Genomic DNA, 228,773 nt, shown 5'->3' with positions numbered 1-228,773 from the left:
CGCCACCTCCGGCACCGGACCGGATGTAGACCTTTGCAAGATCGAGAAATTTCATGTGTGTCCCCTACTGCAAAGGCCCCATCGGCCACAAGTCAGAGTTTTTTACTGTATGTCCAGGTGGGCACATTCGCATCGCGCGCCACCGAGTAGCTTTCGGCATCCCCAAGGTATTCAAACCCGCAATGGGTCAGCACCCGGGCCGAGGCCGGATTGTCCTGAAACACGCTGGCAAACATGGTGGCGTTTTCCAACGGGTTGGCATTGACCAGCGTTTCAACGGCCAGCGACGCAACGCCCGTGTTCCAATAGACAGGCGCGACCCAATAACCGACCTCGGACTGGTTGCGGTCCAGTCGCGTCAGTGAGATCAGGCCAATCAGCTCGGGACCACCATCCTTGGTGGCGTCCATCGCCCAGACATCCTCATCCCGGTCCTCGGCCATCGAACGGGACACGAATGCCTCGATCGAGCCGGGCGGCAGCGGATGCGGGATCGACGTGGTCATACGTGCCACGCGCTCATCGCCTGCGTAATGTTCAATGAGACCCAAATCCGACCTGCGCAGCGGGCGCAGATCGAACCGCTCGGTTTCTATGACCGGCTGGTTTATGATCGTCTCCAGTTTCATGAGTGCGTTCCTCCTCCGAACAACACGTAAATTATGGACGCAAAAGCAAAACTAAATAACGTCCACATCAGATATTTGCGGCCCAGACGATGTTCAACCGCATGGGCAATCCGACCTTGTGTCAAGGTTGGTATAAAGCTTGCTGCATTGGTCATCGGGGCCATTGATCAAAACTGCGTTAAAACGAGAAAGGGGACCGGCATTTTCTGCCGGTCCCCCTGGAATTTTTCAAACCTTACGGGTTTCGGCTTACTCTGCGGCCTCCGCCACTGGCAGGACCGAAATGAAGGTGCGGTTTTTGAGTCCCTTGTGGAACTTCACGGCGCCATCGGTGGTTGCAAAGATGGTGTGATCTTTGCCCATACCTACGCCTTCGCCCGGCCAGAACTTAGTGCCGCGCTGACGCACGATGATGTTGCCTGCGATGGCTGCTTGGCCACCGTACAGTTTCACGCCAAGGCGGCGACCAGCTGAGTCGCGACCGTTACGGGAGGAACCGCCAGCTTTTTTATGTGCCATTCTCTCTCTCCTTAGCCTTTGGCCAGCTCTTTGGCCTGCTCAACCCACTCGGGTTTCACTTTGACCGTTTCGATAGCAGCAATCTGCTCGTCCGACAAGGCGGCCAGAGCAGCAAAGCTCTCGATACCGGCTTCTGCCAGCTTCTTGGCAGCGGCAGGGCCGACACCGTTCAGCTTGGTCAGATCGTCAGCGGCAGCAGCAGCGGCGGGTGCCTCTGCTTTGGCTTCAGCTTTCTTCGCAGCAGGCTTTTTTGCCGCCGGAGCAGCTTCGCCAGCCGGGGCCGAACCAGTTGCAGCTTTGATGCCCGATTTGTCAGCGCCCGACGCCAAGATGTCGGTGATTTTGACCAGAGTCAGCTTCTGACGGTGGCCAACGGTACGCTTCGAGCTGTGCTTACGACGGCGCTTGACGAACTTGATGACCTTGTCACCTTTGATCTGTTCGATCACTTCGGCTTGTACGCCTGCGCCTTCAACGAAAGGTGCACCAACAACCGGAGCGTCGCCGCCCAGCATCAGAACATCGTTGAATTGAACTTTTTCACCTGCGTCGGCAGCCAGTTTTTCAACGCGGAGCACATCGCCCGCCTGAACCTTGTACTGCTTGCCGCCAGTCTTGAGGACCGCAAACATGCGTCTTTCCTTTTCAAACCCGCGTTCTGTGGTCCCCTTTCGGGCGTTACTGGCTTTCGCCACCTCGAACAGCGCGCCCTTTTCGGGCTGTGTGACGACCTTTCGGGACAACCCCTTGGGTCAATAATAACGAGACCCGGCGCGGAGAAACCGGCCGGGATGCGCGCTTATCCATAGAATGGCTGGGAAAGTCAACAGCAAATAGAGGGTCAAAGGTCCGACGCGCTGAGCGCGCGCGAGACCGCCTGCCCCAGTTCATAGTAGACCTGATCGTAAATCAGATCGAAGCCGACAAAAAAGGCCTCATTCATGGCGCGTCCCGTATCGGTGCGGGAAAAGGCGATGTTCTCGCGCATTTGGGCTTCGGTCAAAGGCTGATAAGCCAGCAGCAAAAAGGAATACAGCCAAGTTCGGGTCTTTTCGGTAACGCTGTCCTTTTCCGACAATAGCTGCGCCAGGATGTCTTCGGGGTTAGCGCCCGTTTCGCCGCTCAGGCCGCGAAAAAAGTTGTAATCCGAACTCAGGGAACTTTGGACATTCCTGTCGATCAGATCGTTGACCTCGATGTACTCGTCGACCAGCAGGTACAACGAGGTGTCTTGCGCACTGTCCAGGTACGCCTCGCGCGCCATGTCCTTGATGGTTTCGTCCGCGAATGCCAGCCGCGCTGAGTTTTCCAGCGTGACAATGGTTTGCCCGACTTCGCTTTCAAAAAACACGATCGCGCGGTCCATCTGACTGTCTGTCAGGCGGCTCTCAAAGGTCTCAGCAATCTGCTGCTGCATCCGTTCGGGGGCATAAATCTCCTCAATCTGAGCCTCGAATACCGGACCTCCGGTGTTTCCCAGAAACGTCTCATCCAGTTCTTGCCCTTGCACCCTGCCCTCATCCCGCAGGATCTCGACGACCTGTTCGATCTTGAGCGCCTGCATCAGGCGCTCGACCCGGTCCGAGGCGGCCGCAGGAACGGCGAATAATAGAAAAGACACACACGCAGCGGTAAGACGCATCAGATATCCTGTGCCGGGTGCAGTTCGGCCATTCGTGCTGCGAGGTCTTCGAACTTCATGGCCATGATTTCGTATTGGATGGCGTTCAACAGCTCATAGACCTCTTGCATCAGCGGTTGCTCCAGCGCGTCGGCATAAGCAATGACCTCGGCGTCCGAGAAGTCCTTATAGGTATAGGCAGCCCCAGCCAGAGCGGACAGTTGCAAGGCCTGCCGCATTCCGGTTTCGCTGCGCCGAAGCATTTCCCTAAGCTCATCGGCGCTCAGTTGCAGGTCGATCACACCCGAGGCGCTGGCCGCGAGAAGAAAGCGCAACTGAATCTCTTGCACAGCCCGCAAAGCAGTGCCGCTGGAGTCAATCGCGCGATTCATGCGTTTGAGCTCTTCGACGCGTTTCGAGCCATCTTGGATCAGGCCCGATACGATTTCCTGCCCTTCCGTCTGCTTGGCTTCATCGTCTTCGATCATGTGAGACGCGTTTTCGGCCTGAACCAAGCGCTGCCCCAGGTCCGAAGCATAGAACTCGACCGCGTGGTTCAGCGCATCATCGCTCAGCGTTTGTTCCAGAATCGAAACGGCGATGTTGTGCATGTCTTCGACATCAAAGACTTCTTCGGTCAGACGGGTCCAATCCGATCCAAACCCGTCGGGGTCAATGCCCAGCATCTGAGGCGCCGAGGCTGAAGCCAGCGCTATGCTTTCAAGGGCAACATCAAACCCGGTTGTGGTCAAAAACGCCTCGATACGGTCCCGGCTGGCTGCAAAAGCCTGCTGCGACAGTAGAGCAAGGGTGAAAACAACGGCAAAAAGCGGCACAACGGCCCGGTGTAGAGCATAGGTCATAAGCAAGAGCCTAGGCGAATTACGGCGTCAGGCAACGGAAAATCCCAGCTTTGTTAATTTTCGGAATTTTCTGCTTGCACCCCCGCGCGTTCCTCACTAAATCCCCCCCTCACAGACCCCCGCGGAGAGGTGCCGGAGTGGTCGAACGGGGCGGTCTCGAAAACCGTTGTGGGTGCAAGCCCACCCAGGGTTCGAATCCCTGTCTCTCCGCCACAATCCCTTTCGGATGACGGCCTTTTTCAAGCAAAGCGTGCGCAACGACCGCGAGGCGGCGTGATATTGCCATCTGGTATGGTCAGATCGGCGCAGGCTGGCTCAATTCCCGGATTTGAAATGAACTCCGGGGAATTCCCCTTTGATTTCCGGTATTTTCCACCCATCTGGGCGACACGTATTTCAAGGAGAACCCCCTATGTCGCGTACTCTTATTCTCGCAGTTATCGTCGCTGGCCTTGGCGCTGGCATCTACTATTACCTAAATCAACCGGAACCCACGCCTGCTGAGCGGCTGCAATCGGCGGCGCAAGAAGCGGGCGAAGCCGTGAACGACGCCGTTGACGCGGCCACCGAGCAGGCGAATGAGGCTGCATCTTCGATCACAGAGCAGGCCACCGAAGCCGCCGAGCAAGCCGGACAGGCAGCCACCGATCTGGCAAACCAGGCCAGCGATCAGGTTGCCTCACTGGCCACGCAAGGCCAGGATCTGGTGAACACTTGGATCGAAGAAGGCACGCTTTCCGTTCAGAACTTTGACTATGACGCCATTGTCGCCTCGGTTCAGGACAGTCAGTTGTCGCAGGACCTGAAAACGCAGGCGCTTAACATCCTTGATGAAATCAAGGCGTCACCTCAGTTGATTGCAGAGAAGATCGAAGAGTTGCGTACCCTTCTGACATCTCAGCAATAAGCTCTCTGGGCCGTTCGCTTCAGAGCGGCCCATTTTTTGTAGCAGGCAAGCTCCCGCTACGTCAGTTCCCACTTTGATTGACGTATGGACGGGCGTTTGGTTGGCTGTTTCCTAAACCCCAATACCACACGCACCAGACCCGGTCGGTCCTGTGCCTGCACAGCAGATAGGAGACAGCATGACCACCCTGCCCCCCAAAATGTTCGCCGTAATTCAAACCCATGACGGGTACACCGGCTCTCCGTCTGGGCCATTCATCGAGGACGCCGCCGATTGGCTGGCCGAGGCCGAGATCGACGTTCCCGAGCCCGGCCCCGGACAAGTTCTGATCAAGCTGCGCACGGCATCGGTGAACCCGTCCGACATTCACTTTATCAAGGGCGAATATGGGCAGCCGCGCGTCAAGGGCATGCCTGCCGGATTTGAGGGCTGCGGCGACGTTGTTGCAACCGGCAAAGGGGCCGAGGCATTGCAGGGTCAGCGGGTCGCCTTTGTCGCGGCAGGTTCAGGGGCTTGGGCTGAATACGTGGTGACGCAGGCGCTGATGTGCATCCCGCTGCGTCCCGACATTTCGGATGAGGACGGATCGGCCCAGATCGTGAACCCCATGACCGCGATGGCCATGGTCGATATCGCGCGCGGCGCCGGTGAGGCCTTTGTGGTGTCTGCCGCCACCAGCCAGTTGGGCAAACTGATGTGTGCTCTGGGTCGTGACCTGGGCTTGAAGCCCATTGCCCTTGTGCGCCGGGCCGAAGCGGTCGAAGCCATGATAGCGTATGGTGCACATGAGGTGCTGGTCACCACAGATCCGGATGTGGTCCAGAAATTCTCTGCACTCAGCCATGAGCTGAAACCCCGCGTCTTTCTGGATGCGGTCGCGGATCAGTTGTCTGAACAGGTGTTCTGCGCCATGCCCAACGGCGCGCGATGGGTTGTTTACGGAAAACTCAGCCCCGAGCTGCCAAAGCTGACACAGACGGGCCAGTTGATTTTTATGAACAAGCGGATCGAAGGCTTCTGGCTGACGCAATGGATGACCTCGACCCCGCCTGCGGACCAGATGCGCGTGGTTGCAGAAGTCCAAGCCCGTTTTGCTGATGGGCGCTGGAAAACAGATGTTTCGGAACGGCTTAAACTGCGTGATGTCGTGGGAAAATTGGCAGATGCGCTGAAAAAGAGTGACGGAAAGGTTCTGATCACGCCATAGTAGAACAAAGCCCCGAACGTAGGAGGACGTTCGGGGCCTAAGAAAACGCCGGGCATACCGGCATGGGAGGAGAAAATTGGATAACGCGCAGCTGCTGATCAGCGGGCTGGCGAATGGCTGTGTCTACGGCCTGATCGCGCTTGGATTTGTACTGATTTACAAGGCAACCGAAGCCGTGAATTTCGCGCAAGGCGACTTCATGATGCTGGGTGCCTTTGTCACCATCGGACTGACGAATACCGAATACATGGGGCTGCCGTTCTGGCTGGCATTGCCGATCTCGTTAGGGATCATGGCGGCTTTGGGGTACCTCTTGGATCGCCTGATCATTCGACGATTGTTCGGAGAAAGCCAAACAGCCGTGGTGATCCTGACCATCGCATTGGGTTTTGTGATCCGGTTCGTCGCCGGGCTGATCTGGGGGCACGAGCCGCAGACATTGCAAAACCCTCTGGCCGGGAAAGAGGTGCGTTTCGGCGGGCTGGTTCTGGGGATGGAGGACGTGGCGGTTATCGTCGTCACCATCCTGCTGACCTGGGGCCTGTACGTTTTCTTCAGCCGCACCAAGCTGGGTCTTGCGATGCAGGGTGCTTCTCAGAACCAGTTGGCGGCCTATTACATGGGTATCCCGGTTAAGCGCGTGCAGGGGTTCATTTGGGCCCTCGCCGGAGTGGTCGCCGGGATTGCCGGCATACTGTTCGCCGCCAAAGGCTCGGTCGATCCCAGCAGCGGATTGCTCGGGATCAAAGCCTTCGCTGCGGCGGTCATCGGTGGCTTCGGCAGTCTGCCCGGCGCTTTAGCCGGAGGGCTGGTTGTCGGCGTGATCGAACCCTTCGCCAGCCGATACATCGCCGCCGGGTACAGTCAGGTCGCGCCTTACGCCTTGTTGTTGGCCGTGCTGATCTTCCGTCCAAACGGGCTGTTCAGCCAGGTTCGGGTCAAGAAGGTGTAAGCGATGCGAGTTATCTTCAAAACCAACTACATGCAGGATATCCGGCCCTGGAAGGACACCTACCAGCTCAGCCTCTACCTGATCCTGCTCGCGATCATCATCGCCGCACCGTGGTGGTTGGATGAGTTTTACCTGGGTGAACTGACCAACGTTCTGATCTGGGCCATCGCGGGTCTGGGTCTGATGGTCCTGACCGGCCATACCGGGCAGGTCAGCCTTGGTCACGCTGCGTTTCTGGCCTTTGGCTGCTATGCCAACGTGATCCTTCTGGAAGCAGGCGTTCCGTTTTTGGTCGCCTTCCCGCTGGCGGGTATCCTGACGGGTTTGGCTGGGGTGACGGTCGCGATCCCTGCCCTGCGCTTACACGGGATCTATCTGGCGATCTTTACCATGGCACTGTCCATTCTGATGGATGACGTCATCGTTCTGGCCGAGCCGATCACAGGCGGTGTGTCGGGCAAGTATCTGGGCGGCGTTGAAATCTTCGGCTTTCTGGTTGATCGCTGGGGGACGCCGGTTCAGTTCTTCTGGCTGGTTTTGGGCGTGGCTGTTCTTGTGACCCTCGGGTACATCAACCTTCTGCGCGCGCCGCTTGGGCGCAGCTTTATCGCGGTGCGCGACTCTGAGGTTTCGGCTCAGGCGATGGGCGTCGATATTGCCCGCACCAAGATGATCTCGTTCGCACTGTCTTGCGCCGTGACCGGTTGGGCCGGAGCACTGATGGGCATGTATGCCGGTGCATTCAATAACGAGACGTTCAGCGTTGTGATCTCGATCCAGCTGTTGATGATGATCGTGATTGGCGGGTTGGGTTCGATCCACGGAGCGTTTCTTGGCGCGATCGTCATTGGGTTCCTGCCGCAATTCCTGTCGATCTCGAAGGAATATGTTGGCGCGCTTTTTGGCGGCAGCACCGTTGCCATTCCGGGTCTGGAGTTCGGCATCTTCGGTATGATCCTGATCGCGTTCATCCTGTTCGAACCAATGGGTATGTATGGGCGCTGGCTGAAAATCCGTACCTGGTTCGAACTGTTCCCCTTCTACCGCAAGGATATGTTCAAACGTCAGAAATCCTACCTCAAGACGGAGCGCCTGAGATGAGCTTGCTTGAGTTTGAAAATGTCACCCTGAAATTCGGTGGCCTGACGGCGGTGAACGATCTGTCCTTCGAGGTCGAAGAAGGCGAGGTTTTCGCCATAGTCGGTCCAAATGGCGCGGGTAAATCCACGGTTTTTAACCTGATCTCACGGTTTTACGATCCCTACGCAGGTTCGATCCGGTTTGACGGGCACGACCTGTTGGCAGTCAAACCCTCGGGCGTGGCGGCCTATGGCGTGGCGCGGACGTTTCAGAATATTGAACTGTTCGAACATGCCACCGTATTGCAGAACCTTCTGGTTGGGCGGCATCGGCATCGCAAAACCAACCTGTTCTCCGAGGTGCTGTTCCTGCCCTCAGCCCGGCGGCAAGAGCTGGAAAACCGCGAAAAGGTCGAAGAGATCATCGATTTCCTCGATCTGCAGGCATTCCGTGACAAGATGATCTCGGGTTTGCCCTACGGCGTCCGCAAAGTGGTCGAGGTTGCGCGCGCACTGGCGACCGACCCCAAGTTGCTGTTGCTGGACGAACCTGCTTCGGGGCTGTCGGTCGAAGAGACGACGGATATGCGCTGGTGGATTGACGATATCCGACGGCAGATGGGCACGACTGTGCTGATGGTGGAGCATGACATGGGGCTGGTTTCCGGCGTGTCCGATCGAGTTCTGGCCATGGCTGACGGCGCGAAACTGGCGCTTGGCACGCCAGCCGAGGTTCAGTCACACCCAGCTGTGATCGAAGCCTATCTGGGGAAAGCCTCATGAGCGAACCGATCCTGAAAATCCGCAATATCGAAAGCTTTTACGGCCCGATCATGGCAATCCGCGGCGTGTCGTTGGACGTGCATCCCGGTCAGATCGTTTCAATCCTCGGGGCAAATGGTGCGGGTAAGACTACGCTGATGAAAACCGTCTCGGGTGTGATGGACCCGGAGAAGGGAAAGATCACGTTCCACGGCGAAGACATTCAGGGGTCAGAACCACACAAGGTCGTCCAGAAAGGCATCGTTCATGTCCCCGAAGGCCGCGAGGTCTTCCCCCTGCTGACAGTGGACGAAAACCTGAGCCTTGGGGCGTATACGCTTCGGGACAAAGGCCAGATCGACCATGATCGCGACTTGGTATTTTCGTATTTTCCGATCCTCAAGGAACGCCGCAATCAAGAGGCTGGCACGCTTTCCGGCGGGCAACAGCAAATGCTGGCCATCGGACGTGGGCTGATGGGGAACCCGAAGATCATGCTGTTGGATGAGCCGTCTCTGGGCCTGTCCCCGCTGTTGGTGCAAGAGATCTTTGGCATCCTCAAACGGCTGAACGACGAACAGAACATGACGATGATGTTGGTCGAACAGAACGCCAATGCCGCGCTGGAACTGGCCCATCATGGCTATGTGATGGAGGTCGGACGCATCGTGATGGACGGCGCTGCAAAGGTTCTGATGCAGTCCGAGGACATCCAGAACTTCTATCTGGGCGTGCAGGAAGAAGGCGCGCGGGAAAACCGTCGCTGGAAACGCAAGAAGACGTGGAGGTGAGACAGATGAACATCAGCACCCTGCCCCCTCAGATCACAGTCAACGGCGTTCGCCTGAACGCGACACCCGGCCAACGCCCCGTGCGCGTCGATGAGTGCATTACGATCTGCGAGCTGTTTCAGAAACGCTGCGCCGAATTGGGTGATCGCACGGCCCATCGCGAAAAGGACTTTGGGATCTGGAGGTCATACTCCTGGGCGGATTACTGGAATCATGCCAAATGGATCGGTCTGGCGCTTCGCAAGCTGGGTCTTGAGCGCGGAGAAGTCGTCTCGATCCTGTCGGAAGACAGCAAGGAATGGGTCTGGTTCGATATGGGCATTCAGGCTGTCGGGGGCATCGCCTCAGGCATCTACACCACGGACTCGGCCAGCCAATTGCAATACCTGATCAATGACAGCGGCAGCCGTTTTCTGATCGTCGAGAACGAAGAGCAGTTGGACAAGTTCCTGCAGATCGAGGACGAGGTGCCCGAACTGCTGAAAGTCATCATTCTGGATGATGAAGGGCTGCATGACCTGAACCATCCCCGCTGCATGATGATTGACGAATTCTACAAGCTGGGTCAGCAAGCCGAGACCGAGGAACCCGGTCGGTTTGAAGCCGAAATCGCGCTGGCTACGCCGCAGGATACTGCCCTTTTGGTTTACACCTCAGGCACGACCGGCATGCCCAAAGGCGCGATGCTGAGCCATGAAAATATACTTGCGGCTATCGAATGCGGCGCTCATTCCCTGCCAACGCACAGTGACGACGAACAGCTCTGCTTTCTACCGCTGTGTCACATCCTGGAACGCGACGTTTCAGTCTACTTCCCACTGGCTGCGAGATGCACTGTCAATTTCGCCGAGAGCCCAGAGACGGTGTTTGCCAACCTGCAAGAGGTCTCGCCCTCGACATTTACCGCCGTTCCGCGCGTGTGGGAGAAAATCTATTCCCAAGTCCAGATCATGGCGCAGGATGCAACGCCTGCTGGTCGTGCCGCCTATGGAATGGCAATCAAAGCCGGATTGGCGCGGGCCGAGTACATTTTGGAGGGCAAACCTGTGCCCACCGGAGTGGCGGCGCAATACTGGCTATGGGACCGGTTGGTCCTGCGGAACCTGCGCCGGATGTTGGGCATGGACAAGATGCGCCGTGGCGGATCAGGTGCGGCCCCGATCTCGACCGATCTGTTGAAATGGTACTGGGCCATCGGCGTTCCACTGATCGAGGGCTTCGGGATGAGCGAAACCTCGGGCCTCGCTACGCTGAACACGATCGAACACAACAAGATCGGAACGGTCGGGCGCAGAGTGCCCGGTAATGACATCCGCATATCGGATGAAGGTGAAATTCAGCTGAAGGGTCTCAACATCTTTCAAGGCTATTGGCGCAACAACGCCAAGACGGCGGAAACGTTCACCGCAGACGGATGGCTGCGCACCGGCGATATCGGGTTTATCGACGATGACGGCTATGTCACCATCTCGGGCCGGATGAAGGACATCATTATCACCGCCGGCGGCAAGAACATCACCCCGGCCGAGATCGAAAGCCGTTTGAAGTTCAGCCACTATATCTCGGACGCGGTGATCATTGGCGACAAGCGCAAATACCTGACCGCGCTCATCATGATCGATCAGGAAAACGTCGAGAAATTCGCTCAGGACCGGAAAATACCGTTTTCGAATTTTGCCTCGCTATGCGCTGCGGCTGAGGTCAAGGATCAGATCCAGGCCGAGATCAACGCGGTCAACAAGGACTTTGCCCGCGTCGAACAGATCAAGGATTTCCGCCTGATAGACGTGCTTCTGACAGCAGATGACGATGAGCTGACAGCGACCATGAAGCTAAAACGCAGCTTTGTGGAAAAGAAACACGGTCATCTGATCGAAGATATGTACAAATAGTAAAAGGGATAACCCAAAGGGAGGACTAAGATGAGGAATGTGATCACGCGGCTGGCAGCTGCCACCGCTTTGACAGTTGCGGCAAGTATCGCAAGCGCACAGACCCAAGGCGTCACCGATGATGAGATCGTCATCGGGTCAGTCAATGACCTGAGCGGCATCTTCGCGGCTGTTGGCGTTCCGGCGATCAAAGGGGCCAATGTCTATTTTGACCGCGTCAACGCCGAAGGCGGCGTGCACGGGCGTCAAATCCGCTACGTCGTCGAAGATAACGGATACCAGATGCCGCGCGCGATGCAGGGCTATAACAAGCTGCTGAATCGCGACAAAGTGTTTGCCATGCTGCAATCCCTGGGCACGCCGATGAACCTGGCCGGGTTCAAGCTGTTGGATCCAAAGGGCATTCCGAACGTCGCCCCCCTGACCGCCGCGCGGCAAATGCTGCAAGATCCGATGGACAACAAGTTCACGTCGTTCTCGACCTATTTCGACCAGAGTCGCGTCGGGGTGAAGTACCTGGCCGAGCAGTTTGGGGCGCAGAATGTCTGCACCATGTATCTGCCGACCGACTTCGGCGAAGAGATTCTTGAAGGCAGCAAGGCCGGAGCGGAAGAAGCCGGTATTAACTTTGCCGCAGAGACCACGCATAAACCTGATGAGGCGGATTTCGTGGGGTCGCTCAGCAAGCTCAAAGAAGAAGGCTGCGATATCGTCACAATCGCATTGGGCGTGCGTCAGGCGATCACCGTGGTTGGAACGGCCAAGAAGATGGGCCTGGAAGACATGAAGTTCCTCGGCACCTCGGCCAGTTTCCTGACCGTGGTCGCGCAAGTTCCCGGTGGTGTGACCGATGGCTTTTATGCCGCTGCCTCATGGCAGGACCTGTGGGCGCGCGCCGATGAACCCGCCCCTGCTGCCTTTATCGAAGAGTACAAAGCAGCGACCGGCGAAGACCCTGTTGGTTTCGCCATGCTGGGATACGCCGCTGCGGACATGATGGTTCGGGCTCTTGAAGCCGCTGGCCCGGATCTGACCCAGGAAAGCTTTATCGCCGCGATGGAGACGCTGGATTATCAGGATGACCTGGTCGGCAATCATATGACCTTTGGTCCGGATGACCACCAAGGCGCGGACTCGGTTTATGTCAGCGTTGTCGAAAATGGTGCCTGGAAGATGGTGTACGAGGAATAAACCCGACCCCTGTTCCAACGAAAAAGGGCTCGCAGATGCGAGCCCTTTGATTTTGTGCACTCGGCAGCGAATTAACGCTTCGAGAACTGGAACGAACGACGCGCTTTGCGCTTACCGTATTTCTTACGTTCAACAACACGGCTGTCGCGGGTCAGGAAGCCAGCAGCTTTCAGAGCACCACGCAGGGACGGATCGTACAGCTGCAGCGCTTTCGAGATGCCGTGCTTGACCGCGCCGGCCTGACCGGTCAGGCCACCGCCTTTGACGGTTGCAACAACGTCGAATTCACCTTCAACGCCGGCAACCTGGAACGGCTGGCGCAGGATCAGCTGCAGAACGGGACGCGCAAAATACTTGTCCTGATCTTTGCCGTTCACGGTGACCTTGCCGGAGCCCGGCTTGATCCAAACGCGGGCAACAGCGTCTTTACGCTTACCGGTGGCGTAGGAGCGGCCCAGCTCGTCACGTACGGGTTCACGCACGATGACTTCTTCGGCCACGGTTTCAACGCCTGCGACGGCGCTCAGCTCTTCGAGAGTATTGATCTGATCAGCCATCGGTCATTAGCTCCGGGTGTTTTTCTTGTTCATGGACTTAACGTCCAGAACTTCGGGGGCCTGGGCTTCGTGCGGGTGCTCGGCACCGGCGTAAACGCGCAGGTTGGTCATTTGCTGACGCGCCAGACGGTTGCCCGGCAGCATGCGCTTGACCGCTTGGGTCACGACGCGCTCGGGGTGTGCACCCTCGAGGATCTGCTGCTTGGTGCGCGACTTGATGCCGCCCGGGTGGCCAGTGTGCCAGTAGAAGTTCTCTTCGCGCTTCTTGCCGGTCATCTGGATTTTGTCAGCGTTGATCACGATGACGTTGTCGCCCATGTCCATGTTCGGGGTGAACGACGCTTTGTGCTTGCCACGCAGGCGCATGGCGACGATCGAAGCAAGACGGCCCAGAACAACGCCCTCGGCGTCGATCAGGATCCATTTCTTGTCGATGTCTGCAGGTGTTGCAGAAAAGGTTTTCATGGCAGGATAGTCCTGTTTGATGTGAAAGACCGCCCCAAGGCGGAGCGGCCCGAATTCGATGGAGCGTATTTAGAGGGCACGGGCGTGCAGGTCAACATCGCTAAACGTAATTAAAATGATATAAAACAGTAGGTTATAAAATAGGTATTACTTTACCCCATATATTTTGGGCCTGATTGGCATACAGAGTGAGCGTTAAGTAACTCGACGGGCTTCGATTTGGGAGAATCCACGCAATGAACTGGCAACAAACTGTGTCCGACTATGGGGCAGCATGGCAAGAAGCCGACCGCAGCAAAAGGCTGGAAATCCTGGTCAGATGCTTTGCCGAAGACGGAACATATGTCGACCCCATGGCACAGGTACAGGGCCGGTCAAAACTGTGCGACCATATCGGAGAGGTCAAGCAAAACACGGGTGGCAGGCTTGAACTGACAAGCAAGGCCAGTGGCCATAATGACGTTGCCCATTTCACCTGGCGCCTGGTTGGTCCCGATGGCAATGTCGTCGTCGCAGGTCACGACTTCGCGCATTTGGATTCCGATGGAAAGATTGCGCTTTTAGCCGGGTTCTTCGGCGACCCTGAACCCTTGAGTTAGGCGTCAGACACTGATCTGTTCCGGCGGATTGTCCAGCAACCGACGCAAGCGCTGCATGGCATCCTCGAACCGATCCAGTGACACATGGCCATTCATAGCGATGCGCACCGCGTTGGGTGCGCGGCCGTCTCGCAGGGCGAATTCATCGGCTGAACGCAGTTGAATCCCCTCGCGTTCGGCCGCGCGGCTAAAGGCTGCGGCGCGCCAGCCCGAAGGCAGGTTAAGCCAGACAAAGGGCACATCCGGCGCCCAGTTCAGATCGAACCCGCCCAAAGCATTTACGGCGACCCGAACATATTCGCCCATTCTGGCGCGGACGTCTTTGGCCACTTGCGCTGTGCGAGGATCTGAAAGCAGCAGCCGGGTCAGCTCAGCAAGCGGCTGTGCAAGGCCGAAATAGCCGTATTCGGCCGACCGCCGGAGGTCCACACTGCGTTCGCGCGGGGCAATCGCGAAACCAACACGCAAAGCTGGCGTCAGGATTTTTGAGATCGACGAAACGTGCCACCCCCTCTCCGGTGCCAGAGCACGATAGCTAGGCTCTCGCGCATCGCCCATTCGATAGCAATCGTCCTCGATGATTTGCAGATCATAACGCCGCGCGACCTCGACGACCTCTTTGCGGCGCTCCAGCGGTGTGTGCGTTCCGGTAGGGTTTTGCACCTCGGGCGAGACACAGACCGCTTGTACCGAGGTTTGACGCAGAACATGCTCCATAGCTGCTGGGTCTATGCCCCACTTGTCCATTTTGACCCCGACGACCTCAGCTCGCATCAACTCCCCAGCGCGGCGAAACCCCGCATAAGACAGGTCTTCGACCAGAACGACGGGTTTGGGGCCGCGCAAAATTGTTTGAAACACAAGGCACAGCCCGTTCTGACCGCCATGCGTCAGCACAACATCATCATGGGTCACTGGGCCGAGTGGCAAGTCCGACAGCCAGTCGACCACAGCCTGGCGCATCGGCTGATAAGCGTCGCGGGTTGGATAGTTCATCAGCAACTGGGGGTCGGCTTGCGAAACCTTCTTTAGGCATTCCCGGATCAAAGCCACCTGCCCCATATCCGGCAATCGCGGGCTGAACAGGCTGACATCGGCGCTGTATTTGTCTTCGCGCAGGTGAAGCTGGCGCGCCCAGACGTCGTCCAAAAGCGGGGATTTTGGCGGGGCGACAAATGTACCACGCCCAACCTCGGCTTGTAGCAAGCCCTCGTCCGTCAGAATCGTATAGGCACGCGCCACGGTACCAGGAGTGATTTGTAACCGATACGCAAGTTCGCGGACCGGAGGCAGTTTTGTTCCAACCTCCAGCGCCTTGTTCTCAATCGCTTTTCGTATTGTGTCAGCCACTAAGGTGTACTTAGGGCCTTTGGATTTTGGCAGTTCTTCGGGCCAAATTGTATCCATTACAATTCTTCCTTTGCTTTTGACACAATCATGAATGTATCAAACACATGTACCGAACATTTATGCTTTGTGTCAATACAATTTGAAAGGATACCCAAGATGACACGCCACATGCACAACCCCGCCCTCTTGCTGCTGAACGATAGCCCCCGGCTGCCGATGATCGCCGCGCTGGCCGTGCGGTTTGCGGCGACTGTCACTATGTGGGAACGACAGCGCCGCAGCAGGATTAACCTGTCGCAGTTGGATGACCGGTTGCTGAAAGACGTTGGTCTGACGCGCTCGCAGGCCAACCGCGAGGTCAAACGCTATTTCTGGCAGTATTAACCAATCCCCAGTCCCAAACGGGACCTCTTCCTGGGCCGGGTTTTCCCGGCCCTTTTTTATCCGAACGCCGCTGCGGCAGACCCAGCAGGCGGCAAGGAATAGGTCATTGTGGCCCGCGCCACTGGTTTTTCGGCGCCTTCCGAGAACATCAGCACATCGCCCACGGCAAGTGTCTTGCCCAATTTCAGCAACGTGCACCGCGCGATCATATCCGCCTCACCATCAGGTTTGCGCATAAAGTCCATCGAACACCCGGTGGTGACGGCCAGCGACTGCCGTCCTTTCAGCGCCAGGATCAATGCATAGACGCTGACGTCGGCCAAGCTGAACATGGACGGTCCTGACACCGTACCCCCCGGTCGCAGATGCCTGTCTTCGACTTTGAGCCGCACGGTGATCGAGTTTTCTTCCACATCTTCGATGGCAAAGTCACGCTCGACCTGCGGAAACACTTGGGCCAAATACTCTGACAGCTGTTCACGGTTCAAAACCAACGACATACTTCCCCTCCTCGACTTGCCGCCCTAGAGTTGGCCTCACATCAGATCGGAGGGCAAGATGGGAATTCTGGAACGTAACGACACAGGCGGCGTCGCACGGCTGAAAATGAACGCGCCTGAGCGTCTGAACGCCCTGAGTGACGAGATGCTGGCTGCCCTTCAGGCCGAGTTCGATGCCTTAAGCGACGACAGCAGTATCCGCGCGGTGATCTTGTCCGGCGAAGGCAAGGCATTTTGCGCCGGTCACGACCTGAAACAGATGACTGCCGGTCGCCAGAGCGAAGATGGCGGCAAGGCCTACTTTCAGGATCTCTTTTCCAGATGCGCCAAAATGATGTTGTCGATCCAGTCCCTGCCCCAACCTGTGATTGCGCAGGTCCACGGCATCGCCACAGCTGCCGGCTGCCAGATGGTCGCGACCTGCGACCTTGCAATCGCGGCCGAGGGGACGCGGTTCGGCGTGAACGGCGTCAATATCGGGCTGTTTTGCTCGACCCCTATGGTTGCCCTTAGCCGCAATATCCCCCGCAAACAGGCGTTCGAGATGTTGACGACCGGCGAGTTTATCGCTGCTGACCACGCGGCTGAACTGGGGCTGATCAATCGCGTCGTGCCCGAGATGCTGTTGGAGCATGAAACCAACGCGTTGGCTGAGCAGCTTGCGGACAAGCTTGGGTCAGCCGTCAAAGTCGGGAAAGAGGCCTTCTACAAGCAGCTCGAAATGCCAATCGAACAGGCCTATGCCTATACCGGCGAGGTAATGGCGCAGAATATGATGCATCGGGATACCGAAGAAGGGATTTCCGCATTTATCGAAAAAAGACCGCCAAATTGGGACCAATAACGCGATTGTCAGGGGAAAATTTCGCCACCGTTCGCATTTTTATTCTTTTCAAAAGGGCAACACTGTGGCAATGCTGAGACAAGGCTTCGGCCTCAGATACGCTTTTGGGTCGCTGTAAGCGGAAGGTCCCTCCAAGCTGGTTTCTCTCACCGGCGTTGACATTCCCGCTGCGGCGACCCCAAGTACCCCCACAAAATGTAAGGCTTCAAAGACTGCACGCAGGCCATGTTGCGTTGTGCGATGCTCTGCCCTATGTGGCACCTCATGACACAGAAATTGCATATCGTGGGCGGCGGCATGGCCGGGTCCGAAGCGGCCTGGCAGGCGGCGGAAATGGGCGTAGATGTGGTGATCCACGAAATGCGGCCCAAAGTAGGCACGTTTGCGCACCAAACCGGAAATCTGGCCGAGATGGTGTGTTCGAATTCGTTCCGCTCGGATGATGATGAACAGAATGCGGTTGGTCTGCTGCATTGGGAAATGCGCGCGGCCAATGGTCTGATCATGACCACCGCAGATGCGCATCGCCTGCCCGCAGGTGGCGCACTGGCCGTGGATCGCGATCCTTTTGCAGAGGCGGTCACCGCGAAATTGTTGGCGCATCCTCGTGTCGAGGTCACAGGCGAAGAGGTTACCGCCCTGCCCGAGGACGGCCACTGGATCATCGCGACCGGTCCTTTGACCTCATCCTCTTTGGGTGAATCGATCCGTGCGGAAACCGGCGCCGAGGCCCTAGCCTTTTTCGATGCGATCGCCCCCATCGTCTATGCCGATAGCATCGACATGAGCAAAGCGTGGATGCAATCGCGTTACGACAAGGGCGAGACCGAGGAAGAGCGGACCGCCTATTTGAACTGTCCGATGGATCGGGATCAGTACGAGGCGTTCATCGACGCCCTGCTGGCTGCTGATAAAACCGAGTTCCACGAAGGCGAGACTGCCGGGTATTTTGATGGGTGCCTGCCCATTGAGGTTATGGCGGAACGGGGCCGCGAAACACTGCGCCATGGGCCGATGAAGCCGGTGGGTCTGACCAATCCGCATCAGCCGGACGTGAAACCTCATGCCGTGGTGCAGTTGCGGCGCGACAATGCCCTGGGCACACTGTTCAATATTGTCGGCTTTCAGACCAAGATGAAGTATGGCGCGCAGACCGAAGTGTTTCGGATGATTCCGGGCCTGGAAAACGCCAGCTTTGCGCGTCTGGGCGGGATTCATCGGAATACCTTCATCAACTCGCCGACATTGCTTGATGCGCAGATGCGTTTGAAATCAAAACCGAACGTCCGCTTTGCCGGTCAGATCACCGGTGTCGAGGGCTATGTCGAAAGCGCTGCCATGGGGTTGCTGGCCGGTCGCTTGGCGGCAGCTGAAATCCTAGATCGCACCCTGCCTGAAATCCCTCAGGACAGTGCTATGGGCGCGTTGATCCACCACATCACCGGAGGGGCCGAGGCCAAGACGTTCCAACCTATGAACGTGAACTTTGGCCTGTTCCGCCCTGTGGATGGCCTAAAAGGTGGCCGGCGGGGTCGCAAGGATCGCTACAAGGCCTATACCGACCGTGCCAAGGCGGAATGGACCGACTGGCTGGCGCATTGCTGGCTGGACGCGTCGTATGTTACCGGCCTAAACTGCGGACATGAGTGAAAAATACCTCAAGGACGCATACGGGTTGGAAACGCCCGAAGCCACCCGCGCACATTATCAGAAATGGGCCTCGTCCTACGATGCCGAGGTCGGGTCGCAGGGCTACGCGACCCCTGCCCGTGTCGCTGAGGCGCTATGGTCCAAGATGCCCGAGCCGCAGACACCCGTTCTGGACTATGGCTGTGGCACCGGGTTGTCCGGTAAAGCGCTGCATGATGCAGGGTTTCGGGTGATCGACGGCATTGATCCGACCCCGAAGATGCTTGAAGGGGCCGAGGCCAAGGGCGTTTATCGGTCCCTGACCACATTTGAGATCACCGACCCCAATCCATTGCAGCAAGACGCGTACCGGGCAATCACGGCCATCGGCGTCATTGGCACCGGTGCGGCGCCGCCCGAGACATTCGATCTGTTGATGAAAGCGCTGCCTAAAGGTGGCTTTTTGGCATTCTCGTTCAATGACCACACGCTGGCTGACCCCAGTTTTACCAGCCGCCTGTCCGATTGGCTGGACATGGGCGCGGCGCGGTTACTGTTTCGGGAGTACGGACCGCATTTGCCGGGAATGGACCTGAAGACTGACGTATATGTTGTTGAGAAATCGTGACATTTGTTACTCGGTTCGCCCCGTCTCCTACGGGGCCGCTTCACCTTGGTCATGCCTATTCTGCGTTACTCGCCAGTGATATGGCGGCCGCGGCCGGTGGTCAGTTCCTGTTACGGATCGAGGACATTGACCGCTCGCGCTGTCGCACGCATTGGGAAGATCAGATCTATGACGATCTGAGCTGGCTTGGATTGACCTGGCCAGCCCCAGTGATGCGTCAGTCCGAACGTTTGCCAGCTTACGAAGACGCGCTGAGAGAACTCTGGTCGCGCGGCCTGCTATACCCCTGCACCTGCAACCGCCGGGACATTGCCGCTGCAGCCGGAGCACCGCAAGAAGGCGTACCCCTGCACGGTCCTGATGGGATCATCTATCCCGGAACCTGTCGGCATGTATCCGAGAGGTCCGGTCCCATGCCAACCGAAACGCCCCTGCGTCTGGATATTGCAGAGGCGGCCGCTGCTACGGGCTTGTTTAGAACTGCCTCAGAAGCTGTTCACAAATCGAACTTTTTTATGGAATACGGTGTGGGCCCAAACGGCGAATCCGGGCAAATCGCGTTCACTGCGCAAGAACTGACGGACACTATTGGGGACGTGGTCCTGTCACGCCGCGACATGGGCACGTCCTATCATTTGTCCGTAGTGCTGGATGACGCGGCTCAGGGCGTTACGCATGTGGTGCGTGGGCAGGATTTGTTCGAGGCCACACGTATACATGTCTTGTTGCAAGCACTGCTCGGCCTGCCGACACCCGTATATCACCACCACAAGTTGATACGCGATGACACGGGAAAACGCCTTGCCAAACGGGACGACGCCCGAGCCATCGCCAAATACCGCGCCGAAGGTGCAACGGTCGATCAGATCAGGGCCATGGTCGGCCTCTAACCGCCCTATTCCATGGGCTTCATCAACTCAACTTCGCTACCGTCCCGCACAGCGGTGTAGAAACAGGTGCGCCGGTTCGTGTGACAGGCCGCCCCGGTCTGCCGCACCAGAACCAACAGGCAATCACGGTCGCAATCCACCCGGAAATCTACCAACTCCTGGACATGGCCCGAGGTCTCACCCTTAATCCAGAACGATTGACGCGAACGCGACCAATAAGTTACCCGGCGTGTTTCCAGCGTTTTTTCAACTGCTTCGGCGTTCATCCAGGCCATCATCAGAACTTCGCCTGAGGCTTCATCCTGCGCAATAGCGGGGATCAGACCGGCCTCGTTGAATTTCAGGCTGGATGGATCAAACGTGATGGTCTCGGACATTATAAAAACCTTTTGCATCCCGGTGCATGGCCACTATGTATGGGGAACACGCAACGAGGGAAAGCCATGTCCGGCGAGAACGACCTGATCAAGCTGTATTCCGGGCGCATTTTGGCCCTTGCCGCAGATATTCCGCATCTGGAGCGGCTTGAGAACCCTGATGCGACCGTCAAAAAGCGCTCGCCCCTGTGTGGGTCAACCGTCACGGTGGACGTCAAGGTTCAGGATGGTCGGGTGTCGGGATTCGGTCAGGACGTTAAAGCCTGTGCGCTGGGTCAGGCCTCGGCTTCGGTTGTCGGATCGGCTGTGATCGGCGCGACGCGGGCGCAGATCGAAACTGCGCGGGATCAGCTAGCGGATATGCTGAAAAAAGACGGCCCGGCCCCGGATGCGCCGTTTGACGGGCTGGAAGTCCTCATGCCCGCGCGCGAGTACAAGAACCGCCACGCCTCGATCCTACTAGCGCTGGATGCGACCGCTGAAGCGGTTTCGCAAGCCGAGCAGGCAAATTGCGCCTGAGCATGGTAATTCACCACAAACCAATCTAACCTCCGCGCAAAGTTGGGGGAGTTTTTGGTTTGAACAATTTGCTGGAACATTTCGTCACCCTTTGGGTGGTTATTGACCCGATCGGCACCATACCTGTTTTTATAGCGGTTACGGCGGGCCTAAGCGCCGCTGCGCGGCGTAAAACGGCCCTGTTGGCCGCAATCATCAGTGCCGGTGTTTTGCTATTCTTCCTTGTTTTCGGGCAGTTGTTGATCGAGGCACTGGATATTGGCTTGAACTCATTCCAGGTGGCAGGCGGGATCATTCTGTTCCTGTTCGCTCTGACCATGATTTTCGGTGAAAGCAAGCAAGACATCGAACAGCGCGCCGCCGAGGACGATCAGGAAGACAAGTTTCACCAGCACAACCCTGCAATATTCCCGCTGGCGGTACCGTCTCTGGCATCACCGGGTGCGATGTTGGCGGTGGTGATCCTGACCGACAACAGCCGTTACAGCGCGACAGATCAGAGCATTACCGCATTGGTCATGCTGTCGGTCGTGGCCATCGCCTTTGTTTTGATGTTGCTTGCCGAGCCTATCATTCGTCTGATCGGCCACTCAGGTGCTGCCATTATCAGCCGGATCATGGGCATGATCCTTGCTTCGGTCGCAGTAAATTCGGTTCTGTCTGCGATGTTGGAAATCTTCAAGACCGGGCAGCTATAAAAAAAACCGCCGCACCTTCCGGGCGGAAAGGGCGGCGGCAGGCAATGCGTGTCTCGTGTGGGATCCGGTTTTCCGCGCAGGGCCGAGGCATGGCCCTTTCAAGGGAATTGGGACAGGCAGGTCACCCTTGACTGAAATGGGGACGACAGCACGGTATTTTCGGCACGAGATCGCAGGCAGAAAGGGTCAGAACGTTCCGGGTAGGTGAAGAGCAACGACCAAAATAACCACCAGGGACACCGCGCCCGCCGCATCCTGCAAAAGCGTCGACTGCGAACGGCTAATGGCGGTTTTGATCTGGGTCAGCATGGTCTCACCTCCGGTCGGGTTTTAATCCTTTGTTGACCTTTTGTTCTCATATTTTGCCGAGTCGGTAAAGAACTTTTTGAGAACATTTGTGAACTTATGGGAACACTTTCGCTAACCCACTGAAATCAAACGGATTGCTTGATCCTGTTTCATCAACCACAACAGAACACGCACCGCCTGTCCCCGGTCCGAGGTCAGTTTTGGGTCCTTGCTCAACAGGTTGCGCGCGTCGGACTGAGCGACAGCCATCAATCCGGCCTGCCGCTCCAAATCCGCAATGCGGAACTTTGGCAACCCGGACTGGGCGGTTCCAATCAGGTCGCCCGCGCCGCGCATCTGCAGGTCCGTCTCGGAAATCCTGAACCCGTCCTCGGTCTCACGCAGAACCTCAAGACGTTTGCGTCCACCCTCGCTAAGTGGTGGTTGATACATCAGCAGGCAAGTCGAGTCCGCCTCGCCGCGCCCAACCCGCCCACGCAACTGGTGCAGCTGGGCCAGACCGAATATCTCGGCCCGTTCGATCACCATGATTGAGGCATTGGGTACGTTCACCCCCACCTCAATTACGGTCGTAGCGACCAGAACTTTTGTGCGACCATCCTGAAACGCGGCCATGGCTGCATCTTTGTCGGCGGCGGGCATCTGGCCATGAACCAGCCCGACCATTCCTTCGCCCAATACAGCGCGCAGGCGTTTGAAGCGTTCTTCTGCGGCTGTCAGATCCGAGACCTCGGATTCGTCGACCAACGGGCAAACCCAATAGCACTGCCGACCTTCATCAATCGCTTTTCGCAAATGCGCGACGACTTCGTCCATCCGGTCTGTGCTGACGATGGCCGTCTTGATCGGCTTCCGCCCTGGAGGCTTTTCATCCAAAACCGAGACATCCATGTCCCCATATTGCGCCAAGGCTAGGCTGCGCGGGATCGGCGTGGCCGTCATGACCAGAACATCGGCACCCTGCCCTTTTTCCGACAATTCCATCCGCTGCCGCACCCCGAAGCGGTGTTGTTCGTCAACAATGGCCAGCCGCAGGGCCTGGAACTCCACATCGCTTTGGAACACCGCATGTGTACCCACAAGAATCTGAATGTCGCCCTCTTTCAATGCTGCCAGTTTGGCGCGTCGTTCGGCACCTTTGTCGCGGCCCGTCAGGATTTCCAGCACCACGCCAGCCTCTTCCGCCAGCGGGCGCAGACCCTCGAGGTGCTGCCGAGCCAGGATTTCAGTCGGAGCCATCATCACACCCTGACCGCCCGCCTCGACCGCAACAAGCAGCGCCATGAAGGCCACCAGAGTTTTACCTGCGCCAACATCACCTTGCAGCAGTCGGTTCATCCGCGCGTCTGACCCCATATCCGCGGTTATTTCTTTGACCGCCCGCATCTGAGCGCCGGTCGGCTTGTAGGGAAGACTGGCTAGGACTTTGGACTGCAACGCGCCGGACCCGATACTCACGATCCCTCGTGCCTTGCGCTCGCGTTGACGCGCAAGGGCCAGCGTCACCTGATGCGCAAACAACTCATCATACGCCAGACGTTCCCGGGCGGGCGCATGGGTCGCCACATCATCTGCGCCTTGCGGATTATGTGCCGCGGTTATGGCCGTTGCCCAATCCGCCCAGCCGTGCTGTGCGACCTGTGCCGGATCAATCCATTCCGCTAGTTTGGGTGCCCGAGCCAGCGCACTTCGAGCCGCTTTGTAAGCTGTTTTTTGAGTAATTCCTTGCGTCAGGTGGTATACCGGCTCGAATTCGGGTATGTCGCGTGCATTTTCCACCGGCAGCATATGATCGGGATGAACCATCTGCGCCATGCCGTCAAAAAGCTCCAGCTTGCCCGAGATCACCCGGCGGCTGCCCTGTGGAAGAACCTTTTTCAGGTAATCACCCCGCGCATGAAAGAAGACCAACTGAAAATCTGTCTGCGAGTCCTCGACGTGAACGCGGTAAGCTCCGCCCCGATTGCGCGAGGGGCGATGGCTGCCGACCGTGACCTCAACCGTCAAAGTCGTGGGCAGATCGGCCCCTTTGATCGTATCCCGCCGTCGGCGGTCGACGACCGCATAAGGCAAGCCAAACAGCACATCGCGCGGCGACTCGATCCCCGCCTGCACCATGGTTTGCGCGGTCTTGGGGCCCACGCCCTCAAGCGTTTCCAACCCTGCGAATAGCGGAAACAGCGTTTCGGGACGGCCGCTCATGCGGTGCCGATCAGGCTCAGCCATTCGTCTTCATCCAGTGTTTCGATGCCAAGCTCGGCTGCTTTCTTGGCTTTCGATCCTGCGCCCGGACCCGCGACCAGAAGATCGGTCTTTTTGCTGACCGAGCCCGAGACCTTGGCCCCAAGCGCTTCGGCGCGGGCCTTGGCCTCTGCGCGGGTCATTTTTTCCAGCGTTCCGGTGAATACAACCGTCTTGCCCGCCACCGGGCTGCCCGAAGTATCAGGGCGTTTGGCGTCCTGAACCGTGAGTTCGTTGACCAGATCGTCAATGCTGGTGCGTTCGGCTTCCTGCGCAAAGGCGGACACCAGCGCGCGGGCCATCACCTCGCCCACCCCGTCGATCGCCAGCAGTTCGTCCCATTCGGGGCCTTGGAATTCAGCGGCGGCAGTCACCGCACGTTCGAAATCTGTCCAAACACCATAATGGTTCGCGATCAGATTGGACGCGGCTTCACCCACATGGCGGATGCCGAGGGCAAATAGAAGTCGTCCAAAGGGTATATGACGTTTTTCATCGATTGCAGCCCAGAGGTTTCCGGCGCTTTGCGCGCCCCAGCCCTTACGGTTTGCCAGCTTGTTCAGATTGGCCGCATCCCTTTTCTGCAGCGTGAATATGTCGACGGGCGTTCGGATCGGCAGATCGGGATCATCATAGAACATCTCGATCTGCTTCGCGCCCAAACCTTCGATGTCGAAGGCTTTGCGGGATACGAAATGTTTCAGCTTTTCAACGGCCTGCGCGGGACAAACGATGCCGCCGGTGCAACGCCGAACTGCATCGCCCTCTTCACGGACAGCATCGCTGTGGCATTCCGGGCAAGAGGTGGGAAAGACGTAAGGTGCGGCCCCCTCCGGCCGCTTTGAAATGTCCACATCTGCCACTTTGGGGATCACGTCGCCCGCGCGATAGACCTGCACCCAGTCGCCGACCCGGATGTCCTTGCCATCGCGGATGGTACCCCCCTTGGCGTCGCGACCGGCAATATAGTCCTCGTTATGCAGCGTGGCGTTGGACACCACGACGCCACCGACGGTGACCGGGTGCAACCGCGCAACAGGGCTAAGCGCGCCAGTTCGACCAACCTGAATGTCGATCGCCTCTAGCCGGGTCCAGGCCAGTTCGGCCGGAAACTTATGAGCAATCGCCCAGCGAGGCGTTGTGGAGCGAAACCCCAACCGAGCCTGAAGCGCCAGATCGTTCACTTTGTAGACCACGCCATCGATATCATAGCCCAACGTAGCGCGTTGCGCTTCGATACCAGCGTAGTGATCGAGCATTTGCTTTGTCGTTTCACACAATGCGGTCAAAGAGTTGGTCGAGAAACCTAAAGCTTCCAGCCGTTCGATGGCGCCCATCTGTGTTCCGGACAAAGGCTCTGATAGCTCGCCCCAAGCATAGGCAAAAAAGCGCAAGGGTCGGGATCGCGTGATTTTCGCATCAAGCTGACGCAACGATCCCGCAGCTGCATTGCGCGGGTTGGCGAAAGGCTTTTCGCCAAGCTCGGCCTGTCGGACGTTGAGCTTATCGAAATCATCGTGGGACATATAGACTTCGCCGCGCACCTCCAAAACATCTGGCGCGCCGTCGATGCTGTGCGGTATGTCCGCAATAGTGCGGGCGTTTGCGGTCACGTTTTCCCCGACTTCTCCGTCACCGCGTGTTGCAGCCTGGACAAGTTTGCCCTGTTCGTACCGCAATGACAGAGACAACCCGTCGATTTTCGGTTCGGCTGTGAAGGCCAAAACGCTCGTGTCATCCAGCCCTAGATACTTTCGGATCGAGCGGTCGAAATCCGCTACGTCCTCGTCATCGAACGCATTGCCCAGTGACATCATGCGCACAGCGTGCTCGACCTTGGAAAAGCCTTCCGCAGGACGGGCACCCACCTGATCCGAGGGGCTATCGGAACGCTTCAAATGAGGGAACCGTGCCTCGATTTCCGCGTTGCGCCGCTTTAGCGCGTCATACTCTGCATCAGAAATGTCAGGGGCATCTTCTGCGTGATACAGCGTGTTTGCCCGAGCGATCAGACCGGCCAGCCTCTTAAGCTCTGCGCGTGCCTGGTCTTCTGTCAGCTCGGTTATTGAAAGTGAATCGCTCATGCCCTCGCCCTGTCACGTCGTCTTTGATCCCAGTGATAGGGCGAGGGCATGGCTAGGTCCAGCCGTGCTGTTCAGTGAGTGAGGGGGCCGCCCTGGACCAGCGGCGACCGAATTTCACGAAAGGTCAGGCTCCAACCGCGATCCGGCGGTCATCTACGCTGTTGCTTTGGGGGTCTCGAAGGACATACCCCCTGCCCCAGACCGTTTCGATGTAGTTTTCGCCACCCGTTGCGTTGCTGAGTTTCTTTCGCAGCTTGCAGATGAACACATCGATGATCTTAAGCTCAGGTTCATCCATACCGCCGTAGAGATGGTTCAGGAACATCTCTTTCGTCAACGTGGTCCCTTTGCGCAGGCTCAACAGTTCCAGCATCTGGTATTCCTTGCCGGTCAAATGCACGGCTTTGCCTTCAACCTCGACGGTTTTCGCGTCCAGATTAACAGCCACACGTCCGGTATGGATGACGGACTGCGAATGCCCCTTGGACCGCCTGATGATCGCGTGAATACGCGCCACGAGCTCTTCGCGGTGGAAGGGCTTGGTCATATAATCGTCAGCGCCAAAGCCAAAGCCCTTGATCTTGCTTTCCGTATCATCCGCGCCCGACAGGATCAGGATCGGAGTTTCAACCCGGGCAATGCGCAGTTGACGCAGGACTTCGTGCCCGTTCATATCCGGCAGATTCAGATCCAGAAGGATCAGGTCGTAATCGTATAGCTTGGCAAGATCGATGCCTTCTTCACCCAAGTCAGTCGCGTAGACGTTCAGATTGGCGTGCGTCAGCATCAATTCGATGCTTTTGGACGTGGTGGGATCATCCTCGACAAGAAGTATACGCATTTACTGCTCCAGTTCGGGTCAAATTACCAATTTAAATTCAGCCTGTACAAAAATGGTTAACCTGACGTTACCGTTGAATCATTTATTCACGCTCATCTTTAGGTTGTCGATATTTTTTTAACGCAGTGACCTTCAATGCGTCTGTCCCGTGGTCAGCCACCGCGGATACCCACGAATTGAACTCTTCATCGCTGAGGCCGTACCGCTTTTTGGCATCTGATAGCGAAATCAGCCCATAAAGAACGCCGCGTACCACGATGATCTTACGAGAGGCGACCCATCTGGTCGTCTCGGCTGGTGGCAGATCAGCACGCGATAAAACCGTTCCATCAGGCAGGGTTACAGACCTTGGCCCTTCGACTTTGTGCAAATACATCTCTCGACCCTCTTTCAACTGCGACAAAGCTGCCAACAGTCTACTTAATGCCGTGTGAAACCGCCCCTTGAGAGTGTGTAGAATTTTCCTATATTCTGCCGGTCTTTCTTAACGCGCACTGGAATCGTCATGGCCCTCGATACCGAGACACCGCTGAACTCGCTTGGCTTTGCCAAACCCCCGTCGGAAACACGGGTGGTTGTGGCCATGTCCGGCGGCGTGGACAGTTCTGTTGTTGCTGCCTACCTCGCTGATCAGGGCTATGACGTGGTTGGCGTGACACTGCAGTTGTATGATCACGGCGCGGCGCTGGCTAAAAAAGGCGCGTGTTGTGCTGGTATCGATATCCATGATGCCCGCCGCGTGGCCGAAGAGCGCGGCTTTCCGCATTACGTTCTGGATTACGAGAACATTTTCAAGGACGCCGTGATCGATGAATTCGCCGACAGCTATCTGTCCGGCGCAACGCCTGTGCCCTGCATCCGCTGCAACGAGCGGGTGAAGTTTAAGGATCTGCTGGAAACTGCCAAGGACCTTGAAGCCGACTGCATGGCAACCGGGCACTATATCCAACGCAAGATGGGTGCCAACGGTCCGGAACTGCACAGCGCTGAAGACGCGAACCGTGATCAATCCTACTTCCTGTTCTCGACCACGCCCGAGCAGTTGGACTTTCTGCGCTTCCCGCTGGGCCACCTGCCATCCAAAGACGCTACCCGCGAGATGGCCGCGCAGTACGGCTTATCGGTTGCTGATAAGCCCGACAGCCAGGACATCTGTTTCGTGCCCAATGGCAACTATGCCAGCGTGATAGAGAAACTGCGCCCCGGCGCTGCCGAGCCGGGCGAGATCGTGCATGCCGACGGTCGCGTACTGGCCCAGCACAACGGCGTGATCCATTACACCATCGGTCAGCGCCGCGGGTTGGGGATCGGCGGACTGACCGAGCCGCTATACGTCGTGAAACTGGACGTGGACAAAAAGCAGGTTGTCGTCGGCCCGAAAGAGATGCTTGCCACACGCACTGTTCCCGTGCGTGAGATCAACTGGTTGGGGGACGAACCCTTTACATCGCGTGATGAATGGCATCTTTCGGTCAAAGTACGGTCCACGCGTCCTCCGCGTGAAGCGATCGTCCGGCCCCTGTCGGACACCACCGCTGAGGTCGAGCTGCTGACACCGGAAGAAGGCATCTCACCCGGTCAGGCTTGCGTGTTCTACGCCAACGAAGGCAGCCGCATCTTTGGCGGCGGCTGGATCTGGCGCGGGTATTGACGCAGGGTTCGCAGCAATAAATCTTTACCCAACGGTTTCAAGGCCTTATCCATTCATCAATTCGATGATTGGATGAATAAAATGCGCCTATTGATTGCTTGTTTGCTTGCCCTGCCACTAGTCACAACGACTCCGGCCACCGCGCAGGATAAAGATGACTGGGAATTCGTTGTTCGCGACAAAGACAGGTTGCAGGCATATTTCAAATGGAACGACTTCTACGTAACCATTAACTATGATCGCAAGGATGATAGCTGGCGGCTTCTTTTCAATCATCCGGAACCGCTTAATCTGGATGTATGGACCTATTTCGATCAAAACGACCCAACATCCTATGACGCGATAAATCGTGAAGCGGTTCTGAATTTTAACTATCTGGAGGTGTTTGACGAGAATGACGAATCTATCTTTTTAGCGGATAGAAGTATTTGCGATATCAGAGCCGAGTATAGCTGCGTACTTCATGATCAAGACTCCACCTTGATCATGGTTCCTCTGACGCTCGAGCAGGTGCAGACCATCGCGGCCGCGCAATACGGTAAAATCTATTACATCCAAGCCAAGAATCAGGAAGACGGCAGCTATGATCGGACAAGTTTCCAGTTCCCGCTGCGCCGCGAAGCGACCACGGCTGCTCTGGTCAAGATGCTGACGACGGCCGGGTTTGAAGCGCCATTTTTGGATGATACGCCACCGCCCCCACAAGCATCTGCATCGCAAAGCTGCGGTCCGGAGTGTTCGCATGTACTGCGCGCGGACAGCTTTGTGATCTGTAAAACGTCAGAACTGACCGATAACCTGCAAGACCTGGCCCGAGGTGTTGCCTCGGTTTCGAATTCAATCGATGACCTTGAACCCGTTGCAAAACTTGCGAATTCCGCCGGTTGCGTTTTGCTGAGCACGGCATTCGAGACCGGCGTGACAGTTGTGCAAAAAGACACCGAAGCCAGAAGCGTAAAGATCCAGTCTGGCATGCTAAACGGATGGGTCAGCGCATCGGTTGTTCAAGCGAACGGCGGCTGAGAATGCCGCCATCTATGGCTGCTTGGATCAGCAGTCGCTTGTCCACAGACAACTTGAAATAAGATCAAAGAACATCGGTCGGGCTGTTGGATAGAATATACAGCCCCACGCAGACCATGATGTAGGGCGCAACCCGCTCTAACCGCGCGGCGCGGGGGCCAAGTTTCTGCGCATGCGGTGCCCCCCATGCGGCAATTCCTGCCAAACTTGCCGAGGCAATCCCCGCACCGATCAGGGCCGCCAGCCGGAACTGGGCGTCAGAATCCGCCAGCAAAGGCGTCATCACCGCAAATGTATCGACCGAAAGGCTCAGGAACAGAGTGACAACCGACGCCACCTCGCCTCTTGGTATGTGGCTCTCGTGCCCGGTGCCGGAAACCTGTCGCCAGATACCCAGCAGCCCCAGACCCAACGGAATCACCCCAAGATATCCGATCCAATCTGGCAGACCGCTCTGGCTCAGACCGGTTGCGACGGCCAGTGCCAAGGCCAGAACAAGCGTCTGCGCCATGGCGAACCCCAGCAGGGAACGCCGCCGATCCATCACCAGAATCAAGCCAAGCAGTACGGCCAGATTGTCCAGATTGGTCGACACCATCACAACCCAGGACGAGGCCGCAAACAGCAGGTACTCAGCCATCTGCTTTGGTCATCCGGGCCAGAACGGCCTTGGCCGCGCGCAGGCCCGGCGCTTCCTGGCCGCGGCCCAAACGGTCCATGGTCAAATCCATCGCCTGCCGCTGCGCATCCGGCGCGGCGGCGACCTGTCGGAGGGCATCTGCGATCATCTCCGGTTGGCAATCGTCCAGCAGACATTCCGGAACCGCGTGGGTGTCGGAGACCAGATTGACCAGTGTCACGGTGTCCAGATTAACCATTTTCTTGGCAATCAACGTGGTCAGCCAGTTCAGATTGTAAGCAATCACCATCGGTGTCGCCTGCGCGGCCAGTTCAAGCGAGACCGTCCCTGACGCGGCCAACGCTAAGTCGGCTGCAGCAAACGCCGCGCGCTTTTGCGCCTGAGCCTGATCCGAGGGTAAATTGCGTGGATCAACGACAACAGGTGATCCGGGCCAGTCGCGGACATGTTCGGTCACTGCATCGACCATATGGGCAACTGCCGGAACCACAACGCGGGTATCCGGGCGATTCTCCAGAAACAAGCGCAGTGCCTCACCGAACACCGGGGCAAGCCGATCGACCTCGCCCCGGCGCGAGCCAGGCAGAGCCAGCACGAGCGGCGCTTGCCCCAAACCGTGCGCCTCGCGAAAGGCTTGAATGTCATGATCGATGGCAACCGGTTCCCCCACGACGGGGTGGCCGACAAAGTCGCATTCCATTCCCGCGCGTTCCATATAGGGCGGCTCGAACGGTAGCAGGGCCAGAACATGATCGATGACCTTGGCCATCTTGTCCGCGCGCCCTGGCCTCCAGGCCCACACGCTGGGGGCGACATAATGTACGGTCCGAATGCGGCTCTGTGCTTTGACCAGCTTTGCAACGCGCAGCGAGAAATCCGGACTGTCGATGGTGATCAACACATCCGGTTTGGTCTCCAGAACCGCCTGTGCGGTCTCGGCAATCCGCCGTTTGAGGTGGAAAAACTTGGGTAGGACCTCGACCAGCCCCATCACCGAAAGCTCGGACATCGGAAACAGGCTGTCCAAGCCTTGTGCTTCCATTAAGGGGCCGCCGACGCCGTGGAATTCCACCTCGGGAACCAGCGTACGTAACCCTTCCATCAGTGCTCCGCCAAGCCGGTCCCCCGAAGGTTCACCGGCAACGACGAAAACCCGCATCAGTTCGTCCGCTCGCGCACGTAGAGGAACAAACCCAGCCGATCGCATTCGGCAATCACTCGGTCTTTCTCAAGAACGAGAACACCGCCCTTTTCGATCACGATCCCCGAAAGACCGGCCGCAACCGCGCCCGAGACGGTATCCGGTCCAATGGCTGGCAGATCGGCACGACGGTCCTGGTCCGGTTTGGGAGCTTTAAACAGCACGCCGCCGCCTGCATCGGGGCGTTGCGTCAGCGACTGCAGCATCCAAGCGGTGCCAAAAATGTTCTCGATGGCCAGCGCCTGCCGTTTCAGGACCACGCAGGCCTGCCCGACATCCGCCGCACCCATCGCGCGCACAATGCCAGAGGCACGGTCGGCGTCAGCCAGATCCGCCTCGGACGGCTGCGCCTGTGTCAGGCATCCAAGTTGAGGCAACAGGTTCGGCGCGATTTCATGCGCGGCCTTCACCTCAAGCCCGGCCTCTTCAAAAATGCCAATCACCGCACGCAATGCGGCATCGTCCCCCGACATGATGGCCTGCTGCAGAATTGGTACCAGAGGCATCGTCGCCGCATCGATCCGCGCCGGGTCAATCGGTGGGCGTCCAACGGCACCGGCCATGCAAATCTGTGTCACGCCGCGCGCTTTGATCTCGGCGATAAAGCTACCGACCTGTTCCAAAGGAAACTCGATGTCCGGGGTCAGAGTATCGGGCCGAAACCCTTCCATCGCGCAGATGACCGGGCGTTCGCCCAATTGTGCGACGACCTCGCCCGGCAAAACGCCCGTTCCCGCAATCAGCGCCAGCATGAGTTATTTCCCCGGCGTCAGGAAAGACCGGTCCGAGTGGCCAGTCACGAAATCAACGATCCGTTGAACGTATTCGCTTTCGTTGTCGATCCCAACACGATGCGCCCGTTCCATGAACGTCCCGTCGCCCTTGGACAGTTCGCGGAAAGCTGCGCGCAAGGCAGCAATGTCTTCGCGCGACACGCCACGGCGCTTTAGACCAACAAGGTTCAGGCCGTCCAACTCACCCCTTGGGGCCTGGACCAGACCGTATGGAATGACATCATTCGGAACCATAGTAAGTGCGCCGATGATCGCGCCACGGCCGACGCGCACCCATTGGTGTAGGCCAGAAATTCCACCGACGATCACATCATCTTCGATAATACAATGACCTGCGGCACCCGCATGGTTCACCATGATCACACGATTGCCGATCTGAACGTCATGAGCCACATGCACGCCTGCCATAAACAGGCAATCGTCGCCAATCCGGGTCACACCGCCACCACCATCGGTTCCGGTGTTGATCGTGACATGTTCACGGATCCGGTTTCGCTTGCCGATCTCGAGGCTCGTGTTCTCACCGCCGAACTTCAAGTCCTGCGGTATCTCGCCAATGACCGAGAAGTTGAAGATGACCGTGTCTTCGCCGACCGAAGTATCGCCAGTCACAACAACATGCGATTTCAGCTCGACCCGGTCGCCCAGTTTGACCTGGCTGCCAACAAAGCAGAACGGGCCGATCACACAGCCCTCGCCGATCTGCGCACCGTCTTCAATGATTGCGCTTGGGTGGATGCCGCTCATGTCGTCTTTTCCATGTCCCAATCAACATAGGCCGAGAATTCGGCTTCGGCTGCGACTTCTCCCTCGACCGTCGCGCGGCCTGCGAATTTGAAGATTTTTCCGCCCTTCTTACCGCGCACGGTTTCAACATGCATTTCAAGCACGTCACCGGGGATCACTTTGCGGCGGAATTTGCATTTGTCGATGTTCATGAAATAGATCAGCAACTCGCTGTCGATCACATCCATCCCGACACCCAGCATCACGCCCGCGGTCTGTGCCATCGCCTCGACAATGGTGACACCGGGCATGATCGGCGTGCCCGGGAAGTGGCCCTGAAAATGCGGTTCGTTCATGGTGACGTTCTTGATACCAACCGCCGACTGGTAGCCCGAGATGTCGACCACCTTGTCCACCAGCAGAAACGGATAGCGGTGCGGCAAGATCCGCTGGATCAGCTGAATGTCTGCGCTTTTGGTTTCCGTGGTCATTGTGCAGTCGTCCCGTTATGGATTTCTCTTTGTCGCGTGGTTAGCAACACAGCGCCCCAAGGGCAAGCGAACCTATTCGCGGTCCTGGCTCTCAAGTTGGCTACCGTCGCCAATCAGTTCATTGATCCGCGCAATCGCTGCGTCAGTCACGTCAGTTCGATCCGAGCTGAGGAACACGTTGGATCGTTCGATCACGATCGATGCCCCGGACTCGCGCAAAAGCTCTATCAGAATAGGTTGTGCGAGTTCGAAAAAGGTCTGTCGCGCCTCTTCGCTCTGGCGGGCCAAGGCATCCAGTTTGGCGCGCTGGCCCTCGCGATGAGACTGAACCTTATTGTCAAACGCCTCGGCCAATGGGCGGAACTCTTCCGGCTCCAGTTCGGCGCGCTTTTCGGTCAGGTCTTTTTCTTCCCTGCTGAGTTCGGCAACGATGCGTTCGTTTTCTTCCGCCAGCAAGGCGCCTTCGGATTCAACCTGACGCAAAACGCGTTGGCCAAACTGCGACTCGGTGAACAGGCGGTCGCTGGATAAGGTCAGAACTTCGGCCTGCGGTACGCCCAATTGCTGGGCATGCACAACCGATGCGCCGATCAAAGCCAACAAAATGCACAGGGCCCGCAAAGGGCCCTGCACAATCGAGTAGATTGAATTTGACATCCGGGGATCAGAACCTTGCCTGAACAGTCAGGTCAAAGCTTTGTTCCTTGTCGAAGTCCTCTTTCTTCAAAGCTTTCGAGAAGTTGAAGCGCAGCGGACCGAAGGGTGTTTCCCACAGAACCGACAATCCGATGACGTGGCGAATTGATCCCCCTGCCCCAACGATGTTGGCACCAGCGGTATTCACGTTATCGATGTTGTAAAGGTTACCAACATCGTAGAACACGCCGCCGCGCAGGCCCAGTTCCTCGGGCAGACCCAGCGGGAAGTCGGATTCGAAACGCGCAACCCAGTAGTAGTTGCCGCCGATCGCATCGTCCTGACCGTTGGACAGGTCGCGCGGACCCAGACCGGCAGGTTCAAAGCCACGGAACGTCTGTGGGCCAAGCAAGAAGCGGTCGATCGTCCGGCTGAAGTCATCGCCGCGCCAATGCAGTGCACCCAGTTCCAGAGTGGCCCGCAACACGACCTCTTCGCTCAGAACGCGTGTCTGGGCGATACCGCGGGCGGTCGACTTGTAGAACTCGTTGTCGCCACCAAGACCGGCTGCATCAACGCCGACCTCGAACAGGACACCCGCATTTGGGTTCAGACCGCCGAGACGGCTGTCATAGACGTAAGAGACACCCAAAGTGCTGGACGTGCGCTTGCCCTGGTCGATTTCCGACGAGATGACAGCACCGTTTGTTTCGTTGTCCTGCTGCGTCATCTCGCTGCGGTCCCAGCCATATCGCAGACGCAACGACGACAGTTCGCCAATCGCATAGCTCAGCTGCGGATTAAAGAAGACCCGCTTTGTATCGTAGCTGGCAAAGCTCGAGTTGGTCGAAGCCAAACCCAGACCCAGGTCAAACTGCAACCTGCGACCCAACAGATAAGGTTCGGTGAAGTTCAGGATGTATTGTTCGGAATCCTGCGCGGTCGACAGGGTCACGCCCAGGTTTTGGCCGCGGCCCAGGAAGTTCGACTCGTTCAGGCCGATGGCGATCCCGAAGCCGTCCGAGACCGAGTAGCTACCACCAAGGCTCAACGAGCCGGTGGGTTGTTCCTCGACATCCACATCCACGATCACCTGGCTCGGCGAAGAACCCTCACGCGGTTCGACATCCGCCACGGCGAAGAACCCCAGCGCGCGGATACGTTCGGCGCTTTGACGAATTTCACGCGGATTGAACGGGTCCCCTTCGACAGTATCGAACTGACGGCGGATCACACGGTCCAGCGTTGTTGTGTTGCCCTCGATGTCGATACGCTCAACAAAGATACGCGGGCCACGGGTCAGAACAAACTGAACATCCAGTGTCAGATCACGCGGGTTGCGTGTCACGCGCGGTTCAACTCGCAGGAAGTCCACACCCTGCTTCAGACCCAACCGTTCCTGGCGCGCAATCGAGTTTTCGATCAGCGACGGCGAATAGGTGACGCCCGGTCTGATTTTCAACGCCGCTTGGTAAGCTGCCGGGTCCACGCCCGGGATTTCGCTGACGGTGCTGATTTGGCCGAACGAGAATTTCTGACCTTCGGTGATATTCATCACAAGGAAGAACGCGTCACGCTCGCGCGTGAACTCAACGTTTGCGCTGTTGACCCGGAAGTCCACGTAACCACGCGACAGATAGAAGTCGCGGATCACCTGCTTGTCGAACTCGATCCGGTCAGCGATGAACGTATCGCCCCGCAGGAAGGTCCGCAGGAAGTTCGCTTGCTTGGTTTCCAGAACGCGACGCAGGCGGCGATCCGAGAACGCTCGGTTGCCAACAAAGCTGACGCGTTCAACCTCGATCGTTGTGCCCTCGGAAATCTCAAAGACAAGATCGACCCGGTTGTCGCTGCGGCGGATGATACGGGGAATAACCGTGGCCGAGACGCGGCCCTGCGCGGAATAGATCGCAGCGATCTGATCGGCATCTGCCTCGGCGGACTGGGGCGTAAAGACCCGGCGGGGCTGCGAGTTGATAGCTTCCAGCAGAACGTCGTCCTTGACCCGGCGGTTCCCCTCGATGCTGATCGCATTGATCGTCGGGTACTCGGCTACTTCGATCACCAGAGTATTGCCGCGTGGCGTCAGTTCGACTGTTTCAAAAACACCACTGTCAAGCAAACGCTGAAAGGCGTCATTCAATTGTCCGGCAGTGACGGTCTGCCCCGGTTGGATACCTGTTCGGGCGATAATCGTGGACGTTTCGATCCGTCTGTTACCCTCAACATCGAACGAATTGATGGTGTAGCTTTGCGCCTGTGCGACCTCGGGTCGGAAGGTAAAGCCTGCTATAAAAACAAAGGAAAAAACTAGTAGCGTCTGCCACAAAATCTTGTTTGTTGGCTTCTGCCCCCCGCAGGATGTGCCTGCGCCTCGCCTATTAGTCATTTTTTTCTCTACCCAGAATTTTAGGACTTTATTGTTGAGTAGCGAGATTAAGTTTCCTTGTCAAAAGACGAAAAAACAAAGCGGCCCGGTGGGCCGCTGTTTGTCTGAGTTCAGATCAAAGTGAGAATCACAAACTGATCACGTAGGCGCATCCAGCCATCGCCAATGCGGTGGCGCCGAAAAACAGAAAGTTGTCCCAGTTCAACATGAACAGGACGCTAATGCTTTTGTACGATTTCCGCAGTGCATTCGCCATTGTGAGCCTCTGACACAGAAAATTTCCGTGTCAGAGCATAGGTGCGGATTAGGGCGAAAATGCGGCTTTTGTATGAGGTGTCGGCCACAATCAGCAAAGCAGATCGTTTGACACCGAAAAAATCATCAGACCGAGGATCAGTGAAATGCCGACCCCCATCAGCACCTTCAAGGCACCATCGCTGGGTGGTTTTCCCGTGACCGCTTCGTAGGCGTAGAAAACAAGGTGCCCCCCATCCAACGCAGGAATTGGGAACAGGTTCAGCAAACCAACAGCCGTCGACAAGACCGCGATAAAGAAAATGAAGCTCTGCGCGCCCTGGCTGGCCATAGCGCCCGAGGTCTCGGCGATTCCAATTGGGCCTGACATGTTACACGTGCTGATTGCACCGGTGATCATGTGCCAAATACCGGACAACGACCCTTCGGCGATCCGCACGGTCTGGCGCGCACCACCAGCCAGCGAATCCCATACACCGGCAGCTTCCTTTGCAGGTTCAATCATCATGCCGCCGACGATACCGATGCGCCAATGGGTGACAAACCCACCCTCGGGTTGCGGTTCATCCGTGCGTCTTGGGGCAAGCGCGAACTCCAGATCCGCCCCGTCCCGCCAGACGTTTAGCAACAACACCTTACCGTCGGATCCTTCGACGTGCTCTTTCAATTGATCGAAGGCAAAGATCGGGTCGCCGTTGACCGAGGTGATGACATCGCCCTTTTTCAGATCGATATCCATCGCCGCGCTACGCGGCGCGACGCTCTGGATTAACGGCGGAAACAGCCAAGGAGCGGAGACGTCCAGCGTCTGTCCATCGCGGATAACCGTATAGTCCAGAACCGGCTCAACCGGTAGCGCGTCGATAAAGTCGTCCCACGCCCCATCTACCTCGGACTCAGGCGTCGGGAAGCCTGCAATGGCGATGATCTCATCCCCATCCTGCAATTCCTGAACAGTTCCAGGCAAAGGATGCAACGTGCCAACGGTCAAAGGTTCTTTGATTTCGCCCTGCGTTAGGAAAATCATCCCGAACACAAGGATCGACATCGCAAAGTTGAAGACCGGGCCGGCTGCGACAGTGGCTGAGCGGGCCCAAAGGGGTGCGCCATGCATAGTGCGACGCAGGTCTTCGGGGCTTTGTTCGACAATCTCAGTCATCGCAGCTTCGTCCTTACCCGAAGCTGCATTGGCATCACCAAGGAATTTTACATATCCGCCAAAGGGTAACGCCGCGATCTGCCAGCGAGTGCCGCGTTTGTCGATGCGGCTCCAAAGTACGGGACCGAACCCGATCGAGAACACCTCGGCATGGATGCCAGACCAACGTCCAACGATGTAATGGCCGTATTCATGCACCGCCACAATCACAGAGAGCGCGATGACGAAGGCAATAATCGTAAACAACAAATTGCCAAACTGAGGGATCAGAGAGAGTACGTCCAAAATTCTATCCTGCTCGTTGGATGACAAAGTCATCAACCCACGTACGTGCCAAATGGTCCGTTCGCACCACGTTATCAAGAGTCAAAGGGGCATCAATAAGGCCGTTCGATGCCTCAAACCGGTCCAGAACGGCCTCGACAATCTCGGCCATCTGCAAGAAACCGATCTCACGCGCGATGAACCGATCCAGCGCCCGTTCCTTGGCTGCATTGAACACCGCACCAGACAGTCCGCCACGTTCCATCACATTTCGCGCCAGGCGAAGCGCGGGATAGCGTGCTTCGTCCGGTTCGTTGAACCGTAACTGGCCCAGTTTCGCCAGATCCAGCCGTGCGACAGGCAACTCGCGGCGATCCGGCCAATTCAAAGCGTATCCGATAGCGTGTCGCATATCCGGCGCGCCCATATGGGCCATTACGGCGCCGTCATTGAAACCAACCAGCGCGTGAACGATGGATTCAGGATGCACCAGCACCTCGATTTGCTTGGGGGAAACGCCGAAGAACTCTTTGGTTTCAATCAACTCAAGCGCTTTGTTGAACATCGAGGCGCTGTCGATCGTTATCCGTTGCCCCATGTTCCAATTGGGATGGCTCGAGGCCTGTTCAACCGTTGCCTTGGCCAAATCGCTCAGCGGCCAGTCGCGAAACGCGCCGCCGCTTGCCGTGATGATGATACGCTCAACCGCATCCATGTTTTCGCCCACAAGGGCCTGAAACACGGCTGAATGTTCGCTGTCCACCGGCAAAAGCCGGGCATTATTAGCTTTGGCCGTTTCCAGAACCAGCGCCCCGGCACAGACGAGCGTTTCCTTGTTGGCCAGGGCCAACGTCGCGCCTTGTTTGAGGACCTCAAGGCCGGGTTCCAGCCCCGCAGCGCCTACAATGGCGGACATGACCCAATCGGCGGGCCGGGCTGCCGCCTCAGTCAGTGCTTTTTGACCTGCCGTCGCTTCCACGTTGGATCCCGCCAAGGCAGCGCGGAGGTCGGGTAACCGCTCTTCATAAGCCGTAACCGCGACATCTGCATTCAGACGACGGGCATCCTCGGCCAGTTTTGTGACATTGGCCCCGCCGGTCAGCGCGACCACGTCATAGGCCGACGGATCCCGATCAATCAGGTCAATGGTGTTTTGCCCGATGGATCCGGTCGCGCCCAGAATTGAGATTTTGCGCATCACATGGCTCCGGGGGAATAGAGGATTCCCGCGATCAAAACGAACAGGGCCGCCCCCATCATACCGTCGAACCGATCCAGAAATCCGCCGTGGCCCGGAATTAGGTTCGAGCTGTCTTTGACACCGAACTTACGCTTGGTCGCGCTTTCGACGATGTCTCCGGCCTGGCTGGCCATAGATGCAAGCACCGAGATCACGACAAACATGACGCCAAATCCCGCGTTTATGGCAAAGATCGTTCCGACCACAGCTGCAGCGGCCCAACCGCCCGCGGTGCCAGACCATGTTTTCTTAGGGCTGACCTTGGGCCAGAACTTAGGGCCACCAAAGGTTTTGCCCACAAAATAGCCCGCGACATCCGTCGCCACGACCACCGAAATCAGCCAGACCATCCAGCCGAACCCCATGTTTTCACGGATCGAGATGAAACCCAGACCGGACGCTGCGATCCAGATGGCAAACAAAACATAGGTCCCTTTTGACCGGCCCACCTGCCCAGCCCCAACCAGCGCCGGGGCTAACAGGATTGGCAACGTATAAAGCGGCGGAAGGTGGTAACTCAGGACAACGGCCACACCTGTCAGTATCCCAAGCTGGATTGCGACGCCGTTTCGGCTCGGGTCGATCATCCGAACCAGCTCCCACGTCATCAGTCCGCAGGCAATTGCGATGAAGGATTCGAACCACAGGCCGCCCAGCCAGACCTCGACCGCGCCGATGCAGACAAGCACCACCGCAGACAGGACGCGTGCGGTCAAGTCAGACCATCGGCCTTCGCTCATGCTGGAACAGCTCCAAATCGTCTGTCACGGCGACCAAAGCTGCGGCACAGTCGCTCCAACTCGGCCGAGGTGAAGTCGGGCCAGAGTGTGTCGATGAATTCATATTCCGAATAGGCCGACTGCCACAGCAGGAAGTTCGAAATCCTCGCTTCACCACTGGTACGAATGACGAGGTCAGGATCGGGAAGAACGCGCGTATCCAGGTACTTGGGTAACGTTTCTTCATCAACATCTTCGGGGTGCAATCGACCCTCGGCCACGTCGCACGCCAGACGTTTGGTTGCCCGCGCCACCTCATCCCGTCCGCCGTAGTTCAGCGCGATGGTCAGGTGCACCAGGTCATTGTGCTGCGTGGCGGCTTCCAACGTGTCCATCAGATCGGTCAGCTTGGAATCCAGTCGCACGCGGTCGCCGATAAAGCGGACGCGCACACCGGCTTGGGTCAGGTTGCGCGTCTCCTTGACGATATAGCGGCGAAACAGGCTCATAAGCCCGGCCACTTCGACCTGTGTCCGTTTCCAATTCTCAGTTGAGAACGCGAAAACCGTCAGATACTTGATGCCCAGACCGGGGCAAGCCTCGACGACTTCGCGCACGCGCCTTGCACCTGCCTGATGCCCAAACAGCCGAGGCCGTTTGCGTGCCTGTGCCCAGCGTCCATTACCATCCATGATGATGGCAACGTGGCGCGGACCGGTAGGCGTTTGAGCGGTATCGGGCATATCCGGGGCTCAGACCTGCATGATTTCTGCCTGCTTGGTCTCAAGCGCGGCATCAACGGTTTTGATCATGGCGTCGGTCAGGTCCTGAACTTCGCTTTCCCAGAACTTCTGATCATCTTCCGACATGCCATCGGCCTTGGCTTTCTTGATCTGGTCCATGCCATCGCGGCGGACGTTACGGATCGAAACGCGGGCATGCTCGGCATATTGTCCGGCGACTTTGCCAAGCTCGCGGCGGCGTTCTTCGTTCAGTTCGGGGATCGGCAGCATAATGATGGTGCCGTTCAGCTGAGGGTTGATGCCCAGTCCGCTTTCACGGATGGCTTTTTCGACCTTGCCAACCAGACCCTTGTCCCAAACATTGACAGTGACCATGCGGGGCTCAGGAACGTTTACGGTGCCAACCTGGTTGATGGGCGTCATCGATCCGTACGCATCCACCATCACCGGTTCTAGCATCGAAGCCGAAGCACGCCCGGTACGCAGAGATGCAAATTCGGTTTTGAGGTTGGACATGGCGCCTTCCATGCGGCGCTTGAGATCATCGGTATCCAGTTCGAAATCGTCAGACATGCTGCTCACTCCCCGTCTTCAGGTGCTGTTTGCATGGCTCATAGTCCATAGCAATTGGGATGTATAGCAATGATGCTCGGGAATTGCGCCAATGGCCAGAGGTGTTTCTGACAATTTCGGGTTCTTTCAAAGGCAAGAGGACCGATCGGGGCGCACCTCGTCCGGTCCAATCATTTGTGCGGGAATCAAGCGTTTACGTCGACAACCACGCGACCTTTGACCTGACCCTTAAGGATATCTGCACCCAATTGTGGCAGATCGCCCAGAGTTGCGGGATGGACCATCGCCTCAAGCTTGTCCATCGGTAGGTCCGTTGCAACGCGCTGCCAGGCGCGTACGCGGTTGGCGTAGGGCTGCATGACGCTGTCGATGCCAAGCAGGTTCACGCCCCGCAGTAGGAACGGAATGACGCTGGCAGGCAACCCTGCCCCGCCAGCCAGACCAACAGCCGCGACCGAGGCCCCGTATTTCATCTGGCCCAGAACACGCGCCAGGATTTCGCCGCCGACGGCATCAATGCACCCTGCCCAGGTCTCGCTTTCCAGTGGACGTTTCACGGTTTCATTGATGTCTTCGCGCGGTACAATTGTGGTTGCGCCGAGGGACTTCAAATAATCGCCTGCCTCTGGTCGGCCGGTCACAGCGGCCACTTCATAGCCCAGATTGGCCAGAATGGCGGTTGCGACTGATCCAACGCCACCGGCGGCACCGGTCACCAGAACAGGCCCGTGTCCCGGTTCAAGGCCATGATCCTCCAGCGCCATTACGGCCAGCATTGCGGTGAAACCGGCGGTCCCCACGGCCATCGCCTGCCGCGTGTCCAGACCTTCGGGCAGCGGCACCAGCCAGTCGGCCAGTGCGTTGGCTTTTTGTGAATAGCCGCCCCAATGGGCTTCACCCACACGCCAGCCGGTCAGAACAACCTTGTCGCCGGGCTCGTAACGATCGTCCGAGGAGGCCTCGACCGTACCGCTGTAGTCGACGCCGGGCACATGCGGATAGCTGCGCACCAGACCGCCGCCTTTGGGTGACATACACAACCCGTCTTTGTAGTTTACGGTCGAATACTCAACGGCAATCGTCACCTCGCCATGGGGCAGATCGCTTTCGGAAAGCTGTTTGACCGAGGCGCTTGCCAGACCGCTGTCTTCGTCCTTATCCATCACCAATGCATTGAACATTTAAACTTTCCCTTCTTTTTCAAACCCTCACCAGCTGATGCTGATGCGCGTATTGCCGTTCAAATCCAGAACTTGTCCCGCACGGTCGCGCCGCGCAAACCGTCCGGTGTTTCAACTTCGATCCGGGTGCCGGGTTCCCAATGGCTCAACTTGACCATTCCGATAGCTACGTTGGTCGAGAAATCCGGCGACCACGTGGTCGACGTCACCTGCCCGACCCGTTTGCCACCCGCCACGATCGGCCACGGCCGATCACAGGGCAGAACGGGTTCGCCGTCGATCGAGATCGGTCGGATTTGCTGCACCGGCCCTTCTTTCGCGACCCGCAGCAAAGCGTCCCTGCCGATGCACCCAATCGCCGTGTGCGTATTGCAGAACTTGCCCAAACCGCATTCATGAGGCGTGTTGTCGTCAGTCATATCGTTGCCGTAGGACAGCAACCCCCCCTCAATCCGCTCAATCAGGTTGGGGCAACCCGCCCGGACTTGCAGGTCTTCGCCCGCCGCAAACAAGGCGTTCCACAAGGGCATTCCGATGTCCGACCCTTCGACATAAATCTCGAACCCGCCCTGTTTGGAGTAGCCTGAGCGCGCGATCGCGAGCTCTCGGCCTTCGAATTCGAACTTATCGAACTTGAAGAAACGGATATCGCGCACCCTGTCGCCAAAGACACGGGCCATCAACTCATCCGACTTCGGCCCCTGCACCCCCAGCGGAGAAACATCGGGTTCGTCCACCAACACGTCCAGCCGGTACCCGTTGGCAATGCCTTTGACCCACAGCAACAGGTCGCTGTCAGCGATGGAAATCCACCAGCGATCTTCTGAAAGCTTCACGGCGACCGGGTCGTTCAGCATCCCGCCCGTTTCATCTACGATGGGCACGTAGTAACACTGACCCGGAAGCATGCCGCGCAGGTCCCGCGGGGTCAGCATCTGCATCAGCCGTGCCGCATCCGGCCCGCGTAATTCGACCTGCCGTTCACAGGACACATCCCACACCTGAACATGCTCTTTCAGGTGCCGGTAGTCCGCCTCGGCAGATTCAAAAACCGTGGGCAATAACATACGGTTGTAGACTGTATATCCCTTGACGCCAGCCGCCTCGACCCCGTCCGAGAACGGTGTTCGGCGCAGGCGGCGAGATAGTGCGATTTGAGCCACTTAAGCCTCCTCAGGCAGAAAGTTCAGACCGCGCCCAAGGGCGCCGGTGATCGTTACTTGGGACCGTGCCAGTCGATGGGGCAAATCTCGGCAGACTTACCGCCGAAATCCCAGACACGGCCGTAGTCGCGCACCTTGGACTTGGTCCCTCGCGCCACGATGATGTCCGGGCCCATCCAATACTTGGAGTTCGAGACCATGACTGGGTGATCCGCATCTTTACCGGCCAGCATCTCAATCTCGCCTTGGATTTTGCGACCGATCATGATGCGACGCTTGGTGCCGTCGCGTTCGATCTGAACCGGAGCCCGTTCGGCCCCGATGATCTCGCTCACCAGCATGGTGAACAGGCCTGTGGTTCCGCCTGCCTGACCGCTGAAAATCTGCAAAAGACCGTTATACGCCTTGCCGCTGGCACGCTCGTCCACATATGCGGCGACTTTCCACTGGCCCTCGCCCATGCGGCCCGGAATATCGACCAGCAGTCCCACGTTCAGACCAGACAAGTCTTCGCCTTCGTAGTGGCCTTCATCGATGATGACACCCATCCAGGCGTGGCAATGTCCCTCGGTCGGAGGATGCGCGCCCAGCGACACAACGCAGGGACAGAACACGTCGCAGGAACAGTTCAGGATCAACTCACCCTTGATGGACCATTCTGTCGGACTCATCTCGCGGCGCTTGGGGTTGGGCATCCGGCTGTCAATGCGCTGGCTGATCGGCAGCCTGTCGGCTTCGGGTTTTCTGTTCTTAGCCATAGGCTTATCCTCCGTAAGCAAAGGGATAGATGAGCAGGAGAAGTCCCCCTGCGATAAGTGCGAAGCCCAAAGGCCGCGTGATCACATAACCAACTTGCGGCAACTTCTCGAGCACCATGAAGAATGTCGCGAGGCCCATCCACAACAGGCTCATGACACCGCCGACAAAGCCAAGCGCCATGAAGCCCCAGCAGCAGCCGACGCAGAACGCGCCCAGCCCAAGGCCCATTCGCAGCCCCCCGACGAAACCTGTCTGCCAATGGCCCAGGAAATACGTCATAGGCGCGTGACAGACGCCGTGGCAGACCTCTTTCGCGCGGGTGAACTGAAACGCGCCGACGGCGATCATCAGCCCTCCGGCAAACCACGAGGATTTGGAGATGCCCAGCATGTCCACCACGCCTCCGAACAACAGCGCCAATTGCACTCCGGTTATCAGGGCGGCGAAACCGACCCAGACCACCAGATACCCGCTCAACACGCCCAACCATCCGGCGCGCGAGCCGTTTGCGCTGCGGATCAGGTCCTCATAGCTGCGGAGCGTTGGGACAAGCGTTGGCAGCATCATTGCCGCCATCATAATCGCCCACATCCAGAACAGGGGTCCAAACTCGGCCATGGGCATATACATGTCCATGCGCGGATCCATCGCCGCCATCGCCTGCCCCATGGGGCCCGGCCGACCGATCAAATCCAGATCCATATCGCGGCTCATGGTGAACATGACCCACCACGCCCACAGGATCACGGCGTAAAATCCCAGCCAAAGGCTATTCCTCAGAACTGCGCGACTCACGCTCTCCTCCCGACTCAGTTCTTGCTTTTGAAATGTCAGACTTTTAAATGTCAGACAAATAAAATCTCACCAATGGTCCCCGGAATATGAAAATCGACCCCAAAAAACCTGCCGATCTGTCGGCGCAGATTGCGCAGGCCATCCGCGACGCCATTATTTCGGGGCAATTGATCGTGGACGAGCGCCTTCCGTCAGAAGCGGAACTGTCCGAACAGTTCCAAGTGTCGCGCCCCACTGTGCGCGAAGCTCTGAAACGGTTGGCAGCGCAGTCTCTGATCCGCACTCAACGCGGCGCAAGCGGCGGGGCTTTTGTGAACCGTCTGAGTTTTGAGAACGCGTATTCGCAGCAGATCACGACCTCGACCTTGTTGCTGTCGATGAACGCCGTCAGTTTCGACACTGCGTGCGAGGCGCGCTTTGCGCTGGAACGCGCTTGCGCTGCACTGTCTGCCCAACGTCGAACCGCCGATCAGCTGGCCACCATGCGGGCCGAGATTCATCGGCAAAGCCAGCCAGGTCTGACGGACGAAGCGTTCTGCGCATCAGATGTGGCCTTTCACCGGGCGCTTGTGGATGGCGCCGACAACCCTGTGCTGTCCTATCAACTGGCCGGTGCGGTCGAGGCCATGCAGCCCCTGATGAACATGATCACCTTCACCGCGCGTTCACGCGAGGCGATCATTGCCCTTCACAGCCAAATTGCCGATGCGCTGGAAATTCGGGATGGGGCCAAAGTTGATGCGACATTGGTCGAGCTCGAGAATTACACGCGACAATTGGCGCGGGATGTCGCACAACAGCGCCGCAAACCCGCGTAAGGAGATCAGGATGACCACCGCACTAAATGTGATTGCCGCTCTGATGACCATCGGGTTTGGCCTGTTCGGCTTTCTGGCGCCCAGCTTCACCTTGGGGGCATTGGATCTGACGACGACTGACAGCAACATGGGGTTAAGTGAAATGCGAGCCTCGGTTGGGGGGCTGTTCGTGGTTACCGGAGTTGCCGTTCTGTGGCTGAACAACCCAATGGCTTACGCGATGCTGGGCGTCGTCTATGCAGGCGCGGCCTTGGGTCGGTTCGTGTCCGTTGCTCTGGACAACCCACCCCTGGTCAAAGCAGCGACTTTTGGTGGAATCGAACTGGTCCTGGCACTTTGGTTAATTTTGGCGAACATCAACAGGGCGGCTTAAGTCTTTGTTATAAATCGGCATCACGGTGCGAATTCCCGGTTTGCATCCGGTCGGCAGCTCACCTATATAGAGTATGTCCTTCGGGACTATGGACATAAACGCGCTCGTAATAAGCGGATCGGACCCGGGGGCGGTACCCGGCGGCTCCACCATATACCTTCTGGAGGTATCCTTCGTTTGAGGAACTCTTTCAGGATCGGGGGGCCGAAATAGGATCGACGAACGTCTAAAGGGGTTAGCTTTGTCTCGGCTGTCTGCCACCGTTATCGGCGAAACTAGTACAATTGCAAACGACAATCGTGCTCCGGTTGCAGTTGCTGCGTAAGCAGTAGCAAGACCGAAACTTAAGCCCTTGCGCCTAGCCGCGTAAGGCGGGGTTCGCAGGTACCTGGCAACAGAAACCTGCATTTCCCACTTAAAGTCTGAGTTTTTTGCCTGAACGTGCACATGTTCAGAGTTTTTTCACTCTTTCGTCTCATGCTGACCTCAACAGAATAAGGAGAGCTGGGATGTCGCACGCAGATCTACTCAGAGAATGGTATTCCGAGGTTTGGGAAAACGGGAATACCGACGCCATCGATCAGTATTTCGCGCCGGACACCACGGCCGAGGGCCTTATTCCTGAAATGCAGGTTGGTGCGGACGATTTCCGCGACCTGGTCATGGCTTTCCGTCACATCCTGGGCGACATCAAGGTCGAGATGCCGAAGGTTGTTGAATATGGCGATTGGGTTTCGGCCATTATTCACCTGCGTACAACACGGGCCGATAATGGGGCTCCGCTACAGGCCACTGGCAGCGTCTTTGGCCGGATCAAAGACGGCCGTATGGTGGAGGCGTATAACCAGTTCGACTTCATCTCATTGTTTGAGCAACTTGGGCAGTTTCCGCAGGATACCCTTCCGGTATGCATGACGGGTCAACGGTTGGATTGGGCCTGAACGCCTTCGCAATCTTGACCCCTCCGGCGCTTACGCTGTAGCTAGAGCCATGGGGTAAGATTGCGAACACCCCGTGAGGCGTCAGCCCAAGTTTCGCATGGATCCGACAAAACCAGGAGACATGCTGTGCCCGCGCCCAATGCCATAACCCCAAAGCAATTGCTTAGGCTGATCGGAACACCCAAAGCACCGATACTGATCGACATCTGTATCGACGCGGATTTTCAGGCCGATCCATATCTGATCCCCGGCTCCATTCGCCATTCAGCGCAGGACGTCGAGGGGCTTGCGGCTTTGATTGCCGACCGCCCTGCTGTCGTGATTTGCCGAAAGGGTAAGAAACTCAGCCAGGCTGTTGTTTCGTTCCTGCGCAGCAGGGGCATTCAAGCTGAGTATCTTGAGGGCGGAATGGTCGCCTGGCGCGAGACAACAGATGCGCCACGCGTGCCCGCCGCAGCTCTGAAAATGCTGCGGCCAGAGGGCTCGCTTTGGATCACCCGGCATCGCCCAAAGATCGACCGCATTGCCTGCCCTTGGTTGATCCGTCGTTTTGTCGATCCCCGCGCCCGTTTCTTGTTCGTCGCGCCAACTGAAGTCGAGGCCGCGGCCGCCATCTTTGACGCGACGCCGTTCGATGTCGAGAATACCTTTTGGAGCCACCGACAGGACCGCTGCACTTTTGACACCATGCTGGATGAGTTCGCGCTGCACTCACCTGCGTTGGATCGGCTGGCGACCGTGGTGCGGGCAGCCGACACAAATCGTCACGACCTCGCCCCCGAAGCTGCAGGTCTGCTGGCCGTATCGGTCGGCCTGTCACGCCAATATCGCGATGACCACGAAGCATTGGCTGCGGGTATGCATCTGTATGATGCGCTGTACCGTTGGGCGCGGGATGGGTTCGAGGAACGTCACGATTGGCCAACGGATCGCAAATCATGACACCAACACTGACGGATCTGGTTCGCGTTTTTGGACGCATCGGCCTGCTGTCCTTTGGAGGGCCTGCCGCGCAGATTTCACTGATGCACCAGGAGCTGGTGGAAAAACGCCCCTGGCTGGGCGAACAGACTTACCTGCGCGCGCTTTCGCTATGCATGCTGTTGCCCGGCCCCGAGGCGATGCAACTCGCCACCTATGCGGGTTGGCGGTTGCGCGGCGTGACCGGAGGCTTGATCGCAGGCGGCCTGTTTGTGCTGCCCGGCGCGCTAATCATCGCGGTCCTGGTCGCCCTATACGCCGCATTCGGAAATCTGCCTTTGGTGCAGGCTGGTTTTCTGGGCGTAAAGGCCACGGTGATCGTCATCGTGCTGCAGGCGCTCAGGAACCTGTCGCGCAAGGCTCTGACGGATACTGAGCATAAGGTCATCGCCGGTCTGGGCTTCATCGCCATCTTCGCCTTTGATCTGCCCTTCCCGCTGATCATTTTGGGGGCTGCGATATGGGGTTACCTCAGTTTCCGGGGTGATGCGCCCACAAACGCGGCCCCGCCTGCCCCAAGCGCCGCCCGACCGCTGCGCACCTGCGCTGTTTGGTTGACGCTGTGGTTGGGTCCTCTGGTCTGGCTAACTGTAACGGGACAGGACCTGTTGAGCGATCTGGGCTGGTTCTTTGCCCGCCTCGCCGTGGTCACCTTTGGCGGAGCATATGCTGTGCTGGCCTACATGACCCAGACCGTTGTGGATCAGTATCAGTGGATCACGACCGATCAGATGATTGACGCTCTCGGCCTTGCAGAAACAACGCCCGGCCCGTTGATCCTGGTGACTCAGTTCGTCGCCATGCTGACTGGACAGATCACAGGAGGCATGCCGCTGGCTCTGGCGGCTGGCGCGGTTGCTTTGTGGGCGACTTTTGTGCCCTGTTTTCTGTGGATTTTCCTGGCGGCGCCTTACCTCGACCACTTGGCCGCGCGCCCAAAGCTGTCTGCTGCGCTGCATGGGATAACGGCTGCGGTGGTCGGTGTGATTCTCAACCTTTCGGTGTGGTTCGCGCTGAACGTTCTTTTTGGAACGATCCCGCAAAAAACATGGGGCATCCTTAGCCTTCCGTGGCCCGAGGTCGCCACATTAAACCTGCAGGCTGTGGGGCTAACGATCGTGGCCGGGGTGTTGATATTCAAGCTAAAATTCGGCATGGGGTTGACGCTGGCCATTATGGCCGCGGCGGGACTCGGGTTGCATTTTCTTTAAACAATCCAACCACACGCGGTCTTTCGTTTCCCAAGGAATCGCCTATGCTTGGGGTAACCATTTTTGAGGATGACACATGCCGCAGGACATTGATTACGGAACCCTGATGCACACCGCGATGCGCGGGCTGATCCAGAAGGTTCTGACTAACGTGGCTGAAAACGGCCTGCCCGGGGCACATCATTTCTTCATCACGTTCGATACCCGGCAGGAAGGTGTGGAACTGGCGGATTGGTTGCACGATCGGTATCCCGAAGAAATGACGATAGTCATGCAGCACTGGTTCGAAAATCTTGAAGTGGGCAACGAAGGCTTCGCCATCACGCTGAACTTTGGAGATGCGCCCGAGCCGCTGTATATCCCCTACACTGCGATCAAAACCTTCGTGGACCCGTCCGTTGAATTTGGGCTACGGTTCGAAAGCTCTGAGGATGAGGACGAGATCGCCACCCATATCGTTGAAGAAACGATCGAGGTCGAGGAAACTCCGGTCCAGCATGACGCAGATGTCGTGTCGCTGGATAGTTTCAGAAAGTAAGCCTCAGCATTAAGACCCCGCCACGCGCGGGGTTTACTGTTTTTCGAGGAAGGTTTCCACAGACCGCGACTTCACGCCATTGCGGAACCGCGAGAACGAAAGGTTCATCCCGCCTTCGGCCAGTGTTCGGTCGAACTGCTGCAGCTCATATCCGCCATTCTCATCTATAAACAACGAAAACACGGTCAGGGTTTGGCCTTCGATCCGACCCCAGACAAAGGGTTCGCCCTGCATCGGATCCAGAGGCACCTCATGCCCGAACACATTGCGTTTCATCGCGGCCGAGTAGACATCAGGGCGATCAGATTCCTTGAAATCGATTGAAAAAGACTGCTCTTTGACACGGCCATCAGGCTTATAGGTCGTGGTCTTCCAGCTGACGTTGAAGCCGTCTTTCGTCTCGTGGATGGACACACTCATGTCCCGAGGCGTTTCGGTGCCATCATCATCTACGACATTGGCCGAACCGACGTAATCTCCGACAAATGGTTTGATGTCCCCCGCCTGCGCCTGAAGGGTAAGGCAAGCGGCCCAAAACAGTACGCCCAAAGCAATTGCAACCAGCCTGTGCGGGTGAATTCGGGAAATCAGGAGCACTTGACCCTCCGGTTCTGTGGTTTTGTCATTCTAGCCGAGCGCTGCGCGCACACAATGGCCCTAATGCCCGTCTGCAAAAGAAAAATGACGCACTCATGCGCCTATACCTTTGGCGGTGTTGAGCTTATGGTGCGCCCAACTGGCCGATTGCGCGATGACGTTGTCACGGGTAAATGGCATGCGACTGCATACAAGACGGAGTAACCGATGTCTCAGACCCGCACCGAATCCGACAGCTTTGGCCCGTTGGAGGTTCCCGCCGACAAGTATTGGGGTGCTCAAACGCAACGTTCGATCATGAACTTCCCGATCGGCTGGGAAAAACAGCCCGTGGCCATCGTTCGCGCGTTGGGCGTGATCAAAAAGGCCTGTGCGATGGAGAACAAGTCCATTGGCAAGCTGGATGCAACGATCGCCGACGCGATTATTCAGGCCGCGGGTGAAGTGATTGAGGGCAAGTTTGACGACAATTTCCCTCTGGTCGTGTGGCAGACTGGTTCGGGCACGCAGTCGAACATGAACTCGAACGAGGTCATCGCCAACCGCGCGATCGAGATTTTGGGCGGCGTGATCGGCTCCAAGGATCCGGTGCACCCGAACGACCACTGCAATATGGGGCAGTCGTCAAATGACACCTTCCCAACCGCGATGCATATCGCCACTGCGATGAGCGTGCGTGACGTGCTGATGCCGGGTCTTGAGAAATTTGCATCGGCTCTGGAAGCCAAGGCAAAAGAGTTTGCTGGCATTATCAAGATCGGTCGTACGCATACGCAAGACGCGACGCCACTGACACTGGAACAGGAATTCGGCGGCTATGCGCACCAGATCCGTCAGGGCATCGCCCGGGTCGAAGCCGCAATGCCCGGTATTTTTGAACTGGCCCAAGGCGGTACCGCCGTTGGCACCGGTCTGAATACCCATAACGGCTGGGATGCGGCTGTCGCCAAGAACATGGCCGACATCACCGGCCTGCCCTTTGTCACCGCCCCCAACAAGTTCGAAGCCCTCGCCGCCCATGACGCGATGGTCTTTTTGTCGGGCGCTTTGGCGACAATTGCGGCCTCTTGCTACAAGATTGCCAATGACATCCGCTTCCTGGGCTCCGGCCCGCGTTCTGGTTTGGGTGAGTTGGTCCTGCCAGAAAACGAGCCCGGCTCATCCATCATGCCCGGTAAGGTGAACCCGACTCAGGCCGAGGCGCTGACGCAGGTCGCCGCGCACGTCATGGGCAACGACGCAGCGATGAAGTTTGCAGGCTCACAAGGCCACTTCCAGCTGAACGTTTATAACCCGATGATGTCGTACAACCTTTTGCAGTCCATCCAACTGCTGGGCGACGCTACAGACAGCTTCACCGAACGGATGCTGCTGGGCATCAAGGCCAATGAGCCTCGCATCGATAAGCTGATGAAGGAATCGTTGATGCTGGTGACCGCGTTGGCACCGACCATCGGGTATGACAACGCGACCACCGTTGCCAAGACGGCGCATAAGAACGGCACGACCCTCAAGGAAGAGGCTATCGCGCTGGGCTTTGTCGATGAAGAGACCTTTGACGCGGTCGTCCGGCCCGAACACATGATTGGCCCGAAAGACTGATGGGCAAACCGGTCAACCTGAACCGGTTCAGAAAAGAAAAAGCGCGGGCCGAGAACAAGGCCCGCGCCAACCAAAACGCTGTGGCGTTTGGGCGAACCAAGGCTGAAAAGAACGCCGACAAGCTGCGGCAGGAAAAGCAGAAGCGCGACCTCGACGGTCACGAACTGGATGAATGAGTGGCCGCCCCGTAAAGCGCTCTTTGACACTCAAAGGGCATCGCACCTCGGTTTCGCTTGAGGATGAATTCTGGCGTGCTTTCCGAGACATTGCGGAAGAGAAAAATCAACCAATCAATGCGTTAGCGGCGGATATTGATGTCGCACGAGACCCTGAAACCGGACTGGCATCGGCCATTCGTGTGTTTGTCCTGAACTGGTATCGCGATCGCGGTTGACCCTTGCGACCTGAGGTTCTCATGGTGTACCGTATTATAGAACAAAGAGGGAACACGCATGGCCGGCACCGTGAATGGACCAGATGGGAAACCGCGTTGCGCCTGGTGTCAGGCAGCGCCTGAGTTTTTTGAGTATCACGACCAGGAATGGGGCTACCCGGTCAGAGAAGACCAGCGCCTGTTCGAAAAGCTCTGCCTTGAAAGCTTTCAGTCAGGGCTGAGTTGGCGCACGATTTTGGCCAAGCGCGAGAATTTTCGCAAAGCGTTCAAAGGCTTTGAAATCAATGAAGTGGCGGCGTTTGATGATGCGGATGTAACGCGGTTGTTGCAAGATGCAGGCATCATCCGCCACCGCGGCAAGATCGAGGCTGTCATCAACAACGCCCGCCGCGCACAAGAGCTGATCGCCGCCGAAGGTTCTCTGGCCGCTTATGTCTGGCGATATGAGGCAGAGATGCCACCTGCCCCGCAGACCGCCTCGACTTCGCCGGAATCCGTGGCGATGTCGAAAGACCTGAAGAAACGAGGATGGAAGTTCGTCGGCCCCACGACTGTGTTCGCCTTTATGCAGGCGATGGGTTTGGTGAATGACCACGCCACTGACTGCGTCATGCGAGAAAAAGCGGCGCGATTGCGCCGCGATTTCACCAAACCCGTCTAGCGCTTAGACAGACGCGCGGAAGATCTTGTCGATGTTCCCGCCCAAAGCCGAGTTGAATTCGGCATCGGATTGCTGTTTCGACAGGCCCTCGGTCAAAGCACGCGAGAACGACGCGATCATCTTGCCGTTCTGCGCTAGCAAATCACAGGCCTGCTCGGTCGAGTAGCCGCCGGACAGGGCCACCACACGCAGAACGCGCGGGTGATCAGCCAGGGCGTCATACAGGTCCGCCTGGCTGGGGATGGTCAGCTTGAGCATGATGTCCTGCCCGTCGTCCAGTTGGTCGAGGTTCTTCAGGATTTCAGATTTTAGAATGTCTTCGGCCTCGGCCTTCGAGGTCGAGTTGATGTTCACCTCTGGCTCGACAATCGGAACCATGCCTGCGGCTACGACTTCACGCGCGACATCAAACTGCTGTGCAACAACCGCGGCGATGCCTTCGGCGTTGGCTTCGTGAATGACCGAACGCTCTTTGGTGCCGAACACACCTTCTGCTTTGGCCAGCGTATCTGCGAGGCCGGGAATGGGTTTCATCATCTGAACGCCATTCGCTTGGTCCTCCAAGCCCTTGTCGATCTTGAGGAAAGGGACGATGCCCTTCACCGACCAGAGATAGTCGGCCACCTTACGACCGTCGATCTCTTCGCCCAGAGTCCGCTCGAACAGGATGGCGCCGATCACTTTGTCCTTGGTGAAGTCATCCGCCAGGATGATCCGCGCGCGCATCTTCTGGATCTCACCGAACATCTCTTCGTCCGAGCTGTATTCCGAAGCGTCCACGCCATAAAGCGCCAGCGCCTTCGGGGTCGAACCACCGCTTTGATCCAATGCTGCGATAAAACCTGCGCCGTTGGACATTTGTGCGCGCTGTTCTGCTAAGGACATAAGACTTTCCCGTTCAATGTGATTCCGCATTTTCAAACCGCATACAGCAAGGCGATCAGCGATGGTAGTTTGTTAGCGCTCAACCACGCGCAACCAAATGCCGTCCTTCGACCGGACGGTCAAATGAGCCACGGGAACAGGCGTTTGGCCTTCGACCAGTTCGAACCGATAGTGCCTTAGCAGCATGGACAACAGCAGCGGTCCTTCGATCATGGCGAACCCTGCCCCGGTGCACACCCGTGCGCCGGCTGAAAACGGAATATAGACGTTGCGTTGGCAGGTCTTGCCGTTTTCGGTCTCCCACCGGGTTGGATCAAAGGCATCCGGGCAGTCCCAAAGCCTTTCCTGCCGGTGCAGGTGCCACGGGCTGATGACAATTTGCGCACCTTTCAGCACCTCGCGATCGCGGAACCGCTCGGGACAGGTGGCCTCGCGCACCATCATGGGCACCGGGGGATAAAGCCGCAGCGCTTCACGGAACACATCTCGGCTAAGCTTTAGGCGGGACATGACCGCAAAGTCGGGCGTGTCGAGCGCCGCAGCCTCCTCTGCCAACCTGTCCTGCCATTCCGGGTACATTGCCATCAGATACAACGTCCAAGCCAGTGCCGAGGCGCTGGTTTCATGGCCCGCCAGAAAGAAGATCGCGACCTGGTCGACCATTTCGTGCATGTCAAAACCATGCCCGGTTTCAGGGTCACGCGTCGTCATGATCTTGGTCGCCAGATCATCAGGAGCTTGCCCTTGCGCGATCAGTTCAGCGCGCTCTGCCGTAAGATGCTGGATTAGCTTTCTGATTTCATTGGCATTCTTCCGAGTGCGCCTTGAGTGAAGACGCGGTAACCATTTTGGCAGCGGAACAAACGCAGCAAGGTTCAGAATAGGCTGCTCGCGTTGATAGCTATGGAACTTGTCAAAGACCTGCGCCGCCACCTCGTGTTCAATAGGAACCGAAAACAACGTACGGAAAATGACATCCGCCGCGATATGGCTGGTGATCTCTTCGCATTCTACAACTGAACCGGCCTGCGGCTGCAATCGATCTACTGCGGCCTGACCTGCGGCGTGCATTGCCGCGAAAGTGTCCTTAAGCCGACCGCCTTCAAATGCCGGGTCGATGATCCGACGCTGACGCTTCCAGGTTTCTCCATTTGTAAGGAACACCGAGTCCCCCAGCAACGGACGCAACCCTTCGCTGATCCGGTCCGATTTTGGGAAATCATCAGGACGTTTTTTCAGCACAGTCTCAATGAGTTCCGGCTGGTTGATCAGGTATGATCGAAAGAATGGCGTCCGAAATTCAGCCATCCACGCGCGGTAAAGTCGCTGTGGCTGCGCCGATAAGATGTCCTTGCGGAACAGTTTCATGTACCGCCAGAGCGAGACCTTGTCCGGACGCGGTGTGGGCTTGGGCGGCGTCATGCCTTCACCGTTGTGTATTTCGAGACCGCCTCTTCCACCCTGGAAATGGACGGCGCGCGACCCTGAAACCGTTGCCCTAAAGTCTGAGGCCCGGCCGTAATGCGGAAGTAGTCGTACCGTTCCGGGTTATCGAAAGCGCAAAGATACTGAAAATGCAGGCGAAAGAACTTCCAGCGCAGGGCTTCCCACCGTTCGGGCGACAGGGTTTGGGTAAAGGCTGCTGACAGGACCAGCGGCCATTTTTTGTCCGCCCCGGCGACACCACTTACAGCAACGGGGTCACATAAAGCGAACGAACACCCGTCCCCGGGGGCCGAGACATCAACCCATGTCAGGTCTTCTTGCGCGGACAGAAACTGTAGATCCGCCCGCAATTCCTCTGCATTCGGCAGGAACGAAACCATGGGCACCACCTGCCCCAAAGTCAGGAATGAAAGCTCTGGCCCATCGTCGGGCAACACACCCTCACGGATCAGATCGGCCAGAACACTCACCCCCAGATGCGCGCCGGAGCTGTGGCCGACGACCAGTACCTCATCCACATCCGACTGTAACGCTTCGTGGATCAAGGCGGTAAAGCTGCGCAAACGCTGGCGCAGTTCGTCCGGTGTCTTGCCCTTGAGCTTTGCCGAGTAAGCGTAATCATGCATCAGGTAATAGGCGTAAAGCTTGCCGTCGAGCTTGCGAAACCAGCTCAGCAGCCCATATGCGGCAGCCACAGCCGGGATCATTCCAAACCAACCCAGAAACGGCCGCAATAGCCACGACAGGACCAGTGTAAGGACAACCGCCAGCAACAACTGCGCCAGAAGCATGCCCACCGGGTACAGGGCCGCGATGACCGGCCCCTTGCGCAACCGCATCAGGCGACGGAGCGCACCGGTCGAGACATAGGTCCACGCGGTTCGAAACAGCTGCAGATAAGTCGCCGGGATCGAATTGGACATGCTGTCGCGCACAATATCGGACCAGACCAGAACATCCACGTCGGCCAATACTTCGACGCCGTCCTGCCGGGATGACACGTGCCAGCCATAGGGGCCACCCCCCGATTTAGCTGATACCGAAATCTGGTAGCCAGAGATCTCGGCCTGTAGGGCGCTTTCGGTGCGGTAAAGCTCGCGATAGCGGCGTGGCGGAATCGGATCATAGCCGGGTATGTAGAATACCCGGCGTTCGCTCACCACTGGATGATTATTCCGACTGCTCATGGCCTTACCTTCTGCAGCGCAGGTTAACGCAGGCTGAGCGTCAAGGTAAGTCGGATCAGCAGATCACCCGAAATTTGCCAATGCCGGGAACGTTTCCAGCAGCCACCAGCTGAACTCGGTGAACAGACCGGTGATCAGCATGATGCCCACAAACAGAAGTAGGCCACCCATCACCTTCTCGATCGTGCCCATGTAGGGTTTGATCCGGTTCATCACTGACATCGAGCGATTCAGGAACATTGCTGCCAGAAGGAACGGAATACCCAGACCCGCCGCGTAAACACCCAGCAGCAAAGTACCACGTGCGACCGAGGCTTCGGACGCTGCAAGCGACAGGATCGCCCCAAGTTGGGGCCCAATACAAGGCGTCCAGCCAAACGCAAAAGCCAGTCCCAGGATGTACGCGCCAAACACGGACCCGCCCGAGTCGCCGGTCTCAATCCGCGCTTCGCGGTCCAGAAATGGGATGCGGAACACGTTCAGAAAGTGCAGACCGAAAACGATCACCACCGCACCCGACAGCTTTGCGAACAACACCTGGTTCTGCAACACAAAGGCCCCGAAAGCGGATGCAGTGAACCCTAACAGCAAAAACACCGTGGACAGGCCCAGAACAAAGAATAAAGCAGCCAGAGTGGCCTTACGTCGCGCCTGGGCCTGATCCTGCATCTCATGGATGGTCACACCGCTCATATACGCCAGATAAGGCGGGACGATGGGCAGCACGCAAGGGGACAGAAAGCTGATCAGACCACCCAGCAGCGCGATGAACATGGCAGGCAGCAGGCCCGCGTCTATGATGTCAATTCCGAACATGCATCAGCACATATGTTACCTGAGCGCCATCGTCACGGGGCCATTCGGTCACATCCTCGTGGTTGCACGCTGGACACCGTGTCAAAGTGGAAATATCTGAACCGTATGTCAAATCCGTCAGAAACACTCGATGCACTGGGGCTTCTGTGCCCGCTGCCCGTGCTCAAAGCGCGTAAACGCCTGAAATCCATGCCTGCCGGGGCCGTGCTGCGCGTGCTGGCCGACGATCCGGCCGCTATAGTCGATGTCCCGCATTTCTGTGCGGAAAGTGGGCACCAACTGTTGGCTCAAGAAGAGGCTGACGGGCATCAGATCTATCTGATCCAAAAATCTGACTGAGGTTTCCAAAGAAAAAGGCGGGCACCTGGCCCACCTTTTCTTGTTATTGACCCAGCGACCACCAGCCACGCCGTTTCGGCTTGGCGGGTTGTTCCGGTTCTTCGGCTACAACCTCCAGAACGGGTTCGGGCGTCTCTTCGACCGCGACCTCCGCAGGTTCTTGCGGCTCATTGGCAACAACTTCCGCCACTAGTTCTGGCTGTTCTTCCTGAACAGGCTCAACCTCGGCCACGGTTTCGGTCACAGGCTCCTCGGCGGTGGCAACGGTCGGCTCCGCTTCTTCGGCGGATTCTACAGCGGCTTCTTCCGGCGCGGCCTCGGTCGTCGCCTCAGCAGGCGCATCGGCGTCTTCTGTCGCAACTTGTTCCGCAGCTTCTTCCGGAGCGGTTTCTTCCGCCGCTTCAACCGGTTCCACGTCTTTCTTCTTGCGACGGGGCGCACGGCGGCGCTTGGGCTTGGCAGCCTTTTCCTCTTCCGCAGGCTCGGCTTTTTCACCGTCAGGCTTCGCCTCGTCCTCAGCTTCAGTTTTGGCCTCATCCGACGTCTCGGCAGCCGTTGCTTCACCCTCTTCGGTATTCACCTCAGGAGTTTCACCGGACCCATTGCTCTTTTTCCGACGACGGCGGCGGCGTTTGCGCTTGGGCTTAGCCTCTTCTTCCGCCTGAACAGCTTCTTCTTCGACCTGTTCTTCTTCGTCCGCGTCAACAAGATCCATCAGGGACGCATCGACCGAGACAACAGGTGCGCTGGCTTCGGGAACAATCCGGCTGGCGGTCTTGAACTTCTCCATCGAGAAATCAGGGCTGACCAGATGCACGTCGCCTTCAACGCGTACGGACAGGCCATAGCGCGCCTCGATCTGCGCAATATGCTCACGTTTCTGGTTCATCAGGAAGTTGGCGATGCTGACCGGGCAGCGGACCAGCACCTCGCGCGAGCGACGGCGCGTTCCTTCCTCTTCGATCTGACGCAGGATGGACAGCGCCATGTTGTCGTCCGAGCGGATCAGGCCAGTGCCATGACAGGCCGGGCATGGCTGCGTGGTCGCCTCAAGCATACCGGGGCGCAGACGCTGACGGCTCATCTCCAACAGGCCAAAGCCCGAGATACGGCCCACCTGAATGCGCGCGCGGTCGGTTTTCAGCTTGTCCTTAAGGCGTTTTTCGACCGCCGTGTTGTTCTTACGCTCGTCCATATCGATAAAGTCGATGACGATCAGACCGGCAAGGTCACGCAGACGCAGTTGGCGCGCCACTTCTTCGGCGGCCTCGAGGTTAGTTTTCAGCGCGGTTTCCTCGATCGAGCCCTCTTTGGTCGCCCGACCCGAGTTCACGTCGATCGCCACCAGCGCTTCGGTCACGCCGATCACGATGTAGCCACCGGATTTCAGCTGTACGGTCGGGTTGAACATCCCGGCCAGATAGCTTTCCACCTGATAGCGCGCGAACAGCGGCAGCGCATCTTCATAACGTTTCACGTTCTTTGCGTGGGACGGCATGATCATCTTCATGAAGTCCTTGGCAATGCGGTAACCGCCCTCGCCTTCGACAAGAACTTCATCAATCTCGCGGTTATAGAGGTCGCGGATCGACCGTTTGATCAGATCGCCTTCCTCATAGATTTTCGCGGGCGCAATGGATTGCAGAGTCAGTTCGCGGATCTGCTCCCACATGCGCTGCAGGTATTCATAGTCGCGTTTGATCTCGGATTTGGTGCGCTTTGCACCTGCAGTCCGAATAATCAGACCGGCGCCCGTGGGCACGTCGATATCCGCTGCGATTTCTTTCAGCTTCTTGCGATCCGGCGCGTTGGTAATCTTGCGGCTAATCCCGCCACCGCGCGCTGTGTTGGGCATCAGAACGCAGTAACGACCTGCCAGCGACAGGTATGTGGTCAGCGCAGCGCCCTTGTTGCCGCGCTCTTCCTTGACGACCTGCACCAGCAGAACCTGGCGGACCTTGATGACCTCTTGAATCTTGTACCGGCGTGGGCGCGGTTTGCGCGGCGGGCGGATGTCTTCGCTGTCATCTTCGTCGGCCACGGATTCGATCGAGTCGTCTTTCTCAGTCGCATCTGAACGGGCTTCGGTCTCTTCACCGTCTTCCGCTTCCGCCTCAACAGCCTCGGGTGCGGATTCTTCCGCTACAGCTTCTGATGTTGCTTCCTGTTCAGATGCATCTTCAGCGACTGGCTCTTGCGCGTCTTCTTCGACCGCATCGACTACAGGGTCTGCAACCTCATCAGCCGCAGGTTCTTCGACCGAATCCTCCGGCTCTTCAACCGGTGTTTCAGCGACAAGCTCGACCGGAGAGGTGCCTTCAGGCACAGACACATCTGCCGCCTCTTCACCTTCATCCAGGTCAATTGTTTCCATGCCGGTGGGCTCGTTCGAAACCTCAATCGACTCGACCGCATCATCGGATTTCACATCCGCGGCTTTGGTCCGCGACCGCGAGCGGCGCTTTTTCGGCTTGGATTCTTCCGCCTCATCACGCGCCTTCATCGCCTCAGCGTAGGCGCGTTCTTCCTCCATCAGCGCCTCACGGTCAGCAACAGGGATTTGATAGTAGTCAGGATGAATCTCGGAAAACGCGAGGAAACCATGCCGGTTTCCGCCATAGTCCACAAAGGCCGCCTGCAGGGACGGCTCAACCCGAGTTACTTTTGCAAGATAGATGTTGCCAGCAAGCTGGCGTTTGTTTTCGGACTCAAAATCGAACTCCTCGACCTTGTTTCCGTCAACCACCACGACACGGGTTTCCTCCGCGTGGGTGGCATCGATAAGCATTTTCTTAGCCATGTGTCCTTGGTGCACCGCGCCAAACGCGTTGTCCTTACCCGTCCGGGAGGACAGGCGCTTTTGGGGTGGTGTCTTGTCAGGGCGATATAGGACGGCGCGCGGCAGGGTCTGGCGCTTTGGCCCCCTGCCCGTACACTCAATCGTTGCGCGCGCGTCATCGCGGTTCTTCTCCGACAGGCGCGACTCTGGCCGCTGCCCGCCCATTTATTCCTTTCGCCCGCATCTGCGGGCTCAGGCGTTCTACTGCCCCATGGGGCACAATCGGTCTGCTTTGCGATGAAATACGATCACCTGCGGCAAAGCAGCGAAACTCAATGATTCGGGACTTAAGAGCGCAAAAATGGCTCGGCCCGTTCGGCTACAATAAAAGCAGTCCTGTGGAAAAGACAATGGGCAAACTACATCCCGCCCCTCCGAACTGGGCGCGGGATCGCTTCATCTGGCTTAAAATACCTCGGGGGGTGAATTGGCCTGCAAGGCCAAGAGGGGGGCTGGCCCCCCTCCCTTACAGATAATCCGAGCGTTGCAGCCCGTATTTCGCCATCTTCTCGTTCAACGTCCGACGCGGCAGGCACAGTTCATCCATAACAGATGCGATCGAGCCCTTGTGGCGACGCATCGTATTGTCGATCAGCATCCGCTCGAATGCTTCCACGTATTCCTTGAGCGGTTTGCCTTCAGTTGTCATGACCGGCTGCATTTCCTCGTGATCGGACATCAGTAGCGACGCAATCGTGCCCGAGCCTCGTCTGGATTGCAGAACCGCGCGTTCTGCAATGTTGATCAACTGACGCACGTTCCCCGGCCAAGGTGCCTGCAACAACTGAGCGGCCTCCTGAGCGCTCACCTGCGGCGCTTCGCAGCCGTATTCTTCCGAGAACTGTTCGCTCAGCCGGGTAAACAGCGTCAGGATATCCTCTCCACGCTGACGCAACGGCGGCATGGTGATCCGCAGCGCTGCGAGGCGATAGAACAGGTCAGGTCGCAGAACGTCTTCGCTTGTCTTACCCGCTTCCTGTAGGTTTGAAATTGCGATGATACGCGTTTCGGCCGGGGTTCCCTGATCGTTCATCACGCTCAACAGGCGTGCCTGAAGCGTATCACTCAGGGCCTCTACATCCTCCAGCACTAGGGTGCCACCACGCGCTTCTTCGATGGCGGGCAGTTGCGCGTCTTCGGGCATCATCGGGCCAAACAACCGCTTGGACAGAGCCTCTTCTTCCAGTGCGGCGCAGGATACCAGAACGAATTTCTTACCCGCCCGGCTGCCTACGGCGTGCAGCGCGTGCGCTACCAGAGTCTTGCCCGTGCCCGTTTCGCCGTCGATCAGTACATGACCGTCCGCCTGCCCCAGATCCAGAATGTCTTCGCGCAGACGCTCCATCACCGGGCTGGCGCCGATCAGTTTGTTCATGATCTGCGTGCCGCCAGACAGTTCGCGCCGCAGCGCACGGTTGTCCAGTGTCAACCGGCGCGCGTTGCTGGCACGTTTGGCCAGTTCTGACATGCGGTCCGGGTTGAACGGTTTTTCCAGAAAATCAAACGCACCTACGCGCATGGCTTCGACCGCCATGGGCACGTCGCCATGGCCGGTGATCATGATGACCGGCAGAGTGCTATCCGCCCCCATCAGTTTTTTTAGCAGCTGAATGCCGTCCATCCCGGGCATCTTGATGTCCGAGATCACGATGCCAGGATACTCCGGCCCCAACACCTTGAGCGCATCCTCGGCGCTGGCAAAGGTCTCCGTGTCATATCCTGACAGTGCCAGCCACTGGCTGATCGACTGGCGCATGTCCTGTTCGTCATCCACAATGGCGATCTTCATGGCCTGTGCCATAATCATTCCTCGTTATTCCGCGGCTTCAAGGCCGTCGCTTCCAAGTATCGGCAGCTGCATTTCAAACACCGCCCCGCCTTGGGGGCTGTTGCGGGCAGTCAGCCGTCCGCCATGGTCGTTCACGATCCCGGATGAGATGGCAAGCCCCAGACCAACCCCGTCACCGGGCTGTTTGGTAGTATAGAACGGTTCGAACAGGTTTTCGATGTTCTCGATTCCATAGCCATTATCGCGCACGGTCAGCACCGCCATATCACCTGCCGCCAGTATGATTTCGACATCCGGCTCGCTTACCGATTTGGTGGCGTCCAGCGCATTGCGCAAGAGGTTCACCATGACCTGCTCGATCCGCATCCGGTCTCCCATGACCAGCACCGGTTCGTCCGGCAAGATCTGGGTGATCTTCACATGCCGCTGCCGCAGCTGCGGTTCCATCATGGACAAGGATGCAGCCAGCGCTTCGCTAAGATTTACAGGGGAAAACGCGTCCGCTCCCTTGCGTGCATAGGACTTGAGCTGCCGGGTAATTGCCCCCATCCTCTCAATCAGCCCATCGATCCGCCCAAAACTCGCCAGCGCCTCTTCCGAGCGGTTGCGCCGCAACAACAGGCGCGCTCCGGCGAGATAGGTTTTCATTGCAGCCAGAGGTTGATTGAGCTCGTGACTGACGGCAGCCGACATCTCGCCCAGAGCCGCCAATTTCGAGCTCTGAGCCAGCGTCTGCTCGGCAACTTCCAGCGTCTTTTCAACCCGTTCCCGCTCAGCAATTTCCCGCTTTAGCCTTGTGTTCAATGCGCGAAGCTCTGCCGACTCGCGTTGGAACAAGGCCATGCGGAACGTGGCGCGGCGGCTAAGCGCGTAGAAGGTCAGCGCCAGAAGAATCGCAAAGCCCATGATCTCGAGCGCGATGACGCTGTTCACCTTCTCTCGAATCGACTGGTAGGTGGTGAACGACGTCATTTTCCATCCCCGGAACGGGATGCGCGTCTCCATCCGCATCACCGCTTCGCCCTGCAGGTACGCATCAGGCGGAAGCGCGGTCCAATCGGTCGTGGCGCGAATTGCACGCTGGATTGCGCCTTGCGGAGGCTGGCGCAGCATCGCGGCGTTTTCTTCAAGACCGCGCCATTGCGGTTCGGTGGTCAGAATGATGGCCCCTGTGCTGTCGGTCACCATCACCGCATCAGAGATACCGGCCCAGGCGCGTTCGAATTTCTGAAGGTCGACCTCGACCACGATGACGCCCAAAATCTCAGAGTTGGCTTCGATTCTGCGTGAATAGACAAAGCTGTATCCGCCAGACTCGGTCTGGATCACGGTAAAGATCGTCGAGTTCGAACGGATCGCGTCGATGAAATAGGGCGAGCTGCGATGCGCCTCGCCCAACCGCGCCCGGTCCGTTGCCGCGACCGAGCGTCCATCTCCATCCAACAGCATCAGCGACGCCGCGCCGATCTCTTCGACGAACGAGATCAAACGCTGAGTGGACAGCGAGAAGTCACTGGATTGCAGCGCAGAAATAAGCGTGGGATCGCGGGCCAGAAGCTGGGGAACGATGGCGTTTCTGCGCAGCTCGCTCAGCAGGTTCCCGGAATACAGGGCCAGACGCACCTCGGCGCGGTTGCGCGTGGACTCGGTAAAACGGTCGGTCAGCAGCCGGTTGGTCACATAAACCGTTGTGACCGTTGCGAACAGCAAAAGAAAGACCGCCGCCCGCAGCCGCCAACCCAATGGCGCGCCGCGGAGTGGTTTTGTCAGAAAGGACCAGCTAGAGCGAACTTCAGAACTCATCCCGGAAAGTTACGCGGGCTGAGGCTCAAGCTCAAGTCACGCCGGAGCAAGAACGCCAGACAATGCGCGGAACAATGCCGCCCCATCGGTGCCACCGTGACCTTCGTCTGCCGCGCGTTCGGGGTGTGGCATCATCCCCAGCACCCTGCGGTTCTCGGACAGGATACCGGCAATGTCGCCGACCGAGCCGTTCGGATTCTCGGTATAGGTGAACGCAATGCGATCCTGGTCTTTCAGTTTTGCCAGCGTCGCATCATCTGCGAAATAGTTGCCGTCGTGGTGCGCGATTGGGATACCGATCACATCGCCAGCGTTATAGCCTTCGGTAAAGGCGCTGTCGCTGGTTTCCACTTTCAGGCCGACCGTGCGGCAGATGTATTTCAGACCGGCATTGCGCAGCAGCGCACCCGGCAGGATGCCGGTTTCAGTCAGGATCTGAAACCCGTTGCAGACGCCAAAGGCGTAACCGCCGCGTTCCGTATGCTCGACGACGGCCTTGCAGATCGGCGATTGCGCGGCGATAGCGCCACAGCGCAGGTAGTCACCGTAGGAAAAACCGCCCGGCACACCAACGATGTCCACGCCCGCAGGCAGTGCGGCATCCTTGTGCCAGACCATATCGACCTGAAAACCCGCCTGTTCAAAAGCGACGGCCAGATCACGGTCACAGTTGGACCCGGGGAATACGATGACAGCTGCGCGCATGGCAGGCCCTCCTACGAGACAAAATCGGTGACCACGGCAACACCCGGCGGTGCTGGATGGTCGAAAGCGGCAAGTTCATCACTCACCTGATTCAGAGATATTTTTCGCGTCACGAGTGGGCTCAGATCAACAGACCCGCCAGAAATCAGCGAAACAAGTGAAGGATATCGCCAGCTTGGCATACCCCGCGTTCCATAGACAGCCAACTGACCCGAGTACAGAACGTCCATCGGCAGGGACATCTCGGCGTGATCGCCGGTTGGCATTCCGATCTGCACCATACGGCCCAGTTTCCGCAAGGACTTAAGAGCACCTACGGTGGTGGTTTCAATCCCCAACGCCTCAATCGCGACATGCGCACCGCCGCCGGTAATGTCCTTGACGGCCTGAGGCGCGTCAACGGTCGCAGCATTCACCACCGCGTCGGCGCCAAGGCTTTTGGCATAGGCCAGTTTGTCGTCGGCAATATCGACCACGACGACGCGCGCGCCCAGTGCCTTGCCCAGCAACAATGTCGAAATCCCAACGCCGCCGCCGCCGTATACGGCCAGCCATTCTCCGCCCTGCAACTGCGCGCGCCCGACCAGCGCTTGCCATGCAGTTGTAACACGGCACCCGAGCGCCGCAGCAATTTCAGGAGCTAGCGTATCGGGAAGCGCCGTCAGATTGGCATCTGCATGTGCTACAGCGATGTATTCGGCAAAGGCCCCGTCACATGTAAATCCGGGAACAACCTGATCAGCGCAAATCGTCTGATGGCCTTGCGCGCAGTCCGGGCAGTGACCGCAGGCCAGGATAAAGGGTGCGATCACCCTGTCCCCGACCTTCCAACGGCTGACACGCGGGCCGACTGCAACGACCTCGCCGCAGTATTCATGCCCAGGCGTCATGGGAAGCTCGACATCGGGGTCCGAGCCTGACCAGGCGTGCCAATCCGAGCGGCAAACGCCGCAGGCCAGCACACGGACGACGACGCCGTCTTCTGCTGGTTCCGGGTCAGCAACGGTCGTCAGCTCCAGGGGCTGACGGTAGGTGATCAGACGCGCAGCCCGCATCAGCTCAGACCAGTTCGATCTCGTAACGCTCGATGACGGTGTTGGCCAACAGCTTTTCGCACATCTCGGTGATGTCCGCCTCGGTCGCGCCGTCTGCCAGCTCAAGGTCGATGACCTTGCCCTGACGCACGCCTTCGACCTGATCAAAGCCCATGGCACCCAATGCGTGACGCACCGCCTCACCCTGCGGGTCCAGAACCCCGTTCTTGAGCATCACATGCACACGTGCTTTCATTCTCGCAACTCCAGCTGAGGGCCCAAGTTCGGACCCGTTCCGTTGCGCGGGGGATAACCTGCCGATGGGCGTTCGACAACCCTTGTCAGCACGCAGTTTGCCGCAGTCCTGCCAGATCAACCGCCCCCTGTGAGCCCCGGATAATGCTTGTCGATTGCGTCGAACGTGCCGGTCAGAACCATTTCCACGGCAACGGCGACCAGAATGATGGCCATAACCCGCGTGATTACGTTGATCATGGTTGGGCCAAAGAACTTGGAAATCGGGTCCGCAAACAACAATCCGACCCCAACAATGGCGCAGGCGATCAAGACAGCCGAGCCCAGTGTCACGATCTCGGCCCCATCTGACAGGGTATGGGCAAAGACAATCGTAGTCGCAATCGTACCCGGCCCGATCGTCAGTGGAATGGCCAGAGGCACGACGGCAATGTTGCTTTTCTTCTTGTGACCCTCTTCGGCTGCCTTCTGATCCCCTTGCGGCGGGTCAGAGGCGTTCAGCATGGACATCCCTACCCCCAGAATGATCAGGCCACCGGCGATCCGAAAGGACGGTATGTCGATGCCAAAGATCGCCAGGATTTCTTCACCAACGACAACTGAGATTAAAGCGACCGTCACAACGGTTCCGGTCACGACCAGCGCCACGCGTTTACGCTCGGCCGGTGAATAGCCTTCGGTCATGCTCAGAAAGATCGGGATTCCGTATAGCGGGTTGAAAATCGCCAGCAGAGCCGCGAGGAATTTCAGAAATACCGCCTGGTCGAACAATTCAGCCATTGATGTGGTCACCGTCCAATAGTTCCACCCGACAATGAGAGACAATTGAACTCACTGTCAATTTTGCCGCACAAAGAAAAAGCGCCGCGGGATTTTTCCGCGACGCTTTTGCTTGTTTGGTGACCGAAACAGCGATCAGTTGATCAGCGTCGGTTTATTCACGTTGCTCTGCGGCAGAACACCAAGACGGCGCGCGACCTCGGAATATGCGTCCGTCAGGTTGCCAAGGTCTCGGCGGAACACGTCCTTGTCCAACTTCTGGCCGGTTTCGATGTCCCACAGGCGGCAGCTGTCGGGGCTGATTTCATCCGCCACGATCAGGCGCTGGAAATCTCCGTCAAACACGCGGCCGATCTCAATCTTGAAATCGACGAGACGAATACCGACCGCCAGCATCACACCGCTCATGAAATCGTTGACGCGCAGCGCCAGGCTCAGGATGTCGTCCATATCCTGCTGACCGGCCCAGCCAAACGCGGCGATGTGTTCCTCGGTGACCAGCGGGTCACCCAAGGCGTCGTCCTTGTAGCAATATTCGACGATCGGACGCGGCAGCTGTGTGCCTTCGGCAATGCCCAGACGTTTTGAGATCGAACCAGCCGCATAGTTGCGGACGATGACCTCAAGCGGGATGATCTCGCAGTTACGCACCAGCTGTTCGCGCATGTTCAGACGACGAATAAAGTGCGTAGGCACGCCAATCTGGTTGAGGCCGGTCATGAAGAACTCGCTCAGGCGGTTGTTCAGCACGCCCTTACCGTCGATGACATCCTTCTTTTCCGCGTTGAATGCGGTGGCATCATCCTTGAAATACTGCACGATCGTGCCCGGTTCGGGGCCTTCATACAGAATCTTCGCTTTGCCTTCGTAGATCTTTTTGCGACGCGCCATGTGCCACCTTTCCGGTCCGGTGCGAGGGAATGAGTCCCTTCGCGTTGGCGCCCTCATAGTCCAAGCCCCCCTTTCCCGCAAGTTCAGCACGCCGAGAGGCTTTGACGCAGCGCAAATCCCTTGCACAGGCGCTCAGCTATGGTCATATCATCAGGAAACAGAATGTAATCCATGAGGTCCCCAACCAATGACCACTTTTGACGAACGCGAAAACGCTTTTGAGGCCAAATTCGCCCATGATGAAGAAATGCAGTTCAAGGCTCAGGCGCGCTGCAACAAGATGCTGGGCCTGTGGGCGGCAGAAAAGCTGGGCAAGACCGGCGACGAAGCGGAAGCGTATGCCAAAACCGTGGTGATCGCCGATTTCGAAGAGGCTGGCCACGAAGATGTGGTTCGCAAGGTATCGGGCGATCTGGGCTCGCTGTCTTCGGATGACGAGATCCGCGCCAAAATGGCCGAGCTTCTGCCCGAGGCCAAAGCACAGGTCATGAGCGAAACCGAGTAACCAATTATCCAACTCATGATCTTCATGAGTTTTATGAATTTGATTTGATGCCCCGGTCATGAGACACGGGGCGTCTCTATTTTTAACGGCCAAAAACGGCCCTTTGGGAATGCCCCATGACTAACGCGCTCAATAAACTCCTGGAAACAAAAGACGCTTTGCTGGCCGATGGGGCCACGGGCACGAACTTGTTCAACATGGGTCTGCAATCGGGTGACGCGCCCGAGCTGTGGAATGTCGAGGCTCCGGACAAGATCCGGGCCCTGTATCAAGGGTCGGTTGACGCAGGCAGTGACCTGTTCCTGACCAATACGTTCGGGGGCACCTCGGCGCGCCTGAAGCTGCATGATGCGCAAAACCGCGTTGGCGAGTTGAACCGGATCGGCGCTGAACTTGGCCGCGAGGTGGCCGATAAGGCCGGTCGCACTGTTGTTGTCGCCGGATCAGTTGGCCCGACAGGTGAGATCATGGAACCCGTCGGCAGCCTGTCCCACGAAGGCGCGGTCGAGATGTTCCACGAACAGGCCGAAGCCCTCAAGGCCGGCGGTGTCGATGTTCTGTGGGTCGAAACCATCAGCGCACCCGAAGAGTTCAAAGCCGCTGCCGAAGCCTTTGCCCTAGCCGATATGCCGTGGTGCGGCACCATGAGCTTTGACACTGCAGGGCGCACCATGATGGGTGTAACCTCGGCTGATCTGGCGCAACTGGTGGAAACCCTTCCAAACCCACCGATTGCCTTTGGGGCCAACTGCGGCACTGGTGCGTCGGACATTCTGCGCACGGTACTGGGCTTCGCGGCACAAGGAACGGAACGTCCCGTGATCTCCAAAGGCAACGCAGGCATTCCAAAATACGTTGACGGTCACATCCACTACGACGGCACACCCGAGTTGATGGGGCAGTATGCCGCCATGGCCCGGGATGCGGGCGCTACGATCATCGGCGGTTGCTGTGGCACCATGCCCGATCACCTTCGCAAGATGCGTGAGGCGTTGGACACAACCAGCCGCAGAACTCGCCCAACTCTGGATCAGATTACGGACGCGTTGGGCCCATTCTCGTCGGCTTCGGACGGCACCGAAGAGGGCGCGGCAGCGCCTGAGCGGCGCACGCGCCGCCGCCGTCGGGCTTAATCTGGTCAGCGCCCCTCGAAATTCGGGGGGCGTTTTTCCATGAAGGCCACCACCCCTTCGGCAAAATCGCGCGAACGTCCACATTCGCCCTGCAGATGGGCCTCGACCTCGAGTTGCTGTGGCAGCGTGTTGTCGTAGGTGCCGCGGATCGCCTTCTTGATCGCACCAAATGCAGCCGTCGGACCATTGGCCAGATACGCTGCGCGTTTGCGCCAATGGGCGTCAAACTCGGCATCAGGAATCGCTTCCCAGATCATCCCCCACTCATCCGCCTGCCGGGCGCTTATCTTGTCGGCAAAAAGGGCGGCGCCCATCGCCTTGGCAAAGCCCATCTGACGCGGCAGGAACCAGGTACCGCCCGCATCAGGCATCAGACCGATGCGTGAAAATGCCTGCAGGAAATACGCGCTTTCGGCAGCAATCACGACGTCTGCGCTTAGCGCTATGTTCGCCCCTGCCCCGGCCGCTGGACCATTGACGGCAGCGATGGTCGGAACCGGACAGTTATAAATGGATTCCAGCATCGGATCATATTCGTCGCGCAAGGTCCGCTCGATATCGAGCTTGCCGGTCGTCGATGAGTCGCCCAGATCCTGACCCGAACAAAACGCCTGTCCGGCACCCGTCAGCACGATGGCCCGCGCATGGCGGGCAGCGTGGGTCATCGCATGGGTGACCTCGGCCCGCATCTGAGCCGTCAACGCATTCATCTTGTCAGGTCGGTTCAGGGTCACCACTGCCAAATTGTCAGTGATTTCAAACCGTATCGCCTCATAATCCATGTAGTCCTCTCCCATGCTACGGCAGAAGACTGACTCAATTAGAGAGCAAGGGAAAGAAATACAGTAGGTCAGTCCTCGAGAATCTGACGCAGGCGCTCTTTCTCAGCGTCGCTGAGGCTATCTTTGGCCTCGGCCCCTGCAGCCTGCGACCGCTTTCGCAAAAAGCTCCACCCCATCGTAGCTGCAATCAGCAACATGATTGGTCCGGCCAGCCACAACATCAGATTTGACCCAGTGACGGTCGGCTTCAGCAGAACGTATTCACCGTACCGATCCACGATGAATGCAATCGCTTGCTCGTCGGTATCACCCGCGACCAACCGTTCCCGCAGCAGCAGGCGCAAATCACGGGCCAGTTCGGCGTTGCTTTCGTCAATGCTCTCGTTGCGGCAGACCAAACAGCGCAAACCGGTGCTCAGGTCACGGGCGCGCTGTTCCAGAACCGGGTCGTCCAACACCTCATCTGGTTGCACCGCGAATAGTGGCGATGCGATCAGGGCGAATATCAGGATCAGGCGTTTCATTCGGCAGGCACTCCACCGGACGGGGCCTTGCGCGCGCCAGCTGCGACGCGGAACCTGCGATCCGAAAGACTGATGAAGCCACCCAACGCCATCAGGATGCACCCGCCCCAAATCCAGTTCGCCAATGGTTTGATATAGGTACGCATGACCCAGCCCCCATCGGCCTGCTGGTCACCGATCACGACGTACAGATCACCCAGGAAACGATAGTCAATCGCGGCCTCAGTAGTGGGCATCCGCGCGACGGGGTAGTTTCGTTTTTCCGGGTGCAGCGTACCCATGGAGCGACCATTCTTCTCAACCCGCACATCCGCCGTGGTCGAGAAATAGTTGGGTCCCTCCACCTCGCGCACATCTTCCAGTGTCAGGGTGAATTGGCCGACCTTGAATGGCTCGCCGGGTTGCGCGACGCGGATGTCTTCGACTTCCCACGCTGTCAGACCGGCGATAGCGAAAATGGTGACACCAAGACCGGTATGCGCGACGGCTTTGCCCCAGTCTGCCCCGGGCAGTCGGAACAGGCGTTTGAGGCTGCCATTGCGGCCAGTACGGCTCCACAAATCAACAGCAGCACCGAAGGTAATCCATGCCCCGAGGAACAGACCAACGGGTCCAAGCGCACTGCGCCCGGTCTGCATGGCCCAGACCAGCACGGCCAATGCGACAGAGAGGATGAAGACGTAGCGCAGAGAATACGCGGTCTTGCCCAATTTGCCTCGCTTCCATGGCAACATGGACCCGATCGGCAGAGCAAGCCCCAACGCCACCATGAACGGCGTGAACGCGGCGTTGAAAAACGGTGCCCCAACCGAGAGCTTTCGATCAAACGCCATCTCGGCCACCATCGGCCACATGGTGCCGAAGAACACGACAAAGCAGCTAACCGCCAACAGGATATTGTTCAGCACAAGCGCGCTTTCACGGCTGACCATGCTGAACACGCCTTTCGCTTCCATCGCTTGCGCGCGGGCAGCAAACAGGGTCAGCGCGCCGCCGATGAAGACCACCAGGATCATCAGGATAAAGACGCCCCGTTCAGGGTCCGTTGCAAAAGCGTGCACGGATGTCAGCAGGCCCGAGCGCACGATAAACGTGCCAATCAACGAGAATCCAAAGGCAATGATCGCCAGCAGGATGGTCCAGCTTTTCAGCGCTTCGCGCTTTTCGACCACGATGGCCGAATGTAGCAACGCGGCGGCCAGTAACCAGGGCATGAACGAGGCATTCTCGACCGGATCCCAGAACCAGAAGCCACCCCAGCCCAGTTCGTAATAGGCCCACCAGGACCCCAGCGCGATGCCGATGGTCAGAAACACCCAAGCAGCCAGAGTCCATGGGCGCACCCAGCGTCCCCACGCCGCATCCACACGCCCTTCGATCAGGGCTGCGACTGCAAAGCTGAATGCCATGCTGAGCCCCACGTATCCCAGATACAAGAACGGCGGGTGGAAGGCCAAGCCGGGGTCTTGCAGCAATGGGTTCAAGTCACGCCCATCAAACGGGGCAACAATCAGGCGATCAAACGGGTTCGAGGTGAATAGGATGAACGCAAAGAACGCCACCGCGATCATCGACTGAACCGAAAGAACGCGTGCTTTCAGCGTCGGAGGCAACCCGCCCCCAAAGAACGCGGCCATCGCGCCGAACAGGCTGACAATGAGAACCCACAGCAGCATCGAACCCTCGTGGTTTCCCCATGTCCCGCTGACCTTGTACAGCATCGGCTTGGCCGAATGGCTGTTTTCCACCACGATGCGCAATGAGAAGTCCGAAGTCACGAAAGCCCAGACCAGCGCACCGAAGGAAAATGCGACCAGCAGGAACTGCAGAATTGCCGCCGGTTCAGCAAAACTCATCCAACCGGCCCATCGTTTTGACGCACCGATGAGGGGCACGATCGATTGCACGATGGCGACAAGAAACGCGAGGATCAGAGCGAAATGGCCGAGTTCTGTAATCATGCCCCCGGATATAATCCGGTTGCGGGGCAAGCACCAATCACTTTCGACCTCGCGCCCCGAACATAGTGTCGCGGGTCAGGCCCCGCGATTGCGCCTCCAATGTTCAAGCGCGGCGTTCGTGTCCGGCCGCTCTGCTTGCTGGGCTAACTCGGTGTCGGAACCGGGATTTGCCGACCCGATCACATCGCGCCGCAACCCTTCCAGGGTTTTCAAATTCTCAACGACCTGAGGCGTACGCATCATCGTCGCCGAGATCTCGCGCTGTAGATCCTGCACTTTGGCCTGATGACGCGCGCCGAAGTAGAAGGAGACAATCACACCCAACAGCCACCACAATGGCTCGGGCACCAATGCGATCCCTTGCATACGGGCGGAAAACCACACGGGATCAACCATCGCTGCGACAAACAAACCAAGTGTTCCCAGTGCCATTGCAGGCCGCGGCAACCTGTTCAAACCGTCCACAAAGCGATTGAATCTGCTTTTCTGGCCCAGCTGGAACTCTGCACCAAACTGTTCGACCGCCTGCCGCCGAATCGCAAGAGCCCGTTGGGCTTGGTACTCGGCATTTTCCCGAAAAACTTCAGCCGTTTCCCGGACGATGTTCCGGTCGTTTCCGAATAAAAATGCCAATACCCCTGAGATCAATCCCACCCCGAAACCCTCCGTTGAAACTCTGCGTCCGATAAATGGTAAGTGGGCGACAGGAACTCTTCCGCACGCTTGATCCAGCCACCTTTTCCCCCGACCCGGCTGCGGGCGTATTTCCGCGAGGATGGCCGGCGATCGGCAAGGCGAAAGTAGTAGTTCCGCCGCGCAATCCCGTATGCATCGGCAAAGGTTACAGGATCGCGGTCCGCTGCACGTCGGCAGGCCCGGGCAGTCTGCGGGCCTACAACTCCGTCAACCGCAATCTGGAACCCCATGTCACGCAGCAGGCGCTGAAGGATGCGCACCGCCTGAGTGCCGGCATTGACGTACATATCGAAAACCGAAGGCTGCACGACCTCGGGCAACAGCCCCAACCGGGGTTTCTCGAAATAATGCCGCACGAAAATATCGACGGCCTGAGCTTTGCTCAGTCGCCGTACGTCCAGCCGATCAATCACCCCATCGCCGGACAGGTCCAACCCCAAGCGTCGCATCGTGTGTTCGGTAACACCGTATTTCGTAGCACCGCCCGGGTCATCTGGATCATCCACATAGCCGCCTTCGCGACCCACAATCTCATCCGCGATTTGCCGTACCGTTTGCATGACGCCCCCTCAGCCTGATGTGTGGGGAAACCGTCCTTTGATCCGGTTAATATCCGCAAACGTGTAAGGGCGTTGCCCGGCCAACCCGCGCAACGCCCCGGCTACAGACTTACAAACACAAAGCTGCGTTTAGCTCTGCTCATCCCCTTTGTAGACGCCCTGCTCTTTCAGAGCATCCATGACCTCTTTCGGCATATATGTTTCGTCGTGTTTGGCTAAGATTTCAGTGGCTTCAAATACACCGTTAACATATGAACCTGTGCCAACCATACCCTGGTTTTCCGAGAACAGATCCGGCAGCACCCCGGTAAATGCCACAGGGACGCTTTCGCCACCGTCGGTGACCACGAACCGCACAGTCTCACCCTGGCCACGAACGATCGATCCCTCTTCGACCAATCCGCCAATACGGAACACCTCGGACGGCGCGGGCGGTTCTGCGATGACCTGGCTAGGAGAGCGGAAGAAGTTGATGCCGTCCCGCATCGCATACCCAATCAGCGCCGTCGACAGTGCCAAAGCGACAGCTGCCAGCATGATAATCTGAACTCGACGACGTTTCTTGAGCGTTTTCATACCGTCCTCACGGGAATAGTGGGGCCATCATGAGGCCCCGGGTTTCATCCTCACCTAACATCAGGTTGGCGTTCTGCAAGGCTTGCCCACTGCTACCTTTTGTCAGGTTATCCAGCGCCCCGATCACGATGGCACGGCGTTCAATCCGGTCGCCCACGACACCGATGTGGCAGAAGTTCGACCCCCGTACGTGGTGGGTGGAAGGTGCCTCGCCAAAGGGCAGCATCTGGATAAAGGGTTCGTTTTCATAGGCTTTGGCCAGCGCCTCGTACACGCTGCTCGGGTCACCTTTGACATAGGTGGTCGCCAGAATGCCGCGGTTGGCCGGGATCAGATGGGGCGTGAATTGCACGTGGACGGTCCGCCCGGCCAAAGCCGAGAACTCCTGATCGAACTCACCCAGATGCCGATGGGTTCCGCCGATGGCATAGGCATTGTAGCCCTCGCTCAGCTCAGCGTGCAGAAGGTTTTCTTTCAGTGACCGCCCTGCCCCTGAGACCGCGCATTTCAGGTCGAGCACGATGTCGTCCAAATCGATGACGCCAGCCGAGATCAGTGGCCGCAGTACGTACTGCCCCGTCGCCGCATTGCAGCCCGTGCCCGCGACAAGGCGGGCATTCCGAATGTCTTCCCGATAGAACTCGGTCAGGCCGTACACGGCCTCTTCCTGCTGCTCCAACGCGGCATGCGGGTTTCCGTACCACTTTTCGTATTCGTCCGGATCGCGCAGCCGGAAATCGGCTGACAGATCGATGATCTTCAGAGACTTTGGCAGATCGCGGATGACTTCTTGGCTGGTCTTGTGCGGCAGGGCGCAGAAACACAGGTCGATCTGCGAAAAATCAATCTCGGAGATTTTGCACAGATCCGGCAGGTCCATATGCCGAAGATGCGGAAAAACCTGCGCCATCGACTGGCCCGCTTTGCGTTCGGCCGCCAGCGCGACAATGTCCATATTGGGGTGCTCGGCGATCAGCCGCACCAGTTCGGCGCCGGTGTACCCAGATGCGCCCAGAATTGCGATTTTGTGGGTCATGTCAGACCTCTTGTTTCAGTGTGTCACAGAGTACGACCGCCGATGTGACGGTCGATAAATTACGGGATCGGTTCGGCGTCGTCCTTGACCTAAGTCAGGCGGCCTCGAAGGTGATTTGTCGTCGGAGGAACTGCGTTGCCCGGTCGCTCACAAAATCGGGTTTGCCGGTGGTCAGAAAACCACCGCTCCCATCACCTTGCATGTTGGGGTGTCGTTGCAGGTAATCCGCAAGACTTTCTGCCACCAGATCACCTTGGCTGAACACCTGAACATCGGGGCCTAGCGCCTGCTGAAACGTCTCGGCCATCAGCGGGTAATGCGTGCAGCCCAAAATTGCCGCCTGCGGTTCCGGCATCTTACGCTTCAGTGCGTCCACATGAGATCGCACGAGCGCTTCGGCCAGAATCATATCACCGTCTTCGATCGCGTCGACAACACCGCCGCAGGCCTGCGCCTCGACATCCACCCCAATGGCGCGAAAGGCCAGTTCACGCTGAAAAGCGCGGCTGGAAACGGTCGCCGGAGTAGCAAACAAAGCGACGTGTTTGACCGCAACCTCACGCGGCGGGCTGTTGTCGCCCCATTCCCGCTCGGTCAGAGCTTCGATCAGGGGAACAAAGACGCCCAGCACCCGTTTGCCCTCGGGCACGCCTTCTTCCTGCATCCTACGGAGCGCAGCAGCACTGGCCGTGTTACAAGCCAGAATCACCAGGTCGCAACCCCGGTTCCAAAGGTCGCGGACAGCACTTCGTGTCAGATCATAAATGTTCTCGGCATCCCGCACGCCGTAAGGCGCGTGTGCACTGTCCGCAAAATACAAAAAATCAACGTCCGGCAGACGTTTCTGCGCGGCGTTCAGGACAGTCAGACCGCCCAGACCAGAATCAAAGATACCTACTGCCATTTGCCCCTTCAGGCGCGATGCCGTTCCTCAAATTCATAGCCGTAGTCATAAGACTTCAACGGCTTCGGAGACAGCTCATACGTGGCTTTGCGCAAGAAATCCATCATCTTGCGCGTATCCTTGGACAACGGGTCCAGAACATCGCGGCCAATGGGCTTGCCAATCACCACATCGACCGGTGTATCAACGCGTTTTTTGAATTCCTTGATCAGCAGGCCCATACGCAGCGTGTTGTGCAAATGGCTGGCGATCTGAAACAGACGCGAGGTGTGGCCGTCAAAGAAAACGGGCACCACAGTCGCATTCGACTTGGCCACCATACGCGCCGTAAACCCGCGCCACCCCGGATCCATCGGGTGCGAAAACGGCTTTACACCTGTGCTGACCGTACCGCCCGGGAAAATCCCGATGGCTCCGCCTTCTCCCAGATAGTTCAACGCGGTTTTTCGAGTTTCTAGGTTCAGTTTCATCGCCTCTTTCGTCTCATCAAACGAAATGGGCAGGATGATGCGGTTGATATCTTCGGCCTTGCGAAACACGCGATGCGCAAGAATGCGAAAGTCGCCTCGGGCTTCGGATAGCATATGGCCCATCATCAACCCGTCCAGAATGCCATACGGGTGGTTGGCGATCAGGATCACGGGGCCTGTCTTTGGAATGTTCGACAGCGCCCCATCCACAACGTTCAGCGAAAGGCCATAACGTTCCACCATGACCGACCAGAAATCGCGACCATTCGCGATCTCTTGCTCATACCCGTCCGCGCGCTTGATCAGGCGCAGTCGGCCGGTGGTGTTCTCCATCAGCCGAATGACCATGCGTCCACCCTTGGTTTCGGCGGAATAGGCATAAGAGATGTCACGAGCGACGTGGCGGGGCGAAGGCATTGAGTACTCCGGTTGTTGGCATTTGCTAGATAATAGCAAGTGACAATTTTGCCTAGCTTTCGTGACAGCCTTGTGACGGGTTATTCCGCCGCAGCGCGCAATTCCGGTCCTCCGTTCCGAATGGTTGCCAGCAGTTCTTCGCGTCTTTTTGCGGCCTTAGCCTCATTCCCGCGAAGCACCGGCCCAAAGCCGCGTATGTCCAGCGGCAATCGGGCCAAAGCGACGACGGCATCACGCGTTTGCGCTGTAACCAAGGGCGCTATCTCTTTGATGTCGCGCTCATATTGCCTGATCAAAGCACGTTCCATCCGTCGCTCGGCGCTGTACCCAAAAATGTCGAACGGCGTACCACGCAGGACTTTCATCCGCGAAAGCAGTTTGAGCGGGCCTAACATCCACTCGCCGAACGCGCGCTTGCGGGGACGTCCGTCACCGTCCTTGCCGCCCAAAATCGGTGGCGCAAGGTGCAGGGTCATTTTGAAGTCCCCGTCGAACTCGGCCTTGGCCTGTTCGCGGCTGCGCTGCAACAGGCGCGCGACTTCGTACTCATCTTTATAGGACAGCAGCCTATGATACCCTCTTGCGACTGCTTCTTTGACGGCCTCATCCTCGAACCCGTCAACCAGCTTGCGATACCGCTTGGCCAGGCGCGCGCTCTGATACTCAGTCAGGTGGTTCGCCCGGAACTCGATAACCTGTTCCAGTGTTTTGGGCAGTTCGGTCAGTTTCGGGCTGAGGATCGCGCTCACCTCCTTTGGGTGCAGCACTGCCCATCGACCAATGTCAAACGCGCGTTTGTTGCGTTCGACAGCGGTTCCGTTCAGCTCAATCGCTTGAAGCACTGCTCCGTGGCTGATCGGCAGCAGCCCGCGTTGCCAGGCCGCGCCAAAGACCATCATGTTGGAATAGATCGAGTCTCCCATCACCGCGCGGGCCAGATCGGTGGCGTCGAACAGCGACAGATCGTCTTTCAGCCGCGCCTGCAACGCCAGCTCAAGCCGATCACCGGGGATTTGGAAGTTGGTGTCACGGGTAAAGTCCCCCGTGACCGTTTCGTGGCTGTTCACGACGGCACCGGTTTGCCCCGTGCGCGTCAGCCCGAGGGTCTTTGCCCCGGCCGAGACGACAAGATCGCCCCCGATCAGCGCATGGGCCTCGCCCGTTGCAACTCGAATGGCACTGATGTCTTCCGGTTTGTTGGCCAAACGACAGTGAATGTGGACGGCGCCGCCCTTTTGAGCCAGTCCCGCCATCTCCATCATCCCGGCACCCTTGCCGTCGATTTGCGCAGCCTGCGCCAGCACCGCACCCAGAGTGACCACTCCGGTCCCACCGATGCCGGTAATGACCACGTTATGCGTGCCGTTGATCACCGGCAGTTCCGGCATCGGCAGGTCAGGAAGGTCAATCTCGGTCGTGGCTTCTTTGCGGATTTTTGCCCCTTCCAACGTCACAAACGACGGGCAAAACCCTTTCAGACAAGAGAAATCCTTGTTGCAGCTGGACTGGTCGATGGCGCGTTTACGCCCCAGTTCGGTCTCTTTGGGAACGATCGAGACACAGTTCGACTGAACGCCACAATCGCCGCAGCCTTCACAGATGTCCGAGTTGATGAAGACCCGCTTATCCGGGTCCGGGAATGTACCCCGCTTTCTGCGGCGGCGTTTCTCGGCTGCGCAGGTTTGCACGTAAACGATGACCGAGACGCCTTCGATCTCGCGGAACTTTTTCTGAACGTTCATCAATTCTGCGCGTTCAAAGGTCTCAACACTGGACGGCAGCGCCTTGAAGTTGATATCTTCTTTTTCGTCGTAGACCAAAGCGACATGGCGTACTCCCATGGCTTTGACCTCAGCCACAATCCGCTCGGCTGTCAGATCACCTTCGTTATCCTGACCACCGGTCATGGCAACCGCGTCGTTGAACAGGATTTTAAAGGTGATGTTGGTCCCGGCTGACAGTGCCGCACGGATCGCTTGAACACCCGAGTGGTTATAGGTGCCGTCACCCAGATTCTGGAATACGTGATCGGTGGTCGAGAACGGTGCCTCACCGATCCAATTCGCACCCTCTCCGCCCATCTGGGTGAAACCAGTGGTTTCCCGGTCCATCCACTGGACCATATAGTGGCAGCCGATCCCTGCATAAGCTCGGCTGCCTTCGGGTAATTTGGTCGAACTGTTATGCGGACAACCCGAACAGAAATACGGCAGACGCGTTGCAATTTCCTCGGCATTGTCGGCTCGGCGGGCTTCGGACAGTTTGGCCATCCCGGCGCGAACACCATCGGTGTCACGGCCTTCTTCGATCAGAATATCACCGAGTTTTTCGGCAATCATGATCGGGTCAAGGGCACCGCGCGTCGGGAACAACTCCTCGCGGTGCAGCGTCCCTGCTCCGCCCTTGTACCAACCGTAAACACGACGGCCTCGGCGGTCGTCAAAGATGGCTTCCTTGACCTGTACTTCGATCAGTTTTCGCTTTTCTTCAACGATAACAATCAGGTCTAAGCCTTCGGCCCAATCATGGAACCCTGCCATGTCCAGAGGGAAGGTCTGGCCAATTTTGTAGGTGGTGATCCCTAACCGCTCGGCCTCGGCCTCGTCGATATTCAGCAACGACATGGCGTGGGTCAGATCCAGCCAGTTCTTACCCGCCGCGACAAACCCGATCTTCGCGCCCGGCTTGCCCCAGACGCGTTTGTCCATCTTGTTGGCGCGCGAGAACGTCTCGGCCGCGAAGCGTTTATAGTCAATGACCCGGGCTTCCTGCAGATGGGGCGTGTCGCCCAGACGAATGTTCAAACCGCCCTCGGGCATGTCGAACTCGGGCACCACAACGCTCATGCGATCCGGGCTGCCATCGACGACCGAGGTGACCTCGATCGTGTCCTTCATCGTTTTCAGACCGACCCAGACGCCCGCAAACCGGCTGAGCGCGAACCCGTAGATGCCGTAGTCCAGGATTTCCTGCACACCAGCCGGGCTGACGACGGGCATATACATATCGACCAGCGACCACTCGGACTGATGCAGAACGGTCGAGCTTTCGCCGGTATGGTCGTCGCCCATAGCCATCAGGACGCCGCCATGTTTGGCAGTGCCAGCCATGTTTGCGTGGCGCATAACATCGCCAGAGCGGTCCACACCCGGCCCTTTGCCGTACCACAGGCCAAATACACCGTCGAACTTACCATCGCCCCGCAAACCAGCCTGCTGGCTACCCCAAAGCGCCGTGGCTGCAAGGTCTTCGTTCAATCCGAACTGAAAGGTGACATCACTTTCGGCGAGTTGCTTCTGCGCTCGCATCATCTGCTGATCAACAGCACCCAGCGGCGACCCTCGGTATCCGGTAACCAAACCTGCCGTGTTCAGGCCAGCATCCCGGTCGCGCGCCTTTTGCATCAGCATCAACCGCACCAGCGCTTGTGTGCCGTTCAACAGGACCGGGTTCTTCTCAAGGTCGAAACGGTCATTCAGTGATATTTGTGGCTGACTCATCAGACGCCTCCCCTCGTCAGATCAGTGTGCTTCATTCCTTTGCAGTTTAGGTCAAAAATGCTGACCTGTATAGCGTCTGCTGCACAGTTATTGTAACCTTTCAACTGTTTGAATGTAGAACTTGTTACCTATTTCATATAGGGCTTCGGAAGGATAACGAAAGTTGCGGCGATGGATTGGGACAAGCTAAGGATATTTCACGCGGTTGCTGATGCTGGCAGCCTGACTCACGCAGGAGACAAGCTGAATCTGTCTCAATCGGCAGTCAGCCGCCAAATCAGAGCGCTTGAAGAGTCGCTTGATTCGACCCTGTTTCACCGCCACGCCCGAGGACTGATCCTGACCGAACAAGGTGAGCTGTTGTTTGACGCAACGTCCGCCATGTCCAAACGTCTGGACGCCGCGGCCGCCCGCATTCGCGACAGTGAAGAAGAAGTATTCGGTGTGTTGCGGGTCACGACGACCTTTGGTTTCGGAACGCTCTGGCTGGCCCCGCGCCTGCCGAAACTATACGAGCAATACCCCGATCTCAACATCGACCTGATGCTGGAAGAGCGTGTTCTGGATCTTCCCATGCGCGAGGCCGACGTCGCGATCCGCATGAAAGAACCCAGCCAGGCCGATCTTGTCCGCAAGCGCCTGATGACTGTGCAGATGCAGTTGTATGCAACGCAAGAGTATCTGGAAGAACACGGCAGCCCGGCCACGCCCGAAGAGATTTCGAAACACCGGCTGATTTGCCAGACGCCCTCGGCACCTCAGGTTGGTGCCAGCGCGATGATGGTTCGGCATCTGATGACATATAACCCGACCTCGTTGCTGACGGTGAATAACTACTTCGGCGTCTTGCAAGGGGTACTGCACAACCTCGGGATCGGTGTGTTGCCGGACTACGTGACGCAGGACTTCCCGCATCTCGTGCCGGTCCTATCGGACATCGAAACCGCCGATGTTCCTGTCTATCTGGCCTACCCGGAAGAATTGCGCCATTCCAAGCGCGTCGCGGCCTTCCGCGACTTTGTTCAGGATGAGATTGTTGCGCAACGCAAGCAACTGAAACAAATGGGAAAACTATAGCTATGCGTAAATAGCATAGCGGACATGTTCAGCGATCAGTCTTAAAACCCTTGATCGTTCACAGACTGCTCCCTAAATCAGCACTCGAAGGCGGTGATGCTGAAACGCTCATCATCTTCATACCTCCCTGTTGGACTTCGGCCGAGCTTAGTGCTCGGCCTTTTTTTTGGTCTTTGCTCTGATTTCGCGCCCCGATGGGTGAAACATCTGGGAAAATCCGGCACTTAGTCCTATGATCACGCAAAAATCATCAAGACTTAAGGTCGAGGACAGATTCGATGTTTCACCTCACTCGCCTGTTAATGGCGTTGTTTTCCGTTGCTTTATTATCAGGGCCAGTGCTTGCGCAACAAAGCAGCACCACCAGCACACCAGCCCCTGTAACGATCCCCGAAGATCTGACGCCCGAGCAGGTGGATGATCTGGTCGCGCGCATGTCCGACGACCAAGTTCGCGCGATCCTGCTGGAAAGACTGGACGCTGTTGCAGCCAAACAAGCCGAGGCGACACCTGCACGGCGTGGCGTCATTCAGGCAACCACTGAAACTGTCAACAGCATGGTCGCGTCCTGGCTGGATGTGATCCGTAAAGTTCCCGTTTTGATTACCGCTCAGATCGAAGCGTTCTCTAATTTTGGGAATACCTTCGGCGCTAATGGCCTGATGACGCTGTTCGGCTTTACCTTTCTTGCCCTGGCGATCGGGTACGCGGCCGAGAATCTCGTCGGCCTTTGGACCCGCCGCTGGGTCCATGTGATAGACGGTGACGCTTCTTCGGATTTGCGCGGTGCCGTGACCTTTCTGTTCAAGCGGTTCGTGTTCGAATTCCTAGGTCTGCTGGTCTTTTATTACACACTGGTTTTCGTCGGTCGGCGGTTGCTGGACGAACAACAGATCGCTCAGGCAGCGCCGTTCGTCTTTTTCCTGATCTGGTTTCCCCGGTTGGGCGCTGCGATTTCTCGCTTTATCTTGGCACCCAAACAGCATCGTCTGAGACTGGTGAACATTGACGATCATTGGGCAAAATACCTGCATCGGAACCTGATCGGGCTTTTCTTGCTGATCGGCTTCACCATGTTCATTCTGGACTTCAACGCGTTGAACGGCGTACCGCCCGGTGAATCTCGCCTTGGTTTCTGGCTGAATACGGCGATCCACATCTATGTCGGCCTGATTGCGTGGCGGGCCCGTGAAGGCCTGTCCGATATGATGCGCGGGTCGGACCCCGACCGCACAAAGTTCGACGAAGAGGTTGCGCGTCTCTATCCCTACTTTGCGATCGGTGTGTCAGCCGGCACCTGGCTGCTGGTCGAGTATCTGGCCGCACAGCGCAACCCGGCAATTTTTGCTCTGCTCGCGCATGGGGCACATTTCATCACCATGTTCTGGCTGCTGATCGCGCCTGCCCTGGATACCCTGATCCGGGGTCTGGTGCGGCACCTGCAGCCTCCGATGCTGGGCGATGGTCCCGTGGCGGAGCGTGCCTATAAGTCGACCAAACGCAGCTACATTCGTATCGGCCGCGTTCTTGCTGGCATCTTTGTCATTCTCATGATTGCCGATGCCTGGGATCTGGATCTTCAGGAAATTGCCGGCGGACGTTCGGATTCCGGCAGTGAAGTGATCCAGTTCTTCATCATCATCGCGATTGGCTACATCCTGAACGAAATTGTTTCGCTCTGGATCAACCGCCGTCTGGCAAAAGAACAGACAGCGGCAGAACAGAGCCCAGACGAAGAAGCTGGCGAAGGCGGTGGTTCCGGTGGCTCGCGTCTGGCAACGGTCCTGCCGTTGCTGCGAGTGACCGCTCAGGTTGCGATTGCGGTCATCTTCGCCCTGCTCGCCCTTGGTGCTTTGGGTCTGGACATCACGCCGCTTCTGGCCGGTGCTGGTATCCTGGGTCTGGCCATCGGTTTTGGTGCGCAGAAACTGGTATCGGATATCGTGGGTGGCATTTTCTTCCTGATCGACGACGCCTTCCGTGTCGGTGAATACGTGGATGTGGGCGGCACCACTGGTACGGTCGAGAAAATCTCGATCCGCTCGATGCAACTGCGTCACCATCGCGGACCGGTACACACCATCCCATACGGCGAGATTCAGAAGCTGACCAACTACAGCCGTGACTGGGTCATCATGAAGCTGAAGTTCACCGTTCCGTTCGACACTGATCCAAACAAGGTCAAAAAGATTTTCAAGAAGATCGGTGCCGAGATGATGGAGGATGAGACCCACAAAGATGGCTTCCTGCAGCCCTTCAAGTCTCAGGGCGTGTTCGACTTTGACGATGTCGGCATGATCATCCGCGGCAAGTTCATGGCCAAACCGGGTAAACAGTTCACCCTGCGAAAGGAGATCTTCAACCGGGTCAAGGCAGCGTTCAAGGAAAACGGCATCGACTTTGCCCGCCGTGAGGTGCGCGTTGCGATCCCCGGACTGGAAGACGCCGATAACCTGACCGAAGATCAAAAAGCAGCAATTGGTGCCGCGGCAGGCGATGCCGTCGCGCAGCAAGCCCAACAGCAGGAAGAACAGAAGTAACTTTACGGAACGAGCGGTCCTTACGGGTCGCTCGTTTTCCTTTGCTTATTAGTATTTGCCCCGGCGGGCACTGCTTGGCCATTCCGGTCAGCATCGGGCCACCTTCCCCGAAGTTCTTCACCCAATCGACTGACTTATTTGCCCCGCTTGGCGGTTCTGACGTGCCTGCGCCCTCTTGACCCTTCCCACTGGCGCGCCCTTGCCGTAAAAGGCCCGCAATCTCGGCCACCCTTGGACAAGGACAGACGATGCAAGAGCCCGCCATCACCCCGGATCTGATTGCTGCACACGGGCTTAAGCCCGAAGAATACGACATGATCCTCGAGATCATCGGGCGCGAGCCGACATTTACCGAACTCGGCATCTTCTCGGCCATGTGGAATGAGCACTGTTCCTATAAGTCCTCCAAGAAATGGCTGCGCACCCTGCCCACCTCGGGCCCTCAGGTGATCTGCGGTCCCGGTGAAAACGCAGGCGTTGTCGATATTGGTGATGGTCAGGCCGTTGTCTTCAAGATGGAAAGCCACAACCACCCTTCGTATATCGAGCCCTATCAGGGTGCAGCGACCGGCGTGGGCGGCATACTTCGCGACGTCTTCACCATGGGCGCGCGGCCGATAGCCTCGATGAACGCTCTGTCATTTGGTGAGCCCGGTCACCACAAAACCCGCCAACTGGTCAACGGCGTGGTCGAAGGCATCGGCGGCTACGGCAACTGTTTCGGCGTACCTTGTGTCGGTGGCGAGGTCCGCTTTCACCCGGCTTACAACGGCAACTGCCTGGTAAACGCGTTCGCCGCGGGTCTGGCCGACAGTGACAAGATCTTCTACTCGGCCGCTTCGGGCGTCGGGATGCCCGTCGTCTATCTGGGTGCCAAAACCGGCCGCGACGGTGTAGGCGGCGCAACTATGGCCTCGGCGGAATTCGACGATACGATCGAAGAAAAACGCCCCACAGTTCAGGTCGGCGACCCCTTCACCGAAAAGCGCCTGATGGAGGCGACGCTGGAGCTGATGCAGACCGGTGCCGTGATCTCGATCCAGGACATGGGGGCTGCTGGCCTGACCTGTTCCGCCGTTGAGATGGGCGACAAAGGCGGCTTGGGCGTGCGTCTGGACCTCGAGAACGTTCCACAGCGTGAAGAGAACATGACCGCCTACGAAATGATGCTGTCGGAATCTCAGGAACGCATGCTCATGGTCCTCAAGCCCGAGCTTGAGGCCGAAGCCCGCGCGGTGTTCGAGAAATGGGACCTAGATTTCGCTATCGTCGGTGAAACGATTGCTGAGGACCGTTTCCTTATCGTCCACAATGGTGAAGTTAAAGCCGATCTGGTCCTGTCGAAACTGTCCTCGACTGCGCCTGAATATGACCGCCCATGGGTTGCAACGCCCGAGGCCGAAGAGCTGGCCGAGGTCCCGCAGATCGACCCAATCGACGGTCTGCGCGCCCTGCTCGCTTCTCCCAACTACGCGGGCAAGCAGTGGGTCTATGAACAGTATGACACCATGGTCATGGCGGATACCGGCCGCACACCGGGTCTGGGCGCTGGAATGGTGCGCGTGCATGGCACTGACAAAGCGCTGGCCTTTACCAGCGACGTGACCCCGCGCTACGTCCGTGCCAACCCGATTGAGGGCGGCAAGCAGGCCGTGGCCGAGGCCTATCGCAACCTGACCTCTGTTGGGGCCAAGCCGCTGGCCACCACCGACAATCTGAACTTCGGCAACCCCGAAAAACCTGAAATCATGGGTCAATTCGTTGGCGCGATCAAAGGCATTGGCGAGGCCGTCGCCGCACTGGACATGCCCATCGTGTCGGGCAACGTCTCGCTTTACAATGAAACCGACGGTCAGGCGATCCTGCCGACCCCGACGATCGGCGCAGTGGGCCTGCTGGCCCACACCGACGAGATCATCGGCAACGAGGTCCGCGAGGGCCATGTTGCGCTGGTCATCGGCGAAACCAATGGTCATCTGGGGCAATCCGCCCTGCTGGCCGAGGTGTTCAACCGCGAAGACGGCGACGCGCCCCATGTCGATCTGGATGCAGAAAAGCGCAACGGCGATTTCATCCGCGCTAACCGTGAGATGATCAAGGCCTGCACCGATCTCGGTGACGGCGGCCTGGCCCTCGCAGCGTTCGAACTGGCCGAAGCCGCGGGCGTAGGCGTGCACTTGGATGAAGCCTCGACCGAATTCCTGTTCGGCGAGGATCAGGCCCGCTATCTGGTCGCCTGCAACTTTGACCAGGCCGAAGCTCTGATGATCGCCGCTGGTCAGGCGGGCGTTCCCTTGGTCTCGGTCGGAAAATTCACCGGCGACAGTGTTCGGATCGGAAGCTCGGAAGCCTCGCTTGAGGATCTGGCCGCTACGTTCCGCTCCAGCTTTGCCGAAGCTGTCGCATAAATTCGTACCAAACTGAGAACCCGAAACCTGCGCCCCGCCCGGCGCAGGTTTTCTCGTTTTTTGCCCCCCATCACACCCTTGCACGCCCCGTCCGCGCGCTCTACATCTTGGGAAAGACCTTCAGGAGAAATCTACATGCCGATGAGCGCCCACGAAATTGAAGCCCTGCTGCGTGAATCCTTTCCAGACGCGGAAATTCAGGTCGGCGGCAGCGATGGCGTACACATGTCCGCCATGGTCGTGGACGAAAGCTTTCGCGGCAAGAACCGGGTCCAGCAACAACGCGCCGTCTATGCTGCCTTGAAAGGCAAGATGGACGGCCCGGACGGTGACCTGCACGCGTTGGCCCTGACCACCAAAGTGCCGGAGTGACATGGAGCATGCGATCGTAATCTCAATTGCAGTATCCGTCTTTGTTCTGCTGATCGCGCTCATTGCGTGGAACAATTCAAAGACTGAACGCAAAACAAGACGAGGATCGCAACCCGGGCATGGAAAGCACCTCCTGCATTCCTCCTACAATTCACATGATGGTGCAATTAGCTCGGCGCAGACCCATATTCCGAAGAACCCAAAAGAATACGCCAAAGCGATGATGCCGAAGAGCAAAGGAAACGCGAAATGACTGACGTGAAGACCCAGATCGACGAAACCGTCAAAGCCAACGATGTGGTGCTTTATATGAAAGGCACGAAAGAGATGCCGCAATGCGGGTTCTCGTCCCGCGTGGCAGGCGTGCTGAACTACATGGGCGTAGAATATGCCGATGTGAACGTTCTGGCCGACGAGGCCGTGCGCCAGGGCATTAAGGACTATTCCGACTGGCCGACCGTCCCGCAGCTGTACGTCAAAGGTGAGTTCGTGGGCGGCTGCGATATCATCACCGAGATGACCCTGTCGGGTGAGTTGGACACTTTGTTTGATGAAAACGGTGTCGGCTACAACAAAGAAGCAGCCGACAAGATCCGCGAAGCAAACGCCTGATCAACGGCTGGAGCAATTCTCCAGAACGACCTGCTCACTGGCGGCCCCACCGGTCGCCAGAAAGCTGACGGTGGCATCCCAGCCTTTCGAGCGCAGGATGTAAGATCCGTTTGAACCCTGCGATTCATAGCGAATACCTGATCCGCTGGGCACCTGCTGCAGAGCGACCAATTGGTTATCCACCAGCATTGCAGCGGCGCCGGACCCATCAGGTGCGTTGAAATACGCAACCTCCAGCGGCACACCATTTTCGCAGGTGAACGTAACCGGCAGGATATCCATATCCGCCCACGCAAAACCACCCTGCAGACCGAAAAGGCCTGCAATCGCAACCGTTTTCAACGCGTTCATTTTGTCGATTTCTCCTCGATCACGGTGGCCAGTGCTTCGGCCCGAGCGGCCAGTTCGGCCAGTGTGTCCGTGACAGAGGGTGGCACAACGGCCACTTCGACCCGCTCGGGTTCGGGCGCAGGTTGGTTGCGCAGCCCCTGTAGCTCGTTTTCCAGCACAGACAATTTGGCCTCTGCCGCTTTGAGCTTGTCATCCGTTGCTGCGGTTTTGTCTGCCAGCATCAGCCCCGCCATCAGCAGCATGCGCGCCTCGGGCATCCGGCCAATCTGATCCGACAAAACCTGCGCCTCGTCATCCAACATTTTGGCGGCGGTTTGCAGGAACTGTTCCTCGCCATCCTGGCACGAGACATCAAAGCCGCGCCCACCGATATGAATGGTCAATTCGGGCATTACTCCACCTCTCCCTCAGCCAGTTTTGCCTGCGACAGCAAGGGTTCCAGCCGGGCCAGAACGGCTTGGGCCTCGGCGGCGTCTGTGGCCTGAGCGGCCTTGGTCGCCTCAAGCTCGGCCACTGTGGCGCGGTTCAGAAGCTCGGCATCCGGCAGGCCGCCTTCGCTGGCGGCGCGCAATTCATCCACGGACTCGCGCAATTGTTCATTCGCCTTGCGCATACGCTGCAGGTCATCATCCAGACGCGACATCGCCGCGCCGTGGCTGGTGCGCTCCGCACGAAGCATTTCAAGCTCGGCGTTCAGTTCGGCTACACGCTCGCTGTCGGCCAGTTCCGAGCGCAGGCGTTTGTTTTCCTCTTCGAGGGCTTGTGCCTTAGTCACGACCGCCTTGAGTTCTTCGTTCTCAGATTTCAAAACGGCCAGTTCATCCTGATTTTCCAAGGCGGCCTTGGCCTCGGCCAGTTCCGCCCTGGCGGCCTCGACAGCAGCCAGCTTGGCCGTCGCCTCGGTCAACTGCTGGCGCAACGCACCATTCTCGGGATCTTCGGTTGGCGCAGATTTCAGCGCCTCCATGTCGGCGCGCATGGCGTCGACTTCGCTCTCATGCCGTTCCTTTAGGGATTTCAGCCGCTCTTCCAATTGCGCATTGGCTACGCGTTCGTCTTCAAGAGCCGTGCGCAACTCAGAATCCTGGTCGCCACTTGCAACCGGCGCGGCGCTCAGTGCGTCCATACCGGCTCCGATCCTGTCCATTGCGGCAATGATACGGCGCTGTAAGTCTTCGATCTGGCTCATGCCCCTGCCACCTCTTTACCAAGGTTCACTTTTTCGACGGCCCATCCGAATCAATACGAGCCGAGTATTGGCCTAGTCTAACCGAACGGAACGGAAAATACCCACTGTTTGCTTTCAACCACTTGGACAGCATTCTTGAAGCACCAACCGACTGCAACCCCCGGTTCTGCTTGCACTTTGGGGGGTGGATGGTATTGAGCGCCCCATCTGCCTGTAATCCAAAGGAACAACGCCCGTGGACCTGACTGCGCTGCGCAATGCCAATCCTGAACACTGGAACAAGGCTGCGGCCATCCGCACCCTGACCCTTGATGCCGTCGCCGCCGCCAATTCCGGCCATTCCGGCATGCCCATGGGCATGGCCGATGTTGCGACCGTGCTGTTTGAAAAGCACCTGAAATTCGACGCCTCGGCCCCGAACTGGCCGGACCGCGACCGGTTCATCCTGTCGGCTGGTCACGGTTCGATGCTGATCTACTCCCTGCTGTATCTTACAGGCCATGCGGATGTGACGCTGGAAGAGATCAAGAACTTCCGCCAGTTGGGCGCAAAGACCGCCGGTCACCCGGAAAACTTCCTGGTCGACGGGATCGAAACCACCACCGGGCCGCTGGGTCAGGGTATCTCGAACGCTGTTGGCTTTGCCATGGCCGAGGAAATCCAGCGCGCGCATTACGGCAAGAAGGTCGTTGACCACTACACCTATGTCATCGCAGGTGACGGCTGCCTGATGGAAGGCGTCAGCCAAGAGGCGATCACACTGGCCGGTCGTCATGAGCTGAGCAAGCTGATCGTCTTCTGGGACAACAACAACATCACCATCGATGGCACTGTCGATATTGCAGACCGCACCGATCAGGTGCGCCGTTTCGCGGCTTCGGGCTGGCACGTGATTGAAATCGACGGCCACGATCCGCAAGCGATCGATGCAGCCATCGTCCAGGCGAAAAAGTCGAACAAACCGACCATGATCGCGTGCGAAAGCCATATCGCTCTGGGTCACGCAGCACAGGATACCTCGAAGGGTCACGGCGCGCTGACGGATCAGGAGCAGCTGAAAGCTGCCAAGGACGGCTATGGCTGGCCACACGACGCGTTTGAGATCCCTGCAGATGTGAAATCTGCTTGGGAAGCCATTGGTGCCCGTGGTGCCGCAGAGCGCGCGGAATGGGAAGAGCGTTTCGCTCAGTTGTCAGAGCGCAAACAGGCCGAGTTCAATCGCGCTTACGCGTTTGAAGCACCCAAGAAGCTGGCAGGTGCCATCCGCGCATTCAAAAAGCAGATGTCGGAAGATCAGCCAAAACTGGCCACCCGCGCCTCGTCCGAGAAGGTTCTGAACGTCGTGAACCCGATCATGACCGAGACTGTTGGCGGCTCGGCTGACCTGACCGGCTCGAACAACACCAAATCGGCCGATATGGGCGTGTTCCTGCCGGAAAACCGCAAAGGCCGCTACATCCACTACGGCATCCGCGAGCACGGCATGGCCGCTGCGATGAACGGCATGGCGCTGCATGGTGGCATCCGCCCCTATGGCGGCACGTTCATGGCCTTCACCGACTATGCCCGCCCGTCCATGCGTCTGGCGGCTCTGATGAAAATCCCGTCGGTCTTCGTGATGACCCATGACTCGATCGGTCTGGGCGAAGACGGTCCGACCCACCAGCCGGTCGAGCATCTGGCGATCTCGCGCGCGACACCAAACACCTATGTGTTCCGTCCCGCCGACACGGTTGAGACCGCTGAGGCTTGGGAACTGGCACTGACCTTCAAGGACAGCCCTTCTGTCCTGTCGCTGACCCGTCAGGGCGTGCCGACCGTTCGGACGCAGCACAAAACCAAGAACCTTGTTGCACAGGGTGCTTATGTTCTGGCCGAAGCCGAAGGCAAGCGTCAGGCCATCCTGATCGCCACTGGTTCCGAAGTCTCGCTGGCGATGGAAGCCAAGGCGATGCTCGAAGCCGAAGGCATCGGAACTCGCGTCGTATCAATGCCGTGCATGGAGCTATTCGCCGAGCAGGACGAAGCCTACCGCAAACGCGTTCTTCCTGCCGGTGCTGTTCGCGTCGGCATTGAAGCCGCTGTTCGCGCCGGTGGTTGGGACCGCTGGCTGCTGGGTGAGCGTGGTCGTGAGGCCAAAGCAGGCTTTATCGGCATGGACAGCTTTGGTGCATCTGCCCCGGCTGGTGAGCTGTATAAGCATTTCGGCATCACAGCCGAGGCAACCGTTGCCAAGGTTAAGGAACTGCTGGGTTAATCCCGCATTTCCATCCGCAGAAACAAGAAAAGCCCCGGTTTCGACCGGGGCTTTTTTGTAACCTTTTTGTAACCTTGCGCGGGCTTACCCGAAGATAATCACCGATTGCATTCCGTCGACCACAAGTTCGCCGTCCGTATTCCACATCCGCATCACTTGCGAGCTGTAGCCATCGCGGCCAGCGGTCAACTGGTTCTCCATCAACCACCACCCATCCCGGGTTTGAACGGATTCCGACAACAGATTGATCATCCAGTTCATCGATGAATTGACTGTAGGCGCCTTCAACAATGGGAACACCATCGGCGGCAGTACATCGGCCAGAGCAATCAAACCCTCCAACTTGCCCCGCATCTTCGGATCCCTATGGCGGGCCCAGACGCGGTTGTATCCATTGTCGGACCCGGCAAAGGGCAGCTGTCCGTCGATCAACTGAAGATCAAAGTTATCAAGAAATGGAATCGGTGCCTTTGTCAGTCCCTGCGGCAGGTAACTGGGCGTATCTTCAGGATTGGGTGCGGTCTTGGCGGGGTGTTCAACAGCAATCTGGCTTTGCTGAGGTGCACCAAAGGAAAAGGTGCCAACAGCAGCCGTTCTTCCCGCGACCTGCGCGCGAGACAATAGCGTCGTCACGTTGCGGCCCTGCCGCAGAACCTCGGCACTGACGTCAGGGCCTTCGGTAACCGGAGCCGTAAAGTTGATCATAGCAGAGCGCAGAGGCGGCAAATCCGGATGTTGCGCACGCGCTGCATGCAGCAACAAAGCGGCGGTGAACCCGCCAAAACCGGTCCGACCCTGCATCCAGTTCGGCGGCAACGGGTAGTTCTGCGTGTCGTCGACACGTTCAGCTGATTCAAGAGTCTGGGACAGGGTAAGCTCGGACATGGTTTGGGATTCCCTCAGTTCGCACTGACCATAAGAAGTGACAGCAACCCGAGCACCTGTAACCTCGCGTTAGTGCGCCTCAGAATTTCCCTTAATCGCCTTGAGCGCGGGTGAGATTACCTTTGTCGCCAGCGGGATCAAAACCATCCCCCAGGCCAGCCCAAACACACCATCCATCGCAGCTTTGGAAATCCACTCGACCGCTCCAACCCACTGTTCTGAAACGGAATGACCGATTGCATAGGCCCAGTCGTGGATGTGGTGACCCAGCCAGCCAAATCCCAGAACCTCCATCCCGTGAATGATGATGGATCCGCCAACCCACAGCATCGCAGCCGTACCGACGACGGACAGCATCTTCATCACCACCGGCATCGCCTTGACCAACCCACGACCGAACCCGCGCCCGATCGGGGTGAACGCGTTCTGGGCCAGATACAGCCCGATATCGTCCATCTTTACGATCAGCGCCACCGAGCCATAGACCGCCACCGTGACACCGATACCGACGACCGCCAGAGTGGCCGCCTGCATCCAAAGGTTCGGGGCCTCAACTGCGGCCAGCGCTATAGTCATGATTTCGGCAGAAAGGATAAAGTCGGTCTTGATCGCCCCTTTGACCTTTTGTTCCTCAAGGTGGCCGGGATCACGAATTGCCATGTCCTCTTTGATGACGTGGCTGCCATGCGGAAAGAGGACGTGGAAAATCTTCTCGGCCCCTTCAAAACATAAATAGGACCCCCCGAGCATCAGCAAGGGCGTGATCATCCACGGGGCAAAATTGGCCAGCAACAAGGCGACGGGCAGCAGCAGGATGATTTTGTTGAAAATAGAACCGCGCGCAATGCGCCAGATGATCGGTAACTCGCGCGCCGGAGCGAATCCCTGAACGTATTTCGGGGTGACTGCCGCGTCGTCAATGATGACCCCCGCCGTCTTTGCCCCCGCCTTGCCCGCTGCTGCGACCACATCATCAACGGACGCCGCCGCAACTTTTGCAATGCCTGCAACGTCATCCAATAGGGCCAACAGACCGCTCATGGCGCTTCCTTTCATCTCACCTGCCGCACTCAAACCCTACCTGATCCGACGGCTAGCGCAAGCGTTAGCGCAACCGGCGCAGGTTTGCGCTAACACGTTAAAAATATGTCACTTTTGCTCTTTTGAGAAAGGGCATTGACGGCTATATGGCCTGCAAAGCAAGCGCAGTTGGAGACGTCATATGACCATCAAGGTCGGCATCAATGGTTTTGGCCGCATCGGCCGTTGTACACTGTCGCATATCGCGGCATCCGCCCGGAACGACATCGAAGTGATCAAGGTCAACGCGACTGGTCCGCTGGAAACAACGGCGCATCTGCTGAAATACGACAGCATCCACGGCCGCTTCCCGCGCGACGTTGCCATCGACGGTAAGACTATGGATCTGGGCCGCGGCCCGATGGAGATGTTCTCGACCTATGACATGAACGAGCTGGATTGGGACGGTTGTGACGTCGTTCTGGAATGCACCGGTAAGTTCAACGACGGGCTGAAGGCCAACACCCACCTTGAGCGCGGAGCGCAAAAGGTTCTGCTGTCTGCCCCCGGCAAGAACGTCGACAAGACCATCGTCTACGGTGTGAACCACAACAGCCTGGTGGCCGACGACAAAATGGTCTCCAATGGCTCTTGCACCACGAACTGCCTTGCTCCGCTTGCCAAGGTCCTGGACGAAGGCATCGGCATCGAACACGGCATCATGACCACGATCCACGCCTATACCGGTGACCAGCCGACATTGGACCGCCGCCATAGTGACCTGTACCGCGCTCGCGCAGCCGCTATGTCGATGATCCCGACCTCGACCGGCGCGGCGAAAGCCCTGGGAGAAGTTCTGCCGAACCTCAAGGGTCGTCTGGACGGGTCTGCCATCCGCGTGCCGACACCGAACGTCTCGGCTGTTGACCTGACCTTCCGCGCTTCGCGTGATGTCACAGCAGAAGAAGTGAACGCCATCGTACGCGAAGCCTCGCAGGGTTCGATGCAGCGCGTTCTGGGTTATGAACCCGCACCTTTGGTTTCGACCGATTTCAACCACACCGAAGAAAGTTCGATCTTCGCGCCGGACCAGACCCGCGTTGTTGGCGACCGCATGGTTCGCGTTCTGGCCTGGTACGATAACGAGTGGGCGTTCTCGGTTCGCATGGCAGACGTCGCTGTTGCGATGGGTCGGCTTAACTAAGATACCTCTGAAATCTTGAACCTTTTCGCCCGCTCAGGTTATCTGGGCGGGCGTTTTCGTCCGGGGCCATCATGACCAATCAAATCGCCATTTGGCTTGCTTTGCTGATCCTGGGCCTGTTTCTGATCGACTACGCCATCTTCGGAACCGAACACCTGCTGTTCCTTGGTAAAAAACTTTACGCCTTTCTGGATTGGCTCGCCTTCTGGCGCTGAGTGATGTTTCGCTTGACTTTTCCGCTGAACTAGCGTTGTTAGCGCTAACTTCATTTTTGCCGAATTTCGGACGGAGCAGGACATGACACTCAAGCTGGCAATCAACGGATTTGGACGGATCGGACGCGGCGTATTGCGCGCAGTGATGGAGTCCGGTCGCACGGATGTTGAAATCGTCGCCATCAACGATCTGGCAAAACCCGAAATGAACGCGCATCTCTTCGAGTTTGACAGCGTGCATGGCCGTTACTCAAAGCCGGTGACCCTGACCGAAGCTGGTCTGGATATTGGTGCGGGCCCAATCCGTCTGACCAGTGAACGTGAGCCCGAAAAGCTGGATTGGTCGGACATCGACGTCGTTTTGGAGTGCACCGGCGTGTTCCGCACACGCGAAGCCGCGTCTCGTCACTTTGAAAACGGATCGAAAAAGGTTCTGATCTCGGCGCCTGCCCGTGGCGATGGCGCGGTGAAGACCATTGTGTTTGGCGTCAACGATCACGAATTGACCGCTGAGGACACCGTTGTCTCGAACGCATCGTGCACGACGAACTGCCTGTCTCCTGTCGCCGCCGCACTGGATGCGGGCCTCGGGATTGTGCACGGCAACATGACCACTGTTCACGCCTATACCGCCAGCCAACCGGTCCACGACACGGCAGGAAAGGATCCTTACCTGTCGCGCGCAGCTGCCCTGTCGATGATCCCGACCACCACGGGTGCAGCCTCGGCCGTTGGGCTGGTCCTGCCGCAATTGGCAGGCAAACTGACCGGCCAGGCCATTCGGGTCCCTACCCCGAACGTATCCGTGGTCGATCTGGTCGCCGAAGTATCGCGCCCAACGACCGAAGAAGAAGTGAACGCGCTGTTCGTAGAAGCCGCAGCCAAAATCCCCGGAGTTCTGGCGTCCGAGAACCGCCCGTTGATCTCGGTAGATTTCAACCACGACGCGCACAGCTCGACCGTGTCGCTACCAGAAACCAAGGTGACCGACGGCACCCTGGTTCGCGTTCTTGCGTGGTATGACAACGAATGGGGCTTCTCGAACCGGATGCTGGACACCGCAGCCGCGATGGGCGCCCTAGCCTAAACGCTCGGTCAGAGCATCTTTGACGGCGGGCGTGACGAATTTCGACACGTCCCCGTTCAAACGGGCGATTTCTTTAACCAGTTTAGACGCGATGGCCTGATGCCGTGCTTCGGCCATCAGAAAGACCGTCTCGATCGAGTCATCTAGTGCCCGGTTCATCCCGACCATCTGGAACTCATACTCGAAATCCGCAACAGCGCGCAGACCGCGCACGATGATCTGTGCCCCAACATCGCGGGCGCAATCAATCAGCAGATTTTCAAAAGGATGAGCAACAATCTCGGTCCCGGTTTGCTCGGTCAGGTAAGCGCATTCGGCCTCGATCATGGCCACGCGTTCTTCCAGTGAGAACAAAGGCCCTTTGTCGCGGTTAATGGCGACGCCGATGACCAGCTTGTCAACCAACGCCGCAGCACGCCGGATGATGTCGATATGACCCAGAGTAATTGGATCGAAAGTTCCTGGATATAATCCAACCCTCATCAGGGCCTCCTGCGCAACAATAATTCTGCGCCAGCAAACATAACTCTGCCGCAGACGCAAGGGGCAGCGTTTGGTCACAAGACTTCAGTGGCCCATGATCATGCCTTGCAAGGCGTCCTTCTCCATGGCCAGTTCCGCCAACTGAGCCTTGACCACATCGCCCAGCGTGACAATCCCTACCAGCTTGCCCTCTTCGACAACCGGCATGTGGCGAAATCGCCCTTCGGTCATGCGGCTCATGATGTCCTGAACAGTGTCTTGCTGCGTGGCCGTCACAAGGTCATGCGTCATGTAGGCGCTGACCGGTTGGGTCAGACAGCCGCTACCACTGGCGGCCAGTTCGCGCACGATGTCACGTTCGGACAAAATACCCATTGCCGTCTCGCCACCATCCTCTGACACAACCACTGTACCGATGCGCTTTTCCGACAAAATCTTCGAAGCGTCTGACACCGTGACCGTTGGCGCAACTGTGACGACCCCTCCGGTGGCCTTGGATTTCAGAATGGCCTGAACGAGCATATGCGTAACCTCCGAAATAATGTCCTGTTTTCCAAAGCGTTGCCGGAATGAATAAACCTGTCAAGGTGACACTTCGGCTTCAAGCCGCTCAACCTCTTCACGGATGCCCTGCGTCAGGGCCTGTGCGAAACGGTTCAGCCGTTCGTTCCGCTGATCGCCCTGATGGCGCACCAGGTGAAAACTGCGGGTCAGACTCACCTGATCCGTTAGGATTTTCTGCAGGTTCGGATGAAATGGCAGCGTGAAATCATGCGCCACGCAGATGCCCGTGCCCACCGTCACCTGACGCAGCTGCACCGACACCGAATTCGATGCAAGCGGAACACGGTCAACACCGATATCGACCAGATAGTCCAGCTCGCGGTCAAAGATCATGTCCGGAATGTAGCCAATCATACGATGACCTTTGAGGTCCTCGAGCGACCGTACTTCAGAATGCGCAGCCAGATAGTCGCGCGTCGCGACAAGATGCAATTTATAGTCGGTGATCTTCTGCACCAACAAGCTGCCCGCAGTCGGTGCGCTGACGGTCACGGCCATATCGGCCTCGCGCCGGGACAGGTTGATCACACGGGGCAAGGCAAGAATCTGAATATCCAGGTCCGGGTTGGCATCACTGATTTTCGCGCAGACCTGAGGCAATAGGTAGTTGGCCGATCCATCTGGCGCACCGATCCGTATCTGACCACTGAGCTTCTTTGACGTGCCCGCCATTGACCCTGCTGCGGCGCGCATCGCCTCTTCGGCTTTCAGGCCGTGTTCCATCAAGCGCGTACCTGCTTGTGTCAGCAAATACCCCTGCTGCGACTTGGTGAACAGCGGCGCGTCCAGAGAAGCCTCCAGTCGAGCGATCCTCCGCCCGACGGTTGCGGGGTCGATTTTCAACTGGCGTCCAGCGGCTGACAGGCTTTCCTCGCGCGCAACGGCCAAAAAGACCCGCATATCATCCCAATTTGGCGTCAAAACCCGTCCTTTGCATTTTTGCAAAACTTCTTTGAGACATTGCCTCTGTTCACGCAAATTATGCAAGCCTATCCTGCGCGCAAATCTATTCGGAGGAGATCTGCCATGACCGAGCTGTCCCATTTCATTAACGGCGAAAACGTCGCCGGAACCTCAGGACGCTTTGACGACGTCTTTAACCCTGCCACAGGCGAGGTGCAGTACAAGTGCCCCATGGCAAGCGCAGCAGAAACGACCGCTGCCATCGAAAGCGCCGCCGCTGCACAACCCGCATGGGGCGCGACCAACCCGCAAAAACGCGCACGGGTCATGATGGCGATGGTTCACCTGATGAACCGCGACATGGACAAACTGGCCGAAGCGCTGAGCCGCGAGCACGGTAAGACCATTCCCGACGCCAAAGGCGACCTGCAGCGTGGTCTGGAAGTGATCGAATACTGCATCGCCGCGCCGCAGATGCTGAAAGGCGAATTCACCGACAGCGCTGGTCCGGGTATCGACATGTACTCGATGCGTCAGCCTTTGGGCGTTGTCGGCTCGATCATGCCGTTCAACTTCCCCGCAATGATGCCGCTGTGGCACGTTGGTCCGGCTCTGGCTTGCGGCAACGCCGTGGTTCTGAAACCGTCCGAGCGTGACCCCTCGGTTCCGCTGATGCTGGCCGAACTGTTCGTAGAGGCAGGTCTGCCCAAGGGCGTGTTCCAGGTGGTGAACGGTGACAAGGAGGCCGTTGATACCATCCTCGACAGCGAGATCATTCAGGGCGTCAGCTTTGTTGGCTCGACCCCGATCGCGCAATACATCTATTCCCGCGCCACCGCGAACGGCAAACGTGCGCAATGTTTTGGCGGCGCGAAAAACCACATGATCGTCATGCCCGACGCCGATTTGGATCAGGCTGCCGATGCTTTGGTCGGCGCAGGCTTCGGTGCAGCGGGCGAACGCTGCATGGCTGTTTCCGTCGCGGTTCCGGTTGGTGAAGAGACCGCGGATGCGCTGATTGAAAAACTGGTGCCCCGGATCGAAAAGCTGAAGGTCGGCCCCTACACCGCTGGCGATGATGTCGACATGGGCCCGGTCGTCACCGGTGCCGCGAAAGAGCGTATTCTCGGCCTGATCGACTCAGGCGTGGAACAGGGCGCCAAACTGGTCGTCGACAACCGCGACTTCAGCCTGCAGGGTTATGAGGACGGCTTCTTTGTCGGACCGCACCTGTTCGACCACGTGACGCCCGAGATGGACATCTACAAACAGGAAATCTTCGGACCGGTTCTGTCGACCGTGCGCGCCGGTTCCTATGAAGAAGCTCTGAAGCTTGCGATGGACCACGAGTATGGCAACGGCACCGCGATCTTCACCCGTGACGGCGACACCGCGCGTGATTTCGCCAGCCGTGTAAATATCGGCATGGTCGGCATCAACGTCCCGATCCCGGTTCCGCTGGCCTACCACACCTTTGGCGGCTGGAAGAAATCGATGTTCGGTGACCTGAATCAGCACGGCCCCGACAGCTTCAAGTTCTACACCCGCACCAAAACGGTGACCGCACGTTGGCCGTCGGGCATCAAGGAAGGTGGCGAGTTCAACTTCAAAGCGATGGACTGATGTCCACCGCTTGAAACACCCAAAGGCCGCCCGGCTGGGCGGCCTTTTTCGTTCCCTGACGAGGTGTCAGTTCTGGAGGAACTCGCGGAGTGTAATCTTGCCATCAAAATCAGCGTCGAACTCCGCCATCACCATCCGCAGGTCGTGCGCGGGCATGCAGGCTTTGGCGATGCCATCAATCAGATCGCTTTCGACCAGGGTCACGCACTCAGCGGACAGCGGTTCGTCCATTTCCGGGTCTGGAAACTCGATGAGGTCCCGCACCTCCAGCGCGACGAACTCATCCGGCGAAACAACGCCGTTCTCATCAACGTCATAGTCGAGAAACTCGACCGCCCGTTCTGCCAGATAGAATATCTCGAATTCCGAGTATTCGACCCGACCGTCGGCATTCGTGTCTGCCCGGCTGATTTCATCCGCTGCGATCGCTTCGACGGTGCAGGGTTCCGTCGCTGAATCGCAATCATCCGGTACGAACAAGACGTCTTCCTCGGACAAAAACTGATGAAATTCCGCCTGTGTGATTTGGCCGTCGCCATTTCGGTCCAGCTCGGCAAAGAAAATCCGGGCTGTTGTTGTTGCTTGTGCAGGTGTCTGGGCCGACCCCCAATACAGCCCCGCCAACAAAAGGACAGGCAACGCATAGAGTGTCTTTGGGGCGAAACGGCTGAGTGAACGGATAGGCATGTCTTCTTCTCCAACTGGGTTTGTTGAAGGCCCTGCCAGTTCGCGGTCGATCACGCCGCGTACGAGCTCGCTCATCGACGATCCGCGCTGCTCGCTCAGATCTGCCAATTTGCTTTTCAACTCGTAAGATACGCGTATTTCCAAGGTTTCCGATTTCTTGGTCATATCGTGCGGTCTCCGGAATGCTGTGGGCCTGTCCCATGGAGTTGGAGGAGGTATAGCCAGAAAAATACCCTAACCCGTGTCCGGTAAACAGGAAAATCCTGTCCGGACATCAAGGAAACCCGCGTCCGGACAGGCAGAATTTCGCGTGGAGGGCGCAGTTCTCACGGAAAATTCAAGGGATACATCTGGTCGTTGGGTTAACCTGACACTAAATTGCGAAAAATCCCGAGTAGTCCTTTAGGAGGCATCTGTGTCCAGTTCCCGTATCAACCGTCGTACTGCGCTGCTTGGCGTTGCGTCCGTCCTTGCGACGCCGACGCTGCTACGCGCCCAAAGCTCTGATGCCTTCCCGACGAATGAAGAGGCGATCAGCACGCAATTGCCAGTACGCCGTAACATCTCGTCCTTCTCGCAGCAAAACTGGCAGGACCACTTTGATACGTTGGGTGTGGGCGCGTTGCTGGCCGATATCACCAGCCGCGCGGTTCACTATTGGGGGCCGGATGGTACATACAAATTGTACCCAAGCTCGGTTCCCATGAGCGAGGAACTGACCAAGCGTGGATATACCAAAGTTGTCCGAAAGGCCGAGTATCCAAGCTGGACCCCGACCGCCTCGATGCGTGAACGCGATCCGGCGCTTCCGGTTCGGATGGAAGGCGGCGACCCCGGCAATCCGCTGGGCACTCGTGCAATGTATCTGGGGTGGCCAGCTTACCTGGTGCATGGAACCCACGATACCCGCAAGATCGGACGCCAAAGCTCGTCGGGTTGCATCGGTCTTTATAACCAGCACGTCGAAGAGCTTTACCCGCTGGTTCAAATTGGAACTCAAGTCAGACTGGTCTGACGACAAAGCCCCGGACTTAAGGACCGGGGCTTTTTCATAGGTATGAGGTCTTATTCCGGCAGGATCACAGCATCGACGACGTGGATCACGCCATTGCTGGTTTCGATGTCGGCCTGAATAACCTCGGCGTCATTTACTTTCACGCCGCGCTTGGCATTCACGGACAGGCGGTCGCCCTGCACGGTCAGAACCTGTGCACGCTTACCTGCGATGTCGCCCGACATGACCTTGGCGGGAACCACGTGATAGGTAAGGATTTCGACCAGTTGGTCTTTGTTTTCCGGCAGCAGAAGTGTTTCCACCGTGCCTTCGGGCAACGCGGCAAACGCTTCGTCTGTGGGCGCGAATACAGTAAACGGACCATCGCCTTTCAGCGTGTCGACCAGACCGGCGGCCTGAACGGCAGCGACCAGGGTGTTGAACGATCCGGCCGATACGGCGGTGTCAACGATATCTGCGGCCTGCGCTTTGACGGGCAGTGCAAGTGCGAGTGCGGCGGCGGCGCCCATAAACGTACGGCGAAACATGGCTGTTAACTCCTCTCCAGCTTGTTATGGAAAGGGGTACGGGCGTTTTGACGCATCGGATCACAAAAGGATCAGATTTATTTGACCTGAACCCAGATGCTCTGGGCGCGGCCGTCCTTTAGAAACGGTAAGGCTTCGACGGCGTCCGGGCGGTCCTGTTGCAACAGGAAACCCGGCCAAAGCATTGAATATGAACCAGATTGCAGCAAGGCGTGCAGCATGTACTGCTCGCCCCAACCAGGGCAGTCATAGAAGAATCGATTGGGATATTCATAGGGCAGAAAAACATCGTGCACGTGGATCACGACACCGGGCTTCAACGCCGGAATGATGCGGCAGAACAGATGCGCGACATCATTGCTCATACGCACAACATGGCTGGAATCGATGAATAGAACATCGCCCGCTTCAAGCTGGTCAAAGAGCGCCGGATCGACGTCTTCCAGTCTTTTCTGTTCGAACCGGTCCACCACATGGGCGATATCCGCCCGTGGGTATGGGTCAATCGCGGTGACTTCTGTGTCCAAACCCCCATCAATGATCGCCTGACGTGTTACACGGGTCGAGTTGCCGCAACCGACCTCGATCACGCGTTTGGGCGTAAACCGGCGGATCATCAGGTACAGGGCGTCCGCATCCGGGCTATCGTAATAGCCGTTGTTGATGCGATACCCGGTTTTGTTCTGCGCCGGGTCTTTCAAAGCTTCAAGCGCTGCTGAGTGCTCGTGATACTCCGCCACCAATTGGCTGACGTCGAACCCTTCCATCCCCGGTGACAAGGCGTAGGCCGGGCGCGTAAGCCCACCTGCCTGCTCGAACGCCTCAAGGCGCGCGCGCTCGTCGCGTTCGGTCACCTTGTCGATCAGTTTCACACCAAACCGGTCGAGGACAGCATTCAGCCGGGGAAATTTCCTGGGTTTCACGGGGGGCTCCGGGTTTGGTCACACGTTAACCGCCTCCTTACCTGTGCCAATGGGGCCTCTGCAAGAACCCCACAGGCAAACACTTGGCAAAAAGGCGATTTCCGTATTCACTGGTCCGAACACAATTGCGAGGGGCGGAATGCAGCAAGACTTCACGCTGGGCATCGAAGAAGAGTATTTGCTGGTCGATCGCGACAGCCTTGAACTTGCCGAAGCTCCAGCGGGATTGATGGACGCCTGCCAGGCCGATTTTGAAGGACAGGTCAGCCCTGAGTTCCTGCAATGCCAGATTGAGGTTGGAACACGGCCCCATGTCACCATCAGCTCTGCGCGTGAGGATCTGAAACGCCTGCGGTCTTGCGTTGCAAAGCGTGCGGCCGAGCATAACCTGGCCCCGATCGCGGTCTCGTGCCATCCGTTTGCCGATTGGAAGAAACAGCATCACACGCGCAAAGACCGCTATGACGCGTTGCAACACGCGCTGGGTGGCGTGGCACGCCGGATGTTGATTTGCGGCATGCACGTGCATGTGGGCGTGGCGGATCAGGCCCTGCGCGCCGATCTGATGCCGCAGCTTTCGTACTTCCTTCCGCATCTGCTGGCCCTTTCGACCTCATCCCCCTACTGGAACGGCGAGGACACAGGTCTGTCGTCCTATCGCTTGACCGTGTTTGACAACCTGCCCCGCACCGGCCTGCCGCCCGTTTTCTCTAGCTGGTCTGAATATGAACGCACCACGGGCGTTCTGGTTGAGCTGGGTGTGATCGAGGACACGACGAAAATCTGGTGGGACCTGCGCCCGTCACACCGGTTCCCGACGCTGGAAACCCGCATCATGGATGTTCAACCGCGGCTCGAGCACGCGCTGTCCCTCGCTGCTATGGTGCAGGCGCTGACGCGAATGCTGTGCCGGTTGAAGGACCGAAACCTGCGCTGGCGGCAGTATGACCGCTTTCTGATCGGTGAAAACCGCTGGCGCGCGCAGCGCTATGGTGTGGGCGAAGGGATGATCGACTTTGGTGAGCGTTCCGTGAAACCGATGCCTGAACTGATGGGTGAACTGATGGGAATGCTGGCCGAAGATGCCGAGGCACTGGGGACAATGCCTGAACTGGCGAAACTGGTGCAGATCGCTCAGAACGGTACATCAGCCACGCGCCAGCGCCGCGTTCATGCCGAGGCCTCCGCTAAGGGAGACGATCCCGGACAGGCGGTCGTCCGACACCTGATCGAAGAGTTTCATCAAGACCTCTGAACACGCGTTTTCGTCTGGCGTTCCTGTCATGCAGGTGATTGCTGACCGTGCAAAATTTCTGTAAGGATTCAGAAATAAACACTCGTTCAATTCATTGGGCAGCGTGGGAGGCACACCATGGATTTCGCAACGACCGAAGAGCAGAACGCGATCTTCGATATGGCCTATGATTTTGGGCAGGAACATATCGCTCCCTTCGCCCGTCTGTGGGAGGCCGAAGGCACCATCCCCAAGGACTTGTGGCCCCGAATTGGTGAGCTGGGATTCGGCGGTCTGTACGTGTCCGAAGAAAGCGGCGGTTCGGGTCTGTCCCGCCTTGACGCCACACTTGTATTCGAAGCGCTGTCGATGGCCTGCCCCTCGGTTGCGGCGTTTCTGTCGATCCACAATATGTGCGCCAAGATGCTGGACAGTTTCGCCAGTGACTCACTGAAATCTCGGATCATGCCCGATGTTCTGACCCTGAATACCGTGCTCAGCTACTGCCTGACCGAGCCTGGATCGGGGTCCGACGCAGCCGCGCTGAAAACCCGAGCCGAGCGTACGAACGAAGGGTACACTCTGAACGGCACCAAGGCGTTTATCTCGGGTGGCGGATATTCGGACGCCTATGTTTGCATGGTGCGCACCGGTCAGGACGGGCCAAAGGGCATTTCGACCGTATATGTCGAGGATGGTGCCCCCGGCCTCAGCTTTGGCGCGCTGGAGCAGAAGATGGGCTGGAAAAGCCAACCCACCGCCCAGGTGCAGTTCGACGACTGCAAAATCCCCTCGGACAATCTTGTCGGGGTTGAAGGTGACGGCTTCAAATACGCGATGATGGGTCTGGACGGTGGTCGCCTGAACATTGCTTCGTGCTCGTTAGGAGCGGCACAGACCGGGCTGAACATGACGTTGCAATATATGTCGGAACGCAAAGCCTTTGGGCAGTCCATCGACCAGTTCCAGGCGCTTCAGTTCCGACTTGCCGATATGGAGATCGAATTGCAGGCCGCCCGGACTTTCCTGCGGCAGGCTGCGTGGAAACTGGATCAAGGCGCACCTGATGCCACCAAGTTCTGTGCCATGGCCAAGAAGTTTGTGACCGAAACGGGTTCGAAAGTTGTCGACCAGTGCCTGCAATTGCATGGCGGTTATGGCTATCTGGCCGATTACGGCATCGAAAAGCTTGTGCGCGACCTTCGCGTGCATCAGATTCTGGAAGGCACAAACGAGATCATGCGCGTCATCGTCGCGCGCCAGATGCTTTCTCAACGCTGAGGACGTCATGTCAGACATCTATATCCGCACCACAGGCCGCGCCGGGCGCATCACCCTTACGCGCCCTAAGGCCCTGAATGCGCTCAGCTATGATATGTGCATGGCCATTGATACAGCCTTGCGCAATTGGCGCGAAGATGATGCGGTCGACCTGATCATATTGGACGCCGAAGGCGAAAAGGCGTTCTGCGCAGGTGGTGACATCGCCCAGCTTTATGACACCGGCATGAAAGGGGATTTCGGATACGGACGCACGTTCTGGCGAGACGAGTATCGTCTGAATGCTCTGATCTTCGAATACCCTAAGCCGGTGGTTAGTTTTCTGCAGGGCTTCACCATGGGTGGTGGCGTGGGCATCGGCTGCCATGGCAGCCATCGCATCGTGGGTGAAACCTCGCAAATCGCCCTGCCCGAATGCTCGATCGGATTGGTGCCGGATGTGGGAAGCACGCTAATGCTGGCGCTAGCGCCCGGACGATTGGGGGAATACCTGGGCACGACCGGGCATCGGATGGGTCCGGCTGACGCGATTTTGGCCGGTTTCGCGGATCACTACATCCCGATCCAACACTGGCAAGACCTGATCGAAATGCTCGAGGCATCCGGGAGTACCGACAGCCTTGAAGCCCATTCCGAGACCCCGCTCGAAGGCAATTTGGCCGTCCTTCAATCCCAGATCGACGCGGATTTTGGCGGCGAAACCCTTGGGGATATCCAGATCAGCCTGCAGAACTCGGACAATGACGATGCCGCCGCAGCGCTAAAGCTGATCGGGCGAAATTCGCCGCTGTCCATGGCTTGTACTGTTGAGATCCTGCACCGACTTCGCTCCCCGACCCTGACCATGCGCAAGGCGTTGGAGATGGAGTATCGCTTTACCTATCGCGCGATGGAGCACGGAGATTTTCTGGAAGGCATACGGGCGCAAATCATAGACAAGGATCGCAACCCAAGCTGGCAACATCAGGGCCAAGACGTTCCCGCGGTGGCCGTTTCGAACATGCTGCAGCCATTGGGTGCGGACACTCTGAAATTCGAGGAGGAATAAGAATGAAAATCGGGTTTATCGGCCTCGGCAACATGGGCAATCCGATGGCGGCCAACCTAGCCAAAGCGGGGCATGATGTGGTCGGTTTCGACATGGCGGATGTCAGCGTGCCGGGCGTGACCATGGCCAACTCTGGCGCCGAAGCTGCCACAGGGGCCGACATCGTTGTCACCATGTTGCCCAACGGGCAAATCCTGCGGGCTGTGGCAGGTGAAATCATCCCCGCGATGAGCGCGGGCTCGGTCTGGATTGATTGCTCGACCGTCGATGTCGACAGCGCACGTGCAGTAGCGGATCAGGCTAAGGATGCGGGTGTAATGGCAGTTGATGCTCCGGTATCGGGCGGCATCGGTGGCGCGGCCGCAGGAACTTTGACATTCATGGCCGGTGGCAGCGACGCGGCCTTCGAAAAGGCTGCTCCGCTGTTCGAGATCATGGGCCAAAAGGCCGTACATTGTGGCGAAGCCGGAGCCGGTCAAGCCGCAAAAATCTGCAACAACATGATCCTGGGCGTGACCATGATTGCCACCTGCGAAGCCTTCGCGCTGGCCGATAAGCTGGGACTGGACCGGCAAAAGATGTTCGACGTGGTCAGCACATCCTCGGGCTATAGCTGGACGATGAATGCCTATTGCCCGGCGCCCGGCGTCGGTCCGTCCAGCCCTGCAGACAATGACTATCAGCCCGGGTTTGCGGCAGAGCTGATGCTAAAAGACCTGCGCCTTAGCCAGCAGGCCGCCGAAAGCTCGGATGCTGATACGCCAATGGGTCAGGTTGCGACCGCACTGTATGAACAATTCGTCGAGTCGGAAGACGGGCTTGGCAAAGACTTCTCGGCCATGCTTCCCCGGTTCGAAAAGCGTGGAAGAAGCTGACAATGACTGGTGGGCGGCTTCCCGCCCACCAGGTTGACCAACCCCGACACTTTGGCCATGTATCAGGTAACTCCGGCTTCACGCAAAAGGATCAAAGATGTCCCGCACGTTGGTTACATTGGCTGCAACCCTGACAATTGTGTTCAGTTCTGGCGTCGCAATGGCTGGAAACGACAAGTCCAAAGGTGGTCATTGTCCCCCGGGTTTGGCCAAGAAAAGCATACCTTGCGTACCACCCGGTCAGGCGAAAAAATTCTACAATACTGGTGACTACATCACCCGCGATTACCGCTGGATCAATGATCCGTACCGCTATGGTCTGAACCGAGGTGGGTACTACGTTCGCGCGGGTGACTACGTGTATCGGGTCGACCCGGACACACACAAAGTTCTGAACCTGATTGGTGCAGTTGCTGACATCCTGAACTAAGGATAGCAGCCCCTATTCGGCCGCTACACGGGCATTCTTGAGCATAGGTTTAAGATACCGGCCGGTATGGCTGCGTTCGACCTCAGCCACTTTTTCCGGAGTACCGGTTGCCACGATCTCACCCCCGCCATCGCCGCCTTCGGGGCCGATGTCGATGATGTGATCCGCTGTTTTGACCACGTCCAGATTGTGTTCGATCACCACAACCGTATTCCCCTGATCCACCAGTTCGTGCAGCACTTCCAACAGTTTACGGACGTCTTCAAAGTGCAGCCCTGTGGTCGGTTCGTCCAAAATATAGAGCGTTCGTCCGGTTGAACGTTTGGACAGTTCCTTGGACAGCTTGACCCGCTGCGCCTCGCCCCCGGACAAGGTCGTGGCCTGCTGGCCGACCTTGATGTACCCCAGCCCAACACGCGCCAGCGCGTCCATCTTGTCGCGGATCGAGGGCACCGCCTTAAAGAACTCCTGCGCATCTTCCACTGTCATATCAAGCACATCTGCGATGGACTTACCCTTAAACTTGATCTCGAGTGTTTCGCGGTTGTACCGGGCGCCTTTGCAGGTTTCGCAAGTCACATAGACATCGGGCAGAAAGTGCATCTCAATCTTGATCACACCGTCGCCCTGACAGGCCTCACACCGGCCACCCTTGACGTTAAAGCTGAACCGCCCCGGCTTGTACCCGCGCGCTTTGGCCTCTGGCAGCCCGGCGAACCAGTCACGGATCGGGGTGAAGGCCCCTGTGTAAGTCGCTGGATTCGAACGCGGAGTCCGCCCGATCGGTCGTTGGTCAATGTCGATGACCTTGTCCAGATGCTCCAACCCTTTGATCGTCTCACAGGGCGCAGGCGTCTGTCGAGCGCCGTTCAGGCGCATCGAAGCCGTTTTGAACAGCGTTTCGATCGTGAGGGTCGACTTGCCACCACCAGAGACACCCGTGACGCAAACGAACTTGCCCAAGGGAAATTCTGCGGTCACGTTCCTGAGGTTGTTCCCGGTCGCTTTGACAACGGTCACTTTCTTCTTGTTGCCCTTCCGGCGCTCTGCGGGAACCGAAATCTCGCGCGTGCCGGACAGATACTGACCGGTCATCGAGGCCGCGTCCGCGGCGATTTCGGCAGGCGTGCCCTTGCTGACGACTTGGCCGCCATGCACACCGGCTCCGGGGCCGATGTCAAACACGTAGTCTGCCTCGCGAATGGCTTCCTCGTCATGCTCCACCACGATCACGGTGTTTCCCTGATCCCGTAGGTTTTTCAGGGTACCGAGCAATCGGTCATTATCGCGCTGATGCAGGCCAATGGAGGGTTCATCCAAAACGTAGAGGACGCCGGTCAGGCCCGAACCAATCTGGCTGGCCAAACGGATCCGTTGGCTTTCACCGCCGGACAAAGTGCCACTTGAACGCGACAGTGTAAGGTATTCCAAACCAACGTTATTCAGGAATCCAAGCCGCTCGCGGATTTCCTTGAGGATTGCACGGGCGATTTCGTTTTTCTGAACGCTCAGATGGTTCGGTGCGTCCTCGACCCAAGCCAGAGCTTCACGGATGGACATCTCGACCACCTGACCGACATGCAGGCCCGCGATCTTGACCGCAAGCGCCTCTGGTCGCAGGCGATACCCCTCGCACGTGCCGCAGGGTCGATTGTTCTGATACCTCTCGAATTCTTCACGAATCCACGCACTATCGGTTTCGCGATAGCGGCGTTCCATATTCGGAATCACGCCCTCAAAACTGCGGGTCACCTGATAGACACGCCCGCCCTCGTCATAGCGGAACTGAATCTCTTCGTCGCCTGAGCCACGCAGGAACACCTGCTGGACCTTGGCTGGCAGGTCTTTCCACGGCGTGTTCTTGTCGAATTCGTAATGCCGCGCAATCGCTTCGATGGTTTGCAGGAAGTAAGGCGACTTACCTTTGCGCCAGGGTGCCAGCGCCCCATCGAACAGTTTGAGCGTCTGGTCAGGCACCACAAGGCGTTCGTCAAAGAACAACTCGACGCCCAAACCGTCGCAATCTGGGCAAGCGCCAAACGGTGCGTTGAACGAGAACAGACGCGGTTCGATTTCGGGAATCGTGAAGCCGCTGACCGGACAGGCGAAGTTCTCACTGAACGTAATACGTTCCGGCTCACCCTCACGAGGGGCGGTTTCCAGAATCGCGATTCCATCGGCCAGGTCCAATGCAGTGCGCAGACTGTCAGCCAGCCGCGTTTCCATCCCTTCGCGCACGACAAGGCGATCTACGATGACATCAATGTCATGACGGAACTTCTTGTCCAGCGTGGGAGGCTCGTCCAGTTCGTAGAACTCACCGTCGACCTTTACACGCTGGAAACCCTGCTTGCGCAGTTCCAGGAACTCTTTTTTGTACTCACCCTTACGGTCACGTACGATCGGGGCCAGAAGATAGCCGCGCGTCCCCTCCTCCATCGTCATGATGCGGTCGACCATGTCCTGAACCTGCTGGGCCTCAATTGGAAGGCCGGTGGCAGGGCTGTAGGGTGTCCCTGCGCGGGCAAAAAGCAAGCGAAGGTAGTCATAAATCTCGGTCACGGTGCCGACGGTCGAGCGGGGGTTCTTCGAGGTCGTCTTCTGCTCGATAGAAATCGCGGGCGACAGGCCACTTATGTGGTCCACATCCGGCTTTTCCATCATGTCGAGGAACTGGCGCGCATAGGCCGACAGGCTTTCGACATAGCGACGTTGGCCTTCGGCATAGATCGTGTCAAAGGCCAAAGACGACTTGCCCGACCCGGACAAACCCGTGATCACCACAAGCTGATCCCGAGGAATATCGACGTCGATTCCCTTAAGGTTATGCTCGCGCGCGCCGCGCACCTCGATATTCTTAAGCTCAGCCATTTTGGCCCCCAACACACAAGTGTCTTAGAAATAGGCGAGCCGGGCTGAGTCTCCAACAGAAAAGTTAGAACAAAGTGTGAACAATCGGTTTATTGCCGACACATCCTGACATCACGCGCCGCAACCCATCGAACCAGGTTCGACACTCGGCTATCTTGGATGGGATGAAGAAGAAAATGGCGCGGTTGACGGGGCTCGAACCCGCGACCCCCGGCGTGACAGGCCGGTACTCTAACCAACTGAGCTACAACCGCGCATCTATTTTCGTGATCCCTTAACCCGGATCCAGGCTGACAGCAGTGGCGCGGTTGACGGGGCTCGAACCCGCGACCCCCGGCGTGACAGGCCGGTACTCTAACCAACTGAGCTACAACCGCCCGCTGTCCGTTCATCGCTGAACGTTTGGGTGTATTATGGCTACGCCCCGACATCGTCAAGCGGCGTTTTGAAGTTTTTTTGAAGAAGCTGATTTTTTCCGAATTGGTCCCCTGCCCGCGCCCCTGAAAAATCCGCTTTTTGTGTCTGCGAGCTGAATTCACGATGGCTCATCTTGCCAACCGTTCCGACTCGCTGTAATTGCACCGTCTACGGGTGATTAGCTCAGTGGTAGAGCGCTTCGTTCACATCGAAGATGTCAGGAGTTCAAATCTCTTATCACCCACCATTCCCCTTTTTAGCCTTTGTTCCAGCTAAGCACTTGAATTAGCAAAGCTTGCCAGATCGCGCGTCTGCTGCGTATCGTCCTTTTGTCCGCCGTATCCTTCAGCGGCGCGGATCGGCGGGGTTAACGAAGTGGCCAAACTGAAACGGGACATTGGCCTTATCGGCCTCACCTTCATTTCGGTTGGCGGAATCATCGGGTCTGGCTGGTTGTTCGGCCCGTTGCTTGCGGTTCAGCACGCGGGACCCGCGGCGATCCTGTCCTGGGTCATTGGTGCAGCTGCCATGTTCGTCTTGGCGATAACCTTTGCCGAGATCTCGGCCATGCTGCCCATTCCAGGAGGTATTGCGCGCGTTCCGCAGTTTTCGCACGGCAACATCGTTTCCATGGCAATGGGGTGGACCGCCTGGATTGGGTACAACACCACAGCCCCGATCGAGGTGGAGGCGATGCTGAAATACCTCGCGCCTTATGCGCCGTGGCTACATACCGCCGAAACGGGTGATCTGACCGGTGCGGGGATCACCGTGGCCTTGTTCTTCATGCTGCTTTTTGTGGTGATCAATGCGCTGGGTGTGAAGTTCTTCGCGCAGGTCAACGCGACCCTCACATGGGCCAAGATCGCTATCCCGATTGTGCTGTCGGTGCTTTTGATCGTCAGCCGGTTCGACACCGCCAACTTCACCTCACCGGGCGGTTTTGCACCATACGGCCTGCAGGGAATCATGGCAGCCGTTTCGACGGGCGGAGTGATTTTCTCGTTCATCGGCTTTCGCCATGTGGTCGACATGGCCGGCGAGGTCAAGAACCCCAAGGTCGCAATCCCGGCCGCGCTGGTGTTGTCCATCATACTGTGTGCCGCCATTTACATCGGGCTACAAATCGCCTTTATCGGCGCACTTGATCCGTCGATGATCCAGAACGGTTGGGCGAACCTGTCCTTTGGTGGACAAGGACCATTGGACGGGGTGATCCTGTCCGTCGGGATCGTCTGGTTTCTGAGCGTGCTGAACGTAGGCTCGATCATTGGTCCGTTTGGCAATGGCCTTGTGTCCACGGGGTCAAACGCGCGGATCGCACTGGCCTTATCTAAAAATGGTTTTCTCCCGAAACGGTTGCAAATGCTGTCTTCATTCGGGGTCCCGCTCTGGGCCCTGGCACTGAACTATCTGATCGGCGTGCTGTTTCTGCTTACGGTGCCGTTCACCACAGTCATCGCCCTGAATGGCGCGGCCATCGTGATGTCCTTTGCGGTCGGTCCCATCGCCGTTGTGTGCCTCCGTCACCTGATGCCGGATCACCCGAGGTCGATCCGCATCCCGATGGTGAAGATGGTAGCCATTTCCGCCTTCGCCATCGCAACCCTGATCGTTTATTGGAGCGGTTGGGACACCGTCTGGCGGCTTGGTATCGCCCTCATCGTCGGAGGCGCTCTCTTGCTGGCCCGGTTCCGTAAACGGCTGGATGAGATGGACGTGACCGAGGCCCTTTGGCTGGTACCCTACTTCGCTGGAATCGGTCTGATCTCATATCTGGGTCAGTTCGGGGAAGGCGCACAGAAACAGATCCCATTCGGATGGGACATCGCATTGTGCATCCTGTTTTCAGCTGTGATTTTCGGTCTTGCTGTGCGCTCGGCCCTGTCGGTCGAAAAGTTCCAGAAATACATCGCAGAAGAGGAAATTCTGGACCCCAAGCAACCCGTCATCGGGCTGTAAAAAAGGGCGGGGTCTCCCCCGCCTTTTCCGTTTCTTATTTGTCCCTAGTGCGTCGTCGCGGCTGGACCAGCGCTGTCCGCAGTCTTAGCAGCGGCAGCAGCGGCCTCTTCGGCGGCCTCATCCCATTCGATGGGCTCAGGCTCGCTTACCAGTGCCGCCTTCAGCACCTCGGACACGTGCTTGACCGGAATGATCTTCAAACCTTCCTTCACGTTGTCCGGGATATCGGCCAAGTCCTTCTCGTTCTCTTCCGGGATCAGGACGGTCTTGATTCCACCGCGCAGCGCCGCCAGCAGTTTCTCTTTCAAGCCACCGATCGGCATCGCATTGCCGCGCAACGAAACCTCACCCGTCATGGCGATGTCCTTACGGACCGGGATACCGGTCAGCACGGACACGATGGACGTCACCATGGCCAGGCCGGCAGAAGGACCATCCTTGGGCGTCGCCCCATCCGGCACGTGGACGTGGATGTCCAACTTGTCGAACTTGGGCGGCTTGACCCCGATCTGAGGCGAAATCGACCGTACATAGGACGAGGCCGCGTCGATGGATTCCTTCATCACATCGCCCAGCTTACCGGTGGTCTTCATCCGCCCCTTACCCGGCAGCTTCAGCGCCTCGATATGCAGCAGATCGCCGCCAACCGAAGTGTAGGCCAGACCTGTGACCACGCCGACCTGATCGTCCTGCTCGGCCAGACCATAGCGGTACTTCGGCACACCCAGGAACTCATCCAGGTTTTCCGGCGTCACGGTGATCTCGTCGGCTTCTTTCTTGACGATCTTGGTCAGCGATTTCCGGGCAACCTTGGCGATTTCACGTTCGAGGTTCCGTACGCCCGCTTCGCGGGTGTAGGTACGGATGATCTTCTGCAGCGCCTCATCAGTCAGTTCAAACTCCTTGGCTTTCAGACCATGGTTTTTGACTTGCTTGCTGATCAGGTGTTGCTTGGCGATCTCGCTCTTTTCCTCTTCGGTGTAACCGGCCAGCGGGATGATCTCCATCCGGTCCAGCAGAGGTCCAGGCATGTTGTAGCTGTTCGACGTGGTCAGGAACATCACGTTGGACAGGTCATATTCGACCTCCAGGTAGTGGTCCATGAACGTGCTGTTCTGTTCCGGGTCCAACACTTCCAGCATTGCCGAAGCAGGGTCGCCACGGAAATCCTGACCCATCTTGTCGATCTCGTCGAGCAGGATGAGCGGGTTCGTGGTCTTCGCCTTTTTCAGCGCCTGAATGATCTTGCCGGGCATCGAGCCGATATAGGTCCGACGGTGGCCACGAATCTCGGATTCGTCGCGCACGCCACCCAGCGAGATGCGAATGAACTCGCGCCCCGTCGCTTTGGCAACCGACTTACCAAGCGAGGTCTTACCAACGCCCGGAGGGCCAACGAGGCACAGGATCGGGCCTTTCAGCTTTTTCGAACGCTGCTGAACCGCCAGATACTCAACGATCCGTTCCTTGACCTTCTCAAGGCCATAGTGATCGGCATCCAGAATGTCCTGCGCACGTCCCAGATCCTTTTTGACGCGGGATTTGGTGCCCCACGGCAAGGCCAGGATCCAGTCCAGATAGTTGCGCACCACCGTCGCTTCGGCGGACATCGGGCTCATGTTGCGCAGCTTTTTCAGCTCGCCCTCGGCCTTTTCGCGCGCCTCTTTCGATAGCTTGGTCTCAGCGATCTTGGCTTCCAGCTCGGCGACTTCGTTGCTGCCGTCCTCACCATCGCCAAGTTCCTTCTGAATGGCCTTCATCTGCTCATTCAGATAGTATTCGCGCTGCGTCTTCTCCATCTGGGATTTGACGCGAGTCTTGATCTTTTTCTCGACTTGCAGAACCGACATTTCGCCCTGCATCAGGCCATAGACCTTTTCAAGCCGCTCGCTGACGCTGAGGGTTTCAAGCAGTTCCTGCTTTTGCTCAACCTCGATGCCCAGGTGACCCGACACAAGGTCAGCCAGTTTCGCGGGTTCGGTGGTTTCACCCACAGCGGTCAGAGCTTCCTCGGGGATGTTCTTGCGCACTTTGGCATAACGCTCAAACTCATCCGCCACCGTGCGCTGCAGCGCTTCGGTCGTGGTGACATCACCCGGAATTTCGGTCAAATACTCGGCGCGAGCCTCGAAAAAATCTTCGTTTTCAAGGAATTCCGTGATTTGCACACGTGCTTGGCCTTCGACCAGCACCTTTACGGTGCCGTCCGGCAGTTTCAGCAGTTGCAGCACATTAGCCAGCACACCCGACCGATAGATGCCATCAATGGTGGGGTCATCGTCGCTTGGGTCGATCTGACTGGACAACAGAATCTGCTTGTCGTCCTGCATCACTTCTTCCAGCGCACGGACGGATTTTTCCCGACCGACGAACAGCGGCACGATCATATGCGGGAAGACCACGATATCGCGCAGCGGCAGCACTGGGTATGAGGAGTTCAGGGGCTCTTGCATGCTCTATCCTTATCATTGGCAAGACGGCTCTGGTCCCTCATCGAGGCAACGCCCGGCCGTCTCCTGTCTTGGACGATTAAGGTGGGGCAGTATGTGCCCTATTTCAACCTCACCGCCATCTCTCGTGATGAGAATGACCCGAGGTGTTCGGGACTGCAAGGCACCTGATGGACTATTCGGCGATTTTGGTCATCAAATCGCTAAACGCCTATCAAAGCGGCTCGATATCCCCTTGCGCACGTTGTGCGTGGAAATCAGCTTGCCAGGCCTCAAAAGTACCGGCGGCAATCGCGTCGCGCATGCCCTGCATAATCTCTTGGAAGTAATGCAGGTTGTGCCAGGTCAACAGCATGCCCGAAATCATCTCGTTCGAGCGGAACACATGGTGCAAATACGCGCGGGAATAGTTCGAACACGCCGGACAGGTGCAGTGTTCATCCAGTGGGCGCGGGTCATCGGCGTGACGGGCGTTTTTGATGTTCACAACGCCGTGGCGGGTGAACACCTGCCCGGTGCGCCCCGAACGGGACGGCAGAACGCAATCCATCATGTCGATTCCGCGCGCAACTGCGCCAACGATGTCGTCGGGCTTACCGACGCCCATCAGATAACGCGGTTTATCTACGGGCAGCATATCGGGGGCAAAGTCCAGTACGTCGAACATCGCTTCCTGCCCCTCGCCCACGGCGAGACCGCCCACGGCATAGCCTTCGAAGCCAATCTCTTTCAGCGCCTCGGCCGATTCCTCGCGGAAATCCTGCTCAAGCCCGCCTTGTTGAATGCCAAACAAAGCATGGCCGGGACGATCCCCAAAAGCGTCACGCGACCGCTGCGCCCACCGCATCGACAGGCGCATCGATTCAGCGATGCGATCCCGATCAGCTGGCAACGCAGGACACTCATCGAAGCACATCACGATGTCCGACCCCAACAGACGCTGAATTTCCATCGACCTTTTCGGTGTCAATTCGTGCCGAGATCCGTCGATATGGGATTTGAAGGTCACACCCTTCTCGGTCAGCTTCCGCAGGCCTGCCAGCGACATGACCTGAAACCCGCCCGAGTCCGTGAGGATCGGGCGCTCCCAATTCATAAACTTGTGCAATCCGCCCAAACGGTCGATCCGCTCGGCTGTTGGACGCAGCATCAGGTGATAGGTATTGCCCAGCAGAATATCCGCGCCCGTCGCCCGCACGCTTTCCGGCATCATCGCTTTGACCGTAGCCGCTGTTCCAACCGGCATGAATGCGGGCGTACGAACTTCGCCGCGCGGAGTATGGATGACTCCGGTGCGGGCCTTGCCATCGGTAGCCTTCAGGTCGAAAGAGAAACGGTCTGTCATATGAATGCCTCAGGGTCGCTGAACCGGGCAGCAATTGCCCGATCTTAGCTTCTATTGCAAGCCGTCAGGGCAGTGTTGCGACACGCTCGGTGAACAACTCGACAACCCCTGCCCCGTCCACATCACGGCAAACGCGTATCGCTGGTCTGTCGGCATCCGGCAAAGTGGCCCCGGCTTGCGGTCCGTCCGCAATAACGCGAATACCGGTTTCCACCATCTCGAACATGGGCGCGTGCGTGCATGCAATCACAGCGGTTGAATCATGCAAACCGCAGCCTTCCAGGCCGCCAATGTCTTTGTAGAACTTCAGGTAAAACTTCGAGATGTCGCGCAGGAACCTGCCCATTTCGACCGAGCGTTCGGCCAGAGCCTCGAAATCCGCTGTTTCGTAAAGCGTCTTCAAAGTCACATCCAGCCCCACAAGAACCGTATCCGGTGGAGACGCAAACACCGCATCCGCCGCCTTTGCATCATGATAGATATTGGCTTCTGCGTGTTCGGTGATGTTGCCCGGGCAAAAGACCGCCCCACCCATGATCACCAACCGCTTGAGGTTGCTGGCGAACTCAGAATCCAACCGCATCGCATCAGCGATGTTTGTCAGCGGACCAACCGCACACACAACCAATTCGCCCTTATGCGCCCGTGCCTGATCCACCAGATACTCGGCAGCCGCCAAAGGGTGGTTCGATCCGATCTGCGGAATTTCGGTAATGTCGCCGAACCCTTCCGGGCCGTGCACATGCTCGGACGGGGCATGACCGTCGGTTTCCCAGGCCCAGGGCGCCCCTTCGGCAACCGGCGCATCCAAACCCAACTTATCCAACAAAAACCGTGCGTTGCGGCTGGATTGGTGAACGTGCGTATTGCCGAAGATGGTGGTCAGCCCGATCAAGTCAATATCAGGTGCTGCTGCGGCATAGGCGATGGCCATCGCGTCGTCGATGCCGGGATCAGTGTCAATTATCAGTTTCATCCCCGCCCGATAGCGCAATCGGAAGCTGGATGCAAAGCGGCCACATATGCAAATTTCCACTCTGGTAACACGGTTTCATCGATTTGCATCCGCTGCCATTCCCGCCATACCTGAGTTGAAATTAGGCGGAACAATCCCCAAGTGTATACCATAGTACACAAAAGTAGAGGACAGTTATGACAGAAGACCAGATCATTGGATTGCTGACATCAAACATCATTTACGTGCTCGCAGCGGTTCTAGTTATCGTCGTGATCTTCAAAGGCATCAAGATCGTGCCGCAATCTGAAAAATACGTGGTAGAGCGCTTTGGCCGCCTGCACTCGGTCCTTGGCCCGGGCATCAACTTTATCGTTCCGTTTCTGGACGTTGCACGTCACAAGATATCCATTCTGGAACGCCAGCTGCCTAACGCGACACAAGACGCGATCACCAAGGACAACGTTCTGGTCCAGATCGACACCTCGGTCTTCTATCGCATTCTTGAACCAGAGAAGACTGTGTACCGTATCCGCGACGTCGATGGTGCGATCGCAACGACAGTGGCGGGCATCGTGCGGGCCGAAATAGGTAAGATGGATCTGGACGAGGTCCAGTCGAACCGCGCCCAACTGATTACACGCATCCAGGAAAGCGTGGAAACGGCTGTCGACGATTGGGGCATCGAGGTGACACGCGCCGAAATTCTGGATGTAAATCTGGATCAGGCCACTCGCGATGCGATGCTGCAGCAGTTGAACGCCGAACGTGCCCGCCGTGCACAGGTGACAGAAGCCGAGGGTCAGAAGCGCGCGGTCGAACTGAACGCTGATGCGGAACTCTATGCCGCTGAACAAACAGCTAAAGCACGCCGTATCCAGGCTGAGGCCGAAGCATACGCAACCGGTGTCGTAGCCAAGGCCATTCAGGACAATGGGATCGAGGCCGCACAGTATCAGGTTGCCCTGAAACAGGTCGAGGCGCTGAACGCGCTTGGGGGTGGCAACGGATCGCAGACCATCGTGGTACCCGCGAATGCAATGGAAGCCTTCGGAGATGCGTTTAAGATGCTGAAAGGAACAAAGTAATGACTGATCCCTTCTGGCTGACATGGTGGATTTGGCTGGCCGGAGCTCTGGCTCTGGGCATTCTCGAGATCGTGCTGCCGGGGTTCATCTTTCTTGGCTTTGCGATTGGCGCGGCCGTTACAGGGCTTTTGCTTGTAATTCCGGGCTTTGCGCCGAGCCTGCCCGTGCTGCTGTTGGTCTTTGCCGTTCTGTCGCTTGTGGCCTGGTTGATCCTGCGGCGCATGTTCGCCCTGCCCCATGGCCAGGTAAAAACCTTCAACCACGATATCAACGAATGATCTAAGAACGCAGCGTCCGATGGTGCCACGGCACCACTGGACGCTGCCCTATGCTTTCCCTATATATTTGCTCAGGTAACAGCCCCGAGGCATGAATGACGCACCCAAGTGAACAGTTTGAAGGAACGCCTTTGATTGCACCTTCAACCATCGATCATCCACTATACGAGCCCGTGGTCGAGGCTTGCCGGACCGTCTTTGACCCCGAGATTCCCGTAAATATCTATGACTTGGGTCTGATCTATACGATCGACATCACCAAGGAAAACGCGGTCAAGGTGATCATGACACTGACAGCGCCGGGCTGCCCCGTTGCAGGCGACATGCCCGGCTGGATCGTCGAAGCCATCGAACCCGTCGCGGGCGTCAAAGAAGTTGATGTCGAACTGACGTGGGAGCCCCCCTGGGGTATGGAGATGATGTCGGACGAAGCCCGCCTAGAGCTGGGATTCATGTGATATCAGTTTAGGGTCACCCTCTAAGCCATTGAACAAAAAAAGCCGCCCGGCTTTCGGGCGGCTTGTTCTTTTGGAAAAGACGCGCAATCTATTCCACGTTGCAGGTCTCTTTGATTTCGGCCGCGCGTTCGTCCAGCGCTTTGACGTAATCGCCGTTCAGCATGCTGAGCCGCTTCTTTTCCGTCCCAGTCACTAACCCAAGCAACGCACCCGCTGGCGTGACTGCAATGATACTTTCTGCTTGCTGGTCCTGAGCGTGTTTCTTTTCGGACGCAATGGCTCTCAGATCACCCTCTGCGGTCGCGCAGTTCACCGGATGACGCTTTTCATCAGCGGCCGCAGCAGCACCTGCGGTTAAAAAAAAACCGCAAACGGTTTTCAATACTAGGTTTTTCAATGGAAACTGCCCGTGCTTAGTCATGTTAAATTGCCCTTTTTCTAACCCTTGGTGATCCTGAGTTCAGGCTAAGGTGAAGAAGGTATTTGGTGCAAGTTCCCTTTCGTCACCTCCTTCCGTCAGTCACATCACCATTAAATGTTAGGTCAGCAGGTCTGCTATGTCTTGAGCCTGACGCCTCCGAGCCCTAAATTGATGGTAACGTAGCGCAACGGAGATCACCATGTTTGGCATTCCCGGCAAACAAGCCGTGACAATGACGACAAAAGCAGCCGAGCAAATCGCACGCCTGATGGCGTCCGGCGGTCATGCCGGTTTGCGCATTGGTGTCAAAAAGGGCGGCTGCGCAGGCATGGAATACACCATGGACTACGTTGATGAGGCCGACACCAACGACGAAGTTGTTGAACAGGATGGTGCTCGGATCATGATCGCGCCGATGGCTCAGATGTTTCTGTTCGGGACCGAGATTGACTATGAGGTCTCGCTTTTGGAATCGGGCTTCAAATTCCGCAACCCGAACGTTGTCGACGCATGCGGCTGCGGCGAATCCATCAAGTTCGACGACGCGCTGTCCTCACAATCCTAAGCCTTCTGCAGGTGGACGTAAGTTTCATTGTACCGGTTCGTCAAATGCTCACCCGCGCTGATTGTTTGGCCTGACGCCGGCGGGGCCACGTTTGTATCGTAGGACGGGTTGAAAAATAGCGGCACGGAAATTCGTTCTTGCGTGCCGCCGACCACGCGATGCTCGGTCGCTTTGACCTGACCGGCGGTCCAGAATTCAAGCATCTCACCAAAGTTAATGATAAACGTACCGGGTTTGGCCGAGACTGGTTGCCATGTGTCGTCCGGCATACGGACCTCAAGCCCCGAGGATCCGTCTGTTGCCAACAAGGTCAGGCATCCGTAATCAGTATGTGCTGCGATACCAAAATCGTGCTCTCCGGCCCAAGTGGGGCGTTCCGGATAGAAATTTCCGCGCAACAGGGCCATGGGCGTGTCAAACGCTTTGTCAAAGCTGGTTTCATCGCGCCCCAAGGCGACAGCGATCGCCCTTAAAATCCGCATCGCCACGCTGCATGCGTCGCTGTAATAGCTCCGAATAGTGTTTTTAAATTCAACAGGATATTCAGGCCAAAGGTTCGGCGCGTAAACACTCAGCCCTTTGTCGGCATAAGGGTTATCTGGCGGCAGTTCATAGCCGCAGTCGAACACTTCCTTGAAATCCGGGTTGGCGTTGGGGTCGACCTGTTCGGATTGCGGTGCGCCCCACCCTCGGTTCGACCCAGTCACCGCCATGTCTACCGTCTTTTTCTGGACATCGGGCAAGTGAAAGAACTCCCGATAGGTTTCGATCACGTTGCGAACTTGGTCGGTGCGCAAACCGGTATTCGACACGGTCAGGAACCCCACCTCGCCCACTGCGCGCAGTAACTTGGCCAGCTCTGGCGTCTCGCGCCGGTCCAGTTTCTCCAGATCCAGATCATCGATCATCGGGCCCTCCTGTTTACCGAAAAGCCTGCCGTTGTGCCCGCGCCTTTGCAACCGGAATTGTCAGGTGCGGCCAGCGGTGCTATCCGAGGGCAAACAATGACTAATCTGGGGGTACGCGTTATGCGGCGTAAGTTGGCAGCAGGAAACTGGAAAATGAACGGCACCTCGGCTTCTTTGCCCGAGCTTCAGTCGCTGGCTACTTCTTATCCGAGCGCTTCGGTTGATGTTCTGATCTGCCCTCCTGCCACCTTGCTGCATCGGGCTGCAGACGTTGTGAAGGATACCGCGATCACTGTGGGCGGTCAGAATTGCCACGCGGCAGAGTCCGGCGCTCATACCGGAGACATCAGTGCTCAGATGTTGCTGGATGCAGGCGCGACCGCCGTCATTCTGGGGCATTCTGAGCGGCGTGAAGATCACGGCGAACAGAACGAGGACGTGCGTGCCAAGGCGCGTGTCGCCATGGACGCTGGCCTAAAAGCCATCATCTGCGTCGGCGAAAGCCTGGAACAGCGCGAAGCTGCTAACACTCTGGACATTATTGGGGGTCAGATGTCCGGCTCGATCCCCGACCAGTCGACAGGTGAAAATCTGATTGTCGCCTATGAGCCGATCTGGGCCATTGGCACCGGCAAGGTCCCGACCCTGGACGAGATCGGAGAGGTCCACGACTTTATCCGCGCCCGGCTCGAGCGGCGCTTCGGCGAAGGCGTCGGCCGCTCGGTCCGGTTGCTGTATGGCGGCTCGGTCAAACCGAGCAACGCCGGTGACATCTTTGCAGTCTCAAACGTAGATGGGGCCCTGGTAGGCGGCGCGAGCCTGAAAGCGCAGGACTTCTCAGGCATCATCGACGCACTGCAAAAAGCCTGAGGTCAGGCCAGTTTCATGGTGACCAACCCTGCAATGATCAGGGCCGCGGCGATCAGGCGGGGTGCAGTCAGCGCCTCGCCCAGAAACATCACGCCGACCATGAACGCTCCGACCGCGCCGATGCCTGTCCAGATCGTATAGGCTGTGCCCAGCGATAAATCCCGCATCGCGAGGGCCAGCAGCCCAAATGAGCCAATCATGGACACGCCCATCACAGCCGTGGGCCACACGCGCGAAAACCCGGCCGACTGTTTCATGGCAACCGCCCAAACGATTTCCAGAAGACCGGCGAACAACAACAATATCCAGGGCATAAGAACACCTCATTTCAGTTCGGGTCGTCCCGAATGATCAGCCAAAACGGCGAGGTCGTCCTCTGACCGCTAGATAAAATCTCTTGACCGTGATTCAAGGGGATGCGAGGTGCTGGGCGATACTAGCATCGGCAAACGATGCGTTTTGACCCTCAACTGCGTCTGGTTAGAACCTGCTCAGGTAAGGAAGAAGAATGGAAAGTGCCGCCCGGAAATCACCAAAGACATGCATCATCTGCATGAAATGGGGCGACGCTTTCGGTCCTGACTATGTCAATCTGCTGTATGCTGCGGTTCAAGACCATATGTCGATGGACCACGACTTTATCTGTATCACCGACAATGCCGAAGGGTTAAAGCCAGGCATCAAGGTTGTCCCGCTTTCCTTCCCCCAGCTTGAAAGAGACCTATGGGTTCACGGCAAATGGCCCAAGCTGTTGATGTTCGACCGCGAGATTGTCGGAGAGTACGTCGCCGCGCTGTTTCTCGACCTGGATCTGGTCGTCACCGGGCAGTTGGACCCGCTGTTGACGATCATGCTGGAAAAAGGCGGCCTGTATCTGATGCCCAAGTTCCGCGGGCTTGTCTGGCGCATGATCCCCGCCGTGATCTGGGACCGGATTCCGTGGTTCATGAACAAAGTGACACGTGGTAATTCCTCGATCGTTGGGTACGTCCCGGCCGAGCAGTTTCACCTGTTCGATGACTTCGACGGGGCCAAGGACCTGCCGAAATATGAAAATGACCAGAATTACATCTCGGCGCTTGCGACGAACCGGAAATGCTATCCCAAGAATTGGTGCATCGGCATTATCCATCTGGTCTACTACTGGCCATTTGGCCTGATCTTCAAAAAGTACAAAAAGCGACCCAAAAGGCCGAAGATCGTGATCTTCAATGGCCGCCCCAACCCAAATGAGCTGTTGGATGACAGCATCGGTTATTGGGGATCACGCCGCCGCCGCGCTTATGGCGGGATAGAATGGGTCGCGGACTACCTGAACAAGTACAGTGCATGAAAAAAGGCCGGGTCTGGCGAAGCCCCGGCCTTTATTTGGTAGCGTGTATCGCTAGTTCGTTATTATCTCCGGCCCCATGAAGGTGTTCGGCAGGAAGGTCGATATCCAAGGTATGTACGTCACCATGATCAGGAAGACGAACAGAACCGCCAGGAATGGCAGCGCCGCCTTCACAACGCTCATCATTGGCATACCGGCGACGCCCGACGTCACGAAGAGGTTCAGACCAACCGGAGGCGTGATCATCCCGATTTCCATGTTCACAACCATGATGATACCCAGATGGATCGGGTCGATGCCCAGCTCGATCGCAATCGGGAAAACCAGCGGTGCCACGATAACCAACAGGCCCGACGGCTCCATGAACTGACCGCCGATCAGCAGGATGACGTTGACCACGATCAGGAAGGTCACCGGCCCCAAACCTGCCGACAGCATGGCACTGGCGATGTGCTGCGGCACTTGCTCGTCTGTCAGTACGTGTTTCAGGATCAGCGCGTTGGCGATGACGAACAGCAACGTCACGGTCAATTTGCCAGCCTCAAACAGCGTATGCTTGGTATCGGGATGGAAGAACGCCGTGAGCAGTGCATATGGCTTCTTCAGCAACGGCAGGTTCGGTTTGCCCTCTTCCGTGCTAAGCGGCCCCATGTCCTTGTACACAAAGCTAGCGATAAAGAAGGCATAAACGGCAGCAACCGCAGCGGCCTCGGTCGGGGTGAAGATACCGCCATAAATACCGCCCAGAATGATCACGATCAGGAACAAGCCCCACCCGGCTTCGCGCGCTGAGACAAAGATCTCACCCCAGCCTTTCCAGTCGCCTTTGGGCAGGTTTTTGACCTTGGCCATGACGTAGATTGTGACCATCAGCATCAGGCCCGCCATCAAGCCGGGAATAACGCCCGCCAGGAACATGCGTCCGACTGAGACCTCAACAGCTGCAGCGTAGACCACCATCACGATGGATGGCGGGATCAGGATGCCCAGCGTACCCGCGTTACAGATCACACCAGCTGCGAATTCTTTCGAGTACCCGACCTGACGCATCCCTGCGATCACGATCGAACCGATAGCGACCACAGTGGCCGGAGAGGACCCGGAAAGCGCGGCAAACAGCATACAGGCGAACACGCCCGCAATCGCCAGGCCGCCCGGCAAATGACCCACACAAGCAATCGAGAACCGGATGATACGCCGCGCCACGCCGCCTGTCGTCATGAAGGACGACGCGAGGATGAAGAACGGGATCGCCAGCAGCGTAAAGTGCCCCTCGAACGCCTCGAACAGTGTACCCGCGACGGAGGCCAGCGAACTGTCGGAATAGATCAGCAGGAACAGAGTCGAGCTGAGGCCAAGCGCCACGGCAATCGGAACCCCGATCAGCAACAGGCCGATGACCATCGAGAATAGAAGTACGACGTCCATTAGTCATGCTCTCCTTGCTGAGCGCGGACTTCTTCGATCTCGTCCTCGACTTCGTGGCTGGCGACAAGACGGTCTGTCTCGCCACGCCAGATTTGTACTGCAACTTGGGCAAAGCGGATCACCAGCAGCAGCATTGAGACCGGCAGCACCAGATACGGCACCACCTTGGGCAGCTTTTCATAGCCCTCGCCATAGTTGATCAGGTCTTCCAGAAAGCGCAGCGGCGCGACCATGGGGATATCGTCCACCTCGTAAAAGCTCTGGCTGCGGGCGTCGAAATTGAACCCGGTCGGGAACCAGCGGCCCGAGGTAGGCGGCAAGTCCGCAAACACGGCCCAATAGTCATATGAGCCTTTCAGCAGCAGCAGTGAAAATACCAGACAGCACCCAACCGCGATCAGCGCCAGAATGCGGCGTGGTGCCGGGGCCAACATGTTCAGGATGGCGTCCACACCCAGATGCGCATGTTTCTTGACGGCGTAGGATGCACCCAGAAGAACAAGCCAGCCAAAGGTGAACACCGTTAGCTCAAGCGCCCACAAGATGTTGGAATTAAAAACAAAGCGCGCGATCACATTGGCGAAGGTCACGACCGTCATCAGGCCCAGCAACGCCGCAATCATGGTCTCTTCGATATGGTCGACCAGCCCGCCTTGGCCGGGTTTCGAACCAGACATTTATCTGTCCCCACATTATTGGTGATGAGAGTAAGGTTGGCGGGCCTCTATACGGCCCGCCCGGCCCACGCGTCGATTACTCCCCAGTGCCCGGACGCGCAGCCTGTGTATCGGGATTAGAACCCGGCGTTGATCGCCTGAGCGGCGTCGATCTTGTCCTGACCAACGTCACCCGCGAATTGATCCCAAACGGGCTTCATCGCATCGACCCAAGCCTGACGCTGTTCAGGATTCAGTTCCCGAATGATGCCGCCCGCGTCTGTGATCGAGGCTTTGGCCGCTTCGTTCACGGCAAAGGCTTCTTTGTTCCGCGTCTCGGTTACTTCGGCCAGAATGGTCATGAACTGATCGCGTACCGCAGGATCCAGGCTGTCCAGCCAATCCACCGAGGTCACGACCAGATAGTCGATGATCCCGTGGTTGGTTTCGGTGATACCATCCTGCACCTCAAAGAACTTCTTGCCGTAGATGTTCGACCAGGTGTTTTCCTGCCCGTCCACAACGCCCTGCTGCAGCGCGCCGTACACTTCCGAGAACGCCATTTTCTGCGGGCTGCCACCGATCGCTTCCATCTGAGCCACCAGAACGTCCGAAGACTGAACGCGGAATTTCAGGCCATCAGCGTCAGCCGGATCGACCAGCGGTTTGTTCGCCGACATCTGCTTCATGCCATTGTGCCAGAAGGCCAGACCTTGCAGGCCGCGGCGCTGCATGCTGTCTTTCATCGCCTGTCCATCAGCCGAGGCCTGGAACGCGTCGACAGCGTCGATGTTCTTGAACATGAACGGCAGGTCGAACAGACGGAACTGCTTGGTGAACTTCTCGAACTTCGACAGCGACGGTGCGGCCAGTTGCACATCGCCCTGCAGCATCGCCTCAAGCACCTTGTCGTCGTTGTAAAGCGTGGAGTTCGGATAGACCTCCATGCACATCACGCCGTTCATCTCGTCATTGACGCGCTGCTCCAGCAATGATGCTGCGATGCCCTTGGGGTGTTTGTCCGTGTTCGTAACATGCGCGAACTTGACCACGATCTCGCCATCGTCACAGGCGGCCATGGCGGCCGATGCCGTAACGCTCAGTGCCAGAGCTGTAGCAGCAGTAGTAAGGAATTTCATCTGTCTTTTCCTCCCAGACTTCCGTGAAACCTTTCGTCGACGCCCAAAAAAACGCCGCATGCCGCGAAGTGAACCGAATCGCGGATCACCGCTCAACTTTTTGTTTAAACTTTCACCACATCAGACTTTTTTGTTTAATTTCTAAACCTTACAACGAAACCCCAAGCTGCCTTGTGGCGGCGCTTCTAACTACTGTGCGGAAATCCGCACATGCCAAGGCCATGCTGTGCGGATTTCCGCACGGGTCGCGAATCAAATGAGACAACGCGCAGGACTGATTCTCACAAGAACGACCGCAGCCCGCATCAGCGGGCTGCCCGGCCCAACGGCTTTAAACGCATGTAAATGCGGCCAAAGCCGGCGGGAGCGTTCCTAGCGGCGATAGTCCTCAGGGCGAATCTGATAGCGCGCCAGTTTGTCATAAAACGTCTTGCGCGGAAGCTTCAACGCTTTGGCAGCATCCGCTGCTTTGCCGTTGTGCCGCCCCAGTGCGGCGATCAGCAGCGACCGTTCGACCCGCGCCATCTGCTCACTCAATCCCAGATCAGTTCCACGCGCGACTTCTTCGGGCATACCAAGAACGAACCGCATTGCGGCTGACATTAAAGACCGTGCATTCCCCGGCCAATCGCTGGCCATTAGGGATGCCAAATGTTCCGACGTAATCTCGGGCTCGGCAATACCGGCCTGTTCCGCGGCTTGCGCAACGTAGTGACGAAAGATGATCGGAATGTCCTCAGGGCGTTCGGCCAACGACGGTATACGCACGCGCATGACATCCAACCGGTAAAACAGGTCTGCACTGAACCCGCCTTGCTCTGACAAAACCGCCAGATCGGCCGTTGTTCCAGCCACAATGCGGGCGCCGGGTCCCTGCTCGACCAGTTCCAAAGCAGCGTATTGCGTCGCCTCCGGCATGGCCGAGACCTCGTCCAGAAACAATGACCCGCCGGCCGCATCTTCACAGACCCGCGCCAGACCATCGGGCGTCAGCCCTGACGCCGGGCGTTTCACAAACGGCCCCTGCCCAAAGGGGGACATCAGATGCACCACCTCGGCCACCTTGGAAATCCCACTGCCCGGCGGTCCGGTGACCAACACCTCGGCTTTCGTAGGCGCGACGGACCGGACCCGTTCCCTTAACGCCTCGGCTTGCGCAGACAAGCCGAACAGTAACCGTGCCGCTGGGTCGCCGCGCTCAAGCTCGGATTTCAGGGCGCGCTGTTCGATCACCTGCGTACGAGCCTCGAACGCGCGCTCCAACACTGACAGCAGGTCGGCTGCGGCGCAGGGTTTCTCCAAAAAGTCGAACGCACCCTGACCCATGGCCTGCACGGCCATCGGTATGTCGCCCTCTCCGGTCAGCAGGATAACGGGCAGTTCTGGATCGACGTCGCGGGCGTAGGTCAACAGATGAAATCCGTCACGACCGGGCATTCGAATGTCCGAAACGATGACTCCGGGAAAGTCCGCCCGAATATGATCCTTGGCCGCAACGAACGATCCTGCCGTTACCGGATCGTAATCCGCAAGCTCCAACGTCTGCGCCAAGGCTTCGCGCACAGCGGCATCGTCATCGACCAGTAGAATTTTCCGCGTCATGCGACCTCGTGCTCTGTGAAAGGCTCAAGCTCGACTGTGAACTCTGCGCCGGTTTCCAGATTGGTGCCCCGGATATTACCGCCAAAGCTTTGAACCAGACCATAGGAGATCGATAGCCCCAGCCCCATCCCCTCGGACGATCCAACGGCTTTGGTGGTGTAGAACGGCTCGAACAGTTTTTCCGAGTTCTCAATGCCCGGCCCGATGTCGCGCACGGTCACGGCCAGTTTGTCTCTGGCTTCGATCCTGATGCGGATTAGCCGGTCGTCCTGTCCGCTCATGGCGTCTGCGGCGTTGTTGATCAGGTTGACAAAAACCTGAACCAAACGCACCTCGCCGCCCCAGGCGTAGACAGGGTTCTTAGGCGGCGCCCAGTCCAAGCGCACATCCTCAGTCCGCAGCCGCGCCTCGGTCAGTTCGACCGCCGTGTCGATCACCTGCACCAGATTGACCTTGCCCATCGGTTCGCTTTCGTTGCGGGCAAAGGCGCGCAGGTTCTTGATGATCCGCGCCATTCGAGCGGCCATGGCAGAGATACGCGTCAGGTTTTCCGAGGCTTTCTCCTCGCGCCCGCGCGACAAGAACGCGGACCCGTTATCTGCGAATTGCTGGATCGCCATCAGCGGTTGGTTCAACTCATGACTGATACCCGCCGACATTTGCCCCAAAGCGCTTAGCTTTCCGGCCTGAATCAGCTCCTCCTGCGCGTGTTTGAGGGCGGCCTCGGCATCTTCGCGTTCACGCACTTCACGTCGCAAGGCCATGTTGGCGGCGGTCAAAGCCTGCGTGCGTTGCGCAACACGCGTTTCAAGAACAGCGTTCGCCTCAGCCAAGGTGCGCCGACGTTCCGTCGCCAAATACAGAAGCGCACCAAAGGCCAGGCAGATCGCGGCTACGGTGGCCGCCTGCAACCCCGCCAGACGCTGTGCAGGGGCCACGTCCACTAGCACTTCGGCTGTCATGTCAATGACCGGCAGCTCCAACATCAGGTGCAGGGCCCGGCTTGGCAGGTAACGGCCCCAGTTCAGGTTCCAAACCTCATGCGGGCCCACAAGAACCGAGGCGAAATCGACGTCCTCTCCGCTCGGCGGCGTGAGACCCAACTGTCCTTCGTCCCGCTGCCAGAATAGTAGGTCCGAGCGGTTTGAGATAAAGACAATGCCGTCGCCATCAATGAAAAACACCGCCTCGGTACTGCCGCGCCAGGTCTGTTCCACATCCTGCACATCGGCCACAACGATCAGCGCACCTTCGACCCGACCATCAAGGCCAAAGGTTGGGGCCGCGTATGAATAGGTGCGATCCCCGCTGACATCCACGACCCCGTGCGCGCTCCCCATAGCGCCCTGCATGGCGCGCTGAAACGCCGGATGGTCGGACATGCTTTCCTGAGCGATTGGCTGGGCCGAGGCCAGCACCCTACCGCTGCGGTCCAGATACATCATGTTAACGGCCGAGGTCTTGTCGGCCACGTCCAACAGTATCGCCCGCGCCGCCCGTTTCTGTGCAGGTGTTTCAAGTCTTTGCAGGACCGGATGCGTGGCCATCAGCACCGCCAATTCCTGATAAACCTGCATCTGAGTGCTCAGCCGGTCCGCGGCCAGTTCCAGATCAGCCTCGGCCTTTTCGCTCAGCTGCGACAGCGCCTGACGATAGCCATAGGACCAGACACCAGCGGACAACAGCCCGACGGCACACAGAAATCCCAGGATGACCCAAACTCGGTGCATGACATAGGGTCTTGCATTCAGCGCGCCGCATGGCAAGTCTGCGCCGCATGAAGACGGTCATTCAATCTCCGGTCGATCCGGGTTTCGTTCAAAATCCCTACCCTTTCTACGATGAGGCCCGCGCATACGGCGACCTTGTCTATTGGAAGGACTACGGCAAGGTCGCTGCGGTATCGCACCGCGCGGTCTCCGCCCTGCTAAAGGATCGCCGTTTTGGCCGCGAGGTGCCTGAGGAGCTGCAAACACCCGGCCCCTCACATCTGGCCCCGTGGCTGGCGGTTGAGGCGCACTCGTTACTTGAAGCCGAGCCGCCCCGGCACACGCGCCTGCGTGCGTTGGTGATGCGCGCGTTTACGTCGCGCGCGATTGCGGCGCTGGAGCCGTCGATCCACGGACTCAGCCACACGCTGATCGATTCTTTTCCTGACGCGCCCTTCGATCTGTTGCCCGCGTTTTGCACCCAGATCCCGGTCATCACGATCTGCCGCCTTCTGGGCGTGCCCGAGGATATGGCCCCCAGCCTGCTGCGCTGGTCGCATGACATGGTTGCGATGTATCAAGCCAGCCGCACGCCCGAGACCGAAACCGCCGCGGCAAGATCATCGCAAGAATTCACCGACTTTCTGATCGGATACATCGACCAACGGCGTACCGATCCCAAAGACGACCTGATCACGCGCCTGATTGCTGCCGAAGAGGACGGAGAGAAACTCTCACGCGATGAGCTGGTGGCCACTTGCATCCTGCTTTTGAATGCCGGGCATGAGGCAACGGTCCATTCTTTGGCAAACGGAGTGAAGACCGCATTGCAGTTGGGTATCGGTCCGCAAGCGTTCGCCCCCAAGGCTATTGACGGGACGGTTGAGGAAATCCTCCGCTACGATCCATCGTTGCACATGTTCACCCGCTATGCCTACGAGGACGTCGAGGCGTTCGGCCATACCTTCAAGCGCGGGGATGAAGTTGCTTTGCTGCTGGGGGCTGCGAACCGCGAACCTGCGGTCTGGCCCGACCCCGACCGGTTCGACCCCACGCGCCCCATCGCCACGAACACCAGTTTCGGCGGCGGCCTGCATTTCTGCGTCGGCGCGCCGCTCGCGCGGATGGAGATGCGTATTGGCCTGTCCGTGTTGTTCGAACGGTGCCCTAACCTACGCCTGAGCGCTGAACCGGAATACTCGAACACCTACCATTTCCACGGACTGACCCGTTTGATGGTCGAGGCCTAGTTTTCGATCAACGCGTTCAGCGGCAGCATAGTGGTCGACTTGATCTCTTCCATGGACAGCAGCGCGGTCACGTTGTGCACACGAACCTCTGAGATCAGCGCCTGATAGAACTCATCATAAGCGCGCGCATTCTTGACCCGCACCTTGAGGATATAGTCGATGTCACCGGCCAGCCGGTGTGCCTCTTGCACCTCGGGCCTGTCGCGCAGGGCTTTGAGGAACTTGTGCTGCCAGTCGGCCTCGTGCTCTGAAGTACGGATCAGCACAAAGAATGTGGCTTCGAACCCCAGCGCTTCGGCGTCGAGCAAAACGGTCTGCTGGCCGATCACGCCGGCCCCTTTCAGCTTGCGTATCCGATTCCAGACCGGGGTCTTGGAACTACCGACACGGGCGGCTATTTCGTCCAGCGATTGGCTTGCATCCCGCTGCAGCTCGATCAGAATTTTCCGATCCGTATCGTCAATCCGCACCGACATTCCAATATTCCTTTCGTTTCGAAACAAACGTCCTGAAGTTCAGCTTTACTAGAACGTTTGTTCTTATTTGTTCGCCCATATGGCGCATTAGCGGGAATATTTCCTATATTGCAACCCAAGTCAAACCACACTCGGGACCGGAAATGCAGCTTACGCAATCACATAATGCCAAAGGCCATGTCGACTTTGTCGGCGCGGGTCCGGGCGATGCGGAATTGCTGACGCTCAAAGCGCTGAATGCGTTCGAGCGCGCGGACGTCGTTCTGCATGACCGCCTGATCAGTGACGAGGTTCTGGCGCTGGCCGGTAAGACCGCGCAACTGGTCGATGTGGGCAAGGCCGGTTTCGGCCCGTCGTGGAAACAGGAAGACATTGACGCCCTGTTGGTCGAATACGCCCTGAATGGTCAGCGCGTCGTGCGCCTGAAGTCCGGCGACCCGACCGTGTTTGGTCGCTTGGATGAAGAGATCGAGGCGGTTGAGGCTGCTGGCATCTCGTGGCGGATCATACCGGGTATCACCGCTGCATCCGCGGCAGTGGCCGGAATTGGTCAAAGCCTGACACGGCGTGGACGCAATTCTTCGGTCCGGTTTCTGACCGGCCACGACATGAAGGGATTTGCCGATCACGACTGGACTGCGCTGGCACGCGCGGGTTCGGTTGCGGCGATTTATATGGGCAAGAAATCCGCCCGGTTTATCCAAGGCCGCCTGATCATGCACGGTGCCGACCGGCAGACGCCTGTGACCCTGATCGAGAACGCCTCGCGCCCCGATCAGCGCGTTCTGGAAACGACTCTGGATCAGCTTCCAACCGATCTGAACGCCGCCGAGATGGACGGCCCAACACTGACATTTTATGGCCTCGCCCCGCGCCAAGCGGCTCAGGCCCTGACCGAATTCAAGAAGGAGCACGCCTGATGGCCCGCGCTTTTACCCCCAAAGTGGTCACTGCCAACGATTTGTTGGAAGGTGACGTGATCTATCAAACCGAAGACGACCGCTGGTCGCGCGAACTGTCCGAGGCCGAGTTGATCACGGACGAGGCGCACGCACAGGTGCGTCTGTTGGATGCGGCGCGTCAGGCCAACAAGATCGTCGGCGCTTATCTGGCCGATGCAGTCGCCGGTGACAACGGCCCCGAGCCGACCCACTTCCGGGAAGACTTTCGCCGCACCGGCCCGTCCAACTATGCCCACGGCAAACAAGAAACATCCACGCAGCCCCGGGCCTGACCTCTGGCCCGTCTCTCTCCCCTTTTCAAGGCCCCAAGGTTCGGGGCTGCAACTAAGGACAGCTAATCATGTATCGCTACTCCGAGTTCGACACAGCATTTTTGGCAGAACGTAACGCGCAGTTCCGCGCGCAGGTCGAGCGTCGTATCGACGGCTCGCTGACCGAAGACGAATTCAAACCCCTGCGCCTGATGAACGGCCTGTATCTGCAGCTGCACGCCTATATGCTTCGGGTCGCGATCCCTTATGGGACGCTGTCCAGCGCACAGATGCGCCAACTGGCCCTGCTGGCCGAGAAGTGGGACAAGGGCTATGGTCATTTCACCACCCGTCAGAACATCCAGTACAACTGGCCGAAACTGAACGACGTTCCGGACATGCTGGACGCGCTGGCCGAGGTTGGCATGCATGCCATTCAGACATCGGGCAACACCATCCGCAACGTGACCGCCGACCACTTCGCCGGTGCCGCCGCGGATGAGGTCGCCGACCCGCGCCCCTACGCCGAACTGCTGCGTCAGTGGTCGACCGACCACCCGGAATTCCAGTTCATGCCGCGTAAGTTCAAGATCGCTATCACTGGTTCGGAAAACGACCGCGCCGTGATCAAGGCGCATGACATCGGTCTGCAACTGGTCGAGCGCGACGGCGTTCTGGGTGCCCGCGTTATCGTGGGTGGTGGTCTGGGCCGTACGCCGATGATCGGCAAGGAACTGTCCGAATTCGTCGCCTTTGACGATCTGCTGGCTTACTTGGAAGCCACCGTTTCCGTGTGGAACCAGATCGGCCGCCGCGACAACAAGTACAAAGCGCGCATCAAGATCACCGTGCACGAGCATGGCATCGACGCGATCCGCGCCAAGGTCAACGAGCGCTTCCTGCAGGTTCGCCCGCAGTTCAAGGGCGCTGACATGAACTTGTTGGAAGAGATCAAGGGTCACTTTGCTGCGCCTGATTTCCGCAAGGGTTCGGTCGCGTCGTTCGAAAGTGCCTACACCAACGATCCCGTTTTCCGTTCGTGGGTCGACACCAACATCGCGCCGCACAAGGATGCGGACCACGCGATCGTCACGATCTCGATCAAGAAGCACGGCCAGACGCCGGGCGATGCTACTGCCGAGCAGATGCGTGTGATGGCCGATCTGGCCGAAGAGTTCGCCTATGACGAACTGCGCATCAGCCATGAGCAGAACGTGATCCTGCCGCATGTCCACAAGTCGGACCTGCCCGCGATCCACGCGAAGCTGAAAGAGTACGAATTGGCCACCGCCAATATCGGCCTGATCAGCGACATCATCGCCTGCCCCGGCATGGACTACTGTGCGCTGGCGACAGCCCGCTCGATCCCGGTTGCACAGGAAATCGCGACCCGTTTCGATGAGCTGAAGCTGGAGCATGACATCGGTCACCTGAAGATCAAGATCTCGGGCTGCATCAACGCATGTGGTCACCACCACGTGGGCCACATCGGCATCCTGGGTCTGGATCGCGCAGGTGTCGAGAACTACCAGATCACTCTGGGTGGGGACGCGACCGAAACTGCGGCCGTTGGCGACCGCACCGGTCCGGGCTTTGCCTATGATGAGATCGTGCCAGCCGTTGAGCGCATCGTGGACACCTATCTGGAACAGCGTGACAGCGCCGAGGAAACGTTCCTGGAAACCTATCGCCGCGTAGGCATGGCTCCGTTCAAGGCGGCGCTTTACCCCGAGGCGCAGGCCAATGCCGCTTGACCTGATCCAGACGGAACTGGGCAAAGACCGCGCGGAATTGACCGAACAGGTCGACGCGCTGAACGCCCGGTTCCGCCACCACAGCGCCCATGATGTCATGCATGGCGCGCTGGACGAGATCGAAGAGCTTGCTCTGGTCTCTAGCTTCGGTGCGGAGTCGGTGGTGTTGCTGCACATGGCCGCTGTGGTCGACAAGATGACCCCGGTTCTGTTCGTGGACACGCAGATGCTGTTTACTGAGACGCTGGAATACCAGCAGGAGGTCAGCGAGCGTCTGGGGCTGAAGAACGTCCAGATCATCCGCGCCGAGGATGAGGACGTGCAACGCGAAGACCCTTATGGCGCACTGCGCCTGCGCGATACGGATGCCTGCTGCAACCTGCGCAAGACCTTTCCGCTGCAAAAGGCTTTGGCGGGATATGACGGCTGGATCACCGGGCGCAAACGGTTTCAGTCCGGAACCCGCGCCGCGCTCGACTTTTTCGAGGTCGAAGACGGCACCGGCCGGATCAAGGTCAACCCGCTGGCCCACTGGGCACCCGAAGATGTGCGCGCCTACATGGACGAAAACAACCTGCCCCGGCATCCGCTGGTGGCCAAAGGTTACCCCTCGATCGGCTGTGCGCCCTGCACCTCGCCGGTCAAAGAAGGCGAAGACCCCCGCGCAGGACGCTGGCGCGATCAGAACAAAGAAGAATGCGGCATCCATTTTGTCGACGGCAAGATGGTGCGCGCTGGAGAGAAAACATGAACGTTATTGTAACCGATCAGGGCTTTGCCCCCGATGACTGGACCGATGGCTTTGTCACTCTGGAAGACGCGGCCAATGATGTCGTAGCTCTGGACGTGGCCTCGGACACGGACCCCGATGAGCTGATTGACCGTTTGGGCAGCGCCCAGATGGTCCGTGTGGACTTTCCGTCCTCGGCCGATGGGCGCGGTTTCACCATCGCACGCGTGTTGCGACTGAAAGGCTATACAGGCCGCTTGCGCGCTAAGGGCCACGTTCTGGCCGACCAATATGCCATGGCGCGCCGCAGTGGGTTTGACGAGGTCGAGATCGACAATGCGTTGGCGACACGCCAGCCCGAAGATCAATGGCTTGCCCGTTCCGATTGGCAGAACCACAACTATCAGGCCCGCCTGCGCGGCTAAGACCGACAATCGCCAGCTTGTGACTTGAAAGGGGCATTAAGCCCCTTTTCCTGACTTGGATCAAAGATTAAACGGAGATGTCGGTTTACTCAGCCGACAGTGACAACGATGACAGAGATGAAGCCCGTGACCGAAGCAACCGCCGTTAAGGCCCCTGTCCTTCCGGACGCCCAGACAGTAACAGATGTCAAACACTGGACCGACAGCCTGTTCTCGTTCAAGGTGTCGCGCCCCGCGTCCTTGCGGTTCCGCTCGGGTGAGTTCGTGATGATTGGTCTGCTGGGCGACAACGGCAAGCCGCTGCTGCGCGCCTATTCGATCGCTTCGCCTTCGTGGGACGAAGAACTGGAGTTTTACTCGATCAAGGTGCAGGACGGTCCGCTGACCTCAAAGTTGCAGCACATCAAGCCGGGCGACCAGATCATCCTGCGGCCCAAGCCGGTTGGCACGCTGGTGCATGACGCTCTGCTGCCCGGCAAACGCCTGTGGTTCTTTGCTACCGGCACTGGTTTCGCCCCCTTCGCGTCGCTGCTGCGCGAGCCGCAGACGTACGAAGATTATGACGAAGTCATCATCACCCATACCTGCCGCGAAGTGGCCGAACTGGAGTATGGCCGTCAGCTGATCGAAAGCATCCGTCAGGACGAAATGCTGGCCGAGTTGATGGGCGAAGGTTTCGCGGACAAGATCCGCTATTACCCGACCACAACACGGGAAGAGAGCCCCAAGATGGGTCGCATCACAAACCTGCTGAAAGACGGCACTGTGTTTGCTGATCTGGGTATCGAAGGCGGGATTAACCCAGACACCGACCGCGCCATGGTTTGTGGTTCGCTGGCCTTCAACCTGGACATCAAAGAGATTCTGGAAGAGTTCGGCCTGCGCGAAGGTGCAAACTCCGAACCTAAGGAATTCGTCATCGAAAAAGCGTTTGTTGGTTAATCCAACACACCGGTTCCGGGGTAAATTGCCCCGGAACCCACAAAAACCTCTGACAAAACCCGGAATTTTCACGTTGGCTGTTGTTTATGCCGCTTGAATCGGCGTGCAGGCCGGTCTAAATTTCGGGCTCGAATTTCTGCAATCATCAAAGGAATGAACCCATAGCCCGCAGACCTCACAACGCGCCGCCGCAACGAGATACCGGACCGCGCGTCAATGAAAGAATCCGTGCCCCCGAAATTCGCCTGATTGGCGCAGACGGTGACAACGTCGGGGTGGTTCATCCCGCCAAAGCCATGCAACTTGCCGCCGATGCCGGCCTGGACCTTGTTGAGATTTCGCCCAACGCGAACCCTCCGGTCTGCAAGATCATGGACTTTGGTAAGTTCAAGTACGAACAGCAAAAGCGCGAAAGCGAAGCCCGCAAGAAGCAAAAAGTCATCGAGGTGAAAGAGGTCAAGTTCCGGCCCAACACCGACACGCATGACTATGACGTCAAAATGAAGAACGTCGTGAAGTTCTTGGAAAAAGGCGACAAGGTCAAAGTGACCCTGCGCTTCCGTGGCCGCGAAATGGCGCACCAGAACCTAGGCCGTGAGCTGCTGGAACGTGTGGCCGAGGACATCAAAGAAATCGGCAAGGTCGAGAACATGCCGAAGATGGAAGGCCGTCAGATGATCATGATGATCGGCCCGCTGCCGCAAAAATAAGCGTTACGCTTATCGAATTTGGAACCCTGTCAGAGAGCGCTCTGACAGGGTTTTTTTAGGCTTAATCGAGAGAAGAAACGTCTTACGCCGGGATCGACGCAGCGATTGCCCGGCTCAACTTGCCGACCAGTTCATCGATCTGAGTGTCTTCAATGATGAATGGCGGGGCCAGCAGTACGTGATCCCCAAGCCGCCCGTCCCGCGTGCCGGACATCGGATAGCAAATCAGTCCCTCGGCCAGCGCGGCCTTTTTGATTTGGCCTGCAACGCCATGTGTCGGATCAAATGGCGTTTTCGTTTCGCGGTCCGAGACCAACTCGACCGCACGGAATAGACCCCTGCCACGGATATCGCCGACATTTGGGTGTTGGCCGAATTCGGCCTGCAGCGCTGTTTGAAGCCTATCCCCCATGACACCGGCCCGCGCGGGCAATTCGCGCGAGGTCAATTCGGTTACGACCGCCAAAGCGGCCGCGGTTGCAACCGGATGGCCGATATAGGTGTGTCCATGCTGAAAAAAACCCGACCCGTCGCGGATCGCATCATAGATTTTATCGGTGCACATCATCGCCCCGATCGGCTGATACCCGGCTCCCAACCCTTTGGCGATACACAGGATATCCGGCGCAACACCGTCATGATCGCAGGCAAACAGATGCCCTGTCCGCCCCATGCCGCACATGACCTCATCCAAAATCAGCAAGACGCCATACTGATCGCAAATCTCGCGGATGCGTTTGTAGTACCCCTCAACCGCAGGCACCGCGCCCAAGGTTGCCCCGACAACCGGCTCTGCCATGAAGGCCATAACGGTCTCGGGGCCCAAGCGCAAAATTTCGGTCTCCAATTCGTTGGCGACGCGCTGGCCATAGTCATAGCTGCTCTCACCATCCGGCTTTTCGGCATATTCGTAACACGGCGCGATATGCGTCATCTCAATCAGCATCGGGGCGAACTGAGCCCGACGCCATTCATTGCCTCCTGCGGACAAGGCACCAAGGGTATTGCCATGGTAACTCTGCCGCCGCGCAATCACCCGGCGACGCTCGGGCTGTCCGATCTCAAGGAAGTACTGCCGGGCCAGCTTCATCGCCGCCTCGGTCGCCTCGGACCCGCCGGAAACAAAATAGACACGGTCCAGATCACCCGGCGCATGTTCGATCAGCAGGTCTGCCAAGGCTTCGGCCGGTTCGGATGTCATGAAACCGGTATGCGCAAAAGCAATCTTTTCGACCTGCTCCTGCACAGCCTTGATTACCGTAGGGTTCGAATGTCCCAGACAGGACACCGCAGCATCGCCGCAATCCAGGTACCGATGCCCCTGCGCGTCGATCAGGTAACACCCGTCGCCACCAACAGCGACCGGAAGTTCCGATTTCGTGTGACGTGGAAAAACATGACTACTCATTCCTGCGCTCCTTTCAAAGCCGCAACCAGCGACGCTACGGACGCTGCATTGTCTGACCAGGTATTGCCGTCCTTGTCAGTCAAACTGTTTTCGAACCCGACCCGAACGTCTCCTCCGCGTTTTGCGGCCGTCAACAAACATGCATGTTCCTGCTGGCCAAAGGCACAGACCATCCATCGCGAAGCGTCTTGCGGAAACTTATCCAGATCTTCCGGAACGGATTGCTGACCCGAGCTGTATCGCCCCAGAACCAGCAACCGATCCGTTTGCTCTGTGCGCACAATCCCGCGCCCCTGCCAGTCCGCCAGCAAGGCCGCATCTTCACGGTCGTAAAGGATGTGCTGAACACGAGTTCCTTGATCCTCGCACAACCCATACAAAGTGCTGGCAAGCTCGGGCGCACGAGCAACTTCTCGCACCGAGATCGACGCCCATTCCGGCTGCACCTTCCGCAGACACTCCAATTGCGCGGCCACATCAAAAACGCCCGCAGCTTCGGTCGTGATTTGGACATCCATGTCAGGCACTACCCCGCGCAACTCGGCCAAAGTTTCCAGATAGCGCCCCGCGTCCAGCGTATGCTGCCCCCGATCATCGCGCACATGCAGGTGAAGGCCGTCCGCACCCGCCCAAAAGCAATTCTGCGCCGTGGCAACGATTTGCTCTAAACCAACCGGCAACTCTGCATGATCCACTGATCCCCGGCGTGCACCGTTCGGCGCGACAAGAACATACGGTTTGGGCGCTGTTTGAGTATGAGACGCGGGTTCAGACATCGGGCCATCCTTAGCAAGTTGCCTCTCAGTTATCCGTCTAGCACACGTTTTCAATTTGCAATCTTCATAACATTTGTTTTTCTAGGATCATGACCCAGCCTTTGAACCAAATCACCGAAGCGTTGCGACAACAGATCGACCAATTGCCCCCCGGTCTGCAGGCAGCTGCGAAGTACATCCTGGATCACCCAGCGGATTTCGGTTTGGACCCAATCCGCGAAACCGCTGCCAAGATCGGCGTCAGCTCAAACGTGCTGGTTCGCTTGGCCCATCGCATTGGCTTCGACGGATTCGAGGCCTTGCGCGCCCCGTTCCGCGCCGCCCTTGTGACCGACAGCGAGGACCATATGAGCCAATCCTGGCTCAGTAACATGCAAGACGGCGATTCTTTCAGTGCAGCTCAGGCCCAATTCGCTCAGAACGCGCAGAACGTGGTCATGCGTTCGCTGCGGCTCATGCACCCGGACAAAGTCAGGAAAGCAGTTGAGATCATGACACAATCTGACAGGTGTTTTGTTACGGCAACGCGCGCAAGCTATGCGTTGTCGTACTATTTTTCCTATACAGGTCGCATGGCGCACCCCGGCCTGCGCCTTGTCCCGCGCCACATGGGGGCCGCTACCGATGACCTTTTGGATGCCACCCCCACGGACTGCCTGATCGCGATCACAGTCAGCCCCTATTCCTCTGATACTATCCAGTCCATGCGCCTGGCCCGGCGCAAATCCATGCCAATTATCCTGATCGCCGATAGCGAGGTGGTCGCCCCCGGCATAGAACCGGACGTTGTCTTTCCGGTCAGCACCCGGTCGCTTCACCACTTCTCTAGCTACGCCGGCGCAATGGTGGTTCTGGAATGCCTTCTGGGCCACCTGTTCCAAGCCGGTGGAGACGCCGCGCGCGAACGGGTCGACGCTTACCAAAAGTCTCGAGAGGACACGGGCGCCTATTGGCGGCCGTCCCTGCCCCCCAGAATCAGGCGCACATAGAAAAGCCCCGGCGGTGACACCGGGGCTTTTCGGATTTGTTGGCATTTACATACAGGCTTCGATCGCCCGCTTTGTCATGACGCTCACCAGATGCGCACGATACGCTTTGCTGCCATGCAGGTCTGCCATCATGTTAGCCGGGTTGATGCTCAGCCCTGTCAGGGCATCCGCGCGGAACTCCTTATTCAAGGCTTCTTCCGCTTCGGACCAGCGGAACACACCATCTTCACTGGCTCCGGTTACGGCGACACGCACCCCATCCGCAAATCGCGCCAGATAGACACCGACGAGCGCAAAACGTGACGCAGGCTGAAGGAACTTTTGATAGCTCGCAGCCTGCGGCACCGGGAAACGCACCGAAGTGATAATCTCGCCCTCATCCAAAGCCGTTGAGAACATCCCCTCAAAGAACTCATCTGCTGCAATCTGACGAATGTTGGTAATGATCGTCGCACCTGATCCCATGGCACCCGCCGGGTAACAGGCTGCCGGATCGTTGTTCGCCAGCGACCCGCCGATCGTACCGCGGTTGCGTACCGCAGGATCACCGATCTGTCCTGCCAGCGCCGCCAAAGCGGGATAGCTGCTGGCCGCCTCGCTCGCGACAACAGCATGCCGGGTTGCTCCACCAATGGCGACAGATCCATCATCCTCGATGCAAACACCCTGCATCTCGGGAATCCCGCTCAGCGAAACCAAGGACGAAGGCGCTGCCAACCGTTGCTTCAACGTCGGGATTAGCGTCTGCCCACCCCCTAGCGCCTGCGCGTCCTCGGACCCCAACGCGGCGACCGCATCAGCTATGGTCGAGGGCTTCTCAAACTCGAAATTGTACATTTCGTCTTCCTTTCCGAAAGGCGCGGATCCGCCCTTCATCTGGCCAAAAAATACCTCGGGGGTCCGGGGGCTGGCCCCCGGTCCACCCGTGTCACTTAGCTGTTCATCGCCGCCCAGACGCGCGACGGGCTCACTGGCATGTCGATATGATCGACGGCCTTGCCACCCGAGTTCAACGCATCCAGAACCGCATTGACGACCGCAGGCGGTGAGCCAATCGCTCCAGCCTCACCACAGCCCTTCACACCCAACGGGTTATGCGTACAGGGCGTCTGGCTGGAATGATCGACACCATAGAACGGAACATCGTCAGCACGCGGCATGGCATAGTCCATGAAGGACGCACTCAGCAGTTGGCCGTTCTCGTCATAGGCGCAGTTCTCAAGCAATGCTTGGCCGATACCCTGACCGATGCCGCCATGGACCTGTCCATCCACGATCATCGGATTGACGATGTTGCCAAAGTCATCCGCCGCCGTGAACTTCTCGATGCTGACCTGACCGGTTTCGGGATCAACCTCGACCTCACAAGCATAAGCACCTGCCGGGAAGGTAAAGTTGGCCGGGTCATAAAACGCGGTCTCTTCCAGCCCTGGTTCAACTTCCAAAGGATAGTTGTGCGGGACATAGGCCGTCAGGGTCACATCACCCCAGGCCACCGATTTGTCGGTGCCTGCAACGCTGAACTGTCCATCCTTCAGTTCGATATCGGCCTCGGACGCTTCCAGCAAATGGGCTGCGATCTTCTTGGCCTTCTCGATCACCTTCTCGGTCGCCTTGACCATGGCCGAACCACAGACTGCCAGCGAACGGGACCCGTAAGTGCCCATCCCAAACGGGATCTTCGAGGTGTCGCCGTGCACGATCTCGACCATCGACTCGTCGATGCCGATCATATCAGCGACAACCTGCGGGAACGCGGTCTCATGCCCCTGCCCGTGGCTGTGTGCACCGACCATAACGCTGATCGACCCGGTGGCATTCACCCGAACGGTCGCCGCATCATAGAGACCAGCGCGGGCCCCCAGCATACCGACGATGTTCGACGGCGCGATGCCGCAGGCCTCAATGTAGCAATTGATGCCCAGACCACGCAGCTTGCCATTGGCCTCGCTTTCAGCCCGGCGCGCGGCAAAACCTGCCAGATCAGCAGCAGATTCCAGCTTATCCATCGTGCCGTTGTAGTCCCCGGTGTCGTAGGTCAACGCGACTGGCGTGTCATAGGGGAACTGAGTGACAAAGTTCTGACGACGCAATGCAATCGGATCCACGCCCAGCTCGCGGGCGGCCTTGTCCACGACGCGTTCAAGTTGATAGGTCGCCTCGGGCCGTCCAGCACCACGATATGCGTCGACCGGCACCGTGTTGGTGAACATCGCCTTAACATTCACCTGAATGACTGGCGTCTTATAGTTGCCCGCCATCAAAGTGCCGTGCAGCCAGGTCGGAACCGAGCTGGAGAAGGTCGACAGATAAGCGCCCAGGTTTGCGTAGGTATCGGTGCGCAGACCGATGAAGTTGTTGTCAGCATCCAGCGCCAGTTCAATCCTGCTGACGTGATCGCGGCCTTGCGCGTCCGACATGAAGGCCTCGGACCGGCTGGCGGTCCATTTGACCGGACGGTTGCAGGCTTTTGCGGCAAAGGTACAAAACGCCTCTTCGGCGTAGTGGAAGATTTTGGTGCCAAAACCGCCACCCACATCCGGGGCCACTACGCGTACTTTGTGCTCGGGCAGTCCCAGAACAAAGGCGCACATCAGCAGCCGGATCACATGCGGGTTCTGCGAGGTGGTATAAAGCGTATACTCTTCGGTTCCGCGGCTATACTCGGCCACAGCCACACGCGGTTCCATCGGGTTGGCGACGAGCCGGTTGTTGACCAGATCCAGCGTCGTCACATGGGCCGCATTGGCAAAAACCTCGTTAACCTTTGCGTCGTCGGTTTCGCCCAACTGCCAGTCGTAGCAGATGTTGTTCTTCAGATCGTCATGGACCAGCGTCGCCCCGTCTTGGGCGGCGGCTTTCATGTCTAGAACGGCGGGCAGCTCCTCGATATCAAGGTCGATCGCCTCGGCCGCGTCACGCGCCTGCTCCAGACTGTCGGCCACAACGGCTGCAATCGGGTCACCCACATGCCGTACCTTGCCCTGCGCCAGAATTGGGTGCGGCGGTTCCTGCATGGGCGCGCCATGCTTATCCGTGACTTCCCAACCGCATGGGATACCCCCCACGCCTTCAAAGTCTTTTCCGGTGAATACCTTGACCACGCCGGGCATGGCCTCAGCTGCCGAAGTGTCGATGTTTTTGATCCGACCATGCGCAATATCGGACCGCAGGAAATGCACATAGGCCTGGCCATGCACGTTGATGTCGTCGGTGTAATTGCCTGCTCCGGTCAGAAAGCGTACGTCCTCACGCCGCTTGGAACTGGCTCCGATGCCACTGTCTTTGGGCATTGCTTGTTCTCCTCCCTGGAAAGGAATTTTCGTCGAAAATTCTCAATCTTTGCCTTACTCGGCAGCGATGTGACCTACGTCCTGGCCCGATGCGGCCATGATCGCCTTGACGATGTTGTGGTACCCGGTGCAGCGGCACAGGTTGCCTTCCAGATACTTGCGTATCTCACCTTCGGTCGGGCGCGGGTTCTCTTTGAGCAGGGCCGCCGCGCTCATGACCATTCCGGGTGTGCAGAACCCGCACTGCAGGCCGTGATGGTCCTGAAATGCCTGCTGGATCACGTTCAACGAGCCGTCCTGATTGGCTTGTCCTTCGATGGTGCCTACGTCAGCCCCATCCGCCTCAAGCGCCAGCATGTTGCAGGATTTCACCGCTTCACCGTTCACATGGACAACGCAGGCACCGCATTGAGCGGTATCGCAGCCCACATGGGTTCCGGTCAGCGACAGGTGGTCACGCAGGAAACTGGACAGCAGTGTCCGGCCCTCGACATCACCGCTCACGGATTTCCCGTTCACGGTCATTGAGACCTGTGTCATATTTTCCTCCCAATATGAAATCTCCCGTTCCGAGTTAAACACGGGAAAAATTGTTTGAGAACAAAAATATTTAGCGCCTGTATCCGACGTTCGTAGGGGTCGCCTTTGGCGTTAAATCCACCTAGGCCATTCGAAAATCGGCGGTCGGGTTACGCTTTGCGCCCTGATCTTGGCTGCGGTCGTGTGGGAATTTCCTTGAGCAGCCCTCCGACCCCCATACCCGCGATATCAGCCCCGGTCGTTTCCACCCCACAGGCCACGCGGGACAGAACCCAGTCCGCGCCGTTCAGCGCCGGAGAGCGCGCGCAGCCCGGCAGACCGATCACCGGACGCTGTTCAAGCGCGCCAATAAACAGCAGGTTACCGGGATCGACCGGCATACCAAAGCGATCCACATGACCGCCTGCGGCGCGCACGGCCTGAGGCGCGACATCGAACACATCCGACGTGGCCGAGCCGGTCAGGATCATCACAATATCACCCGATGCCTCCGAAATTGCCTGCGCCAATGGTTCGGGTTTGTGAGGTACGATCTGCACCTCATCCAATTCAAGCCCCAGCGCCTCGACCCGGCCGCGAATGGCCGCGATGCCCTTTTCGTTGGAGGGGCCGCCCGGAATATCCGTTACGATCAGCCCAGCGGTTTTGTGGACCGGGGCCGCCAGGCGAATGGACGCGCGGGCCAGATTGGTGGCTTTCAACACATCCTCGCGCGGAACAGCGTAAGATATCACCTTGATCGTGGCGACCATACCACCCGGGCCCATCTGCTGATATTGCGGCACCGTCGCGACGGTGATCATCGGGTTTACGCAATTGAACGCCTGCAACGCCTCGGCATCCAGGTCCACGACACCGGGCCCGTCCGCCAACAGGTTCACACGCCCCGTAAAAGGCTGCGTCACGCGCAAACCCACAGCTTGCGGCTCCGGTGCAAGGGCTGCAGCCAAAAGCTCGGCGGCTTCGTCCTCGTGACAATCTCCGGTTTCCAGCCGCGCCACTGTGACTTCGTCATACCCGGCACCAGCAAGCTGGTCACAATGGTCGGCTGTCAAAACAAGCCCTTTGCGCAGCTTGGCATCCTGGACTTGCACCGAATGCGCCAGAATTGCGCCCGCGGCCTCTGCGATAGGAACGGGACCGAACTTCACGCTTTGCCCCTTAGAACAGCTGTCATCTGGGCAAGAATGGCCACCGCAATCTCGGATGGGTCCGCCGCGCCAATGTCCAAGCCGATGGGACCGTGGATCTGAGCGATCTCAGCCTCAGAAAACCCGGCTTCGGTCAACCGCGCTACACGTTTCGCGTGGGTCCGCGTGGAACCGAGCGCCCCGATATAGAACACTCCCGCGCGCAAGGCAGACTCCAATGCCGGATCATCCAGCTTTGGGTCATGGGTCAAAAGAACCACGGCGGTCCGTGTGTCCATGCCCAGCTTGGCAACGGCCTCGTCCGGCCAGTCGGTCAGGATCTTTTCGCCGGGAAAGCGCGCGCTTGAGGCGAAAGCGTCGCGCGGATCGATGATAGCGGGGTCATACCCGGCAATCCGCGCCATAGGTACCAGCGCCTGAGCGATATGAACGGCCCCCACAATGATCAGCCGTAGCGGAGGGTTGTGGACGGCAACGAATGTCTGCCCGTCCTCTTCAAAACCGGACCGGTCCATACGCATTCGGTTGGCATAGGCACTACGACGCAACGCCCTGTGGCCGGTTTCAACGTTGACCTCGTATGCCACAGGCTCGCGCCGGGCGCGGGCCGCAACCAAGTCACGCAACATGGGTTCTGCAAGGACCGATCCTATAGGCTCGACCAAAACGCGGATCGTACCACCGCAGGCCAGACCGACGGCAAAGGCATCCTCGTCACTGACACCGAATTCCAGTAACCGTGCCTCGCCCTCGTCCATCGCCTCCAGCGCTTCGACGATGACGGCACCTTCGACGCAGCCGCCAGAGACCGATCCCTCGATCCGGCCATCACCAGCGATCACCAACTGAGCACCCACGCGGCGCGGCGCACTGCCCCAGGTTTCAACAACCGTAGCCAGTGCCGTCGGATAACCCTCGGCATGCCATTTCAGGGCCGTCTCAGGGCTGTTGTCGAATCTGTCCATTGCACCCTCCCGGCGTGTTCAGGTCCAACATAGGCAGGTTTGGCGCAATGAAAAGTAAGCCTAAAGGCGAACATCCTGTATTTCGCCGTCACTTAGCCCTGGGCCGGCATCGGCGTATACAAGCCCAGATGCCACTGTCGCCCACAAATCATTGATTGCGCCGAACCCAGATTCTAGCCTACACGGGCAATTGCTGCATTCCAGTATGCGCATATAAATTTTTCACAACGGAGACAGAGAGTTGAAACGAATTCTTACACTCGGACTGGCGCTTGGCCTGTTTACTTCGACCGTCGCAGCTGCGGACACATATCTGCGCTACGGCGAGGTTGAGGGCTGGAAAGTATTCATCGACCAGGACAAGAAATCCTGCCTGATCGAAGCCGTTGATGACTCGGAAAACGTGGTCCAGATGGGCCTGACCGAAGACCGTGGCGTCGGCTACGTGGGTGTGTTCACCAAGGCAGAAACCGACATCAAGCGCGGTGAGAAAGAAGCCGTGGCGATTTTGCTGGGCGAAAATCTTTATGTGGGCGAAGCCACCGGCATGCGCGGCAATATCACCAAAGGGTACTCGGGCGGGTATGTTCTGTCGGATGATCCGCAGTTCGCCGATGACATTGCCAAACAAAAGGTCATGGTCGTTTTCCCGGAAAAGGACTTCGGATTTACCGTTGATTTGACCGGCACCTACAAGGCCATGGAAATGGCGCGTAAGTGCAACGAAGAACAGCTGAGCTGACCCTCAGGTCGAAAGCGCGGTCATCAGCCGCGCTTTCTCACCCACATCGTCGGGTTTTGAAATTACGGCAGCCAGATCTTCGAGCGACGCAATCGAGTGGCCTGCCCTGAAACTGTCCACATGGGGCAGCATGGCCGCCACACCTTGCGCCTTGGGTGCGAACCCATCCCACCGCAGCAATGGGTTCAGCCAGATCAATCGACGTGCAGACAGGTGCAGTCGTTCCATCTCTTTTCCCAACGCTTCGGGGTCGCCGCGGTCCAGCCCGTCCGAGATCAGCAGGACAACGGCGCCCTGCCCCATGACGCGCCGTGACCAGTCCCGGTTGAAGGCATGCAGGCACTCTCCGATCCGCGTGCCGCCTTCCCAATCCTGCGCCTCGGCCCCGGCAGCAGCCAGCGCGGCATCCACTTCGCGGTGCTGTAGGTGGCGGGTGATGTTGGTAAGGCGCGTGCCAAAGGTGAAGGCGTGCACCTTGGCCCAGCCTGCCCCCTTGGCGTTCGAGACGGCATGCAAAAAGTGCAGAACGATCCGGCTGTATTGGCTCATCGACCCCGAGATATCGCAAAGAACGACCAGATTGGGCCAACGCGGCTTGGGCTTTTGACGCAGAATTTCGTGCAGCTCTCCGCCCTGGCGCATGGCCGCGCGCAGGGTTCTGGCCCGGTCGATGCGATGCCCCAAATGGCTTGCCTGGCCGCGCCGAGATTCAATGGGCTTCACCGGAAGCGTCAACCGCGCCAGCATGCGCTTCGCTTGTGCGATTTCGGACGTGCTCATCTGCTCAAAATCGAGGCTCCGCAGACGTTCCTCGGACGATGCCGTCTGCGAGGCGTCAATCTCAAGCTCATTCTCTTCTTCTTGCTCTGCGACATCTGGCAAGTCTTGTTCGACACCGTCCAGCAACGCCTCGGCCGCACGCTTTTCCGCGGCGTCCGCCTTGCGTTCTTCCTGAACGCCGCGAATAGCCGGCAGCATCATGGACATCATGTGTTCCAGATACCGGGGGTCGCGCCAATACAGCCGAAAGACCTGCGCGAATACGGTTCGATGTTCCGGTCGGTTCACGAAACAGGCGTGCAGCGTCCAATAAAAGTCCTGTTTCTCGGTAAATCCAGCCACCTGCACGGCGCGAATGGCGTCAACAACCCTGCCCGTCCCGATGGGCAACCCGGCCTTACGCAAGGCACGCGCGAAATGGGTAATGTTCTGCGCCAACTTGGGATTGTCGGGGATGTCCAAGACAAATTGTTCAGCCATCAAATTACAGCCCACGCCCAGAAACAAATTGTCAACGGAAGAACCAAACACCAACCGACAACATAAAACCAAGCGAACGCTGAATCGCCGCAAACAAAGCGCTTCAACTGCCTAGTCTCGTTCGCCAAAGAGGCGATTTGCTCATCAGCCCCCTTAAATTCAGTTCCTTCAATACTTTCTCTAAATTTCTCAATATCCTTTAAATATAGTTCCAGTTTCGACACCAGCTTGCTTTTCCCGCCAAAAAGAATGGGAACCTCCGTGGACTTTAGCGCTACGTTCCAGTTTCTTAGGCTCAGGAAGTCTCCCGACCATTGCACGAAATGAGAAACTAGTGAGATCAACAATACAGTAGTGATCACGCCCTGGGTTTTTTCAATTCGTAGGCGGATACCCAAGACCGATAGTTCTGAGACATCAATTTCCCAATAGTGAACTAACAAAACAGCCACGCTGAGTGATACAACGACCCTCATCGAAGCTCGAGTGGCTCGACTGACTAACTCTACGCCGCCAAACCTCATGCTTGCTTCAGAGAGCTTTTAGCCTCATCCAGAATGCGCTTGGCTTCGGAGCCCTGAAGCTTTTGGATGTCGTCCTGGTACTTCAGGATCGCACCCAAAGTATCCCCGATCACCTCGGGGCTCAGGTTGATGACGTCCAACGCCAGCAGGCACTTGGCCCAGTCGATGGTTTCCGCCACGCCGGGTTTCTTGAACAGGTCCTCGGTGCGCAGGTGCTGAACAAAGGCCACGATCTCGCGGCTAAGCGCCTCGGCGGCTTCCGGGGCTCGAGCGTGCAGGATTTCGATCTCACGGTCGAAATCAGGATAGTCGACCCAATGATAGAGGCAGCGCCGTTTCAGCGCATCATGCACCTCGCGCGTGCGGTTTGAGGTGACGATGACGATGGGCGGTTGCGGGGCCTTCACGGTGCCCAACTCGGGGATCGTCACCTGAAAATCGCTGAGCGCCTCAAGCAAGAAGGCCTCGAACGGTTCGTCCGTGCGGTCCAGTTCGTCAATCAACAGAACCGGAGCGCCATTTTCGTCCGGCCGCATCGCCTGCAGCAGCGGGCGTTCGATCAGGTACTCGTCCGAAAACAGCTCGGACTGCAGCGCGCCGCGATCTGCGCCACCCGAGGCCTCGGCCGTGCGGATTGCAACCATTTGCGCCGGAAAGTTCCATTCATAGACGGCGGAAGAGGCATCCAACCCTTCATAGCACTGCAGCCGGATCAGGCGACGGTTCAGACCGGCAGCCAGCGCTTTGGCAATCTCGGTTTTGCCCACGCCGGCCTCACCTTCCAGGAACAATGGTCGGCCCAGTTTCAGTGACAGGAACACCACTGTCGCCAACGCCCGCCCACAGACATAACCTTGTTCGCCAAGCATGGATTGAACGGCGTCGATGGATTCTGGCTGTGTCATGTTCTGGTCTCTCCCTTGGCACAACAGGTCACGACCATGCCCGCGCGTCAAGGCCGTGTCCTTTCCGGGACTTACGACGATCGGATGAGTTGACAATGTCTGGGACCCATTGAGGGTCTTTCGCCATCGGGTCCGCTGTGCTAGCGGAAGGCCATGACCGATACCCTCACGATCCGCCGCCCCGACGACTGGCATCTGCACCTGCGCGATGGCGCTATGCTGCAGGCCGTCCTTCCCGAAACCGCGCGCCATTTTGGACGTGCGATCATCATGCCCAACCTTGTTCCGCCCGTTGTACGCGGAGATCAGGCCGCCGCCTATCGCGACCGTATCCTGGCCGCGCTGCCCGAAGGCATGACGTTTGAGCCGCTGATGACTCTGTACCTGACCGAGGATACAGACCCCGAGGACATGGCAGCGGCCCACGCCAGCGGTCTTGTCAAGGCGGTCAAGCTATACCCGGCGGGTGCCACGACGAACTCGGCCTCGGGCGTTCGCGATTTCGACAAGGTGCGCCCGGTGCTGGAAAAAATGGCCGAGATTGGCTTACCGATGTGCGTGCATGGTGAGGTCACGGATGCCGAGATCGACATCTTCGACCGCGAAGCCGTGTTCATCGACCGCGTGCTGGATCCGATCCGCAGGGCAACGCCCGGCCTGCGCGTCGTGATGGAGCATATCACCACCTCGAACGGCGTCGATTACGTCAAAGCCAATGACGCCGACCTTGGCGCGACGATCACCGCGCATCACCTGATCATCAACCGCAACCACATTCTGGTCGGCGGGATCAAACCCCATTACTATTGCCTGCCCGTCGCCAAACGCGAGGAACACCGGCTGGCGCTTCTGGCCGCTGCGACCTCGGGCGACGCGCGGTACTTCCTGGGCACCGACAGTGCGCCGCATACGGATGACAACAAGGAAATGGCTTGCGGCTGTGCCGGGTGTTTCACTGCGACCAACACGATGTCACTGGTGGCCGAGATGTTCGACCGCGAAGGCGCATTGGACAAGCTGGAAGGGTTCGTGTCGCTGAACGGACCGGGTTTCTATCGCCTGCCGGTCAACGACGAGACCATCACAATGACAAAGGGCGAACCGGTTGAGTATCCCGCCAAGATCGAATCCGGCGATGGCCCGGTGACGGTTTTTGATCCGGGCTTCCCGCTTCACTGGCGCGTGGTTTAACCCGCCAGCATCTTTGACAAATCGCGGGCGCGGCCTCCGGTTCGCAGCATCGACCAGATCGCGTCCGCCGCATCACTCCCGATCAGCTTGGCCGCCTTGCCGCGTACGCGATCCTCTCGATCTGACAACGGCATCGGGGTCAGCAGATCATGCGTGGCCTCCATCCGGGCGCCGTCACGGCGCAGCAGCGTCAGATGCGCCTGCGTTTCTGACAGGGTTTCGTCTGCCTCAACGGCGACGCGGTCCCGCAAGGACGTCAGCCGCGGATCAGCGCAGACCTTTTCCGAATAACTAGCGGGCAAGGCCGTATCGTACCCAAGCGCCTGCATCGCGATCACGGTACGGAATGAGAATTTGGCACCCAGACCAGTTGTCGGCGAGGTTTGATTGCAAACGCTCATCCAGCGCGGGTGGGTCTTGACCTTGATCTCAGCCACTTCAGGCTCGGCAATGTCCAGATCCCGTGCTGCTTCAAGCGCGGCATGCAGACCGTGACAACAGGCATGAAACTTGTGACTGACGCTTTCGAACAGCCAATCCTCTCCTAAACCATCCAGAGCCGTCGCCGTATCCGCCTGCCCGTTATGGGTTGCACCAAAGCCATAAACGCCTTCCAGTGCCTCTGCATTGGGATCAAATCCTCCCGCCACAAGCAACGCAGCCTCGACCCCTGCAGAGGCCGCGAGACCAGCGTTGTACGGTTTGCCCATTGTGCCAAACTGCGATTTCAAACCGGCGGCGCGAGTCGCCGTCAGGCCCAGAACTTTTTGCATCTGCACCGCATCAAAGCCCAATATGCGCCCTGCAGCCACAGCTGCACCAAATGCCCCGGATGTCGCAGTCTGGTGAAAGCCCACCTGATAGTGGTCGCGCCCGAGCCAGAGCCCGATGCGGATTGAGGTTTCCATCCCGACCAGAGCCGCCTCAAGGAAATCGACCAGAATGCGATCATCCCATTCACTTGCCGCCAATGCAGCAGGCAGCACGGCAACCGATGGATGGCCGATATGGGCGAAATGCGTGTCGTCGTAGTCCAACGCGTGTGAGGCCGTGCCGTTCACCAAGGCCGCTCCGCGAAGTGGCGCAGCGCCTCCGCCGAACAACCGCGCCTGTTCTGCACCACCTTCGCCCAGAACCAGATCACGCACGGCGCGCGACACGGGCTCATCCACACCCGCGCGCCCGACGGCGATCCAGTCCAAAACGGAGAGAGATGTGACAACCCGCGTCTGCAAGGTCGTCGTGATGGGGCCCGCCGCAAAGGCTGCCAGAGATGCGGTAAAGTCTGTCATGGCCGCAGTCTAGCGACCACCGACGGGTGGTAAAGGACTAGCTGTACAAGTCCTTTGCACGGGTTTCAAAAGCCTGCACAATCCGGTGCATGGCTTCGTTGAACACCACACCAATAATCCCCTGCAGGATGGCATTCTTAAACTCGAAATCCACATGGAATGAGATGTTGCAGCCGCCATCGTCTGCGTCTTCGAACTGCCAATCGGACTTCATGTATTTGAAGGGGCCGTCCAGGTATTCGGTGTCGATGCGTTTTTGATCAGCAAACAAGGTCACCCGGCTGCCGAACCGTTCGCGGAAAACCTTGAACGAGATCACCAGATCGGCCTCCATCACCTGCGCCTCGCCCGCTGCATAGGTCCGCCGAATACGGGCGGCCGCACACCATGGAAGGAACTCGGGGTACTTGGCCACATCGGCGACCAGCTCGTACATCTGCTGGGCAGTGTAAGGGAGGTGACGTGTTTCCGAATGTGTAGGCATGGCGTCCGGTTTTACAGGTGACAATGGCGCGTCATGTCGTATGTTGCGCGCCAAAGATCAAGGGGGCTGCGATGACTGACCGCGCTTATGTGATAGATGAGATGATCTCGGCCAAGGCCATCGCTGCAAGGATCGAGGAATTATGCCGGGAAATTACCGCTGAATTTGGGGATACGGACAAGCTGGTTGTCGTAGGCCTATTGCGCGGCAGCTTTGTCTTTATCGCTGATTTGGTAAGGGAATTGGACCTGCCGATCGAAGTCGATTTCCTTGAGGCGTCCTCGTACGGCGATTCGATGGAAAGTAGCCGCGAGGTGCGTATTCTCAAGGACTTGCGTGGCGCTATTGAAGGGCGCGATGTTCTGGTCGTCGAGGATATCGTCGACACCGGGCACACCCTGAATCACGTCACCAAGTTACTTCGCAGCCGCAAACCCAGCCGCCTGAAATCAATCGCCTTGCTAGACAAGCCCAGTCGGCGCGAAGTTGACTTCCGCTCGGACTGGATCGGTTTTGAGATTCCGGATGAATTTGTCGTGGGCTACGGGATCGACTACGCGCAGCGCAACCGAAACCTGCCCTTCATCGGCAAGGTTCGCTTTGTTGAAGGCTGAGCAGATCCAAAACGATCCCAGATTCCTATGGTCAAAGTGGCTACACGACTTTGAATTCACCAAATGGAATATTATTGGACAATGTACCCAATACCGGATTACCCTCCGATTAACTCGGGAGGTCTATACTAATGAAAGTATTGTCTATTGGGCTTCTGGCGGCTTGCGCAGTCGCCGCAACGGTTGGTCTTGCAGACGCAAAAGACAACAAGGGCAAGGGTAAAGGTCCAGACAAGTCGAAAATCGAAAAGTCGATAAAAACCAACAAAGGCGTTGGTGTACCGCCTGGACAGATAAAGCGTTACACGCGAGGGCAGAAACTCCCAAACGATCTGGCGTTCGACTATATTGACAACTTGGATGGCTGGAAATTGAAGCCCCTGCCCGCAGGTCAGCGATATATTCGCGTGAATGACGAAATCTTGTCGATATCCGATGACACTAGGACAGTCATTGATGCCGTCGGAATAGTAAGCGATCTCGCAAACTGAAGTTTCAGCCAGTAAGAGATCGAATTGCGGCAACAAAGACATCCACTCCTACCGGGATCAACGCGTCCGGGAAATCGTAATCGGGGTTATGCAGTTGCGGATGGTCGCGCCCGGAACCCAGCCAGAACATAGCCGCTTTTGCACCCTTGCCGAACTGACCAAAGTCTTCTGAGAATTTTTGCGGAACCTCGGTCAATTCGCATGGCACCGCGCGTTCAGCGCATGCTGTAACGATGGCTTGGACGGCCTGTTCATCGTTCGTGCAGGCTTCGAAGACATCGTCATAGCTGACGGAAATATCCAAGCCATCCATGGCTGCGGCCTGTTTTGCCAACGTTTCGGCCTCGGCGATCAGGCTTTCCATCCGCGCATCGGACACGGTTCTCAGCGTTACCCAAATCTCAGCTTGGCCCGGCGCGACGCCAAATGTAGGCTCGCCCAAACGGGCATGGGTCACGGTGGTCAGCGCAAATTCGGCATCCAACGCTCCGCCTGATCCCAGATCAGTCAGCTGTACCATCAGCTGTGAGATGGCCCGCGCCGGGGACACCCCGTCCTGCGGTGCCGCTGCATGCGAAGTCTTGCCCGTTAGCTTTATCTTCATACCGCGCGAGGCACAGTTGGCTGGCCCCTTGCACAGCTCAACCGCACCAAGGTCCAACCCCGGCAGGTTGTGAAGCGAAAACACGTAGTCCGGCGCGATCTGATCGAACTGCGGGTCTGCACGAAAGGCAATCGCGCCCTGCCCGGTTTCCTCGGCCGGTTGAAAGATCAGAACGACCCGACCCTTTGCGGGCCGTTGCCGCGCCAGCTCTTCGGCCACGCCCAGCACCATTGTCATGTGGCCGTCGTGGCCGCAAAGATGCCCTTTGCCGGGCACCTTCGACACGTAGGGCTTCGAACTGAGCTCCTGGATCGGCAATCCGTCCAGTTCACACCGAATTCCCACAGTTGGCCCTGCGTGACCACTGTCAAAGACTGCGGCAACGCCGTGCCCGCCTAAACCGGTCAGAACCAGATCAGCGCCGTACCCTTGCAACAGCGTGGCCACGCGGGCAGCGGTTTCTCGCTCCTGCCCTGAGATTTCGGGGTATTCGTGCAGTTCGTGGCGCAGGCGGGTCAGTTGTGCGCAGGTTTCAGGTGTCACCCCTGCTCCAGCTTTTTCTGGCGCGCGTCGCGCAAACGGGCAAAATCATCCCCCGCGTGATAAGATGAACGGGTCAGAGGTGTCGCTGACACCATGAGGAACCCTTTGCCATAGGCGGCCTTTTCATACGATGCGAACTCTTCCGGGGTCACAAACCGGTCGACGCCGTGATGCTTTGGCGTGGGCTGCAGGTACTGACCGATAGTGAGAAAATCGATATCGGCAGCGCGCATGTCATCCATTACCTGACGCACCTGTTGTTCTTTCTCACCCAGCCCGACCATGATGCCGGATTTCGTGAAAATCGACGGATCGAGTTCCTTGACCCGCTGCAACAGCCGCAGCGAGTGGAAATAGCGCGCGCCTGGACGAACCTCAGGGTAAAGGCCCGGTACGGTCTCAAGATTGTGGTTGAACACGTCCGGTTTGGCCTCAACCACGGTCTCCAATACGGAGGGATCACATTTCAGGAAGTCCGGCGTCAGGATTTCGATGGTCGTCTTCGGCGACCGGTGCCGAACCGCTCGGATCGTCTGCGCGAAATGTTCCGCGCCGCCGTCCTTGAGGTCATCGCGGTCCACCGAGGTAATCACCACGTGGTTCAGACCCAGCTTCTGGACGGCATGCGCCACGCGCCCGGGCTCGAACGCGTCCAGTTCATCCGGGCGACCGGTGGCGATGTTGCAGAAGGTGCAGCCGCGGGTACAGATCTCGCCCATGATCATCATGGTGGCGTGGCCCTGGCTCCAACATTCGCCCACGTTGGGGCACCCGGCCTCTTCGCAGACAGTGACCAGATTGTTTTCACGCATGATCTTGTGGGTATCGGCATAGCCTTTCCCACCGGGCGCTTTGACGCGAATCCACTTTGGCTTTTTGGGCTGCGCGTTATCGGGACGATGCGCTTTTTCGGGGTGACGTTGTTCTGGGATCTTCAGATCACGCACGGCTGGCTTTCCTGACTTTGGGTCAATTTGCTTTGCTGTAACATAGTACGCCTGCGGCGACTATGCCAGCCGGTCATACCCGCCATGCATGGCCGCAATGCACGCGCAGCAAGTGTGGCCGGAAGATCTCTCATTTCACCCGGATAAATGTCTTTTTGTTAAACACTTGCCCACATATTGCAATTGCGGCATTTCTGACATTGAAGGCCATTTAGAACTGTTTTAGATCCCTCTCAATTCTAATTTGAATCACAGGAGCCTGTAGATGAAAACCGGCGCAAAACTGCCCTCTGTTACCTTCCACACCCGCGTTCGCGATGAAGCTATCGAGGGGTCGAATCCTTTCCGCTGGGAAGACAAAACCACTGCGGATTATTTTGCAGGCAAGCGCGTCATCCTGTTTTCGCTGCCGGGCGCATTCACGCCCACATGCTCGACCTACCAGCTGCCCGGGTTTGAAAACGGCTATGCCGATTTCACCGCTAAGGGCATCGACGAAATCTACTGCATGTCGGTGAACGACAGCTTTGTCATGAACAAATGGGCACAGGATCAAGGCCTGAAAAACGTCAAGGTCATTCCGGATGGCTCGGGCGAGTTCACTCGCAAGATGGGCATGCTGGTGGACAAGGACAATCTGGGCTTCGGCATGCGCTCGTGGCGCTATGCTGCTATCGTAAACGACGGCGTTGTAGAGGCATGGTTCGAAGAGCCCGGCCTGATGGACAACTGCCCCGAAGACCCATATGGCGTTTCGTCGCCAGAAACACTGATGAAGCACCTGGACGAAGCCAAGCAGCCTGAACTGGCTTAAGCCCATACTTTGTCAAAACAGTTTAGGCTCGCCACTGGCGAGCCTTTTTTATTGGCGTGTCGCGGTCACGATTTCTTCGCCGACGCGTCGGATAACTTCCGCCAGACTATCAAACCAGCCCTCTCTGCCAGTCGATAACCGCCGCACCAGACCCACCGTTCGGGCCGGTTGCGGCGCACCAAATCGCATGAGCTTAAGCCCCGGGACGGCCTCGGTTTCTGACCGCGCGGCAAGTTCAGGCATAAGCGTCAGGCCGAACCCGTCAGCAACCAACCGCGACAGAGTCGCCAACGACGATGCGCCCATATTAATCAACCCGCTGCTGCGGTCCTGCCCGCAAACCTCCAACGCCTGATCCGTCAGGCAGTGACCGTCATCCAGCAACATCAATTGCGCTTTTTGCAGATCAATAGGGCGCAATGCTTCCGGATTGGTTGGAACAGTTTGCAGCCGCCCTGCACTGCCCGCCAGAAAAAAGCGATCTTCAAAGAGCGGCAGTTCGAACATCTCGCTTCCGCCTGACGGCAGGGCCATGACGCCGGCATCGATCTCTCCGGCGCGCAGCATGGTCAGCAACCGTTCAGTCCGGGCCTCGCGGATCTGGACCCTGAGTGAGACGTCAGTCGTGCGCAAACCGGCCAAAACACCGGACAGCAGATAAGGGGCAATTGTCGGAATGATCCCGATCGACAAAGACCGGTGTCCGCTGGAGCTGTCCTTTGCGAATTGATCCAGCCGATCCGCCGCGCCCAGAACCTGCTGCGCATAGTCCAGAACATCCCGACCCAACGGGGTTAGCAGAATGTCACGCGCCTGCCGTTCGAACAGCGGCCCACCCAAAGTTTCCTCGAGCGACTTGATTTGAACGGACAGCGCAGGCTGAGACACATGGCACACCTGCGCGGCCCGGCCAAAATTGCGTTGGTCAGCGACCGCGCTGAAATACTGAAGCTGTCTGAGGGTGAAGTTCATAGGCATTACCTATCACCACCGCCACAAAGCTCAACCAGAAACTATGACAAACCTCACCCGATCAAACGCGTTTTTTCGGCCTGATCTTCATAGTGCCGCTTAAGACGCTGCAGAGCGATGCGCAGAACGATTTTTCCAGATCGCGCCGACCAGCCCATGCGTTTCTCGGCCAGTTCCAACCCTTCCAGATAACAGCAGCAGCGCAGCGCCACATCGCTGAGCCCTGGTCCAAGGTCAGACAGTGCTCGTTCCACCCGTGCCCGCGCATCAGACGACCCCTGCCACGCATGAATTCCGGCACCAAAACTGCCACGCCCCCCAGCGGTCAGAAAGTGATCCCAGTTCTGCGTGACCTGAGGGCCAATCTGCGCCAGCTCAAAATCCTCACGCAGGCGCTCTCCCGCGCTGACAAGGGTTTCGTCCAGGAATGGCTTGCCATCCCGATCCCGTCGGCGTGCCAGGGCGATCAAAGGGCTTTCGGCTGCGCTGTAGCGAATGCGCCGAGCACGGGGTGAGGACGTGGTTTTGCTGCCCTGCGCCTGAAAAGGCGTTTGCGCTTCGGCCATGCCGAATTCGTTTCTCGCACGCGCCTTGTTCTCGGCCTCGGCAATCAGTTGGCTCAGTGCAGTGCGCCCCGAAGACGAGATACGATAGCGCGAGATGCGTCCGGGATTGCCACAGGAGATCCAGTCCTTTAGCGCCAACGCCTGCGCGATCCGGCAATCCACAACGGCCGTTCTGGTAGCTGCATTGTCACCGCTGTCACGGACGACCACGGCCTTGTCCATCTCTTCCGCTACCGCCAGTACCGCGCCGGTTTCGCACAATCTGCGCAGGATCCGCAGAGCCTCGCGGTTGAACTCTTCATCCTTGGCCGCTGCGTCCTCTGGCTGCAGGCCCAACGCTTCAGAAGCGGCCCTAGATTGCCCTTCGAGATCCGAGAAATGAGTTTCCGCAAGCGATTGCAGCGCGGCATCCACAAGCGGGTCGTCGCGACGCATTTCGATGCGCCGAATTTGTCTGAGTATGGTTGACGCGTGGCACCCAACAGACCGCGCGATGTCGCGGATCGACTGGCCGGTTTCGGTGTGCGCCAGGTATCTTTGCGCCCCCTCAGGTACCCAAGCCGGAATGGTGAAAGCCACGTTATCTTCCATAGTTACTTGCCCTCGTCGACAATCCAATCTGTTCTCAATCGCCCCCGGAGAATTTGTTAACCAATCCTAACTAGAGTTGCTTTCGTTACTCGTTCGTTAACCGGAGGAGACAAGAACCAGATTTGATTCAAAATCATAAACACTCATGAAGTCAGAGTTCGGAGAGAGCCCAAACAAGGCAACACCCGCTTAGGTTGTGTGAGAAATACGTATCTTCTGTTCAACCAAGGGAACACTGAAATGCAGGACCTGATGACCATGATTACAACGCTCCGCCGCCCTCGTCTGTTGGCCCGGGCCGCGAAACACGGAGCGCAGGATTATGATCGGGAACGGCACCTACAGCGTATCCTGGGGTACGGGTCCTTGCCGGGAACGGGTGCAGCCTTGGTACGGCTAATGGAAATGGAACGAGAGGTTAACGCCCAAAGACAGGCCGAAGATGCCGCCTATTCTCTGGTTCGCCATCTGGATCTGTTGATCGCGCTTTTGGGCGAGGCGCAACTGTTCAAAGCCAGCCGCGCCTCGCAGTATCAGTGATCAGGTGAAGGCATCCGGCATGGATGCTTTCTTCTCCGCAATATACTCATTCAACGCAGCGTTGATTGCCGGGTCGAGTTGCGGTTGCTGATAGTTGGCCAGCAAATGTTCGACCCGCGCCGAGGCGAGTTGCCGCGTATCGCGCGCGCCTTCGTCTTCCCAGGTCTCGTAGGGTTTGTAGTCCAGCAGATCGGATTTCCAGAAGGCCTCTTTGAAGTTCGCCTGCGTATGGGCGCATCCAAGATAGTGACCACCGGGTCCTACCTCGCGGATCGCGTCCATGGCCTGCGCGTTCTCGTCATAAGCCACGCCTTTTGCCAGACCGTGCAGAACGCCCAGTTGATCCGCGTCCATGACGAATTTTTCGAAGTCGGCGACCAGACCGCCTTCCAACCAGCCGCAGGAATGCAGCATGAAGTTCACACCAGCCATCAGACCCATGTTCAGCGAGTTCGCAGTCTCGTACGCTGCCTGCGCATCCGGCAGTTTCGAGCCACAGAACGACCCCGCAGACCGGTATGGCAGGTTCAGACGCCGTGCCAGTTGCCCTGCGCCATACGTGATGTGCGCGGCTTCTGGCGTTCCAAAAGTCGGCGCGCCCGAGTTCATGTCGATCGATGTGACAAACGCACCAAAAATCGCGGGTGCGCCCGGACGGATGATCTGGCTGTATGCGACCCCGGCCAGAACTTCGGCCAGAACCTGTGTCAGCGTACCGGCAACCGAAACCGGTGCCATCGCTCCGCCCACGATGAACGGCGAAATGATGCAGGCCTGGTTATTGCGCGCATAGACCTCGAGCGAGCCCATCATCACATCGTCGAAGGTCATCGGCGAGTTGATGTTGGTCAGCGAGGTCATGACGGTGTTGTCCTGCACGAACTCTTTGCCGAACAGAATCTCGCACATTTCGACCGAATCCTGCGCACGGGCCGGGTCAGTCACCGAGCCCATGAATGGCTTGTCCGATAGGGTCATGTGCGCCATCAGCATATCAAGGTGACGCTTGTTCACCGGAATATCCGTCGGCTCGCACACGGTACCGCCCGAGTGGTGCAGCCACTTGGACATATAGGCCAGTTTCACGAACTTGTTGAAATCGTCCATGGTCGCATAGCGACGACCAGCCTGTGCATCCCGAACGAACGGAGGGCCATAGACCGGGGCCAGAACCATGTTGCGGCCGCCGATGACCACCGATTTCTCGGGGTTGCGGGCGTGCTGGGTGAACTGGCTGGGTGCTGTCTTGATCAGCTCGCGAGCCAGACCACGCGGGATGCGGACACGCTCGCCGTCCACGTCGGCACCGGCGTCTTTCCAGCGCTGCAACGCGCCGGGATTGTCGACGAAGTTAACACCGACTTCGGCCAGAATGGTTTCCGCGTTGGTTTCGATGATCTCCAACGCCTCTTCGTTAAGAATCTCGAAGTTCGGAATATTCCGTTCGATATACTTCGCGGTTTCGATACGAACTGCGGTGCGTTCGGCCCGGCGAGCGGCGCCACCGCCACCTCGTGCCCTGCGCCGGGTATTTGCCTCTGCCATGAGAAGATCCCGTCTGGTTGATTTGATTGATCAACTTTGTATAGCAGCCTTAACTGCCTCAGCATCAGGATTGCGGCGCTCTGGGGGAAAAAGCGACATTGACGGTCGTCGCAAACACCAGATCAGCCAGTACTGCTTCAAGCCTCGGATACAACATCCCACTCGACACTTTCGATGCTCGGTTCGAGCATAAGCGGAGCAACGATTTTGTGCTGCACGGCTTCAGGCTGATCCTCCATGGAAACAATGATTTCAATCGTTTGGATCCCGTTAGAGGTATCGCTCTTATCGAACCCGACGATCCGCACGTCATTCTGTGCAAGCGCTTTAAGTACCGACATGCGCGCGTCTGCCTGCGTATTTTCGTGACAGCGCAACAAAATTCGAAACTCCTGCGTCAACGGAACACCGGCTCGAGTCGTGCGTTTGAGCCATTTTACGAGTGGTCTTAAACCGAGATTCACAAAGATAACGAACCCGGTCATCATAACGGCAAAGTACCAAGCTCCAGCGCCTGCCATCATTCCCACTGCAGCCGAACACCAAAGCGTCGCGGCGGTATTCAGCCCATGGATCGTAAATCCGTTGCGAAAAATGATCCCTGCCCCAAGGAAGCCAATTCCTGATACCACTTGCGCAGCGACCCGCGTGGGACTTACTTCTTCTGGAAAAAGCGCCGAAAATACAACAAACGCCCCCGCACTTAGTGCAACCAATGCGTTCGTCCTTAGACCCGCCATACGCTGGCGAACCTGCCTTTCCGACCCAATCAATGCGCCGCAGAACATTGCGAGTGCCAAATTCAAAGCCGCAATTTCAATAGCAATTGGCATCGCGTTTTTCCCGTCTTCTTAGTGTCTTCGCGCCGCGGCACCTGGACCGTCATATTTTTGTTACAAAACTTTTACAATTGGTTTTTTTTGTTTGCCTCGCTTCGACAGTGATTCAAGAGCTTCCTCTTGCGAAAGCACCAGTCTTGCCATATGGCGCAACCATGACCCAAGACACCCATGACCGCCTTCTGATCATCGACTTCGGCAGCCAGGTTACGCAGCTTATTGCCCGCCGCCTGCGCGAGTTGAATGTCTATTGCGAAATCCACCCCTATCAGAACGTCACGATGGATTTCGTTCGGGAAATGGCTCCAAAAGCCGTGATTTTCTCGGGCGGGCCAGACAGTGTGACGCGCGAAGGGTCGCCTCGTGCGCCGCGAGAGATCTTTGACTACGGCGTGCCGATCTTGGGCATCTGCTACGGCCAACAGGTGATGATGCACCAGTTGGGCGGCAAGGTTGAAAGCGGGCATGGCACGGCGGAATTCGGGCGCGCGTTTGTAACACCGAAGGAACAGCTGGACATTCTGGACGGCTGGTTCGCGGATGGGGACGAGCAGGTCTGGATGAGCCACGGCGATCACGTCAGTGAAATCGCCCCCGGATTCAACGTTTACGGCACCTCGCCCAACGCGCCTTTCGCGATTACGGCGGATACCAACCGTCAATTCTATGCGGTTCAGTTCCACCCCGAGGTGCACCACACCCCCAAGGGCGCAAAGCTGTATGAGAATTTCGTCAAGCTGGCAGGGTTCAAGGGCGACTGGACCATGGGCGCCTATCGCGACGAGATGATACGCAAGATCCGCGAGCAAGTCGGCGACAAGAAAGTCATCTGCGGGCTTTCCGGCGGTGTAGACAGCTCGGTCGCGGCTATTCTAATCCACGAGGCGATCGGCGATCAGCTGACATGCGTCTTTGTCGACCACGGATTGCTGCGTAAGAACGAAGCCGAAGAAGTCGTCGGAATGTTCCGCGACAACTACAACATTCAACTGATCCACGCGGATGAAAGCAATCTGTTCTTGGGCGAGCTAGAGGGACAGAGCGACCCCGAGACCAAGCGCAAGATAATTGGTAAACTGTTCATTGACGTGTTCCAGAAACACGCCGACACTATCGATGGCGCTGAATTCTTGGCACAGGGCACTCTGTATCCGGATGTCATCGAATCCGTTTCGTTCTCGGGCGGCCCATCGGTCACGATCAAGTCGCACCACAATGTCGGCGGTCTGCCCGAAAAGATGGGCCTGAAACTGGTCGAACCCCTGCGTGAATTGTTCAAGGACGAAGTCCGCGCCTTGGGTCGCGAACTGGGTCTTCCGCAGAGCTTTATTGGCCGTCACCCCTTCCCCGGCCCCGGCCTCGCGATCCGCTGCCCAGGTGAAATCACCCGGGAGAAACTCGACATCCTGCGTGAAGCGGATGCAGTTTATATCGACCAGATCCGAAAGCACGGTCTCTATGATGAGATTTGGCAGGCGTTTGTGGCTATCCTGCCCGTACGTACTGTCGGCGTGATGGGTGACGGGCGCACCTACGACTACGCCTGCGCCCTGCGTGCGGTCACATCCGTGGATGGCATGACCGCGGACTACTATCCGTTCAGCCACGAATTCCTGGGTGAAACCGCGACCCGGATCATCAATGAGGTCAAGGGTATTAACCGATGCACCTATGACATCACGTCCAAACCACCCGGAACGATCGAGTGGGAATGAAAAAAAGCCGGGCATCGTCCCGGCTTTTTTGTTTTCAAACCTGTGAATTTCGATACTTATCAGGTTGATACGAAACGGGATTGATGGGCACCGCAGTGGACAGCGCGAAACCACAGATTGGCAAGGCCGCGCTCTGGATGACCGGGGCGATTGCCTCGTTTTCCTCCATGGCGGTCGCTGGACGCGAGTTGAGCGTTACCCATGACACGTTCGAGATCATGTTCTATCGCAGCCTCGTGGGTATCTGCGTCGTCGCTCTGGTCCTGACGGCAACAGGGAAATGGCATCAGGTCTCGACCAAACGGATTGGCCTGCACGGCGTTCGCAACGTGCTGCACTTCACTGGCCAGAACCTCTGGTTTTATGCCGTAAGTGTCATCCCGCTGGCGCAAGTTTTTGCGTTGGAGTTCACACAGCCCATCTGGGTCATCCTACTGTCGCCCTTGCTGTTGAAAGAGCGTCTGACAACCGTACGCATGGTGTCGGCGTTGATTGGTTTTGCGGGCATCCTGATGGTCGCGCGCCCCGGTGCCGTACCCCTCAGCGCTGGTGTGTTAACGGCCGCCCTGTCCGCCGTTTTCTTTGCTTTGACAACCATATCGACCAAATCCCTTACCCGCTTTGCCACCATCGGATGCATCATGTTCTGGCTCACGGTCATGCAAGCCGCTTTGGGGCTGATTGCGTCAGGGATAGACGGTCAGATCACGCTACCTTCGGCCAGCACCGCTCCGTTCTTGCTGCTGGTGGGGCTGGCCGGGCTTTTGGCGCATTACTGCATTACCAATGCGCTCGCCATTGCGCCGGCAACGGTTGTGGTCCCCTTCGACTTTGCCCGCCTTCCGACCATCGCGGTGGTAGGCATGGTTTTGTATCACGAACCCTTGGATCAATGGACGCTGCTGGGTGCTGCCGTGATCTTCTCGGGTATCTTTTTGAACGTCCACGCCGAGAATCGTAACAGTTTGGCAACACTCTCGGGCGACACTCGACGCAAGTAACGCACGGTCACCAGTTGACGATAAAGTAAAGCTTAGAAAAGTATCGAGCACCACATTACAGGTCGGTCCGCACCACAACATTTCAGGCACTGACCTTCAGGAGACCTAGAGGGAGGAAATAATGAAAAAAGCGCTTCTACAGGCGTGCGCGGTGTGCATTGGCGCAACTGGGGCATACGCTGGCGGTCTGGACCGTAGTGGCCAGGGCGTCAACATCCTGTTCGAGGAAGGTTCTGTTGTACAGTTCCGTTTCAGCTACACAAACCCCAGCGTCAGCGGTGAGCAAAACGGTGTTCCGTCAGGGAACGTCGCCAACAGCTTCTTCACCCCGCACCTGGCATATAAACATGCGTTCACAGACCAGCTGGATTTTGCGCTGATCTATGACGAGCCGTTTGGTGCCGATGTTCGCTATCCGTCGAACTATCCGCTGTCGCGGAACCCGGCTGCAGCGGCTGGTGGACGCACGGACGTACTGCGCGCGAAGGCTGACGTTGATGCGATCACTGCTCTGCTGCGCTACAAGTTTGATGGTGGATTCAGCGCTATCGGTGGTATCCGCGCTCAGCGCGCCGATGCGAACGTCGCTGTACCTGTCGTCGCCGGATATGAATTTGAATCCGGTGCCGAGATTGATTTTGGCTACGTTGTCGGTGTCGCATGGGAACGCCCGGAAATCGCGGCACGCGTTGCACTGACCTACAACTCGAAAATCACGCACAAGTTCGACTCGACCGAATCCATCAACCGCGTTCCGCCGATCCCGGCCGCGCTGGTAACTGCTCAGACTCAGACCGAAGTTGTAACACCCCAGTCGGTTAACCTCGACTTCCAGACAGGCGTTGCGCCCAACACACTGCTGTTCGGTTCGATCCGCTGGGTTGACTGGCCGCAGACCGTACTGGCCCCGCCGGTATATGTCGGCGCTGCGAACCAGAACCTGGTTGACTACGACGACGACACTTTCACCTACTCGCTGGGTGTGGGCTATAAGTTCTCGGAAGAGTTTTCGGGCGCAATCACTGCAGGCTACGAAACCTCCGGCGACACCACAGTTTCGAACCTGGGTCCGACTGATGGCTTCTGGAGCCTGGGCGTCGGCGGCACCTACTCGTTCGAGCAGGCACAGCTTTCGGGCGGTATCCGCTACACCGATATCGGCGACGCGACCACCACAACCGGTGGCCAGTTCTCGGGCAACTCGGCCTGGAGCGTCGGTCTGCAGCTGACTTACTTCCTGCAGTAAGCAGCACAGCTCAAGACTTTTGAAACCCCGCCATCACGGCGGGGTTTTTCTTTGCGCAGGTTTCGGGTCGAACACCACGCCAGAGAATGCAACAACACGCTATGGAAACGCAAAAACACCTTTCTCCAAGGGCTTGGGCTGAACTTCTGCTGCTGGGCCTGATCTGGGGCGCATCATTTATCTCGATCCGCGTCGCGCTGGACACGATTCCGGTAATGACCTCGGTCCTGCACCGGGTTTTCTGGGCAATGCTGGCGCTTTGGCTGGTGGTCTGGCTCAAACGCCTTAAAGTTCCACGCAGCCCCCGCATCTGGGGCGCGTTCCTGGTGATGGGACTTTTGAACAATGCCGTCCCGTTTTCCCTTATGGCCTGGGGGCAGCTTTACATCGAGACAGGCCTGACCTCGATCCTAAATGCCGCCACAGCGGTGTTCGGCGTGTTGATCGCAGCCATCTTTTTCAAGGACGAGCGCCTGACACCCGCGCGCGGAATCGGTGTGGGTTTGGGTTTTATAGGCGTGGCCATAGCAATCGGCCTGCAGAACTTCACCACATTCAACCTGCAAAGTGCTGCACAACTCGCGGTTTTGGCGGGCACCGTATCCTACGCCTTGGCCAGCGCTTGGGCGCGGGCCAATTTGTCGGGCCTGTCCCCGATTGTGGCCGCAGCCGGTATGCTGACCGCCTCGACCCTTCTGATGTTGCCGATCACGTTGATGATCGACGGCATCCCGTCCCTGAACCTGCCAGCGATCACCTGGGCAGCGATCGCCTACTACGCGCTGTTCGCGACCGCGGGCGCATATCTTTTGTACTACCGCGTTCTGGCGATGGCAGGGGCTGGCAACCTGATGCTGGTCACGCTCATCATCCCGCCAGTTGCAATCATCCTCGGTGCCGTCTTGCGTAATGAGGCCCTGCCGCCGCAAGCCTTCCTGGGATTTGCAGTGCTTGCCATAGGGCTGGTGATTCTAAACCGCGCCCGCCCACGTGATTGACGCCGCCCCCTGCCCGTTTTAGCTAGGTCACAAAAAGGGACAGCGGACGATGATCTACAGCTCGGCAAAAGACTGGCGCGATGCAGCGCGAAAAAAGGTGCTGTTTTTCGGCATGTCGGGGCTGGGCAAAACCTACGTATCCAATGTGCTGCGCGATTCCGGTGATTGGTTCCACTATTCGATCGATTATCGCATCGGCACCCGTTACATGGGCGAGTACATCATCGACAACGCCAAGGCAGAGGCGATGAAAGTCCCGTTCCTGCGCGAACTGCTGCTGACGGATTCGATCTATATCGGGTCAAACATCTCGTTCGAGAACCTGACACCGGTCGCCGCTTATCTGGGCAAACCCGGCAACCCGGAACTGGGTGGCCTAGACCTGGCCGAGTATCGTCGCAGACAGGAACAGTTCCGCCAGGCTGAAATCCATGCCCTACTAGATACCCAGTATTTCATCGACCGGGCGGAACGTCTGTATCAGTACCCGAACTTTATCTGTGATACCGGTGGATCGATCTGTGAATGGGTCGACCCCAATGACCCCGCTGATCACGTTCTTTCCGAATTGTCTCGCCAAACCCTGATGATCTGGATCAAGGGGGATGACGAACACACCGCAGAGCTGATCCGGCGCTTTGACAAGGCGCCAAAGCCGATGTCCTACCAACCCGAATTTCTGACCCGCGTCTGGGAGGAATACCTGGCCGAACACGACTGCGCCGCAGACGCGGTCGACCCGGATGCCTTCATCCGATGGACCTATGCGCGGGCGCTGGCGCATCGCCAACCTCGCTATGAAGCAATGGCTGAAAACTGGGGCGTGACCGTCACCGCCGAAGACATGCACAAGGTCCGGGACGCCTCTGATTTCGATGAGTTGATCGAACGCACCCTTGAGACGCGGACAAACCGCGCTTAATTACCGCCTCTACACTGAAACTCCAAAGGCTTGCACCTGATGCCGATCAAGATTCCTTCCGACCTTCCTGCATATGACGTTCTCACTAAAGAGGGCGTCATGGTCATGGCTGAGGATCAGGCGATGCGTCAGGACATCCGGCCTTTGCGGATCGGCCTGCTGAATCTGATGCCCAAGAAGATTCAGACCGAAAACCAGTTTGCACGTCTAATCGGAGCGACTCCGCTGCAGATTGACCTGTCTTTGATCCGCATGACCGAGCATCGCACCAAGAACACAGCTGCCGATCACATGGCCGAGTTCTATCAGCCCTTCCAGTATGTGAAGGATCAGAAATTCGACGGCCTGATCATCACCGGTGCGCCAATTGAGCACTTGGAATTCGATGACGTCACCTATTGGGACGAGATGACCGAAGTGTTCGAGTGGACCCAGACTAACGTTCATTCCACATTCGGCGTCTGCTGGGGTGGGATGGCGATGATCAACCATTTCCACGGCGTCCAAAAACACATGCTGGATGCCAAGGCGTTCGGGTGCTTCCGCCATCAGAATCAGGTCCCGGCGTCTCCGTTTTTGCGTGGGTTTTCTGACGATTGTGTGATTCCGGTCAGCCGCTGGACAGAGATGAAACAGGATGAGATCGACGCAGCGCATGGCCTGACCACATTGCTGGGCAGTGATGAGGTCGGCCCCTGTCTGGTCGAGGATTCCAAGCATCGCGCGATCTACATCTTCAATCACTTCGAATATGACAGCGATACGTTGAAGCAGGAATATGACCGCGACGTCGCCAATGGGACGCCGATCAATGTTCCGATGAACTACTACCCCGACGACGATCCTTCGCAGCCGCCGCAAAACCGGTGGCGCAGCCATGCGCACCTGCTTTATGGCAACTGGATCAACGAGATCTATCAGTCCACACCGTTCAACATGGATAACATTGGCCGTTAAAGTTCTCATAGCCCTCGGCCTGGTTGTGACGGGTCTGATCGTGCTGACCGCCTGGCGGGCCGCACAAAACGAAGCTGCGGCCGAGGCCAGTTTTCCGCCTGAGGGCGAGATCGTTGTGGTCGACGGCGTCGCAGTACACGCCGAGATCATGGGCGAAGGGCCGGATGTGGTTCTGATTCACGGGTCCAGCGGAAACACCCGCGACATGACATTTGCTCTGGCCCCGATCCTGGCAGAAAACTTCCGGGTGATCGTCTTTGATCGCCCGGGTCTAGGGTATAGCGACAGCTTCAATCCCACCGGGGAAACCATTGAAGAGCAAGCACTGATCCTACAAAAAGCTGCTGCGCAACTGGGCGCGGACAAGCCTATTGTGGCGGGTCAAAGCTATGGTGGGTCTGTGTCTTTGGCTTGGGCTGTGACGCGGCCCGAGAATATTTCGGCCTTGGTGCTCATCGCGCCTGCGGCGATCCCTTGGGAAACGCCTTTGGATGGGTTCAACAAGCTTGCGTCCACGCCAACCGGGAACGCGCTGGCCCTGCCGCTGATCACGGCTTTTGTACCTGAATGGTATGTCGAGCAGGCGCTGGATCGGGTCTTTGCCCCTCAGACTGCACCCGATGGCTATTCGGACCACTTCGGGCCTGGCCTGACCATGCGGCGCGCGTCAATGCACGCCAATGCCAAGCAGCGGGCAAACCTGTTGGACGAGGTCCGTGCCTTGCAACCCCGCTATGGTGAGATTTCTGTACCAACCGAGGTTGTCCATGGAACCGCAGACACGACAGTTAGCTTCGGTTGGCACGCGGAACAATTGGTCGAACAAATCCCCAACGCCGAACTGATCGAGCTTCCGGGCGTCGGCCATATGCCGCAGGTTGTTGCCGCCCCCGAAGTTGCCGCAGCAATCGAACGCGCGGCAGAACGAGCGGGTTTGCGTTAAACCTGCGGCTAATCCATAGTAGGAACTGGATTTTATCGCGAGGTAGATCATGACCCGTTCCGAAAAAGGTTCCATTGAAAAGTATTTTCGAAAAGAAGCGCCAAAAGAGGTGCGATCCGCCATCGAAAAGGCGGGTAAGGACGACATCCTGAACCCGTCCTATCCTTACGACGAACGCATGAAGCGTAAGGACTATGACCAAGAGATGGAATTGCTGCAGATCGAGCTGGTCAAAATGCAATCCTGGGTCAAAGAGACCGACCACCGCGTGGCAATCATCTTTGAAGGGCGTGACGCAGCCGGAAAAGGTGGTACGATCAAACGCTTTCGTGAAAACCTTAACCCGCGAGGCGCCCGCAATGTGGCACTAAGCAAACCGTCCGATACTGAACGCAGTCAGTGGTATTTCCAACGGTACATTCCACACCTGCCGGCTGCCGGTGAAATCGTGTTTTTCGACCGCAGTTGGTACAATCGCGGTGTCGTGGAAAACGTTTTCGGCTTTTGCGAAACAGATGAGCGTGAACGGTTTTTCCGTCAGGTCCTGCCGCTTGAAACCGGGCTTGTGAATGACGGGATCAAGCTGTTCAAGTTCTGGCTCAACGTCGGACGCGCGGAACAGTTGAACCGCTTTCTGGCACGTGAGACAGACCCGCTAAAGCAATGGAAACTCAGCCCAATCGATGTTGCAGGTCTTAGTAAGTGGGATGAGTACACGCAGTCCATCTCAGAGACTCTGACGCGCAGCCATTCGGATCACTGCCCGTGGACCATTGTTCGCTCGGACGACAAAAAGCGCGCCCGGCTTGCCGCCATTCGAACCGTCCTGCATGCGCTGGACTATGACGAAAAAGACAAAAAGGCGATTGGCAAGAACGACCCTCTGATCTGTGGTGGCCCCGAGATTTGGGAGGCGTGATGACATTTCCGTGCCCCATCCCTGCTGAGCATTGGACGAATGGTGCAGCGTGAATTATCTCTTGGCTCTCCAAGACTTAAACAAAAAAGGCTCGTGACACAGGCATGACCAAACGCGGGTATCACCACGGCAATCTCAAACAAGCCCTGATCGAGGCCGCGCTGTCGCTGATCGAAGCAAAGGGGCCGACCGGCTTTACTCTGTCCGAGGCTGCAAAAACCGCGGGTGTTACCCCAGCCGCGGTGTACCGCCATTTCCACGGCCGCAAGGATCTGATTGCCGAAGCGGCACGTCAGGGGTTCGAGATGTTCGCGGATCTGATGCAATACGCCTATGACAAGGGCCAGCCCTCGGCACTGGCAGCGTTCGAGGCAACGGGCCGCGCCTATCTGGCCTTTGCCCGAAAACATCCGGGGCACTACATCGCGATGTTCGAAAGCGGTATCTCGGTCAACCGCACGCCGGAACTGTCGCTGGCTGCGAACCGGGCGCGCAATGTGTTGGAAAAAGCCGCTGCGGATCTGTCGCAACATATTCCGCCGGAAAAACGCCCGCCTGCCTCGATGTTTAGCGCGCATATCTGGGCCATGAGCCACGGCGTGGTCGAGCTTTATGCACGAAACACTGGTGCAAGCTCGCCCTTCTCGCCAGAGGACTTGCTAGAGAGTGGAATCGGCATCTATCTGCGCGGGCTTGGCCTGGTCCCGCAGGACGAATGAGCGTTGGCTAAATTATCGGTCTGGGCGACGGCATGCTGAGCCCGGATGTGACGTTAATCAAATCCATTTCGCCCATGCCCTTGATATCGACAGGCCCCAGGTCCGACACCTGAAACTCGTCAATCAGAGAATACTTCATTTCTTCAGGGGCCACGATATTCATTGGGTTTGCAAAGACTTGCAGCCGAGAGGCAATGTTAACTGCCGGTCCAAACACGTCATAAACGTATTTCTGAATACCAACGACCGACCCCACGGCCGCCCCCATACCCAGACCCACGCGCGCCTGCCATTTGTGCGGATGGCTTTCGTTGCGCCGTTCCAGGTACCTCAAGAACCGGACCGCACAATGAGCCACCGCCGTGGCATGATCCGGAGTGGGATCAGGCATCCCTGAGACCGCCAGATAGGCGTCGCCTATGGTCTTGATCCGCTCGCACCCGAATTGTTCCACGATCCGGTCAAAGGCAGTGAAGATGTCATTGAGTTCGCTGAGCGTAACCGTCGGATCGGTTTTGGCCGCGAAATCCGTGAAACCAACAAAATCCAGCATCACAACCGAGACCTGATCAAATAGCTGTGGCGTCACGACGCCGAAGGTCTTGAACTCTTCGTACACGGCCCGCGGCATCAGGTTCAGCAACAGCCGCTCGACCCGTTCTTTTTCACGTTCCAACTCGCGCGTGTTGCGCTCGACCATGGTCGAGTAGCTGTCGATCATACTCTCCAGTTCGCGAATACGGGTGATGTTCTGGAACTCGACAACCAGCAGCTGTTCGGTAATCCCTTTTGCCAAAGACACCGCAACCGCAAAGATCAGCGTTCGGCGCTTGGGTTTGACCTGTAACTCGACCGAATAGCGCAGTCCTGACTGTTTAACGTCCTCAAGCTCTTTTGCGTCGAGGCCGGGAAAATAGTCCATCAGGGTCTGCTCATCGCTGGGCGCGCCGAACCACTCTGCAAACGGCCCGTTGTGAAACACAAAGGTCAAGTCCGAGGCACGCACAACCGCGACACCCACGCCAATCGCGCGCAGCAGTTGTTCGTTTATGGCCAGAATGCTCATGCGGCATCCCGTGTGACAATGATTGATCTTTTAGATTCAATGGCATCCAAGGCAACTTTGATATGCGCGTCTTCCATTCCGTGCATTGAAAGCGCTTCGCTGAACAGCGCCGCCATTTCATCAAAATCCTCGTGCGATATGTTCAGATGCCGATGCACCGCCTCAATCCTGTCGTCGCTAAAAGAGGCTGGCCCCCCTACCAGAGATGAGACAAATTTGGTTTGATGGTCGATCAGGCGCGGCATGTCTATGTCTTCGAAATGGCCGCCGATCTGTTCTGAGTCCAAGGCCATTTCATAGAATGTCATCACGACCCGACTGATCGTTTTGAACCCGCCATACCGTTCGTAAATCGTTTGCCCCACACCAAAACCCAAGCGTTACCCAGCACTAACGTCACAAGGTTATATCATATTGACAGTTTTGTTAACGCTTATGACGGAATCGCGCGCGGTTTCAGACCTGCAGATCCTCAGCGCAGGGGATAAAGCCGACAAATCCGCCGCTCTGCAGCAGACGTGTCTGTCCGCCCATACGCCAATACAGTTTGCGCTGCGCGGCCAACAATTCGCGCCGGATGCGAAACCACGCCGGCCCCTTGTCCAAACCGCTGTTGATCTTGCGGTCCTGCGACCGCTCGCTGACCTTCACCTCTTCGACCGTGTGATCCTGCTTTTTGGACCAGATCATCTGAACGCCGAAGGCAGGGAAACACTGATACATCTGCCAGTCAGGCCGTGGGATCGAAATGAAGTCATCTAGATGGTCCGAATAGCGTTCGGACCAGGTCAAAAGTTTGCGGCACCCATCGAGGGACAGCACATATGCAGCGGCGCTAGGGGCCATTTCCAGCATAGGACGGGCGGGCACGCCTGCAATGTTTGTCTCGGCTCCAAAACGGAGTGGTCGTGGAGAATAGTCCAGCTTAACCATGTCATAGGCCCCGGCATCAGCCAGCAAACCCGAAATAGCCGCCCCCGCCTGCGCGGACATTTCGACGTCATCTTCAAAGACCGCCACGGCCTGCAAATTTTGATCCACAGCCGCCTTCCAAACGGAACGGTGGCTTTCGAAACAGGCGATCTCACTTGTTTTAAGCCCCCAACGGCTGCCGGTTCCGGGGACATAGCCATTACCGATCAGCGCGTCGGGATTCTGCGCGTCGATCGCGCTGAACCGAGTGGCGCTCGTCAATCCGCAGTGGGCAAACTGCGCCTCCATGAAGGCTCGGCGTGCCGGGACCCGATCCAGGTTGATGTAACAAGCACCGGTATCTGCTGGCAGTTCGTAACGTCCCAAAGCGTTTCCTTTCAAGCGGCCTCGCCAGATACACACCGCTGATGCTTGCAATCAACCCCGCGCATGATCGACGGGTATTTGCGATTTCCTATCCAACTGTAGGTCTGCCGTCTAAGTTGAGAAGGCAATTCAAAAACAGGAATCATGTAATGACATCTCATGGCTATGCCAGTGGTCGCCTAAACCTACCATTCGTGGGGATTTCGACGTTCGGAAAATCGCCGTATGTCGAGGATTGGGACCAAATCGACGCCGACGTGGCCATCATGGGTGCGCCATTTGATTTCGGCACTCAATGGCGTTCCGGTGCCCGGTTTGGACCTCGTGCCGTGCGCGAAGCGTCGACCCTATTCAGTTTTGGACATGCAGGGGCCTACGACCACGAAGATGACACCACTTACCTGGATGCCTCCGTTCGGATGGTCGACATAGGCGACGCAGATATCATCCACACCAAGACCGATGAAAGCCACGCAAACATCCAGTTCGGTGTCGAAAAGATGCTGAGCGCGGGCGCTCTGCCCGTCACAATCGGCGGAGACCACTCGGTCAACATCCCCTGCATAAACGCCTTCCAGGAGGACTGTAAAAAGAGCGGGCCAATCCACATCGTCCAAATTGACGCACACCTGGATTTCGTGGACGAACGGCACGGTGTAACTGCCGGGCATGGGAACCCAATGCGGCGCGCGATCGAGAAATCTTATGTTTCCGGCATGACCCAATTGGGCATTCGAAACGTATCCTCTACCGCCAAAGAAGGCTACGAAGACGCCCGGGCCCGTGGATCAGACATCCTGTCTGTGCGGCAAGTGCGCAAGCTTGGCACCGAAGGGGTATTGGATCGCATCCCAGAAAGCGCGCGATACTATGTGACTATTGATATAGATGCATTTTGTCCGTCCATTGCGTCCGGCACCGGAACCCCTAGCCACGGCGGGTTTCTTTACTATGACGTGCTGGAAATTTTGCAGGGGTTGGCAAAACGCGGAGACGTGGTCGGCATTGACCTCGTTGAAGTGGCGCCGAATTACGACCCGACAGAAAGTACCCAGATTCTGGCCGCTCAAGTGCTACTGAATTTTATCGGGTTCATCTTTCACGAGCGTGGCAAGAAGAGCTGAACGCCCTTCCTGCCGGATCTATTACGCGCTAATCGTGTTGTGTTCTGGCCCGTACGGGAAGCCGGTGATATTCTCAGCGCCGGTTTCCTCGACCACCAGAATGTCATGCTCGCGATATCCGCCGGCGCCCTTTTGACCTTCCGGAATCCAAAGCATTGGTTCGATAGAAACGACCATACCGGGTTCCAGAACTGTGTCGATGTCTTCGCGCAGTTCCAAACCTGCCTCACGGCCATAGTAATGACTGAGGATACCAAAGGAGTGCCCGTACCCGAACGACCGGTATTGCAGCAGGCCCTCATCGGCAAAGAACCGGTTGATCTCTTCACATATGCCCGAGCAGGTCGCGCCGGGTTTGATCAGGCTCAAACCCAGCTCATGTGCTGCAACGTTGGCCTTCCAGATGCGCAGGCTGTCCGCATCAGGCTCGCCCAGGAACAGGGTGCGTTCCAGAGCGGTGTAATAGCCCGAGATCATCGGGAAAGTGTTCAGAGAAAGGATATCGCCCTTCTCCAGCGCACGTTTGGTGACGGGGTTGTGCGCGCCATCGGTGTTCAGGCCGGATTGGAACCAAACCCATGTGTCGCGATATTCTGCGTCTGGATAGGCACGCGCGATTTCGGCCTCCATCGCGTCGCGCCCGGCCATGGCGATCTCAATCTCGGTCGCACCTTCGCGGATGGCTGCGTGAATGGCCGCGCCCCCCACATCCGCAGTACGCGCGCCGCCTTTGATCAGCTCGATCTCTTCCGCGGATTTCACCATACGCGCGGCCATCGTATCTGGTGCGATATCTATCAGTTCTGGCCCATCCAGCATGTCCAGCGCGGTGTCACGCATGGCCAGTGTAATGTGATCGCCCTCGATACCAATTCGCTTAGCCGAACCAATCAGGCTCGCCACTGCGCGCCAGAAATTGTTCCGCTTCCAGTCGGTATAGATCACGTTCTCTTCAACAGAACGCCGCCACGGCTGCCCCGCGTCGATATTGGCGGACACGGTCGTACAGGCATCCTGTGTTACGACACACCCATACGGGCGGCCAAACGAGCAATACAGAAAACCCGAATAATACGCGATGTTGTGCATCGACGTAAGAAGCACAACGGGGATGTCACGCGCTGCCATCGTCGCACGCAAACTGGCCAGACGGCGGGCATATTCCGCCTTACTGAATGGCAGCGGGGCTTTGTCGCCATTGTGGCTGATGAAAAACTCGGGGCGATTTTGCAAATCAGTCATTTGGTCTCTCCTCAATGCCGGACAGGCATCGCCCGGCCACAAGTCCCGGCGTTCAGGACAAGCGGCCTCGGGAACCGAGAGCCATGCCCCCCGCTTTGCGTCACGACGCCATCGTGACCGAGGTGCATGGTAAAATCGCTAAATCAGCTTTCGAGTCGCGTCAAGCCGGGCTGAGACCCCGCAGACGCTCAGATCGACGGCGTAACAGTTCTACCGTCGTCAGCAACGCGATCGAGATCACGACAAGGATGGTCGCAACCGCAAGAATTGTCGGGCTGATCTGCTCTCGCAAGCCGGTGAACATCTGCCACGGCAGTGTTTTCTGACTGGCTGAGCCAACGAACAACACCACGACAACCTCGTCGAAAGACGTGATGAAGGCGAACAGCCCGCCTGATATCACTCCGGGCAGGATCAGCGGCATCTGAATCTTGAAGAATGTCCGGAGCGGACCGGCCCCCATGTTTGCGGCAGCCCGCGTCAACGATTGATCGAAGCCGACCAGAGTGGCCGTTACGGTAATGATCACGAACGGGATACCCAAGACTGCGTGCGCAAGGATGACCTTGATATAGCCGACAAAGTTCTTATCCATCCCCAGCGTGCCTTCAAGAAAACGCCCGATGTCGCTGTAGAAAAAGAACATTCCGGTGGCCGAGATAATCAGCGGTACGATCATTGGTGAGATCAGAATGCCCATGATAGCCCGCCGACCGGGAACGTGTGACTGGCTGAGCCCAATCGCCGCCAGTGTACCCAGCGTCACCGAGATCACGGTCGCAATCGGCGCGATGATCAGCGAGTTTTTGAAGCTGCGCTGCCATTCGTTGTTGGTGAAGAAATCGCGATAGTGTTTCAGCGAGTACCCCTCGGGGTCCAGCCGCAACATCTCGGGCGTAAAGGTGAAGAAGTCTTGCGCGTTAAAGGATAGCGGCAGCACCACAAGGATCGGCGTGATCAGAAACACGAAGATCGCCCCGCAGATCACCCGGAAGGAGTAGTGCCAGAAGACCTGACCACCAGTCATGTAGGGCAGCAGCTTTTGACGGTACCGCCCCTCGTAAAGCCAAAAGATGAAGAAGGCAAAGAACCACCCCACCATAAGCCCGACGATCAACCCCGTCATTCCGGCAAAGAAAAAGCCGATTGCGCCAATGCCCAGTATTGTGATCCAGCGCGCGATCCGCTCGTTGTCGAGAATTGTGATGTAGAGCCAGGCAAGCCCTGCCATCAAAGCAGCGCCGATCAGAATGCCAAGCAGGACGTTGCCCTGCCCGGCACCGACGAACATGCCGACAAAGCCTCCTGCGATGGCGACAGCTGGTAGGACCACTGACAACGGTTTGCGGGATATGGGAGTAAGTGCAGCCATGTTTTTATCCCAGCTTGACGTTATCAATGCCCACGATCTTGTCGTAGCACCAGTAGAGAAGCAGAACGACCGCAAGCAGGATCGTCCCCAGCGCCGCAGCCAGTCCCCAGTTAAGCGAGGACGAGATGTGGTACGCAATCCGGTTCGAGATGAAGACGCCCTTGGTGCCGCCGACGATCTCGGGCGTGATGTAGTAACCGATGGCCAGAATGAACACGAGGATCGACCCTGCCCCGATACCCGGTATCGATTGCGGGAAGTAGATCCGCCAGAATGTCGTCCAGTTCGTGGCCCCCATAGATTTGGCAGCGCGCGTGTAAGACGGCGGGATCGTCTGCATCACCGAATACATCGGCAGGATCATGAACGGCAGCAGGATATGCGTCATCGCAATGATCGTACCGATTTGGTTGTTGATGATCACAAGCCGCGCGTCATCTGCCACAAGCCCCAGCCAAACCAGCGTGTCATTGATCACCCCCTGTTGTTGCAGCATCACCTTCCACGCCGATGTCCGCACCAGCAAGGATGTCCAGAATGGCAACAAAACCAATATCATAAGCATGTTCGAAACACGCATCGGTAGGTTCGCCAGCAGATAAGAGATCGGATAGGCCAGCAATATGCATGACCCGGTAATGACCAGAGACATGAACAACGTCCGACCGAACAGCTTGATCAAAATCTGCTTATCTTCGGGTTGAGCCTCCGCCCCTTCAGGGGTACGGCGCATGTCGACAGCGTTCAGGAAATAACCGTTGGTGATGGCGGGCGAATGGGTCTTGATGACGGCCCATGTCTTCGGGTCGCCCCAGCCATCATGAATCTCGATCAACTGGTCTTTGAACGGCCCGTCGGTTTCAGGGTCAAGTTTGCCGACCTTACGACCCGAGCGGCGGAACATCGAAGACATTCCGGTTTCTTCGTAGTTCAGACGCGAGCCCAAGCGGGTGTGGGTCTTGCTGTCAACTGCAACCACCATGTCGCGAACAAAGGCATCAAACACAGCCTCATCCGGCAGTTCACCGCTGTTTTCATCCCAGCTTTGCAACGCCTCGACTGTCAGGGGCAGAGTCTCTTGCACGATGCCGTTTTCCACCGACCGAAATAGCATTGAGGCAATCGGAATGATGAAGGAAAACATAACGAACAGGAGCAACGGTGCTATCAGCATAAGGGCTCGTAGCTTTTGTCGTCGCAGCGACCGCGCCAGAGATTGCTTGAGCGGCGTTCCATCAGCGGCCAACATTGGACCGGTGTTTTGGTGGGTGGCGTCAGTCATCAGTGCCCCTTGGGTACTCTTTGGGTCGGGGGCGATGAGCCGCCCCCGACAGTCTCATGAGAGCAAACGCTTATTGCGCGAGCCAGGCCTGGAACTTGGCGTCGATATCGTCGCGGTAGTCTGCCCAGAACTCATAGTTATACAGGAACGTGTTCTTGGCGTTTTCCGGGTCGGTCGGCATATGCGGTGCCATGTCGATACCCAGTTCAGCGTGCTGACCGACCAACGGGGCCGAGGACGCACGTGCAGGACCATACGAAATCCACTTTGCCTGATCGGCCAGGCGCTGTGTGTCGGTCGCGAACATGATGTAGTCCAGCGCGCGTTTCTGACGTTCTTCGCTCAGACCTGCGGGAATGATCCAGCCATCAAGATCGAACACCTGTGCATCCCACAGCATAGCAACGGGCTGCTTCTGCTCTTCGATCACACTGAACAGACGACCATTGTAGGTCGAGCCCATGATGACCTCGCCGTCTGCCAAAAGCTGAGGCGTGTCGGCACCGGCAGACCACCAGACGACGCTGTCCTTGATGGTGTCGAGCTTGGCCAAGGCCTGATCCTGACCTTCCGGTGTGGCCAGAACATCATAGACGTCATCTTTTGCAACGCCGTCGCACAGAAGAGCCCATTCCATGTTGTTGATCGGACGCTTTTCCAGCGAGCGTTTGCCCGGGTAAGCTTCTAGATCGAACACGGCGCAAACATCGGTCGGCGGCGTGTCACCAACCAGATCGGTACGATAGCCGAACGTGGTTGAATAGACGATTTGCGGGATAAAGCAGTCGCTAACCAGCAGGTCGCCGAAATCATCAGCTGCGGATGTCCCATCGGGTGCCGGGGCCAGCATGGTGTCTGGGTCGATCTCCATCGCTAGACCTTCGTCGCACAGACGGATGGCGTCCGCAGCAACCACATCCACAACATCCCAGGTGATGTTGCCCGCTTCATTCATCGCTCGCAGCTTGGCAACCGCTTCGGCCGAGCTGTCATCGTTCAGGATGGTAACGCCTGTCTTTTCAGAATAGGGCTCGTGATACGCTTTGAGCTGCGACTTGGAATAAGCTCCGCCCCACGAGACGATCGTCATCTCTTCGGCCATTGCGCCACCGGCAATAGCGGCAACCGCACTTGCCAATAGAGTGGTTTTAGTAACTTTCATTGTTAACTCCCTGTTATACCCGTTAATTTTAACTTTGAAGACCGGGTCACGGGCAACCCGATCATCTGATTGTCCCACGCGCCCGGGCGGACTGCGCGGGTAGTTTCTTAGTCTCAGGCGTCCAGCGCGCGGCAATCCTGCGCCAGCCAACCGATCTCGACTTCCTGCCCCGGTGAAAGCCTGACCGCGTCCGGAGCATTTCGTGTCTTGATGATGAAATCATCATTGCCCGCGACCGACAGACGGAAGCGGAATACGTCGCCCATGTAAATGAACTCTTTCACGGTCGCCTTCAGTGTGTGCGCATCTGCATGCAGGCGGTCCTTATTGAACTCGACCCGCTCAGGCCGGATCGACACTTTGGTCCGCTCACCAGCCGAATGCACATTGACCGGCTTGGCGTCAATTTCGGATCCATCGTCCAGCGCCACAACACAGGTGTCACCGTCAATAGACTTAACCACACCCTCCAACGTGTTGTTTTCACCGATAAACTGCGCGACAAAGCTGTTTTCTGGCTCTTCGTACAGCAAATCCGGTGGCGCAAGCTGCTGAATGCGTCCGTCATCGAATACCGCCACCCGATCCGACATCGTCAGTGCTTCGGTCTGGTCATGAGTCACGTATACAGTCGTGATCCCCAAATCGTGCGCCAGGCGCGTAATTTCAAACTGCATATGTTCCCGCAGTTGCTTGTCGAGCGCGCCCAGAGGTTCGTCCATGAGAACCAACTCGGGTTCGAAAACAAGCGCACGTGCCAGCGCGATCCGCTGCTGCTGACCGCCCGACAACTGCGCCGGTCGGCGACTACCAAAGGCCCCCATCTGAACCATGTCCAGCGCGCGCCTGACTTTTTCTTCCCGTTCGTCCTTGCCGATTTTTCGCACTTCCAAAGGGAAGGACAGGTTCTCGGCAACCGTCATGTGAGGGAACAAGGCATAGTTCTGAAAAACCATGCCGATGCCGCGCTTGTGTGGAGGAATGTTGTTGATTGGACGCCCGTCCAACATGATCTCGCCATGAGTGGCTGTTTCAAACCCTGCCAGCATCATCAGGCAAGTCGTTTTACCCGAGCCCGAGGGACCAAGCATTGTAAGAAACTCACCCTTAGGCAGGGAAAGGTTGAGGTCTTTTACGACTAGGATTTCACCATCATAGGATTTTTGGACATGCTGAAACTCGACGAACGCTGCGTCATTTGACATTTACCGAATTGTCTCCCCTGTGCGGTCCTTGACTGCCCGGTTCATCCGGATCTCAAGGACCTGTCCGCCCCATTTAAGGACATGCGGGGCGCAGCACGCAACCAAAATATGTCATTCGTGTAACGATTGAGTGTGCCAATGCGTAAATCTCAGTCACAGTTCAACTTGCGCATGTGCCACGCAAGGCTTTGATTGCTGGTCAAGACAGGTTTTTGCAACCGTTCTTCAATTTCATAAATAATATCAAAAGTTCTTAAATTGGTGCAGCTTATGAAAACAGCTTCAACCGATTTTTCCCGTCCAAGCTTCGTCGCTGCATCGATCAGGGACTGCCGGGATATCCTGGCAACCCTGGCCTCTTCAGCTTCGCCGAATGTGCCAAAAACATCCATCAAAATACCGTTTCGCGCAAAGGCCTCGCGGATGGGATCGTTCACTTCTTCAATGTATGGAGACAATAGGGCGAACTTTCCGACACCGAGGTCGTGCGCACAGGCTGCCGCCGCCCGCAATGGGTTCGTGACAATCGCAACATCACAGTTTTTTTGGACCATTCTCTCGACCTGCTCTGACCCAATAACCGAACTGGCAGAAGTACAACCATACCCAACGACCCGGTAAGGCCGGGTTTTGGGCAGTAGGTCTGCAGCAACCGGAAGCGCAGTTTCCATTTCCGCCAAAGTGTCGGTCGTCACCTCTTTGCCGCTGGGAATTCTGGACACGTAAATCGGGCAGGTCCGGTCCGAAAAATACGCGGCGAACTCGGGTTCTAGCGTTTCGTCGGTCTGCAAAACGATCAGCCCCATCGGGGATGCGGTCAGGTCGTCGGCATCAATTGAATAAGCTAGGCGCGTCATATCTCGGGCAACTCCTGACATGCCCGAGGGCTGATAAAGCGCGGTGCCCCATCGGTGATGACAATGTTTTCTTCGTGAACAAGTATCTTTCCACCAACAGCAATCCCTGGTTCGAGGGTCAGAACCATACTGGGTTCCAGCACTGTGTGATCGCCTGGAATCAAAGATGGCCATTCGGTAAGCGACATACCCAAACCATGCCCCAACCGCCCTGCTCCGGTATCGGCATCGTGGCGCGAAAGGACCGAGTTCATTGCCTGAAACAGATCTGCGGCAGTCGCACCCGGACGGGCGATGTCAAATGCGGCGTCCGAGGCCTCAATGAGTGTAGAGTAAGCGCTGCGAACCTGTGCACTGGTCGGGCCGATCGACCAGTTGCGGTTGTAGTCGCTGTAATATCCATCCCAGACCAAACCGGTGTCCAACATCAGAACGTCACCTTGCTGCAACAGCGTATCGGCTGCCGGGGAAATCACGTCCGTGTACCCGCCCTGTTCCGCGCCGCCGGCCAGATAAGGCACCCAGTCCGCGCCCTCCTCGAGACACAACATCTGGAACCGGCGGAAAACTGTATCCAGCCCAACACCCACACCAGCAATTTCGGGAACGCGATGAAATGCGCGCCCGGCAATGGAACAGGCCGTTTCGATTTTGGCGATTTCTGCGGGAGACTTGACCATTCTAAGCGCCCGCACAATTCCCTCATCACCGCACAAATCGCGCTTACCGACCGCCTCCTGCAATTGCCGAAAATCCGCCAACGGCATTCTCACATGCGTTTCATGTCCGTCGGGCAAACCAATTCTGGCGCCAGTTGGAGTGACCTCGAGAAGGGTATCGGCCAAAAGGTTGACGCCATCATCTGTCAGGTCCGGAGCGGCCCAAGTTCGGATGTCGTCTATCCAGGTTTCTGCCATAAGCGCGGCCCCGATCGACGGGATCACTGCGATTGGCTTGCCACTGGCAGGTACGATCAAAAACCACGGGCGTGTCGGGCTTTCCCAGAAACGGGTCAAGTAGCCGGTGAAATATCGGATTTCGGGTTCCGTGGTCAGCAACAACGCTGACAGGCCGGCGTCGCGCATCATAATCTGCGCGCGTTCCATGCGCATGGCAAACTCTGACGCGTCAAACCCCCTCATTCAGGGACCTCGGAGAGAATACACAAAACCCGCGCATCCGGGCCAATTCCCAAAGCGGAGCGCACATCGGCAGTCATAACGGCGGCAACGCCTGCCCCTCCGGACGCCGTTGTGGCAATGCCCGCGTTCGCCATAGCCGGCAACGCACGCGCAACCTCGTCATCTCTCAGCGTCAGGAAGCGGTCCGCATCGCGCGCCAACCCGTTCAACGCGATCAACGATGGCTCCTTGCAGTCCAAACGCCCCATGATGCTGTCGGGACCATCCGCAAAGACGCAAGCGCCTGCATCGATACTCGCCTGCAGCGCGGGTGCTGAGTCGGGCTCAACCACGATGATCTGAGGTTCATCCCCCCAGACTTTGCGAGCATAAGCAGCCACTGCTCCGGCCATACCGCCGACACCGGCCTGCAGCATGATATGTGTTGGAGTTTCCGGACATTGCTCGGCAGCTTCGGCGGCCATCTTCAGATAGCCTTCCATCAACGTATGCGGCAGTTCATAGTAGCCGTCCCATGAACTGTCAGACAGCAAGGTCCATCCATTTTCCTGTCCAGCCTGGCTAGCCGCATCCATGCTGGCGGCGTAATCCGCGCCGCTTCGCACAACTTCAGCACATTGAGCCCGAAGGCGATCAGCAAAACTCTCCGGAACAGATTCCGCAATGTAGACGACGGCTTTTGCGCCGAACTTCATTGAGCCCGCCGCGACGCTCAAGCCGTGGTTCCCCGCACTGGCGGTCACGTATGTACGACCGGACAGAGTGGTGTCATTCGGTGCCACGGCCAAATCTGCGGCGTGACGTGCGATAACATAAGCCGCGCCCAACGCCTTGAACGACCCCAGCCCCATCCGACCACGTTCATCCTTGACCCACAGGTCAGCTACCTCAGCCAGTCCGTCGACCTGCACCAAAGGGGTTTCGTCAGAGGGCAAACAACGCGCCATCAACTCCGATGCTCTTGCGACATTGGTCGAAGGAAACGGAGCGCTGTCGATCAACTTGGGACCGCCGCGATAGGGATTGGATGAGATTTTCAATTTGGTGTCTTCCCTGTGATGCCCATTGACGTGAACGTATTCGTCAAGTTCTGTCAACAGAACTCGCCCCAGACAGGAGCCCCAAATGCCCCACGCTGATCCGGCCTTCAGCCGCGCCGAGTACGACCGCAGATTGGCCAAGACGCGCGCTGCCATGTCTACCGCAGGGCTGGACGCCATGTTTGTCGAGGATCCGTCGAACATGGCGTGGCTGACCGGATATGAAGGCTGGTCGTTCTATGTGCACCAAGGGGTTCTGATCCTGCACGACGCCGACCCGATCTGGTGGGGGAGAAATCAAGATGCCAACGGGGCGCGCAGAACGGTTTGGATGTCGGAAGATCGTATCCATGGCTATGCGGACGAATATGTACAATCGACGGTTCGCCACCCGATGCAGGACCTCGCCACACTGATTGCAGAATTAGGTTTGGCAAAAGGCCGTATCGGCGTTGAACTGGACAATTATTACTATACAGCCAAGGCGCATCTGACGCTGCTGGCGGAACTCCCAGGGGCGGAGTTGATCGATGCAAACGCGCTGGTGAATTGGCAGCGCGCAGTAAAATCCGACGAAGAAATCGCCCTGATGCGAAAGGCCGCTCGGATTTCCGAACATGTGATCGATGGTGTTCTGGACCGCATAGAACCGGGCATACGCAAGAATGACCTTGTCGCGCAAATCTATCATGATGCGATCACCGGGGTTGGTAGCGATTGGGGCGATTACGCGGCCATCGTTCCCCTGCTCCCGTCCGGTGCTGACGCTGCCGCCCCACATCTGACATGGGATGGAGCGCCGTTCAAATCGGGTGAATGCACGTTTTTTGAGCTGTCCGGCTGCTATCGCCGGTATCACACACCGTTCTGCCGCTCCGTGTTTCTGGGTGATCCGCCCGATCATCTGTTGCGGGCCGAAGCTGCTTTGGTCGAGGGGCTGGAGGCCGGTCTGGACGCCGCTCGCGCCGGAAATCAGGCACGCGATATTGCTATAGCGCTGGCTGCACCACTGGAGCGGGCCGGTATCGAACGCGGCGCGCGGTGCGGGTATCCGGTTGGCCTCAGCTATCCACCGGACTGGGGTGAACGCACGATTTCCCTACGCCCGGAAGATGAAACAGTTCTGGAGCCCGGCATGACCTTTCACTTCATGCCCGGCCTTTGGATGGACGATTGGGGACTTGAAATCACCGAGTCGATCCTGATCACTGAAACCGGGCCGGCCGAGTGTTTCTGCAATCGCCCCAGAAAGCTGTTCGTTAAGCCATGAGCGTACAAAGATCCAAAGAATTGCTCGCCGACCTAATCGCCTTTGAAACAGTGTCGGCGGACTCGAACCTAGACATGATCAGTTATCTGACCCAACGGCTGGAAGCGCTGGGTGCGCGTTGTATCGAGACCCGTGATGAAACCGGCGCAAAGGCCAATGTGTTTGCCACGTTAGGGCCCGACATGCCGGGCGGCATCCTTTTGTCCGGCCATACGGATGTGGTTCCGGTGACCGATCAGGACTGGACCTCCGACCCCTTTCAGATGACCGAGCGCGACGGCAAGCTCTACGGTCGCGGTACTTGCGACATGAAGGGTTTTATCGCTGCTGCTCTGGCCTTTGGCGAAACGTTAGACACCAGCAAACAAACCCAACCGCTACACTTTGCCTTTACCTATGACGAAGAAGTCGGCTGCCTTGGCGCACAAACCCTCGTCAATGATCTGTCCGAGCGTGGCATAGTCCCGGACATCGCCATCATCGGTGAACCGACCGAGATGAGGGTGATCGAGGGTCACAAGGGCTGCTTTGAATACACGACGCGGTTCACTGGTTTGGAGGGGCACAGCTCGGCCCCCGATGACGGCGTGAATGCTGCGGAGTACGCTGCGCGCTATATCGGAAAGCTGTTGGAGCTGCGCCATATCCTCAAGTCGCGCGCCCCAGCCGAAAGCAGGTTCGAACCGCCCTGGACAACAGTCAATATCGGACGAATCTCAGGCGGCGTTGCGCACAATGTCATCGCAAGCAAGGCAGAGGTCGCGTGGGAGATGCGCCCCGTGCAGGCCAGCGATGCGGACCTCGTCAAAAGTACGCTGGACGACTACGTCGAGCATTTTCTATTGCCCGCGATGCAGGCAGTTCACAACGAGGCGAGCATCACGCAAGAAGCTGTCGCCGAGGTCGAAGGCCTTGAACCCATGGAGGACAACGCGGCCCGTAATCTGGTTGCAGAACTGACGGGCGCAAATGGAACCGGTGTTGTCGCCTTTGCGACCGAAGCCGGGCTTTTCCAAAAACTGGGCGTCCACGCGATAGTGTGCGGACCGGGCTCAATTGCACAGGCGCACAAGGCGGACGAATTTCTGGAAATCGAACAGTTGGACCTGTGCTGCCGAATGCTGAACCGGTTGGGACGCCGCCTGATGGGCTAAGTGGTCCCGTGCGAGCGGTCGTACTTTGATCGATCCGGTTGCACATGAGCGGCGCGTGCGTCTTTGCCGGGGTCATAGACCTCCATCAACAGCGGGTAGCAGGCCGCTACGTCCGAGGAATGCTCCGACGAGCAATCCCCGCCGGGACACGCCGACAGCCCGACAATCAGGTCAATCTCGGCGTAGAACTCAAGGTAATCGCCAGGCCGAACCGGGCTGGCCTTCATGAAGTACTGGCCGGTGTCCCGGGTGAACCCGGTGCACATGAATACGTTCAGCACATCATGCACCAGCATTTCGGCCTCGTGCAGCGGCAAGTCGCAGTGACTTGCCAATGCGCGCGTCAGGTTCGAATGGCAGCAATGGTGATAGTTATCCCCAGAGAGCAGACGCCCCGTATACGGATCACACCGCGTCCCGATCACGTCATGGACCGAGCCGCCGTAGGCATCAAACCCATACCAATCCAACGTATCTGCAACGATAGTCGCCATAGGCCGCATGTTGGGAAAGCTCGACCACATTCGGTCACCGGTCGACAGGTGCGTGCCATGCAGTGCGCGGGTTTTGCCAGAGTAAAACCGCTCAGTCAGGTCGTGTTTGTTCCACATGTTCAGGTCGCCGACCTGCGGGCCATCCACCGAAACCACTCGGACAAAGGCACCTGCCGGAACCTCGATACACGCCGCGTCGCGGGGTGCCGCAGTGGCTTCGGCAGTCTTGGTCGCACCCTCGCGAAGCTTTTGCAAAGCGGCCAGATCGGGCTGCTTCAGTGTATCCGGCGGATAGCAGATAACCGGCGTGATCGTTTTGCGTTCCGACGCGTCTTGCGGTGGCGGGAAGTTTGGTTTTGCAAGTTTCATAAGCGCCTCCCTTCCCGGCCTATAGCCCTGCTTTTGCGTATCTCTAGCGCATTACGAAAGGGTTCGCCATCGGCTCTTGCGCCGTGCTGATCCAGGTCGTCTTGGTTCTGGTGTAATCCAGTATTGCCTCGACCCCGGCCTCGCGACCATATCCGGACTGATTGAACCCGCCAAACGGCGCGATCGGAGAAATCGCACGATAAGTGTTCACCCAGCAGATCCCGGCCCTGATCCGTTTCGACACTCGATGCGCCCGCGCAAGGTTCTGAGTGAAAACTCCGGACCCCAACCCATAAGGCGTATTGTTGGCCAGGGCGACAGCCTCTTCTTCGGTGTCGAATGGCAATAGCGACATCACCGGCCCGAACATTTCAATTTTCAGCGTTTCGGTCTCGGGCGACGTACATTCGACCAGAGTTGGGATCATGTAGTTCCCGGGACGATCGGCAACTTCTCCGCCAAAATGGATTACGGCGCCCTGCCCTTGCGCCTTGCTCAAAGTGTCTTCGATCTTGCGGACCTGCGCCGCCGTGCAAAGCGGTCCGACATGGGTTTCGGCGTGCAAAGGATCACCTAAACGGATGGCACCGGCTTTTTCTGCGATCCGTTCGATAAGCGGCTTCAGGATAGACCGATGCACCAACCCGCGTGTGCCTGCCACGCAACTTTGGCCTGACGCGCCAAAGTTTCCTGCGATCAAGCCATTGGCCGAGCCATCCAAATCGGCATCCTCGAACACGAGGATCGGCGACTTGCCTCCTAGCTCCAGTGACGTGACGGCGAAATTCTCGGCCGAGTTGCGCACCACGTGACGCGCAGTTTCCGGCCCACCGGTAAAGGCGATACGGTCGACATCCGGATGCCGGGTCAGCGGGATGGCGCAGTTCTCAGCGTCCCCGGTGATGACCGACACAACGCCGGGCGGGAACCCGGCCTGTTCGATCAGCTTTGCGAATTCCAGTATCGGAGCTGGCGCGACTTCGGATGCCTTCAACACAACTGAACATCCAGCCGCCAATGACGGACCCAGCTTGGTCGCGGTCAGGAACATCTGGGCGTTCCACGGCACGATCGCAGCGACAACACCAATCGGTTCGCGCGTGGTAAAGACATGCATATCGGGTTTGTCGATGGGTATAACTGTCCCTTCGACCTTGTCGGCCAGCCCGGCAAAATAGCGATAGTAATCTGCGACATAGCCAGTCTGCGCCGCGGTTTCCGCCAACAATTTGCCGCTGTCGGTCGTCTCCAACTCACCCAAACGAGCGGCATTCTCAGCCACCAGATCCGCGAGCCGGTACAGCAGTTTTCCCCGCTGGGTCTGCGTCATATCCCGCCATTCCGGATCGTTCAGAACGCGTTTTGCGGCCGCAATGGCCCGATCGACATCCTGAGGCGCGGCACAGGCGAACGTGGCCCATTCCTGACCCGTCGCCGGGTTTTCGGACATCATGACCTGCGCGTCAGATCCTTCGGTCCACTCACCATCGATGAAAAGCTGAAAATGCGGTAGGTTTCCCATGATGGTCCTCACTGAAATGCCGGCATAACGTCGTCAATGAACCGCGCCAGCGAGGCGCGCTTGCGTTCGTTGGTCATACCGCTGTCGACCCAGAACGAGAATTCATCATAGCCCAGATCCTCGTACCGTTTGATCCGATCTATCACCTGCTGAGCGGTTCCGACGGTCAAGTCCTGCGCCAGTTTCTCTTCGGTATACAATGGGTTCCCGTCCATTTCAGCCTCGGAAATCGGTTCGATCAGACCCTGTTGGATCGGTCGCTTGTTCAGGAACCACGCTCCGAAATAGTTGTAGTACCGACGCAGGTCGTTCACGCCCTGTGCCACGTCCTCATCGTCTTTTCCGACATAGGTATGATGCAGCAGCATGATCTTCGGACGGGGACCCGAGTAGCTGTCGCACGCATCATTGAACCGACCCATAAGGGTTTCGATTTCTTCCATACCCTGCCACAACGGTGTGACCTGAATATTGAACCCGTTGTGGACCCCGAACTCATGGCTGTTTGGGTCACGCGCCGCAATCCAGATCGGCGGACCATCATCCTGATAGGGTTTCGGCGCTGAAGTCGCGGCCGGGAAAGCGTAAAACTCACCTTCATGGGCACAATCACCCTGCCAGATCTTTGGCAACAAAGGGGTGGATTCGCGCATTCTCTGCCCTGCTTCCCAGGCATCCATCCCCGGCATCAGGCGCTCATACTCAAAAGAATAGGCCCCACGTGCCACGCCCAGCTCGATGCGCCCCTTAGTCATCTGGTCCGCTGCGGCTGCCTCGCCTGCAAGTTTGATGGGGTGCCAAAACGGAGCGATAACTGTCCCCGTCCCCAGCCGCACGTTGCGTGTGTGATGCGAAAGATCGACCAGCGAAAGAAACGGGTTCGGTGCGATTGTGAACTCCATCCCATGATGCTCGCCCGTCCAGACCGCGCGCATTCCCCCATCGTCGGCCATTTTCACCAGGCTGACGAACTCATCGTACAGCACATCGTGCGGCTGGTCCGGCGTCAGACGTTCCACATGGGCAAACAGTGAAAACTCCATCAAATGGCTCCTTTACCGAAAACTGTGAATTTCGCCGTGTTCGGCGTCGCCAAGATAAAGCCCGAAAACGCCTTCGCGGGCTTCAACGGCATAGCGGGTCATCATGTGGTGGATACCCCGGCTGGCATAGGTCAGATCAGGCAGGTCGCTGACGCTGATCCACTCGGCATCATCCGTCGGAGTGTTCCGATCGGAAGAGGCCAGAAAGAACGTGTAGTGCAGGTTCGTTTCGATATCGTTGAACGAAGAATAGACCTGTTCGATCTGCGCGTTGATGCCGCGTCCGGATAAACCCTCAGCCAGCCGGTTGCGTTGCCCGCCGGGTTCGACGCCGGCGATTTGGACCGGTCGCAGCGCTCCATCGTTTCGTTCCAGCAGCACCTTGCCGTTGGCCTCGACAATCGCCCCGCAGACTGTTGGCACTTTGGCGTCCATCTCGCGTTCGAGGCCAAGGCTGAAATAGGATCCATTCGCGTAGCCAAGACCGTTCCCCTTGGCGTGAGTGAATGCATTGACCTTACCGATCAGGACCGTGTGATCTCCGGCTGGTATTGCCTGATGCGTTTCACAGCAAAACTGAGCCAATGCGCCATCAATCAAGGGCAACCCGTGATGGCCCTCGCTATTTGCAGCCTTCGCGAAACGATCGCCTTTAAAACCCGCAAAAGTGTTCGAGATGTCTTGCTGTCCGTCTGCCAGTATATTCACGGCGAAATGCGCGCATTCCGCAAATTTGTCGTGGCTCGACAAAAATTTGCCGGGACACACAAGTAACAACGGTGGATCTAGGGACACGGACGAGAAAGAGTTGGCGGTAAATCCAACTGGCGCTCCGGATTTATCGCGGGTCGTAACGACCGTTACGCCTGTCATGAAACTGCCGAACGCATCGCGCAGGGCTCGGGTATCGATTTCTGTCACGGCAGGCACCTCCGAACAAAACTCAGCAAACTGGAATTGACCTCGAACGGATGCGTCATGGGCATCATGTGCGCCGCATTCGCGATGACTTCTACCTGCCCTTTTGGTGCCAAGAGGGCCATGTCGCGCGACATGCGGGGTGTCGAATTGGGCTCTTCCTCGCCCGTCAGAAAAAGAGCAGGACAGTTAGTTTGCGCCAGTTGCGTATCGGCAGGCCCATCACTTTCGGCAAAGACAGTATAAGCCGCCTTGTACGCAGCCGGATTGACCTCTTGGAGCCAACGCAAACAGGCAGCAAATTCCTCCGACGGATTGCCACCGAACCAGCGCTGCAAGGTCGCAGTCGGGTCATTCGTTCTCGTTTCATCCAACGCAGCGGCGCGTGACAACACAGCCTTTTGGGCTTCCGGCGAACGTCGGTAGACAGCGTTCAGCGCCGCCACACCTTTCACCTGTTCGTGGCCGGACGCTGCGATATGCAGCGCAATCAATGCGCCCATCGAATGGCCAACCAGAACGACCGGTTCGTTCATTATGCCCGTGACCAGACCAGCATACCCTTCCAACCCGATGGAATTGCAAAACTTAGATTCCCCATGCCCGGGCATGTCGGGGCACAAAACGCGATACCCGGCCCCGCAGAGTGCATCGATCTGCGCGCCCCAGGCTTCGGCCCGCAGCCCAACTCCGTGGAGCAGCACCACAAGCGGACCCTGGCCCGCCTCAATTGCGGCCAGATCGCCGATGTCAGACCGAGGCCGGGTTGTCCACGTCATGGCCCAAATCCTTCAAGTCCTGATAACGGTCTCCGATACGGTGATGCGGGCGGCCCGTGGTCGCGCCCCCCAGAACCACGACAATCTCATCGGCACGCGGAGCATCGGGAATGGCAAATTGCAGCGTCAGGTAATGTGACCGGCGGCCCACGTCGTTCTTGTCCATCAGCGGCACCATGATCGGTGCGTTGGCGGCACCCCGGGTGTTTGTGAACGACAGGTAAGACTTTGCGCCAACGGCTTGCCGGAAGATGTTCCCGAAGTGCAACGTGTGGATCAGTCCCGAGGCATGTTCGACCTCTCCATCCAATCCCACAACTGCGGCTTTTCCATAGGCTTCGATTGCCTTGCCATCTCCGGCAAGTGCGTTCACCCGACTGGACAGTTCTTTGCCCAAGATCGGGCCATAAGCCAGAATTTCCGGACGCAGGTCCGCGACGTACCGACCGGCCCAAGGGTTGGCGACAACCGCCGCCACAGCGAACATACGCCACGGGCGGTCAGCTTTGCGGTACCCTTCGACAAAAACTTCCTCATCGAATGTCACTATTTTTCGAATTTCCGGCTGCACGGTTTCCCCCAATCTTGAGTTTGGGAAATATCATTTGCCGGCCTGCTCTTTGACAAACGAAAGAAGTTGGGTCTTAGGTATAAGCAACACTACTAGGTAACTTGCAGATGTCCAAAACCCTGCCCCCCCTTACATGGTTCCGATCCTTCGAAGCTGCGGCGCGGAGGCTCAGTTCAACCGCTGCCGCGGATGAAATCGGGTTGACCCAATCCGCTGTAAGTCAGCAGATCAGATCGCTGGAATCGCGCCTTGGTGTTGTTTTGTTTCATCGGCATCCGCGCGGCCTGTCGCTGACGGATGAGGGTCGCAAACTGCTACCGCAGGTCGAAGCCGCACTTGAGATGTTGCAAAACGCGGCCTCGCCTTATCTGACCGAAGAACGCGCGCGACACGTCACTGTGGCGGCCTCGATTAGTGTCATTGAGTGGGTAATCTCTCCGGCCCTGCCTAGGTTCCAGGAACAACACCCAAACACGTCAGTGCGTTTCGTCAGTACAATCTGGCCGGATGAGTATTCTGCACTTCGGGCGAACGTCGAGATTCGGTTCGGGTCGGAAAAACAGGTCGGGCGTGACGCGCTTCCTTTGAAGCCTAACCACCTTATCGCTGTTAAGGCTCCCGGCCTGAGCGGAGAATTCAAGGACCTGCCGTTGATCGAAGCCGTAGGAACATCCGACAACTGGACCTCTTGGTCCGAAGCCACAGGCCACGCGATCCACGCACCGGCGTTTTTCGTCGATTCCTATGGCTTGGCTCTGCAATTGGCCTCAACCGGTAGCGGGGTGGCACTTGTAAATTCTTTGATCGCTGAACACGCCCTGAATTCAGGCCAGGTTGAGCGCATTTTCGATGCATCCGCGACCGCAACCGAGGGGTATTTTCTTGCTAAGCAAGACACGACGCCCGAGGTTGATGCATTCGTATCTTGGTTTTTACAATTGATACCTGAAACAGCACCCGAAAGGGTCTGATTCAGACATGTCGATGTCGCATCTGAGGATATCACCCTGCAAAAAAATAGTGAATTCTGGCGAAAAAGGTCCGATTCATGCGATATTCCGGCTTTCGAGTCATCAAAGAGGCGCTTACCGGCCACAAAGGGTGGAAACCGGTCTGGCGAGACCCAGAACCCAAGGCCCATTACGAAATCATCGTCATCGGTGGCGGCGGTCATGGACTGGCGACTGCGCACTACCTGTCCAAAGTCTATGGTCAGCGCAATGTGGCCGTGGTCGAAAAGGGCTGGATCGGCGGCGGCAATGTCGGGCGGAACACGACTATCGTCCGCTCGAACTACATGCTGGACGGGAACGAGCCGTTCTATGAGTTCTCGATGAAGCTGTGGGAAGGTCTGGAGCAAGACCTGAACTACAACGCGATGATGAGCCAACGCGGTATTCTCAACCTGTTCCACTCGGACGCGCAACGCGATGCCTATACCCGTCGTGGTAACGCCATGATCCTGCACGGCGCAGATGCTGAGCTGCTGGACGCCGATCAGGTACGCAAGGAACACCCCTACCTGAATTTTGATGACGCGCGCTTTCCGATCAAAGGCGGGTTGGTGCAGCGCCGCGCCGGAACAGCGCGCCATGACGCGGTCGCCTGGGGTTTTGCCCGATCCGCCGACAGCCACGGCGTGGACATCATCCAGAATTGCGAGGTCACGGGCCTGCGCATTGAAAACGGCAAGTGCCTGGGTGTTGAGACCTCAAAAGGCTTTATCGGGGCTAACAAAGTCGGCTGTGCGGTCGCAGGCAACTCAGGCCGCGTGATGGGGATGGCCGGAATGCGCCTGCCCATCGAAAGTCACGTGTTGCAGGCGTTTGTGTCTGAAGGTCTGAAACCTGTCCTGCCCAGCGTCATTACCTTTGGGGCGGGTCATTTCTATGTCAGCCAGTCCGACAAAGGTGGGCTGGTCTTTGGCGGCGATATCGACGGCTACAACACCTACGCCCAACGCGGAAATCTGCCTGTGGTCGAAGACGTTTGCGAAGGCGGGATCGCCCTGATGCCGATGATTGGTCGCGCGCGTCTGCTGCGCATGTGGGGCGGTGTGATGGATATGTCGATGGACGGCTCGCCCATCATCGATCGCACTCCAGTCGAAGGGCTCTATTTCAATGGCGGCTGGTGTTATGGCGGGTTCAAGGCGACCCCGGCTTCGGGCCATTGCTTTGCGCATTTGCTGGCAAAGGACGAACCGCATCCGGTCGCCACGGCTTACCGATTGGACCGCTTCCGCACCGGTCGTCTGATCGACGAAAAAGGCGTGGGCAATCAGCCCAACCTGCACTGAGGGGACCAAGAGCATGATTATCAACCATCCCCTTTTAGGCCCGCGCGACGCCGCTGAATTCACCTATCTAGGCGACGCATCCTTGATCGACCGCCCCGACTGGCAAGCCGAGGACGCGGCCGAGGCGTTCTATGACTACGCCTATCTGCGCGACAACCCTGCAGGCGAGCACAGAGAGCTTTGGTATCATGAGGCGGGCGACCGATCATGGCTGGTTGTCACACGCGACACCACCACACACGAGATTTCGAAGGTAGAATTGGCCCGCGACGTGGCCCGCGCGCGGGGGCGATCCAAATGACCCAAAGCAACCGACTGAGCGGCGGACAGATCGACCGCAACACCACTGTGAACTTCCGGTTCGACAATCGCAGCTATAGCGCCCATCCCGGCGACACGCTGGCCTCGGCCCTTCTGGCCAATGACGTGCGGCTGATTGGGCGGTCGTTCAAATATCACCGCCCGCGCGGGCTGCTGACCGCAGGGTCCGAGGAACCCAATGGCATCGTTGAACTGCGCACAGGTGCCCGCAAAGAGCCCAACACCCGCGCCACGACGATCGAGATGTTCGACGGGCTGGAGGCAACCTCGCAAAACCGCTGGCCCAGCCTGAAATTTGACGCGTTGGGCGTGAACGATCTGTTCTCAAACTTCCTTTCTGCCGGGTTCTACTACAAGACCTTCATGTGGCCAGCGGCCTTTTGGGAAAAGGTTTATGAGCCGATCATCCGTCGTGCTGCGGGCCTTGGCTCTTTGTCGATGGAAGATGATCCGGACGAATATGACAAAGGCTTCCGCCACTGCGATCTGCTGATCATTGGCGCGGGTCCATCCGGTTTGATGGCCGCGCTGACCGCAGGACGCGCTGGAGCAGATGTCATTCTGGCCGATGAGGATTTCCAGTATGGCGGGCGTTTAAACAGCGAGACATTATCGGTCGGCGATCAAAGCGCCAGCGATTGGGCCGCGCAGGCCGTAGCCGAGTTGAGTTCTATGCCCAACGTCCGGCTGATGCCCAGAACCACCGTTATCGGTGCGTTCGATCATGGTATCTATGGTGCGGTCGAGCGGACCGGCGACCACCTGCCCTCTCTGCCCGCAGGTAAGCCGCGCCAGATCCTATGGCGTATCTATACCAAGAAGGCGTTGCTTTGCGCGGGTGCAACCGAACGGCCTATCGCGTTCGAGAACAACGATCGCCCCGGCGTCATGATGGCCAGCGCCTTGCGAACCTATGCCAACCGGTTCGCCGTCACGGCCTCACCGCGTGTCGCAATCTTTACCAACAACGATGACGGTCACCGTACGGCTGCAGATCTACACGCCAAGGGCGTTCACATCTGCGCAGTTATCGACGTGCGCGAGGATGCTCCGGTTAACTACGACTACGAAGTCCTTAGCGGCGCGAAGGTCATTGATACCAAGGGGCGCTTGGGATTGACCTTCGTCGAGGTCGCCCTGCCCGACGGCTCGACCCGCACGCTGGACTGTGGCGCGCTGGGCGTGTCCGGTGGCTGGAACCCGAACGTTCACCTGACCTGTCATCAACGGGGACGCCCGGTCTGGAATGAAGCTCTGGCTGCTTTCGTACCCGGTTCGAACCTGCCTGTTGGCCTGACCGTCGCCGGGGCCGCGAACGGCCAGATGTCGACCTATGGTGCGCTGCAATCCGGGGCCGAGGGCGCTGCGGCGGCATTGGACTTGAAAGGTGCCGTACCCGAACTGCCCGAGGCCGAAGACGCCCGGGTTGCACAGAAACCGTTCTGGTATGTCGAAGGCTGCAAACGGGCCTGGGTAGATCAGCAGAACGATGTGACCGTCAAAGACGTCAAGCTGAGCTATCAGGAAGGGTTCCGCTCTGTCGAGCACCTCAAACGGTACACGACACTGGGTATGGCGACCGATCAGGGTAAAACATCGAACATCACCGGATTGGCGATCATGGCCGAGGTTGCCGGAAAGTCGATCCCTGAAACGGGAACGACGATCTTTCGTCCGCCATATACCCCCGTTCCGATCAGCACCTTCGCAGGCCGAATGAAAGGACAGGAATTCCACCCGACCCGCCTGACGCCATCCCATCACTGGGCCAAGGAACGCGGCGCTGTGTTTGTCGAGGCTGGCAACTGGTTGCGCGCGCAGTGGTTTCCCCTGCCCGGCGAGACCCATTGGCGGGAATCTGTGGATCGTGAGGTCCGGCAAACCCGCGCCTCGGTCGGCGTCTGCGATTGTACGACGCTGGGCAAGATCGATGTACAGGGCACGGATGCTGCCGAGCTTCTGAACCGCGTTTACGCCAACGGCTTCGCCAAGCTGGCCGTGGGCAAAACTCGCTATGGCCTGATGCTGCGCGAGGACGGCATGGTGATGGATGACGGAACCGCCGCACGTTTGGCCGAGGATCATTTTGTCGTCACAACCACCACAGCCAATGCCGTAAGTGTCTATCGACACATGGAATTCGTGCGCCAATGCCTGTTCCCGGATATGGACGTACAGCTGATCTCGACCACCGAGTCGTGGGCGCAATATGCGGTTGCCGGGCCAAACTCGCGCAAGCTTCTGCAAAAGATCGTCGACCCCGAGTTCGACATCTCGAACGAGGCTTTCCCATTCATGGCCTGCGGAAACATCACCGTTTGCGGCGGGCTGCGCGCACGGTTGTTCCGCATCTCCTTCTCAGGCGAGCTGGCGTTCGAAATCGCCGTTCCCGCGCGGTATGGCGACGCCCTGATGCGGCGCTTGATGTCCGAAGGAGAAGAGTTTGATGTTGTTCCCTATGGTACCGAAGCGCTGGGCGTGATGCGGATCGAAAAGGGCCACGCGGCAGGCAACGAACTGAACGGGACCACCACGGCGCTGAATCTGGGCATGGGCAAGATGGTGTCCAAGAAGAAGGACAGCATCGGATCGATCCTGTCTGAACGCGAGGCTTTGGTGGAACCGGACGTATTGCGGTTGGTGGGCCTGAAACCTGTATCCCCGGAAGATAAAATCACCCCCGGCGGTCATCTGATGAACGCCACCGGTCCGGTCGATGCGGCCAACGATCAAGGCTACGCCACCTCGGCTGCGTACTCGCCCATTCTGAACAGCAATATCGGGCTGGCACTTTTGAAGGACGGCGCAAATCGGATGGGCGAGAAAATGCGGCTTGTGTCGCCCCTAACCGATCTGACCGTCGAGGTCGAAATCGTATCGGCCCATTTCGTTGACCCTGAAGGAGAGCGTCTGCGTGCATGATCTAGTTGCAATAACCGCTTTGGGCGGGACAACGCCGCGTGTCGACACTGTTGCCGGGGTCACCTGCACGGAAAATCCGGGCGTTGCGCTTGCGTCCGTCGCGGCGCGTCTGGGACAGGAAGCCAAGGCCCAAAAGGCTCTGGCCAAACTGATCGATGCCTCTGCCCCTGATGTCGGACAACATGCCGGCGGTATAATCGCGGCCTTCTGGTCCGGCCCAGATCAATGGATGATCGAGGCACCTTTCGACAGCCACGAAGACCTCGCCGATCAGGTCAAATCGGCCATTGGCGACAGCGCCTCGGTGACCGAACAGACAGACGCGTGGACCCGGTTTGACCTTACAGGCGACTCATTGGCGTCCGTGTTAGAGCTGTTGTGTATGCTCGATCTGCGCAAGATCAGAGCGGGCAGCGTCGCGCGCTGTTCGATCCACCATGTCGGCTGCTTTGTCCTGTGCCGGTCACCGGAAGAGTTCAGCATCTACGGCCCCCGATCGTCGGCAGGCTCACTGCACCATGCAATTATTACAGCGATGCGGTCGGCGCTTTAAGCCACGCCTCAGACCGACGGCAAGGGCGCATTATCTTCGACGCGGAATCGATTGATTCTGCGCCGATCTTCGCTGGGGCTCAACCCAAAGGCTGACCGGTAGTGCGTGACCAATGGCGCGACGGACCCATATCCAATGGCCGCGGCAATCTCTGCGATCGGGTCTTTTGTATAAACAACCATCTGCCGCGCCGCCTTCATTCGCATAGCGCGGTAGTAATGGCTGGGGCTCTGCCCCGTTGCCTGCTTGAACGCCCGCTCTACCTGACGTGGTGTAACACCAATCTTCTCGGCCACTTCCGCAATCGAAATCGGCTCGCTCATATTCCCGGCAAACAGGTCGACGCAGCGTGACACCAGTGGCGGAAGACTGTCGCCCGTATCTGGCATGGTCGCAGTCGGAACCTGTTGGCGCACCCCTGCCCCGCGCATCATCGGGTGCTGAAACCAGCAAGCGACCTCATGAGCGACATCACCGCCCAACCGGTCCTCGATCAGATGCAGGGCCAGGTCGAACCCTGCCGCCGCGCCGGCTGCAGTGTAGCGCGTTGAAGTTTTAACGATCACCTCACTACGAGCGTCCACTTCGGGAAACTCAGCCAAAAACGCAGCTTCGTAACACCAGTGGACCGAAACAGGCTGCCCACCCATTACACCTGACCGCACCAGAGGGAAAACCCCGCCACTGATACCACCCAAAACAGAACCGTGACGCCCAAGGTTTCGCAGAGCACCGTTGCCCAAAGTTGCGTCATCGAATCCCGATGTTGGACTGCTGAGTAGAAAAAGGATGTCGATGCCCCTGCATTCGGTCAGCGACCTCTCAGCTTCAAACCGGACACCGGCGCTAGATTTTACCTTTTGGCCATGCTCGGACAGCAAGGACCAACTGAACGCCGCTTGCGCGGCAATTTCATTGGCCGCCCGCAATGGCTCGATCACTGAGGTCAGACAGGCCATTGGAAAGCCGTCAAACAGCAAAAACCCTATTTCGATTCTATCTTCCTTGCGCATAAGGCCGTCCTAACAGGAATTCCGCATTAGCCCTATATGCTAAGGAAACTGCATTTCATGGTCGCACTCTTACCTGCCAAAATAGTCAATGAGGACATCAGGCACATTCAATAGGCAGAAATCCGCAGTGTCATATCGAGATTTTTGGACCGGGTCATTGCAATCACCCCCATATTGTATACAACTGCATACATTATAGACTCAACCCAGATGGAACCCGTCTTTGGCCTCCGCAAGTCTGCACTCTTCAGCAATGTTTCAAAGACTGAACACTCTTCTGATTGCCGGATTGGGCACTGCGGTGTTCTGGTTTTTGAACCTACCGCTCCCTTTCCTGTTCGGCCCTATGTCGGCCTGTCTTATCGCGGCACTTGCGCATTCACCGATACGGGATTTCGGTCAGGTCTCGGTTGCGGCCAGAACGATCCTTGGCGTCGCCGTTGGCGCATCCATAACGCCCAGCCTGTTTGCAGAGCTGCCCAAGATGGCAACGTCGCTCTTGCTGGTCCCGGTCTTTATCTTGCTGATCGCGGTGGTCGGCGTCCCGTTCTTCCGCAAGTTCTGGGGGTTTGACGACAAAACTGCGTTCTACGCGGCAATGCCCGGTGGCTTTCAGGACATGGTCATCTTTGGCACAGAGGCCGGTTCAAATCCGCGCGTGCTGTCATTGGTGCACGGGACGCGGGTTCTGATCATTGTCACGTTGGCGCCCATCTTCCTGACGGTGTTTTACGGAGCCGAGTTGACCAATCCCCTCGGCGAACCTGCCTCGGCCCTGCCCCCGCACGAACTGATCCTTATGGTCATCGCGGCCTTTATAGGCTGGAAAGGCGGAGAGAAGATCGGTTTGTTCGGTGCCTCCATCCTTGGGCCATTGATCCTGACTGCGGCGCTGTCACTTGGGGATTTTATCCATACACGTCCCCCACGCGAGGCGATCTTGTTCGCGCAGTTCTTCATCGGCTGCGGGATTGGCGTCAAATTCGTAGGCGTCACCTGGTCGGAGCTCCGGCGCGTTGTGGCAGCAGGGTTCACCTACGTAATCCTACTAGCCGTTCTGGCCGCAGCTTTCACAGTCGTTGTCACGGCAGTTGGGTTGGGCCAACCGGTCGAAGCATTCCTGGCCTTTGCACCTGGCGGTCAGGCCGAGATGACTGTTCTGGCCATCGTGTCCGGTGCTGACCTGGGATATGTTGTTACGCACCACTTGACCCGCATTGTCGTGGTGATCATCGGCGCACCAATTGCGGCCAGCCTTCTTGTGCGCTGGTCCAAATCGGAGAAGTAGCCGTAAGCCTCCAGTGTTTCTGGCTGGTTGGTTTTCACTCTTTCCAGTTGAAGACCCGGTGAACCGATCAATCCTTTTTGTTTACAGGCGAAGGCGCAGGTCCTTAGTATCAAATCACTTTATTCCGATCTTTAAATCATGGATGTGACGCGATGTCTGACACACTTGATCTTCACAAGTTCGAAAATCTCAGCCCATTTCAAATCAAAGACGAACTTATCAAACTGGCGCAAAAAGAGTCGCGCCAGATGGCCCTGCCCTACCTGAACGCAGGGCGCGGCAACCCCAACTGGATCGCCACCAAAGCTCGTGAGGCGTTTTTCCTGCTTGGCCAGTTCGCCATGACCGAGGCGCAGCGGCATCGCAATGAACCAGAGGTCGGCCTGGCGGGTATGCCGCAGGGACCCGGCTGTTACGACCGGCTCAAGGCCTATTGCCAGGCATCGCAAGACAGGAACGGCCCTCCGGGCGCGGACACGCTGACCGCCGTGGTCGATTTCGCGATTGAGAAATTTGGTTTCACCCCTGACGATTTCGTGCTGGAACTTACCGACGGCATCATCGGCGACCATTATCCAATGCCTGACCGCTGCCTGCAGCACAACGAGGCGATCGTCCATGAATACGTGATGTGGGCCATGTGCTCCGGGCACAGGCTCGACGCCAAGTTCGACATCTACGCGGTCGAAGGCGGAACTGCTGCGATGTGCTATATCTTCAAAGCGCTCAAAAACCAGAGGCTGCTCAATGCTGGTGACACAATCGCCCTGGGCACTCCGATCTTCACGCCTTACCTCGAAATGCCTGTGCTTGAGGACTACGGGCTGAATGTTGTGGATGTCTCTTCGGAAGAAGAAGACCATTTCCAGCTTACCGATGACGATCTGGAGCAACTGGCCGACCCAAAGGTAAAAGCGCTGTTTCTGGTTAACCCGGGCAACCCGTCCTCTGTTGCAATCAGCCCCGAAGTGATGGTGCGATTGGTCGAATTCGTAAAAACGCGCCGACCTGATCTGATTATCCTGACAGACGACGTTTACGGAACTTTCGTTCCGAACTTTGAGTCCGTAATGGGCCACCTGCCCGAGAACACCATCGGCGTTTACTCATACTCAAAGTACTTCGGCTGCACAGGCTGGCGGCTGGGTGCGATTCTGGTGTCTCAGAACAACATCTTTGACAAGATGATTGCCGAGGCCCCCGAGGACGTCAAAGCCGTCGTGAATGCCCGGTACGAGACGCTGACACCTGACCCGTCCTCGTTCAAGTTCATCGACCGGATCGTGGCTGACAGCCGCGATGTGGCCTTGAACCACACGGCAGGCCTTTCGGTGCCGCAACAGGTGATGATGACGCTGTTCTCGCTGGTTGAGTTGATGGATGAAGAGAAACACTATCAGGCGTTCTGCTGGGGTATCCTCAAGCATCGTTTTGACGAACTGGTCGAAGGTCTGGGGATTGAGGTGCCGGACAATCCGCTTTTCGACAAGTACTATGGCATCATCGACTTTGAATTCTGGCTGCGGAAATACGTCGGCGAGGATGTGGTGGAATGGATCAAGGAAAACGTCCATCCGCTGGATATCTCGTTCAAACTGGCGCAGGACCACGGGATCGTATTGCTGAACGGATCGGGGTTCGATGCGCCGAACTGGTCCGCACGGGTGTCGTTCGCCAATTTGGATGACAGCGCCTATCGACAGATCGGACGGGCTGTTCGCGCCGTCGCCACGGGCTATGTGCAAGCCTATCGCGCCTCAAAAGGGCTGCCCTTGCACGGCTGAGAACAACTGCAGACAAAGGGCACAGCTTTATGGAACTGATCGGCTCGATCTTTATCGATCACCCGGAACTGGCTTTGTTTTGCAGCCTTGCCCTTGGCTATTCGATTGGAAAAATCACCATAGGCTCGTTCACCGTCGGATCGGTGGCGGGCTGTCTTCTGGCCGGCGTCCTTGTCGGCCAGACAGGGGTGGTCGTGTCCGATGACCTCAAACAGGCGTTCTTCTTACTGTTCCTCTTTTCGATTGGGTACAGAACCGGGCCACAGTTCTTCCGGTCGCTAAATCTAAGCGCCCTTCCCCAGATCGCCGTTACCGCGCTGCTTTGCGTCGTGGCATTGTTGGTTGCAGTTCTGCTGGCACCTTTGATGGGTCTTTCGGTGGGAATAGCTGCCGGGCTTTTGGCAGGCGGTGCAACGGAAAGCGCCACGCTTGGTGTTGCAATCGATGCTTTTGCCAAAACCGGAGCCGATGAAACGGCACAGGAGATTTTTGACGCCGAAATCGCGACCGGATTTGCAGTTGCCTATTTTGTCGGCGTCATCGCGACGATCTTCTTTCACACGCAGCTTGCGCCGCGGTTCTATGGCCGGTCTTTGCAAGAGGCCTGTGCAGAATACGAGGCAGAGCTGGACGATGACTCGGCCCCCATGGTGCCGCAGCATCGGGACTTTGAGGCGCGGGCGTACCGCATTGCCCATGAGTTCGCGGGTCATACTGTTGCCGAAGTCGAAGCCCGGGTGCCCAGGCATGTCCGGGCCTACATCGACAGGGTGCGGCGTGACGACAAAATCCTGCAGACCTCTCGGGATATGGTTCTGAAAGATGGGGACATAGCCGCCATTGCTGGAATGCGCTCATTTTTGATCGACCACTCGGACCAGATCGGAGAAGAGGTCGAAGACCCCGAGTTGCTGGATCTGCCGGTTGAAACCGACGATATCGTTGTCACCAAAAACGCGGTTGTTAATCAAACGCTGGGCGAATTATCGACCCGGCCCGAGGCACGCACGGTCTTTCTGCGCGGTATGATGCGCAGCGGCGAGCGGTTACCGATCTTCCGCGGTGTGACTTTGCACAAAGGCGACGTAGTGACCGTCTCTGGCACCCGAAGCCATATCGAAGACGCCGCAGCGGCGCTGGGCTATCTGGACCGGGCAACAAGCAAGACCGACATGGTCTTTGTTGCGTTCTTCATCTTGCTCGGCGGGCTGATTGGCATCCCGGCGCTGAAGTACGGTGCAATCGAACTTGGTCTCGGAACATCGGTCGGTGTTCTATTGGGCGGTCTGGTTGCGGGCTGGCTGCGCTCTGTACGCAGGACATTCGGATTTGTGCCCGAGGCAACGCTATGGATATTCGACTCGGTCGGCTTGTGCGTCTTCGTGGCCTGCGTCGGGATCACGTCAGGGACAAGTTTCGTCACTGGTGTGCTGGAAAGCGGGCCGTCACTGATTGTCGGATCATTGGCCATCGTCATTTTGGCCCATGGAACGGCCATTTTTGTCGGTCGCAAAGTCTTCAAGATCAACGAAGGCGTTCTGGCCGGAACCTGTTGCGGAGCGGGAACCTCAGCCCCCGCCCTGGCGGCCGTTCAGGAAGCTGCGCAAAGCCAGGTGCCCACGCTTGGCTATGGGTTGGGTTACGCTGTCGGTAACGTGTTGTTGGCTCTATGGGGCTCTGTCATCGTTATCCTGTTGATCTGACCCTTACGGGACAAAAGCCACGACCAGCGGCCCCCAAAGCGTCAGGAAGATGTTTGCGACAGCGTAGGTCATCGTGAACGCAGGCGTCGGGGTCGAGTTCCCCGCCTTTTCCAACAATGTTGCAAAGCCCGGATTGCCCGACCGTGACCCCGTCACGACGGCACAAGCCTCAATCGGATTACGAATGCGCAGCGCGATGTAATTGATCGGAAACTGGACGATCATCGGCATCAATGTCACGACAACACCAAGAAGCAGCAAGGTGATCCCGTATTCCTGAATAGCCTGCAGCGCGGGCTGTCCGGCATTCAAGCCAACCACACCGACGAATACCGCCAAGCCAAAGCTCTGCAAGAAGTTGGCTGCACCGCGGTTGATGCCTCCGATCTTGGGGCGGCGCGTCCGCAGGTAACCGATGATCAAGCCAGTCACCAGGCACCCAAGTCCCGACCCCAGCGCAACATTCGTTCCCGCAATGACAAAACTGATTTCGCCAACCAGATACCCCACGGCAACGCCAATCCCCAGGGCGATGAAATTTGTGACCGATGCTGAGGGCGGAACATAGCCAGCAAACTTGGCGGCCCGGTTCAAATCGTCCTTGTGGCCCACAATGCTGACCTCGTCACCTGCATGAATCTCGGTGTTGTGCAGCACCGGAACGTCATGACCCATGCGCGTGATTTTTGAGATGTAGACGCCACGACGCTGATCAGCCGAAATCGCCTCGCGCAGTTGGATCAGGGTTTTGCCTGCCAGTTTGGGATTGGTGATAACAACATTGCGCCGCTCTTCAACGATGACCATTTCGGGCGGTATTTCTCCGACCTCGCTTCCTGCCGAGCTTTCGAACTTGGCCAGCCCGGAAACAAGGCCTGAAACAACAACCAGATCACCGGCGCTGACCTTCGTATCAGGGGCCGCATCCACGGCCACGCCATCCTGCAGAAGACGTTCGACCAGAATATCCTCGTCAAACCCTGCCTCGATTTCTTTGACCGACTGACCGACGATCTGGGCTCCGTCCTGAACGCGGTAGGCCCGTGCGTCAAAGCGGTTCATCGGCAGGAACTCACCCTCTTCCAGATTTCGCCCGCCACCGCTGAGCTTTTGGGCAAGTTTTAACGCCTCTTCCCGAAGGTTCCATTTCATGATGATCGGGATGACACTGACCGCCAGAATTGGGCCAATCGAGCCAAAGATATACGTCACCGAGTACCCGACCGCGATATTGGTTTTCAGCTTCTCTGCTTCGTCAGCCGCCAACCCAAGCAAATCGATAGCGTTCCCGGCGGTTCCGATGATAGCGGACTGCGTAAGTCCCCCCGCCGCAAGCCCGGCCGCCAGCCCCTTATCTAGCCCTGCCCATCTGGCGACGACAATCACGAAGAACAGCCCCCACAGGGTCATCATGAAGGCCGCCAGCAGCTTCGTCAGCGCCGTTCGGTTCAGGGCCGCAAAAAACTGTGGTCCGCCATTGTAGCCGACCATGAAAATGAACAGGGAAAAGAAAACATTCTGCACATCGGTGCTGAGGTTGATTCCGCCGATCTGACCCACGAACACAGCGACAAGCAACGTCCCCGCGATGCCACCAAGTTCGAACTTCCCGACCTTGAGTTTGCCGACCCCGTACCCGAGACCCAAACACAAAAACAAAGCCATGATCGGATAGGTCCGCAATTGATCAGCTAGAAGTTCCATATTCAAATCCCTTGCCTGTTCGTCGTGTAAGCCACACGACAAAAGAGAAAAAATCAGAACCCGACGGAAAAAGCCGGGGCATGTCTCAGCATTTCAATAACAAGTAAACAATCAGATTTTTGATTTAGTCAATCTTGGACATGCTCAATAGTTGAATCCGTTCATGCGGATTCAGCCCCGTTTAACGTTGGTCTTACCGGTAGCCTAAATGCAACAAAAGGGATTGTGGCGGAGAGACAGGGATTCGAACCCTGGAGACGGTTTCCCGCCTACACACTTTCCAGGCGTGCGCCTTCGACCACTCGGCCACCTCTCCGTGAGCGGGATGTTTGGACTATCGCCGGGGGATTTGCAAGGCCCGATTAGAGTGAAATTTTACCTCTGATCGAAAGCCCTGTTAAGGCCGCTAAACCTCGTCCCCGTCACCATCCGGCAAATCGCCTTCGGTCATCTCAACAGGTTCAGTGGACGGCCGAGTTTCGGACGGTTCGATCGGGGTGATCGCGGGTTGTCCTTTGCCTGACTGCAGGGTCTCGGGATTACGCAGCCAGACATCGCGCTGAGCAAACGGAATTTCGATCCCTTCTTCGACAAAGCGACGGTTGATCTCATGGTTCATGTCAGATTTGACCGACAAGACCCAGTTCACGTCCCGCAGAATCGCGCGAATTTCAAAGTCGAGCGAGTCCGCGCCGAACCCCTGAAACACCACGCTGGGTGCAGGGACAGCCAGAACCATCGGATGCGCATTCGCAATTTCGCCCAGGATCTTTTCGACCTTCCGCGTGTCTGTACCATAGGCGACGCCGACCGGAACAATCACGCGACCAATCGTATTGCCGCGGGTATAGTTCGTGACCACTCCGCTGATCAGGTCCGAGTTCGGAACGATCACATCGGTTCGGTCAAAGGTCTCAATCCGTGTGGACCGGACGGAAATGTCGCGCACATAGCCCATCATCCCATTCACGTCGATCCAGTCACCTTTCGAGATCGGGCGCTCGACCAGAAGGATGATACCCGACACAAAGTTGGACACGATCGTCTGTAAACCGAAGCCGATCCCGACTGACAGAGCACCCGCGACAATCGCGAGGGAAGACAAGTTGAATCCGGCGATAGTGATCGCGATCAGGGCAGCCAGGAAAATGCCAACATAGCCAGTGCCCGAGACAATCGCGTTCTGCCCGCCCGGATCAATACTGGTTTTGGGCAGCAGAGAGTTGCGCAACCCGCTTTGCAACATGCGCGTGAGGCCATAGCCGACGGCGAATATTACGAGGAAGGTGAAGAAATTGCTGGGTGAGATTGTGACCCCGCCAATATCGAACCCTTGCAGCAGGCGCGACCAGACCTCTTGCAGGTCTGTTTCACGCGCGCCCCAGTAAAGGGCCAAGACCGGCATGGCCAGAATGGCCATCGCAAACCCAATAAGTACCGCAAACAGCGAGTCTTTTGCTTTGTCGCCCTGCCCGCTGATCCATCCGTAGACAGACGTCAGGAATCGCTGAACGATAACCAGAGCAGCAATCAGAACCAGCGAACGTACGGCGGGGAAAACAATGGCTTCCGCGGCGTTGGTGTACCCAAGAATGGCCAGGATCGGACTGGCGATACCCAGCAGGAACAACGCCCGCCTAATGAACTCGACCAACTGGCTGAACCCGGCAGCGCGCGCCGTGGCCGAAGGCTCATCAGCGTCGACCGGCACATCGACACTGCGAACCCTGCGGACACGCAGCAACACCAGTGCGGTGGCGACGATAACCGGAAAGGCAACAACAGCGCGTGTTGCGTCCGAGATGTTTTCGATCTGCTCGAACAGGTTAACCAATTCATGCAGGATCAGAAACGCCGCGAGAAGGTCCAGATAGACGCGCAACTCGGTGACTTTTTGCCGTGAGAGCTTTTGGAAACCCTGCGCCTCTTGCAGCACATAAACCTGACGACCGATCCAGTCGTAGTACAATATGATCGCGGCCCAATACGGCACGTTCTCCATCAGCAGCGTTCCACGCAACCCAAGGACCCCGGTCATCACAACGGCCTGTACCAGAATCCACACACCGATCCAGGGCAGGACAATTCGTAGAAGCGACGTCAGGAACGCCCAGACACCGCTGCCCTGCCCTCCCAGAGAACGCATGCGCTCGCCAGCCGCTTCGGACCAACGTTTGCCATAGAACAGAAGGATACCGGCAACGACCACCAAGGCCAAAATACCCAAACCTCGGGTACGCAAACGTTCGTGAACAACGTCAGTTCTTAGGTTGCGCCGGGCTTCATTGAACAACGCCTGCGCGGCTTCATTCACGTCGACCCAGGCTGGTCCCCAATGGGCAGGGTTCAAGGGCGACGGGCCACGTTCCAACAGCTCTTTCGCTTGACGGTCGCGGATCAGCTTATCGATTTCAAAGATCAAACCGTTTGCACGGCTGAATGCCTCTTCCGAGATGATCTGCGGAACACGCAAACTGTTGAGTTGCTCGTTCAAGTGCTTTCGAAGTGTGGCGATGTCCTCTGGTTCGGTTGCATCGCCTTCGGGCGCGGGCCCAAGCGCCTTGATCTGGTTCTCTAACGTTTGAATGCGTTCGGTGTTGGCCCCGCGTGCGCGGTTGAAATCATCCCGGTAGTCGTTGATCTCTGCTCGCAGGTTTTCGAGCGAGGCGTTTGAGGCCCGATTGGCCTCAATAACCGTTTCGGCCCGGTCCGCCGTTTTGACCCATCCCTGGTAGTACTCACTTTGGCGATCGGTCAACTGCGCAGCAGCAGGACCGCCCAACAGCGCGAAACAAACCGCAAAAAGGGTCAGGAACAGGCGGACCTGCCGCAGCATCATACGTCCTCGAATACGCCGGGGATGCTGCGCGGTGCTTCGGTCATCCAATCTGGCACCGGCAATTCCTTTTCGCGCAGGAACTCAGGGTTGAACAGTTTGGACTGATAGCGGGTGCCGTAGTCACACAGGATGGTGACAATGGTGTGGCCCGGGCCAAGGTCCTTGGCCAGACGCACCGCGCCTGCCATGTTGATCGCTGTCGAACCGCCCATGACCAGACCTTCTTCGCGCAGCAGGTTGAAGATGTAGGGCAACGCCTCTTTGTCCGACATCTGATAGGCAAAGTCCGGCTTGAACCCTTCAAGGTTCTTTGTGATGCGCACTTGGCCTATACCTTCAGCGATCGAGCCGCCCTCCATCGCGATTTCGCCTGTGGTGTAGTACGAATACAGCCCTGCCCCCATCGGATCGACCAGACCGATTTTGACGCCCTTGGGCTGCAGCGCCTCAGCGACACCGGCCAATGTGCCACCAGAACCCACGGCACAGACAAAACCATCGACCTTGCCGTTGGTCTGCTCCCAGATTTCGGGACCGGTGGTTTCCACATGCGCCTGACGGTTGGCCACGTTGTCGAATTGGTTTGCCCAGATCGCACCATTGGGCTCGGTCTGCGCCAGTTCCTCGGCCAGACGGCGCGAGTAGTGCACAAAGTTGTTGGGGTTGCGGTAAGGCGCCGCCGGTACCTGTACCAGCTGAGCTCCAGCCAGCCGCAGCATATCCTTTTTTTCTTCGGACTGCGTTTCCGGGATAACGATGACAGTCTTGAAGCCCATGGACGCGCCGACCAGCGCCAGACCGATGCCTGTATTGCCTGCCGTACCTTCGACAATGGTGCCGCCCGGCTTCAGGTCACCGCGCGCGATAGCATCCTTGATAATGTACAGCGCCGCGCGATCCTTGACCGATTGGCCGGGGTTCATGAATTCGGCCTTGCCGAGAATCTCGCACCCGGTCTCTTCACTGATGCGACGCAGGCGGATCAGCGGGGTTTTTCCGACTGCGTCGGCAAGGTCTCGTGCAATGCGCATGGCGCCCTCATTTCATTACGGATCAACGCAGATTTACCTGTGGTGGGCGACGACCACAAGCGGCGAAAGTCATCCGCGCAGACGGTCACGATGACGTGCAAGCCAATGCGCCAGCGCCAAAAGAGGCAAATCCTTGAACCTGTGGCTGTCCACATGGTCCATGAACCGTTCATAGGGCAGGATTTGCGTCCTGATATCCTCGCCCTCTGTGCCTAGTCCGCCATTGTCGATGGTTTTGGTCAAATCGGCCAGCCCGACATAAAGATGCAGATACTCAGTCGATGACCCGCTGGAAGAATACGCGCCGCCCGCATAGTGCAGGCTGTTCAGTGTGATCTGAGCCTCTTCTTCTGCTTCACGCCGGGCCGCTTGTTCGGGTGTTTCACCGGGGTCAATCATACCGGCGACCGGCTCCCACATCCAGGGTTCGGGATCATCAATCAGATAGACCGGTGTCCTGAATTGCTCGACCAACAGCACAGAATCCCGCACCGGATCAAAGGGCAGAACGATCACAGCGCTGCCCTGCATCAAACCGCTTCGGTTCAGCACCGGCCCCATCGAACCGTCGTATTGACGGTACTGAACCGCAACTTCATCCATCGCGAAGTAGTTGATATATGGTTGTTTTCGGTCGCGAACGATGACATCGGTCGCAGTGTTTCTGGTGTCACCAGTCACGCGTTGGCGCGCTGCCAGTCTGGCCCAGGCGCGTGTACGGATCGCAGGGAAACCGCGCGCGATATGTGCTGCATCGACGCGCCCATAGTGAGCCATAACCTCTTGCGCGGCCAGAACCGTCAACTCTCCCCATTGCTCGGCCCAAGCCTGCAAGGACCACGGCTGCCCCGGAGTCCAAAGCCCCGGCTCAGGGTAAAACACCCTCGCTTCAACGCTCGTCCCGTCATTCAGGTCGACAGTCTGAGGGATCAGGTCATAGTCAAAACCACCCTCATAAAAAATCAGCCGCTTGCGGTCTTCCTCGGTCAAACCCCTCACCAACAGGCCATGGGCGACGCCACCGTCTTCCTGCAAGATCATCGGGAATGGCTGATCCCGCACCGCATAAACCACGTGGTCTTTCAACGTAGCCTGAGAGAATTCAAGCTGCGAGGCTGGTCGCCCCAACACAAGCTCCAGCAAAGGCATATGCCGGAGCGTGCCATAAAAGAACAGATCGGACACTGTTGATATCTTTCGTAAATCTGCGCCCGGCTCAACGCCAGCGGCGCTGTGCTTCCTCGGTGGCCAGCCCAGCCACAAGCGCCCCGATGCCCAAGGTCCACAAGATCTCAGGTGCAACCAATTGCTGGGAATACTCAACACCGATTTCGAAGATAGCGATCAACGCTTCGAACGGGCCATCGAACCTATGTCTCATGGCAAGTCGGAACATCTCATTAACGCCCTGAACGAACAAACCCCAAAACACAAGTGCGACGACCCCGGTAAGGCCGTTGTTGATCGCGCCGACCCAACCGCGGCCCGCGCGCCTGCCCATGATCACCCACCCACACGCTACGCCGAGGAACATGTTTACGTAGGTAAAAATCCCATAATTCTTACCTTCTTCCCCATTCTCGATAATCATGCCAGAAACCAGAAATGCCACGACCATAAGACAGAGTGCAGCAGTAAGACGCGCGGCAGTGGGCATTACTTTCAGTCCATTCCTTAACTCGGTTTCGCTATAGTGATCTGTGTCACATCGCAATTACCGGTGTCAAAGGCCGCGCCGCAGGCGGTCAAATAATAATTCCACATGCGGCGGAAACGCTCATCAAAGCCCATTTCCGAGATTTCGTCCCACTTGTCATTGAACGTGTCGTACCAACGGCGCAGAGTCAGGTCATAGCTTTTGCCGAACTCCTTCGACTTGACCACGTTCAAACCCGCGTTGGTTATTTGTTCCTTCAACACAGTTGGGGCCGGAAGCATTCCGCCCGGAAAGATGTATTTCTGAATAAAATCAACACCGTTACGGTACACATCCCATCTATGATCAGCAACCGTGATAATCTGCAGCGTAGCCTGCGCGCCCGGCTTTAGGCGGTCGCGCACAGTTTCGAAATACACTGGCCAGTATCTCTGACCAACGGCCTCGAACATCTCAATCGACGCGATGCCATCATATTGGCCGCGCTCATCGCGGTAATCCTGCAGCTTGAGCTCAACCATGTCAGAAAGCCCAGCCTTTTCCATGCGTTGCTGAGCGAACTTCAACTGCTCCCGACTGATTGTCAGACCTGTGACCCGCAGGCCACGCTCTTTGGCCGCATATTCGGCGAACCCGCCCCAGCCACAGCCTATCTCAAGAATATGATCGCCGGGCTTGGCGCCCATTTCATCGACAAGGCTTGCGTATTTGGCCGTCTGCGCTTTTTCCAGACTTTCCTGTCCAGTTTCGAACAAGGCGCTGGAATAGGTCATCGTGTCATCCAGCCACAGACCGTAGAATTCGTTACCCAGATCATAGTGGTAGGAGATGTTCTTTTTCGCCTGCGCCCGGTTGTTCCGGTGCAGCCAGAACCGAAGGCGTTCATACATCTGAACCAGAACCTTGCCCGTAAAGTCGTCATAGACCGTTTCGTTGCCCAAGTGCACCAGATCCATGAAAGACCGCAGGTCAGGTGTGCTCCAATCGCCTTCCAGATACCCGTCCGAGAACCCCAGCTCGCCTTCGCGAATCAGGCGAGCAAAGATATCCGGGTTGTGAATGTCGACGCGTGCCACAGGCCCGGCTTTAGCGCCTTCGGTTCGGAACACCCGTCCGTCGGGTAAGGCGATATCCAGCCGCCCGGATTCCATCCGGTTCAGCATCTTAAAGACCTGAGCAAAGTATCTGGGCAGGTCTTTCTGCCCGTCTGTGGTCGTCAAAATCATCCGCTCTCCCCTGTGCGGCCTCTGCGACAGGCTAGGCCGAGTTTGTGTTTCTGGCAAGTTTTCAATTCCTTACTGGTTCTTCCGACCTTCATAAGCCGCCAGCGCGCGCGCCCTGCCGGCGGCCAAGGCCACAACGGGTTGAGGGTACGGGTCGGTTGGGCTGAGGCCCCAAGACTTCGGAACCGCGTCGAAATAGGCCAACGCAGTTTCGGGCGGATTGGCCTGACCCTCAGCGACCCACTGCCGGACATATCGCGAGTGCGGATCAAACTTTTCCTGCTGCGTCTGCGGGTTGAAGATCCGAAAAAATGGCGAAGCATCCGGTCCGGACCCAGCAACCCATTGCCAGCCCATCGCGTTCGCGGCCGGGTCCCAGTCAACAAGGCAGTCCGCAAACCAGTCCATACCGATCTTCCAATGGGTCATCAGGTGCTTGGTCAGGTAACTGGCCACGATCATTCGGGCGCGATTGTGCATCCGCCCGGTCACATACATCTGCCGCAACCCAGCATCGACGCCCGGCACCCCTGTTTTGGCCTGCTTCCATGCAATGACTTCGGGGCTGTCGGCATCGGTATTCCAAGGGAAAATATCCCATTCGGGTTTCCAGTTTCCGGTCAGCAACGATGGCGTGTGATACATCAGGTGATAGGCGAATTCGCGCCAGACGAGCTGGCGCAAATAGGGTTCCACCCCCTGCACACCAGTCATGCTGGCCTGCTGGATTGTGTGCCATACGCTCCGCGGGCCGATTTCGCCCAACGACAGGTATTCCGAAAGGTTCGACGTACCGTCCATGTCCAGACGGCCCCGATGCTCGGAATAGTCGGTGACGCGGTCCAGAAACTGATGCAGCGCTTGAAAGGCAGCGGTTTCGCCCGGGCGAACAAACGGTGCCACCACGGCTGCTCCGCGTTGCATTTGCGCGCCCAGATGCCAATACTCAAGATCGTCGGATATGGGCCACGTGTGAGGCTGCGGCAGATGCGTTACAGCGGTCGAAGGGGTCGGAACATCCCGGTTATGCACCGCGCGCCACATCGGAGTGAATACGCGGAACGGCTGCCCGGTTTTGGTCGCGACAGTCCAAGGCTCGAACAATAGATGGCCCGCAAAGGACTTGGCCAAAACGTTCTGATCCGTTAGCGCCGCCTTGATCTTGGTATCCCGTGCGATGCCTTCGGGATCATAGGCGCGAGACCAAAAAACGCTTTGCGCCCCAGTCTCTGTGATCAGGTCCTGAAGTACACCCAAAGCATCGCCGCGCCGCAGGATCAACTTGCTGCCCGCGTCCCGGATCGCGTTGGAAAAGGCTTTCAGTCCCAAACCCAGTCGCCATTTCGGCGCTGCGCCAAGCGCATCGACACTGTCGTCGCAAATAAATACGGGAATAACCGGACGCCCGGTCTCAGCCGCTGCGCTCAGTGCTGGGTGATCCGACAGGCGCAAGTCCCGCCGGAACCACATGATGATCGGTGACCGCTCGTTTTCCATGTCCACCCTGGTGTTTTCTTCGGTTACGAAGCAGAGCGGACACTGGATCACAAAACGTCGTCAAGTGCATTCAAAAGCTGATCAATTTCCTGTTGCGTGGTGTAGTGCGTGAAGCTGACCCGCAGCACACCCTGACCCAAATCTACCCCCATCGCCTGCAGTGGGCGTACGGCGTAAAAATCTCCGCCTCCGGCCATAACTCCGTGCTTGGCAAGCTCCGCGGCGACAGCTTCGGCGTTACGGTTCAACGCAAGTGCCACGGTCGGCGCGCGACGCGACGCGTCAGAGGTGCCGATCAAACGCACGGCATTGCGGTCTTTGACTGCGTCCAGAACAGGTTGCAGCAACTCAATTTCGTGACCACGCATCAGGTCGTGAACAAAACCACCACGCTGTGCTGCATCCTTTGCCGGTTCGCCATGATGGTCGCAGAGCAGATCCACATATTCCGCCATGCCGGCGCTTGCAGCGATCTGGGCATGATCCGGTCCGGCCGGAGTAAAGCGTTTATACAAAACGTCACCGTTGAAGAAGTGCGCCTGATTGGGCAGCATTTCCCCGATGGTGCGACGGATCACCATGCAGCCCTGATGCGGGCCATAGGTTTTGTAGGCCGAGAAAAGATAGATATCTGGCCCCAGATCACCCACATTCGGGAACCCGTGCGGGGCATAAGACACGCCATCCACGCAGACAAACGCGCCAGCCGCGTGCGCAATCGCGGTGATTTCAGTGACCGGGTTGATCTCGCCAATCACGTTCGAGCAATGGGGAAAACACACAAGCCGGACCTTTTCGTCCAGCAGGTTTTCCAAATCCATCGGGTTCAGAGAGCCGGTTTCCGGATCAATCTGCCACTCGCGGATCTCGATCCCCTCGTCCGCCAGCCGCCGCCATGGGCCCGAGTTCGCCTCGTGGTCCTGATTGGTCACAATGATGGCTTCGCCGGGTTGCATCCACTGCCTGAAAGCCTGCGCCAGCACATAGGTGTTCTGTGTGGTCGAGGGACCAAAGCTCAGTTCATCCGTTTCGACACCCAGAATGGCCGCCATCCGCGTGCGCGCCTCGTCCATTTCCTCACCGGCCAGACGGCTGGCGTCGTACGGCGCATAGGGCTGCACTTTGCGCTGGGTGTAGTACCGCGTAAGGCGGTCGAGAACTGGCTTGCAAGTGTATGACCCACCAGCATTTTCAAAGAAGGCCTGCCCTTGCAGAACGGGTTCGGAAAAGGCCGGAAACTGTGACCGGACAAATTTGATATCCAGAGCGCTCATCGCACGTCTCTCCTTGATCATGCACGTTCATCCAAGAGGTGCCCGAGCATGATTTCGGAAACCTCGGAAATCATGGCAGGTCTTCCAGCCCAGTCCGCCGCCAAAAAATGTGCAGACAGCCCCGGCGTGTAAATCCGCAGGAACAGCGCCAAACTGCCGGGGTGGCAGAGTTTCGTCAAGCACACTACGCGGCTGGCACATGAAAAAAAGCCGGACTGAGCAGCCCGGCTTTTCGGCAAGCTGTCGCGTAGCTTAGCCCTGAACTTTGGTATACGTACCCTCGCCCGCCAGAATGCCGCGAAACCCGCCGGGCTCATCCAGACCGAACACAATGAGCGGAAGGTTGTTATCGCGTGCAAGTGCAATCGCCGAGGCATCCATGACCCGCAGGCGCTTGGCCAGAACATCGTCATAGCTGACCGTGTCATAGCGCACGGCATCCGCGTGTTCCTTGGGGTCTTTGTCATAGATGCCGTCGACACCGTTCTTACCCATGAAGATCGCCTGACAAGCCATTTCGTTGGCGCGCAAAGTCGCGGCGGTATCGGTCGTGAAATACGGGTTTCCGGTCCCGGCGGCAAAGATACAAACGCGCTTTTTCTCAAGGTGGCGAACGGCGCGGCGGCGGATGTAAGGCTCGCACACCTCATCCATCCGAATGGCCGAGATCACACGTGTGAACACCCCGATCTCTTCCAGAGCCGATTGCATCCCCAGCGCGTTCATCACGGTGGCCAGCATACCCATGTAATCGGCGGTCGTCCGCTCCATACCCTGTGCCGAGCCGCTGAGGCCGCGGAATATGTTGCCCCCACCGATAACCATACAAATCTCGACGCCCAGATCGTGGACCGATTTGACCTCTTGCGCGATGCGCTGAACGGTGGGCGGATGCAGGCCAAACCCCTGATCGCCCATAAGCGCCTCGCCCGAGATTTTCAGCATCACGCGATCATACTTTGGTTTTGGAGTTTCGGCGGTATCGGTGTTCGGGGAAAGGCTCATATTGCGCTCCGGGCTGGCACGGGTTTATTTCCGGCGCAAAATGAAGCAAAAACTCCGCAGGTTCAATGCGGTTGGTTAGGAATGAGGCGGCCCGAAATGACCAAAGCCCCTACTTCGCAGATTTTGGACCGTTTGCCCCCGATCCCTGACGACAAACCGGTGCTGATTGCAGGCCCTACCGCATCGGGCAAATCCGAGCTGGCCTTGCAAATTGCCGAAGAGTTCGGAGGCGTCATCGTGAATGCTGACGCAAGTCAGGTCTACGACTGCTGGCGCGTGATCTCGGCCCGCCCTTCGGCCGAGGATGAAGCTCGAGCGCGGCATTTGCTGTACGGCCATGTCGCCTACGATCAGTCCTATTCCACAGGACATTGGCTGCGCGAGGTCAAGCCGCTGCTGCGCGACAAGGCTCGACCAATCATCGTGGGGGGCACGGGGCTGTATTTTTCAGCCCTGACCGAAGGCATGGCGGATATCCCGGCGACACCACCTGAAACACGGGAACAGGCAGATAACCTGAGCCTTGAGGCTCTGCTTGACGGAGTCGACGGCCTGACACGCGACCGCATTGACACGCAGAACCGCGCACGGGTTCAGCGCGCGTGGGAAGTACAGCAAGCCACCGGCAAAAGCCTTTCCGCCTGGCAGGACGAAACGCCGCCGCCGGTGCTGAACCTGAACGACGCCGTGCCGATTGTGTTTAACGTGGATAAGCAATGGCTTCTGGACCGCATCACCCGGCGGTTCGATCAGATGCTGGAAACCGGAGCGCTGGCCGAAGTCGAGCAGATGCGCGATCTCTACGACCCGTCGCTTCCTGCATTCAAAGCCATCGGCGTCCCAGAGCTGATGGCGTATCTTGATGGCACCATGACGCTGGATGAGGCACGAAATCGCGCGACAATTTCCACCCGCCAATTCGCCAAACGGCAGCGCACCTGGTTCCGAGCACGGATGAAGTCGTGGAATACAATCGATTTATCATAGTGATACTTCAATAAATTAAAGCAAAAGTTATCTCTGTTATCGACCCGACGGTTGGGATGCGAATCTGTCATGTTTTTCGCGTCCCTGCGACCGGCACTATTGGCGCAATGGCACTGCGCCGCAGGGTAAACTCTGGCTGTCAATGTCGTTTTTGTACCTCTAATGACGATTTCGAACATTGACCTTACCCCATTTCTGGTGCGGAATGTCTGGTATGGGGATGTGCAAAGTGCAATGCCAGAAAAACGACAGAAACCGCCGACCGGATAGCGACGGTCTGAGCGGCTAAACAAAAGCATCCTAAAAAATACCGTTTCACAGGGAGTAATGTTGATGACAAACAAAACAACGACCGGAGCACCGGTTCACTGGGCAGCAGAAATGCACGCTCAGGAATACCGGGACGGTAAGCTGAACCGACGCGAATTCCTGACCCGCACCACCGGCTTGGGCGTTACCGCGGCAGCAGCCTATGGCCTGATTGGTCTGCCGGCACCGGCTCATGCAGAAGGTGAAGACGCCAAGAAAGAAGGCGGCACCCTGCGCGTTCAGATGGAAGTTCGTGCGCTGAAAGACCCGCGTACATATGACTGGTCGCAAATTGCGAACGTCACCCGTGGCACCCTTGAGAACCTGGTCGAGTACAACTCGGACGGTACGTTCCGCGGCATGCTGCTGGAAGGTTGGGAAGTCAACGAAGACGCAACCGAGTACACTCTGAAGGTGCGCCCGGGCGTCAAGTGGAACAACGGCGACGACTTCACTGCAGACGACGTGGCCCGCAACATTGCGCGCTGGTGCGACAAGAGCTCGGAAACCAACTCGATGGCAGGCCGCTTTGCGACGCTCGTCGACGCAGACACGGGTCAGGCGATCGAAGGTGGCATCGAGGTTGTCGACCCAACCACCGTCAAACTGAACCTGCCCGCCTCTGACATCTCGCTGATTGCGGGTATGGCTGACTATCCTGCGGCGATCGTCCACAGCTCGTTCAGCGAGAACGACCTGCTGAACAACGTGGGCACCGGCCCGTATCTGGTTCAGGATCTGGAAGTCGGGGTGAAGGCCACTCTGGTCCGCAACGAGAACCACACCTGGTGGGGTGAAGAGGTCTTTGGCCGCCCTGCTCTGGATAGCATCGTCTATATCGACTACGGCACCGACCCGTCCGCATGGCTGGCCGCGCTGGAATCTGATGAAGTCGACATGCTGTATGAATCGGTTGGTGAATTCATCGACGTGATGGACGGCCTTGGCTATGTGAAGTCGGAAGTGGTGACCATGAACACCATCGTCATCCGTCCGAACCAGCTGGCCGAAGTTGACGGCAAGCGTGTCTATGAAGACAAGCGTGTGCGTCAGGCTCTGCAGATGGCCGTGGACAATTCGGTCTGTCTGGAACTTGGCTTTGGTGGCCGTGGCTCGCCTGCGGAAAACCACCACGTTGGTCCGATCCACCCGGATTACTATGAACTGCCGCCTCAGAAAGTTGATCCCGAAGGTGCCCGTGCACTGATGGAAGAAGCCGGAATGGCCGATTTCGAGCACGAGCTGATCTCGATCGACGACGACTGGCGCCGGAACACCACCGACGCGGTTGCCGCACAGCTGCGTGACGCGGGTATCAAGGTCAAGCGGACGGTTCTGCCGGGCAACACCTTCTGGAACGACTGGGCGAAGTATCCATACAGCTCGACCAACTGGAACCACCGTCCGCTGGGCGTTCAGATCTGGGCGCTGGCCTATCGTTCGGGCGAAGCCTGGAACGAATTCGGCTGGGCGAACCCCGAGTTCGACGCCCTGCTGACCGAAGCGCTGGCTATCGCTGACGCGGACAAGCGCCGCGAAGTGGTCGCCAAGGGCGAAGCGATGATCCAGGAAGAAGGCGTGACCATTCAGCCGTACTGGCGTTCGCTCTATCGCCACATGAAGGACGGGCTTGTCGGCACCGACATGCACGTCTCGTTCGAGCATCACCACTATAAGTGGGGCTGGGCGGCCTAAGCTCTGCCTGATGTTAACGGGGGCGCCTGATCGGGGCGCCCCTTTCCAGCCGCAGACAGGCCGACACGGGGTCGGATGTCCGAGGCCAGAAAATGGTCCAATGATCTGCGGAACACCCGAACAACAGGGGCCATCATGGGACTATTCATCCTCCGACGGTTCGGCGTCATGCTACTTACCGCATTGTGCCTGACTTTCGTGGTCTTTTTTCTGACCAACCTTTACCCAAACCTGGAAAAGCTTGCGAAAACGCAGGGCAACCAGCGGATGTCCGACGAACAGGTCGAAACCTGGCTTGAGAACCGAGGGTATCTTCAACCCACGCTGGTCAAGTACGGACAATGGCTGGGTGTTCTACCCGGTTACACCAAGACACTTGATGACGGCACGTTCCTGGGCACCTGTACCCGACCTGGATCGACCGAGGAAACGACCCCAAGGTATTGCGGCGTTCTGCAGGGCGATTGGGGCTATTCAACGGTCTTCAAGGACGAGGTTGGCAGTATTGTCGGAAAGCGCTTGGGCAACACCGGATACCTGATGTTCTGGGTTCTGGTGCTGATGGTCCCTTCGGCCCTTTTGGTCGGCGTTCTGGCAGGTATGCGAGAAGGCTCGGCCCTGGATCGGTCCCTATCCACCTTCTCGATCATCACAACCGCGACACCTGAATACGTATCCGGCGTTATCTTCATCGCGATCTTCACGTCGTCCACCGTGGGCCTGAAATGGTTCAAGGGCACGGCAACACAAGCGATGGAGACCCCGACCTTCGAGAATTTCTTCCTGCCGGTTCTGACCATTGCGCTTTACGGCATGGGCTACATTGCCCGAATGACCCGCGCCTCGATGACCGAGGTGATGACTGCGCAATACATCCGCACCGCGCGCCTTAAGGGTGTTTCCTTCGGCAACATCGTTATGAAGCACGCGCTGCGCAACGCGCTGATCGCGCCCTTTACTGTCATCATGCTGCAGTTCCCGTGGCTGCTGAACGGCGTGGTGATCGTTGAGACCTTGTTCAACTACAAGGGCTTTGGCTGGGCGCTGGTGCAGGCGGCGGGCAACAACGACATTCAGTTGTTGCTGGCGATTTCGGTCGTGTCGGTCTTTGTGGTGCTGGTGACGCAGCTGATATCAGATATCGGCTATGTCTACCTCAACCCGCGCATCCGTATTTCGTAAGGGAGGATAGAACATGGAACCTCTTAGCTGGACCGGCTCTATCGCCTTTCTGAACCCCATCCTGATGATTGCGCTGGCCGCTTTGATCGTGTCGATCGTTGTCTGGATCGTCGGCAGCATCGTCCTGCCGGAAACCCCGGTGAGCGTGAATGTCGACGGCACAATCAGCTCGGGAAGTGGCATGCGGGGACTGACGCAATCGGCGTTGAAATACAGCTTCATAGCCTGTGTCGTCCTGTCACTTGCCTACATCGTGCTTGGTATCCTCATGGGCACCAGCGCCGGGATTATCGGGGCGATCTCGCAGCAGTTTCTGCCTGTTTGGTTGTCGCTCATCATCCTTTTCGCGATGTCCATTGCCTTCAAGCGTCGTCTCGGGCTCTACGGTAAACTGTTCGACAGCCCCATCGGGATGATCGGCTTTGGCCTTGTGATGTTCTGGGTCTTTACCGGCATCTTCGGAGCGCTGGACCTGATCGTCACTCATGACCCGCTGGTGCAGGTTTCGGGTATGAAAAACAAAGTGCCCGGAACGCCTCTGCCCAGCCCTGAAGAGGGCGAATACGCGTGGTACCTGTTGGGCGGCGATAACCTGGCCCGCGACGTCTTTAGCCGCATGGTTAAGGGCGCGTGGATCGTGGTCCAGATTGCACCTCTGGCGACGATGTTTGCCTTTATGGTCGGGATCACGCTGGGCCTGCCTGCCGGATACTACGGTGGGCGTCTGGACACATTCCTGTCCTTCCTTGCAAACCTGATCTTGGCCTTTCCGGTGATCCTGCTGTTCTACCTGTTGGTCACTCCAGAGATCGTCGCGACCGGCGTTCCGAACTATATGGCGGCCGTGTTGTTCATCTTCCCGATCCTGTTCATCGGCGTTCTTCTGAACTCGCGGTACTACACACGACCTAAGTTCCGTACTCCGCTGTTGATCGGAGTATTGGGGCTGGCGTTGTGGCTGTACCTGTCGCTGATTTCGACGGGTGGTTATGTCATCAACACCGACGACTATCGCATCTGGGGTTTGCCAACCTACCTGGACCTGTTCGATATTCCGGGCGGTATCCTGGTGGTGTTCGTGTCGGTGGTCTTCGTGAACTCGCCCACGGTGTTCCGCATCGTGCGCGGCCTCGCGCTGGACATCAAAACACGGGACTATGTGGCTGCCGCCCAGACACGCGGCGAAGGTCCGTGGTACATCATGCTGTGGGAAATCCTGCCCAACGCACGTGGTCCGCTGATCGTCGATTTCTGTCTGCGCATTGGCTACACCACGATCCTTCTGGGAACCTTGGGCTTCTTTGGCCTGGGTCTGCCGCCGGAAAGCCCGGACTGGGGTTCGACGATCAACGAGGGGCGCAAGCTTCTGTCGATCTATCTGCACCCTGCCCTTCCTCCCGCCTTTGCCCTGCTGTCGCTGGTTCTTGGACTGAACCTTTTGGCAGACGGTCTGCGCGAAGAAAGTCTGAAGGACTGATGTGATCGAGGCCGGGGGCGCTGCCCCCGGACCCCCGAGGTATTTTTAGCCAGATGAAGGGGATCCCCGCGATCTGGTGAGGAGAAACACAGATGAACAAACTGGCGGATTATGACGGGCCAATTCTTGAGATCGACAAACTGTCGATTTCATTCTTCACCCGCCTGCGGGAAATTCCTGCCGTTATGGATTTTTCGGTCAGCGTACAACCCGGCGAGGCCGTAGGGCTGGTTGGCGAATCCGGGTGCGGCAAGTCGACCGTTGCGCTGGGGGTGATGCAGGACCTCGGCAAGAACGGGCGCATCGTTGGTGGAACGATCAAGTTCAAAGGCCGCGATCTGTCCGAGATGAGCTCGGACGAATTGCGCGACATTCGCGGCAATGAGATTGCGATGATCTATCAGGAGCCGATGGCCTCGCTGAACCCGGCGATGAAGATCGGCAAGCAGTTGATGGAAGTGCCGATGATCCACGAGGGCGTCAGTTCAGATGAGGCCTATGCCCGCGCTCTGGAGGTGGTTACCGATGTGCGCCTGCCCGACCCTGAACGGATGTTGAACTCGTTCCCGCACCAACTGTCAGGCGGCCAGCAGCAGCGCATCGTGATTGCGATGGCGCTGATGTCGAAACCTGCTCTGCTGATCCTGGACGAACCGACAACCGCGTTGGACGTGACGGTTGAGGCTGCCGTTGTGGAACTGGTTAAGGACCTAGGCAAGAAGTACGGCACCTCGATGCTGTTCATCTCGCACAACCTTGGCCTGGTATTGGAAACCTGCGATCGACTTTGCGTGATGTATTCCGGCGAGGCGGTCGAGCGCGGCTCGATCCACGACGTGTTCGACGAAATGCAGCACCCCTATACGCAGGCGCTGTTCCGTTCGATCCCTTTGCCCGGTGCGGACAAGAATGCGCGACCCTTGGTGGCTATTCCCGGCAACTTCCCTTTGCCCCATGAACGCCCGCCAGGTTGTAACTTTGGCCCGCGCTGCGACTATTTCGAGGAAGGTCGCTGTGACGCGCAGAACATTTTGATGGAGCCTGTGCCCGGCAATGATCGGCACCATACGCGCTGTCTGAAGTTCAAAGAGATCGACTGGAACGCACCGATCTCAGTGGGCGAGCAAAAAGAAAAAGCCGAGATCGGCCGCACCGTTCTGAAAATGGACAACCTCAAGAAGTACTATGAGGTTGCTGCAAATGCCCTGTTCGGCGGCGGTGAGAAGAAAGTCGTAAAAGCCAACGAAACGCTAAGTTTCGAGGCGCATGAGTCCGAAACGCTGGCAATCGTTGGCGAATCCGGTTGCGGCAAGTCCACCTTTGCCAAAGTGCTGATGGGGCTGGAGACGGCCACAGACGGGCAAATCCTGTTGGACAATCGCAATATCGAGGCTGTGCCCATCGAGGAACGCGATGCCAAGACGGTCGGCGAAGTTCAGATGGTGTTCCAGAACCCGTTCGACACGCTGAACCCTTCAATGACCGTTGGTCGGCAGATCATCCGGGCGTTGGAGATCTTTGGGGTAGGAAACTCTGAGGCCGAACGCAAACAGCGAATGCTGGAGTTGTTGGACCTGGTGAAACTGCCGCGCGCCTTTGCTGAACGGATGCCACGCCAGCTGTCTGGTGGGCAAAAACAGCGTGTCGGCATCGCCCGCGCCTTTGCCGGGGATGCCCGGATTGTGGTCGCAGACGAACCGGTTTCGGCGCTGGATGTGTCCGTTCAGGCGGCGGTCACGGACCTGCTAATGGAGATTCAGCGCGAACACAAAACTACTCTGCTGTTCATCAGCCACGACCTGTCGATTGTGCGCTATCTCAGCGACCGGGTAATGGTGATGTATCTGGGCCATGTGGTCGAGCTTGGCACCACCGATCAGGTCTTTGCGCCGCCCTATCACCCATATACCGAGGCTTTGCTGAGTGCGGTCCCGATTGCTGACACGTCGATTGAGAAGGAACACATCGTTCTGGAAGGCGACATTCCATCGGCTATGAATCCGCCTCCAGGCTGTCCGTTCCAGACACGCTGCCGCTGGAAATCCGAAGTTCCGGGCGGGCTGTGTGAGAAAGATGTGCCGCCGGTCAAAACGCTTGCGGATGGGCATCAGGTCAAATGCCATCTGTCCGAAGAGATCCTGGCCCGCATGGAGCCGGTCATTAAGATCGCAGCAGAATAAACCTAAAGAAACCGGCCTCTGGGCCGGTTTTTTTCATCGGTGGTGGGCAGCAGGTCAACCGCCCCAAATCACCTTTACATAGTTTTGGGTTTCCTTGTACGGCGGCACGCCACCGTGTTTTTCAACGGCTTGTGGGCCTGCATTGTACGCCGCCAGCGCAAGACGCCAGGATTTGAACTTGCGGTATTGCCAGGACAGATATCTGGCCCCGCCTTCCAGGTTTTGCTTGGGGTCATGCGGGTTTACGCCCAACAGACGTGCGGTGCCGGGCATCAACTGCGCCAAACCCAAGGCGCCTTTGTGCGAGACCGCACGAGGATTCCAGCCACTTTCCTGTTGCACCAGCCTCAGGAAAAGCTCCTCAGGCACTTTGTGTTTCCGGGCTGCCTCGCGCGCCAGATTCAGGTATTGGCCTCGGTACTTGCCCGTATAGCGTTTGCTGAACTGCGGCTGTGCGGTTTTGGGCTTCAGGCGTGAGGAATCGCGGTATTGGGTCGCTGCACGCGTATCCAGGATTTTAGATTGCTTTAGAAAGATGTCCTTGCGGCTTTTGGTAGACAAGGTGTCAGCCGTTGCCGGAATTGAGACCAGAGAAAGACTCAGAACAGAAAAACAACCAACCAGAAAACGCATAAAAGACAATCCCGCTCGTTCTCGAACCCGACTGAGTATAGATATTTCAGTTAAAAATGAAAGCTTGGTAAATCAAACCCGCGCGAATTCTTGCCCGGTGTTGCTCACATCAACTGTGTTTTAACCATGACGCAGGCCGTATAGGGTCGCAAAGATACAAGGGCGCCAGATTCGGGCGCACGCCAGTCAGACAAGAACGGGGAAATACATGGCAGGTTCAGTTAACAAGGTCATTCTGGTCGGAAATCTCGGCCGCGATCCCGAGGTTCGTTCGTTCCAGAACGGCGGCAAGGTTTGCAATCTGCGCATCGCCACCTCCGAGAACTGGAAAGACCGCAACACCGGTGAGCGTCGGGAACGAACCGAATGGCACTCGGTTGCGATCTTCTCGGAGCCATTGGCGCGGATCGCTGAACAATACCTGCGTAAAGGCAGTAAAGTTTACATCGAAGGCCAGCTGGAAACCCGCAAATGGCAGGACCAATCCGGTCAGGATCGCTATAGCACCGAGGTCGTTCTCCGCCCCTATCGCGGCGAGCTGACCCTGCTGGACAGCCGTGGTGAAGGCGGCGGTGGTGGTGGTTATGGCGGCGGTCAGTCCGGCGGCTATGGCGGTGGTCAGGCCGGCGGCGGCTATGGCGACCCCTACGGAGGCCAATCAAGCGCCCCCGCCCCTGCATCCGGCGGAATCGACGACGACGAGATTCCGTTCTAAGCAAAACGGAGACACGACATGACATGGTCCTTCTCACTCGGCCGCCTGCTCGGGTCGGAACTGAGGGTCCATGTCACCTTCTTCCTGCTGTTGGCTTGGGTTGGCTTTGCCGCCTACTCCAGCGGCGGAATGCCTGCCGCGATCGAGAACCTGATCTTTGTTCTGGCGCTGTTTGCCTGCGTGGTTGCGCATGAGTTCGGCCACGCACTGATGGCGCGGCGATACGGCATCAAAACCCCCGACATTACCCTTCTCCCGATCGGCGGCCTGGCCCGGCTTGAGCGGATGCCCGAAAAACCCATGCAAGAGGTCTGGGTGGCGTTGGCAGGACCTGCGGTCAACGTGGTGATCTTTATCATTCTGATGGTTTTGGGCGCAGGGATGCCGCTCGCCGATATGGCCCGGATCGACCTGACCAATGCCGGGTTGTTGAACCGGTTGGCCTACGTGAACCTCCTGCTTGCAGCATTCAACATGATCCCGGCCTTCCCGATGGATGGTGGCCGGGTGTTCCGTGCGTTGTTGTGCCTGCGCATGGACCGGGTCAACGCCACACGCGTGGCCGCTCTGGCTGGTCAGATGGTGGCGGTCGCGTTCGGTTTCCTAGGGCTCAGCACTGGAAATCCTCTTCTGGTTCTGATCGCTGTCTTTGTCTTCGTCGCAGCAAACGCCGAAAGTCAGGACGTGGCCATGCGCTCGGTTGCACGACGTGTGTTGGCGCGCGATGCGATGATTACCGAGTTCCACGCCCTGTCCCCAACCGATACGCTGGCCACCGCAGCGCAAGCCGTGATTCATACCACGCAGCATGAGTTCCCGGTTTTGGGCGCGGATGGCACCTTGCTGGGTTTTGTGGCGCGCGGCAGATTGTTCAACGCGCTGGCGCAAGAGACCCCACGATCTGATCTGGCAACCACGATCATGGAAACCGACATTCCGCGCGTTGAGCTGACCAGCGGCCTTGAGATGGTGCTGGAACAACTGCACAAGGGCGCGCCCGCCGTCGCCGTTTGCACGCAGGCGGGGCATATGGTGGGCTATATCACCCGCGAAAACATCGGTGAGCTGATGGTGATCCGAGGCCGCTGATCAGACGGTCGCCAATGCGTCCTCAAGCACCGACAGCACTGCCTCGCGCGGGACGTCCGAGGTGACAAAGGCTTGCCCGATGCCGCGTGCCAGGATGAACCGCAGTTGTCCGTCGATCACCTTTTTGTCCTGAGCCATCAGATCGACCAGAGCGTCGGCCCCCGGTAGCTCACCCGGAATGTCGGCCAGATCGGTTTTCATCCCCATCGCCCGCAGGTGCGCCCGAACGCGGCTTGGATCCTCTTGCGAACATAGCCCGAGGCGAGACGACAGCTCAAAGGCCAGCGCACAGCCAATGGCAACGCCCTCACCGTGCAGCAACCTGTCCGAATACCCGGTGGCGGCCTCGAGAGCGTGGCAGAACGTATGTCCCAGATTCAACAGCGCTCGATCGCCCTGCTCGGTCTCGTCTCGCGCCACGATATCAGCCTTCGTCTGGACCGAGCGGGTCACCGCGCGCACCCGCGCCGCCATGTCACCGCCCGATACGTCCGGCCCATTGGATTCCAGCCATTCAAAGAATTCAGCGTCCCCCAGCAGGCCGTATTTGACCATCTCACCGTAGCCGGACAGAAAATCCCGTCGGGTCATCGTACCCAGAACCGCTGTGTCGGCCAGAACCAGCGAAGGCTGGTGGAACGCTCCGATCAGGTTCTTGCCCTGTGGCGCGTTGATGCCGGTTTTGCCACCGACCGAGCTGTCGACCTGCGCCAGCAACGAGGTCGGGATCTGGACAAACCGCACACCGCGCCGCAGGACAGCAGCTGCGAACCCGGCGAGGTCTCCAATGACGCCGCCGCCCAAAGCGATCACCACATCGCGGCGTTCGACTTTTTCCGCCAGCAGCCATTCGACCGCGCGTTCAAAATGCGGCCAGCTTTTGGTGGCTTCGCCCGCGGGCAAGGCCAGCGCGGTCATCTCGATCCCAGAGGCGGCAAGACCCTCACGCAGTGCCTCCAGATGCAACGCACCGACGTTTTCATCCGTCAGAACCGCAACCTTTGGCCGATGCAGCAAGGGCGCAATCAACGT

The 228,773-nt window shown here is 57.8% G+C and carries 223 protein-coding genes, 5 tRNA genes and 1 other RNA gene (2 of these 229 cut by a window edge); 100 read left to right on the top strand and 129 right to left on the bottom strand.

Annotation, left to right across the window (positions count from 1 at the left end; all coding sequences use genetic code 11):
- From obgE to ACR0MV_RS02210, 6 genes are all read right to left on the bottom strand, one after another.
- A protein-coding gene (gene obgE, locus ACR0MV_RS02235) for a GTPase ObgE (RefSeq protein ID WP_170463717.1) crosses the window boundary here: on the bottom strand, window positions 1-55 show its beginning. The gene continues 980 nt to the left of window position 1, outside the view; 55 of the gene's 1,035 nt are visible here — the first part of the coding sequence; it begins with the start codon at window positions 53-55; its stop codon lies off the left edge, out of view.
- A 37-nt stretch (window positions 56-92) separates the two neighbouring features.
- The gene (locus tag ACR0MV_RS02230; protein WP_170424914.1) at window positions 93-629 is read right to left on the bottom strand and encodes a GNAT family N-acetyltransferase; all 537 of its coding nucleotides are present in this window, start codon (window positions 627-629) and stop codon (window positions 93-95) included.
- A gap of 249 nt (window positions 630-878) precedes the next feature.
- On the bottom strand, window positions 879-1,148 hold the full coding sequence (rpmA, locus tag ACR0MV_RS02225; protein ID WP_039535512.1) for a 50S ribosomal protein L27: 270 nt from the start codon (window positions 1,146-1,148) through the stop codon (window positions 879-881).
- A gap of 11 nt (window positions 1,149-1,159) precedes the next feature.
- Complete coding sequence (locus ACR0MV_RS02220) at window positions 1,160-1,780, bottom strand: 50S ribosomal protein L21 (protein ID WP_209223490.1); 621 nt, start codon at window positions 1,778-1,780, stop codon at window positions 1,160-1,162.
- Window positions 1,781-1,989: 209 nt separating this feature from the next.
- The gene (locus ACR0MV_RS02215; protein ID WP_480700843.1) at window positions 1,990-2,790 is read right to left on the bottom strand and encodes a DUF2059 domain-containing protein; all 801 of its coding nucleotides are present in this window, start codon (window positions 2,788-2,790) and stop codon (window positions 1,990-1,992) included.
- Complete coding sequence (locus ACR0MV_RS02210) at window positions 2,790-3,632, bottom strand: DUF2059 domain-containing protein (protein ID WP_480700842.1); 843 nt, start codon at window positions 3,630-3,632, stop codon at window positions 2,790-2,792. The genes ACR0MV_RS02215 and ACR0MV_RS02210 overlap by 1 nt, the downstream gene beginning before the upstream one ends.
- A 123-nt stretch (window positions 3,633-3,755) precedes the next feature.
- On the opposite strand from ACR0MV_RS02210, the gene ACR0MV_RS02205 reads away from it, so the two are divergent.
- The 9 genes from ACR0MV_RS02205 (at window position 3,756) to ACR0MV_RS02165 (ending at window position 12,413) form a co-directional block, all read left to right on the top strand.
- A tRNA-Ser gene (locus ACR0MV_RS02205) sits at window positions 3,756-3,845 on the top strand.
- Between the two features lie 199 nt (window positions 3,846-4,044).
- On the top strand, window positions 4,045-4,539 hold the full coding sequence (locus ACR0MV_RS02200; protein WP_170424927.1) for a hypothetical protein: 495 nt from the start codon (window positions 4,045-4,047) through the stop codon (window positions 4,537-4,539).
- Between the two features lie 178 nt (window positions 4,540-4,717).
- Window positions 4,718-5,746: an alcohol dehydrogenase catalytic domain-containing protein gene (locus tag ACR0MV_RS02195; RefSeq protein WP_480700841.1), complete on the top strand. Its 1,029-nt coding sequence runs from the start codon at window positions 4,718-4,720 to the stop codon at window positions 5,744-5,746.
- A gap of 76 nt (window positions 5,747-5,822) precedes the next feature.
- Window positions 5,823-6,698 carry a branched-chain amino acid ABC transporter permease gene (locus tag ACR0MV_RS02190; protein WP_170424932.1) on the top strand — a complete coding sequence of 292 codons (876 nt, stop codon included), beginning with the start codon at window positions 5,823-5,825 and terminating at the stop codon, window positions 6,696-6,698.
- Window positions 6,699-6,701: 3 nt separating this feature from the next.
- Entirely contained in the window at window positions 6,702-7,799 is a 1,098-nt protein-coding gene (locus ACR0MV_RS02185) for a branched-chain amino acid ABC transporter permease (RefSeq protein WP_170424935.1), read from the top strand.
- Window positions 7,796-8,560: an ABC transporter ATP-binding protein gene (locus tag ACR0MV_RS02180; RefSeq protein WP_170424939.1), complete on the top strand. Its 765-nt coding sequence runs from the start codon at window positions 7,796-7,798 to the stop codon at window positions 8,558-8,560. The genes ACR0MV_RS02185 and ACR0MV_RS02180 overlap by 4 nt, the downstream gene beginning before the upstream one ends.
- The gene (locus tag ACR0MV_RS02175) at window positions 8,557-9,330 is read left to right on the top strand and encodes an ABC transporter ATP-binding protein (protein WP_170463732.1); all 774 of its coding nucleotides are present in this window, start codon (window positions 8,557-8,559) and stop codon (window positions 9,328-9,330) included. Before ACR0MV_RS02180 ends, ACR0MV_RS02175 begins: the two co-directional genes overlap by 4 nt.
- Before the next feature lie 5 nt (window positions 9,331-9,335).
- Entirely contained in the window at window positions 9,336-11,222 is a 1,887-nt protein-coding gene (locus tag ACR0MV_RS02170; RefSeq protein WP_480700840.1) for an AMP-dependent synthetase/ligase, read from the top strand.
- Window positions 11,223-11,252: 30 nt separating this feature from the next.
- Window positions 11,253-12,413 carry an ABC transporter substrate-binding protein gene (locus ACR0MV_RS02165; RefSeq protein ID WP_480700839.1) on the top strand — a complete coding sequence of 387 codons (1,161 nt, stop codon included), beginning with the start codon at window positions 11,253-11,255 and terminating at the stop codon, window positions 12,411-12,413.
- Window positions 12,414-12,484: 71 nt separating this feature from the next.
- Here the strand turns inward: ACR0MV_RS02165 and rpsI are convergent, their stop codons facing one another.
- Together rpsI and rplM are read right to left on the bottom strand one after the other, a co-directional pair.
- Complete coding sequence (rpsI, locus tag ACR0MV_RS02160; RefSeq protein ID WP_039535473.1) at window positions 12,485-12,970, bottom strand: 30S ribosomal protein S9; 486 nt, start codon at window positions 12,968-12,970, stop codon at window positions 12,485-12,487.
- A gap of 6 nt (window positions 12,971-12,976) precedes the next feature.
- A complete protein-coding gene (gene rplM, locus ACR0MV_RS02155) occupies window positions 12,977-13,435 on the bottom strand; it encodes a 50S ribosomal protein L13 (RefSeq protein ID WP_039536983.1) in 459 nt (152 codons plus the stop codon).
- Between the two features lie 236 nt (window positions 13,436-13,671).
- Between rplM and ACR0MV_RS02150 the strand changes: the two genes are divergently transcribed.
- Window positions 13,672-14,034 carry a nuclear transport factor 2 family protein gene (locus tag ACR0MV_RS02150; RefSeq protein WP_170424951.1) on the top strand — a complete coding sequence of 121 codons (363 nt, stop codon included), beginning with the start codon at window positions 13,672-13,674 and terminating at the stop codon, window positions 14,032-14,034.
- A gap of 3 nt (window positions 14,035-14,037) precedes the next feature.
- Here ACR0MV_RS02150 and ACR0MV_RS02145 read toward each other — a convergent pair whose 3' ends face one another.
- Window positions 14,038-15,441, bottom strand: a complete 1,404-nt coding sequence (locus ACR0MV_RS02145; protein WP_480700838.1) for an aminotransferase-like domain-containing protein — start codon at window positions 15,439-15,441, stop codon at window positions 14,038-14,040.
- A gap of 99 nt (window positions 15,442-15,540) precedes the next feature.
- On the opposite strand from ACR0MV_RS02145, the gene ACR0MV_RS02140 reads away from it, so the two are divergent.
- Complete coding sequence (locus ACR0MV_RS02140; protein WP_170424957.1) at window positions 15,541-15,768, top strand: DUF1127 domain-containing protein; 228 nt, start codon at window positions 15,541-15,543, stop codon at window positions 15,766-15,768.
- Between the two features lie 56 nt (window positions 15,769-15,824).
- Here ACR0MV_RS02140 and ACR0MV_RS02135 read toward each other — a convergent pair whose 3' ends face one another.
- On the bottom strand, window positions 15,825-16,268 hold the full coding sequence (locus ACR0MV_RS02135; RefSeq protein WP_480700837.1) for a PaaI family thioesterase: 444 nt from the start codon (window positions 16,266-16,268) through the stop codon (window positions 15,825-15,827).
- Window positions 16,269-16,326: 58 nt separating this feature from the next.
- Here ACR0MV_RS02135 and ACR0MV_RS02130 point away from each other — a divergent pair, with 58 nt between their 5' ends.
- From ACR0MV_RS02130 to gluQRS, 4 genes are all read left to right on the top strand, one after another.
- The gene (locus ACR0MV_RS02130; RefSeq protein WP_480700836.1) at window positions 16,327-17,112 is read left to right on the top strand and encodes an enoyl-CoA hydratase; all 786 of its coding nucleotides are present in this window, start codon (window positions 16,327-16,329) and stop codon (window positions 17,110-17,112) included.
- 264 nt (window positions 17,113-17,376) lie between these two features.
- The gene (gene trmFO / locus ACR0MV_RS02125) at window positions 17,377-18,762 is read left to right on the top strand and encodes a methylenetetrahydrofolate--tRNA-(uracil(54)-C(5))-methyltransferase (FADH(2)-oxidizing) TrmFO (protein WP_480700835.1); all 1,386 of its coding nucleotides are present in this window, start codon (window positions 17,377-17,379) and stop codon (window positions 18,760-18,762) included.
- Window positions 18,755-19,369 (top strand): class I SAM-dependent DNA methyltransferase, encoded by a 615-nt coding sequence (locus ACR0MV_RS02120; RefSeq protein WP_480700834.1) that lies wholly within the window; start codon window positions 18,755-18,757, stop codon window positions 19,367-19,369. Before trmFO ends, ACR0MV_RS02120 begins: the two co-directional genes overlap by 8 nt.
- On the top strand, window positions 19,366-20,259 hold the full coding sequence (gluQRS, locus tag ACR0MV_RS02115) for a tRNA glutamyl-Q(34) synthetase GluQRS (protein ID WP_480700833.1): 894 nt from the start codon (window positions 19,366-19,368) through the stop codon (window positions 20,257-20,259). Before ACR0MV_RS02120 ends, gluQRS begins: the two co-directional genes overlap by 4 nt.
- A 5-nt stretch (window positions 20,260-20,264) precedes the next feature.
- Here gluQRS and hisI read toward each other — a convergent pair whose 3' ends face one another.
- Complete coding sequence (hisI, locus tag ACR0MV_RS02110; protein WP_480700832.1) at window positions 20,265-20,654, bottom strand: phosphoribosyl-AMP cyclohydrolase; 390 nt, start codon at window positions 20,652-20,654, stop codon at window positions 20,265-20,267.
- Window positions 20,655-20,702: 48 nt separating this feature from the next.
- On the opposite strand from hisI, the gene ACR0MV_RS02105 reads away from it, so the two are divergent.
- Window positions 20,703-21,155 carry an iron-sulfur cluster assembly scaffold protein gene (locus ACR0MV_RS02105; protein ID WP_480700831.1) on the top strand — a complete coding sequence of 151 codons (453 nt, stop codon included), beginning with the start codon at window positions 20,703-20,705 and terminating at the stop codon, window positions 21,153-21,155.
- 59 nt (window positions 21,156-21,214) lie between these two features.
- On the top strand, window positions 21,215-21,853 hold the full coding sequence (locus ACR0MV_RS02100) for a MarC family protein (RefSeq protein WP_480700830.1): 639 nt from the start codon (window positions 21,215-21,217) through the stop codon (window positions 21,851-21,853).
- A gap of 186 nt (window positions 21,854-22,039) precedes the next feature.
- Here ACR0MV_RS02100 and ACR0MV_RS02095 read toward each other — a convergent pair whose 3' ends face one another.
- The 5 genes from ACR0MV_RS02095 to sciP all read right to left on the bottom strand — a co-directional run bounded on the left by ACR0MV_RS02095 (window position 22,040) and on the right by sciP (window position 27,704).
- Entirely contained in the window at window positions 22,040-22,162 is a 123-nt protein-coding gene (locus ACR0MV_RS02095; protein WP_280636808.1) for a hypothetical protein, read from the bottom strand.
- Between the two features lie 111 nt (window positions 22,163-22,273).
- Entirely contained in the window at window positions 22,274-24,364 is a 2,091-nt protein-coding gene (gene recG / locus ACR0MV_RS02090; RefSeq protein WP_480701232.1) for an ATP-dependent DNA helicase RecG, read from the bottom strand.
- On the bottom strand, window positions 24,361-26,487 hold the full coding sequence (gene ligA, locus ACR0MV_RS02085; RefSeq protein WP_480700829.1) for an NAD-dependent DNA ligase LigA: 2,127 nt from the start codon (window positions 26,485-26,487) through the stop codon (window positions 24,361-24,363). Before ligA ends, recG begins: the two co-directional genes overlap by 4 nt.
- Window positions 26,488-26,611: 124 nt before the next feature.
- Window positions 26,612-27,328: a response regulator transcription factor CtrA gene (gene ctrA / locus ACR0MV_RS02080; protein WP_209223536.1), complete on the bottom strand. Its 717-nt coding sequence runs from the start codon at window positions 27,326-27,328 to the stop codon at window positions 26,612-26,614.
- 82 nt (window positions 27,329-27,410) lie between these two features.
- Window positions 27,411-27,704 carry a CtrA inhibitor SciP gene (sciP, locus tag ACR0MV_RS02075; protein WP_480700828.1) on the bottom strand — a complete coding sequence of 98 codons (294 nt, stop codon included), beginning with the start codon at window positions 27,702-27,704 and terminating at the stop codon, window positions 27,411-27,413.
- Between the two features lie 129 nt (window positions 27,705-27,833).
- On the opposite strand from sciP, the gene mnmA reads away from it, so the two are divergent.
- Both mnmA and ACR0MV_RS02065 read left to right on the top strand, forming a co-directional pair.
- Window positions 27,834-28,979, top strand: coding sequence for a tRNA 2-thiouridine(34) synthase MnmA (gene mnmA, locus ACR0MV_RS02070; RefSeq protein ID WP_170424994.1), 1,146 nt, complete (start codon window positions 27,834-27,836; stop codon window positions 28,977-28,979).
- A gap of 81 nt (window positions 28,980-29,060) precedes the next feature.
- Window positions 29,061-30,002, top strand: coding sequence for a hypothetical protein (locus ACR0MV_RS02065; protein ID WP_480700827.1), 942 nt, complete (start codon window positions 29,061-29,063; stop codon window positions 30,000-30,002).
- 64 nt (window positions 30,003-30,066) lie between these two features.
- Here ACR0MV_RS02065 and ACR0MV_RS02060 read toward each other — a convergent pair whose 3' ends face one another.
- The 16 genes from ACR0MV_RS02060 to ACR0MV_RS01985 form a co-directional block, all read right to left on the bottom strand.
- Complete coding sequence (locus tag ACR0MV_RS02060; protein ID WP_480700826.1) at window positions 30,067-30,642, bottom strand: hypothetical protein; 576 nt, start codon at window positions 30,640-30,642, stop codon at window positions 30,067-30,069.
- Window positions 30,635-31,801 (bottom strand): lipid-A-disaccharide synthase, encoded by a 1,167-nt coding sequence (gene lpxB / locus ACR0MV_RS02055; protein WP_480700825.1) that lies wholly within the window; start codon window positions 31,799-31,801, stop codon window positions 30,635-30,637. Before lpxB ends, ACR0MV_RS02060 begins: the two co-directional genes overlap by 8 nt.
- Entirely contained in the window at window positions 31,801-32,595 is a 795-nt protein-coding gene (locus ACR0MV_RS02050) for an LpxI family protein (protein WP_480700824.1), read from the bottom strand. Before ACR0MV_RS02050 ends, lpxB begins: the two co-directional genes overlap by 1 nt.
- Window positions 32,596-32,598: 3 nt before the next feature.
- Complete coding sequence (gene lpxA, locus ACR0MV_RS02045; RefSeq protein ID WP_170425008.1) at window positions 32,599-33,384, bottom strand: acyl-ACP--UDP-N-acetylglucosamine O-acyltransferase; 786 nt, start codon at window positions 33,382-33,384, stop codon at window positions 32,599-32,601.
- Window positions 33,381-33,854, bottom strand: coding sequence for a 3-hydroxyacyl-ACP dehydratase FabZ (gene fabZ / locus ACR0MV_RS02040; RefSeq protein ID WP_170425011.1), 474 nt, complete (start codon window positions 33,852-33,854; stop codon window positions 33,381-33,383). Before fabZ ends, lpxA begins: the two co-directional genes overlap by 4 nt.
- Window positions 33,855-33,926: 72 nt before the next feature.
- Window positions 33,927-34,511 carry an OmpH/Skp family outer membrane protein gene (locus ACR0MV_RS02035; RefSeq protein ID WP_170425013.1) on the bottom strand — a complete coding sequence of 195 codons (585 nt, stop codon included), beginning with the start codon at window positions 34,509-34,511 and terminating at the stop codon, window positions 33,927-33,929.
- A 7-nt stretch (window positions 34,512-34,518) separates the two neighbouring features.
- Entirely contained in the window at window positions 34,519-36,879 is a 2,361-nt protein-coding gene (gene bamA, locus ACR0MV_RS02030; RefSeq protein ID WP_170425016.1) for an outer membrane protein assembly factor BamA, read from the bottom strand.
- Window positions 36,880-37,225: 346 nt separating this feature from the next.
- Window positions 37,226-38,578, bottom strand: coding sequence for an RIP metalloprotease RseP (gene rseP, locus ACR0MV_RS02025; protein WP_170425019.1), 1,353 nt, complete (start codon window positions 38,576-38,578; stop codon window positions 37,226-37,228).
- Between the two features lie 4 nt (window positions 38,579-38,582).
- A complete protein-coding gene (dxr, locus tag ACR0MV_RS02020; RefSeq protein ID WP_170425022.1) occupies window positions 38,583-39,755 on the bottom strand; it encodes a 1-deoxy-D-xylulose-5-phosphate reductoisomerase in 1,173 nt (390 codons plus the stop codon).
- Window positions 39,755-40,537, bottom strand: coding sequence for a phosphatidate cytidylyltransferase (locus tag ACR0MV_RS02015; RefSeq protein ID WP_170425025.1), 783 nt, complete (start codon window positions 40,535-40,537; stop codon window positions 39,755-39,757). Before ACR0MV_RS02015 ends, dxr begins: the two co-directional genes overlap by 1 nt.
- Window positions 40,534-41,259: a polyprenyl diphosphate synthase gene (gene uppS / locus ACR0MV_RS02010; protein WP_170425028.1), complete on the bottom strand. Its 726-nt coding sequence runs from the start codon at window positions 41,257-41,259 to the stop codon at window positions 40,534-40,536. The genes ACR0MV_RS02015 and uppS overlap by 4 nt, the downstream gene beginning before the upstream one ends.
- Before the next feature lie 9 nt (window positions 41,260-41,268).
- The gene (gene frr, locus ACR0MV_RS02005) at window positions 41,269-41,832 is read right to left on the bottom strand and encodes a ribosome recycling factor (RefSeq protein WP_170425031.1); all 564 of its coding nucleotides are present in this window, start codon (window positions 41,830-41,832) and stop codon (window positions 41,269-41,271) included.
- A 185-nt stretch (window positions 41,833-42,017) separates the two neighbouring features.
- Window positions 42,018-43,013 carry an acryloyl-CoA reductase gene (gene acuI / locus ACR0MV_RS02000; RefSeq protein ID WP_480700823.1) on the bottom strand — a complete coding sequence of 332 codons (996 nt, stop codon included), beginning with the start codon at window positions 43,011-43,013 and terminating at the stop codon, window positions 42,018-42,020.
- 59 nt (window positions 43,014-43,072) lie between these two features.
- The gene (locus ACR0MV_RS01995; protein WP_480700822.1) at window positions 43,073-44,176 is read right to left on the bottom strand and encodes a dimethylsulfoniopropionate demethylase; all 1,104 of its coding nucleotides are present in this window, start codon (window positions 44,174-44,176) and stop codon (window positions 43,073-43,075) included.
- A 53-nt stretch (window positions 44,177-44,229) separates the two neighbouring features.
- Window positions 44,230-44,934, bottom strand: coding sequence for a DUF1326 domain-containing protein (locus ACR0MV_RS01990; protein ID WP_475203304.1), 705 nt, complete (start codon window positions 44,932-44,934; stop codon window positions 44,230-44,232).
- 4 nt (window positions 44,935-44,938) lie between these two features.
- Window positions 44,939-45,730, bottom strand: a complete 792-nt coding sequence (locus ACR0MV_RS01985; protein ID WP_480700821.1) for a DUF2182 domain-containing protein — start codon at window positions 45,728-45,730, stop codon at window positions 44,939-44,941.
- An 86-nt stretch (window positions 45,731-45,816) separates the two neighbouring features.
- Between ACR0MV_RS01985 and ACR0MV_RS01980 the strand changes: the two genes are divergently transcribed.
- The 7 genes from ACR0MV_RS01980 to ACR0MV_RS01950 all read left to right on the top strand — a co-directional run bounded on the left by ACR0MV_RS01980 (window position 45,817) and on the right by ACR0MV_RS01950 (window position 50,592).
- Window positions 45,817-46,548, top strand: coding sequence for a FadR/GntR family transcriptional regulator (locus tag ACR0MV_RS01980; RefSeq protein WP_170463789.1), 732 nt, complete (start codon window positions 45,817-45,819; stop codon window positions 46,546-46,548).
- Between the two features lie 10 nt (window positions 46,549-46,558).
- Window positions 46,559-46,921, top strand: coding sequence for a DUF4345 family protein (locus ACR0MV_RS01975; protein WP_480700820.1), 363 nt, complete (start codon window positions 46,559-46,561; stop codon window positions 46,919-46,921).
- Between the two features lie 36 nt (window positions 46,922-46,957).
- Window positions 46,958-47,330: a transfer-messenger RNA gene (ssrA, locus tag ACR0MV_RS01970) on the top strand.
- Window positions 47,331-47,430: 100 nt separating this feature from the next.
- Entirely contained in the window at window positions 47,431-47,862 is a 432-nt protein-coding gene (locus ACR0MV_RS01965; protein ID WP_170425049.1) for an ester cyclase, read from the top strand.
- Window positions 47,863-47,988: 126 nt separating this feature from the next.
- Window positions 47,989-48,804, top strand: coding sequence for a chromate resistance protein ChrB domain-containing protein (locus ACR0MV_RS01960; RefSeq protein WP_480700819.1), 816 nt, complete (start codon window positions 47,989-47,991; stop codon window positions 48,802-48,804).
- Window positions 48,801-50,054 (top strand): chromate efflux transporter, encoded by a 1,254-nt coding sequence (chrA, locus tag ACR0MV_RS01955; protein WP_480700818.1) that lies wholly within the window; start codon window positions 48,801-48,803, stop codon window positions 50,052-50,054. The genes ACR0MV_RS01960 and chrA overlap by 4 nt, the downstream gene beginning before the upstream one ends.
- Window positions 50,055-50,130: 76 nt before the next feature.
- Window positions 50,131-50,592: an SspB family protein gene (locus tag ACR0MV_RS01950; RefSeq protein ID WP_480700817.1), complete on the top strand. Its 462-nt coding sequence runs from the start codon at window positions 50,131-50,133 to the stop codon at window positions 50,590-50,592.
- Between the two features lie 33 nt (window positions 50,593-50,625).
- On the opposite strand, the gene ACR0MV_RS01945 is transcribed toward ACR0MV_RS01950, so the two are convergent.
- Window positions 50,626-51,183, bottom strand: a complete 558-nt coding sequence (locus tag ACR0MV_RS01945) for a hypothetical protein (protein WP_217359047.1) — start codon at window positions 51,181-51,183, stop codon at window positions 50,626-50,628.
- Between the two features lie 213 nt (window positions 51,184-51,396).
- Between ACR0MV_RS01945 and fumC the strand changes: the two genes are divergently transcribed.
- From fumC to ACR0MV_RS01925, 4 genes are read left to right on the top strand one after another with little or no spacing between them, the layout of a single operon-like run.
- Window positions 51,397-52,791, top strand: coding sequence for a class II fumarate hydratase (gene fumC, locus ACR0MV_RS01940; RefSeq protein WP_480700816.1), 1,395 nt, complete (start codon window positions 51,397-51,399; stop codon window positions 52,789-52,791).
- A complete protein-coding gene (locus tag ACR0MV_RS01935) occupies window positions 52,791-52,967 on the top strand; it encodes a DUF4169 family protein (protein ID WP_480700815.1) in 177 nt (58 codons plus the stop codon). The genes fumC and ACR0MV_RS01935 overlap by 1 nt, the downstream gene beginning before the upstream one ends.
- The gene (locus tag ACR0MV_RS01930; protein WP_170425070.1) at window positions 52,964-53,185 is read left to right on the top strand and encodes a ribbon-helix-helix domain-containing protein; all 222 of its coding nucleotides are present in this window, start codon (window positions 52,964-52,966) and stop codon (window positions 53,183-53,185) included. The genes ACR0MV_RS01935 and ACR0MV_RS01930 overlap by 4 nt, the downstream gene beginning before the upstream one ends.
- A 58-nt stretch (window positions 53,186-53,243) precedes the next feature.
- On the top strand, window positions 53,244-53,846 hold the full coding sequence (locus ACR0MV_RS01925) for a DNA-3-methyladenine glycosylase I (RefSeq protein ID WP_480700814.1): 603 nt from the start codon (window positions 53,244-53,246) through the stop codon (window positions 53,844-53,846).
- Between the two features lie 3 nt (window positions 53,847-53,849).
- Here the strand turns inward: ACR0MV_RS01925 and ACR0MV_RS01920 are convergent, their stop codons facing one another.
- The 4 genes from ACR0MV_RS01920 to ACR0MV_RS01905 form a co-directional block, all read right to left on the bottom strand.
- Window positions 53,850-54,731 carry a fructose bisphosphate aldolase gene (locus ACR0MV_RS01920; RefSeq protein ID WP_170425076.1) on the bottom strand — a complete coding sequence of 294 codons (882 nt, stop codon included), beginning with the start codon at window positions 54,729-54,731 and terminating at the stop codon, window positions 53,850-53,852.
- Window positions 54,732-54,803: 72 nt separating this feature from the next.
- Window positions 54,804-56,153 (bottom strand): cytochrome P450, encoded by a 1,350-nt coding sequence (locus ACR0MV_RS01915; protein ID WP_170425092.1) that lies wholly within the window; start codon window positions 56,151-56,153, stop codon window positions 54,804-54,806.
- Complete coding sequence (locus ACR0MV_RS01910) at window positions 56,150-57,364, bottom strand: hypothetical protein (RefSeq protein WP_170425095.1); 1,215 nt, start codon at window positions 57,362-57,364, stop codon at window positions 56,150-56,152. The genes ACR0MV_RS01915 and ACR0MV_RS01910 overlap by 4 nt, the downstream gene beginning before the upstream one ends.
- A 63-nt stretch (window positions 57,365-57,427) precedes the next feature.
- A complete protein-coding gene (locus tag ACR0MV_RS01905) occupies window positions 57,428-58,180 on the bottom strand; it encodes a cytochrome c biogenesis CcdA family protein (RefSeq protein ID WP_170425098.1) in 753 nt (250 codons plus the stop codon).
- A 105-nt stretch (window positions 58,181-58,285) separates the two neighbouring features.
- Between ACR0MV_RS01905 and ACR0MV_RS01900 the strand changes: the two genes are divergently transcribed.
- Window positions 58,286-58,519 (top strand): sulfurtransferase TusA family protein, encoded by a 234-nt coding sequence (locus ACR0MV_RS01900; protein WP_170425615.1) that lies wholly within the window; start codon window positions 58,286-58,288, stop codon window positions 58,517-58,519.
- A 43-nt stretch (window positions 58,520-58,562) separates the two neighbouring features.
- Here the strand turns inward: ACR0MV_RS01900 and ACR0MV_RS01895 are convergent, their stop codons facing one another.
- From ACR0MV_RS01895 to purC, 8 genes are all read right to left on the bottom strand, one after another.
- Window positions 58,563-61,319: an Rne/Rng family ribonuclease gene (locus ACR0MV_RS01895; protein WP_480700813.1), complete on the bottom strand. Its 2,757-nt coding sequence runs from the start codon at window positions 61,317-61,319 to the stop codon at window positions 58,563-58,565.
- 505 nt (window positions 61,320-61,824) lie between these two features.
- Window positions 61,825-63,159 carry a sigma-54-dependent transcriptional regulator gene (locus tag ACR0MV_RS01890; RefSeq protein WP_108858689.1) on the bottom strand — a complete coding sequence of 445 codons (1,335 nt, stop codon included), beginning with the start codon at window positions 63,157-63,159 and terminating at the stop codon, window positions 61,825-61,827.
- A gap of 12 nt (window positions 63,160-63,171) precedes the next feature.
- Window positions 63,172-64,950, bottom strand: a complete 1,779-nt coding sequence (locus ACR0MV_RS01885; RefSeq protein ID WP_480700812.1) for a sensor histidine kinase — start codon at window positions 64,948-64,950, stop codon at window positions 63,172-63,174.
- Window positions 64,951-64,986: 36 nt separating this feature from the next.
- Entirely contained in the window at window positions 64,987-65,655 is a 669-nt protein-coding gene (purQ, locus tag ACR0MV_RS01880; protein ID WP_170425107.1) for a phosphoribosylformylglycinamidine synthase subunit PurQ, read from the bottom strand.
- A gap of 11 nt (window positions 65,656-65,666) precedes the next feature.
- Entirely contained in the window at window positions 65,667-66,710 is a 1,044-nt protein-coding gene (locus ACR0MV_RS01875) for a zinc-dependent alcohol dehydrogenase family protein (RefSeq protein WP_480700811.1), read from the bottom strand.
- Window positions 66,711-66,714: 4 nt separating this feature from the next.
- A complete protein-coding gene (gene purS, locus ACR0MV_RS01870) occupies window positions 66,715-66,945 on the bottom strand; it encodes a phosphoribosylformylglycinamidine synthase subunit PurS (protein ID WP_170354098.1) in 231 nt (76 codons plus the stop codon).
- Window positions 66,946-67,061: 116 nt separating this feature from the next.
- Window positions 67,062-67,724, bottom strand: coding sequence for a MarC family protein (locus tag ACR0MV_RS01865; protein WP_170463828.1), 663 nt, complete (start codon window positions 67,722-67,724; stop codon window positions 67,062-67,064).
- Between the two features lie 135 nt (window positions 67,725-67,859).
- Window positions 67,860-68,615, bottom strand: coding sequence for a phosphoribosylaminoimidazolesuccinocarboxamide synthase (gene purC, locus ACR0MV_RS01860; RefSeq protein WP_480700810.1), 756 nt, complete (start codon window positions 68,613-68,615; stop codon window positions 67,860-67,862).
- 187 nt (window positions 68,616-68,802) lie between these two features.
- Here purC and ACR0MV_RS01855 point away from each other — a divergent pair, with 187 nt between their 5' ends.
- Window positions 68,803-69,120 carry a DUF1476 domain-containing protein gene (locus tag ACR0MV_RS01855; protein ID WP_170425119.1) on the top strand — a complete coding sequence of 106 codons (318 nt, stop codon included), beginning with the start codon at window positions 68,803-68,805 and terminating at the stop codon, window positions 69,118-69,120.
- Window positions 69,121-69,236: 116 nt separating this feature from the next.
- Window positions 69,237-70,253, top strand: coding sequence for a betaine--homocysteine S-methyltransferase (bmt, locus tag ACR0MV_RS01850; protein WP_480700809.1), 1,017 nt, complete (start codon window positions 69,237-69,239; stop codon window positions 70,251-70,253).
- 5 nt (window positions 70,254-70,258) lie between these two features.
- Here the strand turns inward: bmt and ACR0MV_RS01845 are convergent, their stop codons facing one another.
- The 10 genes from ACR0MV_RS01845 to ACR0MV_RS01800 form a co-directional block, all read right to left on the bottom strand.
- Window positions 70,259-71,035 carry an enoyl-CoA hydratase-related protein gene (locus ACR0MV_RS01845; RefSeq protein WP_475203380.1) on the bottom strand — a complete coding sequence of 259 codons (777 nt, stop codon included), beginning with the start codon at window positions 71,033-71,035 and terminating at the stop codon, window positions 70,259-70,261.
- Between the two features lie 68 nt (window positions 71,036-71,103).
- Window positions 71,104-71,559, bottom strand: coding sequence for a cytochrome c-type biogenesis protein (locus tag ACR0MV_RS01840; protein ID WP_170425128.1), 456 nt, complete (start codon window positions 71,557-71,559; stop codon window positions 71,104-71,106).
- The gene (locus ACR0MV_RS01835) at window positions 71,556-73,520 is read right to left on the bottom strand and encodes a heme lyase CcmF/NrfE family subunit (RefSeq protein ID WP_480700808.1); all 1,965 of its coding nucleotides are present in this window, start codon (window positions 73,518-73,520) and stop codon (window positions 71,556-71,558) included. The genes ACR0MV_RS01840 and ACR0MV_RS01835 overlap by 4 nt, the downstream gene beginning before the upstream one ends.
- 75 nt (window positions 73,521-73,595) lie before the next feature.
- On the bottom strand, window positions 73,596-74,174 hold the full coding sequence (locus ACR0MV_RS01830) for a holin family protein (RefSeq protein WP_480700807.1): 579 nt from the start codon (window positions 74,172-74,174) through the stop codon (window positions 73,596-73,598).
- Window positions 74,165-74,776, bottom strand: coding sequence for a holin-associated N-acetylmuramidase (locus ACR0MV_RS01825; protein WP_170463840.1), 612 nt, complete (start codon window positions 74,774-74,776; stop codon window positions 74,165-74,167). The genes ACR0MV_RS01830 and ACR0MV_RS01825 overlap by 10 nt, the downstream gene beginning before the upstream one ends.
- A 129-nt stretch (window positions 74,777-74,905) precedes the next feature.
- Complete coding sequence (ccmE, locus tag ACR0MV_RS01820; RefSeq protein WP_170463842.1) at window positions 74,906-75,352, bottom strand: cytochrome c maturation protein CcmE; 447 nt, start codon at window positions 75,350-75,352, stop codon at window positions 74,906-74,908.
- 7 nt (window positions 75,353-75,359) lie between these two features.
- Window positions 75,360-76,388, bottom strand: a complete 1,029-nt coding sequence (argC, locus tag ACR0MV_RS01815) for an N-acetyl-gamma-glutamyl-phosphate reductase (protein ID WP_480700806.1) — start codon at window positions 76,386-76,388, stop codon at window positions 75,360-75,362.
- Between the two features lie 94 nt (window positions 76,389-76,482).
- Window positions 76,483-77,292: a glutamate racemase gene (gene murI / locus ACR0MV_RS01810; protein WP_480700805.1), complete on the bottom strand. Its 810-nt coding sequence runs from the start codon at window positions 77,290-77,292 to the stop codon at window positions 76,483-76,485.
- Window positions 77,293-77,300: 8 nt separating this feature from the next.
- Window positions 77,301-78,179, bottom strand: a complete 879-nt coding sequence (locus ACR0MV_RS01805; protein WP_480700804.1) for a lysophospholipid acyltransferase family protein — start codon at window positions 78,177-78,179, stop codon at window positions 77,301-77,303.
- An 80-nt stretch (window positions 78,180-78,259) separates the two neighbouring features.
- On the bottom strand, window positions 78,260-81,679 hold the full coding sequence (locus tag ACR0MV_RS01800; protein WP_480700803.1) for an indolepyruvate ferredoxin oxidoreductase family protein: 3,420 nt from the start codon (window positions 81,677-81,679) through the stop codon (window positions 78,260-78,262).
- A 171-nt stretch (window positions 81,680-81,850) separates the two neighbouring features.
- On the opposite strand from ACR0MV_RS01800, the gene ACR0MV_RS01795 reads away from it, so the two are divergent.
- The 6 genes from ACR0MV_RS01795 (at window position 81,851) to grxD (ending at window position 88,688) form a co-directional block, all read left to right on the top strand.
- Complete coding sequence (locus tag ACR0MV_RS01795) at window positions 81,851-82,756, top strand: LysR family transcriptional regulator (protein WP_170425157.1); 906 nt, start codon at window positions 81,851-81,853, stop codon at window positions 82,754-82,756.
- 278 nt (window positions 82,757-83,034) lie between these two features.
- The gene (locus ACR0MV_RS01790; protein WP_170425160.1) at window positions 83,035-85,296 is read left to right on the top strand and encodes a mechanosensitive ion channel family protein; all 2,262 of its coding nucleotides are present in this window, start codon (window positions 83,035-83,037) and stop codon (window positions 85,294-85,296) included.
- Window positions 85,297-85,544: 248 nt separating this feature from the next.
- Window positions 85,545-87,704 (top strand): phosphoribosylformylglycinamidine synthase subunit PurL, encoded by a 2,160-nt coding sequence (gene purL / locus ACR0MV_RS01785; protein WP_480700802.1) that lies wholly within the window; start codon window positions 85,545-85,547, stop codon window positions 87,702-87,704.
- A 135-nt stretch (window positions 87,705-87,839) separates the two neighbouring features.
- Window positions 87,840-88,076, top strand: a complete 237-nt coding sequence (locus ACR0MV_RS01780; protein ID WP_170425166.1) for a BolA/IbaG family iron-sulfur metabolism protein — start codon at window positions 87,840-87,842, stop codon at window positions 88,074-88,076.
- A 1-nt stretch (window position 88,077) separates the two neighbouring features.
- Window positions 88,078-88,329 carry a hypothetical protein gene (locus ACR0MV_RS01775; protein ID WP_170425169.1) on the top strand — a complete coding sequence of 84 codons (252 nt, stop codon included), beginning with the start codon at window positions 88,078-88,080 and terminating at the stop codon, window positions 88,327-88,329.
- Window positions 88,326-88,688 carry a Grx4 family monothiol glutaredoxin gene (gene grxD, locus ACR0MV_RS01770; RefSeq protein ID WP_170425172.1) on the top strand — a complete coding sequence of 121 codons (363 nt, stop codon included), beginning with the start codon at window positions 88,326-88,328 and terminating at the stop codon, window positions 88,686-88,688. Before ACR0MV_RS01775 ends, grxD begins: the two co-directional genes overlap by 4 nt.
- Here the strand turns inward: grxD and ACR0MV_RS01765 are convergent, their stop codons facing one another.
- From ACR0MV_RS01765 to ACR0MV_RS01755, 3 genes are read right to left on the bottom strand one after another with little or no spacing between them, the layout of a single operon-like run.
- Window positions 88,689-89,039, bottom strand: a complete 351-nt coding sequence (locus tag ACR0MV_RS01765) for an MliC family protein (protein WP_170425175.1) — start codon at window positions 89,037-89,039, stop codon at window positions 88,689-88,691.
- Window positions 89,036-89,431, bottom strand: a complete 396-nt coding sequence (locus ACR0MV_RS01760; RefSeq protein ID WP_170425178.1) for a cell division protein ZapA — start codon at window positions 89,429-89,431, stop codon at window positions 89,036-89,038. Before ACR0MV_RS01760 ends, ACR0MV_RS01765 begins: the two co-directional genes overlap by 4 nt.
- Window positions 89,431-90,228 carry a coiled-coil domain-containing protein gene (locus ACR0MV_RS01755; RefSeq protein WP_170425181.1) on the bottom strand — a complete coding sequence of 266 codons (798 nt, stop codon included), beginning with the start codon at window positions 90,226-90,228 and terminating at the stop codon, window positions 89,431-89,433. The genes ACR0MV_RS01760 and ACR0MV_RS01755 overlap by 1 nt, the downstream gene beginning before the upstream one ends.
- Before the next feature lie 235 nt (window positions 90,229-90,463).
- Between ACR0MV_RS01755 and tkt the strand changes: the two genes are divergently transcribed.
- Window positions 90,464-92,485, top strand: a complete 2,022-nt coding sequence (tkt, locus tag ACR0MV_RS01750; RefSeq protein ID WP_480700801.1) for a transketolase — start codon at window positions 90,464-90,466, stop codon at window positions 92,483-92,485.
- A gap of 84 nt (window positions 92,486-92,569) precedes the next feature.
- Here tkt and ACR0MV_RS01745 read toward each other — a convergent pair whose 3' ends face one another.
- Both ACR0MV_RS01745 and ACR0MV_RS01740 read right to left on the bottom strand, forming a co-directional pair.
- Window positions 92,570-93,370 carry a thioesterase family protein gene (locus tag ACR0MV_RS01745; protein WP_480700800.1) on the bottom strand — a complete coding sequence of 267 codons (801 nt, stop codon included), beginning with the start codon at window positions 93,368-93,370 and terminating at the stop codon, window positions 92,570-92,572.
- A gap of 69 nt (window positions 93,371-93,439) precedes the next feature.
- A complete protein-coding gene (locus tag ACR0MV_RS01740) occupies window positions 93,440-94,411 on the bottom strand; it encodes a DUF808 domain-containing protein (RefSeq protein WP_480700799.1) in 972 nt (323 codons plus the stop codon).
- A 181-nt stretch (window positions 94,412-94,592) separates the two neighbouring features.
- On the opposite strand from ACR0MV_RS01740, the gene gap (ACR0MV_RS01735) reads away from it, so the two are divergent.
- The 3 genes from gap (ACR0MV_RS01735) (at window position 94,593) to gap (ACR0MV_RS01725) (ending at window position 96,896) form a co-directional block, all read left to right on the top strand.
- Window positions 94,593-95,594 (top strand): type I glyceraldehyde-3-phosphate dehydrogenase, encoded by a 1,002-nt coding sequence (gap, locus tag ACR0MV_RS01735; RefSeq protein WP_170425194.1) that lies wholly within the window; start codon window positions 94,593-94,595, stop codon window positions 95,592-95,594.
- A gap of 71 nt (window positions 95,595-95,665) precedes the next feature.
- Window positions 95,666-95,809, top strand: a complete 144-nt coding sequence (locus ACR0MV_RS01730) for a hypothetical protein (protein WP_480700798.1) — start codon at window positions 95,666-95,668, stop codon at window positions 95,807-95,809.
- An 82-nt stretch (window positions 95,810-95,891) separates the two neighbouring features.
- Entirely contained in the window at window positions 95,892-96,896 is a 1,005-nt protein-coding gene (gene gap, locus ACR0MV_RS01725; protein WP_480700797.1) for a type I glyceraldehyde-3-phosphate dehydrogenase, read from the top strand.
- On the opposite strand, the gene coaD is transcribed toward gap (ACR0MV_RS01725), so the two are convergent.
- The 3 genes from coaD to ACR0MV_RS01710 all read right to left on the bottom strand — a co-directional run bounded on the left by coaD (window position 96,888) and on the right by ACR0MV_RS01710 (window position 98,864).
- Window positions 96,888-97,379, bottom strand: coding sequence for a pantetheine-phosphate adenylyltransferase (gene coaD / locus ACR0MV_RS01720; protein WP_170425204.1), 492 nt, complete (start codon window positions 97,377-97,379; stop codon window positions 96,888-96,890). The genes gap (ACR0MV_RS01725) and coaD overlap by 9 nt on opposite strands.
- Window positions 97,380-97,463: 84 nt before the next feature.
- Window positions 97,464-97,901 carry a CBS domain-containing protein gene (locus ACR0MV_RS01715; protein WP_480700796.1) on the bottom strand — a complete coding sequence of 146 codons (438 nt, stop codon included), beginning with the start codon at window positions 97,899-97,901 and terminating at the stop codon, window positions 97,464-97,466.
- A gap of 60 nt (window positions 97,902-97,961) precedes the next feature.
- A complete protein-coding gene (locus ACR0MV_RS01710; protein WP_480700795.1) occupies window positions 97,962-98,864 on the bottom strand; it encodes a LysR family transcriptional regulator in 903 nt (300 codons plus the stop codon).
- Window positions 98,865-98,969: 105 nt separating this feature from the next.
- Between ACR0MV_RS01710 and ACR0MV_RS01705 the strand changes: the two genes are divergently transcribed.
- On the top strand, window positions 98,970-100,469 hold the full coding sequence (locus ACR0MV_RS01705; RefSeq protein WP_170463881.1) for a CoA-acylating methylmalonate-semialdehyde dehydrogenase: 1,500 nt from the start codon (window positions 98,970-98,972) through the stop codon (window positions 100,467-100,469).
- Between the two features lie 66 nt (window positions 100,470-100,535).
- Here ACR0MV_RS01705 and ACR0MV_RS01700 read toward each other — a convergent pair whose 3' ends face one another.
- A complete protein-coding gene (locus tag ACR0MV_RS01700) occupies window positions 100,536-101,321 on the bottom strand; it encodes an EF-hand domain-containing protein (protein ID WP_480700794.1) in 786 nt (261 codons plus the stop codon).
- A gap of 250 nt (window positions 101,322-101,571) precedes the next feature.
- Between ACR0MV_RS01700 and ACR0MV_RS01695 the strand changes: the two genes are divergently transcribed.
- Window positions 101,572-102,171: a L,D-transpeptidase gene (locus tag ACR0MV_RS01695; protein WP_170425219.1), complete on the top strand. Its 600-nt coding sequence runs from the start codon at window positions 101,572-101,574 to the stop codon at window positions 102,169-102,171.
- Window positions 102,172-102,221: 50 nt separating this feature from the next.
- Here ACR0MV_RS01695 and ACR0MV_RS01690 read toward each other — a convergent pair whose 3' ends face one another.
- Window positions 102,222-102,698 carry a fasciclin domain-containing protein gene (locus ACR0MV_RS01690; RefSeq protein WP_170425222.1) on the bottom strand — a complete coding sequence of 159 codons (477 nt, stop codon included), beginning with the start codon at window positions 102,696-102,698 and terminating at the stop codon, window positions 102,222-102,224.
- Window positions 102,699-102,775: 77 nt separating this feature from the next.
- Entirely contained in the window at window positions 102,776-103,621 is an 846-nt protein-coding gene (locus tag ACR0MV_RS01685) for a class I SAM-dependent methyltransferase (protein ID WP_480700793.1), read from the bottom strand.
- Between the two features lie 139 nt (window positions 103,622-103,760).
- Here ACR0MV_RS01685 and ACR0MV_RS01680 point away from each other — a divergent pair, with 139 nt between their 5' ends.
- From ACR0MV_RS01680 to ACR0MV_RS01660, 5 genes are all read left to right on the top strand, one after another.
- Window positions 103,761-104,876, top strand: a complete 1,116-nt coding sequence (locus tag ACR0MV_RS01680; protein WP_475203458.1) for a carboxylate-amine ligase — start codon at window positions 103,761-103,763, stop codon at window positions 104,874-104,876.
- 117 nt (window positions 104,877-104,993) lie between these two features.
- Complete coding sequence (locus tag ACR0MV_RS01675; protein ID WP_480700792.1) at window positions 104,994-106,136, top strand: acyl-CoA dehydrogenase family protein; 1,143 nt, start codon at window positions 104,994-104,996, stop codon at window positions 106,134-106,136.
- 7 nt (window positions 106,137-106,143) lie between these two features.
- The gene (locus ACR0MV_RS01670; protein WP_480700791.1) at window positions 106,144-107,184 is read left to right on the top strand and encodes an enoyl-CoA hydratase/isomerase family protein; all 1,041 of its coding nucleotides are present in this window, start codon (window positions 106,144-106,146) and stop codon (window positions 107,182-107,184) included.
- A 2-nt stretch (window positions 107,185-107,186) separates the two neighbouring features.
- Window positions 107,187-108,059, top strand: a complete 873-nt coding sequence (mmsB, locus tag ACR0MV_RS01665; RefSeq protein ID WP_480700790.1) for a 3-hydroxyisobutyrate dehydrogenase — start codon at window positions 107,187-107,189, stop codon at window positions 108,057-108,059.
- Between the two features lie 97 nt (window positions 108,060-108,156).
- Complete coding sequence (locus tag ACR0MV_RS01660) at window positions 108,157-108,489, top strand: hypothetical protein (RefSeq protein ID WP_480700789.1); 333 nt, start codon at window positions 108,157-108,159, stop codon at window positions 108,487-108,489.
- Window positions 108,490-108,501: 12 nt separating this feature from the next.
- Here ACR0MV_RS01660 and uvrA read toward each other — a convergent pair whose 3' ends face one another.
- From uvrA to ACR0MV_RS01645, 3 genes are all read right to left on the bottom strand, one after another.
- Entirely contained in the window at window positions 108,502-111,360 is a 2,859-nt protein-coding gene (gene uvrA / locus ACR0MV_RS01655) for an excinuclease ABC subunit UvrA (RefSeq protein ID WP_480700788.1), read from the bottom strand.
- Window positions 111,361-111,537: 177 nt separating this feature from the next.
- A tRNA-Asp gene (locus tag ACR0MV_RS01650) sits at window positions 111,538-111,614 on the bottom strand.
- Between the two features lie 46 nt (window positions 111,615-111,660).
- Window positions 111,661-111,737: transfer RNA gene (locus ACR0MV_RS01645), tRNA-Asp, on the bottom strand.
- 212 nt (window positions 111,738-111,949) lie between these two features.
- Here ACR0MV_RS01645 and ACR0MV_RS01640 point away from each other — a divergent pair.
- Window positions 111,950-112,024, top strand: a tRNA-Val gene (locus ACR0MV_RS01640).
- Between the two features lie 128 nt (window positions 112,025-112,152).
- On the top strand, window positions 112,153-113,739 hold the full coding sequence (locus ACR0MV_RS01635; protein ID WP_480700787.1) for an APC family permease: 1,587 nt from the start codon (window positions 112,153-112,155) through the stop codon (window positions 113,737-113,739).
- A 44-nt stretch (window positions 113,740-113,783) separates the two neighbouring features.
- Here ACR0MV_RS01635 and lon read toward each other — a convergent pair whose 3' ends face one another.
- The 3 genes from lon to ACR0MV_RS01620 form a co-directional block, all read right to left on the bottom strand.
- A complete protein-coding gene (gene lon, locus ACR0MV_RS01630) occupies window positions 113,784-116,192 on the bottom strand; it encodes an endopeptidase La (RefSeq protein ID WP_480700786.1) in 2,409 nt (802 codons plus the stop codon).
- Window positions 116,193-116,403: 211 nt separating this feature from the next.
- On the bottom strand, window positions 116,404-117,534 hold the full coding sequence (tgt, locus tag ACR0MV_RS01625) for a tRNA guanosine(34) transglycosylase Tgt (RefSeq protein WP_480700785.1): 1,131 nt from the start codon (window positions 117,532-117,534) through the stop codon (window positions 116,404-116,406).
- Between the two features lie 64 nt (window positions 117,535-117,598).
- Window positions 117,599-118,510, bottom strand: coding sequence for a nucleoside hydrolase (locus tag ACR0MV_RS01620; protein WP_170425252.1), 912 nt, complete (start codon window positions 118,508-118,510; stop codon window positions 117,599-117,601).
- 176 nt (window positions 118,511-118,686) lie between these two features.
- On the opposite strand from ACR0MV_RS01620, the gene ACR0MV_RS01615 reads away from it, so the two are divergent.
- The 3 genes from ACR0MV_RS01615 (at window position 118,687) to ACR0MV_RS01605 (ending at window position 120,313) form a co-directional block, all read left to right on the top strand.
- Window positions 118,687-119,577, top strand: a complete 891-nt coding sequence (locus tag ACR0MV_RS01615) for an SPFH domain-containing protein (protein WP_480700784.1) — start codon at window positions 118,687-118,689, stop codon at window positions 119,575-119,577.
- Window positions 119,577-119,855, top strand: coding sequence for an NfeD family protein (locus ACR0MV_RS01610; protein WP_170425258.1), 279 nt, complete (start codon window positions 119,577-119,579; stop codon window positions 119,853-119,855). Before ACR0MV_RS01615 ends, ACR0MV_RS01610 begins: the two co-directional genes overlap by 1 nt.
- 95 nt (window positions 119,856-119,950) lie before the next feature.
- The gene (locus tag ACR0MV_RS01605; RefSeq protein WP_170425261.1) at window positions 119,951-120,313 is read left to right on the top strand and encodes an SUF system Fe-S cluster assembly protein; all 363 of its coding nucleotides are present in this window, start codon (window positions 119,951-119,953) and stop codon (window positions 120,311-120,313) included.
- Window positions 120,314-120,401: 88 nt separating this feature from the next.
- On the opposite strand, the gene ACR0MV_RS01600 is transcribed toward ACR0MV_RS01605, so the two are convergent.
- Complete coding sequence (locus ACR0MV_RS01600) at window positions 120,402-120,626, bottom strand: hypothetical protein (protein WP_174823311.1); 225 nt, start codon at window positions 120,624-120,626, stop codon at window positions 120,402-120,404.
- A gap of 307 nt (window positions 120,627-120,933) precedes the next feature.
- On the opposite strand from ACR0MV_RS01600, the gene ACR0MV_RS01595 reads away from it, so the two are divergent.
- Complete coding sequence (locus ACR0MV_RS01595; protein ID WP_480700783.1) at window positions 120,934-121,299, top strand: HesB/IscA family protein; 366 nt, start codon at window positions 120,934-120,936, stop codon at window positions 121,297-121,299.
- On the opposite strand, the gene ACR0MV_RS01590 is transcribed toward ACR0MV_RS01595, so the two are convergent.
- Window positions 121,296-122,207 carry an isopenicillin N synthase family dioxygenase gene (locus ACR0MV_RS01590; RefSeq protein ID WP_480700782.1) on the bottom strand — a complete coding sequence of 304 codons (912 nt, stop codon included), beginning with the start codon at window positions 122,205-122,207 and terminating at the stop codon, window positions 121,296-121,298. The genes ACR0MV_RS01595 and ACR0MV_RS01590 overlap by 4 nt on opposite strands.
- A gap of 120 nt (window positions 122,208-122,327) precedes the next feature.
- On the opposite strand from ACR0MV_RS01590, the gene tpiA reads away from it, so the two are divergent.
- On the top strand, window positions 122,328-123,077 hold the full coding sequence (tpiA, locus tag ACR0MV_RS01585) for a triose-phosphate isomerase (RefSeq protein WP_170425621.1): 750 nt from the start codon (window positions 122,328-122,330) through the stop codon (window positions 123,075-123,077).
- Between the two features lie 2 nt (window positions 123,078-123,079).
- Here the strand turns inward: tpiA and ACR0MV_RS01580 are convergent, their stop codons facing one another.
- The gene (locus tag ACR0MV_RS01580) at window positions 123,080-123,391 is read right to left on the bottom strand and encodes a DMT family transporter (RefSeq protein WP_170425272.1); all 312 of its coding nucleotides are present in this window, start codon (window positions 123,389-123,391) and stop codon (window positions 123,080-123,082) included.
- A 194-nt stretch (window positions 123,392-123,585) separates the two neighbouring features.
- On the opposite strand from ACR0MV_RS01580, the gene ACR0MV_RS01575 reads away from it, so the two are divergent.
- Window positions 123,586-124,410 carry a hypothetical protein gene (locus ACR0MV_RS01575; protein WP_480700781.1) on the top strand — a complete coding sequence of 275 codons (825 nt, stop codon included), beginning with the start codon at window positions 123,586-123,588 and terminating at the stop codon, window positions 124,408-124,410.
- Between the two features lie 51 nt (window positions 124,411-124,461).
- On the opposite strand, the gene ACR0MV_RS01570 is transcribed toward ACR0MV_RS01575, so the two are convergent.
- The 5 genes from ACR0MV_RS01570 to ACR0MV_RS01550 form a co-directional block, all read right to left on the bottom strand.
- On the bottom strand, window positions 124,462-125,838 hold the full coding sequence (locus ACR0MV_RS01570) for a TRAP transporter large permease (RefSeq protein ID WP_480700780.1): 1,377 nt from the start codon (window positions 125,836-125,838) through the stop codon (window positions 124,462-124,464).
- Window positions 125,838-126,515, bottom strand: coding sequence for a TRAP transporter small permease (locus tag ACR0MV_RS01565; protein WP_170425281.1), 678 nt, complete (start codon window positions 126,513-126,515; stop codon window positions 125,838-125,840). The genes ACR0MV_RS01570 and ACR0MV_RS01565 overlap by 1 nt, the downstream gene beginning before the upstream one ends.
- A 116-nt stretch (window positions 126,516-126,631) precedes the next feature.
- Window positions 126,632-127,633, bottom strand: a complete 1,002-nt coding sequence (locus ACR0MV_RS01560) for a DctP family TRAP transporter solute-binding subunit (protein ID WP_480700779.1) — start codon at window positions 127,631-127,633, stop codon at window positions 126,632-126,634.
- 372 nt (window positions 127,634-128,005) lie between these two features.
- Complete coding sequence (locus ACR0MV_RS01555; RefSeq protein WP_170425288.1) at window positions 128,006-129,235, bottom strand: sigma-54-dependent transcriptional regulator; 1,230 nt, start codon at window positions 129,233-129,235, stop codon at window positions 128,006-128,008.
- Window positions 129,232-130,965 carry a sensor histidine kinase gene (locus tag ACR0MV_RS01550; RefSeq protein ID WP_170425291.1) on the bottom strand — a complete coding sequence of 578 codons (1,734 nt, stop codon included), beginning with the start codon at window positions 130,963-130,965 and terminating at the stop codon, window positions 129,232-129,234. Before ACR0MV_RS01550 ends, ACR0MV_RS01555 begins: the two co-directional genes overlap by 4 nt.
- A gap of 47 nt (window positions 130,966-131,012) precedes the next feature.
- Between ACR0MV_RS01550 and ACR0MV_RS01545 the strand changes: the two genes are divergently transcribed.
- A complete protein-coding gene (locus ACR0MV_RS01545; protein ID WP_480701230.1) occupies window positions 131,013-132,194 on the top strand; it encodes a cytochrome P450 in 1,182 nt (393 codons plus the stop codon).
- Here ACR0MV_RS01545 and ACR0MV_RS01540 read toward each other — a convergent pair.
- Window positions 132,191-132,670, bottom strand: coding sequence for an Lrp/AsnC family transcriptional regulator (locus tag ACR0MV_RS01540; RefSeq protein ID WP_170425294.1), 480 nt, complete (start codon window positions 132,668-132,670; stop codon window positions 132,191-132,193). The two genes, ACR0MV_RS01545 and ACR0MV_RS01540, sit on opposite strands and share 4 nt — an antisense overlap.
- A 143-nt stretch (window positions 132,671-132,813) precedes the next feature.
- Between ACR0MV_RS01540 and cobA the strand changes: the two genes are divergently transcribed.
- The 7 genes from cobA to infC all read left to right on the top strand — a co-directional run bounded on the left by cobA (window position 132,814) and on the right by infC (window position 138,444).
- Window positions 132,814-133,590: a uroporphyrinogen-III C-methyltransferase gene (gene cobA, locus ACR0MV_RS01535; RefSeq protein ID WP_170425297.1), complete on the top strand. Its 777-nt coding sequence runs from the start codon at window positions 132,814-132,816 to the stop codon at window positions 133,588-133,590.
- Entirely contained in the window at window positions 133,590-133,904 is a 315-nt protein-coding gene (locus ACR0MV_RS01530; RefSeq protein WP_170425300.1) for a DUF2849 domain-containing protein, read from the top strand. Before cobA ends, ACR0MV_RS01530 begins: the two co-directional genes overlap by 1 nt.
- A 68-nt stretch (window positions 133,905-133,972) precedes the next feature.
- Complete coding sequence (locus tag ACR0MV_RS01525; protein ID WP_170425303.1) at window positions 133,973-135,637, top strand: nitrite/sulfite reductase; 1,665 nt, start codon at window positions 133,973-133,975, stop codon at window positions 135,635-135,637.
- Window positions 135,627-136,388, top strand: a complete 762-nt coding sequence (locus ACR0MV_RS01520) for a phosphoadenylyl-sulfate reductase (RefSeq protein WP_480700778.1) — start codon at window positions 135,627-135,629, stop codon at window positions 136,386-136,388. Before ACR0MV_RS01525 ends, ACR0MV_RS01520 begins: the two co-directional genes overlap by 11 nt.
- Window positions 136,385-136,792 carry a DUF934 domain-containing protein gene (locus ACR0MV_RS01515; protein WP_170425309.1) on the top strand — a complete coding sequence of 136 codons (408 nt, stop codon included), beginning with the start codon at window positions 136,385-136,387 and terminating at the stop codon, window positions 136,790-136,792. The genes ACR0MV_RS01520 and ACR0MV_RS01515 overlap by 4 nt, the downstream gene beginning before the upstream one ends.
- Window positions 136,793-136,900: 108 nt before the next feature.
- Window positions 136,901-137,734, top strand: coding sequence for a ferredoxin--NADP reductase (locus ACR0MV_RS01510; protein ID WP_170487717.1), 834 nt, complete (start codon window positions 136,901-136,903; stop codon window positions 137,732-137,734).
- A 119-nt stretch (window positions 137,735-137,853) separates the two neighbouring features.
- Complete coding sequence (gene infC / locus ACR0MV_RS01505) at window positions 137,854-138,444, top strand: translation initiation factor IF-3 (RefSeq protein WP_480701228.1); 591 nt, start codon at window positions 137,854-137,856, stop codon at window positions 138,442-138,444.
- Between the two features lie 82 nt (window positions 138,445-138,526).
- On the opposite strand, the gene ACR0MV_RS01500 is transcribed toward infC, so the two are convergent.
- Window positions 138,527-139,852, bottom strand: coding sequence for an aspartate aminotransferase family protein (locus tag ACR0MV_RS01500; RefSeq protein WP_480700777.1), 1,326 nt, complete (start codon window positions 139,850-139,852; stop codon window positions 138,527-138,529).
- Window positions 139,849-140,628 (bottom strand): beta-keto acid cleavage family enzyme, encoded by a 780-nt coding sequence (locus ACR0MV_RS01495; RefSeq protein WP_480700776.1) that lies wholly within the window; start codon window positions 140,626-140,628, stop codon window positions 139,849-139,851. Before ACR0MV_RS01495 ends, ACR0MV_RS01500 begins: the two co-directional genes overlap by 4 nt.
- 89 nt (window positions 140,629-140,717) lie before the next feature.
- On the opposite strand from ACR0MV_RS01495, the gene ACR0MV_RS01490 reads away from it, so the two are divergent.
- Complete coding sequence (locus ACR0MV_RS01490) at window positions 140,718-141,617, top strand: MurR/RpiR family transcriptional regulator (protein WP_480700775.1); 900 nt, start codon at window positions 140,718-140,720, stop codon at window positions 141,615-141,617.
- Window positions 141,618-141,662: 45 nt separating this feature from the next.
- Here the strand turns inward: ACR0MV_RS01490 and ACR0MV_RS01485 are convergent, their stop codons facing one another.
- The 5 genes from ACR0MV_RS01485 to ACR0MV_RS01465 all read right to left on the bottom strand — a co-directional run bounded on the left by ACR0MV_RS01485 (window position 141,663) and on the right by ACR0MV_RS01465 (window position 147,566).
- Window positions 141,663-142,454 carry an FAD binding domain-containing protein gene (locus ACR0MV_RS01485; RefSeq protein ID WP_480700774.1) on the bottom strand — a complete coding sequence of 264 codons (792 nt, stop codon included), beginning with the start codon at window positions 142,452-142,454 and terminating at the stop codon, window positions 141,663-141,665.
- 95 nt (window positions 142,455-142,549) lie between these two features.
- Window positions 142,550-144,910, bottom strand: coding sequence for a xanthine dehydrogenase family protein molybdopterin-binding subunit (locus tag ACR0MV_RS01480; RefSeq protein WP_480700773.1), 2,361 nt, complete (start codon window positions 144,908-144,910; stop codon window positions 142,550-142,552).
- A 54-nt stretch (window positions 144,911-144,964) separates the two neighbouring features.
- On the bottom strand, window positions 144,965-145,450 hold the full coding sequence (locus tag ACR0MV_RS01475; protein ID WP_170463949.1) for a (2Fe-2S)-binding protein: 486 nt from the start codon (window positions 145,448-145,450) through the stop codon (window positions 144,965-144,967).
- A 149-nt stretch (window positions 145,451-145,599) separates the two neighbouring features.
- Window positions 145,600-146,601, bottom strand: a complete 1,002-nt coding sequence (locus ACR0MV_RS01470; protein ID WP_480700772.1) for a molybdopterin-binding protein — start codon at window positions 146,599-146,601, stop codon at window positions 145,600-145,602.
- Window positions 146,598-147,566, bottom strand: coding sequence for an XdhC family protein (locus tag ACR0MV_RS01465; protein WP_480700771.1), 969 nt, complete (start codon window positions 147,564-147,566; stop codon window positions 146,598-146,600). Before ACR0MV_RS01465 ends, ACR0MV_RS01470 begins: the two co-directional genes overlap by 4 nt.
- 241 nt (window positions 147,567-147,807) lie before the next feature.
- Between ACR0MV_RS01465 and ACR0MV_RS01460 the strand changes: the two genes are divergently transcribed.
- A complete protein-coding gene (locus ACR0MV_RS01460; RefSeq protein WP_480700770.1) occupies window positions 147,808-148,308 on the top strand; it encodes a hypothetical protein in 501 nt (166 codons plus the stop codon).
- Between the two features lie 3 nt (window positions 148,309-148,311).
- On the opposite strand, the gene ACR0MV_RS01455 is transcribed toward ACR0MV_RS01460, so the two are convergent.
- The 3 genes from ACR0MV_RS01455 to ACR0MV_RS01445 are packed head-to-tail and all read right to left on the bottom strand — an operon-like array spanning window position 148,312 to window position 150,997.
- Window positions 148,312-149,568 (bottom strand): vWA domain-containing protein, encoded by a 1,257-nt coding sequence (locus tag ACR0MV_RS01455; protein ID WP_480700769.1) that lies wholly within the window; start codon window positions 149,566-149,568, stop codon window positions 148,312-148,314.
- On the bottom strand, window positions 149,568-150,044 hold the full coding sequence (locus tag ACR0MV_RS01450; RefSeq protein WP_480700768.1) for a hypothetical protein: 477 nt from the start codon (window positions 150,042-150,044) through the stop codon (window positions 149,568-149,570). The genes ACR0MV_RS01455 and ACR0MV_RS01450 overlap by 1 nt, the downstream gene beginning before the upstream one ends.
- 44 nt (window positions 150,045-150,088) lie before the next feature.
- Window positions 150,089-150,997, bottom strand: coding sequence for an AAA family ATPase (locus ACR0MV_RS01445; RefSeq protein WP_170425346.1), 909 nt, complete (start codon window positions 150,995-150,997; stop codon window positions 150,089-150,091).
- Window positions 150,998-151,150: 153 nt separating this feature from the next.
- Here ACR0MV_RS01445 and pyrC point away from each other — a divergent pair, with 153 nt between their 5' ends.
- Window positions 151,151-152,188 (top strand): dihydroorotase, encoded by a 1,038-nt coding sequence (pyrC, locus tag ACR0MV_RS01440; protein ID WP_170425349.1) that lies wholly within the window; start codon window positions 151,151-151,153, stop codon window positions 152,186-152,188.
- On the opposite strand, the gene ACR0MV_RS01435 is transcribed toward pyrC, so the two are convergent.
- Window positions 152,185-153,480, bottom strand: a complete 1,296-nt coding sequence (locus ACR0MV_RS01435; protein ID WP_480700767.1) for an MmgE/PrpD family protein — start codon at window positions 153,478-153,480, stop codon at window positions 152,185-152,187. The genes pyrC and ACR0MV_RS01435 overlap by 4 nt on opposite strands.
- A gap of 37 nt (window positions 153,481-153,517) precedes the next feature.
- Window positions 153,518-153,964 carry a type II toxin-antitoxin system RatA family toxin gene (locus ACR0MV_RS01430; protein WP_170425355.1) on the bottom strand — a complete coding sequence of 149 codons (447 nt, stop codon included), beginning with the start codon at window positions 153,962-153,964 and terminating at the stop codon, window positions 153,518-153,520.
- A 71-nt stretch (window positions 153,965-154,035) separates the two neighbouring features.
- Between ACR0MV_RS01430 and hpt the strand changes: the two genes are divergently transcribed.
- Together hpt and ACR0MV_RS01420 are read left to right on the top strand one after the other, a co-directional pair.
- Window positions 154,036-154,578 carry a hypoxanthine phosphoribosyltransferase gene (gene hpt / locus ACR0MV_RS01425; RefSeq protein WP_170425365.1) on the top strand — a complete coding sequence of 181 codons (543 nt, stop codon included), beginning with the start codon at window positions 154,036-154,038 and terminating at the stop codon, window positions 154,576-154,578.
- A 131-nt stretch (window positions 154,579-154,709) separates the two neighbouring features.
- Window positions 154,710-155,069 carry a hypothetical protein gene (locus ACR0MV_RS01420; RefSeq protein ID WP_170425368.1) on the top strand — a complete coding sequence of 120 codons (360 nt, stop codon included), beginning with the start codon at window positions 154,710-154,712 and terminating at the stop codon, window positions 155,067-155,069.
- A 4-nt stretch (window positions 155,070-155,073) separates the two neighbouring features.
- Here the strand turns inward: ACR0MV_RS01420 and ACR0MV_RS01415 are convergent, their stop codons facing one another.
- The gene (locus ACR0MV_RS01415) at window positions 155,074-156,216 is read right to left on the bottom strand and encodes an amidohydrolase (protein WP_480700766.1); all 1,143 of its coding nucleotides are present in this window, start codon (window positions 156,214-156,216) and stop codon (window positions 155,074-155,076) included.
- A complete protein-coding gene (gene lipA, locus ACR0MV_RS01410) occupies window positions 156,213-157,163 on the bottom strand; it encodes a lipoyl synthase (RefSeq protein ID WP_170425374.1) in 951 nt (316 codons plus the stop codon). The genes ACR0MV_RS01415 and lipA overlap by 4 nt, the downstream gene beginning before the upstream one ends.
- Before the next feature lie 265 nt (window positions 157,164-157,428).
- Between lipA and ACR0MV_RS01405 the strand changes: the two genes are divergently transcribed.
- Entirely contained in the window at window positions 157,429-157,977 is a 549-nt protein-coding gene (locus ACR0MV_RS01405) for a peroxiredoxin (protein WP_170425377.1), read from the top strand.
- Window positions 157,978-158,025: 48 nt separating this feature from the next.
- On the opposite strand, the gene ACR0MV_RS01400 is transcribed toward ACR0MV_RS01405, so the two are convergent.
- Window positions 158,026-158,949, bottom strand: coding sequence for a hydrogen peroxide-inducible genes activator (locus tag ACR0MV_RS01400; RefSeq protein ID WP_480700765.1), 924 nt, complete (start codon window positions 158,947-158,949; stop codon window positions 158,026-158,028).
- Between the two features lie 53 nt (window positions 158,950-159,002).
- Window positions 159,003-160,106 (bottom strand): DUF6456 domain-containing protein, encoded by a 1,104-nt coding sequence (locus tag ACR0MV_RS01395; protein WP_480700764.1) that lies wholly within the window; start codon window positions 160,104-160,106, stop codon window positions 159,003-159,005.
- 240 nt (window positions 160,107-160,346) lie between these two features.
- Between ACR0MV_RS01395 and ACR0MV_RS01390 the strand changes: the two genes are divergently transcribed.
- Window positions 160,347-160,646: a DUF6477 family protein gene (locus ACR0MV_RS01390; protein ID WP_480700763.1), complete on the top strand. Its 300-nt coding sequence runs from the start codon at window positions 160,347-160,349 to the stop codon at window positions 160,644-160,646.
- Here the strand turns inward: ACR0MV_RS01390 and ACR0MV_RS01385 are convergent, their stop codons facing one another.
- Both ACR0MV_RS01385 and ACR0MV_RS01380 read right to left on the bottom strand, forming a co-directional pair.
- A complete protein-coding gene (locus tag ACR0MV_RS01385) occupies window positions 160,647-162,191 on the bottom strand; it encodes a trimethylamine methyltransferase family protein (RefSeq protein WP_480700762.1) in 1,545 nt (514 codons plus the stop codon).
- A 137-nt stretch (window positions 162,192-162,328) separates the two neighbouring features.
- Window positions 162,329-163,024, bottom strand: coding sequence for an MgtC/SapB family protein (locus tag ACR0MV_RS01380; protein WP_480700761.1), 696 nt, complete (start codon window positions 163,022-163,024; stop codon window positions 162,329-162,331).
- A 161-nt stretch (window positions 163,025-163,185) separates the two neighbouring features.
- Between ACR0MV_RS01380 and guaA the strand changes: the two genes are divergently transcribed.
- From guaA to ACR0MV_RS01335, 9 genes are all read left to right on the top strand, one after another.
- A complete protein-coding gene (gene guaA, locus ACR0MV_RS01375) occupies window positions 163,186-164,745 on the top strand; it encodes a glutamine-hydrolyzing GMP synthase (protein WP_480700760.1) in 1,560 nt (519 codons plus the stop codon).
- 83 nt (window positions 164,746-164,828) lie between these two features.
- Window positions 164,829-165,746, top strand: coding sequence for a DMT family transporter (locus ACR0MV_RS01370; protein ID WP_480700759.1), 918 nt, complete (start codon window positions 164,829-164,831; stop codon window positions 165,744-165,746).
- 121 nt (window positions 165,747-165,867) lie between these two features.
- Entirely contained in the window at window positions 165,868-166,992 is a 1,125-nt protein-coding gene (locus tag ACR0MV_RS01365; protein ID WP_475203584.1) for an OmpP1/FadL family transporter, read from the top strand.
- Between the two features lie 101 nt (window positions 166,993-167,093).
- Window positions 167,094-167,990: a DMT family transporter gene (locus ACR0MV_RS01360; protein ID WP_480700758.1), complete on the top strand. Its 897-nt coding sequence runs from the start codon at window positions 167,094-167,096 to the stop codon at window positions 167,988-167,990.
- A 49-nt stretch (window positions 167,991-168,039) separates the two neighbouring features.
- On the top strand, window positions 168,040-168,912 hold the full coding sequence (locus tag ACR0MV_RS01355) for an ATPase (RefSeq protein WP_480700757.1): 873 nt from the start codon (window positions 168,040-168,042) through the stop codon (window positions 168,910-168,912).
- Between the two features lie 39 nt (window positions 168,913-168,951).
- Window positions 168,952-169,869 carry a homoserine O-acetyltransferase MetA gene (metA, locus tag ACR0MV_RS01350; protein WP_170425408.1) on the top strand — a complete coding sequence of 306 codons (918 nt, stop codon included), beginning with the start codon at window positions 168,952-168,954 and terminating at the stop codon, window positions 169,867-169,869.
- Window positions 169,859-170,812, top strand: coding sequence for an alpha/beta fold hydrolase (locus ACR0MV_RS01345; protein WP_254445769.1), 954 nt, complete (start codon window positions 169,859-169,861; stop codon window positions 170,810-170,812). Before metA ends, ACR0MV_RS01345 begins: the two co-directional genes overlap by 11 nt.
- 49 nt (window positions 170,813-170,861) lie before the next feature.
- Complete coding sequence (gene ppk2 / locus ACR0MV_RS01340) at window positions 170,862-171,731, top strand: polyphosphate kinase 2 (RefSeq protein WP_480700756.1); 870 nt, start codon at window positions 170,862-170,864, stop codon at window positions 171,729-171,731.
- 104 nt (window positions 171,732-171,835) lie between these two features.
- Entirely contained in the window at window positions 171,836-172,450 is a 615-nt protein-coding gene (locus ACR0MV_RS01335; RefSeq protein ID WP_480700755.1) for a TetR/AcrR family transcriptional regulator, read from the top strand.
- A 7-nt stretch (window positions 172,451-172,457) separates the two neighbouring features.
- Here ACR0MV_RS01335 and ACR0MV_RS01330 read toward each other — a convergent pair whose 3' ends face one another.
- The 3 genes from ACR0MV_RS01330 to ACR0MV_RS01320 form a co-directional block, all read right to left on the bottom strand.
- Complete coding sequence (locus ACR0MV_RS01330) at window positions 172,458-173,516, bottom strand: adenylate/guanylate cyclase domain-containing protein (RefSeq protein WP_480700754.1); 1,059 nt, start codon at window positions 173,514-173,516, stop codon at window positions 172,458-172,460.
- A complete protein-coding gene (locus ACR0MV_RS01325) occupies window positions 173,513-173,881 on the bottom strand; it encodes a group I truncated hemoglobin (RefSeq protein ID WP_170425423.1) in 369 nt (122 codons plus the stop codon). Before ACR0MV_RS01325 ends, ACR0MV_RS01330 begins: the two co-directional genes overlap by 4 nt.
- Before the next feature lie 91 nt (window positions 173,882-173,972).
- Window positions 173,973-174,815, bottom strand: coding sequence for a glycosyltransferase family 25 protein (locus tag ACR0MV_RS01320; RefSeq protein WP_480700753.1), 843 nt, complete (start codon window positions 174,813-174,815; stop codon window positions 173,973-173,975).
- Between the two features lie 149 nt (window positions 174,816-174,964).
- On the opposite strand from ACR0MV_RS01320, the gene speB reads away from it, so the two are divergent.
- Window positions 174,965-175,939: an agmatinase gene (gene speB, locus ACR0MV_RS01315; RefSeq protein WP_170425429.1), complete on the top strand. Its 975-nt coding sequence runs from the start codon at window positions 174,965-174,967 to the stop codon at window positions 175,937-175,939.
- Between the two features lie 21 nt (window positions 175,940-175,960).
- Here speB and ACR0MV_RS01310 read toward each other — a convergent pair whose 3' ends face one another.
- From ACR0MV_RS01310 to ACR0MV_RS01275, 8 genes are all read right to left on the bottom strand, one after another.
- Window positions 175,961-177,181: an aminopeptidase P family protein gene (locus ACR0MV_RS01310; protein ID WP_480700752.1), complete on the bottom strand. Its 1,221-nt coding sequence runs from the start codon at window positions 177,179-177,181 to the stop codon at window positions 175,961-175,963.
- 160 nt (window positions 177,182-177,341) lie between these two features.
- On the bottom strand, window positions 177,342-178,553 hold the full coding sequence (locus ACR0MV_RS01305; RefSeq protein WP_480700751.1) for an ABC transporter permease: 1,212 nt from the start codon (window positions 178,551-178,553) through the stop codon (window positions 177,342-177,344).
- A gap of 4 nt (window positions 178,554-178,557) precedes the next feature.
- Window positions 178,558-179,835: an ABC transporter permease gene (locus ACR0MV_RS01300; RefSeq protein ID WP_170425437.1), complete on the bottom strand. Its 1,278-nt coding sequence runs from the start codon at window positions 179,833-179,835 to the stop codon at window positions 178,558-178,560.
- A gap of 70 nt (window positions 179,836-179,905) precedes the next feature.
- A complete protein-coding gene (locus ACR0MV_RS01295; protein WP_170464009.1) occupies window positions 179,906-180,997 on the bottom strand; it encodes an extracellular solute-binding protein in 1,092 nt (363 codons plus the stop codon).
- Window positions 180,998-181,110: 113 nt separating this feature from the next.
- Window positions 181,111-182,202: an ABC transporter ATP-binding protein gene (locus tag ACR0MV_RS01290; protein ID WP_170425443.1), complete on the bottom strand. Its 1,092-nt coding sequence runs from the start codon at window positions 182,200-182,202 to the stop codon at window positions 181,111-181,113.
- Between the two features lie 149 nt (window positions 182,203-182,351).
- Window positions 182,352-183,008: a maleate cis-trans isomerase family protein gene (locus ACR0MV_RS01285; RefSeq protein ID WP_480700750.1), complete on the bottom strand. Its 657-nt coding sequence runs from the start codon at window positions 183,006-183,008 to the stop codon at window positions 182,352-182,354.
- Between the two features lie 47 nt (window positions 183,009-183,055).
- Window positions 183,056-184,201, bottom strand: coding sequence for a M24 family metallopeptidase (locus tag ACR0MV_RS01280; RefSeq protein ID WP_480700749.1), 1,146 nt, complete (start codon window positions 184,199-184,201; stop codon window positions 183,056-183,058).
- Window positions 184,198-185,241 (bottom strand): pyridoxal-phosphate dependent enzyme, encoded by a 1,044-nt coding sequence (locus tag ACR0MV_RS01275; protein ID WP_480701226.1) that lies wholly within the window; start codon window positions 185,239-185,241, stop codon window positions 184,198-184,200. The genes ACR0MV_RS01280 and ACR0MV_RS01275 overlap by 4 nt, the downstream gene beginning before the upstream one ends.
- 85 nt (window positions 185,242-185,326) lie before the next feature.
- Between ACR0MV_RS01275 and ACR0MV_RS01270 the strand changes: the two genes are divergently transcribed.
- Window positions 185,327-186,511, top strand: coding sequence for a M24 family metallopeptidase (locus tag ACR0MV_RS01270; protein ID WP_480700748.1), 1,185 nt, complete (start codon window positions 185,327-185,329; stop codon window positions 186,509-186,511).
- On the top strand, window positions 186,508-187,665 hold the full coding sequence (gene argE / locus ACR0MV_RS01265; RefSeq protein ID WP_480700747.1) for an acetylornithine deacetylase: 1,158 nt from the start codon (window positions 186,508-186,510) through the stop codon (window positions 187,663-187,665). Before ACR0MV_RS01270 ends, argE begins: the two co-directional genes overlap by 4 nt.
- Here the strand turns inward: argE and ACR0MV_RS01260 are convergent.
- The 6 genes from ACR0MV_RS01260 to ACR0MV_RS01235 are packed head-to-tail and all read right to left on the bottom strand — an operon-like array spanning window position 187,662 to window position 193,361.
- Window positions 187,662-188,528, bottom strand: coding sequence for an urea carboxylase-associated family protein (locus ACR0MV_RS01260; RefSeq protein WP_480700746.1), 867 nt, complete (start codon window positions 188,526-188,528; stop codon window positions 187,662-187,664). The two genes, argE and ACR0MV_RS01260, sit on opposite strands and share 4 nt — an antisense overlap.
- Window positions 188,529-188,571: 43 nt before the next feature.
- On the bottom strand, window positions 188,572-190,050 hold the full coding sequence (locus ACR0MV_RS01255) for an aldehyde dehydrogenase (RefSeq protein ID WP_480700745.1): 1,479 nt from the start codon (window positions 190,048-190,050) through the stop codon (window positions 188,572-188,574).
- Window positions 190,051-190,058: 8 nt separating this feature from the next.
- On the bottom strand, window positions 190,059-191,093 hold the full coding sequence (locus ACR0MV_RS01250) for an LLM class flavin-dependent oxidoreductase (RefSeq protein ID WP_170425461.1): 1,035 nt from the start codon (window positions 191,091-191,093) through the stop codon (window positions 190,059-190,061).
- 12 nt (window positions 191,094-191,105) lie between these two features.
- On the bottom strand, window positions 191,106-192,014 hold the full coding sequence (locus ACR0MV_RS01245) for a flavin reductase (protein WP_480700744.1): 909 nt from the start codon (window positions 192,012-192,014) through the stop codon (window positions 191,106-191,108).
- Window positions 192,011-192,790, bottom strand: coding sequence for an alpha/beta fold hydrolase (locus ACR0MV_RS01240; RefSeq protein WP_480700743.1), 780 nt, complete (start codon window positions 192,788-192,790; stop codon window positions 192,011-192,013). The genes ACR0MV_RS01245 and ACR0MV_RS01240 overlap by 4 nt, the downstream gene beginning before the upstream one ends.
- Window positions 192,762-193,361: an amino acid synthesis family protein gene (locus ACR0MV_RS01235; RefSeq protein ID WP_480700742.1), complete on the bottom strand. Its 600-nt coding sequence runs from the start codon at window positions 193,359-193,361 to the stop codon at window positions 192,762-192,764. Before ACR0MV_RS01235 ends, ACR0MV_RS01240 begins: the two co-directional genes overlap by 29 nt.
- A 107-nt stretch (window positions 193,362-193,468) precedes the next feature.
- On the opposite strand from ACR0MV_RS01235, the gene ACR0MV_RS01230 reads away from it, so the two are divergent.
- The 5 genes from ACR0MV_RS01230 to ACR0MV_RS01210 all read left to right on the top strand — a co-directional run bounded on the left by ACR0MV_RS01230 (window position 193,469) and on the right by ACR0MV_RS01210 (window position 199,456).
- A complete protein-coding gene (locus tag ACR0MV_RS01230; protein ID WP_480700741.1) occupies window positions 193,469-194,332 on the top strand; it encodes a LysR family transcriptional regulator in 864 nt (287 codons plus the stop codon).
- Window positions 194,333-194,409: 77 nt separating this feature from the next.
- Window positions 194,410-195,660: a sarcosine oxidase subunit beta family protein gene (locus ACR0MV_RS01225; protein ID WP_480700740.1), complete on the top strand. Its 1,251-nt coding sequence runs from the start codon at window positions 194,410-194,412 to the stop codon at window positions 195,658-195,660.
- 13 nt (window positions 195,661-195,673) lie between these two features.
- A complete protein-coding gene (locus ACR0MV_RS01220) occupies window positions 195,674-195,961 on the top strand; it encodes a sarcosine oxidase subunit delta (RefSeq protein WP_480700739.1) in 288 nt (95 codons plus the stop codon).
- On the top strand, window positions 195,958-198,903 hold the full coding sequence (locus ACR0MV_RS01215; RefSeq protein ID WP_480700738.1) for a sarcosine oxidase subunit alpha family protein: 2,946 nt from the start codon (window positions 195,958-195,960) through the stop codon (window positions 198,901-198,903). Before ACR0MV_RS01220 ends, ACR0MV_RS01215 begins: the two co-directional genes overlap by 4 nt.
- Complete coding sequence (locus ACR0MV_RS01210) at window positions 198,896-199,456, top strand: sarcosine oxidase subunit gamma (protein WP_480700737.1); 561 nt, start codon at window positions 198,896-198,898, stop codon at window positions 199,454-199,456. Before ACR0MV_RS01215 ends, ACR0MV_RS01210 begins: the two co-directional genes overlap by 8 nt.
- An 8-nt stretch (window positions 199,457-199,464) precedes the next feature.
- On the opposite strand, the gene ACR0MV_RS01205 is transcribed toward ACR0MV_RS01210, so the two are convergent.
- Window positions 199,465-200,469 carry a GlxA family transcriptional regulator gene (locus ACR0MV_RS01205; RefSeq protein WP_480700736.1) on the bottom strand — a complete coding sequence of 335 codons (1,005 nt, stop codon included), beginning with the start codon at window positions 200,467-200,469 and terminating at the stop codon, window positions 199,465-199,467.
- Between the two features lie 253 nt (window positions 200,470-200,722).
- Here ACR0MV_RS01205 and ACR0MV_RS01200 point away from each other — a divergent pair, with 253 nt between their 5' ends.
- The 3 genes from ACR0MV_RS01200 to aspT (ACR0MV_RS01190) all read left to right on the top strand — a co-directional run bounded on the left by ACR0MV_RS01200 (window position 200,723) and on the right by aspT (ACR0MV_RS01190) (window position 205,244).
- Window positions 200,723-201,757 (top strand): AbrB family transcriptional regulator, encoded by a 1,035-nt coding sequence (locus ACR0MV_RS01200; RefSeq protein ID WP_480700735.1) that lies wholly within the window; start codon window positions 200,723-200,725, stop codon window positions 201,755-201,757.
- 152 nt (window positions 201,758-201,909) lie between these two features.
- Window positions 201,910-203,541, top strand: coding sequence for a bifunctional aspartate transaminase/aspartate 4-decarboxylase (locus tag ACR0MV_RS01195; protein WP_480700734.1), 1,632 nt, complete (start codon window positions 201,910-201,912; stop codon window positions 203,539-203,541).
- A 29-nt stretch (window positions 203,542-203,570) separates the two neighbouring features.
- Window positions 203,571-205,244: an aspartate-alanine antiporter gene (gene aspT / locus ACR0MV_RS01190; protein WP_480700733.1), complete on the top strand. Its 1,674-nt coding sequence runs from the start codon at window positions 203,571-203,573 to the stop codon at window positions 205,242-205,244.
- Window positions 205,245-205,247: 3 nt separating this feature from the next.
- Here aspT (ACR0MV_RS01190) and aspT (ACR0MV_RS01185) read toward each other — a convergent pair whose 3' ends face one another.
- From aspT (ACR0MV_RS01185) to pyrH, 10 genes are all read right to left on the bottom strand, one after another.
- The gene (gene aspT / locus ACR0MV_RS01185) at window positions 205,248-206,948 is read right to left on the bottom strand and encodes an aspartate-alanine antiporter (RefSeq protein WP_480700732.1); all 1,701 of its coding nucleotides are present in this window, start codon (window positions 206,946-206,948) and stop codon (window positions 205,248-205,250) included.
- Window positions 206,949-207,174: 226 nt separating this feature from the next.
- Window positions 207,175-207,264: transfer RNA gene (locus tag ACR0MV_RS01180), tRNA-Ser, on the bottom strand.
- Between the two features lie 90 nt (window positions 207,265-207,354).
- Entirely contained in the window at window positions 207,355-209,784 is a 2,430-nt protein-coding gene (locus ACR0MV_RS01175) for a DUF3772 domain-containing protein (RefSeq protein ID WP_480700731.1), read from the bottom strand.
- The gene (locus tag ACR0MV_RS01170) at window positions 209,784-210,818 is read right to left on the bottom strand and encodes a cysteine synthase A (protein ID WP_480700730.1); all 1,035 of its coding nucleotides are present in this window, start codon (window positions 210,816-210,818) and stop codon (window positions 209,784-209,786) included. The genes ACR0MV_RS01175 and ACR0MV_RS01170 overlap by 1 nt, the downstream gene beginning before the upstream one ends.
- 69 nt (window positions 210,819-210,887) lie before the next feature.
- Entirely contained in the window at window positions 210,888-212,003 is a 1,116-nt protein-coding gene (locus ACR0MV_RS01165; protein ID WP_480700729.1) for an NUDIX domain-containing protein, read from the bottom strand.
- 31 nt (window positions 212,004-212,034) lie between these two features.
- Window positions 212,035-212,475, bottom strand: a complete 441-nt coding sequence (locus tag ACR0MV_RS01160; RefSeq protein WP_170421379.1) for a TrgA family protein — start codon at window positions 212,473-212,475, stop codon at window positions 212,035-212,037.
- A 17-nt stretch (window positions 212,476-212,492) separates the two neighbouring features.
- Window positions 212,493-213,701 carry a class I SAM-dependent methyltransferase gene (locus ACR0MV_RS01155; protein WP_480700728.1) on the bottom strand — a complete coding sequence of 403 codons (1,209 nt, stop codon included), beginning with the start codon at window positions 213,699-213,701 and terminating at the stop codon, window positions 212,493-212,495.
- 69 nt (window positions 213,702-213,770) lie between these two features.
- On the bottom strand, window positions 213,771-215,195 hold the full coding sequence (locus tag ACR0MV_RS01150) for a cryptochrome/photolyase family protein (protein WP_480700727.1): 1,425 nt from the start codon (window positions 215,193-215,195) through the stop codon (window positions 213,771-213,773).
- A 47-nt stretch (window positions 215,196-215,242) separates the two neighbouring features.
- Window positions 215,243-216,469 (bottom strand): aminotransferase class V-fold PLP-dependent enzyme, encoded by a 1,227-nt coding sequence (locus ACR0MV_RS01145; protein ID WP_480700726.1) that lies wholly within the window; start codon window positions 216,467-216,469, stop codon window positions 215,243-215,245.
- Between the two features lie 252 nt (window positions 216,470-216,721).
- Window positions 216,722-217,474, bottom strand: a complete 753-nt coding sequence (gene pyrH / locus ACR0MV_RS01140) for a UMP kinase (RefSeq protein WP_170464069.1) — start codon at window positions 217,472-217,474, stop codon at window positions 216,722-216,724.
- A 96-nt stretch (window positions 217,475-217,570) separates the two neighbouring features.
- On the opposite strand from pyrH, the gene miaA reads away from it, so the two are divergent.
- The 5 genes from miaA to ACR0MV_RS01115 all read left to right on the top strand — a co-directional run bounded on the left by miaA (window position 217,571) and on the right by ACR0MV_RS01115 (window position 225,304).
- The gene (gene miaA / locus ACR0MV_RS01135; protein ID WP_480700725.1) at window positions 217,571-218,461 is read left to right on the top strand and encodes a tRNA (adenosine(37)-N6)-dimethylallyltransferase MiaA; all 891 of its coding nucleotides are present in this window, start codon (window positions 217,571-217,573) and stop codon (window positions 218,459-218,461) included.
- 333 nt (window positions 218,462-218,794) lie between these two features.
- A complete protein-coding gene (locus tag ACR0MV_RS01130) occupies window positions 218,795-220,465 on the top strand; it encodes an ABC transporter substrate-binding protein (RefSeq protein ID WP_170421398.1) in 1,671 nt (556 codons plus the stop codon).
- Between the two features lie 135 nt (window positions 220,466-220,600).
- Complete coding sequence (locus ACR0MV_RS01125; RefSeq protein ID WP_170421401.1) at window positions 220,601-221,647, top strand: ABC transporter permease; 1,047 nt, start codon at window positions 220,601-220,603, stop codon at window positions 221,645-221,647.
- A 13-nt stretch (window positions 221,648-221,660) separates the two neighbouring features.
- The gene (locus ACR0MV_RS01120) at window positions 221,661-223,124 is read left to right on the top strand and encodes an ABC transporter permease (RefSeq protein WP_170421404.1); all 1,464 of its coding nucleotides are present in this window, start codon (window positions 221,661-221,663) and stop codon (window positions 223,122-223,124) included.
- 92 nt (window positions 223,125-223,216) lie between these two features.
- Window positions 223,217-225,304, top strand: coding sequence for a dipeptide ABC transporter ATP-binding protein (locus ACR0MV_RS01115; protein WP_170421407.1), 2,088 nt, complete (start codon window positions 223,217-223,219; stop codon window positions 225,302-225,304).
- Between the two features lie 54 nt (window positions 225,305-225,358).
- Here the strand turns inward: ACR0MV_RS01115 and ACR0MV_RS01110 are convergent, their stop codons facing one another.
- Entirely contained in the window at window positions 225,359-225,937 is a 579-nt protein-coding gene (locus tag ACR0MV_RS01110; protein ID WP_480700724.1) for a lytic transglycosylase domain-containing protein, read from the bottom strand.
- Window positions 225,938-226,145: 208 nt separating this feature from the next.
- Between ACR0MV_RS01110 and ssb the strand changes: the two genes are divergently transcribed.
- Both ssb and ACR0MV_RS01100 read left to right on the top strand, forming a co-directional pair.
- Window positions 226,146-226,652 (top strand): single-stranded DNA-binding protein, encoded by a 507-nt coding sequence (ssb, locus tag ACR0MV_RS01105; protein WP_170421413.1) that lies wholly within the window; start codon window positions 226,146-226,148, stop codon window positions 226,650-226,652.
- Window positions 226,653-226,670: 18 nt separating this feature from the next.
- Complete coding sequence (locus ACR0MV_RS01100) at window positions 226,671-227,741, top strand: site-2 protease family protein (RefSeq protein WP_170421416.1); 1,071 nt, start codon at window positions 226,671-226,673, stop codon at window positions 227,739-227,741.
- On the opposite strand, the gene aroB is transcribed toward ACR0MV_RS01100, so the two are convergent.
- Window positions 227,742-228,773: the 3' portion of a 3-dehydroquinate synthase gene (gene aroB, locus ACR0MV_RS01095; protein WP_480700723.1), read on the bottom strand. The gene runs 81 nt beyond the window's last position; 1,032 of the gene's 1,113 nt are visible here — the last part of the coding sequence; its start codon lies off the right edge, out of view — the gene reads right to left on this strand; its stop codon occupies window positions 227,742-227,744.

The sequence above is a fragment of the Ruegeria sp. BC3 genome (assembly GCF_056539265.1).
The sequence above is the reverse complement of the archived record's forward strand: the minus strand, read 5'-3'. Positions and strand labels throughout refer to the sequence as shown.

Coding starts and splice junctions, on each gene's coding strand:
- ppk2 (WP_480700756.1), top strand. CDS start 170,862: ATGACCCGTTCCGAAAAAGGTTCCATTGAAAAGTATTTTCGAAAAGAA.
- ctrA (WP_209223536.1), bottom strand. CDS start 27,328: ATGCGTATACTTCTTGTCGAGGATGATCCCACCACGTCCAAAAGCATC.
- purC (WP_480700810.1), bottom strand. CDS start 68,615: ATGGCGCGTCGCAAAAAGATCTACGAAGGCAAAGCGAAGATTCTGTAT.
- hpt (WP_170425365.1), top strand. CDS start 154,036: ATGACTGACCGCGCTTATGTGATAGATGAGATGATCTCGGCCAAGGCC.
- mnmA (WP_170424994.1), top strand. CDS start 27,834: ATGGCCCTCGATACCGAGACACCGCTGAACTCGCTTGGCTTTGCCAAA.
- ACR0MV_RS01560 (WP_480700779.1), bottom strand. CDS start 127,633: ATGAAATTCCTTACTACTGCTGCTACAGCTCTGGCACTGAGCGTTACG.
- ACR0MV_RS01515 (WP_170425309.1), top strand. CDS start 136,385: ATGAACGTTATTGTAACCGATCAGGGCTTTGCCCCCGATGACTGGACC.
- ACR0MV_RS01295 (WP_170464009.1), bottom strand. CDS start 180,997: ATGAAAGTTACTAAAACCACTCTATTGGCAAGTGCGGTTGCCGCTATT.
- ACR0MV_RS01895 (WP_480700813.1), bottom strand. CDS start 61,319: ATGGCTAAGAAAATGCTTATCGATGCCACCCACGCGGAGGAAACCCGT.
- ACR0MV_RS01745 (WP_480700800.1), bottom strand. CDS start 93,370: ATGTCCGAGCTTACCCTGTCCCAGACTCTTGAATCAGCTGAACGTGTC.
- ACR0MV_RS01780 (WP_170425166.1), top strand. CDS start 87,840: ATGCCGATGAGCGCCCACGAAATTGAAGCCCTGCTGCGTGAATCCTTT.
- ACR0MV_RS02150 (WP_170424951.1), top strand. CDS start 13,672: ATGAACTGGCAACAAACTGTGTCCGACTATGGGGCAGCATGGCAAGAA.
- recG (WP_480701232.1), bottom strand. CDS start 24,364: ATGAGCGGCCGTCCCGAAACGCTGTTTCCGCTATTCGCAGGGTTGGAA.
- ACR0MV_RS01775 (WP_170425169.1), top strand. CDS start 88,078: ATGGAGCATGCGATCGTAATCTCAATTGCAGTATCCGTCTTTGTTCTG.
- ACR0MV_RS01455 (WP_480700769.1), bottom strand. CDS start 149,568: ATGGCTGAACAATTTGTCTTGGACATCCCCGACAATCCCAAGTTGGCG.
- uvrA (WP_480700788.1), bottom strand. CDS start 111,360: ATGGCTGAGCTTAAGAATATCGAGGTGCGCGGCGCGCGCGAGCATAAC.
- ACR0MV_RS02050 (WP_480700824.1), bottom strand. CDS start 32,595: ATGCTGGCGCTGATTGCGGGAACGGGCGTTTTGCCGGGCGAGGTCGTC.
- ACR0MV_RS01365 (WP_475203584.1), top strand. CDS start 165,868: ATGAAAAAAGCGCTTCTACAGGCGTGCGCGGTGTGCATTGGCGCAACT.
- ACR0MV_RS01200 (WP_480700735.1), top strand. CDS start 200,723: ATGTTTCAAAGACTGAACACTCTTCTGATTGCCGGATTGGGCACTGCG.
- ACR0MV_RS01800 (WP_480700803.1), bottom strand. CDS start 81,679: ATGAGTCAGCCACAAATATCACTGAATGACCGTTTCGACCTTGAGAAG.
- ACR0MV_RS01805 (WP_480700804.1), bottom strand. CDS start 78,179: ATGCCTTCGCCCCGCCACGTCGCTCGTGACATCTCTTATGCCTATTCC.
- rpmA (WP_039535512.1), bottom strand. CDS start 1,148: ATGGCACATAAAAAAGCTGGCGGTTCCTCCCGTAACGGTCGCGACTCA.
- ACR0MV_RS01170 (WP_480700730.1), bottom strand. CDS start 210,818: ATGCGCATTGCACGAGACCTTGCCGACGCAGTCGGAAAAACCCCGCTG.
- ACR0MV_RS01715 (WP_480700796.1), bottom strand. CDS start 97,901: ATGCTCGTTCAGGCCATTCTGAAATCCAAGGCCACCGGAGGGGTCGTC.
- ACR0MV_RS01570 (WP_480700780.1), bottom strand. CDS start 125,838: ATGGACGTCGTACTTCTATTCTCGATGGTCATCGGCCTGTTGCTGATC.
- ACR0MV_RS01935 (WP_480700815.1), top strand. CDS start 52,791: ATGGGCAAACCGGTCAACCTGAACCGGTTCAGAAAAGAAAAAGCGCGG.
- gap (WP_480700797.1), top strand. CDS start 95,892: ATGACACTCAAGCTGGCAATCAACGGATTTGGACGGATCGGACGCGGC.
- ACR0MV_RS02195 (WP_480700841.1), top strand. CDS start 4,718: ATGACCACCCTGCCCCCCAAAATGTTCGCCGTAATTCAAACCCATGAC.
- guaA (WP_480700760.1), top strand. CDS start 163,186: ATGACCCAAGACACCCATGACCGCCTTCTGATCATCGACTTCGGCAGC.
- ACR0MV_RS01510 (WP_170487717.1), top strand. CDS start 136,901: ATGACAGAGATGAAGCCCGTGACCGAAGCAACCGCCGTTAAGGCCCCT.
- ACR0MV_RS01875 (WP_480700811.1), bottom strand. CDS start 66,710: ATGCGGGCTGCGCGTCTGATCACCTACCGTCAGCCCCTGGAGCTGACG.
- pyrH (WP_170464069.1), bottom strand. CDS start 217,474: ATGAGCCTTTCCCCGAACACCGATACCGCCGAAACTCCAAAACCAAAG.
- ACR0MV_RS01490 (WP_480700775.1), top strand. CDS start 140,718: ATGACCCAGCCTTTGAACCAAATCACCGAAGCGTTGCGACAACAGATC.
- acuI (WP_480700823.1), bottom strand. CDS start 43,013: ATGTTCAATGCATTGGTGATGGATAAGGACGAAGACAGCGGTCTGGCA.
- ACR0MV_RS01740 (WP_480700799.1), bottom strand. CDS start 94,411: ATGAGCGGTCTGTTGGCCCTATTGGATGACGTTGCAGGCATTGCAAAA.
- ACR0MV_RS02095 (WP_280636808.1), bottom strand. CDS start 22,162: ATGCTGACCCAGATCAAAACCGCCATTAGCCGTTCGCAGTCGACGCTT.
- dxr (WP_170425022.1), bottom strand. CDS start 39,755: ATGCGCAAAATCTCAATTCTGGGCGCGACCGGATCCATCGGGCAAAAC.
- ACR0MV_RS01980 (WP_170463789.1), top strand. CDS start 45,817: ATGAAAATCGACCCCAAAAAACCTGCCGATCTGTCGGCGCAGATTGCG.
- ACR0MV_RS01445 (WP_170425346.1), bottom strand. CDS start 150,997: ATGACACAGCCAGAATCCATCGACGCCGTTCAATCCATGCTTGGCGAA.
- ACR0MV_RS02035 (WP_170425013.1), bottom strand. CDS start 34,511: ATGTCAAATTCAATCTACTCGATTGTGCAGGGCCCTTTGCGGGCCCTG.
- ACR0MV_RS01405 (WP_170425377.1), top strand. CDS start 157,429: ATGAAAACCGGCGCAAAACTGCCCTCTGTTACCTTCCACACCCGCGTT.
- ACR0MV_RS01155 (WP_480700728.1), bottom strand. CDS start 213,701: ATGATTTTGACGACCACAGACGGGCAGAAAGACCTGCCCAGATACTTT.
- ACR0MV_RS02135 (WP_480700837.1), bottom strand. CDS start 16,268: ATGTCGTTGGTTTTGAACCGTGAACAGCTGTCAGAGTATTTGGCCCAA.
- ACR0MV_RS01755 (WP_170425181.1), bottom strand. CDS start 90,228: ATGAGCCAGATCGAAGACTTACAGCGCCGTATCATTGCCGCAATGGAC.
- ACR0MV_RS01305 (WP_480700751.1), bottom strand. CDS start 178,553: ATGGCTGCACTTACTCCCATATCCCGCAAACCGTTGTCAGTGGTCCTA.
- ACR0MV_RS01690 (WP_170425222.1), bottom strand. CDS start 102,698: ATGTTTCGCCGTACGTTTATGGGCGCCGCCGCCGCACTCGCACTTGCA.
- ACR0MV_RS01430 (WP_170425355.1), bottom strand. CDS start 153,964: ATGCCTACACATTCGGAAACACGTCACCTCCCTTACACTGCCCAGCAG.
- metA (WP_170425408.1), top strand. CDS start 168,952: ATGCCGATCAAGATTCCTTCCGACCTTCCTGCATATGACGTTCTCACT.
- speB (WP_170425429.1), top strand. CDS start 174,965: ATGACATCTCATGGCTATGCCAGTGGTCGCCTAAACCTACCATTCGTG.
- ACR0MV_RS01390 (WP_480700763.1), top strand. CDS start 160,347: ATGCAGGACCTGATGACCATGATTACAACGCTCCGCCGCCCTCGTCTG.
- ACR0MV_RS01865 (WP_170463828.1), bottom strand. CDS start 67,724: ATGGCTGAATTGTTCGACCAGGCGGTATTTCTGAAATTCCTCGCGGCT.
- ACR0MV_RS01760 (WP_170425178.1), bottom strand. CDS start 89,431: ATGCCCGAATTGACCATTCATATCGGTGGGCGCGGCTTTGATGTCTCG.
- ACR0MV_RS01395 (WP_480700764.1), bottom strand. CDS start 160,106: ATGGAAGATAACGTGGCTTTCACCATTCCGGCTTGGGTACCTGAGGGG.
- ACR0MV_RS01990 (WP_475203304.1), bottom strand. CDS start 44,934: ATGGCTAAGAACAGAAAACCCGAAGCCGACAGGCTGCCGATCAGCCAG.
- pyrC (WP_170425349.1), top strand. CDS start 151,151: ATGACCGATACCCTCACGATCCGCCGCCCCGACGACTGGCATCTGCAC.
- ACR0MV_RS01500 (WP_480700777.1), bottom strand. CDS start 139,852: ATGAGTAGTCATGTTTTTCCACGTCACACGAAATCGGAACTTCCGGTC.
- ACR0MV_RS01885 (WP_480700812.1), bottom strand. CDS start 64,950: ATGAGTTCTGAAGTTCGCTCTAGCTGGTCCTTTCTGACAAAACCACTC.
- ACR0MV_RS01160 (WP_170421379.1), bottom strand. CDS start 212,475: ATGCCCACTGCCGCGCGTCTTACTGCTGCACTCTGTCTTATGGTCGTG.
- mmsB (WP_480700790.1), top strand. CDS start 107,187: ATGAAAATCGGGTTTATCGGCCTCGGCAACATGGGCAATCCGATGGCG.
- trmFO (WP_480700835.1), top strand. CDS start 17,377: ATGACACAGAAATTGCATATCGTGGGCGGCGGCATGGCCGGGTCCGAA.
- ACR0MV_RS01595 (WP_480700783.1), top strand. CDS start 120,934: ATGTTTGGCATTCCCGGCAAACAAGCCGTGACAATGACGACAAAAGCA.
- purL (WP_480700802.1), top strand. CDS start 85,545: ATGCAAGAGCCCGCCATCACCCCGGATCTGATTGCTGCACACGGGCTT.
- ACR0MV_RS02140 (WP_170424957.1), top strand. CDS start 15,541: ATGACACGCCACATGCACAACCCCGCCCTCTTGCTGCTGAACGATAGC.
- ACR0MV_RS01100 (WP_170421416.1), top strand. CDS start 226,671: ATGACATGGTCCTTCTCACTCGGCCGCCTGCTCGGGTCGGAACTGAGG.
- miaA (WP_480700725.1), top strand. CDS start 217,571: ATGACCAAAGCCCCTACTTCGCAGATTTTGGACCGTTTGCCCCCGATC.
- ACR0MV_RS02210 (WP_480700842.1), bottom strand. CDS start 3,632: ATGACCTATGCTCTACACCGGGCCGTTGTGCCGCTTTTTGCCGTTGTT.
- ACR0MV_RS02145 (WP_480700838.1), bottom strand. CDS start 15,441: ATGGATACAATTTGGCCCGAAGAACTGCCAAAATCCAAAGGCCCTAAG.
- ACR0MV_RS01110 (WP_480700724.1), bottom strand. CDS start 225,937: ATGCGTTTTCTGGTTGGTTGTTTTTCTGTTCTGAGTCTTTCTCTGGTC.
- ACR0MV_RS01150 (WP_480700727.1), bottom strand. CDS start 215,195: ATGGAAAACGAGCGGTCACCGATCATCATGTGGTTCCGGCGGGACTTG.
- chrA (WP_480700818.1), top strand. CDS start 48,801: ATGACACCAACACTGACGGATCTGGTTCGCGTTTTTGGACGCATCGGC.
- ACR0MV_RS01495 (WP_480700776.1), bottom strand. CDS start 140,628: ATGTCTGAACCCGCGTCTCATACTCAAACAGCGCCCAAACCGTATGTT.
- ACR0MV_RS01450 (WP_480700768.1), bottom strand. CDS start 150,044: ATGAGGGTCGTTGTATCACTCAGCGTGGCTGTTTTGTTAGTTCACTAT.
- ACR0MV_RS01380 (WP_480700761.1), bottom strand. CDS start 163,024: ATGCCAATTGCTATTGAAATTGCGGCTTTGAATTTGGCACTCGCAATG.
- fabZ (WP_170425011.1), bottom strand. CDS start 33,854: ATGACCACGGAAACCAAAAGCGCAGACATTCAGCTGATCCAGCGGATC.
- ACR0MV_RS01925 (WP_480700814.1), top strand. CDS start 53,244: ATGGCCGGCACCGTGAATGGACCAGATGGGAAACCGCGTTGCGCCTGG.
- ACR0MV_RS02220 (WP_209223490.1), bottom strand. CDS start 1,780: ATGTTTGCGGTCCTCAAGACTGGCGGCAAGCAGTACAAGGTTCAGGCG.
- rplM (WP_039536983.1), bottom strand. CDS start 13,435: ATGAAAACCTTTTCTGCAACACCTGCAGACATCGACAAGAAATGGATC.
- coaD (WP_170425204.1), bottom strand. CDS start 97,379: ATGAGGGTTGGATTATATCCAGGAACTTTCGATCCAATTACTCTGGGT.
- ACR0MV_RS02215 (WP_480700843.1), bottom strand. CDS start 2,790: ATGCGTCTTACCGCTGCGTGTGTGTCTTTTCTATTATTCGCCGTTCCT.
- ACR0MV_RS02105 (WP_480700831.1), top strand. CDS start 20,703: ATGTCCGGCGAGAACGACCTGATCAAGCTGTATTCCGGGCGCATTTTG.
- ACR0MV_RS01765 (WP_170425175.1), bottom strand. CDS start 89,039: ATGAACGCGTTGAAAACGGTTGCGATTGCAGGCCTTTTCGGTCTGCAG.
- ACR0MV_RS01705 (WP_170463881.1), top strand. CDS start 98,970: ATGACCGAGCTGTCCCATTTCATTAACGGCGAAAACGTCGCCGGAACC.
- ACR0MV_RS01530 (WP_170425300.1), top strand. CDS start 133,590: ATGGCCCGCGCTTTTACCCCCAAAGTGGTCACTGCCAACGATTTGTTG.
- tgt (WP_480700785.1), bottom strand. CDS start 117,534: ATGACAGACCGTTTCTCTTTCGACCTGAAGGCTACCGATGGCAAGGCC.
- ACR0MV_RS01205 (WP_480700736.1), bottom strand. CDS start 200,469: ATGCGCAAGGAAGATAGAATCGAAATAGGGTTTTTGCTGTTTGACGGC.
- ACR0MV_RS02060 (WP_480700826.1), bottom strand. CDS start 30,642: ATGGCTGAGTACCTGCTGTTTGCGGCCTCGTCCTGGGTTGTGATGGTG.
- ACR0MV_RS01420 (WP_170425368.1), top strand. CDS start 154,710: ATGAAAGTATTGTCTATTGGGCTTCTGGCGGCTTGCGCAGTCGCCGCA.
- ACR0MV_RS01890 (WP_108858689.1), bottom strand. CDS start 63,159: ATGGCACAGGCCATGAAGATCGCCATTGTGGATGACGAACAGGACATG.
- ACR0MV_RS01840 (WP_170425128.1), bottom strand. CDS start 71,559: ATGAAACGCCTGATCCTGATATTCGCCCTGATCGCATCGCCACTATTC.
- purS (WP_170354098.1), bottom strand. CDS start 66,945: ATGAAAGCACGTGTGCATGTGATGCTCAAGAACGGGGTTCTGGACCCG.
- ACR0MV_RS01285 (WP_480700750.1), bottom strand. CDS start 183,008: ATGGGGCTGATCGTTTTGCAGACCGACGAAACGCTAGAACCCGAGTTC.
- ACR0MV_RS01845 (WP_475203380.1), bottom strand. CDS start 71,035: ATGGATTATGAGGCGATACGGTTTGAAATCACTGACAATTTGGCAGTG.
- ACR0MV_RS01435 (WP_480700767.1), bottom strand. CDS start 153,480: ATGACAGACTTTACCGCATCTCTGGCAGCCTTTGCGGCGGGCCCCATC.
- ACR0MV_RS01220 (WP_480700739.1), top strand. CDS start 195,674: ATGATTATCAACCATCCCCTTTTAGGCCCGCGCGACGCCGCTGAATTC.
- ACR0MV_RS01675 (WP_480700792.1), top strand. CDS start 104,994: ATGGATTTCGCAACGACCGAAGAGCAGAACGCGATCTTCGATATGGCC.
- ACR0MV_RS01520 (WP_480700778.1), top strand. CDS start 135,627: ATGCCGCTTGACCTGATCCAGACGGAACTGGGCAAAGACCGCGCGGAA.
- ACR0MV_RS02165 (WP_480700839.1), top strand. CDS start 11,253: ATGAGGAATGTGATCACGCGGCTGGCAGCTGCCACCGCTTTGACAGTT.
- cobA (WP_170425297.1), top strand. CDS start 132,814: ATGCAGCTTACGCAATCACATAATGCCAAAGGCCATGTCGACTTTGTC.
- ACR0MV_RS01355 (WP_480700757.1), top strand. CDS start 168,040: ATGATCTACAGCTCGGCAAAAGACTGGCGCGATGCAGCGCGAAAAAAG.
- lpxA (WP_170425008.1), bottom strand. CDS start 33,384: ATGAGCGGCATCCACCCAAGCGCAATCATTGAAGACGGTGCGCAGATC.
- ACR0MV_RS01680 (WP_475203458.1), top strand. CDS start 103,761: ATGCAGCAAGACTTCACGCTGGGCATCGAAGAAGAGTATTTGCTGGTC.
- ACR0MV_RS01700 (WP_480700794.1), bottom strand. CDS start 101,321: ATGACCAAGAAATCGGAAACCTTGGAAATACGCGTATCTTACGAGTTG.
- aspT (WP_480700732.1), bottom strand. CDS start 206,948: ATGGAACTTCTAGCTGATCAATTGCGGACCTATCCGATCATGGCTTTG.
- ACR0MV_RS01580 (WP_170425272.1), bottom strand. CDS start 123,391: ATGCCCTGGATATTGTTGTTGTTCGCCGGTCTTCTGGAAATCGTTTGG.
- ccmE (WP_170463842.1), bottom strand. CDS start 75,352: ATGAAAACGCTCAAGAAACGTCGTCGAGTTCAGATTATCATGCTGGCA.
- ACR0MV_RS01485 (WP_480700774.1), bottom strand. CDS start 142,454: ATGTACAATTTCGAGTTTGAGAAGCCCTCGACCATAGCTGATGCGGTC.
- uppS (WP_170425028.1), bottom strand. CDS start 41,259: ATGCCCGATACCGCTCAAACGCCTACCGGTCCGCGCCACGTTGCCATC.
- ACR0MV_RS02185 (WP_170424935.1), top strand. CDS start 6,702: ATGCGAGTTATCTTCAAAACCAACTACATGCAGGATATCCGGCCCTGG.
- ACR0MV_RS01215 (WP_480700738.1), top strand. CDS start 195,958: ATGACCCAAAGCAACCGACTGAGCGGCGGACAGATCGACCGCAACACC.
- ACR0MV_RS01795 (WP_170425157.1), top strand. CDS start 81,851: ATGGATTGGGACAAGCTAAGGATATTTCACGCGGTTGCTGATGCTGGC.
- ACR0MV_RS01290 (WP_170425443.1), bottom strand. CDS start 182,202: ATGTCAAATGACGCAGCGTTCGTCGAGTTTCAGCATGTCCAAAAATCC.
- ACR0MV_RS02180 (WP_170424939.1), top strand. CDS start 7,796: ATGAGCTTGCTTGAGTTTGAAAATGTCACCCTGAAATTCGGTGGCCTG.
- ACR0MV_RS01385 (WP_480700762.1), bottom strand. CDS start 162,191: ATGGCAGAGGCAAATACCCGGCGCAGGGCACGAGGTGGCGGTGGCGCC.
- ACR0MV_RS01835 (WP_480700808.1), bottom strand. CDS start 73,520: ATGATTACAGAACTCGGCCATTTCGCTCTGATCCTCGCGTTTCTTGTC.
- ACR0MV_RS01920 (WP_170425076.1), bottom strand. CDS start 54,731: ATGTCCTTAGCAGAACAGCGCGCACAAATGTCCAACGGCGCAGGTTTT.
- lon (WP_480700786.1), bottom strand. CDS start 116,192: ATGCAAGAGCCCCTGAACTCCTCATACCCAGTGCTGCCGCTGCGCGAT.
- ACR0MV_RS01300 (WP_170425437.1), bottom strand. CDS start 179,835: ATGACTGACGCCACCCACCAAAACACCGGTCCAATGTTGGCCGCTGAT.
- ACR0MV_RS01540 (WP_170425294.1), bottom strand. CDS start 132,670: ATGTCGGTGCGGATTGACGATACGGATCGGAAAATTCTGATCGAGCTG.
- ACR0MV_RS01310 (WP_480700752.1), bottom strand. CDS start 177,181: ATGACTGATTTGCAAAATCGCCCCGAGTTTTTCATCAGCCACAATGGC.
- ACR0MV_RS01855 (WP_170425119.1), top strand. CDS start 68,803: ATGACCACTTTTGACGAACGCGAAAACGCTTTTGAGGCCAAATTCGCC.
- ACR0MV_RS01120 (WP_170421404.1), top strand. CDS start 221,661: ATGGAACCTCTTAGCTGGACCGGCTCTATCGCCTTTCTGAACCCCATC.
- ACR0MV_RS01590 (WP_480700782.1), bottom strand. CDS start 122,207: ATGATCGATGATCTGGATCTGGAGAAACTGGACCGGCGCGAGACGCCA.
- sciP (WP_480700828.1), bottom strand. CDS start 27,704: ATGTATTTGCACAAAGTCGAAGGGCCAAGGTCTGTAACCCTGCCTGAT.
- ACR0MV_RS01615 (WP_480700784.1), top strand. CDS start 118,687: ATGACAGAAGACCAGATCATTGGATTGCTGACATCAAACATCATTTAC.
- ACR0MV_RS01565 (WP_170425281.1), bottom strand. CDS start 126,515: ATGTCTGGTTCGAAACCCGGCCAAGGCGGGCTGGTCGACCATATCGAA.
- ACR0MV_RS01125 (WP_170421401.1), top strand. CDS start 220,601: ATGGGACTATTCATCCTCCGACGGTTCGGCGTCATGCTACTTACCGCA.
- ACR0MV_RS01950 (WP_480700817.1), top strand. CDS start 50,131: ATGCCGCAGGACATTGATTACGGAACCCTGATGCACACCGCGATGCGC.
- bamA (WP_170425016.1), bottom strand. CDS start 36,879: ATGACTAATAGGCGAGGCGCAGGCACATCCTGCGGGGGGCAGAAGCCA.
- ACR0MV_RS01525 (WP_170425303.1), top strand. CDS start 133,973: ATGTATCGCTACTCCGAGTTCGACACAGCATTTTTGGCAGAACGTAAC.
- ACR0MV_RS02200 (WP_170424927.1), top strand. CDS start 4,045: ATGTCGCGTACTCTTATTCTCGCAGTTATCGTCGCTGGCCTTGGCGCT.
- ACR0MV_RS01130 (WP_170421398.1), top strand. CDS start 218,795: ATGACAAACAAAACAACGACCGGAGCACCGGTTCACTGGGCAGCAGAA.
- rpsI (WP_039535473.1), bottom strand. CDS start 12,970: ATGGCTGATCAGATCAATACTCTCGAAGAGCTGAGCGCCGTCGCAGGC.
- ACR0MV_RS02065 (WP_480700827.1), top strand. CDS start 29,061: ATGCGCCTATTGATTGCTTGTTTGCTTGCCCTGCCACTAGTCACAACG.
- argC (WP_480700806.1), bottom strand. CDS start 76,388: ATGACCCACAAAATCGCAATTCTGGGCGCATCTGGGTACACCGGCGCC.
- ACR0MV_RS01370 (WP_480700759.1), top strand. CDS start 164,829: ATGGGCACCGCAGTGGACAGCGCGAAACCACAGATTGGCAAGGCCGCG.
- ACR0MV_RS01335 (WP_480700755.1), top strand. CDS start 171,836: ATGACCAAACGCGGGTATCACCACGGCAATCTCAAACAAGCCCTGATC.
- ACR0MV_RS01115 (WP_170421407.1), top strand. CDS start 223,217: ATGAACAAACTGGCGGATTATGACGGGCCAATTCTTGAGATCGACAAA.
- argE (WP_480700747.1), top strand. CDS start 186,508: ATGAGCGTACAAAGATCCAAAGAATTGCTCGCCGACCTAATCGCCTTT.
- ACR0MV_RS01910 (WP_170425095.1), bottom strand. CDS start 57,364: ATGAGCAGTCGGAATAATCATCCAGTGGTGAGCGAACGCCGGGTATTC.
- frr (WP_170425031.1), bottom strand. CDS start 41,832: ATGTCTGACGATTTCGAACTGGATACCGATGATCTCAAGCGCCGCATG.
- ACR0MV_RS02170 (WP_480700840.1), top strand. CDS start 9,336: ATGAACATCAGCACCCTGCCCCCTCAGATCACAGTCAACGGCGTTCGC.
- ACR0MV_RS01175 (WP_480700731.1), bottom strand. CDS start 209,784: ATGCTGCGGCAGGTCCGCCTGTTCCTGACCCTTTTTGCGGTTTGTTTC.
- ACR0MV_RS01825 (WP_170463840.1), bottom strand. CDS start 74,776: ATGCAAACGGTACGGCAAATCGCGGATGAGATTGTGGGTCGCGAAGGC.
- grxD (WP_170425172.1), top strand. CDS start 88,326: ATGACTGACGTGAAGACCCAGATCGACGAAACCGTCAAAGCCAACGAT.
- ACR0MV_RS01930 (WP_170425070.1), top strand. CDS start 52,964: ATGAGTGGCCGCCCCGTAAAGCGCTCTTTGACACTCAAAGGGCATCGC.
- ligA (WP_480700829.1), bottom strand. CDS start 26,487: ATGAGCGATTCACTTTCAATAACCGAGCTGACAGAAGACCAGGCACGC.
- aspT (WP_480700733.1), top strand. CDS start 203,571: ATGGAACTGATCGGCTCGATCTTTATCGATCACCCGGAACTGGCTTTG.
- ACR0MV_RS01975 (WP_480700820.1), top strand. CDS start 46,559: ATGACCACCGCACTAAATGTGATTGCCGCTCTGATGACCATCGGGTTT.
- ACR0MV_RS01610 (WP_170425258.1), top strand. CDS start 119,577: ATGACTGATCCCTTCTGGCTGACATGGTGGATTTGGCTGGCCGGAGCT.
- ACR0MV_RS01475 (WP_170463949.1), bottom strand. CDS start 145,450: ATGACACAGGTCTCAATGACCGTGAACGGGAAATCCGTGAGCGGTGAT.
- ssb (WP_170421413.1), top strand. CDS start 226,146: ATGGCAGGTTCAGTTAACAAGGTCATTCTGGTCGGAAATCTCGGCCGC.
- ACR0MV_RS01255 (WP_480700745.1), bottom strand. CDS start 190,050: ATGGGAAACCTACCGCATTTTCAGCTTTTCATCGATGGTGAGTGGACC.
- ACR0MV_RS01790 (WP_170425160.1), top strand. CDS start 83,035: ATGTTTCACCTCACTCGCCTGTTAATGGCGTTGTTTTCCGTTGCTTTA.
- ACR0MV_RS01575 (WP_480700781.1), top strand. CDS start 123,586: ATGGAAAGTGCCGCCCGGAAATCACCAAAGACATGCATCATCTGCATG.
- ACR0MV_RS01465 (WP_480700771.1), bottom strand. CDS start 147,566: ATGGACAGATTCGACAACAGCCCTGAGACGGCCCTGAAATGGCATGCC.
- ACR0MV_RS01250 (WP_170425461.1), bottom strand. CDS start 191,093: ATGGAGTTTTCACTGTTTGCCCATGTGGAACGTCTGACGCCGGACCAG.
- ACR0MV_RS01480 (WP_480700773.1), bottom strand. CDS start 144,910: ATGCCCAAAGACAGTGGCATCGGAGCCAGTTCCAAGCGGCGTGAGGAC.
- ACR0MV_RS02015 (WP_170425025.1), bottom strand. CDS start 40,537: ATGAGCGAAGGCCGATGGTCTGACTTGACCGCACGCGTCCTGTCTGCG.
- ACR0MV_RS02230 (WP_170424914.1), bottom strand. CDS start 629: ATGAAACTGGAGACGATCATAAACCAGCCGGTCATAGAAACCGAGCGG.
- ACR0MV_RS01400 (WP_480700765.1), bottom strand. CDS start 158,949: ATGAACTTCACCCTCAGACAGCTTCAGTATTTCAGCGCGGTCGCTGAC.
- hisI (WP_480700832.1), bottom strand. CDS start 20,654: ATGCAAAAGGTTTTTATAATGTCCGAGACCATCACGTTTGATCCATCC.
- ACR0MV_RS01330 (WP_480700754.1), bottom strand. CDS start 173,516: ATGAGCATTCTGGCCATAAACGAACAACTGCTGCGCGCGATTGGCGTG.
- ACR0MV_RS01145 (WP_480700726.1), bottom strand. CDS start 216,469: ATGAGCGCTCTGGATATCAAATTTGTCCGGTCACAGTTTCCGGCCTTT.
- ACR0MV_RS01240 (WP_480700743.1), bottom strand. CDS start 192,790: ATGACGTGGACAACCCGGCCTCGGTCTGACATCGGCGATCTGGCCGCA.
- ACR0MV_RS01555 (WP_170425288.1), bottom strand. CDS start 129,235: ATGACGCGGAAAATTCTACTGGTCGATGACGATGCCGCTGTGCGCGAA.
- ACR0MV_RS01965 (WP_170425049.1), top strand. CDS start 47,431: ATGTCGCACGCAGATCTACTCAGAGAATGGTATTCCGAGGTTTGGGAA.
- ACR0MV_RS01670 (WP_480700791.1), top strand. CDS start 106,144: ATGTCAGACATCTATATCCGCACCACAGGCCGCGCCGGGCGCATCACC.
- ACR0MV_RS01545 (WP_480701230.1), top strand. CDS start 131,013: ATGAAGACGGTCATTCAATCTCCGGTCGATCCGGGTTTCGTTCAAAAT.
- ACR0MV_RS01905 (WP_170425098.1), bottom strand. CDS start 58,180: ATGTTCGGAATTGACATCATAGACGCGGGCCTGCTGCCTGCCATGTTC.
- murI (WP_480700805.1), bottom strand. CDS start 77,292: ATGGCAGTAGGTATCTTTGATTCTGGTCTGGGCGGTCTGACTGTCCTG.
- purQ (WP_170425107.1), bottom strand. CDS start 65,655: ATGCGCGCAGCTGTCATCGTATTCCCCGGGTCCAACTGTGACCGTGAT.
- ACR0MV_RS02175 (WP_170463732.1), top strand. CDS start 8,557: ATGAGCGAACCGATCCTGAAAATCCGCAATATCGAAAGCTTTTACGGC.
- ACR0MV_RS01900 (WP_170425615.1), top strand. CDS start 58,286: ATGTCAAATCCGTCAGAAACACTCGATGCACTGGGGCTTCTGTGCCCG.
- ACR0MV_RS01620 (WP_170425252.1), bottom strand. CDS start 118,510: ATGAAACTGATAATTGACACTGATCCCGGCATCGACGACGCGATGGCC.
- ACR0MV_RS01915 (WP_170425092.1), bottom strand. CDS start 56,153: ATGACGCCGCCCAAGCCCACACCGCGTCCGGACAAGGTCTCGCTCTGG.
- ACR0MV_RS01730 (WP_480700798.1), top strand. CDS start 95,666: ATGACCAATCAAATCGCCATTTGGCTTGCTTTGCTGATCCTGGGCCTG.
- ACR0MV_RS02130 (WP_480700836.1), top strand. CDS start 16,327: ATGGGAATTCTGGAACGTAACGACACAGGCGGCGTCGCACGGCTGAAA.
- bmt (WP_480700809.1), top strand. CDS start 69,237: ATGACTAACGCGCTCAATAAACTCCTGGAAACAAAAGACGCTTTGCTG.
- ACR0MV_RS01360 (WP_480700758.1), top strand. CDS start 167,094: ATGGAAACGCAAAAACACCTTTCTCCAAGGGCTTGGGCTGAACTTCTG.
- ACR0MV_RS01550 (WP_170425291.1), bottom strand. CDS start 130,965: ATGCACCGAGTTTGGGTCATCCTGGGATTTCTGTGTGCCGTCGGGCTG.
- ACR0MV_RS01225 (WP_480700740.1), top strand. CDS start 194,410: ATGCGATATTCCGGCTTTCGAGTCATCAAAGAGGCGCTTACCGGCCAC.
- ACR0MV_RS01270 (WP_480700748.1), top strand. CDS start 185,327: ATGCCCCACGCTGATCCGGCCTTCAGCCGCGCCGAGTACGACCGCAGA.
- ACR0MV_RS01280 (WP_480700749.1), bottom strand. CDS start 184,201: ATGAGGGGGTTTGACGCGTCAGAGTTTGCCATGCGCATGGAACGCGCG.
- ACR0MV_RS01660 (WP_480700789.1), top strand. CDS start 108,157: ATGTCCCGCACGTTGGTTACATTGGCTGCAACCCTGACAATTGTGTTC.
- tpiA (WP_170425621.1), top strand. CDS start 122,328: ATGCGGCGTAAGTTGGCAGCAGGAAACTGGAAAATGAACGGCACCTCG.
- ACR0MV_RS01195 (WP_480700734.1), top strand. CDS start 201,910: ATGTCTGACACACTTGATCTTCACAAGTTCGAAAATCTCAGCCCATTT.
- ACR0MV_RS01230 (WP_480700741.1), top strand. CDS start 193,469: ATGTCCAAAACCCTGCCCCCCCTTACATGGTTCCGATCCTTCGAAGCT.
- ACR0MV_RS01605 (WP_170425261.1), top strand. CDS start 119,951: ATGACGCACCCAAGTGAACAGTTTGAAGGAACGCCTTTGATTGCACCT.
- ACR0MV_RS02120 (WP_480700834.1), top strand. CDS start 18,755: ATGAGTGAAAAATACCTCAAGGACGCATACGGGTTGGAAACGCCCGAA.
- fumC (WP_480700816.1), top strand. CDS start 51,397: ATGTCTCAGACCCGCACCGAATCCGACAGCTTTGGCCCGTTGGAGGTT.
- gap (WP_170425194.1), top strand. CDS start 94,593: ATGACCATCAAGGTCGGCATCAATGGTTTTGGCCGCATCGGCCGTTGT.
- ACR0MV_RS01260 (WP_480700746.1), bottom strand. CDS start 188,528: ATGAAACTTGCAAAACCAAACTTCCCGCCACCGCAAGACGCGTCGGAA.
- lpxB (WP_480700825.1), bottom strand. CDS start 31,801: ATGCGGGTTTTCGTCGTTGCCGGTGAACCTTCGGGGGACCGGCTTGGC.